The following is a 230,686-nucleotide window of genomic DNA, read 5'->3' as shown; positions in this document are numbered from 1 at the left end:
CATGAACAATACCTGCAAAAATAACCATTTTATGTAATGTACAAAGAAATCTGTCTACTAAACTTTCAGAGTTTTCAAAAATACAACCCAAGATATGCAACAAAGGCTGCCTTTTTGGGGCAGCCTTCATTATTCTATTTCTGTAATATATCAGTTTAATCTTCAATAGTACATATACTTACACGGTTCCAATCCGGTTCAGTAAACATATCGCCTACACCCTGACCTTCAGCAGTGATACGAGATGCACTGATTTTATACTTGTTGACCAGGATCGTTTTTACAGCTTCTGCACGTGCTGCGGCAATTCTGGCATTCACTTCAACACTACCTTCCGGAGAAGCGTATCCCTTAATAACCACTTTAGAATCAGCGTGCTTCTTCATATAAGACGCTACACGTTCTACATTAGGAAGCTGTGATGCGTCAACAGATGACCTGCCTTGTCTGAAAGTAATGATAGACTCAGGTACGCGAGCGGTTTGTACCACAGTCTCAACCGGAACAACCTTTGTGCGGCATGCCTCAAGTTCTTCTTGCAATCCGTTGATACGCTGGGTAGCATTGTTGATTTCACCGTCTTTGCTATTCACTTCCGAACGAAGCGCATTGATTGAAGAGTTCAGACCATCAATTTCCGCTTGATTGTACACTTTCACTTTCGCAAAATGATGTGTTCCGTTACTTGTCTTAAAGTGGTATGTCAATCCGGCTGTCAACTCAAACGCTGCGTTGTTGGCATTGAAACGGCTCTTTGACTCCGGGAAGCCACCTTGCATATCATATACGATGGCTGGTTTAAGCCCCACTGTCCATGCTTTACTTTCACCTAAATTAAAATTCAGGTTCAATCCGAAGCGGGTAGACCAAGAGTTTTCGTCTCCATCACCACTTGCGTAATAGTGTAACCAACCCATTCCGGCTACCGCTTCCACTTCAAAGAGACGAGGAGTACCGTTATAACCAGCAAACAGATTCATCAAGTTCACCTTACCTAATAAACTGACATCCGAAGCATCAAAAGCTGTTTTACTTTGGGTCGTGTTAACATATCCCATACCCTGAAATCCTAATCCGAAAATGGGAGTTAACTGTTTCGATATTCCAACTCCGAACGCGGGACGCATCCCTTTAAAAAAAGCACTATGGGTGAGAGGAGTTACCGCACCCGCTTTTAGTTCTACAGACCAGTTGTCCGTTAATTTTGTACCTTCTACGACAGATTGGGCATTTGCTGTAAATCCACCCAATACAAAAGCTAATAGAATAATAGATTTTCTCATAATCATAAGTTTAAAATATTATGTTTTACCTGCTAAATCATTAGATATGCTTGGTTTAGCCATGTCTAATTTTTTAGTTCATAATTAAGTTCTTTATTTACTTCAAACAACATATTGTATCAAATATTAGTTCACAAGGCAAAAGCCTAATTAACATCTATTATCTTTTTAGAAAGATAAAGACAGACACTCTTCCTATGAAAAAGAACAGTAATAGGGGTAAGTTAATCCGTAATTCATATACAAGTAAATCACAAATTCTGCCGTATCTTTGCAATGTCATAAAGCAATAAGTAAAAAGATTATTTATAAAAACTGTTTGGTATGTATTTAGAAAATATTTATTCGCCTGAAGATGTAAAAAAGCTATCGATTGAAGAGCTTAATAAATTAAGCGGTGAAATCCGTGCCGCACTTCTGCAAAAGCTAAGTGAACATGGCGGACATTTCGGCCCCAACTTCGGAATGGTAGAAGCGACAATTGCCCTACACTATGTATTCAACTCGCCCAAAGACAAAATTGTATTTGACGTATCGCACCAGAGTTATGTACACAAGATGTTGACCGGCCGTAAAGACGCTTTCCTCAATCCGGCCAAATACGACAATGTATCAGGGTATACCGAACCGCAAGAAAGTGAGCACGATTTCTTTATCATCGGTCATACCTCTACTTCCGTCAGCCTGGCCAGCGGACTGGCAAAAGGACGTGACCTTACAGGCGGTAATGAAAATATCATAGCTGTCATAGGAGACGGTTCTTTAAGTGGCGGTGAAGCATTCGAAGGGTTGGACTATGTGGCAGAGCTGGGTACCAACATGATTATCATCGTCAATGACAACCAAATGTCTATTGCCGAGAATCATGGCGGATTATACAAAAATCTAAAAGAATTACGTGACAGCAACGGTCAATGTGAGTGTAACTTCTTCAAAGCTATGGGACTGGATTATATGTATGTAAATGATGGCAACAATGTACAGGCATTAATCGAAGCTTTCTCTAAAATAAAAGATATCCAACATCCGATAGTAGTACACATCAATACTCTCAAAGGTAAAGGCTATGCACGTGCCGAGCAAGATAAAGAGACTTATCATTGGCGTACTCCATTCAATCCGGAGACCGGAGAAGCCAAAGTTAACGACGAAGAAGAAGATTATAGCGAAGTAACCGCCCAATTCCTGCTGCAAAAGATGAAAGAAGACCCGCGTGTAGTAACAATTACTTCGGGCACTCCCGCCGTTCTGGGCTTTACTCCGGACCGTCGGCAAGAAGCAGGCAAACAATTCGTAGATGTAGGTATTGCTGAAGAACACGCGGTAGCACTTGCTTCGGGTATTGCAGCCAACGGTGGAAAACCGGTTTATGGAGTTTACAGTACATTTATCCAACGCTCTTACGACCAACTTTCACAAGACCTCTGCATCAACAATAATCCGGCTGTCCTGCTCGTATTCTGGGGTACATTATCCGGAATGAATGATGTGACACATCTCTGTTTCTTCGATATTCCGGTCATCAGCAATATTCCCAATATGGTTTATCTGGCACCGACTTGCAAAGAAGAATATATTGCCATGTTAGAATGGAGCATCCGTCAAAATGAACACCCGGTTGCCATCCGTGTTCCGGCTACCGAGGTTATTAGTTGCGGAGAGCCGGTGGACTCCGATTACAGCATTCTCAATCGCTATAAAGTCACTCATCGCGGTTCGAAAGTGGCAATTGTAGCTTTAGGCTCATTCTATGGATTAGGACAGTCGGTCGCATCACTCCTGAAAGAAAAAGAAAATATTGACGCGACACTCATCAATCCGCGTTACATCACCGGAATAGACAGCGAGCTCATGAATGAGCTGAAAGCCGACCATGAATTAGTAATCACGTTAGAAGATGGTGTCTTGGATGGTGGATTCGGCGAAAAGATTAGCCGCTATTATGGTACTTCCGACATGAAAGTTCTCAATTACGGAGCCAAAAAAGAATTTGTAGACCGTTATGATCTACAGGAATTTCTTCGTGCCAATCACCTGACGGATGAACAGATTGTAGAAGATATCACTGCACTTATCGGATAAAGCATACTACCAATTCACTATATACTCTTATAGGTTGATGTAATTGTCATAACAGACAGTATACATCAACCTATTCTTATTTTTCAACTATTCAATCAAATAAAAAACCAAACAATTGTTTGGTTTTCGTATTTTTCATTTATCTTTGGAGCACAAAAACAGATTAATTGTGATTGCGACTAACAACTACACATTATTAAATCTTTATATTTTATGATTATGAAAAAAATTCTATTTATCCTGACTGTCATTGCCGGACTTTTCGTGAGCAATGCCGAAGCACGTATGAAAATCAGAATTCCGGTAGACAACAGTATCCCGAAAGTTGCCGCTCTTCCGGATAGTTCTTATTACAAAACAGATGAAGGTGCTCATTTGGATTTAGGGTACATCGAAGAAGACGGAAAACGTACTTTAGTACTCTTCTCAGAATCGAAGCCCGACACTTATTATGAAATTTCAGACGAATACGCAGAAGTCATTAAAAAAGACTTGAATGTGGAAGAACTGAGCAGCCTTATCCCCACTCCTACATTTTGGGACAAATGGGGTGGCAGTATTCTTTTCTATGGATTTGCCGCTTTAGTGGTCATCGGCATAATAAGCTATCTGAAAGATTTCATTTTCGGCCTTTTAGGACTGGGAAAGAAAAATAAAGAAGAGAATGAAGAAGAATAAACCGGAACCATTAACTATATAAAAGAATAAGGGATGTGTCATAATGGGGGGCGTAAAATAAACTGTGTCATGCTCTATTTTCCTTTCAAACTCATCGGTCGGGGAGCGGCCAGCGCCAAGGGGCGGGACCACCCGTCCCGACGAGCGTAAAATTACAATAATTTAAATCTATCTCCAAACTTTATCGCTAATTGCCCAGCGATGGCCGCCCAATTAGCAATGGGCATGGTCCATTTCTTGCGTATGTTGCGGTAAGCGAGGTAGACAAGCTTCTCAAGGGCGGTATCATTAGGGAATACGCCCTTGTTTTTTGTAACTTTCCGTACTTGGCGATGATAGCCCTCGACAGTATTGGTGGTATATATCATGCGGCGTATATCCGGTGTAAACTGGAAGTATTCAGCAAGCCTTTCCCAGTTGTCCTGCCATGACCTGATGACAATCGGATATTTCTCACCCCATTTCTCATCCAGATTAAGAAGCTCTGTTTCCGCGGCTTCCTTGCTTACAGCGCCATAGACACGTCTCAGGTCTTTCATGAACTCTTTTTGATGTTTGCTGCCGACATACTTGACGGAATTGCGTATCTGATGGACGATACAGAGTTGGACGACGGTATTGGGGAACACGCTTTGGATGGCATCGGGGAAGCCTTTCAAACCGTCGACACAAGCTATGAGGATGTCACGCACGCCACGGTTCTGTAAATCGGTCAACACATTCAGCCAGAAGTTTGCGCCCTCATTTTTAGAGATATACATGCCAAGTAAGTCCTTACGTCCTTCCTTGTCTATAGCCAGGACATTGTAGATCGCACGGCTGACGGCACAACCTCTGTCATCCATTACCTTGTAATGAATGGCGTCGAGCCAGACTATCGGATAAACCGGGTCCAGACTCCGGGAACGCCATGCCTTTATCTCCGGAAGTACACGGTCGGTGATGGAACTGATTGTCTCGGCAGATACACGGTTACCCAGATTCTCTTCCATCCAGTCGCTTATCTCACGTGTGCTGTTTCCCAAAGCATAAAGCCCGATGATGCGGTCTGCAACACCCTCGGCAAGAATGGTCTCACGCTTCTTTATAAATTGAGGCTCAAACGTGGCATTGCGGTCACGCGGAGTAGATACGGTCACTTCACCCATGGAAGTCTGTACCTGCTTCCGCATCTTTCCGTTACGACGATTGCCACTCATACGCTCTTCATCGGAGAGATGGGCATCCATCTCGCCTTCAAGGGCCGCATTTAAAATACTCTCCAATAAGGGAGCAAACGCTCCATCCTTTCCCAACAAGGGCTTACCGGCTTTTAGCTGTTCGATGGCCTTGTTCTTGATACTTTCAAAATCAAATTCTTCGCTCATAAATAAACTGTGTTTGCAAAGTTAATATTTTATTCATTCCCTTTGTTGACACAGTTTAATTTACAACCTCGTCATAATGAATTATGGCGCACCCCTTATTCTTTTATATAGCAAATCTATCTATTTCTTTTTACTATCAATCTCTTTCAACAATTCGTCAACTGCTGCCTTCAATTGTGTATCCTCACCTTTTACAACAGTTTCCGGACTATTAGCCACCTTAATATCAGGCTCCAACTGAGAATTTTCCAGATAGCTACCGTCAGCCAAACGATAACCGACAATAGGAATACCGAATACCAATGAAGGATCCTGCAAAGTCTCCCAAGAAACACTGGTCATCGTTCCCGGCACAGGCATACCGACGAGCTTGCCGATGTTCCGGTGTTTATATACCCAAGGAGTACCGTGCGCATTCGAGTAATTCGCTTCACATTGCAACATAATGGAAGGTTTATTCCAACGACGGCTCGGCATATCACAAGCTTCACGCCCACGTACTACCTGCGTGAAATATTTCTGCCCGCTGAACAAAATTTCAATATCTTCATGCAGTCGGCCTCCACCGTTGAAACGAGTATCGATGACAATCCCCTCACAGTTGTTATATTTACCCAGAATATCAGAATAGACAGTACGGAAACTTCCGTCACCCATAGACTGTATATGCACATATCCCAATCTTCCGTTCGACCATTTTTCCACTTCCGCAGCACGTTGTCTTACCCAACGGTTATACAACAGTCCGTTTAAACGCCCGCCGGAAATAGGCATAACCACCTCTTCCCAACGCTCTTTACTCTGCGGATCGTATAGTGAAATCAATGTTTTCTTGCCTGCTTTGTTGTTCAGCAAAACAGTAATATCATTTTCCTGAGAAATTTCCTGTCCATTGATTTTCTCAATAATGCATCCTTCCTTTACTTTGGTACGGGAATGATCAAACGGACCTTTCTCTATCACTTCAGCAATTCTCATGCCTTTTCCCCGATATTCCCAATCGAACAAAAGCCCCAAATTGGAAGTAACATCTCCCTTACCGTTGGCAAAATAACGGCCTCCGGTATGGGATACATTCAACTCGCCCAGCCACTCACTCAGCAATTCGGCAAAATCATAGTTATTGTCGATATGAGGAAGGAACTTACGGTAAGCCGCACTCATCTCATCCCAATTCACTCCGTGCATATTCAAGTTATAGAAGCGTTTCTGCTGTTGCTTATATACATGGTCAAACATAGCTTCCCGTTCGGCAGCCAAATCCATCTTCATCTCCGCTTGATAACTAATCGGTTTCAACGCATCCGACTTTGCATCCATCTTCTGCATATTCCTACTGCCCAACAAGAATATATTTCCATCTTTATCCATAGATAAGGAAACCCAACCGGTATTGAGCTTATGCAGACGCTTTGTCTCCTTTTCACGAAGATTCATTTTCCAAAGGTCATAACCACCTTCAAAAGCAGAAAAATAGTAGAGGTTCTCTCCGTCTTTCGAGACAATGGCGCTACCTAAATCCGAAGAATTGGGTGTCAAGCGGACAATGCGGTCTTCAATACCTTTCAACTCTACGACAATCTCTTTTTTACTTTCCTTATCTTTGTCGGACTTGCCGTTGTCTCCATCTTTATCTCCGTCTTTCTTTTTATCTTTACCGGCGTCCTTTTTCTTTTCATCCTTTTTCTTCTCGTCTTTCTCTTTCGCCTTCTTCTGTTCCTTTTCAAACTCTTTGAGTAATTCGAAATCCTCCTTGCTCAACCGATAACGATCGTATGCATCCTGGTTCAGGAATACCAACATAACATCCTGTTGTGAGCCCCACGAAGCATGGGCACGCATCCCGTAGCGTTCCGTTTGGAAAAGAACAGCGTTCCCGTCAAGTACCCAACGCGGAGAACCGCTCATATAACCGCTATTTGTCAGATTAGTGATTGCTCCTCCTTGCGCACTGACAATACCTATATCAGAATACGGATCATGACGGTTTCCTATAAATTCCAACGTAAACCATTTGCCGTCCGGCGACCATTCATAATCAAACCCGCCCCCTGTATTGTACCATGTAGATCCATCCGTCACCTGACGTACTTTCTTCGTCTCCAGATTGAGTACCATCAGACGGTTGCGGTCTTCGATAAAGGCAATCTCCTTCCCATCGAGAGAATATTGCGGATATCTGCGTTCCACTGTTTTAGAGGGGAGTAACACCTCTTCCTCAATAAGAGTTGCATTGGGAAAATTAGGATCTTCTTTACGTGTAATCTTTGCCATATACAGTTGCCAGTTGCCCGTCCGTTCGCTGGCATACACCAACGTCCTATTGTCCGGAGCAAATGAAAGACCCGACTCTCCGGCAGGTGTATTGGTTATCTGCTTAGTGGTCGGATAATCAGTTGACGTAACGAAAACATCGCCACGAACGATGAACGCTACCTGCTTGCCATCCGGAGAAATACAGGCGGAAGTAGCTCCCTGTGAGAATCTGAATGATGCGATATCCTTGTCATCATCACGGACAAGTTCCACTTTCACCTTTTGCGGACGGGAGTTCGGCTGTTGCGTATAAAGTTCCCCATCGTATGCATAGCACAAGGTTCCCTTATCACTGACAGAAAGAAAACGCACCGGGTGAGTACGGAAAGTCGTTACAGGCTTCACTTGCTGCGGAGCATTCAATGGGAAAGAATATACGTTGAATGAACCTCCGTTACGTTCGCTCAGAAAATACACAGACTTCCCGTCGGGAGCGTAAACCGGATTACGGTCTTCCCCGTCGCGGTTCGTCAGATTGGTATGTTTTCCTGTTTGAGTATCGTACAGCCAGATATCTCTTGTGATGGATGACGTATGGTGCTTTCTCCATTCGTCTTCAAACCCTTTACGGTCCTGATAAAGGAAATTCCTCCCGGCCTTGTCGAAACAAACCCATTCGGCAGGAGTACCCAAGACTTGTTCGGTATTTCCCCCTTCGGCAGGCACTCTATACAGTTCCGTCATGGCACTTGTAGGAAACAATGCACTGGTTGCCGGATCTTGAATGGAAGCGGAAAAAAGCACATACTTCCCATCCGGTGTAAAGGTGGAGGGAATTTCCGAAGCAGAATGATAAGTCAGTCTCCGGGCAGCGCCTCCATCGGCAGACATAATAAAAAGGTCAAAATTCCCATTGCGGTCGCTGGCAAAAGCAATCTGCTTTCCATCGGGCGACCAGACCGGATTGGCTTCATAAGAGGCTTGTGTTGTTAATTGGACGGCAGTTCCTCCTTGTGCGGATACTTTGTAGATATCGCCCTTATAGCAAAAGACTATTTCGCTTCCATCGGGCGAAATACGCGCGTCGCGCATCCATAAAGGAGTTACAGCAGCATAGCCGACGGATACTGCGGCCAGCGCAAACGATAAACAAGTGATAAGTTTCTTCATATTTAATTAGTCTATATTTATGTCTAAAACAGTCCTTCTAAATAACTCTTCCTGTGTGATTATAAAATACCCTGTCACCAAAATCCTTACAGAAAAAAGCGTACTTGTCTACTCCCGTACAATGGCACACTCCTATCTGACGAGGCATATACCGTCGGAGATAATCTGAAATCATATGATATTTTTGCTCTTCCGCATTATGAATATGAAAGCCGCCCAAAAGCAGCTCACAAGGGAGACCGGGAAATGCGTTCCGTATCGTTCGCAATATATTAGTGATTCCTCGATGGGAACAGGCACTCAGTACAGAGAAACTTTCATCGCCGACCAGCGCCACCGCCAGTTCATCCTCAAAAGTATCGGGAATCTTATTGCCGTCATCTTGTTGAACAAAGAACCGTTCAAAATGAGTATCTTCCTTATCTTCGATTTTTATCGAGGGAAACAAGACAACTCCCGGAAGCAATTCCGTCCGTTGGTCAATAAAGCGAAAACGGGATAAGTCGAACGTTTCGGTATGCTTGATTCCATTTTCACGATCATCCTTAAATTTAGGAGAGAAAATACTACGCTTGCACACAACTGTTGCAATGGTATTCAATTCCAGAAAATGGCGCAAACCTCCCGTATGGTCACTATGCCCATGAGAGAGTATCAGATAGTCTACTTCCCGCAAGTCGATGTGAAGCAGACGGGCATTGCGAATGAATAAATCCGACGCACCTGTATCAAAGAGTAATTTATGTTCTGCCGTTTCAATATAAAGAGAAAGCCCATGCTCTGCCTGTAGCTTGCGCCCATAAACGCAATTCTCCACCAGAGTGGTTATTTTATAATTCATAATAATGTACTTTTAGATAGATATTGCACATGACAAAAAGTTCTGCCACAAAATTATAACAATTCCGTAGCAGAACAAACAATCCAGACTATTATCTACTAAAATAATTGGTTTTCGTCAAATACGTTTTCCCATTTCGTAGGCTTCCTTCATATGTGGAGTATCTTTAATCTCCCCTACTTTCCAAGCGCCTACCCCATAGACAACCCCTTTTTCCTGTGGTGCTTCCAGACAGTCGAGGAACCCACGAAAACCGTCAATAGTGCGTTCCATCATCGCTTTACTGTTTTCAGCCGCCGCAATGATAAAATAAAATTCCTTGTTGCTTATTTCCGTATACCGTGCGCAGCAGCGATCGATCATTATCTTCATTTGTCCGCACATAGTATAAAAATAAACCGGTGTTGCCATTACGATGACATCGGCGGCAATCATCTTCTCCACAATCTCAGCCGCATCGTCTTTCTGCGGACAAGGTTTTCCGTACATACTGCAAACACTGCACCCTGTACAAGGATGTACCGTCTTATCTTTCAAAAAAATCTTTTCCACTTCATTACCTGCTTCAAGAGCACCTTTCATAAACTCATCACAAAGTACGTCCGAATTTCCACCTCTGCGTGGACTGGACGAAAGTATCAGAACCTTTTTAGCCATAACTTTACTATTTTATATTTTCCGAATCCTTTTATCAATGATTCACTTTGCAAAAATAGAGAAATAAAAGTATATCGAATGTAGACAAATTACAGAGAAAGATACCCGAATTACAGATATACATCAGCAGAGTAACCGCAAAACAACGAAGTCTCATACTTCCCAACATTTCCATCCCTTATTAGCACAAATGTACACCACATATGTCCGTACATTATAATTAGGAAACTTTTTCTTAGTGTCTTCACCGTATCTTTTCACCTGTTCCACGTGCTCGGGAAGAGGATCGGAAAGTGCAAGCATCTTTTCAGCTTCTTTCATACGATAATATTTAAATTCGACCACGCGATCATCCGTATAATAATCCGTACCGGGAATACCGGTCATTTCAAAGTCTGATCGGCCTGCTGAATTATTCTGTTCGATGGCAAAGGTATAACAACTACTTAAATAACGCGATACCAGTTCGTAGAAAGAACACCGGATAAAGTTTTCATTGATCTTATCAAAAACTTGTGCCGGGAATTGTCCCAAATATTGTTCGAAATAATTCTGAACGAGTGGTTCCAGACTTCGATTGGAATCATAGTGTCGATACACAGGAACATAACGTTGTGCATTGCCTTCTATTTTGTTCAGTTGATTATAGTAGTCCATGTATACACTACGCATCGTCATATTAGGCAATGTGGTCACAAATTTATCCTTCAACGTCGTCATTCCCAAATAAAACAAACTAATGGGATAAAACTCTTTATCAAAAAACTTTTTCTTATTAAACTTACTGGCAAGATCAGCCACATTATAAGGCAATTCATCGTCAATTACCAATGCATCCAACATCGCTTTCGCATTATCCAGCGAAAGAGTCAACCGACGAATCCAATGAATGTCAGTACGTAGATTTTCATCTACCAATTCGTCCGGAATACTACCGGCATTGGCTGCAAATTTCTTGAAGAAGTAAGTAAGGATAGTGGCATTGAATAACCGATCTCCATTCGGACGGAAACGATAACCATCATAGTTGCTCACTATTAGTTGCCATATTTCGTCAAAGCGATCCTGTCCCGTAGAATACTTATCAAGCACATAACGTAGATATGTTTCAGTTTCTTCGTATGTAAACCCAAGCATATTCAGGAAATTAGGCTCAAGAGTCAATATCTCTGCAATATTATATCCACTGGTCAAATCATCCATAGTGACGGGTAACACACCTGTACAAAAACAAGTACGGATACTACCTTCACCAATACCAGCTTTTATCACCTTGAAGAAAGTGCGCAAAAAACTATCATTCGTGGTCACTTTTTCATAAAGCGGGTCATTGTAAGCTGTAAGCAGTTGATTAGTGAAGTTATCATATTCATCAATCAATATATAAACTTTGGGGAATTCATGAGAACGGGCATAACTTAGTACTTCTTCCAACATTTTAGAAGCGTCTCCCCGAGTGGTAAACCGAAAGTCACCGAACAAATCTCTGTTATGCTCCACCATCACATCTACCGGACCACAGTTCAAATCATTAAAATTTTGAGCCAATCCTTCAATAGTATCCGCCATCACCATTTTTGAAAAATCGTAGCGAATAATCATATAACGGTTATGTTCTTTTGTCGGATGATTACCAATCCAAGTTCCTCCAAACAGTTCGTCAAACCGATTCGCTTTGGTACGATCATAATAACAAGCCAAAGTCGAGACTAATAAACTTTTTCCAAAGCGACGGGGGCGCAGAAATATGGGAGCCTTATAATCCTCAAGCCTGAATATGTATTCTGTCTTATCTACATAATAGTATCCACGCTCACGCAAATCTATGAAATCTGCTACTGCATAAGGAATAGTTATTCTTGCCATAATTAAACTGTTTTTTCTATAGACAAACAAAGGTACAAAATTGTTAGCAATAACAAGAAGAAATCTTTGAATTGATTGTCATTACTCTTGTTGCCAAACATAAAACACGGTTCTTCCAGCTCCACGTTTACGAAGAATCCCTTTCTCAATGAAAGTATTCAAATCATCTATTGCTTTCAGCCGGGAAAGTCCGGTCAGGCGACTATATTCCAATCGGGTAATACCACCATTTTTCTTCAGAAATTCCTGTAAAAGCTGTTGGCGTTGCTCCATAGAAAATTTCACTTTTTGAGAAGAATGTTTGGATTTGTCCACACGTTCCAACTCTATCTCACGCTTAATCTTCCTTTTGAACTCTTTGGAAGTACGCAAATGCACGTTATCAAAACAGATTGATTCGGCACGAATCTCCCGTTTAGCCATTACTTTATGCGTACATTTCAAAGAGATGCTGAAATGCCCGAGTTCGCCAAGTTCTACAACATATCCTTCTGATAAAGCTTCGGCAAGTTCATCGATCACAATTCCTACCACTGCATCTATCACATTATAATTAAATGTTTGGGAAGAGTGAGACACACGTTCCAGAAACTCTTTTTTCGAGTAGGTTCCGCTTGGGACAATGCGGGCATGAAGAGGTTGTTGTTCTCCTGTATTCTGAACGTCCGGTGTCTCATATAAATCATACTTTGCACTCATAAGTATCTTCGTTTTATTAGGTTTATGTATTTATACTCCTTTTGACTAACATTTAATCTCTTCAATACGAGGATTTAGTCCTAACTATACATAAAATTAATCGTCTGACTATAGTTACTTTTTCGTCTGACTATAGTTAGACGAAAATTAAACTACAGTCAGACGAAAAGTACACTATAGTCAGACGATTAATTCATCGCATACAAAGGTATAACTTTATGCGATACAACCATTAAGTTTTAAGCAAAAACATGGTTAGTAATAGAGATATTATTTATCTTTGCTTGAACTAACAGTTGAGACTTATAGGAAATAAGCCTTTCATATCTGGTGTTGCGGCATCGGGTGATTTAAAAGCAACAACAATGAGAAAATCTTCTTCCTCTCTAAATAGACTCCGAGAAAAATGCAAAGATTACTTAGTCTCTGTACTCATATTCATTTTATTTCTATGTCTGCTGATACTCTTCAGATGCAAATCTCGTAACGGACGTATAAGGGAACATCGAGAGAAAATAAAAACAGCGAAAGTTATGTCGGAAATACGGGCTATTGAATCGAATAAACACCCTGTATATACCTTTCAGGGAAAAGATAAGACGCTCGAGCTTCCTATGGAAATTACTGATAAAGGAAAACTTGTATCTGTCATAGTGAACGGTAGTAAAACCTGTTTTCAACTATCAGATGAAGATAGTGAATTCACTGTCTCTCCGCAAGGTGTATTAGCATGGCATGAAGCGGGAGTACTGACAACCGAAGAAATAGGCGGAGAAGAAACCATAAGGCAACTAAAGGAGAATACAGTAAACGACAGTCTCACTGTGCATCTGTTTAATATTCGAATCGGCAATTGTGTACTGCCGGAAGTTAATGTCAGAATCACTCAGACACAAGAATTTCCTTATCTCATGGGGATAAAGGCTTGGAATATGTTATTATCGTCTTTGGCGTCAGACAAAGAGTCGTAAATTTTAAAGAACAAACAATTAGGAAATACACAAAAATGTTATCTTTGCCCGTGATTTATTCACAAGAACGTGATAAAGTAAATTCTAACTATTTAATAAAAAGACTATGATCAGATTAAATGTTTTTGTTCGTGTAAACGAATCCAACCGCGAAGAAGCGATAAAAGCGGCAAAAGAACTGACTGCCTGTTCTTTAAAAGAAGAAGGATGCATTGCTTATGATACTTTCGAAAGCAGCACGCGTCCTGACGTTTTCATGATTTGCGAAACTTGGCAGAATGCCGAAGTATTGGCAGCACACGAAAAATCTCCTCATTTCGCTCAATATGTAGGTATCATTCAGAAATTGGCTGAAATGAAATTGGAAAAATTTGAATTCTAAATGAATTACGAGGCTGTTCTCGAACAGCCTCGTTAAATCCGCTATTCCTTATCTTTCCGAGTAGAATTAGTCGAGTTTCTTATGGATGAATGTTCCTTCAATCCAATAAGTTGCGTGATTCGATTCAAATTTCAACAAGACATAGCCGGGATCAGTGGGGCCACCGGGAAAATGATCGATAAACCAGTCCTGCCAAAGTTCCTGCTTCATCTTTTCGTCAGTTACAACTTCCACTGTCCCCGTTAACGCCACGCTGTCTCCTTTATCCTGAAAGCATAATCCTGCTTTCGGATTCGATAAGAAATCAATTGTTTTTAATGAATCTGCTCCGGTAGACATCCAGATAGTGGAAATTCCTTCTGCCAGGATTTTGCTCATCGGTACAGGGCGGGGATAACCTTCTTTATTCACAGAAGCAAGGGTAACTACTTCACATCTCTGCAACAATTCTGTTGCTTTCTCTTTCATTGTTTTTGTGGTCATAAGCTGATTGTTTTTTTATTAATCCTGCAAAGGTAACGGCATATCTTCCCATTCTATTGTAAAAAAGCGACTTTTACCTATCTATCTTTGTGGTTCGATATAAGTAAGTGTATTTTCTTCCGGAACGGCAAGGGAAAGAAAAGACGCAGGAGTATTGCCGGACATCGACTTAATCTCTTTTGAAAAATGCGCTAAATCATAATATCCTGCATCGACTGCCGTAGTTAACAGATTGGCTGATGTTGTGGTTCTCAATAATTCCACAGCATTCTTAAATTTGACAATACGGCTGTATTCTTTAGGAGTAAATCCGGTATAATGCTTGAACTTTCTCTCAAAATGACGCTGACACAAACAGACGTCATCCATCAAGCTGCGAACTGAACGTTTTCCTCCGGAATGATTAATCATGTTCACTGCCATAGCGACGTGCGAATCGGCAGGCTGATAATGGCGAGCCAAATATGCCAGCAAATATTCCTCCACTACTCGTATTCGATCTGCAATATGCTTCTGCTCACACAATCTTTCAATAAAAGTATCATCAAAAACAGCCTTCATCTCATTGGCATTGATTCTACTATTCACAAACTCATGCAGAGGCAGGTTTGTAAAACAAGAGAGCCCGCAAGGTAAAAAACGAACGCCAAACATATGAACCGATTCTGCATAAGTGACGAGTTCCGAATATTTTGTCATAGGTCCTACAAAATAGGAACGATAGGGTTGCATCATCAGACTTCCTTCTTCAACAGCATTAGCCACCTCTCCCAGCGTAAATATAAAATCGGTACAACCATCCGGCAGAATATGGATGCGCATACCATAATCCGGATTACCCTTAAACTCCCAATAGTTATCAATATAGGGAACAAATAAATGAGAAGGCTGATATTCTGTATACATGGATATATTTTGCAAACAAATATAGAGAGAATAAATTCTAATTCATACATTTGTATCTCAAAATAAAAAAAATAAATGAGGAATTTTGCAGCTATCGACTTTGAAACAGCCAACGGCAAACGTACCAGCGTATGCAGTGTTGGTGTTGTCATTGTAAAGGAAGGAAAGATTATAAACAAAATCTATCGTTTGATTCGTCCTGCCCCCAACTACTATACCCAATGGACGACAGCTGTCCACGGACTCACGTACGATGACACGATAGAAGCGGATGATTTTCCAGAAGTATGGGCGGAAATCAAACCGCTGATAGACGGTCTGCCACTTGTAGCTCACAACAGTCCTTTTGATGAGGGTTGCCTCCGTGCGGTTCATGAACTATATGGAATGACTTATCCTCCATATAAATTCTATTGCACCTGCCGCGCCTCAAGAAAAGTGTTTGGAAAAGAACTCCCGAATCATCAATTACACACAGTAGCCGCCCGGTGCGGATATGACCTGACCAACCATCACCATGCATTGGCAGATGCTGAAGCTTGCGCACAAATAGCTTTGCTTATCATTCCCGAACCGAAAAAAGCAAAAAAAGTGAAGAACCCCGATAAAGATACATATGTTGGAGATTTATTCGCTCCACTCATTCCCCAACCGATAAAAAAAACAAAATCGAGTAGGAGGAAAACGAGAGACCTACCCGATGACAGGTAAGTCTCTTTCTTTTTTTTGAATGGGCAAATTTTTGTTATACGCCTACTTGAAGAGTAAATTCAAATCCATTGATAGGAACTCTTCAAAGGATAAGCCTCCGGAACCGACCACAAAGGCCCTATACGGATGGTAAGCTTTTTCAAATTTAGGCAAGCCATTGTTGGTGGTTCGTCTTCCGCTTTTAACCTCGATGGCGATTGTCTTGCCTCTTCTATGAAGCACAAAGTCAACTTCGTCGTGGCTATCACGCCAGTAATAAGCCTTGTAATCACAAATCTGTGCCTGACTTACAATATAGGCACCAACTGCTGATTCTACATAACGCCCCCAAGCTTTAGGATCTTCAGCCATTTCCGTGAAGTCCTTATCAGCATACACGTTGCGCAAAGCGTTGTTATGGACTTGAAATTTAGGAATTGAGTTGTATTTGCGAGCATCGTCTTCGGCATATTTCTGTAAACCACACAGCAAACCACATTCATCCAAAAGATGGAGGTAACCAGCCAGCGTAGTGACATTGCCTACATCTTGAAGCTGAGCGGCCACTTTGGTAAGAGACAGTAGCTCGCCACTATAACTACTACCGAGTTCAAACAGTTGGCGGAGTAGTTGTGGCTTCATGATTTTTGTATCCATCAGTACATCCTTCGAGATGGATGGTTCAACCAAAGAGTCTTTGACGTAGTTTCGCCAACGACGCTCATCGGTGATATAAGATGCTGCGCCCGGATACCCACCAAAATAGACATATTGATAGAGATTCCAACCGAAGCATTCCCTCATTTCAGGGAAAGTCCAATGTGTCAACCGAATTAGCTCATATCTGCCGGCCAATGATTCGGTGAGTCCCTTTTCGATTAACATGCGTGATGACCCCAATAATACGACTATGAGCTCACGTTTTTCACGGGTATCTCTGTCCCATTCAGCCTTTACAGTCTCGCTCCAGTTGTTTATCTTTTGTATTTCGTCTACCACCAATAGGCGTTTCCCTTCCCCACGTATGTCCATACGCATACGAGCTGTCTGCCATACACCTGCCAGCCAGTCTGCAGATGCACCTACGACATCATCAGCCGAATAACTGTCATAAGGCATATTGCAGACTTCAAGGACTTGACCAATCAATGTGGACTTACCCACTTGGCGTGGCCCAACAATAACCTGCATTTTTCCGCGAGGTTCATTAATGCGTGCCATCACTTCTGAATATTGTTCTCTTTTATATCCCATCATCTATAAAATGTTTATTCACTTGAGCAAAAATGTTCAATCCATTAAATAAAAATGTTCAATCCATTACAAAGGTAAGGTTTTTCTCTAATAATGAATATTTTTACACGAACAATCCATCTGCTTTTTTATCTATTTTATGGCTTAGCCGGAAAATCAATCCATCCTGCTCCCAATTACTATACACAATGGACAACGGCTATTCACGGATTAACTTATGATGATACGATAGAAGCGAAAGAAGGCAAATAAAAAACACTACAACTATTATTTCAGTCAATAATAGCCGTAGTGTTTGATAATAAAGTGCTAACTATGTACTTCGATTAGAGGATAGACTTGGCGATACCCATTTCCAAGCCGCGAAGTTCCGCCAATCCGCGAAGGCGGCCTAAGCATGAATATCCAGGATTTGTTTTCTTTTTCAAGTCATCAATCATCTGATGTCCGTGGTCGGGACGCATAGCGATAGAGCATTTACGACGCTGTTGCAAAAGAATAAAAGCCTTCATTACGTTGTACATATCTACATTCCCTTCCAAGTGGTTGGCTTCGTAGAAGTTGCCTTCCTCATCACGCTGCGTACTGCGCAAATGCACAAAGTTCACACGGTCGCCAAAACGTTCCATCATACCTGCAAGGTCATTATCGGCACGCACACCGAAAGAGCCTGTACACAAACAAAGACCGTTGGACTCATTAGGTACGGCTTCAATCAGTTTTCTGAAATCTTCTTCCGTACTCAGAATACGCGGCAATCCTAAAATTGTATAAGGAGGATCATCCGGGTGAATCACCAGCTTCACTCCCACTTCATCGGCAACAGGGGCAATTTCTTTCAAGAAGAAAATCAAGTTGGAACGAAGTTTTTCTGCATCAATATCATCATAACGGTCCAAAGCTTCCTGGAACTGTTCCACTGTGAAACTTTCTTCCGAACCGGGCAGTCCGGCAATCATATTGCGAACCAGCAGTTTCTTATCATCCTCGCTCATTTGCTCGAAACGGGCTTTAGCCTTAGCTATTTCTTCCGGAGTGTAGTCTTTTTCCGCATTCGGACGTTTCAAGATGAAAAGATCGAAAGCTATGAAAGCCGCCTTTTCAAAACGGAGTGCTTTAGAGCCGTCCGGCATTGTATAGGCAAGGTCCGTACGTGTCCAGTCCAATACAGGCATAAAGTTGTAGGTAACTACCATTACTCCACATTTTGCCAGATTACGGATACTTTCCTTATAATTCTCAATATACTTCATGAAATCGCCGGTCTGCGTCTTGATATGTTCGTGTACGGGTACACTCTCTACAACAGACCATGTAAGTCCTACTTCTTCAATCATCTGCTTGCGCTTCATGATTTCTTCTACAGTCCATACTTCGCCATTCGGAATATGATGAAGGGCATTTACTATACCGGTAGCGCCTGCTTGCTTAATATCCCATAAGCTCACCGGATCATTAGGACCGTACCAGCGCCAAGTTTGTTCACATAAATACATATTGCTAAATAAAAAATTGAAAGTTAAAATTAGATTGAGAATGCGTCAAATCCACCATCGATAACAGCTACTGTACCTGTTACGAAGTTAGAGGCATCACTAATCAGATAATGAATGGTTCCGTAAAGGTCTTCCGGTTCACCGAAACGATTGAACGGAGTATGCGCAAGAATAGTCTTAGAACGGTCAGTCAGTGAACCATCCGGATTCGTCAACAATGTTCTGTTCTGTTCTGTCAGGAAGAATCCGGGAGCGATAGCGTTTACACGCAGACCATTACCGAATTTCAAAGCCAGTTCACCAGCCATGTATTTGGTGAAGTTAGCGATCGCTGCTTTCGCTGCACCGTAACCTACCACACGGGTCAACGGACGAAGAGCCGATTCAGAACAGAAGTTTACGATAGAACCCTTTTTCTGTTCAACCATGACTTCAGCAAATACCATTGTAGGCAATACTGTACCGAACAGATTCAAATCCACTACTTTCTTGAATGCGTCAATCTGCAAGTCAAAGAATGTCTTGTCCGGTGCGATTGTAGCACCTGCCATATTACCACCGGCAGCATTCAACAAAACATCAATGCGTCCATACGCTTTCATTATTTCCACTTTGTTGCCTTCCAGAACTTCTTTGTCCATTACATCCGTATAAAGGAACATAGCTTCGTTTCCTTCTGCCTTGATACTTTCTACCAATGCTTTTCCAGCTTCTTCACTTCTGTCGAGTACCACTACTTTTGCACCTTCTTTTGCAAGATATGCAGCAATACCTTTACCTAAGATTCCGGCTCCACCGGTAATTACAACTACTTTGCCTTTTACGTTAAATAATTCATTCATGGTTCTAAAAATTTATATGTTTATAGTTTATTGTTCAGATAATACTTCAGATTCTCTCTCAAGAGAATATCAATCGGCATTAAGTTCACCTTTTCCGATTTTTGCTTGAATAACAAATAATTGCATAGCGACTTGATTCCTTCATACCCCTGTCTTTCAGGACGCTGTGCAATCAGTGCAGTAATAACACCTTCGGAGAGTAATTGGGTATTTCTCTCGATAAGGTCGTAACCTACCAGTTTTACCGCTTGCATCTCTCTCGCCTTCAAGTAATTTCCCAAAATGTAGCAGGTGGAGTTGAATATAATAGCCCCTTTTATACCAGGATTTAACTCGAATATTTCATTGAGCTTGGCAAAATTATATACCGAATCACTGATTTTCAATTCCACTTCATGCAACTTTCCGGAGAATCCTACCTCCTTCAGATAATGACAAAATCCATCTCTACGGTTCTTACCCTGATTGGAATCGTTCTTACCACTATGAACAATCCGTGCCATCAAAATATCTGAGGTGGGCGAAAGCCGATCCGTCAGCAATCGGGCTGCAATGACTCCCGCATCGTATGATTCCGTACCGAAATAAGCCAATTGATGTTGCCCTTCAATATTAGAATCGACATAAACATAAGGAATCTCGTTTCTGTCCAACTCCTGCGAAAGACGAATCACAGAATCGGTAAACAATGTGGCTATTAACACCCCATCCACCTTCTCATCCAATAAATTACGGGTGATATCATCAAAAGTCTTGTTGTTATATTGGTCGAAAAAAAGCTTGGTAATAGTTATATTATATGTTTCCATTTCCGCAGCTACTTTGTCAATACCTTCTGAAATAGCTTCCCAGTATTCTCCTTGAGTAAAAGACGGAATAATGGCAACAAAATGATACTGTTTTTTAGAGGCTAATGACCGCGCCATAAGATTGGGCTGGTAGTGAACCATCTCTAAAATAGCCTGTACTTTCTTTCTGTTTTCCTCAGATACCCGTCCACGATTATGAATAACCCGGTCTACCGTACCGACAGAGACACCAGCCATTTTAGCGATGTCTACAATACGAATATTTGAGAATTCTTTATCCATATAGTAAGAAGTATCTTGTTTTTCGCTGACAAAAGTAAAATGAATTATTGAATTATGCAATAGTGTGTGCGCACACACTATTGCACAACAAAGAAGATATATCACTAATATTCAAGTATTTAACAAGAAACAAAGAAATACATTCATGTTGTTAAACATAAGAAATACAACAGAATAATTAATAAAAAGTATATTCCAAAGGAAAGAGAAGTATCAAAAAGAGGGAGTTTTACCCTCAGAAAAGACTGAGAAGAAAGATGAAATGTGTAAAGTGTGCACGGACACACAACTAATATTCAATTTATACAGACAGCAGTTGACCATCATAAGAAACGAAGGTGTGTCAAAATGCACACCTTCTTTTTTTATGGACAAAGCCCCGACTTTCACAAGCTGGGGCTTTGTTATTACCTAAAGATTTTGTATCTTTAAGCATACAAATTTAACTATGTCAAAGATACATTATCGTCCTTACATTCCCAATCAAACAGTGCTATTTCCTCAAAGAATTGATGAGGATATTGCAGAAAACGATCCGGTGCGCATGGTTGACGCTCTGGTTGAAAGTTTGAATCTTGAAAGTTTCAGGAAGTTATATAAAGAATGCGGTCGCAGCCCTTACCATCCCAAGATGATGCTCAAGGTCATTCTGTATGCCTACATGAACAACATCTACTCCTGCCGGAAAATAGAGAAGCTCCTTCATCGTGACATTCATTATATCTGGCTGGCCGGGTATGAGAAACCGGATTTCATTACCATCAACCGTTTCCGCAACCGGGTGAAGAAGGAAATCAACGAGGTTTTTACCCAAACCGTACTTCTGCTCTCTTGCAAGGGCTTCATCAGTCTGAATGTGGAATACATTGACGGAACAAAGATTGAGTCCAAGTCCAACAAGTACACTTTCGTCTGGAGAAAAACGGTTGAGCGGAACCGTGAACGCCTAATGAAGAAGATACACGTTCTGTTAGGGCAGATAGACGATGTCATCGCCCAGGAGAAATCATCGGAAAGTAATGAGGAAGTTGAATTCACTCCGGCTATGCTGACCGAAATGGCGAGAGAGTTGCGTCATGCACTTGAACAGGTTCCGGAGTCTTCCACCAAAGAGGAAAAGACTGAGCTGAAAAAGAAACGCAAACAACTGAAGGAGTTGGAAGAACACAGAGATAAACTGCAGGAATACGACAACCATCTGGACACTCTGCAGAACCGGAACTCCTATTCCAAAACAGACAAGGACGCTACTTTTATGAGAATGAAGGAAGATGCCATGCGCAATGGTCAGACGAAGCCCGGTTACAATCTTCAGATCGGTACCGAGAACCAGTTCATTACTGATTTTGCACTCTTCCCGAACCCTACGGATACACTGACCATGATACCTTTCCTAAAATCCTTTTCAGACAGATATGACAGGACAGCGCATACGGTGGTTGCCGATTCAGGCTATGGTTCTGAGGAAAACTACCGCTTCATGTCAGAAAACGGCATGGAAGCCTACGTCAAATACAACTACTTCCATATGGAACAGCGGCCGAGATTCAAACCGGATCCGTTCAAGGCGGAAAACTTCTACTACAATGAAGAACATGACTATTGTATCTGCCCCATGGGACAAAGGATGCAGAGGATAGGAACCGGACATCAGAAAACGGCATCCGGATATGTAAGTGAAAATGCCAGGTACAGAGCTATCAGGTGTGAAGGCTGTCCGCTAAGATGCCGATGTTTTAAAGCAAAAGGAAACAGGACGATAGAACTGAATCACAGGCTCAGAAGATACAAGCAAAAAGCCAAAGAGCTGCTCTGTTCAGAGGAAGGGCTGAAACATAGAGAACAAAGATGTATAGAACCGGAAGCTGTGTTCGGACAAATAAAATACAATATGAACTACAAACGTTTCCGTCATTTTGGAAAGGATAAGGTTTTCATGGACTTTTGCTTCTTTGCCATTGCCTTCAATATAAAAAAGATGTGTGCGAAAATGAAAGAAGAAGGTATAAACTGGCTGATTAAACTGTTTCATGAGCTTACAGCTGCTCTATTTGGATGCTGGGAACACATAAACCGAAGTAATAGTCAAAATATCGCTGCTTAAAGAAGACTAACTGATTTTTATAGCTAACGAAAAAAAAGAAGGTGCATCGTGCATTACGACACACCCTCATTCTGATTTTCTTATTTTTCCCATTTATCCTTTACCTTACCAGCTACCTTATCAGCTTCCTCCGCTACTTTATTGGCGATGTCAGCTCCGGTCTCCACAGCTTTAACTCCCAAATTCATTGCTTTTTTTTCAGCACAAGCTGCTGCCGCTTCCGCATCACGACCTATACGATGAATCGCATCATAAATGTCATTCTCCAATTGTTTTGCTTTTGCGGTACGTGAGAGGCGATAAGCTACCGCACCTAGAATCGACCCGATTCCGAGTCCAATCCAGAAATTACCATGTCTACATTCCATAATTAAGTTCGTTTTTTAGATTAATAAATTATATAAAATACTACTACTCATCGAGATTTCGAGAACAACGAAGCAATCCATAACACCAGGACAGCACCTACTGTGGAAGTAATCAGACTTCCAATCAATCCGGAAGCCGCAAGACCGAAAAGTGCAAACACCCAACCGCCTAACACACCTCCAAGAATACCAAGCAATAGATTTATGATAAGACCAAAACCTCCGCCACGCATTATTTTACCAGCAAGAAATCCAGCCACAATACCAATAATGATATACCAAATAAAGCCCATATAATCCTCCTTTTTTAGGTAACAACAGTAAGTGCAAAGAATAGTTCAGCCAATGAAAAATGAATTAACCACAATTTACAATCCTTAGTCTTAAAACTCATATTTCTCTTTACTTTGCAAAAGTTTATGTACCTTTGCGGTCAATTTTTCAGGAACATTTCAATAGATAATAGGTATTATGGTACAAAATCAAGAACAACCCGTAGGGAAAATTACGTTCTCCATTTTAATAGCATTAAGTCTCTCACATTGTCTCAATGACCTTTTACAATCTGTTGTTTCAGCAGCTTATCCGCTATTTAAAGATGATTTAGGACTGAGTTTTGCACAAATCGGTTTTATCACATTGGTCTATCAGCTTTCAGCTTCGGTATTCCAGCCAATTACCGGAATCATTTTCGATAAATATCCCGTTGCATGGTCGCTGCCTATCGGAATGAGTTTCACAATGGTAGGTTTAGTGAACTTAGCATTTTCCAACAATCTCTATTGGATACTATTATCTGTGTTCTTAATCGGAATCGGCTCTTCGGTACTTCATCCGGAAGCTTCCCGTATCACCTTCCTTGCTTCCGGCGGAAAACGCGGACTCGCACAATCACTGTTCCAGGTAGGCGGTAATTTCGGAGGCTCATTAGGGCCGTTATTGGTAGCTTTGCTGGTTGCACCTTATGGACGACAACATCTTTTCATATTTGCATTTGTGGCCGTTGCAGCTATCGTGGTCATGTATCCGATCTGCAAATGGTATAAATCTTATCTGAACCGAATGAAGGCACAAACCGTCAGCGTAAGAAAACCGGTTCTTCTTCCCCTACCTATGGATAAAACTGCTATTTCTATCGGTATCTTATTAATACTGATCTTCTCGAAATACATCTATATGGCAAGTCTGACCAGTTATTATACGTTTTATCTGATTCACAAATTCAATGTTACAGTACAGGAATCACAATTGTATCTATTCATTTTTCTAGTTGCTACTGCCATCGGAACGCTAATCGGAGGTCCCGTCGGTGACCGTATCGGTCGTAAGTATGTAATTTGGGCTTCTATTCTGGGAGCCGCCCCATTCAGTTTACTCATGCCGCACGCCAATCTGATGTGGACTGTTATTCTTAGTTTCTGCGTGGGATTAATGCTTTCTTCCGCTTTTCCGGCTATATTACTTTATGCACAGGAATTGCTTCCGACCAAGCTCGGACTGATATCAGGTCTGTTCTTTGGATTTGCTTTCGGAGTGGCCGGTGTAGCCTCTGCCGTTCTCGGTAATTTAGCAGATAAAACGAGCATTGAATACGTATATAATATTTGTGCTTATATGCCGCTATTGGGATTAGTAACCTTCTTTCTACCCAATTTGAAGAAAAAGAAAATTGATTGGCAACCATAGTGTTTCTTTAAAATTGTAACAAGCCCAATAAAATGCCCCTCAGAAGTTATAATCCGAACTTTTGAGGGGCACTTTATTTTATAAGATGTGAATCTTTATAGCCGATATTTAACGGCTTAAGCTACCAATACAGACTCGGCGGACAGAAGTCAAACCTAGTTCCGAATACTGTGCTTTATATATTTCCGTCACATCTTCCACCAACCAGCATGGCATAGGTCCCAATGAACGGGTATCCGGTTCCGGCCTTTCGGGAGCAGTTAAGTAAAACTCATGTGTCCTATCTTCATAGTTTACTAAAAATGCAGAATATGATTTTTCACCTATCCGCTTAATTACTTTTTCAAAAGGAGCAGTTATTATTTTAGCACCAGCTGTATTTTCCGCAAGCAATGTCATTTCACCGCCATCTTTAGTGTTATACACAAACCTCACATATCCGGTAGCTTTTAAAAAGCCATCGGCAATGACTTGAGCCTCTAATTCTTCTAATGTCTCTTTGTTTGCATCATTAACATTTTCACCTTCAATCTTCACGTATACGGCATTACTCATAAATCTTTGTACAAATTCCACCACTTTAACTCCAATCTTAACGGTCAACCCATCCGCATCTTTCACTATAAGACTAGTCGTTCCCAGTTTTACGGAAGATATTCTTACCCTATCTTCATCGACCTTCACCGTAGCTATTTGTTCATCTTCTATTTCAGCTGTATAAGGAGCTTTTCCTCCTGTGATTCCGACACTACCGCCACCTACTATGTTTATGGCAGTACTACTAATAGCTTGATCGGGAAAAACGACTTCATCTATCTGATAAAGGAAGAAACGTTCATTATCATCATCACAAGATACGATTCCCAAACCGGAGATGATAACCATCAATATTGTAATTACGTGTTTCGTTTTCATGCGTACTGAGTTTATTTAATATGTATATTCTATTTTTAAGAGATATCTGTTCACAAAGGTACAAATATTCCGCACATAGTATCCCGATAAGACATTTTTTTCAGAATTAATGCAAAAGCGACCGGTATACATCATCGCGACGTATACCGGTCTACAAGTTAAGGTTAAAGTCAAAAAATTAAGAGAGCTATTTATAAGTTAGGATTAGCATTTATTTCTTTTTGCGGAATGACATACAGATAATAAGTACTATTTGCTGTAAATGGTGTAGCGTCCGGGAAACGGAGGAACCAATGTCCCAATGGATTCCGTTTGGCGAATCCACCTCCTTCTTGCCAACAGTCTACTTCTGTTTTCTGCATTTCTTCTGATAAAGCAGTACGTTCTACAGCTTTCTGAGTGCGGAGTATGTCCGTAATCCCAAAGCCTTCTCCCCAAAGTTCTCGACGACGTTCCATCAAGATTTCATTAATCACATCTTCCTGTGATTTTCCCGCCACATCATAATCCACTACTCCGCGAGCATTGCGCAACGTATTCAAAGGAATCACAGCCTGAGATAATTCCATACCGTCGCGGACATTCGCTTCGGCTTCTATCAGATACATCTCAGCAGCACGCATCAACACCAAATCAGCTGTATCGTCCGCACGCATATGGAACTTTTTATATCCCAGATATCCTTCGCGCATCCACTGAAACAAAGGCAAACGGATGTCACCTTCAACAAAAGTATCTTTCAAATGAGGGTCGGCCATGAAACTACTGTAAGCTCCGACGTATGTCGCATCCAAATAGTAAAAATTATAACTCGCATCCGATTGAGAAGGGATTTGAGGAAATCCCCATATCCACTCTTGATTGGAGATATTATTGAATCCCTCATATTCGGCAGTAGTCGTCATCAATGAATAGTCCTTACGAGCAGATGCGGCAGCCTTTGCAGCTTCCTCCCACTGCCCGGTCAGCAAATAGGCACGGGCCAAAAGTCCGTTTACCACAGCCAGATCCGGTTTGAACTTCTGGTTATCACCGCTCCGAACGTAATTCTTCAAATAATCCTGCGCCAAAGCCAAATCCTCGAAAATACGTTGGTAGACTTGAGCTACCGTTGATTTCCCTTTCGGAACGGTAGTGTTATTACTCGGCTCAGTATAAATAGGTACGCAAGGCGCATCTTTATCTTTCAAATACGTGAACTGATAATGTTGCACCAAGTGCAGATAGCAAAAGGCACGCAGGGCCAACGCTTGCCCTTGAGCCTTCCGGAGTTCTTCCGAATCCCCTTTAATGGAAAGAGCCGTGTTGCAGTTATCTATCGTTTTATACATCAGATACCAGGCAAATTCCGTTCTGCTGTTTGAAGATATAGCAATGTCATCGAACTGATACGAAGAATTGAAACCGTATTTCGGACGGGAAACGACATCACTTGCCATCATGTCATCCAAACACTGAAGCGCACGATAACCGATATTGGCATAAGTACTCGAATAGTCAAACAGATTATACCAGGCACCGTTCACAAGCGCCTCCGCATTTTCGGGCACAGGCACTTTCTCGGAACTCACCGCATCTGTGGGATCTGTATCCAGGAAACTGCTACTGCAACTCGTTGCCAGAAGAAGTCCGGCAATGGCTGCCAGAATAGATTGTATTTTTATTTTTCTCATAATTTAGTCTGATTTAGAAAGCAATGTTAATACCTCCGGAGATAGTCCGCATAGCCGGATAACGATAATAGGTAATTCCGGTAATTCCCTGTTCGGGATCCAATCCTTGATTCTTGTGAATGGTAAATAAATTATCTCCTTGCACATACACCTGCACACTGCTCAATGCCAGCTTACTGATCCACGGTTTGGGCAGGTTGTAAGAGAGCGTCAGGTTTTTCAGCCGCATATAAGAATTATTCTGCAAGAACCGAGTGGACGCCGAGTTCCAGTTATTGGAAGTCGTACTTAGAGCAGGCACGTCCGTGTAGCGGTTGTCCGGTGTCCAACGTCTTAGGATTTCAGTCGACCAGGCACGTCCTTCCAGGCTACCGTTATGTAGAATCATCGTTATATCACGATTGTAGATATACCCTCCGATACTATAAGCAAAAATAGCAGACAAGTCGAACCCTTTCCAGGAAAGCGACGTATTGAACCCGCCATACACTTTAGGAAGCGAGGATTTATTGACATAATAATAATCGGCTGAAGCATAATCACTCGTTGTCACACGTTTGCCCGTCGGATTATCATCAGCGTCCAGTTCATCTGCATACCACAACGGCTTTCCATTGTCCGGATCTACGCCCGCCCACTCTTTCATATAGAAATCATATACCGAGCGACCTACCTGAAGTTTGTTTACTCCACTCTGCGGCATATCTTTCAATGGAAGTTCCGTTACCTTATTCTTATAGTGAGTCAGGTTCATACCCAGCTTCCAAACCCAGCCGTTCTGATTGATAACCGTTCCGTTAAGCACCAATTCGATACCTGTATTCTTTAAAGCTCCCACATTCTCGTCAATAAAACCATACCCCAAAGAGGGAGCGATCGGACGGGAATAAAGCAAATCTTTTGAACGGCGTGTAAAGAAATCGAACGAACCGGAGAAACGGTTATTGAACAGTGAGAAATCCATTCCCAAATTAAAGTTCAGATTCGTTTCCCATTTCAGATTAGGGGTTGCCATACGGTCGGATACCAACGCATTCTCTCCCAAATTGGAAACGATGGAATAAAGTCCCTTACTTGCGTAATACGTACCCAAGTTATCATTTCCCTGCGCACCGTAGCTCATTTTCAAAGTCAGTGCGGAAAGCCAGTCGGAAGTACTTGCCATAAACTCTTCCCGGTCTACACGCCAAGAAGTACCCAACGACCAGAAATTACCCCAACGGGTTTCCGGTGCAAAGCGTGAAGAACCGTCACGGCGGTAAGAAGCCGAGAAGAAGTATTTGTTCCGATAATCATATAACAATTGCGTGAGATACCCCACCAATGCATAATCAATGCGATATCCCGATCCTCCTGTCAACTGAGAGCCGACTACCAGTTCCGGCATATCAGGTTGCGCCATCTTTGAACGTGACGCAGTCAGTTCATCGTAACGATACGAATACGCCTCAATACCGGCAAGAACATTGAAATGATGTTCCCCAATCGTCTTGTCATACGTAGCAATATTATTCCACGTCCAAGAGAAAGTACGGGTATTCATCCGACTGACACTTCCCCCGTTCTCCTTAGCTGGACCGATCTTGGGATTCGTATAATCCAAAGTATTATAGTTTATCAAATCGAAATTGAAACTTGTCTTAAACTTCAATCCCTCGATAATCGTAGCTTCCAGAAAGGTACGGCCGGAAATTTCATCTTTCATACGCTCCGACTTATCCAAAGGCAGCGTAGCGGGCAAGTTCCAGTTCGCCATCGAACCGGAAGGACGGTAAGAGCCGAAATCATAGATACGGTCTCCGTTCTCATCCAATTTATAACTGCCGTCGGTATTCATCTCATAAATCGGATAAAAACCCGGCATGGTACGTCCGGCAGTTATCACGTTACTGACTTTAGAGTCGGAAGAAACCGGATAATTCTGCATGGAATGGGCAAAACTCAGATTGACACCCCCTTTCAACCAAGAAGTCATTTCACTGGTAACGTTGGAGCGGATATTGAAACGCTGATAGCCGGATTCAAGCGCAATTCCTTTATCATTCAGATAGCCGGCAGAGAAGAAATACTGATTGGCTTTACCACCACCGGAAACACTCAGGTTCAGTTCCGTACGGAGTGCCTGTTGCTCCATAGCATCGCTCCAATCGGAATCCCATAACGGACGTGCGCCCTCCACCAATTTGCCATCCGTGCCCACCGGTTGCGCATATTGCGGACCATAAGGGTTGGGACCGCCTCCCATCAATTTGGTAACCAAATCTTTGGAAGCCTGCGCTGCGGCGGTCGCCGGAGTATAATCCGGACTTCCGGCATACCGGTTACGGAGTGCTTCCCAATACAATTCAAAATATTGATTGGTACTGACACGATCATAATCACGAACGGCTCGATTGGAACCTCCTAACGAAGCCTTCACTTTCACCGTTGCTTTCGAGTTCTGTTCTCCTTGCTTGGTAGTAATGATAATCACTCCATTAGCACCACGTGAACCATACAGAGCAGCCGAAGCCGCATCTTTCAACACAGTCATCGAAGCGATATCGTCCGGGTTGATAGCATTGACGCTACCGTCAAATGGCACACCGTCCACCACATAAAGCGGAGCACTGGAGGCATTGATAGAGCCGATACCACGAATACGGATTTCCGCATCCGTTCCCGGCTGACCGCTTGCCGCACTTGCCTGCACACCAGACACCGTACCTTCCAATACACGGGATACACTGGAAGTCTGCAACTTCTCAATTTCCCCTGCTTTCATGGTCGAAGCAGCTCCGGTAAAGCTATATTTCTTTGCGGTAGCGTAAGCGACTACCATAACCTCATCCAACTCCTTACTTTCCGCCTCCAGCGTAATATTAATCACACTCCGGTTGTTGACCGGTTGTTCCACCGTGCGCATTCCTACAAAACGGAACACCAAAGTTCCGGAACCGGGAGCCTCAATAGAATAGTTTCCATCAATATCGGTAATAGTTCCGGAGGAAGCTCCTTTCAATTGTACAGAGACACCGGGCAGAGGTTCCCCCTCAGAGATGACCGTACCCGTCACGCGTTTTTCCTGTTGCGCTTCCGCATACAATATGTTTCCTGCAAAAAGCAAAAGAAACACTGCTAATAAACGTAAATAGATTCTCATAATTTTCTGTGACTTTAAATATATTTGCGAGTTATACTAACAGTACATAGAAGTTTATTGTTTAGGAAACAAAACATTTTTTAGAAGATTACTAGCATAAATCAATGAAAGGTCGTACATTCGTGAAACAAAAGACATTCCCAACAGTTATAAGGAACCGTATGGTAAGACAGCTTGTTTTATATATCTCTTTGTTAGTGTCGTTCTCCTTGCAGGCACAGTCTGAAAAGGCGGGTATAACCGTAAACGACAGCATACAGGAAGATTCTATCACCACCCCCAAGCCAAGTGCCTTCAAGAGAGCGATTAAGAAATTTATGAATTTCAGTGATTTCGACACGCTCTACATCAGCCCCAACCGCTATAACTACGCGTTGATGGCTACGCATTTCAGCAACTTTGAATATTACTCGGTCACCAGCGAATTTCCTCAACCGCAGAAACTTAGCTTCTCTCCCAATCCCCACAACAAGATAGGATTGTATTTCGGTTGGAGATGGATCTTCTTAGGATGGTCTGTCGACATTGATGATATTTACCGCAAAACAAACCGGAAAAACAAAGGGACAGAGTTTGATTTGAGCCTGTATAGTTCCAAATTAGGCGTGGACATCTTCTACCGCCGCACGGGAAACAATTATAAAATTCACAAGATCAGAGGTTTCTATGATGAAATACCTTCCGACTACTCCGAAGATTTCAGCGGCTTGAAAGTAGACATCAAAGGACTGAACTTATACTATATATTCAACAACCGGAAGTTTTCTTATCCGGCCGCGTTCAGCCAGTCCACCAACCAACGGCGCAATGCAGGAACATTCATAGCCGGGTTCTCCATCTCAAAACACAATCTCGACTTTGACTACCAGCAACTTCCGGCATATATTCAGGAGAGAATGAATCCCGGCATGAAAGTCAACAAGATAAAATACACCAACGCCAACATCAGTTTCGGCTATGCTTATAACTGGGTATTCGCACGCAACTGTCTGGCTTGCCTGTCGCTCACTCCCGCCATTGCTTACAAGGCCTCCGATGTGGACGCGGAAACGCAGGAAGGGAAAGCATGGTATAGTAAGTTCAATCTGGATTTCCTGCTCCGGGCAGGCGTTGTCTATAACAATGGAAAATATTTCGTCGGCACTTCATTCGTCGGAAAGAACTATAACTATCATCGCAACAATTTCTCCTTGGACAATGGGTTCGGCACTCTTCAGGTATATGCCGGCTTCAACTTCCACCTGCGCAAAGAATACAGGAAAAAGAAAACAAAGCGGGAGTATTAGAAATAGGCAACTTGCTTGCTTATCCAAAGAATCTTTGTACATTTGCCCCGTTTTAAAAGAACAAAAATAAAAAATCAATGAAGCAACAACGCCACATACAGACCACACGTGCCCTTCTTTCCCGTTTCCGCTATTGGGGAAGAAAGAACTATGCCGCTTTTGCGAGCTTAGGACGCGAAGTATGTATCGGGCATCTGCATACCAATGTAGTCGATGTTGCCCTTCGTAAGCAGAATGCTGCACAAACTATCCCTTATCATACATTTATGACACCTCAAGAAATTAAAGACCAAGTGCTGGCAGGCATTGATATATCGCCCGAGCAAGCCGCTTGGCTGGCCAACATGACCGACAGCGAGGCGCTTTACGCCGCCGCACATGAGATTACCGTCGCGCGTGCATCACACGAGTTCGACCTGTGTTCCATCATCAACGCCAAATCCGGCAGATGCCCCGAAAATTGTAAATGGTGCGCACAATCCTCCCACTACAAGACGCAAGCCGAAGTCTATGACCTCCTCCCCGCTGAAGAATGTCTCCGACAGGCACAGTATAATGAAGCCCAAGACATCAACCGTTTCTCCCTCGTCACCAGCGGACGGAAACCCTCTCCCAAACAGATTACCCAACTTTGCGACACAGTCCGCCATATGCGGCGACATTCGTCTATCCAACTTTGCGCCTCATTGGGACTACTTAATGAAGAAGAACTGCATTCCCTGCACGAAGCGGGAATTACCCGCTATCATTGCAATCTGGAAACTGCTCCTTCTTATTTTCCCCAACTTTGTTCCACCCACACACAAGAGCAGAAACTTGCCACACTTGCCGCCGCCCGCCGTGCAGGAATGGATATCTGCTGCGGAGGCATCATCGGCATGGGAGAAACGATGGAACAACGGATTGAATTCGCTTTTATTCTGAAGGAACTGAATGTCCAATCCATCCCCATAAATCTGCTAAGCCCGATTCCCGGAACACCATTGGAAAACGAAAAACCTTTGAGCGAAGAAGAAATTCTCCGGACAATCGCCCTGTTCCGTTTCATCAATCCGACGGCTTTTCTCCGTTTTGCCGGCGGACGCTCGCAACTCTCTCCCGAAGCTATGCACAAGGCACTGCATATCGGTATCAACTCGGCTATCGTAGGCGACTTGCTTACCACACTCGGTTCTAAAGTCTCGGAGGACAAGAAAATGATTCAAGAAGAAGGTTATCATTTTGCCAGCTCCCAATTTGACCGTGAACATCTTTGGCATCCATATACTTCCACAACCGATCCGCTCCCTGTTTACAAAGTAAAACGGGCGGACGGCGCAACCATCACTCTCGAAGACGGACGGGTGTTGATTGAAGGAATGTCTTCATGGTGGTGCGCCGTACACGGATACAACCATCCCGTGCTGAACCAAGCGGCAAAGGAACAATTAGACAAGATGTCCCATGTCATGTTCGGTGGTCTGACACACGACCCCGCCATCGAACTGGGAAAATTGCTGTTACCTTTAGTACCTCCGTCCATGCAAAAGATATTCTATGCGGACTCCGGCTCGGTAGCCGTAGAAGTGGCCTTGAAGATGGCCGTACAATATTGGTATGCAGCAGGACAGCCCGAAAAGAATAATTTCGTGACCATCCGTTCCGGTTATCACGGAGATACATGGAATGCCATGTCCGTTTGCGATCCGGTGACGGGGATGCACAGTCTTTTCGGTTCAGCATTGCCTGTACGTTATTTTGTCCCGTCCCCCACTTCCCGTTTTGATGGAGAATGGAATCCAGAAGATATCATCCCTTTACGGGAAACCATTGAAAAACGTTCCAAAGAGTTGGCGGCACTGATTCTTGAACCGATCGTGCAAGGGGCAGGCGGTATGTGGTTCTACCATCCGCAATACTTGCGTGAAGCGGAAAAACTCTGCCGGAAGCATGGCCTTCTTCTGATTTTCGATGAGATAGCGACAGGATTCGGACGTACCGGGAAACTTTTTGCTTGGGAACACGCCGGAGTAGAGCCCGATATTATGTGTATCGGTAAAGCGTTGACCGGCGGATATATGACACTTTCCGCAGTCTTGGCAAGCAATCAGGTAGCAGACACCATTTCCAATCATGCACCGGGAGCTTTCATGCACGGTCCCACTTTCATGGGCAATCCGCTTGCCTGTGCGGTGGCTTGCGCATCCGTTCGCCTGCTGCTCGAATCCGGCTGGCAGAAGAATGTGCAACGAATCGAAAGCCAACTCAAAGAAGAGCTGGCTCCTGCACGGGAGTTCCCGCAAGTAGCCGATGTACGGGTATTGGGCGCTATCGGAGTAATTGAGATGAAGCGTCCGGTGAATATGGCATACCTGCAACAGCGATTTGTAGAGGAAGGTATTTGGGTACGTCCATTCGGTAAATTGGTTTATCTGATGCCACCTTTCATCATTACTCCCGAACAACTAAGTAAACTGACCTCCGGATTACTCAACGTTATTCAAAATTAGTAGTTACCCAAAATCATAAATAATGATATTAGACTCTATCAACCAAGAACTGCTTGTTCTCAAAGAAAAGAAAAACTACCGTTCTCTCCCGCCATTGATTCACGATGGACGGGAGGTTATTCTGAATGGACAACGGATGTTGAATCTGTCCTCCAATGATTATCTCGGACTGGCTAATGATGTATCATTAAGAGAGGAGTTCTTAAAGACGATGACTCCCGGAACTTTTCTGCCTACTTCCTCTTCTTCCCGGTTGCTGACAGGTAACTTTTCCGATTATCAAGCATTGGAACAACAGTTGGCAACTATGTTCGGAACAGAAAGCGCACTCATATTCAACAGTGGTTATCATGCCAATACAGGGATTCTTCCTGCCGTCAGCAATGCGCAAACACTGATTCTTGCCGATAAGCTGGTGCACGCCAGCCTGATAGACGGAATCAGATTGTCGTCCGCCAAATGTATCCGTTATCGCCACAATGACGCCTCCCAACTGCAACGTTTGGTTTCCGAGAATCACAATCTTTATACACAAATCATCATTGTTACCGAAAGTATTTTCAGTATGGATGGAGATGAAGCCGATCTTCGCGCTCTCGTCCGATTGAAAAAGAGCTATTCCAATGTTCTTCTTTATGTAGACGAAGCTCATGCCTTCGGTGTACGGGGAGAAAAAGGACTAGGATGTGCCGAAGAACAAGACTGTATCAACGATATAGATTTCCTGGTAGGCACGTTCGGAAAGGCAATCGCCTCAGCAGGAGCTTACATTGTCTGCCGCCAGGTTATTCGGGAATACCTGATTAACAAGATGCGTACCTTTATATTCACCACTGCCCTTCCACCTGTCAATATTCAATGGACAGCATGGGTATTGCAACATCTCTCCGCTCTTCAATATAAGCGAACCCACCTCCTGCGCATCAGTGAGAAACTAAAGACAGCACTTACCGGCAAAGGATACCATTGCCCCTCAGCAAGCCACATTGTCCCCATGATTATAGGAGCGAGCGAAGATGCCATACTGCAAGCGGAAGAACTCCAACGTAAAGGATTCTACGCATTACCTGTCCGTCCGCCTACCGTGCCCGAAGGAACTTCCCGTATCCGCTTCTCATTGACGGCGGACATCACAGAACATGAAATCGACCAACTTATAGCCTTGATTAACGGATGAAACAACATTTTATCATAAAGAATAATTCCAAGCGCCTCTTGCTTTTCTTCGCAGGCTGGGGAATGGATGAAATTCCTTTCCTGCAAATCCGCCCGACAGATACTGATTGGATGGTTTGTTATGACTATCGTTCTTTGGAGTTCGATACCGACTTATTACAAGAGTATTCCGAAATCCGTCTCATCGCATGGTCGATGGGGATATGGGTAGCTTCTCAACTCATGAAACAATACCCGTCTCTGCCCATCTCGCATAGTATCGCTATCAATGGGACTCCCTATCCCATACACGAAACGAAAGGGATTGAACCCGCTATATTCGAAGGAACACTGCAAGGGTTGAATGAACAAACACTGCAAAAGTTTCAAAGAAGGATGTGCGGTTCGGCAGCCGAATACAAAGTATTTCAAACAGTAGCTCCGCAACGTCCGGCCGATGAGCTCAAGGAAGAACTAGCCGCCATACAACAACAATACTTGTCATTACCGCCTTCTGACTTCGTATGGCAAAAAGCCATCATAGGAAAGAATGACCGTATCTTCCTACCGGACAATCAACGGCTTGCATGGAAAAACAAGGTAGATATTCTTGAATACTCAGAAGCTGCCCACTACCAACAGGAACTCTTTGAGAGCGTAATCCTACAAACCAAATAAATATCGATTATGAACAAACAACTAATCGCAGAACGTTTCACCAAAGCCATCGCCACTTATCCGCAAGAAGCAAACGTACAAAGACAAATAGCGGACAAAATGATTCACCTGCTTACGGAACATCTACCTTCTCCCTGCCCGAAAGTGATTGAGTTCGGTTGCGGCACGGGAATCTATTCCCGTATGTTGTTTCAGACTCTTCGTCCGGAAATGCTCTTATTGAACGACCTCTGCCCGGAGATGAAATATTGTTGCGAGGATTTGTTAAAGAAAGAGCAAGTGTCTTTCCTGCCGGGAGATGCGGAAACAGCGCCCTTTCCTGCCGAAAGTACCCTGATAACTTCCTGTTCCGCCTTGCAATGGTTCGAATCTCCCGAAAACTTTTTCAAGAGATGTAACACGTTGCTCAACAAACAAGGCTATTTCGCTTTCAGCACCTTTGGCAAAAAGAATATGAAAGAGATACGCCAACTAACAGGCAACGGTCTTCCCTACCGCTCACGAGAAGAACTCGAAACCGCCTTGTCGGCCGACTTTGACATCCTCCATTCGGAAGAAGAACTGATTCCTCTTTCGTTCGACAATCCCATAAAAGTTCTTTATCACTTGAAGCAAACGGGAGTAACCGGAATATCCGGACAATCTTCCGGGCAACTGCGGACCCGTCGTGATTTACAGCGATTCAGCGAGCGTTATACCCAAGAATTCACACGGGGCACTTCCGTGTCTCTGACCTATCACCCTATTTATATCATCGCAAAAAAGAAAGAAGCATGAAACAGAATGTATTTTTCGTTTCCGGTATCGACACCGATGCCGGAAAAAGTTATGCCACCGGCTTTCTAGCCCGTGAATGGAACAAGAACGGACAACGTACCATCACCCAGAAATTTATTCAAACGGGAAATGTAGGTCATTCCGAAGACATCGACCTGCATCGTCGCATTATGGGAATCCTCTTCACCAAAGAAGATGAAGAAGGACTGACTATGCCGGAGATTTTCTCTTATCCCGCTTCCCCCCACCTTGCCTCGCAACTGGACAACCGCCCTATCGACTTCAATAAAATCAAACGGGCAACTGAGAAACTGAGCGAACGATACGACTATGTTTTACTTGAAGGAGCAGGCGGCCTCATGGTCCCGCTAACCACCGGACTGCTGACGATAGACTACATTGCCCAAGAGAAATATCCGCTTATCTTTGTCACTTCCGGCAAACTGGGGAGTATCAATCACACCTTGCTTAGCCTTGAAGCCATACAAAAAAGGGGGATTGTGCTGGATACCGTTCTCTATAATATGTATCCTACGGTAGAAGACAAGACGATTCAGAACGACACGATGAACTTCGTCCGGACATGGTTGGAGAAACACTTCCCGGAGACAAAGTTCATATTGGTTCCTGAAATAAAGTTCTAAACTGTCAGACTGCAACTAACTGTATATGTGCGGAAGTTCAATCAACTTCCGTACACGGTATTATGAAATAAAAAGTCGAACCTTTACCCAGTTCGGAAGTCACCCCTATTTCTCCGCCGATCTTCTCTATAATCATCCGGCAAATGGAAAGCCCCAAGCCTGTGCCCTGCACAAAGCTGTTCAGTTTGACAAAGCGTTCAAAAATATGTCCCACCTTTTCTTTTTCTATTCCTATTCCCGTATCTTTCACATATACACGGACATTCTCCCCTTCTCGTTCAAATCCGAAACGTATCTCTCCCGTATGGGTAAACTTGGTAGCGTTGGTGATAAAATTCGTAATAACCTGCATAATACGATTCGGATCGCCCTCCATCTGCAAGTCCTCTTCTCCATTATTAAAGATGAAGTCCACACCTCCTTTTATACGTTCCTTGTGAACAGCATAGATTGTCCTGCAGACTTCCCCCAGATTCATCGGACGTTTCACATATTCCAACGTGCCCGCTTCTATCTTCGACAAATCCAATATATCATTAATAAGCTGCAACAGAATGTCCGAATTCTGGTTGATAATATCCGAATAAAGTTTCTGTTCTTCGGGGGTATCCGCAGTAGGCAACAACTGCGAAAACCCGACAATCGCATTGAGCGGTGTCCTGATTTCATGACTCATATTCGCCAAAAAAGCACTCTTCAACCTGTCAGACTGCTCTGCTTTGATTCTGGCTTTAATCAATTCCTGTTCTATATTCTGGAGATTCGTGGTATCCCAAGAAATACCGATCAGCAACGGTTCACGGTCTTCCATCGGAACAAGCGCTTTAAGCGTCTGCACAATACGCGCTTCACCGTTAGCCGTCAGATACGTTTCCTGTATATCAATCCTTTGGTGGGTACGAAGCAATTCCAGGTCATCCTTACGGAACTTCTCAGCTTCCTCTGACTGGAAAATTTCGTAATCCGTATGCCCTATCGCTTTGGAAGCAGGGATACCGGAATGTTCGGCAAATGCTTTGTTCCAATACAAATACTTGAACTCATCTGCCGGATCTTTCACAAACAGATAGACCGGAATATTATTCAGAATGCCGTCCAACAACTGATTCAGCTCACGAAGTTCATCCCGTTTCTTTATGACATCGGTAATATCCTGCGTAAAGAACCAGATCAGCTCCTGTTCATTCTCATGTGTCAGGAAAGAAGACACCTGGTGCACCCGCTTCTTCGTCTCTCCCATACGTACGTAAGCGGCACGGTAGGCAAAACTGCCATCATTATCCCGTATTTCCTGAAGTCGTTTTTCCCAAGCCTCTTTCGTGGTCATGGAAACAGGCAAATCATATACCTTCTGAGTCCCCAGTTCCTTAGTCACTCCGTATTCTTCTATGAATTGTTTGTTGGCGTACACCAATGTCCCATCCTTCGACACGGCAAGAATACTATCGCTCACTTTATCAAGTACACTCTTAAAAACTTCCAATTGCCGTTGAGTAGCCACTCTCTCCGATATGTCACGGCACATGATCAGTACATACTTTTCGTCCAATGGGAAAATGCGGTTTTCGTAATAGTGACGCTTGCCGTTGAAATCCAATTCGTGATGTGCGGCAGAGACAGTCCCCGTTGCGACTGCGTGCTGCATATTGGAATGTATGTTCTGATAGGCTTCCGGAGGAACCATATTACGCATATGCATCCCTACAAAATCCTCGTTTGTCACTCCGACATGATTCGTTTCTTCATTGGATACCACTTCGATGCCTATCTCGTTATGATCGAAAACAGTCAACATATCCGGCAAAGAATTCAAGATCTTTACAGCATACCTTTCTTTAAAACTAATAGGATTGGCTTTTTCTTTCTCTTGCCTAAGAGCTGAAAGTTCTTGTTTGAGCCGCTCATTTTCTTTAGTAAGCGCCTCTAATTGTTCAGCCGTTGTTTTTACTGTCCGTTCACTGTCCATAACATAGTGGAATAAAATGTACTTATCTGCCAAAAGTAAATATTTTATTGCATATAAAGACGTAAAATCCTATTTATTTTCGAAAAATCTATTTCCCTCACCGACCCAAGTGAGAGCTTCATTTGTTATACAACTAACCAACGGACGTTTCACCTTTTAAAACCTGATATGATTATGACCTTAGTCCTTGCTATTATTCCGGTATTACTATTAATTGTATTAATGGCATTCTTCAAAATGCCGGGCGACAAAAGCAGTATCATTTCTCTGATCGTAACAATGCTGATTGCCCTCTTCGGCTTCTCTTTTTCTGCGGACAATCTGTTCTATTCCTTTATATATGGAGCACTGAAAGCCGTCTCCCCTATTTTAATCATTATTCTGATGGCTATCTTCAGCTACAATGTATTACTGAAAACAGAGAAGATGGAGATTATCAAACAGCAATTCGCCTCTATCTCTACCGATAAAAGTATCCAAGTCTTGCTACTGACATGGGGATTCGGCGGGTTATTGGAAGCAATGGCAGGATTCGGGACAGCAGTCGCCATTCCGGCAGCGATTCTTATCAGTCTGGGATTCAAACCTATATTCTCGGCTACAGTAAGTCTGATAGCCAATAGTGTGGCTACCGCTTTCGGAGCGATCGGAACTCCTGTACTGGTATTAGCCAAAGAAACCAATCTGGATGTGTTGCATCTCAGTACCAATGTCGTATTACAATTGTCGGTCTTGATGTTCCTTATTCCATTGGTATTGCTTTTTCTTACCGACTCCAAAATCAAATCACTACCAAAGAACATCTTCCTTGCCTTGCTGGTAGGAAGCGTTTCGCTAATCAGCCAATATATGGCAGCCAAATATATGGGAGCCGAATCTCCGGCTATCATCGGAAGCATTCTTTCCATTATTGTGATTGTCTTGTATGGAAAGCTGACCGCATCCAAAGAAGAAAAAGCGCGGAAAAGCCATCTGAAGGTGAAAGATATAATGAACGCATGGAGTATCTATCTGCTGATCTTATTTCTGATTATACTTACCAGCCCTCTTTTTCCAGGATTACGCCATACTTTGGAAAATAACTGGGTCACCAGAATCAGTCTGCCCATTAATTCCTCTACAGCCAACTATACGATTTCCTGGCTGACTCATGCCGGAGTGCTGCTCTTTATCGGCACTTTTGTCGGCGGATTAATACAAGGAGCTAAAGTAAAAGAGTTGTTTACCGTTCTTTGGAATACGGTGAAGCAGCTAAAGAAAACATTTATCACAGTGATATGCCTTGTCGGATTATCTACCATTATGGATACCTCCGGAATGATTGCCGTGATTGCTACCGCACTGGCTACGGCTACAGGAAGTCTATATCCGTTATTCGCTCCGGTGATTGGTTGTCTGGGAACGTTCATCACGGGAAGTGATACGTCATCCAATATTCTCTTCGGAAAGTTACAGGCAAGTGTGGCAGGACAAATTCATGTCAGTCCGGATTGGCTGTCGGCAGCCAATACAGTAGGCGCTACCGGAGGAAAAATCATCTCTCCGCAGAGCATTGCCATCGCTACCTCTGCCGGAAACCAACAGGGTAAGGAAGGTGAGATACTAAAAGCGGCCATCCCGTATGCTTTGGTGTATGTGGCGATAACCGGACTCATCGTTTATATTTTCAGTTCCTGAATCTACAAGATTTATTGAGGGGCGGCAGTATTTGCCTGTTGCTTATGTGCCGGCTCTCCTTTCTCTTCATAATATTCCTGTTTCTCCTTATTTCTCCGTTCAATAATACTGGTTATATAGACAGTGAAGATAGGGAACATCATCATCCCCAAAGCCGCCAGTACAACCGAAAGTACCCGCCCGGTAGTGGTCACGGCTATAATATTCGAGCCAACTGTAGTAACATCCATAAATGCCCACCACAAAGCGTCTGTATATTTAGTGACCAAAGGATTGGCCGTATGTTCAGTAATGAAAAAAGCGAGACTGGCAAAATAGACGGTAGCCAGCAACATCGTCAAATAAGATACAAAAAGCCCTGAAGCCCTGTTGTAAGTAAACCACCCCACTACAATAGCCAGCGCATATCCGCCACGTACCAGAGGGATAAAACGTAACATATAAGTAACTTCGGGTGAGAACGTCCACCCCATATAAGCTATGATATTCTGATAGGGAATGGCAACCAGCAGGAATATAAAGTGAGTAGTGAAATAACGTTTCTTATTATCCGCCAGAATAAATTCGAGAACGAAGTCAACCAGAAACAGTACACAGATCCATAACTGTACTTTCATGTACACACTCTGCGTATAGAAAGGAATACCTTTGAAAGTATCAATAGAGATACTTATGATCAGAAAAAGAGAAAGCAGAAGAATAACAATGTGCAAAATGCCATAGATTCCTTTTTTCCGTAATACGAAGTCGTAAAGAGCCATTTTCATAATCAATCATTTTTTTAGAATTGAAACTCTTAACAAGTAACATATCACGAATGTTTGAACGAATCACCGTGTATTGAATCAAAGTCCTTTCGTAACCACCGGCAAGCCAAAGAAGCCTTTTTGCAAAGTCAGTACTTTCTCCTTCCCTTGCCGCGTCTTGTTATAAACAGCAGAGGATACATGCAACGTTTCCACATTCCCATTTTCAAAAGCAACCTGCAAATAGTATTCTTTACGCACTCCATTCGATACATAACGATGTTTGCCGACCCTGCGGGTTTTCTTATGGGTCTCTATATATTTTTTCTGCACCATAACCGTTTCTTCATATATGGAAGCAGTATCGGCCAGCCAATAATTGCCACTAAGAAACAAGGCATAACTAATAGCGCCCACACAACCAATATGACATAGGACATTCATCACTTTACCCTCTGTTGTAGTCAGCCAAGACCATTTTCTATAAAAAGGCAAAGTGGCAAGAGCGATCAAAAGCGCCACGCCAACAGGAATCCACCATACCGCTAATGTATCCTCATATATCACATAGCCTAATGCTAACGAAATAATAAAGAGGAAAAGCATCATAATACGGAGCGTCTTAACAAAGAAAGTATTCATAATATGACCTTTGTGTTATGTGTAAATTTCGTTGTTACTTTTTTAGCATAAAAAAAGGCTATCTATCCCAGACAGCCAATCTTTTGTTAACCTTAAATCTAATACTATGAAAAACACATTGCAAAGATACGGACTTTCTGTTTAATAACCAAACTTTATTTCAATATATTGTGCAAGGGGTTACAAAACGGACATACCTTATAAAATATCTCATTAATAACCAAATGTAATAACCGATTTTAATAACACTTGGTAATAACAAAGATGAGCGAACAGGTATTTTTAGATTTCAGTTTAAATTTCAATTTACGGCAGACAAAGAAAAATATGCCAACTATTATTTATGCTCTGTTTACCTTTAGAGGGAGACAATACAAGGTCAATATTGGAGCAAAAGTTTATCCAACACAATGGAATAAGCGAAAGCAAATAGCCACTGTTAGCAATGGGCAGACAAGGTTGGATAATCGGAATAATGAGATAGTCAATAAAAAAATAAGGTCGCTTCTTGCTATCTTTGAAGAGAAGAAGAATTATCTTTGTGAAAACTTAGAAAGGATAGATTTCCTTTTTGAGGAAATGAGGCAAGCTATTAATCCTAATCTCAAAACTCGTTTTGCAATTATGAAAGATAACAACCAATTATCCGCAACACTTATCTTAAGTCAAATGGCAGAAAGGAATATTCCTTCAGAGAATAGTCGAAAGATATATCTGGGATATGTAACGGCATTTAAAGAGTATTTGGAAGCTAAAGGTATAAGCAACAGGTTATCTGCCATAAATACAGATGTACTGGAAGATTATCAACAATTTCTACTGGAAAGGAATCCTGCGAGAATTAAAACTCTCCTTAACAAAGTCAAGGGGATTGTAACGTTAATCAACCATGCCAATAAAGATAAAGCTATAAAAGCAAACATAAATACTAACGGCATAACGTACTTGGAAGATAAACGAAGTAAAGAGCAGAAGAAAAGTAAACAAGTTCCATTAACAGAAGAACAATTATTAGCCATATATAATTACACTGATTTAAATGCCAAAGAGAGTGAAGCTAAAGATTTGTTTATTTGTCAGTGCTTGTTAGGACAGCGTATTTCAGATTTACCCAAAATATTTAAGGGAGAATATACGATTACAAAACTAGAGGATGGTAATGAAGTGATTTCGTTTATAGTCCAAAAGACCACAGAACAAGCTACATTACATCTCTTTCCTGTAGTAAAAGAAATTTTAGAGAGGTACAAGCAAACAGGTTTCAAGCATATAGATTTGCTTACAGAAGATGAAAAAGTAATCAGTAGAAATGAAGCTAAGCTGAATAAAACAATAAAACAGGTATGCAAAAAAGCGGGACTGGATAGCGATATAAACTATGTTGAACAAATAGGCAGCAATATAGTCAAAAAGAGAAAGAAACTATTTGAGCTGATTCATACTCAAACAGCAAGACATACTTTTATCACTTTGATGTGTCGCTTCGGGATTCCTAAAGAAGATGTTATAATAGCAACCGCACATACAGATACCACAATGATAGACGATGTTTATTTGCACGAAACAGTAAATGACAAAGGGACAAGGCTCATTAATTCTTTAAAGAAAATCGAAGGTAGTACATTATTCAAGATTGGAGAGACAAACAACACGGTAGATATGAATGAAGAAGAAACGGCTAAGAAACCAATTTCAACTGCAAGCGTGACTGATAATATAACCTTCGATACTCTGTTGGACACTCAATTTTTCGCTTCTAAAATCAATAAAGCCTGTGATATGTCTGAACGTATGGGGTATGTGAAAGATGGCAAGCTATATGATTACAATAGCGAAATAAGTGGTATTGTGAAAGAAGTGGAGGCTTTTATGCAATCTCCTGCCTCCGGCTTTGAGGTAGCCCATAAATATGTTGAGCGGCTGTCTGTTGGTAATCTGTCCAATTTGAGGGATGAGCTTAAATTGCTAATTGTCAAATGTATAAAGATAGAGGTAAATATGGAAACCATCATGCAGATTATTGACAAGGCTTTCAGAATAGGTATTCTGGATAATGACAGCCTTAATGACATGAAAGAAATTGTAGCAGCAATATTGAAGGCTAAAGACAAGGAAAACGGAAAGTGATTTTGGAACGGAATACTATCCAAACCGCCATATTCTCTCCGGACAGATACGGCTGTAAGGAGAATTTAGGCATGATAGAATTTCATTAACTGACGTTAACAGAAATCTAATCTTGTAGCTAATCCGGACGAAATCAAGCACTTACAAAAAACAATGACTGTAAAATTTGGATGTTATCAGTAAAATGACTTACCTTTGCAGCAGTTAAATGATTAACTCATATTGTTGATGAGTAAGCATTGGACAACTCGTTCTTTGACATCATGTACAATCTGACACCGGCACTTATGTGCTATAAGCTATCACTTTTTATTTGGAAGTGAGAAGCTGTGGCAATTATTCATAATTGTTATCTACATATTATTTATAGAGTGGGAGCTACCTGCCGGGTACATGTTGAATCGTAAATATACGGTATAAACTTGTACTATTATTATCAATAATAATAAATAATAACAATATGAAAACAATAAATCTCGGAAGCCAAGACGCTCCCAAGTGGTATCATATTGCCACAATTAATATAAATGGCAAAGACCTAGAAATCATTCCTGCCTTCACCGATTATTCTATCAAACGTAAAAACTTTGAGAAGGATAAAGTGTATGAATCTATAGATAAGAGCAAGCTCTTGCCGACCAAATTCTGCTTTTGTAGTGCAGAACCATTTTACGCAGAGAATGTTTCTCTATACGATTATGACGGCAGGAAGATTGAGAGTCTTCCCGATAATGCTCCGGCAGTAATGGTCTATCTGGACAAAGCCGATAATGTTAATCTGTTCGGTCTGATAGATGAGCCATTACAAGTTGAAATAGTGGAATGCGATAGTGTTTCTGACGCTTATCGCAGAGTAGCAACAACTGCATATCTCTCCCAATGCCCTTCAAAGGATGAGTGGATAGGATATGCGGGTATTGTTACGGGAAATGAATTATTACTGAACATCCGCAAGTTCGGTATAATATACTGTATGTCCGGTACTGCCGTACAGGGATATTTTGGAATGACTACTACCGTTGCTTTATTACAAAACAAAGCCCTTGCTATAAATTCTTCTTCTTTTACAGGAGAATACAGAAGTTATCAGCAGGCAGAACTATTGATGAAGGCAACAGTAGAAGCCTTTGGAGTAAAAGCTGCAAAACAGACCAGATATATTAAAGCCATTAATTATTGCATTTTGCAATATGGTTTTGATACAGTTTGTGATGTATTGAACAGCATTGAAGCAACTGAAAAGTTGCAAATTGCAGCAGCTAATTGCGAAGATAAGATTAGCTGCATTCAGCAATTAATCATAGAACGTGTTGTTGCGATGCGCAAAACTCAACAACAATAAAGATAACCGGATTGTACATGATATAATAAGAGGACGTTCCTTTTCAAAGGTTCGTCCTCTTTCTGTTTGACAGTGTTTTTTCCTGTCTCAAAGAATCAGGGCTTCCGGTAAGCCTGAATGTCAGATTCTCCCCGAGTGGCTACGGTCATGGGGAGAATCCGGGCTTTAGAGCAGCCTCAACTCCGAATATCCATAAACCCACCCTACCATTAGGCTACTTCCCCTAAAAGCCGTACCTTTGCGCTGTGATTCAAAGTCCGGTGGTCATTTTCCCCGTCACCTAGATTCACCACTACAGACCGATGTCTGTTCAAATCGAAAAGGTTGACCTATCCCGCCACCCGAGAATCGGCACTACAGCACGCCATAAAGTCCGCAAGACTTCACAGGGGCTTCGGGCTGCTACCGATACACCAAGATGCAAAAATGAGACAGGGCAAGACAGACGCAGGTTAATCCCACTCCATTCCCGACCTTCAAACACTCCATAAACGGTCGGAATCGAGGTCAGGGCTACCGGAACAGACCTCCTTTTCTTCTCATGAAACCCTCTACACGAAGTTTCAAGAAAGTTAGAAAACTGTTATGCCACCTTCAAGAAGTGCAGTATCTTTGCACCATCAACATGAGACAAGAGTGGTACTACTGAAACGAGTGAATTACCGACTTGAAGTATATCTGAAATCTACTACTTGAATTTGTACCACTCACCACATCAAGATTCACATTCTATAATTCAAATTTATGTATAATGGCAATGAATGTGCAATTTACCACTTCGAGCTACTTCATTAAAGACATCCCAGTAGCAATTTTAGACAAAAGAGAGATTATAAAGCTTAAGATGCAGCGATACAGAGACGTGAAGGTCTATTTGCATAGCTTCATACTACCAGATTACATGACAGATGAATATGTGTCAGGACAACTGGATGCATTTGCATCACACATACTGTTCCCGTATCTCATACTTTCCATAGCGAACACGACAATCTACAACCCTAGACTTGTCGCCAAGAATGTGAATGGTATAGTACACATATACCTATGCTTTGAGCATGAATAGAGCCAATTCTAAAAGGTTGGCTCTGCTCTTGCCAATAGCGAAACACTACAGATTACCACAATTAACAAATTAATGAATTTTCCTAATGAAGAAGAATGAATTTAATTTTGAAGAACTACGTGAGCTTGCATTGGCTCACCAAGTAGAAGACAGTAAAACCGTGATTGGGATATGGGCTAAGCTCAATGGCTATTCCAAGAGACGCAAGCAAAGAGATAACAAGGTTTACACCGTATATGTCAAGATGAATGATATTAATTTACAAAACAATAAGAACTATGAGTGATTATAAAATGATTAAAAGCTTTAATATTGAGAAGTATAATGAGAAGGTAACAGAGTTGGAAAGAGCAATAGAGATAATTAACATGAATCTTTATAATTGTATGGTATTTGGGATGGAAGTACCGTCAAGCCCTGACTTCATTCAGGAATGGCTTGATAATCCTATGACCACCATGTATAGTGATGTATTGAGCTTGAAAAATGTGTCCAAAGTTGAGATTCCATGGGTGATGAAGGAGTTCAATGACCCAGAAGCTATATTAAATCTAATGAAAGAGGCTATTGGAATTGTCAATCGTATGACAGAGGATATGAGTCCACTCATTGAAATATTACCTTACGTAAAGGGGGCGTATGGCATACTATTTACTCTTGCAGACGACTGGAAAGAGCAATGGGAGGAATGCAGAAATGTAATCACTAAGACCAAAGATGCAGAGCGGCTTATTATGGAGCAATGTGCAGAATATGAAGAGACGTATGTGACTTGGTACTTTACTCCCAATCCATCCCACAGAGCACACGCTTAACTTTGTTAGAAGATTGGATATGAAAATGGATATGAAAATGTAAGATGATATATGAATGACTTCTAGTGAAGGGAGGACTGTGCAAACGGTTCTCCCTTTTCGTGTTTATAGGTATCAGAGCGACATATATCCCCAACTGGATATGCTACCAAATCCAATTACCTGTTACCATGTGAGCCTGTAATGGGAATCAAAAACATATTGGCATTTGAAGCTGTAGGATTCCAATGTTCAAATAGGGGGTGTGGCTCATTTCTGCCATTTACCAATACAGGTACAAATCAGGTCATGGATTTACATGTCCTGCTCCAAGTCTCCCTGATACACGTTCACTACAATGCAGACACCGCACAAATTTACGATTGAGCCAATCACGCTGTAAATCTACAGACATTATGATGTGCTTATGGCATAATTCTTATGGACGAGTTTTTCTTCAAATCGTCCTTATATAAGAAGGAAAATATAACCCTGTTTAAACTTAACCTAAAGTCAGATATTTCAAATACACAGATTGCAATTTTATAAATCAAACTTAATCTATACGTAATGAAACAAGAAATCATTAATGGCGGCAATGCCAGATACTTGGGAGAATTAGAAAGATTTAAAGACGGTATTCCCTTTGGAATCGTAAATAAGACAAAGACAGATGTAGGTGGTACTTATGTAGCTGCCAATTGCAGCAGTAACTATATTATCGTTTGCCCGTTCAAGGACTTGGTGGATAGTATAGCGGCAGATAGGAATAACAGGTATGAGGTATTCAAATGTTATGGTGGCGTAAGAGAATACCAGTTCAGGAAGTATATCAAAAACAATACCACGTATAAAATAGCCGTGACCTATGACAGTCTGCCCAAGTTGGTTGGATGGTTGGGCAGTACAGAAGGATGGAAAGTATTGGTGGATGAGTACCATCTAATCTTGGAAGATATGGATTTCAGGTACGATGCAATTAACGGCTTGATGGAAGAGATACAGAAGTTCAGGCATTATTCTTTTTTGTCTGCCACTCCAATTGACCTTGACTTTGAGATAGATTTCCTGAAACAGCTTCCACATTACAAAGTCCAATGGGATGGAGTGACGAAAATAACTCCTATCAGATACAAGGTGACGCAATTAACCAAAGGACTGGCTAGATTCATACAGATATTTCTGGATGAGGGTATATCAGTTCCGGATATAAACGGCAATGTCAGCAAAGTGGAAGAACTGTATATTTTCATCAATTCAGTGACCAGTATCAGGCAGATAGCGGACACATTGAAACTGAATCCTGATGATGTGAAAATATGCTGTGCTGACAGAATCAGGAATAGCAAGTTATTGGGTGAATACCAGATAGAATCAGTCAGCAGTCCCAATAAGAAGATTAACTTCTTTACAAAGAAATGCTTTCAGGGATGCAACCTTTTCACCAATAACGGGCTGATAATAGTAGCCAGTGACGCATACAGGACGCAGACTTTGGTGGATATAAGTACTACAATGGAACAGATAGCGGGAAGAATCAGAATCAATGATGAATACCAGAACATCTTTAGGAATGTGATAGTCCATCTGTTCTCCACCAATAAGAATGTTATGAGCGATGAAGAGTTTGCAATGCTGATGCAGGATAAGGAGAATGAAGCTGACAGGCTACTAAGCGGGTGGAACAAGCTGGACAAGGAAGAAAGGCAGACCTATATTAAAAGGATGAACCTAGACACAGAACTAGTCTCCATTATTAATGGCAGAATGGTATATAACAATCTGAAAAAGCAGTCATTCATTTACAAGCAGGAACTAAGAAAAGTCTATAAGGATGGAATCAGTATCAGGGACAGTTTTCAGCAGTCAGAGAGATTCGAACTGACCAACCAGAATGAATGGGAAGATTTCAATATCAAACTGGCAAAGGCTGTGACTGTCAGTTATGAGCAACTGCTCAAAGATTATCTGGATTCCCCTTCCGAATCTTATGAACAGGAATATCCTGAATTTCCCCTAATCAAAAGATACTTGAAGGAATCTGAAATGAATACCCTTAGATGGAACAGGGAGAAGATTCTAAAAGCAGTAGAGGATAAGAGACGGATGGATAAGGCTTTCTTGGCTATATATCAGTCTGGCTTTATCAGCAATAAGGATTTGAAAAATAAATTGAAGGATGAGTTTGGCAGATTGGGAATCAAGTTATCCCCAAAAGCCAACCTGATAGAGCACTGTACCCTTTACCATGTGGAGAAGGCTAGCAGGAAGATAGACGGGAAAACTGTCAGTGGCTATGAACTTGACAGGATGGTACTCACCTTTGAATAAGAATCTACCAATATGACAGAACAAGGCAAGCATAAAGCTCCAGACCGTTAATAAGGTTTGGGGCTTTGTTTGTATATCCCCAACTCAAAAATATAGGTACTTGAAATCATACCCCCGCCCCTTCTATTGAGGAAGTACTTTCTATTTGGACTTCATGTTTTGATAAAGTAAAATATTTGATTTGTCAGAAAGTACGTAGGGATATATCAGATGTATATCATGCGCTTAACTGTTGTGTTTACCCTTACACCCCTCACCAATTGGTAGGAAAAATGAAAAGATGCACATAAAGCACTTTCCCTCTCCCAATGAGTTTTTTGTGTAAATCGCCAATCTGGTAAAGGCAGATTATTTATGATTTACTACATGATTACACATTTGTAAGAGAGTGGAAAGTTCTTTGTGTCAAACTATCATTTTGTCCTTAAATGCACTATTTACTAATCATATTAACTTAATAATTTATCAGATTATGGAAACGTTACAGATTATGCCAGTACAGAGAACTAGTAGTAGAAACTTTGGTGATTATGTGGAAGAAGCGGTAATAGTTGAAGAGCAACCTACCAAACAGAAGCGACCGTTATTCATTGAAGCCAACACGATTGAAGCCAGTTTGGAACATCTAAGGAATGATTGTATTATACCTGTATTCGCAAAGGACAACGAAGCTACATTGTCTCATGTGGCTTTCATTGAAGCGGTACAGGATGCAGCCAATACATTCTTTAGCGGTGAACAAATTGAATCGCCAGACATTTGTGTTTCTCATGTGATTAAAGGTAGAATACCGGAAGCGATACATAAGCCAGCCAATCAGTTATTAGAGAGTGACAAGACTATCTACTACGAGCGGTGCGCTTTCGTTATTGAAATTCCTACTATCTATGAGACGGTACATGGTAACAGGCTAACACTTACTATTGGTGGTGTCAGAGCCTATAACCACACGAACCTCTACAGCAAAAAAGGAGCTGAAAGATTCAAGGTTTTTATTGGTTTCACCTGTAAGGTTTGCACCAATCTATGTGTGTCTACAGACGGCTATCTTAGTTGCTTGGAAGTTACTAATACAAGGGATTTATATCAAGCTGTATTAGAGATGTTCCACAAATATGATGCAGCCAAACACATACATTTGATGCAGACTTTAGGCAATACCAGTATGACAGAACATCAATTCTGCCAACTACTTGGAAGGATGAGACTTTACCAGTCATTACCGCAAGGCTACCAAAAGGACATACCTAAAATGTTGCTAACTGATACACAGGTTAACAATGTGGCTAAAGCGTATATCAATGATGAGAACTTTGGCAGTTTGGGAAATGACTTGTCTATGTGGAAGTTCTACAACTTGCTCACAGGTGCTAATAAGAGCAGCTATATAGATTCATTCTTGGATAGAGCCTATAATGCTACAGAATTGGCAACAGGGATATGTTCCGCTTTACATGGTGACAACAAATACCAGTGGTTTCTTAGTTAGTGGTATTTGAGAATACACAGGATTGTCAAATACAGAAAAAGGACATCTATATAATAAAGTATAGGTGTCCTTTCTTTATTCCATCACTTATTAATAATCAAAGATTATGTTACAAGCATTATTAATCGCTACATTTTGGATTATAGCTTTCTTTATTGCGTGTGCAATTTCACCTATCGCATTCATCTTGATGCTTATTTGGACTATATATCAATATTTCAAATTATTATGTTGAGATAGCACATTGAAATGCAGAGAAACAAAGGGCATCTATACAGGTGCTCTTTTCATTTATAAACCTCTTAAATATTAAAGAATATGGTAATAGAAGGCAGTCGCGAATACAAGGCAGCGCAAGAACTTGAAAGAGCCTTGAACGATTATGGTTGGAATCCAAAAAGATTTGCTGAAAGTACAAGGTATTATCACCGTACACTACAGCAGGAATTAATGAAAACCATTGTAGAGATTATCCGCATGGTTGGTAGCAAGAACTATGGCACAGACCTTAGGAATCAGGCATCGCACGAACTTTGTAAAAGGATAGTTGATAGCGGTGTATTGGATGAAGCCTATTTGCCATTTATATAGGCAAAATGAAGTAAGGACATTATTTGTTTGGTGTCCTTGCTTTATAAAAATGTTCACTTTGACAATTAGTGAATGTTTGCCTAGTAATCAGCAAGTTAGATATTCCAGTTAGAAATTAATTTTCACTTTTATTTGTTTAACCACATAACTGAACATTATGAGCTTGAAATACAGTAATACAACGGCTGATTTCCTACTATGGGATGAAGCCATGAATTTAAAAGGAAGTTGGCAAAAGACGGTAATTATAAAATGTCACTTCTTATTGCTTTGGGTTGTTTCACAGGTCTAAGAATTTCTGATATTCTTTCTTTAAGATGGAATCAGATATTAGATACAGACGAGTTTACCATCATAGAACATAAAACGAAAAAGAAACGGACTATCAGAGTAAATCTACAACTGAAAAAGCATATCAGGGATTGCTATGAGCATATACAGCCTGTTGGTATTAATGCTCCTATCCTGATAAGCCAGAAAGGAACAGTTTTCAGTATTCAGAGGATAAATGAAGTATTGAAAGAGATTAAGAAGAAATACAGGCTACAAATAGGCAATTTTTCATGTCATTCTCTTAGAAAGACTTTTGGCAGACAGGTGTATAACATGAATAACGATAATTCAGAGCTTGCACTTGTTAAATTGATGGAGTTATTCAATCATTCAAGTGTATCAATTACTAAAAGATACTTGGGACTAAGACAGGAAGAGTTACTTAATACTTATGACTGTCTTAGCTTCTAATAGTTGGGTTGGTATGAAAGTTCTAAATTCCTGTTTATATGGAGACTTGGCAAGTTTCATACCAGCCTTGAATTATAGACTACAGGTATCTCTCAATTTTTAATAAGCAATAGTTCTTGCTAATTAAACAACTTTTAGTAACTTTGTTGCAATTTCAGACTTCTATGGAGATAGTTCTGAAAGAACATAGTTAACGAAGAGCGTTTAAAATATTATCCTACGTTGAAATCTGGACAATTTCATAAGTCAAGGATAATAAGCAAGAACGCTCACGTCAATGTTATATACCTATCTTATATGGATAGTCTATATATCGTTTGGCGTGGGCTATTGTTTATTACTTGACTTAGGGCAGTCCAGAGCCTCAACGTAGTAATATTCAGTAGTTCCCACGCTTTTGTATGTAGTAGCCAACTCTAGGGAACAGGTTGGCATTAAATACAAAAATATAAGAAACAGACAGTCTATCTAATTTACCAATCAGTAATCTTATTAAAGAAGTGTGCAACTTTCTATGTTGTGTTCCTCACACTTGTATCTCAATTAGTAACGCTCTCTATTAGGAACGTAGAAGCCCAAACAGATTATAAAATGAAAACACTAAGATTTATTGGTATGGCGGTAGTAGCCATTATTATGAGTTTGAACTTTGCAGCTTGTGGTGATGATGAGGAGGAAATAGATGTAAACCAATTAGAGGGAACTTGGGGGTTAGTTCGCAGTGAAGGCTGGGAACTTTGCAGTGAAGAAACTGAAAAAGATGAATGGAACGAGTCTTCTGACCCTTTTAATCCAGATAGAGATTGTGCGAAGATAGTTATCAAGAAACTAACAGATAATAATTATTCTGTGATGGGATTTTACTATTCAGGTTCACAGTGGAATAAGGATAGAAGTAGCCAAAATGTGACCTTGAATGGTCATACATTAGTTGTAGAAAATAGTGATGGTTACTTTGATTCTTATGCAAATCCTGTAATTGAGATATTGACATCAGACAAATTAGTACTTCGTTATAAATATGACAATGTACAAACAGACCCAGAACGTGAACCAGACCACCGCCATAGTGGAAACTTTACAGAAACATTTACTAGAATGGAATAAGCACTATTATTAATCAATAAAGGTAGCATTTGAAGTAAAATTCATCTGCTACCTTTAATTCTACAGGACTATTTTTTTGTAAAGCACATATTATCAACAATTACAGAAAGTTAGTGTAGATTTATGATTGTCTGACCTTTAGATACAAAAGTAAGGATTTTATACTTGTATTGATATTTAGCCTAAATTGAGGTTAGTTAAGAATAAGTGTAATCTATATAGTAATATAAATAAAATTCTCTATCTTTGTTACGTCAATTAAATATCTGTACGACAATACTATAATGAAAGTGTTTAGTATCTTCCTGTTAGAAGGTTTCAATGCGGTTCCAACAAAAACAGGGATATGGTTTGGAATCTGTACAAGAACTGATGGAAAGGCTAATTACTCCACACTTTCTTTTTGAATATGTTACAGCCGCTATGGGGTGAGGTGGCAATATTATTTATTAATTATGATGAAGAGATTAGCATTCTTTCTCTTGATTGTTGCAACTTTCGCTACTACATTTTACAGTTGCAAGACAAACACTGATGATTTATGGGACAGCATCCACCAACTGGATGGAAGGGTTACTTCATTGGAAGATTTATGTAAACAGATGAATGGCAATATCAGTTCATTACAAAAACTGGTACAGGCATTGCAGGACAACAACAGCATTACCAAAGTCACCCCAATAAAGGAAGGAGAGAAAGTAACAGGCTATACAATCTCATTTCTCAAAGGCGAGCCTATCACCATCTATCATGGTGAAAAAGGTGATAAGGGGGAACAAGGGGATAAAGGCAATGATGGTACTACCCCTGTTATTACCGTAGACCAAGACGGTGAAACATATTATTGGAAGGTGAATGGGGAGTGGTTGACTGATAAGAAAGGAAATAAGATACCCACAACTGGAGAGGACGGGCAAGACGCTGTAAGTCCACAACTTGAAATCAGAAACGGAAGATGGTTTCTGTTTAACGGGGAGACATGGACTGACATGGGACAGGCAACTGGAGATGCGGGAAAAGATGGTGACAGTTTCTTTGAGAGCGTGGAAGAGAAAGAAGGGTATGTGGAGTTTACCCTTCCAAGTGGTACTGTACTGACAATCCCTAAGAATACCCTGTCAATAGTAAACGGCATTAAGTCCGTATCATACATCCCCCGTTATGATGATGGCAAGGCAACTGTTGTTGGCACTTCAAAAGCGGACAGTTACATAGAACTGGACTTTGAAATCTCCCCAAAAGAAAGTACGGATTTATTGGTGGAATATGATGGTGTGGTATCAGTACAAGGAGTATATACCAGTATTAGGACTAGAGCCATTGACTTTATACAGTTCCCTGTATTGGCTGTCAGTGCAGAAAATGGCATATTGAGTTTGAAGGTTTCAGGTGAGAATCTGGATGATATTTTCTTTGCAGGTACACAGGGAGTTCAGGTTGCATTGAAGCTGGAAGATAGTGAATCGACTTATATTTCTGATTATATAGGTGTAGTTCCTTCGCTTCCTGTTTATACTTTTACTGCTACATATAAAACTACCTCATCCAATCAGACCATCAAAATAGCAAATGATATTGACGCATATCCAATAGCGGGTGCAGGCAATCGTTTGATTGGTATTGATTATGGGGATGGTACTAGTGGAGTTTCCAGTACACATACTTATGCTACACAAGGTGAACATACGGTTACGTTTTCTTTTGTAAATGAGGTGACAGAGATTGGAGCACGTGCATTTAAAGAATGTAGCCAGTTGACTGATATTGCGTATCCTGAGAATGTTACAAAAATTAGCGACCAAGCTTTCTATGGAACTGGGCTAATCAATATTATAATACCCAATACTGTAACATACATAGGAAGACGTTCATTTGGAGAATGCACAAAAAGTGAATTTATAAATATTCCTAACAGTGTCCAAACTTTATCTCGTAGAGCTTTTGATTGGAAAACAACAGGAGAATTGTATATTGATTGTGACATTCCTTCTTCAGAATACTATGAGGAAGGCTCTGTTTTTTATTATAGTAATATCTCTAAAATTACAATAGGTAAAAATGTAAAATCAATAGGTTTTTGTGCTTTTGGGACTTGTAATCAAGTTCGAACTGTTGAATATGAAGAAGGTAATCTATTGGAGAGTATTGGATATGGAGCATTTATGTGCCCTTTAGTGGAAGAAATGCCAATACCTCGTTCTGTCAAAACCATAGGGGAATATGCTTTTAGTGTTTGCTCCAATTTGAAGACATTTAAAATGGTCGGTTCTGGTAATGGAAATTATATTGTTAGAGAAAATGGGGTATTATATGATGAAACGAATAATGCACTTGTTCGTTATCCACCTAAAAGCGAAGCTGAAACTTACGAGATTGTAATGTATAGAGATTCCATAGCTCCTCTAGCTTTTAGGGATTGTCATAATCTTAAAACAGTAAGGTTTCCAACACGATACTTAAATAATAAAATGCGTTTAGGAGATAATTATATCTTTCTGAATTGTAAAAATCTAACAACTGTAGAGAACTTCTCTTTAACAGGAATAACTGTTTTAAATGGAGTGTTTTATGAATGTGAGAGTTTGACCTATATCCAATTACCTGAAACATTGGAAACAATAGGAGACGATGCATTTGCAGGATACCCCCTAGCGGGAGAACTTATCATTCCTAGTAGTGTTGTTAATATAGGTGCAAGAGCTTTTGAGGGATGTACAAACTTAACTGGTAATTTATTAATTCCTGATAATGTAGTCAATATAGGTGAAGGTGCATTTAAAGGATGTACAGGCTTTGATGGTAATTTACAATTTGGGAAAAATTTAGAAACAATTGATACTGACGCTTTCAGAGGATGTGCAAATTTCAAAGGTAATATTGTAATACCTGATGCAGTAAAAACAATTGGAAATACAGCATTTAAAGGTTGTGAGAATTTATTAACCAACAATAGGGAGTTAGTACTTGGTAAAAATTTGAAATTTATCGGATATGGTGCTTTTAGTACCTCAAATGAAGAGAATGACAATGCTCAGGTTTTCTTTAATAAAATATATTGTACCCCTATAGTACCGCCTATTATTGATAATAGTTCTCTAGGTTGTAGGGAACTAATTGTTCCTAGAGGATATTTAGATATATATAAGAAAAGTGATTGGGCAATTTATGTATCAGGATATCTTACGGAATCCTATTAAAATTTATCCTCAAAAGATAGGTTGAAGGCAGCATTTGAAGTAACATTCACTTGCTGCCTTTTAGTTTCCATTCCAATTAATCTAACTCTCTTTTCGTTCTTAACTAGTACTCCTATCTTTAATAAGAGATAGGATAGAATTTCTCTCCTGTAGGATTATTGGATATTTCTTTCTTGTGAAACGGAAATATATCCGCAATGTTATGTGATAGTCTTAGCTTTGCAAATTTTATTTTATGTTAAAATTACAATTTTAATGTATTTAATCTTTAAATAAAACAATTAAGTATTTATTTATGTTGACATTTTATTAAATTTACGATAATTTTATGATTGAAATAAAATTAATCATTTAAAGATTGAATAGATATAGCAGCTTGACAAAGGGGTTACTTAAACTTCTAAAGAATTGATATTATTTCATTATACATATTATTATGGAAAACATTTATTGGAAAAAGACAGTCGGAACACTGATAGGTGCTATTTGGCTTTACACGTTGGCAGACCTAGCTGCCAGTATCACCGGAGCGGTGAATGAACTTCTTAATCCTTCTGGAGTAATGGGTATGCTCAAAGACCTTATGGAGAGTGGAAACGGTGCCCCTACATTGAGTATAGGAGACATTATCGAAAGCATGTTCTCGCTATTGGTGATTGTGGGCTATTATTTATTTTTCCGTTCGTTGACACGCTTTGCCCGTCTGCAATCTAACCAACAAGACGGTGAACACGTATCGACCGTCCGTACAGCTTATATTCTGTTGCTGGTTGCTCTCATTGTAGATTTCGTTCCCATGATAGGATGGCTGTCAAGTTTTGTGCTAATGGTAATTGCATACGTCAAGATGCTTTCTGGCTATCGTGGTTTGAAGAAATCAATTACTTTTCCATACGAAGCTCGACAAGGTGCGTCGGCTCTTTATTCTTGTACAATCTGGACGTTGGTGGGGTACGTATTGGGGTGCATTCCTCTATTTGGCGGTATCATTGAAGGAATCATTACGTTAGTTGTATTTTTCATGGTACTTTCCGCATGGGGACGTATCAAGAACGGTGTTCCTAATATGACACCAGAAGAGGAAGAGGTTTATAAATGTAACGAAATTCCTGCTCATAAACAGATATTGGGAGATGCGTTGGTTATTTATTTCTTCATTCTAGTAGCTAGTTCTGTACTAAATATATTATGTCAAGGAATCAACTTTGGAACTTCTCTTTGGGTATATATAGGATATCGACTTTTCTGGACGCTTGCTATTGTTGTAGTATATGTATGGTTACTATGTTCTCCAAAAGCCTGTCTGAATCTTGGAGCGAAAATGGGACTTGGCGTCTTATTGATAGGAAGAATGTTGGATGTTTTAAATATATTTATTGGAAGTCGAATGATTGCTGATATTTCACTTTTGGAGATAACAAGTAGCGCAGGAGTTGTTTGTTTGGTTGTCGGAATGTTATTGTTTATCTGGAGCACTTCCGCAAGCTTGTCGCTTAAAATCGTCATTTCTTGCTATATACTTTTGAATCAAACGCTTTGGAACCTCTTCTACCCAATGCAAATACGTGCAATACCGAATGATGCCCCTGATTTTCGTGAGGTTATAAGTAGACTGAATGCGAACTATACATATATTTCTTTAGGAATTATCTTGCTAACTCTTATTCTAGTTTATTACTTTGTCTCCCAATGGAGAAAACAGCCAACAACTATTGACGTAGTAAGCATTTAAATATAATCAATATGAAGAATTTATTTTTAATCAGCGTTGCAACAATGGTGTTAGTTGCCTGTAACGGTAATAAAGCCAAGTCTACCTATTCCGAAACATCTTCGGATTCAGTATCGGTTGTAGAAAATGCGGTACAGCCAAACAATGCCAAAACTTTTGTCTTGACCGAAGCCGGAGTAAGTAGTTTGAAAATGATGAAGCCTTTCAAAGATATGTCGGAAAGTGATGAAGGGTTGTATAATAAAGTAAAGAAAGAATCCTATGTAGATGAATCAAGCGGAATGACTGTGTACGATTATACCCTCTACTGGGATGAAGAGAAGATTGCAAGTTTCTCTTTAAATGGTGCAAAAGCTCCTATCGTGATGTTACACATATATTCACCTAGAATATCAATGACAAACGGTGCTCGGACAGGAATGTTCATGCGGGATTTTGTGAAATTGGAGGGAGCGAAAGCAGAAGGCGGAGAAGCAATGGACTGGAATTATGGAGTTTCTATTTCAATTGGCAAAATCCACGCATTTGGTTGGTGGATGGGTGAAGGTGGGGATATTCTAACTGAACAAGGCAAAAGCAAAGCTGGTTCGGCAAGTTTGGGTGAATCTGCTAAGCTAATCCCCGAAGATATTCTGCCTGACGTAACCGTGACTGACTTATGTGTTTATCGCAAAGATGAGTAAGAAAATCCTGATGTAATTCTTATCTTCCTATTCATTCTGATAATTAAGTAAGAGATACAACTATTAATTATTAAAGGCAGCATTTGAGTTTCACTTGCTGCCTTTAATTTACTTCCTTCTCTTCTTTACCAATTTGCATTTATTCTTCTTAGATGAATTTGAGAATAGTTGTTCTAACATCTCCCTTGTCACAGGTCTGTATATAATATCTGTATATGTGGTCTCTCTAATCTCTTGTGGTAAATAAGGAATCACGGTACTCTTCTTTGGTGTTACTTGCATATTTGTGTGAAAATAGATAGGTTGTTAATTGATTTATCTACAGCAAAGTTACTGATAAGAATCAGGTAAAGCTAATGCAAAACATACATTCTGAATTATTGAGGTATATGTTCATCTTGAAAGAAAAGGATAAGGTGGCAGATGGCAACAGAATGGAATTATTGCTTCTATAAGAAGAACAATGAATGAGGATGTTGACATACTACCCTCAACTGAAAGGAGGTTGGGAAGTGTCCAAGTGATTTCTTATTTAATTTTACTTAGTGAATAGACTAAAAAGTTTATCTTTGTAGCGGTTGAAATGAGATATTTAGCACAATATTTAATAACCAACTCTCTAATAAGTTGATAATCAGACGGGATAATAAAGATACGGACTTTCTGCATATCTCCAAATTTTCCGGAAAAAGCAACGTGTCTTATAACATGGTTTAATAGAAATAGTAGATTCGTTAACATTTAACATAAATCTATCGGATATTAACGAATGCCCGATAGCGTGACTCAGATATATAGCATAGGGCAGCAAACCTTTCCGGGATTTTTTGTGTTTATTATATAAACGAATTACTTACACAATATGAATCTCAAAGAACAATACTGGAAATATTCCCTCATTGTCATCATTCTGTTTATGGGAGTTATCATCTTCCGGCAAATCACTCCTTTTTTGGGAGGGTTGCTGGGAGCATTTACCATTTACATATTAGTACGCACGCAGATGCATCATCTGACGGAAAAGAAGAAAATGAAACGCAGTATCAGCGCATTACTGATCACGGCAGAAACCATTTTTGTATTCCTTGTGCCTCTCGGACTGACCATCTGGATGATAGTAAACAAACTTCAAGACATCAATCTGGCTCCGCAGACATTCGTAGAGCCCATCCAGCAAGTAGCAGGATTTATCAAAGAAAAGACAGGATACGATGTATTAGGGAAAGATACGTTGTCGTTCATAGTCTCCATCCTTCCACGAATCGGACAACTGATTATGTCAAGTATCAGCAGTCTCGCCGTCAATCTGTTCGTCATGATATTTGTTCTTTACTTCATGCTGATAGGAGGTAAAAAGATGGAAGCATATATCAATGATATTCTCCCGTTCAATGAAACGAACACGCGGGAAGTTATTCATGAAATCAACATGATCGTGCGCTCCAATGCGATCGGTATTCCACTGCTGGCCATTATTCAGGGAGGCATTGCCATGATAGGCTATCTCATTTTCGGAGCCCCCAGCGTCTTACTGCTAGGTTTCCTCACCTGCTTCGCTACCATCATCCCGATGGTAGGCACCGCATTAGTGTGGTTTCCCGTCTCCGCTTATCTGGCTATCAGCGGAGACTGGTTTCATGCAATCGGACTTTTCGCCTACGGAGCCATTGTCGTATCGCAGTCCGACAACCTGATTCGCTTCATTCTTCAAAAGAAGATGGCGGATACACATCCGTTGATTACAATCTTCGGAGTTGTGATCGGTCTGCCGTTATTCGGATTTATGGGAATCATCTTCGGTCCGTTATTACTCTCGTTATTTTTTCTGTTCGTCAATATGTTCAAGAAAGAATACCTGGATTCATAAAATAACCTACCTTCCGGATGACGAAACTACCGAAAATTTGCGTACTTTTGCAGTCGTAAAACGACACTAAAATTCAATGGAAGCATTTACATTCAATACTGCCGAGCTGATATTATTGTCAGCGGCAGGAGTTCTCTTTATCATCCAAGTTATTTATTATCTCGGTTTATACAACCGGATACATTCGCATAACAAAGCTGTACGCAAGGAAGAAACTCATTTCACGCGGGAATTGCCGCCCCTTTCCGTCATTCTTTGCGCACGCAACGAAGCCGACAATCTGCGTAAAGTCCTTCCTGCCATTCTGGAACAGGACTATCCCCAGTTCGAAGTCATTGTAATCAATGACGCTTCCACCGACGAGACAGAGGATGTATTGGGATTCATGGAGGAAAAATACCCTCATCTTTACCATAGTTTTACTCCCGACAGCGCACGTTATATCAGTCATAAGAAATTAGCGCTGACATTAGGTATCAAAGCCAGCAAATATGATTGGCTCGTATTCACGGAAACAAACTGTATACCGGCAAGCAAGGATTGGTTAAAGCTGATGGCACGCAATTTTACATCACAGACACAAGTTGTGTTAGGATATAGCGAGTATGACCGGACAAAAGGATGGTTGCACAAACGTGTCGCTTTCGACACACTCTTCCAGTCATTGCGTTACTTAGGTCTTGCCCTGGCCGGAAAGCCATATATGGGCATCGGACGTAATCTTGCCTACCGGAAAGAATTATTCTTCAAGCAAAAAGGATTTTCAAGCTACCTGAACCTTCAACGCGGAGAAGATGACCTGTTCATCAATCAAATAGCCAACAGCAGTAACACCCGTGTAGAAACGGATTTCAACGCAACCATGCGGATACAGCCTGTCTACCGTTACAAAGACTGGAAAGAAGAAAAGGTCAGTTATATGGCCACCGCACGCTTTTATCATGGGGCACAACGCTACCTATTAGGCTTTGAAACCCTATCACGCCTGTTATTTTACGCCACTTGCATTGCAGGTATCGTATTAGGCATTCTCGATTTCCACTGGTTAGTAGCAGGTATCGCATTATTACTATGGCTGATTCGCTACACGGTGCAAGCCATTGTCATTAACCAAACAGCCAAAGATATGGGCGGCAACCGGAAATATTATTTCTCATTGCCAGTATTCGATATCCTGCAACCGTTGCAGTCGTTGAAGTTCAAGCTCTGTCGTCTATTGCGGGGTAAAGGAGATTTCATGAGAAGATAAACTACTCATATCTCATAGAGTTGGCAGGGTTGATCTTGGTTATCAGATATGAAGGACCTATCAGCATCAGGACAGCAGCCAGCAGTGTGCCGATATTAATCAGCAGGAAAAGGATAATATTGAAAGATACCGGAACCGTATCTACGTAATAAGTCTCCGGATCGAGTTTGAAAATGCCGAACCGGGACTGAAGAATGCAGAATGCCAGACCGATAACATTCCCCCAAAGCATACCTTTGCCTATCAGGAAAACAGCAAACCAAAGGAAAGTTTTGCGGATTGTAAAATTAGTGGCACCCAAAGCTTTTAGGATACCAATCATATTCGTACGTTCGATAATGATAATCAGCAAACCGGAAATCATGGTAAAACCGGCAACACCTATCATCAGAAACAAAATCACCCACACATTCAGATCCAACAAGTCAAGCCATGCAAATATCTGTGGATTCAACTGTTCGATACTGCGCACATAATACGTACCTCCATATTCGTCTTTCCGGTTATCGGTATCGATTGCGATTTCATACGTCGTATCTTCCAGCTTATCATAGTCTTTCAGCTGAAGCTCCACCCCTGTCACCTGCTCCGGCTGCCAACCGTTCAACCGATTCACCAGACTGAGGTCGGTCAATAAAAAAAGATTATCGTATTCGGAGAAATTTGTCTGATAAATTCCGGCAATAGTCAACCTGCGCGCACGGACATCATCCTGAATATAATAGGTATATATCTTATCCCCCAACTTCAACTTCATCTTTGTAGCCAAAGACTTGGAGATAAGTACCCGGTTGCTGGAAACCGAATCACTGAAAACAGGAATCTCTCCTTCCACCAGATATTCTTGCAGAAAACGGGGGTCAAACTCCGGACCTACCCCTTTCAGTACCATTCCTTGAAAGGCATCGTCCGTCTTTATCATACCCGGTTTGGTAGAAAAACGCTGTACATGGCTTATCTCCGGATAACCGGCAAGCGCCGACATCATACTATCTCCCACTACAATCGGATGGGTTTCGTAAGAACTGACCGCATCCAGATTAGTTATCTGGATATGCGATCCGAATCCAATGACTTTATTTCTCACTTCACTTTTAAAGCCGATAACGACCGCCACTGCTATAATCATAACAGCCAGTCCGATAGCAATACCCGCCATTGCGATGAGCACTGCAGGACGTGACACCTGTTTTCCGCCATCGCTTTCGCGGTAGATGCGCTGAGCTATGAAAAGTGATAAGGACATAGACTTTTATTCCGTTCTTCCCGGATACGCTTCCAAAGCCTTCTGGAGAACAAAAAGCGCACGGGTTAAATCTTCTTTCTTTAATACATATGCAATACGCACTTCATTGATACCCGAACCCGGAGTTGTGTAGAAACCGGAAGCGGGAGCCATGAATACCGTCTGACCTTCGTATTCGAAATCGGAAAGGCACCATGCACAGAATTTGTCGGAATCATCCACCGGAAGTTTTGCCACTGTATAGAAAGCCCCCATCGGGATGGGCGAATAAACACCCGGAATACGGTTCAACCCGTCAATCAGGCATTTACGACGTTCCACATACTCGTCATACGTCTCGCGTGAGTATTCTTCGGGAGCATCCAAAGAAGCCTCAGCGGCAATCTGACCAATCAACGGAGGACTCAGACGAGCCTGACAGAACTTCATGACAGCATCACGTATCTCTTTATTTTTGGTAATCAGCGCACCGATACGGATACCGCATTCCGAATAACGCTTTGATACGGAGTCAATCAGTACCACATTATTCTCGATACCTTCCAGATGGCAAGCGGAGATATAAGGAGAACCGGTGTATATGAATTCGCGATATACCTCATCGGAGAAAAGGAATAAGTCATATTTCTTCACCAAATCACGAATCTGATTCATCTCACGACGTGTATAGAGATATCCAGTCGGGTTGTTCGGATTACAAATCAGGATTGCTTTCGTACGTTCATTTATCAACTCTTCGAACTTCTCGACTTTGGGAAGTGAGAAACCTTCTTCGATGGTTGTGGCAATCGTACGAATCTTCGCGCCTGCAGAAATAGCAAACGCCATATAGTTAGCATATGCCGGCTCCGGAACGATAATCTCATCACCCGGATTCAGACAGGAAAGGAAAGAGAAAAGCACCGCTTCCGAACCTCCTGAGGTAATGATTATATCGTCTGCTGTAAGATTGATATTGAACTTGGCATAATATCCCACTAGTTTCTCGCGATAACTACGATAACCTGCACTAGGACTATACTCCAGCACTTTACGGTCAATATTGCGTATCGCATCAATCGCGGCCTGAGGAGTGGGCAGGTCAGGCTGTCCAATATTCAGGTGAAACACATGGACTCCCCGTTGCTTGGCAGCGTCTGCCAAAGGAGCCAGTTTTCTGATAGGAGATGCAGGCATCTCGTTTCCGCGAATGGATATGGTTGGCATAATTTTAACTACAAATTACTAATTACTATTTACTTTTTCTACTTGAAGTTGCAAATGTACGCAATAATTTGAATACAGAGACATAAAAACTTTAAAAACCTTAGCAAGGTTAAAATCGTTATGGGATTTTGAAAAGAAAGCTATACATTTGTCACACAGAAAACTTAAAACAATACCATAATGACCATACACCTTATCTCATTCGCGTCACTGCTTCATAAACAAGTCTCATTGCGTAGTTCACACGAAGCGATTTTGAGTGAACTTGAAAAATACTACACTGTAAAATTCATCGATTATCAAGATATGAATAAACTGAACAGTGATGATTTCAAGATTATTTTTATCGCTACCGGCGGAGTGGAACGGCTGGTCATCCAACACTTCGAAAGCCTTCCCCGCCCCGCTATTTTACTGGCAGACGGTATGCAGAACTCGCTGGCTGCGGCTTTGGAAATCTCCACATGGTTACGGGGACGCGGCATGAAAAGTGAAATCCTGCACGGGGAATTACCGGTCATCATCCAGCGTATCCATACACTTTACAATAATTTCCAGGCACAACGTTCTTTATTCGGCAAGCGTATCGGAGTCATCGGAACTCCTTCTTCATGGCTGGTTGCCAGCAATGTTGACTATCTTTTGGCAAAACGTCGCTGGGGTATTGAATATATGGATATTCCATTGGAACGGATTTATGAACATTTCCAACAAATAACGGATGATGAAGTAGGCGCCTCCTGTGCCGCAGTCGCTTCACAGGCGCTTGCCTGTCGTGAAGGCACTCCCGAAGATTTAATCAAAGCGATGCGATTATACCGGGCCATCAAGAAGGTATGCGAGGAGGAACGGTTGGAAGCATTGACTTTAAGTTGCTTCAAACTGATTGAACAAATCGACACTACCGGCTGCCTGGCATTATCCTTACTTAATGATGATGGAATCATGGCGGGTTGCGAAGGCGACTTGCAGTCTATCTTCACCTTGCTGGCTGTTAAAGCGCTCACCAAAAAGGACGGATTCATGGCAAATCCCTCTATGATCAATTCACGCACCAACGAACTTATTTTAGCTCATTGCACCATCGGTCTCAAACAGGCGGAAAGATATATCATCCGCAACCATTTTGAAACAGAAAAGGGGATCGCCATTCAGGGGTTGCTTCCCACCGGAGACGTGACTATCGTCAAATGCGGTGGCGAATGCCTCGACGAATATTATCTGTCTACGGGAACGTTATCCGAAAATACAAATTATATCAATATGTGCCGCACACAGGTACGCATACGGATGAATACTCCTGCCGAGTATTTCTTAAAAAATCCGTTGGGAAATCATCATATTCTCATTCATGGGAACTTTGAGGATACATTGAATGAGTTCTTTCAGGCAAATGCTTGCAAGAGGACGGAATAAAGGCATTTATAAAAAACGACGGACTACATAGTCCGTCGCATTTAAAGAGACTTAGCAAGGTTATATCTAATCTTAAATATAAAACTTTCATTTCAAATAACTGATATCAGGCAAATATCCTAGTCTACGTTGTAATTGCGCTTCGTAAAGAGACCACGGAGTTACAGCTTTTCCATGATCTTGATCTATTTTAACCTGAGAAGCAACAAACTGTACATCCGCCCCATGAAAACCTACAATCGTAGGCGGAAGAAATTTCCAATCACGTTCTTCATTCCACCACTTCCATTCAACAGCCTCTCCCGGAAGTACATAAGTAGCTTTAAAGTTCCAAAGAGTAAGATCATCCAAATGGTTGGGTAACTGATCGGTAGCCCCTCCCTGATGAAATTGTATGAATCCTCCCGAACAACCGTCAATCAAGGTAGCACGTGGCTGCGTGGCATGAGATTCGAAATTAGTATCCCTTCCCCAAACGCAATTCTTGATAACCGTACCTAAGGAATGCTTACTGACCCCGACTGCGTGCCATTGTCCGGCATCCTTCATTGTAGAAGATTCTCCCTCATCCACCACATCCGCTATTAACACACGGGAAGATCCTGACGTATGCACAGCGCAATGTCCACGATTCCCCCCTATGCGAATATCATAGGCAGATACATTGGCACATTCCGTAAATGTTACAGCTTCACTCACACTATAAAAATCGACTCTACGTACCCATGAATTAGCTATACGATGAAAGTTTATCGGTTTATAGGCAGAATTTATAGCCCACTGGTCATGAATGAATTCTTTAGGAGCATTTCCATAAAAACTCATATCTTCTATACCAATATTTTCATAATAGTTATAACGGCAAAGTTTCCATTTCCACTTTTTCTCCACTCCGTATAAGAGTGGTTCAAAGAAAGTGACCTTATTCCCCCGAACAGACTTTACCTGATGAATATCATACACTTGCACCCCCTTATTTCTAAGTTGTGTCATTTGCGCAGATACCGCATACGGTTTTAACTCCTGTGCTATCAGTTCCGGTGAGTTATCTTCCAATTTCAAACATACCCAATCACCGGCAGAAAGTCCACTGGCAGAAGCCACTTCTATCGAGAAACTTCCTTTAACCGCATCCCCGACGATGTCAGACAATTCCGGAGTAAACCCACTCCAATGTTTAAATTCAATCATTGGTCCCGCATAGTCCAGTCCCTCCAAAGGCTGATAAGGTGCTTTCATCACGATAGAGGTTTTAGCCCTTCCGGCTCCTTTCAGAACCAGATTTCCAGCCCTGATTTGCATTGTTTCCGACTTTCCGTCAACTTTATCATTTTCATCATACAAAACAAACTCACCTTCCGGAAAATAAATAATCGCCCTGGCATTCGGATTATGATTAATTCCAATTTCCTCCAATACTCTCATAAAAGCCGCCCGATCCGATTTGCCATCATCGGGAACAGCCCCATATTTCGTTATATCATATTTTTTATAACCTAGAGTCCAAATATCCGGCGGAGCCATTTCTCCACGTTTGTATCCGGCGTATGAAAAATCCAATAACACATTCCGCTCACTTCGAGATACAAAATCCTGCCAAGCCTGGCAAGTACTTTCTTCCTCTTGCTCTTTCTTCGGTTCTTGTGTCTCTTCACTATATTCGTCGGACGATTGGCAAGATATCATTCCCCCCATCAATAAAAAGAAGAGCAAATATTTTACATTCATAGGGCCATCATTTATTTAGAGTTAACAGGAACCAATATCAAGGAACGCAAACGGAAAAGTTCATCTCCTTTGATATCACCAGCCTTTACACGAATATCCAAATCTCCGGCAGGTAATGTAATTTGTCCGATATGTTCACGAATAAAGTCTCCCTGCGAAACAACATGAGTCATTTTCTGATTTGCAAAATGTATTTCATATTCTCCGGCTCCTCCTAAAGTTTCTTTTTTTAATTCCTTACCGGCATCACCCTCTATCAGTTCACTCTTTTTACGTTCAGGAGCAGCATAACGCACATACACATCATAAACGGTTTCTTTCGCTAAACGAGCTTTCCAAAGCACGGCGTCTTTGAGTTCTCTCCAGTTCTGCACATAAGAGAAACGCTCCGCCTCACTGCCATACCGTAGCCCTCCTTCCAACTGTGCATCGAACGTGCGCAATGTTTCAGTCATATCTCCGTTCAATAAACGACGATCATCCACCATCGGCTCTCCGTCACAGACTACTGCAATGACCGTATCTATACTATCCGGACATTCACGAGGAACTGCCAAACACACATCTTTTCCTTTACTCTCCCACGAAAGTTCTTTTGAAGGATCCGACAGCAACCAAGCCTTTTTCACCGGATTTTTCAATCCGCCGACTAACAACCGGCCCTCATGCGGCCATTGAAAGATATGCAAATAAAGCGTGTCACCTTTACAAGTCGACTCTCCCCAAGATTGTACCGTCAACGGTGTCCGTTGTGTTCCCCGAATTGACTCTTCGCCATTAATTTTCCACCACCGGGCAATTCCTTGCAAAATTCGTCTGTCCGGCACATCGATACCACCATTCCCTTTAGGTCCCACATTCATTAGAATATTTCCGCCACGAGCTGCTGCTTTTACCAATAAACGTACGAAGTGAGCATCGGATTTATAGACTGTATCGTTAGCATTATAGGCAAATGAATTATTCGTGGTAGGGATTCCTTCCCAATAACGAGGCATTACATGAAACTCAGCCGGTCTGTCGGAAGTACTCGCATAATCCGCACAAGCCTCAACAGCCCTTCCATTAATCACCACATTAGGAGCTAACCGACGTACAGCCGCAACAATACGCAAGTTTTCCTCTTCCGGTAATTTATGCGGAGTATCAAACCAGATCAAATCCGGGCGGTATTTCCTAATAAGTTCCTCCAACTGAGGTATTGCTTTACCACACACATATTTTCGGGCATGCTCTTTCAGAAATAGAGAATCTTTTTTCCACCAGTCTCTGCCATTCAATAACAGATCCCCACCGGGATTCCTATAATCCCAATCATTACCCGGTGCATCTTTTTCTCCCCAATCAAAGGCCTGAGAATAATACAAACCAAACTTTAATCCTACTTTCCGGCACTCTTTTTCCAATTCACGTATTGGATCTCTGCCAAACGGAGTCGCCTTGACTATATTATAATCACTTACCTGCGAATCATACATGGCAAAACCATCATGATGTTTGGCTGTGATCACCAAATACCCCATTCCTGCATCCTTTGCCAACTTTACCCATTCTTTCGCACTAAATTGCTGTGGATTAAAAGTACCCACCACTTTTTCCCGATATTCCGCAATCGGTATTTTTGCCATACGCTGAATATGTTCGCCATATCCTTGATAGCGTATGCCATTCCAAGTACCACTCAGAGAAGAATAAACACCCCAATGAATAAACATCCCAAAACGCACTTCATCAAACCATTTCATTCTTTGATCCAACTCTTCCTTTTGGGGAATCAACGACTCCAAAGTGGGAACAGGATAACATTTCTGTGCCACAAGGGTAGATGGAAAAGAGAACAGTAAGCTACCTGCACACAAAAAGGCAGCTATACTGTTCATTATCGATTTCATAGACAACATAGACTAGAATCTTTGATTTTACAATGATGAGCCCGTACAATCAATAGAGAAAGCTGATATTTTATTCTCTACCAATTCCATACTTTCAGTTGTCTTATACCAATAAATTGCTCCATCCTCTGCCGTAATCCTAAAGACCTTCCCTTTACTCATACTTTGCGCCGGCACTACTACACGGAACACATTTCCTTCAACAGGTTGCATGGTAATATATTCCGCTGCCTCAGAAGCCTTTACTATAGCCGTTTGTTCGGTCAAATTCACTGTAGCTGTTCTTTTTGCACAAATATCTACATTTTTAATAACTTCTCCTTCCGGCAAAATCACTTCAGCTTCTACCAATGCTAATTTATGCACAAATGATAAAGTTATCGATTCATCGTCTACACTGGCAATTTCGTTCTTTGCCAATAAAAGATCGCTTTGGTTATAGCCATCTTTCGATTGGTCTTGAGATACGGAAAAATCAAAACTTGTTCCTTCCAAATCAGCATTATATGGGTAATAAGCATAAAAATTCAACTCACTGCCATCAATCGGAAAAGTGATAGAATATTCAGCAACCCATTTTCCATTATCTGCAGTATAATGATAATCAAGATTATCATGTAAGACTTCTGTAGCCCCACGCTTCAATCCATAGATTCCAACATGATCACTATCCTCAAAAGATGTTTTCTTATCTATTGTTACCGTACGGGTTTGAGAAATACCCAAATCAAATATAATTTCTTTTTCCGACTGAGAGAACGCTTCATCCATGTTATTCTCCTGACTACAAGAAGCGAATAAAGCAGTGAACACCATGGCTGCTCCCATTAATATATATTGTTTTTTCATATTGGCATTGTTTTAATTATGGTTAGTTTTTCTTTTTAAGCACAACATCATCCAGATAGAATTCAATGCCCCCACCTGTCGGGAAAAAGGCAATGAAGAAATCAGCTAGAGCCTTCGAAGTTGATTCATAAATATGTTCCTCCGTATAGGAATAAGGGTCTTTTAATAATTTAGAAAAATCAAAATCTAATGAATAAGCCTCATAAGTATCAGAAAGGATAAACTCAACATATCCAGCATAAGGTTTAGCTCCTGGAATTTTCTCGTTTGCCATAAAAACATTAGTAGCACGTCCTCCAGTCGTAGCATCGTCAGTCTTAATATAACATTTCATTTTCTTTCCTTTTGTACCTTTTGCATTAAATTGCAATGAATATACCTGCGGTTTAGCATCTTTCATACGATGAGCTATTACTTGCCCATACCAACTTCCCGCACCATCACCAAAACTTCCGTGAATCACGTTCCGTCCTTTTTCATTATCCAGCTCTACTCCTACAGTAACAGTTCCTTTCGTCTGAAAACACCAAGTTCCTTCTTCTTCTTTTATCGGATTAGCAACCGCTTTCCAATTCCCTACCGGCAATTCTTCAATAGAATTTTGTATCCAATTTTCAGCCGCACTTCCTTCATTCGTACTTCCCGATTCCCAATCTTCTATCGGTTCACTTTCCGTCTTCACTTCTATTTTATCCAAATCAACCCTCACCGTACAAATATACCGCATTCCCTGTTCTAATAAGTCTGTACCTTCCGATAGATTCCAGTTAAACGTACGGTTCATATTAGGCAATTTAATTTCCGCTTCATATCCTTCGGTAGAAGCAGCAGGAAGCACTTGTGCAGACGCTCCATTCTCATCCGTCAAAGTCACAAACTCTATCGTCTTCACTTCTGTTGCCGGTTCAAATGTCCCGGACAACAGATTGAATTCCGCTTTCGTTTTCATCCCTGATACCTTAATGACAGATTCAGTCAAATACTCATCTTTTACCCCATCTCCAGCTTTTAATTGAAACACAATCTGAGATAAAACGGGGCGAAGCTGTAACGTTGTCTTTTTGTTATCCTTACTTAATCCTTTACCATTACCTGCATAAAGAAAACTGAAATTGGAACTTGTCTTCTGGTTAGCAACATTCATCGGATAAAGATTATCCGTTAAATTGTCTTTACGTGGATAATAAGCAATAATATCCACTTTACTGCCATCTTCCGGATAATATATCACATCCTCCATAACAGCCGGAGTGAAATATCCTTCCGGCATTACTGTTGTCTGATATTTCACATTACAATAGGGTTCAATACACTCTACCGTATTCTCTTTCAACATATAAATGCCGACCGTTTTTCCCGATTTCCACTGTTCTCCGGCATCCTCCGGATTGAAAGTATATGCTTTTCCCATTAATACTATCGGTGTTTGTGATACTTGTTCGTCTCCTGAATTATCATCGCTACAGGCACCGAGTACAAATGCCATTGTTGATAGCATTACGGCATTAAACAAATAGTTTTTCATATTGTATCTCATTTATTTTCGTTAATTTATAAATTCACAGTCACTGTCTTCCCACAGAAAGCCCTTTGAGGCATTTGTATCGGAATACGTTTACCATTGTAAGTCACTATTATTTCTTTCAAATCCGGATTCATTGTAGCGTCAGTTACGGAAATCCGTCCCCCTACCCCATCCTTCTCAATCAATACCGTACATGGGGCAGACACCATAAGTTCCACATCATTTACTTTCAAAGTTGCCCCTGCCTGATAAAAAACAGTTCCTAGCGTATTACCGTCTTTAGTTCCGGCAGCCTGAACCAATGTATCATTGCGAAGAACCTCAAATGGTAATTCCGTAGCAGGCACTCCATCACCTGCATAGACTACATAACCATAAGTATCATCAACCGGAGTTTGGGAATGATCTACCCATAAATGAAGAATATTCACTTCTTCCGGCAAATCCTTTTTATTACTGTTCGAGCGATTACGTTTCACCCATTCCGTCTTTTTTGTCTCATACATAAAAGAGGCATTCTTGGTATACTCCGGCAACACCGTATAAGCAAACTTACCTTGCTGCATTACCCATACCGGCTTGCCTCCGACAAAAAACGACCATTTCCCCTTACCTACCGGAATCTGCTTTCCGTTTTGCATAGCCACTACCTGGCTCTCATGCAAAGTCTGATCAATTGTAGTACGAATATTTCCTTCCAATTGAGGATGTTGATTAGTGATACCGGCTCCCAGTGCCAACATATAATCACCAAACATGAAATATGATTTATAAGCTTTCACACCATAAAGAACCTCATTCTTCGCAGAACTTCCCTTATCATTGACTCCTTCTTTTTCTGCAGCATTCATCTTTTCAAAAAGATACCCCGCCACAGCATTCACACCACCACTAGTAGCCGCCCCGGCAAAGTTATGCTTGCTACAATATCCACGCCAGTTAGTTGTCGGCACAAGTTTGTCCATACCTTCACGAGCTGTGACTCCGGGAGTTGCCGTCACATCCCATGCCCCTATAACCGTTGTATATTCATTTCCTTTCCTCTGAAATAGAGTCATACCATCCGTCGGATAAAAATTATATTCATCAGCGAAGTTGATTGCACTCTCCAAACCGTCACAACGGACAGAAGCCATATTCACCAGAATATGATAGCGTTCGTTCTTCTTTATCAACTTGTCATTATTAAAAAACCAACGGGTACCATTATACAATCCATCTGCATATCCATTCATTTTCAATTGATGTTTTTCCGCATCCTTTTGAAAATTTCTCAGTTCCTCACGTTGCTTACTGTCAAAGGAATCAAGCCAATCCTTCAATAACTTACGGACCATCAATAAAGTACGTATATCTTTGCCCGCCGGATTATATTGTGCCGTAGCACGATCCAAATAAGGTAATGTATAGCCTTTATAGTAGAACCAACTGCTTCCACGAAAGAAATTAAATAAGGTCTCCACATTCTGTTTACTCAACTTACGCTCCCACGGAGTATTTTTCAACGCTGTGAGCACGTCAAGCGCATAAATATTTCCATCAATCGGATACCCCCAAACGAGACACTGCATACCATGTCCCCATCCGGCACCATCCGCCGTACAACCTTCAGTCCAAAATGCATCCTTATATGTATTCTGAGATGTGTAGTCGATTCCTCTCTGTGCCACCTCACCCAAAACATCAATCATCGGAATAGATTTATACATTACTGCAACAGGAAGCAAAGAACGATAAGCCAGCGCATTTCCACCTACCCACCACACATGATTACGGAAACGATTGATACTAACCACATTCTTATCCGTCTCATCATCTCGTAACGGCTGTGTCCATGCTTGTAGTCCTAATACTTTCAACATATCACAGGCCGCTATCAACTCTGTGTCCTTACTTTTTCCTTTTTCCACAGCCTCCATTTGCTTAAAGAAACAGAAATAAGTATTTACAGCGGCAGTAGGAATGGCAAAACAAGACGCATGGAAACGATGTACGCGGTTACTTCGGCTCACTTCCAAATTCCCATAATACAATATGGCTTTCTGACATTTTTTGAAAACTTCTTTATCCAAAGAAACTCCCATACGGTCTGCACGGAATTCTTCTGCAATTTTCCATATACGATTGAATGCTTCCGTAAGAAAAAGGCCTATCTTTTCCTGGTTTTTACTCTCCATGATCCCCTTTTCCGTTTCCGCCAAATCTGTAAATATCCCGGTATCCTCCCATTTATTCAGAATTTCAGAAACCAACAGGTTCTTGGGCAATGAATAAGCCCGGTATCCATGTCCGGAATAATATTCACGATATTCCTTTATGGCCTTTTCTTTCTTGCTGTCTTTAATCTGCTGTCCTTCCTCATAATAACGATGATAATTGTCGAATGCCCAAATTCTTTCGGCATTCTGCGCGGAAGCAGACAATGCAATCCAAAAAGACACGATGACATATAAACATCTCTTTTTCATCATTCCACTCTTTCCTTTACTGTTATTTTCATCTCTTTTACAGCACTCTCAGAATTCCACATATTCGTGTTCGAAGCCACAAACGTAACCGTATACTCACCCGGAGACTTATATGTATAACTATAAGAAGGCGATTTCATATCCAAAGCTTTAATCGGTTCGCCTTGGTCGGGAGCAACTGATGCCGCATCCATCTGCTGACTAATAGCCCACACGTCAATCTCTTCATTTTGCGTTTCTTTGGGTTGGAACAATAGCTTTGAGTCATCCGCACCATAATTCTTCTGTGTCTTCCCCTTCAAATAAACATAATTGAAACCAAACTCTTTAGAAGGATTCGTCATTGTAATAATGCTACCTTCCACTTCCTTTACCAAAGTCAGAGGCTGAACATCTATACGGGGCTGGTCTTTATTCAGTTCAGGAGCTTCCGGAGTTTCATAACGGAATGCCAGAAAAAACTTTTTATCTTTATAAGTAGAAAAATCAGCCTCATCCGAAACGGTTTCAGCACGTACATTGCTGCCGGTACATGTAGGCACTTTCAACTGTCCTTCTTCCGTACCAGACAATTCTACCCAAGTAGCTTTATTAATTCCATCGGCTGTATAAGCTCCATTAAAATTCTCAGAAATATAAATATGTATACTAGCCCTGTTTTGATATGGAGGCTCGGTATATTGCTGTTTAATGGTATAAGACAGTTTCATAGATTCCACTTCCACCTTCAAACGATCTTTATTGGCATATTTTTTCCCATCTTCACCCGAATAGAAAACAATATAATCCGGATTTCCACTAAAATCAAAGACTACCTCATCTCCAACATATACTTCCTGTGCATTATTACGAAGATTCACATCAAAATCAATATCATCCACCTTATCGGGATCACAGGAGACGAACAGTCCCCCTGCCATTAATAACAACGAATATAAAAATCTCTTATTCATAGTTTCATTCTGTTACAAAGTTTATATTACCAGTTTTCATTCTGCCCACAAGTGGGATTTGTATTCAATTCAGCCTGCGGTATAGGCAGATACAAATGTTTGTCCGCAATATTGATACCCGGCACTGCCTTCACACTGGACAGACTATAACCGATTGTACTCCCATGCTCATCTATAGACTGATCTTTCAACATCCGGATACGGTCAAGATAATACTGTTTTCCCCATCGGCGTAACTCCATGTGGCGTGGTACTTCAAAACAAAGCTCTCTAGTACGCTCCTCGCGAATGAACTCCCTGAACTCTTCTTGTCCTGAGAAATCACTTAAACTGACTTTATCCACTCCGGCACGACTACGCACCTCATTCACTGCATCAATAGCCTCTTGTGTAGGTCCTCCTTCAAATTCATTGGCACACTCGGCAATCATCAATAAGACATCCGCATAACGCATGATAGGAAAATTGATGGAAGAACAATTACGTGCCCACGGACGGATAGGATCATATTCCGCCCTCCATTTTCCGGGATTACCATCTGTCTTATTCTTCTTTTCTTGTTCAGTGTACATCACTTTCCTTACCTTATTATTTACCGTTTCATATTTATAATCACCAAAATTCCACCATTTACGCGTATCCTTCTCTTCATACATCTTGAAAAGGATTCGTGTACCATCATACCAGGCATAAGCAAAAGGATAGTCCGGATCGGTCAGATTCCCCTGACTGATTCCCAAATACAAACCGACACGTCCGGTTTCGTTCGTTTTATCCAACCCATTGCCATAGAATTCCACTTCAAACATACTTTCCCGGTAAGTCAAATCATATTTATTCGAGCACATATTGATAAACATAGCCCGGTAACCGTTCACACCATCTTCCTCCTTATAAAGTTGATGCAAATTGCTTCTCTTTACCTCACGTGCCCATGTCAAAGCCTCCTCCCAAGTATCAGCTTCTACCGGATAACCGGCCTGCCACATATAAGCACGTGCCAATAAAGCTTGTACGGTAGTCTTCGAGATACGTCCCGGAGCATTCAATTCATCAGCAGGACGGCATACCTTCTCCGCATCCAGCAAATCTTGAATGATTTGCTTATAAATTTCCGTTTGCGGAGACTTTTTCAGTTGCTGATGAGATAAATCACGCACAACTTCAAGCCGCAACGGCACATCCCCCCAAAAAGCGACCAGATTCATATAGAAAAGAGCTCTCAATGCTTTTGCTTCACCAATAAACATAGACTTCATTTGCTCTCCACCACACTCTTCATCCGTACGAATAGAAATAGCGGCAATATAATCGTTGGCACGATTGATTCCTTCATATAAATCCTGCCATGCACGCTCTATTTTAGAATCGGTATTATTAAAATTATAATTGGACACTTGTATGTAATCCTTGCCATACTCACGGTTGTAAACCAATATATCCGTTCCGGCGTCCAGGTCCCCCCAAAGATTGCAGGCATAAGTTCCTTCCGCACCGAGTTTATCGTAAATACCTGTCAGTCCTGCCATGCAACTGACTTCATCATGGTAAAGGTTCTTCTCATCCAAACTACCGTATATATCCGTTTCCAGAAAATCACAGGATGAAAAGGTCAACATTGCCAAACCGGCTATATAAATTATATTTTTCATAATGTTCTTTTTTACTATCTATTATTTTACAAACCAAGCTTTATGCCGAACGTATAAGACGTAGTTTTCGGATAAGCAGAATAATCAAACCCACGCGTCAAAGCAGAGTTACGAGTGGATACTTCCGGATCATATCCGGTGTATTTAGTCCAAGTCCATAGATTCTGCCCACTGACATATAACCGTAATGAGCTAATTCCTATACGTTTGATCAGTTTCACCGGAAAATTATACCCCAATTGTACATTCTTCAGGCGTAGGAAAGACGCATCTTCCACCACCCGGCTAGTATTCAGATTGGTAAGATTACGATTGACCGCACACAAATAATTGGTATAATTACCCTCCGTATATGTTCCATCACCATTATCCACTCTAGGCGTCCAGTGATTCATAGCCGAAGCCAGTTGATTAGTATGCTGTCCGCGCAAATCCTCCAGTTTGGCACGGTTATAGTTAATCACATCATTACCGTACGACCATTGAAAGAATATGCTTAAGTCAAATCCCTTATAAGAGAAGTTATTTGTAAAACCTCCGGTATGGATAGGCAAACCATGTCCGATCACAGTCTGGTCTTCCGCCGTCACCTTACCATCTCCATTGATATCACGCAACTTCATATCTCCCGGCTGTATCGTATTACGTTCCTGTGTATTATTAGGGATACCGTTTTTCAAAACAAAGACTCCCGGAGACACTTCATTGAAATCTTCATACTGATAAACGCCATCATACACATAACCATACATTTCCGAGAGCGGATGTCCCACACGGGCAATATACAAATTATCAATAGTAGGATATTGAATGCCCGATACCAGAAAATCCTGATCTCCTGAAAGCCCCGTAATCTTGCTCTTATTGAAAGATATATTGAAATTGGTAGTCCATTTAAAACGTCCTCTTTCTCCGGCAAAGTTTACAGTATTAAGAGATATTTCCAATCCACGGTTACGGATACTTCCTATGTTTTGCTGTATTTTATCAAAACCGATGGACAAAGGAACATCCGCATTCAGAAGCAAATCCTTAGTCTCTTTATTATAAATGTCAATCTCACCACTGATACGATTATTGAACAAGCCAAAATCAAGCCCTATATTTGTCTGGTAAGTTGTCTCCCATTTCATTTCTTTATTCGGCATTTGAGAAATATATATAGCCGGATTATCTATCGAATTATTAAACGCATAATTCTGGTCTCCCGAATATAATAACTGTGACGGATAATTACGATAAGTATTACAATTACCGGTAGCTCCCCACCCGGCTCTCAGTTTCAAGTTAGACAACCATTTACGAGCCGGCTCCATAAATGCTTCTTCTGAAATACGCCATCCGAACGAACCGGAAGGGAAATAGCCCCACTTATGATAAGGAAAACGAGATGTTCCGTCAGCACGGACAGTGGCAGTCAACAAGTAACGTGATTTCCAGTCATAGTTGAAACGCGCAAAATAAGAGGCCATCTTATCATCAAAGTTAGTAGAGTTCAGCTTATCAGGCGTACCGTTAGAAATTCCCCAAAAGCCAAGCGCATCCCAAGGTACCATAGAAGAACTGGCTCCCAACACGGAAGTCGTACGGCTGTTCAATGAACCTCCCAGCAAGGCAGTAATATTATGTCCCCGGAACTTCTTCCGATAAGTCAAAGTATACTCATTAGACCAACCGTCCCATTCCCGATAACTAAAGTTACCGTTTGAATGTTTGGCTGAATAACGCGGATCTCCCCAATAAGTATCCGCATTATTAAAAGTCTCACTGCGGTCCGTACGCCAATTATAAGCAAACGTTGCCCTGAAAGTCAGGTTCTTAGCAATATCCCAATTCAAATAAGCATTCATACTCAACTGACGGCTACGTGTTTTTGAGTAGGTATTCTCAATAGTCTTGACCGGATTATATGGATAATTCGGATTGTCCTGCAACAATTTATCCTCCGCATCTTCCGAATCCGAATAAAAAATAGGGCGATAGGCCAACACTTGATATAAGAAGTACTGAGTTGAACCTCCCCCTCCTTGCGAAGGAGCAGATCCCTTGGAGGTATTATTAGAGAAATTAAACGTGACCCCAGCCTTTACTTTCTTAGATATCTGCTGGTCAAGTGTCATGCGCGCTTTCAAACTCTCATAAGACGAGCTGACTATAATTCCCTGCTGATTATAGTAGGAAACACTGGAACTATATTTGGTGTTTTTCGTTCCTCCTACCAGTGACAAATGATGGTTGGTCATCGGAGCAGCACGGAACACTTCATCTTGCCAATCAGTTGAAGGAAGATTTGCATAGTCTCCCAATACCCGGTTACGTCCCAATGCCTCATCATATCTGTAATAAGTCTTTGCCATCTCCGAAGAGCTCAGTATTTCCTGCTGTAAAGCGACAAACTCCTGTCCTCCCAGCAAATTCAGGAAATCCGGTTTTGCCTGATATGTAATATAGCCGTCATAAGTAACACGTGGAGCACTTTCCATACCCCGTTTAGTTGTGATAATAATCACTCCGTTTGCTCCACGCGCACCATAAATAGCAGTGGCGGATGCATCCTTCAATACATCTATCGACTCTATATCATTGGGATTCAATGCAGCCGGATTGGCGTCTTCGGTAGCAAATCCGTCAATTACGTACAAAGGAGTACCATCCGACGTGTCAGAGATCGTATTACTACCTCGAATCACAATGTTCGCTTCCGCTCCCGGCTGTCCGTCACTGGTAACCACTTGCACACCGGCTACCCGACCTCCTAAAGCCTGGTCAAAAGACAAAACCTGGCTTTTGTTCAGTTCACCCATATCCACTTTGGCAACAGATCCCGTCAGGTCACTTTTTTTCACTGTAGCATATCCTACAGCCACCACTTCATCCAAAGTAATCCCATCTTCCTTCAGTACAATATTCAGTGTTTTCTTGTTTCCTACGGTTACTTCCTTAGTCGCATAACCGATAAACGAAACTACAAGTACGGAAGATTGTTTCGGAACAGAGATTTTAAACATACCGTTCACATCTGTAATCGTTCCCGTCTTTCCTCCTTTTAACATCACATTTGCTCCAATGACAGGCTCATTAGCCTCATCCATCACCTTGCCGCTAACAGATATCTGTGCATAGCTAAAGGTGAACGAGCAAAGCATTAACAACAATAAGCTGATACGCTTCGATAATTGTCCATTTTTCATAATATAACTTGATTAAATTACTAATTAACTTCCTCAAATATAAAGTATATTGATAATCAATTAGTTACTGTTAGCAAGGTACAAATGATATGCAAATGTAAGTATAAAACCATATAGAAAAAGTACAAATGGACATTACTTTGTATGATAACATCCTTTTCTACAGATTAAGGGTCAATACAATGATATACTACTGATATTCAGTATATTGAAGCTGTTCCTTCCTTGCATTCAACAAAGAGCGTTAAATTATATTAAATCCTACAGGACCATTATGATTCGTGCAAAGATAATATTTTGCAGTCAAAGGAAGAAAGACTTCTTGAACCTCTTATATGGTTCTGTGCTTCTGTTTCTGACGTAAGCTGACCCGTACGGTTTTCGAGCTTCAAACAGACATATATACAGTTTACTTTAGGTTAGCATATATATAAAAGCTAACCAAGGTAAACTAAAGTGTTTTTGTCCTGTAGATACTGCACTTTGTGGACTCTTTTCTCCTTTGACTGCAAAAACCTCTTATAGCCTTTTCTCCACTTGTAACGTTCAGTCATACTGCTGTACCATGCTGTCTGCCATGTACCACCCCATCGGGCTTTGATAGGAATTGTGTTGCAAAGGTACCTGTCATGGCGTTCATCCTGCAAGGTCGGTGCCTGTGGTTTGTCCGTGAAATCTCCACGCTCTGATTGTGGCAGAGGTAGTATTTGACGGCAAAACCTTGCATTGATGAGCCATAACACCTTTTGGGGCAACATAATTCTTTAATCAATCCCGATGGTAGTTGGTTCTACATAAGGGAAGAAAATAAAATATTATCTTATGGCTAACATTTGCGACACTCAGTACAAGGTGACAGGCTCACGCAAAGCCGTGGCAGACCTTTGGAACACACTCCAAGAGTTGGAGGTGAACAGTAAGAATGTGTATCTGTATCTCTTGGCAGAACACTATGGCATTGACTACGAGAAGAAAGGCATCTCGGTGAGAGGACACATCTATTGGGCAGAGTATGAGGAGAACGTGGAAGACGATTATGCCCTCTTGTCCTTTGACACCGAAAGTGCTTGGTCTTCCTGCGACTTGTTCTTTGAGGAGGTGAACAAGGCACTTGGCGACGAACTTTCAATCAGTTGCCGAGAGATTGAGCCAGGTTGCGACATCTTCTATACGCACGATGAGAACGACTTCTTCCCCGAAGAGTGCTATGTCACTGCATACGGAGAACTCTTTGAGGATTGTGAGGGTGCTTACTCCACCTTTGGTGATGCCATCAAGTTGTGGTGTGAAAAGACAGGTATCTCACAGGACGGAAGAAACGAACAGAAGATGATTGACTTCATCAATGAATACGAGTATGAGGCAGAGGACACGAACTTCTGCATCAATCCAATCACATTCGGCTAACAAGGAGGAACGGATATGGCAACGATAGACATGGAGCAGTTGGACGGCGTTGTAGGGTGTTTCTGCACCTTGCTTTATCCCCGAAGAGGTCAGACAGAGGGAACGATTGTCGAGGACTTGGGTTGTGAGGTCATTGTCCAGCTCATCAACGGCAAGGAAGTGACGGAGTACAAGGATGATGTTGTCATCTGTGAATAATCAGGAGAGAGTCTGTTGGCTATGTGCTTGCAGACTCTTTCTTCCTTTGACGGGGGCGTAAAATAAACTGTGTCATGCTCTATTTTCCTTTCAAACTCATCGGTCGGGGAGCGGCCAGCGCCAAGGGGCGGGACCACCCGTCCCGACGAGCGTAAAATTACAATAATTTAAATCTATCTCCAAACTTTATCGCTAATTGCCCAGCGATGGCCGCCCAATTAGCAATGGGCATGGTCCATTTCTTGCGTATGTTGCGGTAAGCGAGGTAGACAAGCTTCTCAAGGGCGGTATCATTAGGGAATACGCCCTTGTTTTTTGTAACTTTCCGTACTTGGCGATGATAGCCCTCGACAGTATTGGTGGTATATATCATGCGGCGTATATCCGGTGTAAACTGGAAGTATTCAGCAAGCCTTTCCCAGTTGTCCTGCCATGACCTGATGACAATCGGATATTTCTCACCCCATTTCTCATCCAGATTAAGAAGCTCTGTTTCCGCGGCTTCCTTGCTTACAGCGCCATAGACACGTCTCAGGTCTTTCATGAACTCTTTTTGATGTTTGCTGCCGACATACTTGACGGAATTGCGTATCTGATGGACGATACAGAGTTGGACGACGGTATTGGGGAACACGCTTTGGATGGCATCGGGGAAGCCTTTCAAACCGTCGACACAAGCTATGAGGATGTCACGCACGCCACGGTTCTGTAAATCGGTCAACACATTCAGCCAGAAGTTTGCGCCCTCATTTTTAGAGATATACATGCCAAGTAAGTCCTTACGTCCTTCCTTGTCTATAGCCAGGACATTGTAGATCGCACGGCTGACGGCACAACCTCTGTCATCCATTACCTTGTAATGAATGGCGTCGAGCCAGACTATCGGATAAACCGGGTCCAGACTCCGGGAACGCCATGCCTTTATCTCCGGAAGTACACGGTCGGTGATGGAACTGATTGTCTCGGCAGATACACGGTTACCCAGATTCTCTTCCATCCAGTCGCTTATCTCACGTGTGCTGTTTCCCAAAGCATAAAGCCCGATGATGCGGTCTGCAACACCCTCGGCAAGAATGGTCTCACGCTTCTTTATAAATTGAGGCTCAAACGTGGCATTGCGGTCACGCGGAGTAGATACGGTCACTTCACCCATGGAAGTCTGTACCTGCTTCCGCATCTTTCCGTTACGACGATTGCCACTCATACGCTCTTCATCGGAGAGATGGGCATCCATCTCGCCTTCAAGGGCCGCATTTAAAATACTCTCCAATAAGGGAGCAAACGCTCCATCCTTTCCCAACAAGGGCTTACCGGCTTTTAGCTGTTCGATGGCCTTGTTCTTGATACTTTCAAAATCAAATTCTTCGCTCATAAATAAACTGTGTTTGCAAAGTTAATATTTTATTCATTCCCTTTGTTGACACAGTTTAATTTACAACCTCTCCTTTGACTGCAAAAACTCTTTTAGGACAATCCTCCAATGAGGTTATGGTTGTTGTAACTGAAATATCTTAGGAGCAAGTTGTGCGGTTTGCTCACTTGCTCCAGTCCTGTTATAGAAGCTATGCTTCGACAGCTGTATAGCTACACGTCGCCAAAGTCCCTTCGCCGTTTTAAGCGTCTCTTTACCTTGTTATAGGAATGGTTATTTCGCCTTTTGGTTTTACTCGTCTGTCTTTTGCAACTCTTCCTTGTCGGACACAGAACTTGGCTTTGGCATGATGAGAGTGTTATCGCCAATCCTCTGATGTCTATCCTCCTTTGGCTTGATGCCTCTGTTGGTAAGCTGCACCTTTGTGGCTTGTCGTTCATTGTGCATCATTGTTCATGCTCCTCCATCTTCTGCTGATACAGCTGTAAGGTCGGATTTCCCGCTTCGTTACTCCAGGCATACCGCCATAGCAGTGCCTCTGTCAGTTGCATACGGATTGCCTCCTTGCTTACAACCTTTGTTCCATTGTTTGGCCCCGTCTTTTTCTGAATTGAGTTATTTGAAAGCCACTTATTTTTACCATGCAAAGGTAGCGTGATGCTGCGAAGGACTTCCTCCTTCTTGTGTGGCCGCTATCGCTGTGACCAATAAAATAGTGCGTAATCTTCCTTTTTCTTCCTCTCTGTCGTTCATCGCCAACAAGAAAAAGAGTATTGCGAACGATTTTCATGGTGCTTCCCACATGGTGTCACATCCCTGCTTTTGAATGCATGTAAAAATTAAGTTTCACTTTTAAATTCAATTCAAAATGAAAAAGATCGAGAACAACTTCACAGTTTCAGGTTTCGTAGGTAAGGATGCAGAAATCCGTCAGTTCGCAAACGCCAGCGTAGCACGCTTCTCATTGGCAGTAGGCCGTCAGGAGAAGAACGGCGAGGAAACCAACCGCGTATCGGCTTTCATGAATATGGAAGCATGGCGCAAGAACGAGCACACCGAATCATTCGACAAGCTCACAAAAGGCACGTTGCTCACCGTCGAGGGTTTCTTCAAGCCAGAGGAATGGACAGACAAGGATGGCGTGAAGCACTCCAGAATCATCATGGTTGCAACCAAGTTCTACGAGTGTCCCGACAAGGAGGAGACTCCTGCGGAAGAGCCGGCCAAGCCAGCAACCAAGAAAGGCAAGAAATAGCCTTTCCTCTCCATAACAAGGCGACCTTCGGGTCGCTTTTGTTTTGCTCAGGGATATCAATATGCTGTTATAGCGTTTATCTCCTCAGATAAAGCCTTCGTTCAGTCATCGATTATATCGGCGATGCCGTCTTCATTTTACCCTAACCACTTCGTCCCTCTCCATTTGCGAAGCGTCACCAAGATGGTTGGCATATAGACATTCCTGGCTGATGGCAACAAGGTCGCTATTAGCCAAGAAAGACTGAACGCCAAGGTCTGAACGCGAGAGGACTGCCATCTATGCCACAAGATGCCGAAGCCGAGGCTTCTGATAATTGTGTCCTTTACTGGCTATCCACTCGCCTTGATGTTCAGACCGTCAATCTTGGCGCCAGCTTCACTACCCACCCACGCCTGCTTTACTGTTCTTCTTCTCTTTGACTGCAAAATATCTTCTGCTATAATCGGCGTGTCCGTCCATATGCGTTGTACCGCTTCGCCCCACACCTTCAGAACGGCATTACTGTACGGACACCGCACGAATGCCCATGTGACAGGTGCCTACAATGGCACTATCAGAAACTGCCACTTCTGATAACTGCCTTTATTGCTGTCTGGCTGTCCCATTATCGGGCTTCGGCAATGACCGTGTAATGCCATTCTGCCCACCCATACCACTTTTACCACTAATCAACTGTTTTACAATATTTCTTCTGCTATACAAGAGCCAGTTCTTGTCCACTCAGGCATATTGAATGTGGCAGACATGTCTGCTACGTCCAATCTGCCTCAGTGTCCTGCGGCAAGGACAAGGCACATTTGTCATGCTGACAAGAGTGCCCGATTTGTCCGTTACGCAACTGTCTCTTCTTACCTGATATACGTTACTATCTACCTCTTAATTATACTGCTACGCCCCACACCTTAGCGAAGCGTTACATGGTCTGTCGTCATACAGACATCCTTGGCTGATGGCAACACGTTGCTATTAGCCAAAGCTGACAGTATGCCGAAGTACCGACGCGAGAGAATAGTCTGTCCGTGCTACAAGCTATCAAGGCAGAAGCTTTGATGACTTGCATCCCGGTCAGCCAACACACTCGCTTTATGCCGGTACAGCAGACCTGCAAACGCTTCACAGCCCACCCTTACTGTTTCAATCTTTCTTCTTACCTCTTTATATATAACACATCATTCCTCTTGCAGCCAATATCAATAATCTTCTTCCAATCAGCGCAGTGGTAGGCATATTTCCTGCAAAGTTAGCCGCGTCTGAGACAATCGTCAAATTCTGCTTGAGGTCTTGTGACTGTGAACAATCTTCCTTTTCCTCGGAAAAGAGTATTCTTCACACATAATTTGTCTTTATGTCTTTTCTTGCGGCTTTTGGGAGCAGAAAATATCCCTCCACAGGCTGAAAGGTCTCGAAAGGAGGGAAGAAAGAAACGGTTAAGCGAACGCAGAGGGAATTTATCCACTATGCTGAGCGTAAGTTTCTTCAACGTAGTTAAACCAAGTCCAGCGACATGGGCGACAAACTTATTTGTATCACTAAAATTGAAAGGCAATGAAGATTATCATCCTGCATGATGCTGACGCACGCATCGAGTATCTTGACGTAGCCGACCATCTTATCGGCTCTGACATCGAGGAGTTCCTCACCAGACAGGGCTTCTCAGTGAACAACATCACATGGCTTGTCACATCGGCAGACCATATCCCAGTGGTTTACCACAAGTACGACATCGACCGCAAGACCGGCGAGGCGACTCACACCCAACGAGAGGCGGAACTTAAAGACCTCACCATCCACGGACAACTCCTGGCATTGCAGCACCGGGAGCAGGACGAGCTGAAAGCGGCTCTTCGCAAGTACGGCACGGAGGTGGACGGAGGCTTTGAGGTGCATTTCGAGGGAGAGCAGCCCATCGTGGCAGGTTATCTCTTTGACGAGCCTCGTGATATAGTCATAGATGCGGCACGTTTGGATTCTGACGGCAACTTGTCGCTTCTCGGAGAGGACAAGGAAGTGAGGGATGGACAATACGACATAGAGCCAAGCGACATATTTGGCGGTCAGTTGGACTATGTCACGTCGAGTATAGGTGCATGGATGAAGGAGGAGCATGTATGACCCAGTGCATCGTATATGACGAGACTACCAAGGAGAGCGAGACCTTTTGCTCATTGACCGCAGCCAAGAAGTGGATGCGAGAGCGCATCAAACAGAAGCATGAGGTAAGCGGACAGAAGTACAGGGTATATTCCGACGGAGAGTTTGTTAATTGCGGCTCTATCAGTCTCACAGGCAGCAACAAGTCTTTTGTCGCCAATACAAGGCAGACGAAGAAAGGATATTAATAACAAGGTAACGGCAAGCCTAACCAACTTGCCACTATAACATTTTTACATTATGATTTACACTCACACTATCGGACGCATCGGAGCAAAGGATTGCCGCGTCATCACAGGTACACACGGAACATTCATGGCTGTTGACATCGCAGTGGACGACTACAGTAAGGGCAAGCAAATCACCACTTGGGTAAGGGTGAAGAGCAGCAAGGAGAACCATATCCGCTTGGCTGAATACCTCACCAAGGGTCGTATGGTGCTTGTGGAAGGCACACTGACTTCTTCCATTTGGACAGACCGCAACGGAGAGAACCACATACAGCATAGCATCATAGCTGACTCCATCGCCTTTGTCAATGCAGGGAAGGCTTTTGACAACGGTCAAAATGCAGATGCCGCCGACACCCCAGCAACAAAGGCACGTAAGGCAGCCAAGGCAGAGGGCGAGGCTCCCGTACCGCCAGCCGATGCACCGCAGGACAAGAGCGAAGACCTTCCATTCTGAGGGTTGTATTGACTAAGAGTAGTACGTACTAATCGTAGTAAATCCTATTTTACTATGGTTAGTATGTACTATCAGTAGCAGAATAGTAAAGTAGTATTCACTAATAGTAGTATCGCGTTATGACACAGATAATTGCAATTCTAAATCACAAAGGAGGCGTAGGGAAAAGTACGACCGCAGTAAACCTTGCGGCAGCTCTGCAACTGAGTATGAAGCACGTCTTGGCTATTGACATGGATGGACAAGCTAACCTCACAGAAGCCTTGGGATTGTCCATCGAGGAAGAACAGACAGTCTATGGCGCAATGTGTGGACAGTACACCTTGCCGTTGGTCAAGTTGCACAATGGCATCACGGTTGTTCCTTCTTGTCTTGACCTTTCAGCGGCTGAGTCAGAGCTTATCAGTGAGCCGGGACGGGAACTTATCTTGAAGGGACTTATCACCAAAGCCATCGCCAAAGAGCATTTCGACTACATCATCATCGACTGCCCACCATCATTGGGCTTGCTGACCTTGAATGCCCTCACCGCAGCAGACTACATCATCATCCCTGTTCAAGCACAATACCTTGCCATGAGAGGTATGGCAAAGTTGATGGATATTATCCGCATCGTTCAGGAGCGGCTTAATCCCAACCTCAAAGTGGGCGGCATTGTCATCACGCAGTTCGACCGCCGCAAGACGTTGAACCGAAGCGTGAGGGAAATCGTCAATGACAGTTTTCACGAGAAAGTCTTCAAGACCGTCATCCGTGACAATGTGGCTTTGGCAGAAGCCCCCATCAACGGCAAGACTATCTTTGAGTATAATCCCAAGTCCAATGGTGCCAGTGATTACATGTCTTTGGCAAAGGAAGTGTTGAAACTAAAATAGTATGGCCATGAGCAAGAGCAGTATGTTGAAAGAGGGAATGAAAGGCGGTCTCAACGGACTCCTTTCTTCCACCAAGAAGCCGAGTAAAGAGCAGATAGTCACAGAAAACACACAAGCCCCACCAGTGTCTGTTTCTGAGACTACAGAAGTGCCGGTGCATTGCAATTTCCTTATCAACAAGAGCATCCACACGAAGATGAAGTACCTCGCCATCAAGAAAGGGATGTCCTTGCGTAATATTGTCAATGAGGCAATGACCGAATACCTAAAGCGGCATGACACATGAGTGCCGCGCGGTATCATCGCCGGACAGACGATGATACCGCTATCTCTTCTATGAACTCAACTAATCGTAGTAAATACTATTGTACTACTTTACTATTCGTAGTCGATAATCCCCTTAGTAAATACTTTATACTATTATACTCGGTATTTCTATTGTGGCATGGCAATGGGATTTGACCTGCTGGCGGCAGAAGCCGCCCTTTCGTTGCAATGCGAGTTGAAGGACTTGCAGGTGATAGCCGTTGTGCCGTTCCGTGGTCAGTCTGATAGGTGGGGCAAGGAAGAGCAAGCCAAATATGATGCCATCCTACGCATCGTGGATGACGTGGTCGTATTGAGCGAGCGATACTATAATGGCTGCCTTCTGAGGCGCAACGACTACATGGTCAACCGCAGTTCACGGCTCATTGCCTACTTCAATGGCAATCCCAAGGGCGGCACATTCTACACCGTCAGAGAAGCCAAGCAGCAGGGCTTGGACATAGTGAATCTTCATAATAGTGTATAACCCATAAAACAGAAAATGCTTATGGACGATATTGTTGCAATCATCGTTTGCTGCTTCGTGTTCGGAGCTTTGGGCAATGTGCTCAGAGCTTTGTTCGGCGGAGAGAGACGAAATGACTTTCGCCGTGACCGCTAAGCGTTTCTAATCCAAGATACGCTGACAGCCACACGTCTGCACCTTACCCCAAAAAGATGCAGCGGATATTCATGTCCGTAGGCAAGGATATTCAGATTCCTCACCTTAACATTTTGATAAAAACTAAAGATACTGCTGCCTATATTTCAAGACAGCAGTATAAACCTTACTCTGCAGGTGCCCATTTGCAACGCACAGGAGAGACGATTGCACCCTCTGCCTTCAACTGTTTCATTGCAGAATCAACCTCTTTGCGGTCGAGACCGCTGAGTTCTGCGATTTTACCTGCGTTGAGAGGCTGACCAGCCTCCTTCATTGTTGCCAATACTTTTTCTTTTGCGTCCATTGTTTTGATGATTTGATTATGAAATTGTTATGCTGTCTCCTTCATGCTCGATACACCAAAAGGGAACTTCCTTCTCTTTGCAGAAAGGTTCCATGCGCCATACACTCTCAAATCCACTCATGACAAAGTGCATCGGGACAAACATTCCAACCTTGAAACGTTCAATAAACTGCCTTCCTCCCAGCGTATAGCCGTTACCGATGCGTCCGTCCACAGGAAACATCACGAGGTCAAAGGAATCAGTTATCTTTCGAATGTCTTTAAGTTCACCAAGGAATCGCTTTTCCTCCGCCACAGGATTGATATATTGACCGAACTCTTCGCTGAAGACCTCTCCTTCAGGTGTGTTGTCGGCGAGGAAGCGTGCGTACCAGTTGCATAGGTCTCCTGCGTGAAAGATAGTTTTTCCTTCAGTTTCTACTATCCAGCTTACACCGCTATCGTTACTGCCTGTTGCTGTCACTTTCAGATACTCATCTTCCCAGACTGTTCCTTTTACCATCCAAACATCTGCATCCTCTTTCTGAGCTCTTCTTCGTTTGAGTATGTCCTTTGACAGAATGTATGTGACATTGGGAATGCGATTCTTCCACTTGAAGATTTCTTTTGTGAAGTGGTCTTCATGGAAGTGACTTGAAAACACGTACACAGGTTTACATGTATTCATGTACACACTCATGACACCAGCAGGATCCATCCAGTAGTCAAATACCAGGATGCATTGAGACGTTTCAAGCAAGAAGCCGCTATGGAAGATGTATCTGAGTATCATCCCTTCAAAGCCTTACCGTCTGAGAATGCGTGACCAACTGTCTTGCCAAGCTCAATGTAGCCGTGATGTATGGGATCGAACACGATGAGTTCCATCTTCTCCATATCTGGCTTGCCATTCTCGGCAAGATACTTTTCATCTACGAGAATGTTTACTATCTCTGCCACGATATAATAACCCTCTGGTGACTCATCGATTTTCTCTTTGATGCGACATTCCAATGTCATGGGGAAGTCTGTAAAGACGGGAGCGTTGATATTCTCTGCCTTCTCGACGTTCCAACCTGTCTTCGCCATCTTATCCGCATCGTTCTTGGCAGATACGATGCCTACGAAATCTGCTGCCACCATGGTCTGCTTTGTAGCAAATGCCACGGTGAAGTCGGGGCAGTTGTTCAGGTTCTCCGTAGTGGCATGTGCGCCCATGGCAATCATAATCTCCTTTGCGTCCCATTGACCGCCCCAAGCAGCGTTCATTGCATTGGGCTTGCCGTTCTTGTCGTATGTGCCGATAATCAGTACCGGCTGTGGAAGCATCCACGATTTTTGTCCAAATGATTTCATTCTTACTTCTTTTTATTGTGTTATCAATTCATTCAACTTATCTTCTCGTATTACTTTCGGTTGTGCCTTGCCTGCCAGAACGAGGATCTTCTTCCCATTCCTGTATATGTGCAGCTGCCTGCTTCGCACCACAGCCGTCAAGGTCTCATCATCCTGCATGGCTTGCCATATAGGATAATACACACCTTCTGGTTCAAACAACTTCTTCTGAAGGTGTGAGCACATGTTGGTTGTATCTATTGTCATATCGTTACGTCATATCATTAACATGATTCTGCCAGCTTCTTTTGTGAACATTTCAGGGAAACGGCAGATTGTTGCATACACCTGCTTGCTTGTCACAGGCTGACCGTCCTTTCTCAGGTGCAGCCCATGACGATTGATGGCATCGGCAATCTGGTCAGTTGTCATGCCGCCATTTCGCTTTACCATCACATATATTATGGCTTCTTCTATCTTCATCCTTTATTCATCTGCTTTTCAATCCATGCCATCAATACGGCAACAGCATATTCCTGTTCTTCCTTGGTCAGTGCCCTGCCTGCTGGGATGTGATGCCACTTGAAGAAGCATCCCCTGCAACAACAGCCAGTGGCATGTTGAGCCAGGAAAACAGGATGCCCGTGCATTGGAGTCTGTTTGCCGTCGTTCGGTATGACAGCCGGAGCAAGTCTTTTTGCCACAAAGTCCTCTGCGTGTTTTCGTATCGTCGGCAATCCCTTTTCCATTACATACTCCCTGTCTTTCTTGGACAGATGGAAACGGCTGCGAAAGTCAGACTTTGCCAGCCTCTCAAAGAGATTGGTCAGGTCGTACTCTGTTTTCTCAGAAGGAATGCTCTCATGCGGATCCTCCTCCTGGAACAACGATGGATATATGTATTTCTGTGACATCATTATCTGTTACTTCTTATTTCCAGTGTTATATCCATATATGACCGCTTGCCGTCAATATAGTCGGCATAGAGCATTTCCTCACTTCTGCCTTTCAGAACATGGCATTTGCCGCATATCTCACAGTTGTGTAGGCATTTCCATTCATTCAGAACGTAATCCAAACGTTCCTCTCGTGTAGATGATTCAATAGAGGGTGTGCTCATAATCAGTGTCTCCCACAGCATGGTCAATCAGTGCCTGAAACTCTTCTTCCGTATAGTCGTCTTCCCAACCATACGTTACGTCCTTTATGCCCAAGGTAAACCCTAATGCCTCAGAATAGGATATGCCAATTTCAGCTGCAAGGTCTCTTGCCGCTTGATAAATCTGCTCTTCTTTGCTTAAGGGTAGTTGTTTCGCCTTCTTATGTTTTTTCTTCGGTTTCCCCATTTGAGTATATTCGTTTATTAATCAGCGTTGATGGGCATCTTGAAATTCCTGTATTTCTTTCGGAGTTCCTCATTATGCGCCTTCATTTCCTCATACATATCATTCAGTGCGTCAGGAAATCCCCATCCACAAGGGCTTGCCCAACGAAGGCATTGCTTGATTCGGGAATCATACTTGTCCCAAAGGTCATATAGCACGATGTGGCGCAATGTCTTGTCGAAATTACTCTCAACAGAATCATAGAATTGCTCCCACATGTCTCCATAGTCGTAAGTGAACTGACAGGCGTTCTCCATATAGAACACCATCAATTCTGCTATAGAATCTTCCGAAGGCTTCAGTTTCTTGAAGTCGGACAATGCCTTGCGGCACACTGAGAAGCGTGTCTTTGGCTCTCTGTTTCTGCTCGGATAGAACTCTTCTCGTATGATGTGCTTGTACTCTTCCAACTTCTGACCCTCATTCGGCTCTGCATAGAAGTCAAGATATTCCTTTGCCTCTTTCCGTGCAGAATAAAGTTCCAATACCATTTTTATTATCTCACTCTTGTCCATGGACATGAGGACAGACTTTAATTTAGATTTTGACATTTCTGCTCTTTTATCTTAAAAACGGGTCAATCGTTGCCAGCAACTCTGATTTCTGCATCACACCGCTCGTCCTCCACAACACTTCGCCGTGTCTGAACAGCATCAATGTGGGCACAGACTGTATGCCATACTGGCTTGCAGCCACCCCATACTTGTCCACATCCACCTTGATGATGCGTATTCTGTCACCCAACACTTCCTTCACCTGCTTCAGGATGGGGTGCATCATCTTGCATGGCTGGCACCATGTGGCGAAGAAATCGACCAAGACCAGTTGGTCGCCTGATATAACGTCTTTGAATGTTTCCATATTTTAAACTATTGACAAATTACCTTTGGAATAGGTCATGCTTTCTGCCTCATAAATAAGCACATCATCGAAGATCTTGATGTCTCGTTTCTTATTCAACCATCTTTTCTCATTAGACCTATACCAAAGGTTTATGATACAGATGCTTTCTTTAGGTGTTGCCTTTTTCTTTTGTGTGTTTTCTGTAAGGACATCCTTGTATGTCGAAATGAAAACTGTTTCAACGTCCTCAACGTTTTGTGGAGTCTGTTGAGTCGAATCGCTAAAACTACCAATCCATAAAGAAAAAGGTTCTCGAAAGTTTCTTAAATGTTCGTGCCAAGGAGCCACTCTCGTATGTATTGGTGTTCCAGAGCGATGGAGGCCAAAATACCGATAGTCATCCTTGCTAATGGGATGCCCTTTACCTTTTTTGCTACCCGGACAATAATAAAAGCTGAACAAATGACAGTCACAAGTATTTGGGTCATTCAAATACTCGGACAAAGACGTAAAAGTATCGAATGGACCAACCCATTGAATCGTGAAAACCTTTCTAATATCTTCCATTTCTTATTCCTCTCTTTTATTCCTTTTCTTCAATGGTCCGCTGTGCGGCCCACGGTTCAGCGTCACACCATGCTTGTTGAGTATACGGAACACGGAACTTCGGCTTGTGAAGCCACTGATAGCGAAGATGTCATCAATGCTGTGCCCCTCGTTGTACATGTTCACGATATTCTTCTCACGCTCCAGCTTCGACAGTGCCCTTTCCGACTTCTTGGGCGGCCGGATATTCTGTTGCAGATGGATGATGTGTGCCGATGCCTTGCGCAGCACGGCACACTCCTCAGAGAGTGACCCGAACATACGGATGACCTGTGAGGGCTTGGTGTCGGGAAAAAGTTCGTCAAAAGTATCGATGCGGTCTTGGATGGAGATGATGCGAACCACCTTCACACGGCAGTATTCTATGAATGTAGCCAGTTCACGGGTGCCACGCAGTGCGTTGCTGAATCTCGACACCACCAGCTCGTCGCCGCGCTCCAGACTCGATATTAGCTGCTTCCACATCGGGCGCAGCCTCTCGTGTTCGGACAGTTCTTCTATCACCTGTACACAGCCGTATTGCTGCATCCAAGCCTTGTCTTCTGCATACTCTTCGCCATTGGTGGCGATGAAGATGTAACCTACTTTTGCCATACTGTTGTACGCTATTAAATGAAATCAAGTGCAAAGGTACACTATTTTTCCGAGAAACAATCATACTTGGACGAAAAATCATACTTAAACACGATAATTTGCCATTTTCTTTTCACTTGATTTCATTGAAAATCATACTCGCAAGTATGATGCACAAATAAGATTAAACTTACTTTCATTCTTGCAAATATATCGCTAAAACGCATTAACTTTGCACCGTCAATTTCAAAATCAGACTCAAAATAATGACAACAATGAAATATGAAACCCAACTTTTCGGAGGACAAACCAACCTCCATTGCATGAAGCAAATATTGCATAATGCAAAATCAAACTCGCATGGCTGTATCAGACTTGCCATTTGTATTGCCACTGCGTTTGCCGTAGTCATGCTGACAGCATGTTCAGACGGAAACGGCACGAAGTCGTTCCATTCGAGCGATGAAGCCATCAGAGAGTATCATGGCTTTCTGACCACTCTTCGACAGAACGACAAGGTCTCAATTCAGACATTAGTTAAGATTGTCAACGAATGGCGCGTGTTGGACGATTCCGTGACATCGTGCATCTCACGTGACACTGTCAGGAAAGCCCACTCATACCCGTTCACGGTATATCATGAGTTGAACGACTCCATCCACATCGAGCTGTGCCGTATGGCGATGTCTAAGCAACGCACCTTTCACGACCTGCTCTATCTCAGAGAACAGACCTCTTCCCATGTTGGTGATGAGGAACTACAGCAAGCCGTGAAGGAAGCACAGCCGTTCTTTGCTTCCTTGGACAGCCTGCCTATATATAATAAAGGTGGTAAACAGGCGGTACTGAAGCGTTACCTGCTGTTCCTGCAAAAATCCGCCAAGCAAGGCATTCACGGCAAGGAAGACCTGCTCGCTTTCATCAAGGAAGAGCATTTGTATTTCAAATCCTTCCTGCAATACCTGCCGGATTTTGCTGACGATGACATCGGTGACATCAGACGGAATACCGAACAATGCTGTCGGGAGATACTCCGTGCCGCCGACCGCAAGGATTTGTCACACAAGGATGCCATGATTTATCTCTCCATGCGCACCAACCTCCGTCTGCTGCGCAATGCACAAGCAGCTATCGAGGATCTGAAAAGTGGCAGGGTAAAGGACGAGCACACCATGCACGCCTACCTCCTGATGATGATGCAGCCGTTCATGACGATGGATGACCTTTCCGTGAGCGTGCTCTCCGACAAGGACAAGGCAGACCTCTACAAGATAGCCGATGCGCTTCCTAAGGAGATGGACAACCTGGCCAAGAAGCTGCACCTCGACAAGCAACGCCTGTCAGATATGCCCATTCTCATGATGAAGATTTATGTTACAAGATTATAAACACCCCAAACAGAGAATACGATTATGTTAGAACAGTTTTGCGATGATTTCCTTGCCGTCGTGCCTTTGCAGTTGCCAGAACTGCTGGACAAGCGCAAGATGGAGAAGCCTGTCAAGTATGACGATTACGTGCTTCTTACTTTCCAGTTGAACACCCCTTTCACGATAGAGGAAGTGATGGATATGCTCGAAGACGAGATGGAAATGATAATCCTCTATCACCACATTCCAAGCCGTCATACGGAGTTCGGGCACAGCTGCTGTGCCTATTCCAACCCCTCTTTCGGACGGATGTTCAAGGTCAACGGCTCCACCGATGAGCGTGGCATGGTCAGCCAGATAAAAGTGACCATCTATGACTCGCTGGAGCACATGTCGGCAGATGTATGCCTCGACCTCAGCCTGCACTGCAAGAACGGATTCTTCAAATACATGAAGCCCAAGGAGGAAGTCCTGCTCGACTTCATCTGAAAGTTACATTTGCCAGATGACAGTCCTGTTCTACCGCAACAACGCACCATTCTGTTGTCCACAACCAAAGCTAAAGTCATGCCGCAAACTCCCGACCATCTGATGAAGGAAACGCTTTACATGAAGATTATCCATCTTCTCGACCGTCACCGCACATGGCTGGAGATTGAGAGCATCGCCACTGTCCGCAACCACACGATAGTCAGGAACGGCAGAATGACCGACATCCTCAGCCGTGTGCTTGTGGTCAAGGCCATCCACCATCATTTCCCCTACACGAGAGGGCAAGTGTGGCAGATAGCCGAGTACGACATGGAACAGGCTATCAAGAGCCTTCGGACAACCGACGGGGCTTTCCGTCAGAGAATAATCAAGGGAGAACTGACACTGGAGGATGTGGAGCGTATCATATCCACTGCCACACACGGTGTCGTCCAGCCCGACCTGAGTCCACTTCCATTATTCACATGCTATACATATTATGACAAGTAAGATACTGTTTCTCATCCTGATGTCGGCGTTCTTCTTTGTGCCGATGATTCTGCACAGAAGCCGCAGACAGTTTATGACACGGTTCTATCTGCGCATGACCGCGCTTGTGACAGCAAGGAAGCTCTACCGGCTGATGCTGCTCATCCTGCTGTACGTGTTCCACTTCCTCTACCTCTGTGTACACTATAACGACATAGGCGTAGTGGCTTCCACCATAGCGTTTGCCATATTCTTTGTCTTTATGGATGTAGAGAGGTGGCTGCAGCGTCTGCACGAGGAGCGGACACCATTCCGCATCGCCGCGTTGGCGGCAGTGGTGTTTGTCTTCACTCCTCATCTGTTCACGCTTGCTGTCACCATCTCCTTTGTCCTTCTGGCATCACTGTTCTATCCCTCGCGCATAGTCATATCGCTGTGGAAGAACAAGGCTGACCGCAAGATGCTCCTCGAAGACACAGAAATGCTCATCATATACTACTATTAAGTATCACCTGTATCATGCCGTTCCTTTTGTATAATGGAGCTGGCGACAAACAACAGTATTCACCAAACAGATTATTGAAATGAAGAAACAGAAACATAGAACGAGTTCCGGCAAGATGTCTGAACGGATGTCCCTGTTGGAGTTCTTGAAAGAGAGGTCCGGGATAAGGCTGTCGAAGCTCGAAGCCTACCTTGACCTTGTGGACAAGGCTTCTGTACAGTACATCCCCAAGGATCTGTGCAAGCAGGAGTTCAGCCTGTCCAACGGGCAGTTTGTAATCACCATTACCGAACTGGCAGGATGCTGGCATTGGCACCGCGCCACTGTCCGCACCTTCATCGAGCAGTTGGAGAAGATGAACCAGATTTCCGTCACCCGTCTCACGAAGAGCCAAATCATCACCATCCCGATGTTGGCTGAGACACCTGCCGTTTCTCCGATTGACGCAGCCTTGGATGTGTTCCGCCAGAAGATGCGTACCGCATTGGACGAATGGCGAAGCGGCAAGATGTCCGCATCGGCTTGCGCCTCGGAATGTGAACAACTCTACGAAGATGCTACAGAGGAAGTAGCCATTATCTTGCAGAAAGCCGACAATGGCAATTCAATTGGCAAGGTGCCATGCGGAAGCAACATTCCCGAATCTGTAGGACACGCCTTTTGTATGACTGCACTCACAGCTGTCTGCGAAGCCACCTTCCATCAGGTGCTTTCGCAGGAAACAGATAACGCCCTCGCTACCTCCCTTCTTCCCTTCTTTTACAAAGACCTGGGAGGAGACTGGCTCTCATTCATCGAGGCGGCAAAGGCAATATCAGAATTGGCATTGGATGGCAGCTCACCAGCCTTGCAGCAGGAAAGCGCAGCCATCAAGTCGCAGTTCCAGTCGCTCTGCCGACCTTTCCTTGCCATTATAGCCAACCAAGAGGTTTCCTGTCCTACTATAGGCTCTAATGACCTCTAATAATCATCGTATAACGCTTCTTCTTTTCTACTGGCACCGTGCTTCACACGTCTGCCATTGCTGTAAAATAATCGGGCTTGCCCGTTGGTCGGAAATGAGGGAATTTGGGTAGCCTAATACCCCTCTTGGTCTCCGACCATCGGGAGGCTGTCCTTACAAGCAGCAAGCTGGGGACAGGAGAGTTGTACACACATAAAAGGAAATTGGTTATGGCAACACCAAAACAGGTTATGGATTTCCGACCATCTAAGGGAATCACCACAGCACAGAGCAACGAGCACCAACGCCGTTGGACGGAAAAGGGTTGGGGATCCGCTGAAGCGACAGGCAACTACGACCGCAGCCGTGAGCGGCTCAACTTCGAGATTCGGGGCGGCAAGGTCTATCCCATTGACAAGAGCCGAAGCATCCCGGAGCGCATGGCTGACATCCTGCGGAGCCGTGGAATCAAAGACCCCAACGAGGGACTGGCAGAGCCGCGCTTCCGCACTGTGGTCAATTTCATCTTCGGAGGCTCTCGTGAGCGTATGACGGAACTGGCATTCGGTGACCAGAAGGTGGATCTGACTCATGGAGCGGACAATTCGCATCTTACCCGATGCAAGGACATTGAGGAATGGGCAAAGGATGTTTACCGCTTTGTTGCGGACAAATACGGTGAGGAGAACATCGTCGCTTTCATCGTACACTTGGACGAAACCAATCCGCACGTCCACTGCACCCTCTTGCCAATCAAGGACGGCAAGTTTGCGTACAAGCAGATATTTGCCGGAAAGGACAAGTACGAGTTTTCTGCCAGGATGAAAGCCCTGCACAGCGAGTTCGCCGAGGTCAACAAGCGTTGGGGCATGGAGCGCGGGACTTCTGTTTCAGAGACGGGAGCACGCCACCGCACCACCGAAGAGTACCGCCGCCAGCTGTCAGAACAGTGCACCACCATTGAGCAGTCCGTCGCCGCCCATCAGCGGACACTCGCCTCGCTCCAGTCGGACATCCGTCTGGCAGAGCGGAGAGTAAAAGGACTCACCTCAATGGTCAACAACCTCTTGCAGGAGAAGGCTGAGAAGGAGGCGGCACTTGCTGAATTGCATCGGCAGATTCTTGCGGGTCACGACAATCCTGATGCTCTCCGTCAGCAAGTCCAAGAGCTGGAGCAGGAACTGTCCGCTATCCAGTCGAAACTGGACGACAAGAAGGAAAAGCTCTCAGAGGCTGACCGCAAGCTCGATGCCCTGCGTGAGGAGATGACCGCCATGAAAGAGCGCACGGAGGAGTTGCGGCAGGAGGCACACAGATATTCCGATACTATCCGACAAGGTGCGGACACCGTTCTCAGAAATGCCCTTCTCGAAAACATGGTCAGCGAGTTCTCCGAACGTGTGGCACGGCTTTCCAATGAGGGCAAGGACGTGTTTGACGATTCCCTGCTTCAGGCCTTTGCAGAGAATGGAACGGAGGTGATGTACTGTGCCACGCTTCTATTCCTCGGCTACGTCGATGATGCCACCACCTTTGCCGAAGGTCATGGCGGTGGGGGCAGTTCGTCCGACCTCAAATGGGGACGTGACGATGACGAGGATGAACGCGCTTGGGCACGCCGATGCATGATGAAGGCTGCACGCATGATGCGCCCCTCTTCCGGCAAAAAGAAGAAACGATAAGCGGCACTGTCACGTATCACCTGTTATAGTATTCACCAGATTAAATTGAACAACATGAGAAAAATACTTATTCTATCCCTTGGCTTAGCCCTGTCATTGGGCGTACAAGCCAAAGACTATCACCGCACGGCGGACACCACCACCGTTGTACGCAGACTTTCGGCAGACGGTATGCTTCGTCCGCTTAAACCTTCCTACATGAAAGGGGCATTGGTCGCTTCGCCGTGGACGGACAACTGGTTTGTCCAAGCGGCAGGAGGAACTACGGTCTTCCTCGGCAAACCGCTCGGATGCAACGACCTATTCGGTCGCATGAAACCGGCATTCTCCGTGTCGATCGGCAAATGGTTCACACCTTCCGTCGGCGGTCGTCTGAACTATGGCGGTATGCAGTTCAACGACTGCAACAACTCCTCGCAGGACTACCAGTACCTTCGTGCTGATTTCATGTGGAATGTCCTCGGCAACCTCTACAAGGACGATGTACACACCCTTGCCCGATGGTGTGTCATTCCATACGTGGGCGTGGGTATGCTGCACAACAAGGTGAATGCCCACAAGCCCTTTACCATTTCCTACGGCATACAGGGGCTGTATCATCTCTCCCCACGCATTGCTGTTACGGCAGAGATAGGCAACATGACCACCATGCAGGATTTTGACGGCTATGGCAAGGCACACCGCCTTGGCGACCATCTGCTGTCCGCATCCCTCGGCCTCTCTGTCCGCATTGGCAAGACTGGCTGGAAGCGAGTGATAGACGCTCGTCCGTACATCGCACAGAACGAATGGCTTTCCGCCTACGCCGCATCCCTTTCTGACAGCAACAGCCGCTATCACGCCCAGCACGATCGAGACTGTCAGACTCTGGAACAGCTGCGTAAGATTCTTGCAATCGAGGGACTTCTGGACAAATACGGCCACCTCTTTTCTGACGATGCCACTTCCTCCGTCACAAACGGTTATCCTCGAAACGACTACAGCGGTCTCAACTCGCTGCGTGCAAGAATGAGAGACAAGTATGGTAATGGTCAAAAGACAAAGGTCATGGAGTCCGCCTCTTGTACAGAAGAATATGGCAATGCTGAAGGTGAGCCGGAAGACGATTACCTATCGCTCATCCACTCAGGAAAGGCTTGCATAGGTGCGCCCATCTATTTCTTCTTTGAACTTGGCACTGACAGGTTGCTCAACAGGTCGCAGCTCGTCAATCTCGACGAAGTAGCACGCATCGCCAAGAAATATGGCTTGAAAGTTAAGGTCATCGGCGCTGCCGACAGTGCCACAGGCAGTGAAGCCATCAATGATAACCTCAGCCGTTCCCGTGCCAGATTCATTGCAGAGGAACTGATGAAACGTGGTATGGAAAGTGGCACCATCTCTCAGATTTTCGATGGCGGCATTGACGATTACTCGCCCAATGAGGCGAACCGCCATACCAGAATTATGTTGTATCTATAGCCAGACATACAGCTCCGAACAAGAGCACTAAAACTTTTTTTCATTGATAAATTTTAAGCGAGGGGGCTTGTCCGTGACGGATAAGCTCTCTCCCTTTTATATACATTTTTTTCTATTCGCTTTATCAGGTCCACTTGCCGATGCCCATTTTTCTTTGCAAAGTTACTGCCCGGGCGAATGGTCAAGTACCGCCATGCTAACAGGCAGAGGACTGAACGACAGCTTTCCGCAAATCAAAGATTTGGGTATTTCATTAACTCCTCTGTCTGTTTCCTTGCCTTATCGCCCTCATTCCGCAGTCTTTTGATGCACGAAAAATCTGTTCCCGGCAAGCGGAGCCGAAAGGCTTCAAAAGGAGGGAAGAAAGAAACGGTTATGCGAACGTAGAGGGAATATATTCACTATGCTGAGTGTGAGTTTCTTCAACGAAGTTAAAAACAAGTTGAACATTCAAACATTAAACGATATGAGGACAAGAAGATTGAGCAAAGAACAAGGAAAGCAGTGCAATATCAGCCGTTTCCCCAACTTTCACAAGAGCGGAAGCATCAAAGGCATGAAGCGCATCTACTATGGCATGGATGCCTTGTTGGTGCGTTGCGGAGATTATATCTACAAGTAAGCGTCTCCGCGATTCTATCTTGTCGGCCTTTTTTCATTCTTATATTTTTGCTATGTATAAAAATGAAGCATTATGGATTTAGCAGAAAATCGATTTGGAAAAACTTGGAAACATTTCCTTGAAGTATTGAAAGTAGACTACAATTGTTCTTTAGCCGATGTTTGCCGCGATCAGCATACCACTTTTGGTGGTATGAGTTCCTGGATGTCCAGACGGGGCTATAGCGTTAAACAAGCCAAGGCAGATGTGGTCCGTGATTATTATGGCGGCGTTGAACCGTCCCCACTGAGCACTACCTCTCCTGCGTTCACTCAAATAGCACCCGCCATGTTGTCGGAAGAAGAGTTTAGTCTTGCCGGGATCACAATCACCTTTAACAGTGGAACCACCATTTCGGTCAAACGGGCCACACCCGGTGGTGTGATTAAAATGTTGCGCGATTACGAAAGAAAGGAGGGAGATCCATGTATTCTCTAACATCAGCCAATCGATACTATCTGTACCAGGGCTTTGTTCGTATGAACCTTGGCATTGACGGTTTATTCAAAATTATACGATCGGAAATGAAGGACTTGTCTCCCGTTTCCGGAGATATCTTTTTATTCTTTGGTAAAAACCGACAAAGTGTAAAAATACTGCGTTGGGATGGCGATGGCTTTCTTCTGTACTACAAGCGCCTCGAAGGTGGAAGTTTTGAGTTACCGACATTTAACCCCAATACAGGCAATTACGAGATTTCTTATCAGGTTTTGTCTTTTATCTTAAATGGAGTGTCATTAAAGTCTGTACGGTTGAGAAAGCGTTTTAGGATCTAATTCAACATTTTGATTATTAGTTATTTGCGCTAAAGATATCATCCGGTTTATTTGGCCAATTCGTTGATTTTTTATATCTTTATGCCATGAAAAAGGATGAGATCATAGAGTTATTGAAGGAACAAATCAAGGGATTACGAGATGACAACAACAGACTCTTGGACCAAATAGATGCTTTGATAAAGGAGGTTTCTTCCCTTAAAGAGGCACTCCTTCAAAAAGGCGAATCTCTTAGCAAGCAACAGCGCCTTACTAAGGGACTCGCCAAACTTGTATCCAACACATCCGAACAGCAACAGGCTCCCCAATCTGCCATATCCGAAGAAGAGCGGCAGAAGATAGAAGCGGAAAAAGCAGATAAGCGTAAAGCAAGAAAGAACAATGGGGCCAAACGTGACATGCATTATGAGATGGAGGAAGAAGAACATGTCGTTTATCCCGATGATCCCGATTTTGACATCAATAAGGCCCGGTTGTTTACCACTGTTCCCAGAATATGCGTCCGCTATGAATGTGTACCCATGCGCTTCATCAAGCATGTCTACAAGATACACACCTATACGCAAGAAGGTCGCCTGTTTGAGGGAAAAACACCGGCTTCGGCCTTCTTGAATTCCAGCTATGACGGTTCATTTATTGCCGGATTGATGGAATTACGTTATATACAATCGCTACCTGTTGAAAGAATCATCAACTACTTCGAGAGTCATGGCTTTACGCTGAAGAAACCTACGGCTCATAAGTTGATAGAAAAAGCCTCAAGCCTCTTCGAAAATCTTTATAAGTGCATCCGGCAGACAGCTTTGAGTGATCCTTATAAGGCAGCCGATGAAACCTATTACAAAATACTCGTCCCGGAAAAGAACAGCAAGGGAAAAGGAGTCAGGAAGGGATATCTTTGGGTGGTTGTCGGCATAAACACCAGGATGATATACTTGCTCTATGATGACGGCTCCCGGTCTGAAAGAGTTATTCTTAACGAATTAGGCAGTTGCAAAGGTATCATACAAAGCGATGGTTACTCACCTTACCGGAAGCTCGAAAGCGATGCTTATCCCAATATCACACGCATCCCGTGCTTGCAACATATAAAACGTAAATTTATAGATTGCGGTGAGAAGGACCCGGATGCAAAAAGGATCGTGGAGCTGATAAACGCACTTTATCAAAACGAGCATAAGCATAAAGTTGGGGTTGAGGGATGGACGGTAGAACAGAATCTTATGCATCGAAAAAAGTATGCGCCGGACATACTCGGAGAAATAAAAGATGTGCTTGATGAAATAGAAGAACGGGGGGATTTGTTACCTAAGAGCGAACTGCAGGAAGCCATTACCTATCTTCGCAATGAGTGGAATGCAGTGGTGGACATCTTTAATTATGGTGACACTTATCTGGACAACAATATGGTTGAACGGATGAACCGGTACATATCCTTATCAAGAAAAAACTCATTGTTCTTCGGCAGCCATAAGGGGGCCGAACGAGGCGCCATACTCTATACGATAGCACTCACTTGTAGGATGCATAAAGTGAATCTATTTGAGTATCTCACGGATGTGATAAACAGAACAGCCGAATGGCAACCGAACACACCAATTGAAAAATACAGGGAACTGCTTCCTGACAGATGGGAAAAGGCTAATGACTAAAAAGGGATCATTAGCCTTTTTATTTTAATACACTATATAGAATCGCGGAGACGCTTACATCTACAACGTCAGCAGTGAGCCAAACATCTATTATCAGGCAAGTATTTAACTCTTAATTCAAAGGATATGAACAACAGATTATCAGAAAACGAGAAGGCATTTATCGAGTGCTTCTCACGGTTCGTAAACGGTCAGATGGGTTCAGCCGCCAAGGTAGGCAATGCCCTTGCAGATGACCATCGCTATCTCATCAACGAAAAGGGCAAGGTGGTGTTTGCCTTCTTGGAACGCCTTGCCAACGACTATCAAAAAGGTCGTTATGACCAGCGTAACGAGTGGGTGTGCCGATTGGCAGCAGAGACCATCGAACACCTTGTTGAAAACAGAATGTATTACAGAACACTTAACAACGATTGACTATGGCAAGCAGATTGATTACACCCACGTTGGAGGAGAGACTGAAATCCTATCCTCTTTACTCACAGGACGGCAAAGGCAAGGATGCCGTTTGTGTGGCAATATTCTTCATCGGACACGTCCGTTGGTTCGTACTTGAAGGGCAACAGGAAGGTAACGACACCACGTTATTCACCATCGTATGCGGTCTGCATGAAACGGAGTATGGCTATACCTCCGTCAAAGAAATGGAGAGCGTAAAGGTGGATGGCTCCAAATATGGAGTGGACGAGATATTTCAAGTGGAGCAATTGGACGGTTTCAAGCCGGTGAAACTGAAGAGCATTCCAGACGAGGATTTACAGACTTTCCTGAATAGAATGGAAAAGAAGTGAACATCATATGATAACCCCCAAAGACAAAAGATAATGGACAGAAATCAACTTATCAGGCATATCTGCCGCTGCATTAAACGAGACCGCTTTTGTTGGAGGAACTATCTTCAACCATCCTCTTACTATGGTCGAGAACTCGCAGTCACTCCGTTATTTTGCTCCTATGGGCAAATCGGGTATAGCATCTATTTCCCATATTCCAATTTGCCAAACATCGACTACGATTGGGAGACCAAAGAATTAACTGTTGATGACATAGATTGGAAAGAGTGGATAAGAGACTGTCAAAAGTAACTCCATAACCAAAGCAACCGCAGGGACAATACTCCTTGCGGCTGACTATTGTTAGTACCTACTATGAGTAGTAAAGCCTACGATTAGTATATACTACGATACTACTCTCATCTTCGGAAAGCGGACTTGGCAACGTGCTCCTCTTGTACCTCTTCCTTCTGGTACTCCTCCATGTCGAGCAGTTGCTCATACGCAGAGCTGATGTTTGCATCCATAGAATGGTCATGACTGAAAGGGAAGGAGTGTTTCACTGAGAGTCCTGCATTGGTCACAGTCCCCACATCCAGACTATCCTTATCCTTGTTATATTGCAGGTTCAGCAGACCGCCATTTGGCATCTGGAATATCGGCATCTTTCGTTGCGCCAATTCCGAAAACTCTTCGGCGGTCATCTCCCTCGCCACAGCCTTCACGTCCTCACTGGCACGTCCTATGCCATAGCGAGTGATATGGTCCCGTATCTCCTGTTCCGTATGCTTTAGGAACACCTCGTATGTGCCACCGACACTGCCATTATATACCACTGCAAAGTCCTTGTCCTCAATCAACAGGTCATCGCCTCTGTTCTGGCACGGCTTCCTGTAGGTCTGCTTCTCGTCCATGCCGTTACCGTCATAGTAATCCTTGGCAAGTTTCAGCAGTCCATCATAGTCTCCTCGATCTTTCAGCTTATCCAGTTCCGATGTGTCATCCGTTGATTGGAGATAGGCAACGGAAGCGTAATATACCTGCCCGGCATCCTTACTTCCCTCCATTTTCTCCTCATTGCCGACATTTTCCGTCTGCTCAGCCTTTTTCTCCTGGTCTATCTCCATCGCAATCTTGTCGATATGCTGCGTGAGCATCGAGGTGGCTTTCTTCACATCGAGCAACGTGGTCTTGATGAACTGCGGCGACTCTTTCAGCGAATCCAGCCAAGACTTTAGATAGGCAGCCGAATCTCCCTTCAAGTGCTTCGTCATGCCATATCGCTGAGCGGTCAGCGCAGCCGTCAGTTCTGCCACCAGTTCCTCGCGTGCATACTCTGCCGAGCCGAAGGTAGCGGGCTTGATGCGGTCCAACTGTCCCTCCGCACCCGTTGAGTGTCCCATCTCGTGGAAAAGGTTCGAGTAGAAAGACTCCCCATCCTTGAACTGCCTTTTCTCCGGCATCACAATCTCGTTTTTGCTGATGGAGAAATAGGCGGAATCACCGAACATGGGTTTGATGGGACATATCCAACGGTTGTCCGCTATCATCCTATCCACGGGTTCAAAGGCAAACTGCTCGTCCTTCTCCACCTTAGGCATCGAGTATTCCTGTTCCAGTTTCTCCCAAAACTCTGGTCTGACCTCCTTCAGGTTGGTCTGCGACACATTGAATACATGGTAAGTCTGAAGCTTTGGATATACATTGTACTTTTCGCGCTCCTCCTGAGAGAGCAGTTTGTAGTCCTCCCACTTGATGTGCTCTTTTGTTTCCTTATTGACCACCGTAAACGTGGTGAGCATCACGGGGAAAGAATGCTCACCCTTCAATACCGACACACGAGGCTTCTGTTCCTCGTCTTTCTTGCCAGTTTTGTTAAACTGCTGTATGCGGTCGAAGGTACAGAAGCGAGGAATCTTGTAGCCCTCCTTCTCGCAATGCAGGAGTAGTAGGCTCGATATTCGACGCCTTGACACCTTTCGGTGGTAGGTTTCCAAATATCTGCCCCCAAACCGTACGTACATGTCTCCATGTATACGGCTTTCCATTAATAACATCAATCTATTTTTCACTTGCTCTTTGGATTTTCGCATTGCATGTTTCGCATACTACTAACGTTTTCCTGCGCTTTTTGAGCATAAGTTTTTCCCATTCGTTCTCACCCTTTAAAAGTGTGAGTTTACGCACGTGATGCATCACTACATTGCCAGTTTGACCGCATAGTTCGCAACATGAAGTTTTAAGTCTGTCAACAAGAGTTGGCTCAGGAAGCCAACAAGTATTTGGCAGATTGTCCACTTCGGGAAAATCGTTGATAGTTTGGCGCTTAAAGCCTTGATTGTATAACACTACACATTTCTCTTTGCCATTCTTATCCTTGTAGGGAATCACAAAGTCCTTATCTTTTCGGTATTTATTTCTTACCTTACTGATAGTACTGTTGTGCTTGTTGGCAAGGGTTTTGTATAGGCTAAACCTCATCGCATAGCCAAATCCGCTTCCTACCGCAGCTATATTGTTGGCAATAGAGAAATAATTGTAGAAACCTCTGATTTCAAGATTGTATTGCATCAAGATTTCTTCTTCCTTCTTACCGACTAAATATCCACGAGATTCGGGCCACCATAATCTTCTTCCTTGAATGTCCTTGATTCTTATGGCCTTTAGAGCCAAAAGTTTCTTTTCGACATTATCGGGAGAGAGCGATATGACAACCTTCCCTTGGAAAGACCTACGGGTGAAGCCAAGGCTATTTCTTCGTAGCGTATTTGACTTTTGGACTGAGATTTCGAATCCGAGAAATTTAGCATGTTCATGCGAGTGAGTGATTAAGGTCTTTTCATCGGAAAGTTCCAACTTCAGTTTATCACGCATATAAATCGTGATGTCCTCTTTCATCTTCTTGCAATCTTCTTTACTGCCAATTACTCCGATTAGGAAATCGTCTGCATAACGAACATATTTCATTCGTTTGTAGTTTTCATCCATTGCCATGTTGTACGGAATTGTAACCATTTTGGCTTTCAATGCTTGGATTTCGTCCATTAGTTGTTGTCTAACAGATTCGTCCATTTCGCTTTTAAGCTTGCGTTTCAGTGCATTACGTTTGTTGCAGAAACGGTTATACTCGGGGTTGACCCTTCTGCCTTTTCCAGTGTTGAAGTTTTCGGCATATTCCTTGATATACTTATCGAACTGGTCAAGATAAATGTTTGCCAAAATTGGGCTAACGATTCCACCTTGGGGTGTTCCCGAGTACGTCTTGTGATATGTCCATTTCTCCATATAGCCAGCATTGAGAAACTTGCGGATTAGTCGTAGAAAACGTTCGTCACTAATTCTCAGTTTGAGAATATCGATGAGTACATTATGGTCAATATTATCAAAGAAACCTTTTATGTCTCCTTCGATAAACCATTTCGCACCAGTGAAGTGTTTTTGGATGTCATCCATTGCAGTATGGCAACTCTTGAAAGGTCTAAAGCCGTGAGAAGTGCATTCAAAATGCCCTTCATATATGGCTTCAAGAAGCATTCTTGTTACCTCTTGCACAAGTTTATCCTCAAAGGACGGAATACCAAGAGGACGGAGTTTTCCGTTTTTCTTTGGTATATACGTTCTTCTTGCCGGAACTGGTTGGTAAGTCTCGTTTTTGAGGCTTTCGATGAGTCTTTCTATTCTTTGAGTTGACATTTGGTCTATAGTTTTGCCATCTGCTCCAGGTGTCATATTGCCTGGCTTTGCATATATGCGCTGATAAGCAATATAGAACATCTGTTCATTGAATAGATTCCGATACAGCCTTTCGAACTTGTAATCCGAAACTTTGCTGTGAACGATTAGATTGTTTAATACTTGCTCTGGATTTCTCATAATGTCTCTCACATTATCCTTTGTTTGTATTAAGTTATTAACTGCTCTCCTTCGCCATGTGCAAGGCTTTCCCTTGCTCGGACTACTACGAGAGCTCCGTTACCATGTCGGGTATTCAGAACCTATAATTCATAGCCTTTCGGCATCCCGATTTAGGTAATCCCAGTTTAGTTACGTAATAACTATTAGCACGATAGATTTTCGGATGCGACTTTCGTCTTTTTCTACTTATTGCAGTGTGTCGTAACCGATTCTTTTGCCACTCAGACTGATGTTTTGAATGAGGGTGTTACGATACGTCGTTTGTAATTGCCTTCCGACGCAGCCACAGCGTATGCCACTTGACTATCGTTTAACCAATCAAGGTTTCATCCTTGTATCTATCTTTCTACCTCACCCCTCAGTAGCAACATGGCAATTAGTTGACTTAGGGTTTTACTGACATGCTACACTCCCCATCGGGTTTCCCCTACGGATAAGTCAGTTGGTAGTAGGTGATTCGAATCCTCACCTAATCTCTTGCCAAAGAGATATTTATTACGCAGCCAATACTGGCGCACGCATCATAGCGTTCATGCCATTATATTCTCGTCCGTTCAGATTTTTCGGCCATTGCAGCGTACCCTCAGTAAACCAGGGCTTTTTCCATCCGTCTTTGCCCGACAGCGACTGAATACGCTCAATCATCATATCGGCAAACAGGTCGAGTGCCTTGTCTTCGGCACTCGGACCTTCTTTAGTATAAGGTTTTCCCATAGTCATTAACCATTATAGGGCTGAGGAACATATTCGCTCATCTCCGACACTCGGCAGGAGAAGTCCAACTTGTCATTGAAGACACTGACAGACAACGCCCCTTTGATGTTCGCTTTCACACCCGGTTGCAGCCATGCCTCACGTTTGCCATCGAAGAGGAAGAAACTTACCCAGATGTATTCAAATCCGTCCTGTACTTTCTCTGCACTGAAAGCGGAGAACTGGCAGTACGGCACACCATTCTTGTCCGTCTTGTCCTCAATGCTCTTGCCCACCTTGCCGCGGAACTCCATCACGCCCTTGATGCAGTCCTCTGCCTCGGCAGGCTGGTGGCTGATGCTGCTTGCCGACAGGTTGAAATAAAGGGCATCGCCCCGTTTCCTCGGTACCAATACACCGACTACCTCAATGTGCTCGCCAATGTTGCAGCTGCCTACATCCGTAAGTGTCCCGTCCTTGATGACCGACACCTCGATAGTCTTGTTAATCCCGCTCTTCGCCGGAATGACTATGTTCATGGCAAAGCTCACAAAGGCCTTGCCCTCCTTGTTCGTGCGGCAGGTCGCAACCTTGCTGACCGTTCCGCACACTGTTACATTACATTTGATCATTGCTCGATACTTTTTGAATTATACATCTCCATTGTCCAAGTGAAATGTCTTCGCAATGTCAATAATCTCTTTTCAATCATCATATACTGGCGCACGTATCAGTTCATAGACCATCCACGCTGCTATGATAAGTTGGAAGCCGAGATGGATGATGGCCACGGTCTGACCGAAAAGCCATTGGGTAAGCATGAAGTGTCCTGTCACTGCCAGCATACCCATCAACACTGTACACAGATGACTTGCTATCCTTTTCATTTCCTTTGCAGATTTTGTTGTTGACTCTCAGCCTCCATCCCTTGCTCGAAATTCTGCGAAGCCTGTTGTGTCGCCACGATGCCTGTCACCATTCCAGCAATCTTCGTCCGTTTGCTTTCTTCCGACAGATTGGCATTGCCCAAAATGAGCGATAGGCGGTTCATCTCCGAGGAAGTTAGTTCACGGTCAATTTTCACCGTACCGCTCTCTGCATGAAGCACAGCCTTGCCGTTCTCACCCACAGCGATGGTGCATTGCCTCATGCCTGGTACAAGCGAGGTCAAATCTACAAGCTGGTTGGCTGCCATGGCAGAGATGAGTCCCTTTTGTCGTTCCTCATCCTTGCTGTCAATCTGCGCTGCCAACATCATCAGCGACATGAAGGTGGTCATCGCCATGTCAAGTATAGGGTCATTCGTTCCCGAAATGCCCACACCGCTGTCCTCTGAGGAAAGCAGTTTCTTCATCCAGTCCTCTGGTGACACATTCTGCTCCTGCGGCACGTCACTTTTGTATTTCGCCAACAGGTCATCGCCGTTATGCAGTGCCTGTAGCTTGATGTTGCCCTTCTGTCCGATTTCTGCCAGATAAGCAGATGGATCCATATCCCTTTTTGAGCCGTCAGCCGATACGCTCTTCACTCCGAAATGCAGATGCTCGCCAATGGTTCGTGTGCCGGTATTTCCCGACACCCCCAACTTCTGTCCGGCATTGACCGTGTCGCCTACCTTTACTGCTATGTCGGAAAGATGCAGGTAGGAGCATTGCACCTTGCTGCCATCCTCACGGCTGTATTCCACGGTGACGGATTTCCCTCCTGACGTGTTCGCATTATGGTTCACCGCCACCACCTTTCCGCCGTTCTCCGTAGCCAGCACCGCCTCATGGTTCGTCTTGATGTCAATGCCCTTGTGCATCTGCTGCTTGGTGGCATCCATAGGGTCTTGGCGATTGCCGAAAGGCGAGGTGATGAAGAGAAATTCCTCTCGCTCCACAGGATAGGAATACCCGGCAGACTGCGGTACATGGGCAGCAGGTTCTTCTCTGCGAGGATTATTCTCCACCCCGAACGACCTACCTTCTGCCCGCATCTCAGCCATCACCTCACGGTCATACTTGTCCAGTCCGTTGGCTTCAATGATGCGTTGCAGACTCGCTGCATAACCGCCGCCAGTGGCATAGCCAGCCTTCTCAATGCCCTTCGTCCATCCCTTGTAGTCGTCAGGTGAAAGCGTGAAGCACTGCGCATATCGCTTGTTCTGCTTCAGGAACTGCGAGTGATGCTCATAGCTGTCACCCACACTTTTGTACTTACAGAATTTCTCGTTGGGCCTATCATCCGTATAGACTCCATACTCACCGCCATTCTTCAGCCACGAATCCGTAGCCTTGATGCCGAAGTGATTGTTGCATTCGCGAGACAGTTGGCTCTGTCCGTTGCTGCTCTCCAAAATGGCTTGCGCCAAGATGACAGAGGCAGGAATCCCATACCTCCGCATCTGTTCTTTGGCTTCCTCCGCATATTGTGCGGCATACGCTGCATTCTTTCCCATACGCCTATCTCCTTAGACTGGTGTGTTGTTCTGTTTCCTGGTTCTCCTGTGCCATCGGCCTTCCAGCCTCTTTTCCAGGTGACACCATCTCCGTTATTCCACGCTTCGACGATGTTGTCTGCTTCGGCACCTCCAGCTGGTCACAGATGGCTACCCGTTCTCCCGCACGAATGAGCTTCGGCAAATAGGTGTCGAGAGCATGATATGGGAATCCTGCCATTGCCAACGGCTTTCCTTCATCATCCTTGCGCCCGTTGCTCTTCGTCAGCGTGATGCCCAATATCTTGGATGCCTTCACCGCATCATCCTTGTAGGTCTCGTAGAAGTCGCCGCAACGGAACAATAGAATGGCATTAGGATGTTTCTTCTTCAAGTCAAGATATTGCTGGACAAGTGGAGAAATAGCCCCCTTGGCTGCCTTGGCTTCTTCCTTCTCCTCTTTCTTTTCTTCTCTTTGCTCTGATGCCTGTTCTTTCTGGTCTGAAGGCTTATCTTCCTGCTGTGCCATTTCCTTCTGTTCATCATGCTTCTCTACAGTAGCCGTCTCTGCTTGCTTCACCTCTGTCGCTTCTTCCTGCTTCTCCTGTGTACTTTGCTCGACGTTGTTGTCTTTCTGCAATACATCGGCAAACAGCGAGGCGGCAAGGCTCTGCTTGTATGAATCCCTGTCAGGAGCCACCCACAATCGTTGCCATTGGGACGGACTGACACTTCTCGGCTGCAATTTCTTGCCGTCGATAGTGGCTGCACACAGACATTCGCCCGACTTGGCACGAAACACCGCTACACGCTGGATTCGGTTCAGATCAACCTCCTGCTCATTGCCACCAAAGATGTCAACCTTCAGGTCGGGTTTCGCCTCTGCCATGGCATAATACTTCTGTGCCAATTCTTCACGCACACGCTCGATGTTGTCCATCGACTGCTTCAAGGTGGTGAAGAAATGATTGAGGTCTCCTTTGTCGGGATAGACGGCGAAGCCTTCCTTGCCTTCGGGCTTGATGTACAATGCCCACCGCTCCTTGTCGTCCTTCACCAACTGCACATTGTCGAAACCGATGTCACGGCTATGGATCACGGCTTCAGAAGCATCCAACGAGGATAGGTCTTCGATAGACCAGTTGCGCAACCTCGATACCGTGATTTTCTTGTCGGCAAAATAACTGTCATCGGGACGGAAACCCAAGGCACCATCGGGATTATAGAAACGCACGTTGTCATAACCCTCTTTCTGCAAGGCATTGGTGAAGCGTTGCTTGTTCATGCCCTTAATTTCGTTGTTCACCTCCAACGACGCACCCTGTGGCAGCACCACATCTGCGGTCTTACTGGCATCATCACGCACGATAACCACGGTACGCTGCTCCTCATTGGGATGCTGCTTGATTTCGTCAGCCACAAAGTAGTGGCTGGGCAACTGCCCCTGTATCTGCGCTGTCTCTCGCTGATGCTGGTCGGTTGCATACTCCACCTTTTCACCCAGTTCCGCTTTTTTCAATACCTTCAGCGCACCGTTTACCTCACTCTCGATGGCATCAATCAGGCAAGGGTCTTCCTTCAGTTCCCTCGTCCAGTAGTTCACCATGCCCAGGCTGTCCTTAGACAGACGAGCAGGCAGTCCCAATTCGAGCATCTTCACACCCGAAGCAAGTTCCGTGATGAGCTTCTCCTTCTTCACGGCATCCTCCGACGGGGCTTTGCCGTTCTTCATGACCATGCCTTCACGTGCCAACCGCTGCTGATGACCGGTGGCAGACACCAACTGACGCATCATTTCCTGTACATAGTCGTTGTAATGCTCAAAGTCACGCTGCCGTGGCAGGTAGATAACATCCTTCTCTGTGTCATAATGCGCCACACCTGTGCCGTCCTGACGGACATTCACGAGGTTGTCCTTCATCTTCTGAAGGAATCCGTTGACGCGCCCATGCAGCTGCTTGTCCTCCTTATCGCCGTACCCTCTGTCTTCCATCGTGCCGTCTTTCTTCAAGGCCGTAGTGTAAGCAGTTTCGTTAGCCATTGGCAGGAGGGTCTGGTCGATATTGAAGAGCACACGTATCTCACGGTTCTTCACTCCCTTGTATTGTTGCTTGTCCTGGTCCGACAGTTCTGCGTATGCCTCCTTGGTAATGACATCATCGGGATTGTTGCGGTTGACATACTTGTTCCAATTGTAATACAGGAAGGGCACGCCTTTCTCATGTTCCCTCACGCTCTCACCCCGTGCCTTGGCTTCGGAGAACTGCGTAAACAGGTTGCTCTTGCAGCCCTTGGCATCGGAGTCGAGGGCAAGGACAAGGGCATTGAACGGACTGACCGAAAAGCCCTTGGGATAGAGCTTCGGATAGAGTTTACCGCTTGCGTTCAACCAATGTCCCTTGGCATCTACCGCACTCGTCAGTGCCTCAGTCAGCAGCGACACCTGTTTCTCTGCCGCCCGCTTCTCAAAATCTGATTTCTCTTTCATGCTTTTATCTTTTTGTTTATCTCAATCACATTCTATAATTGGCTTACCAAGCCACAGTTCCCGACAATTTTGTTGTCGGGCTTCACTGAATCCCCCTCGGTCGCACTACGCTCTCCCGTGCCTGCTCTTCGTACTGCACTGCTGCCATATTTCGCATTTGGTCGTTCTTGGCGAGTATGGCGTTAGCCAATGTATTCAGTGGCAATGCCCCCGACTGATACGCCCCAATCACGCTGTCTGGCAGTTGGATGGTACATGGCACATTATCGATGTTGGCAACAAGACATCGCCCTTGCAGCATCGGGTTGCTGATGCGAGGATTGAGTGGCTCATCAGGATATTGTCGGTACTGCACACGTGGCGCACCAGAACCCACCACAGTTGGTGCAATGCCTTCCTGCTGTTTTCTGCCCAGCACCTCATGTCCCGACTTGTTGAGCAGATTGGCACCTCCCATACCCATCAACAACATCTTCAGTATGGGATTTTTTACGAACATTCCAGCCACAATGGAGGCCAAAGGAAGAAGGCTATTGTCCATATTCAGCGATTTCGTCTTGCCCGTGAACAGTCCCACCAGTACATCGGGCAGCATTGCCAACACATAGCCAAGGTTTTTGCCAATGTCAGAAAAGCCGTTCAGCCCGAAGCTCTGTAAAAGTCCGTCCCATCCGCTTTCATTGGTCTGCAAGGCGGCTTGCTCTGGCGGTTCTACAGATGCTGTTGCCTCTTCAGTCGATGAATCAGGAGTTTCCTGCGGTTCTGCTTTCTTCTCCTTCTCAGCCTCTGCATCAAGTCTCGCCTTAACCTCCAGATACTCGTCTTCCTGTCCGGGTGCGACTATCAAGGGCACATCCTTGTACTTGTCTGTACGTTTGGCTGCTTCGTTTCTCTGAGGGTCAAGGAACGTACCTTTATTCCATGGGAATGAGGTATGTTCAGTTTGTTTCGTCCAATCCATAAATGTGATATTGCTCGTGGGAATCTTGTTCTTGAAATGGCTGTTGGTAGCCTTGATATAGCTGTTCTCGTGATTCTTGATGACCTTTGCCTGCTTGCGGAATGAGGCGAAGACGTTGGTGTCCGTACCGAAAACTCCTTTGCTGATACACTCCTCGACACTGACCTCATGGCTGCTGCCTTTTTTGCCAAGGCGTTCCATGCCGACATTCATCACCATATCGATACCGACAAACTTGGCGAAGGTCGCCCATGAGTCGATACCTCCCATGGCCACGGCATCGGCACTCGCTCCGGCAGCCCATCCCGCCGCCTTCTCTGTCCGAGAGGGCTTATAGGCTGCCTCTCCTCTGGCTTCTATCTCTGCGGCAAGCGGTGACTTGTTCAATTCGTAGGGCAGACCGAACAGACTGCTCTGTGCCGCCTTGCGGATGATATAGTCGGCAGAGGATTTGGGCATACGGTCTTTCACCAGTTTTTCTATCATCAGCTGCTCCATGCAGTGTTCGATATAGGCGTATGCCAAATCACAACCGAGTTGTTTAGAGAGTGCATCGTACCGTTCTCGTCCTATCTCCGTCACCACTGCCTTGCGCCATTCCTCAGCCATCACGGCAAGGTCACGCTGCATGTCCTTGTTGCCGACAATAGCCTCCTTGCACATCGCCAGATAGTCTTCTGTGGTCTTGCTGTTCCACTCGCCTGTAATCCTCAGAGTGGCGTATGGGTCATCACCGGGCATATTGGCAGTGGCCAATGAGCGTAGGATGCCAGCCGTACTGTTGGAGTAGGCCCGCATCTCGTCTGCCTGTCTGTTGGACAAGTCCCGCTGCACCCTGCCCATCACGGGGGCAAGGTGACACCCGAAGTAGTCGCCCATCAGACGCTCTATCTCTGCGAATCGCTGACTGTTCTTTACTGCCATATACCTTTTTATATATTATACTGCTGTAATATCTGTTCCTTTGTCTGCTCGATGGCATTGTGATATATCTCCATCTGCTTAGGATAGTGTTCCTCCAACCATGCGTCCTTGTCCACTTGGCGGTGGATGAACTGCACAGCCATACGTTCCTCTATCTCCACGGAAGGTTCTCCCTCTTCCTTGCCATTGAACCATGCCTTTGTCCACCATCTCACGCCAGCCCGGTCGGGATAGACGCTCACCATCCTCGGTATGTCGAAGCTCTGGATATCCACGTCCAAATCGGCAAGAGAATCAATGATGCCGTCATGCGTCAGGGCTTGCTCTTGGAGTTTTTTTTTAATACCTCGTCCATCGTGGAGAGATACACCTGATGTCGCATGGCAAGATAGTTGAGAAAGTCGGCAATGAGCAGGTTCTGCACCTTAGCCGCCAAAGGCATACAGCGGTTGCCGATGCCCAAGGGATTAGCCATGCTCGGTATGGTCTCGTAGAAGTAATGCTTGCTCGCTCCCAACGAGAAGATGTTTCTTAATGACTGCTCCGTATGTTCAGGCAGACTATATGCTCCCTGCTGCAGGTCCTCGAAATAGGAGGGGAGGAAGCGGAGCATCAATGTTTCTATCTCCTGATGGTCGGTGTCGTAGGGTGAAGGTATGTTCATGTCCAGTTCATTGATGCCCATTTTGGAATTGTTCTCCAATGCCTTGATGTTGCCGTAGAGCATGGTGAGGAATTCCAACGGATTGATTTCCTCTCCGTCAAACCTCACCTCCATGTGCAGCATGTCGCCACTGATGGCAATGGTCTGACCGGCCTTGACGTTTTGGGAGAAGTTGGCGAAGACATTGGAGAGGTGTCTGTAAGTCACTTCGTATTTGCCGTAGCGGATGGTCTGGTAGATGCCATGCTCCGCGTCCGACCCGATGGCTGACACGGTTCCTGTGGCCACCGCCGATAGCAGGTAGTGGTTCACCGAGAAGTCTATGCCGTGATGGAAGAATGTTTCTCCCGTCACGGGGTGCTTCTGCTCTCCGTAACCCAAGGACATCTGCACGTCCTGCTTTGTTGGCTCCTCAAACGGCATACAGTAGCCGCTCGATGAGCGTAGTATCATTTCTTCTGTATATCTCATATCGCTGTATATTGGTTATCGTTTCATCCCTCTGTTCTGAGTCTCTGCCTCTTCCATGTTCTGCCCATGCGAAGACGTGCCGCCTCCGTTAGGCAGAGCTTGTGCCACCTTAGAGTTGTTCCCGATAATCATCGCTCCAAGCAGGGCACCCGCAATCTTGCTCATCCAACCAAAGCGTCCGAATACCATGAATGCGGCAGCCACTAGTCCGACGATGCTCATACCTGACACGTTACCCTTGCCGATATTGCCAAAGAGATTGCCTATCATGTCGCATCCTCCGCCACCAAACATATTCCGGAAGAAGTCACTGATACCGCTAAACTGGATGTCCATCTTTCCGGCTACAGTGTTCACCGCATCAACGGCTTCACCAGCCTTGCCCGTCAGACGTTGCACATCGTTGGCAGTTTGCGCCACCGCTTCCGTGGCATTCTCGCCGATGACAGCATCACCTACTATGCGTGCCACGCTCTTGTCTGTGGTCAGCTTCTCCCATGTCACATAGCCTGCGGCACTACCCACTGCGGCTGTCTGCATAGCCTTGCCAGCTCCCATAAGGGTGCGTTGCGGGTGGAGTGCTGCGCTGCCTAAGGTCTTTCCAGTTACTCCGATGACATGGCCGGTACCTCGTGCAGCCTTGCCACCATATTTCAATAATGAACTCCAAAATCCCATATCTTATCGTTTTTTAATCACGGTTTTACGTTCTTGCCCACCTGCTTCCACCGCCTCTTGGCAGCCGCCGCTATCTCGGCTTTGTTCGCTTTGGCGGGTCTTGCCCCTTCATCTATCTCCATCCAGACATCGCCCATGGTGGTGTATTTCACCGCCCTCGTCAGTCGTTTCAACTGCTTGTTCATCTTCTTCAACTTGGGACGGATGCCGAAGACTATCTCCACACGCTCCTTTTCGGTCATCTTGTTGCCCGACAGGCATACTGTGCGGATGTCATTCACAATCTCGATGCTGTTCATAATCAGCTCGCGGTATATCTTGTTGCGCTTGGCAGACAGGGCTACGGCAAGTCCATTAGCTGGATGGGCATCTAATTGAGCCACCAATCCTCCCATGTTGTCCACCAACTGACCTATCTCATGATAGAAACCATATATCTGTGCGGCATAGCTGACGATGGAACGAAAGGAATCCAAATAGTTGTTGAACTCCCGCTGCAGGTCGGTAGTGGCTTCCACTTCCTCCTTGGTCCAGATATGGCCGGTGGATTGCAACAGCATCACCTTCTCCTGGTTCTTCAGTTCTTTCTCTGCCTTATTGGTATACATTAGAATCATCCCCGCAAGAGTCGGGTCGTTCTGCGCCCGCACTCCTGCAAAGGATGACAACATTAATATGGAATAAACAACTATAACTCTCATATCTTATTTTCTTTATGATTAGCCACCGTTCCCGACAATTCCGTTGTCGGTCTGTCACTCTCCACTCACTCTCGCCGCCCGTCTCCACCGTCCCAAAGCCTGAGCTGCTATCTCCCCATTGCTGCGGTCTATCATCCCTGCCGTCACGCTGTTCCAAACGTCAGTCAACGTATAATAGCGGATGGAGAGGTAGAGCCGATGCAGTTTCTTGCTGAAGGCACTCAGCTTGTCGTTCAGTGCCCACAGCGTCTTGCTCCTTTCCGCACCAGTCAGCATGTTCTCTTTGCCTCCCTTGGCGACTGCATCTTTCAGCAGTGTGAAGACGGACACCAATTCCGTGGCGGTCTCCATATACAAGTTGTTCATCGAGAGGGTGGCGACGATGCCTTGCGGATTGTTGCTGATGGCCTTGTGCATCTTACACAAGGTGATGAATATCTTCACACCATCGTCGTACAGATAGGTACAGGCTTTGAGGGAAGAGGCATAACCGCTGGCGGTTTTCAGATAACTGTTGTACTTCTTCTCCCATTCGTGTATCTTTGTGAACTCTGCGGCGATGGTGTTCTGCAACAGGGCTGTCTTGGTCTGACCCTTGATTTCCTTCTCTATCTCACCGTTGATGGCTTCGTTGCCCTCTGCCAGTGCCATCCATTCCAAAGGGTTGGCTGTCACAATCTGTGCATGGGCTGACGGCACGCTCAGTACCAATGCCACGACAATGAGCCAAATCTTATCTATTCGTAATCTCATACACGCCCTTTCTTCGTTTGTTCGTTTCTACTCTTGTTCGTATCACACTCACCACGTCATAGCTGTTCTTGATGCCGGTCATTTCCAACTTTGGAGTCGTCCTGTCCATCGACAACACGGTCACGCTTTTCAGTCCGCACAACTGCTGCATCAAGGTCTGATGCTCCGCAAAGTCCACCACTCGGTACAGCTCCATATAATTCACGCTCCGCTGAAACACTCCGTGCTCACAGATGAGTTGCTCGCTCCCTATATGGTAGCGGATGCTCCTCAGATAGATGAATCGGTAGAGTAAACAGAGGGAGAACAAGAGAGTGATGACAAGCAACAGGGTGCTATACGCACAACCGGGCAATCCTCCGAATAGGAGCATTGCCACGCACAACAGCAACAGAGGCAGCTCGTTGATGAAAAACTGCCCGATGCTGGGGCGCAAGGTGATGATGCTATTATCTTCTTGTCTCATACGCTTCTATGATATGTGTTCTTTTCTTCTTTTTCCCTTTGTTTTTCTGCCTTGCCTGCTGCGATGAACTCGGCATAGTCAAAGGTGTCTGGCTCGCCTTTTGCAATCAGTTCCGCAGACTTCTTGTTGAGTAGCGCATCGTTCCAATCCTTGTAGCAACCCAACGGATGATAAGCTTGCACGTGCTCATGACGGAAGCCCATCTCTGTTGCAACCTTCCTGAAGTTTGCCACAAACTGCCGTCCGGCATCATCCTTGTCAAAACCCAAATAGTGCCTTGCGTTGGGAGTGACGGACAGTAGTCCTCGCATCTGCCCTTCAGTAGGAGTACCGCCCGTAGATACATACACCATCTTCACAGGATTTATCTGATACTCTGACATGGCATCGTATGCACTCTCAAACCATACAATCTCGTTGGCTTTCTCCAACGGCTTCCCCGTCAGGTTGGCAATCCACAGTCCTTCACTGCTGTTGCTTCCTTCTGCCTTGCCCTTATAGCCGCCACTGCCGTCCATCTTCGGTCGTCCTCGCTCCTCAAAGCCCACGGTCTTGTCGGGTGCCATGGGCAGTACAAGCGGAAAGGCAAGGTTGGCAAAGGTAAGTCCATCCGTCCGATGCTTGGTAGCCAGACAGAAATGCCGATGAAAGGCGTACTGGGTATAGAGGTCAATGCCACGGAACTTGAAATAGGGATAAAACTTCTTCTGTGTTTCCCTGTCCTGCGGATTGAACTTGTGGATGTCGTAGTCATTCAGGTTGAATGGCTTGCTGTCCTTTCTCGGTTCTACGATTTTCGATGGTCTGTCCTCGATGGGTTGGTTGAGCAGTCGGTTGCAGACAAGGTTGACAAGGCGGTCAGGAGACATTCCAGCCTTGTTCTCTGAAAACATTTCAGGATGCTCCTTGATGAAAGAAATGACGTTATACACCTTCTGCTGCGGCGGTTGGAAGCAGCACTTTCCGTTCTGCGTGACGATGAACTTGTCGCCACGTACCCGTCTGCCCTCGCTGTCAGTACGCACATACGACGGATAACGCAAGCCATCCCTCTTGTTCAGATGATAACCTGCGTCCACCAGCACTTCCTGTATGCTCAACCTGTCCAGAAAGTCATCGTATGTCAGCTCGTTCGCTTTCCCTTTTTCAGCCATATCGTCTTGCTGTTTTGTTGTCCTTTGTTGTCAATGTTGTCGTATATAGAGCCACCGTTCCCGAAAGTTTTGCTTTCGGGCTAATATCCTCGTCTAATCTCCGTAGCAACATGATTGGCTTCTGCCTCAAAGTACCTTGCCGCAATCTCCTGTGGTGAATCCACACCAGGTTTGAAGTAAGGACGTGGACCACCATGATGCTCGGCATACAACTCCGGGGCAGGATGGTGGTGATGGTGGTTCATGTCATGAGCAACCTCAGCCGTAACGACCGCTCCTGCCGTCAGTGCTGCCAGTATCTTCGTACCCAGTCCGGCATTGGCTTCGGGACGTGTCTTCATATCCACCTCATTGAATACCTTGGAGAACAGTTTCATGCGATGGTAGTCATCCACTGCCAAGAACTTATCGTAGTCCTTCTGCTTGATTTCGTGCGTGATAGCTTCACCATTGATGATGGCGGTCATGCGATACTTGGCTTCGCCTTTCTTTTCTCCCTCTGCTGGAGGTACTTTCTCCACCATAATATCGCCGACTTCCACCTCACGTCCGTGCGCTCCCTCACGATACCAACCCTTGTTCTCATTAATCAAGGCAAGGTCTTCACCTCTCACCATGGCATCACCTTGCAACACGTCCCGTCTGACAGTATCTTCCTCTTCCAAAGGAAGCAAACGTTCCTCGTCTTGTTGCTGTCTCTGCTGCAACTCCTGTTCAAGTTCGGGATGCAGATGCAGGTCGATGCGCTCCCTGCTGTTCAGTGTGTCCATCAGGATTCTGTCAGCAAAGTCGTCCTTGATGATGCCATTCAACAACTCCAAGCGTTGAACGACGGGCACTTCCTTGATGGAGTTGGAGGTGAGCTTCTTCACTTCCTCATCCGTCAGGTCATACACCATGTCGGCATTGACGCTGTTCGATTGGATGGTCAACGTCTTCGCACTTTCATCAATGATGATGCCATGCGATGCCAAACACTCCTGCCACTTCTCATTGGTGAAATAGACAGGCGAGGTAATCAGTTCTTTATAGGGCTTGGCAGGTTCTGTGCTTCTTGGTCTGTTGACGGAAGGCGTTATGATTCCTTCCAAATCTTTCAGCACATCCTGTTGCTGAGGGCTATAACTCTGTTGCAGCCCCTTATAGTAGAACCCGTAACCGCCGCTCTGCAACTCCCCAGGCTTCATTCTGCCGTCCCAACGTTCAGGCACAATCGGGGATTCGGGGAAGAACAATCGTCCTCCAACTCTGCGAAGATGGAATCCATCCTGACTGCGTGGTGTCCAACCTAAAAAGGGTGGTGGCATTCCGATGCGCCCCATTCGTCCATACTCGCCGATACCAACACGATAACCGTGCAGTCCCATGGCCACACGACCGTTGGCATTGCGTGCATGGACGAAGTTCTTGGGCATATAGAAGTCGTTGCCCACAATGCCCGTAAAGGTATTGTAGGCTAACTTGTTGGCATGATTCGTTCCCCAGTCGGTCAGAGCCAACATCTGCTTCTCTGTGATGTTATAGGTGAGCAGCGGACTGTCGTGGCCTTGCACCACAAGCTGATAGCCGCTGCCATTGCTCACCACATGCGCCTGCATACCATTGCGCATGAGCAGGTCACGCATCTCTGGCTGCAGGTCCATCTGTTGACTTTGTCTTCCTCTGTCACGACTCGGGATAGCCCAAGAAAATCTTGGTCTCTCCTCTCGCTGCTCCATCGGTTGGGGATTCGTATTCTTTCTTATCGCCATACTTATTCTTCACTCTTCATTTATCAAGCTTCTCCGTTCTCTATTGCCTTCTCCAACTCCTCATCCTTGTGATGGACAAACTGCTCCGCACTCTCTTCACAAATGCAGAGTCCGTTTTTCAGACAATAGCTTTCGTATTCTTCCTGCCATTCAGCAGAATGATGGTTGATAAACTCCAACCATCCGTACTCGCCGCTTTGCATCTTCTCGACGAGCACATCCTCTGGATAATATTTATTTGATGCCATATACTTATTATATTATGTGTAGATTACTTGTGCATGGAAAAAGAGGCGCGGTTGCGCTCTCCATTCTTCTTCTGCTCATTCCAAAGCTCCTCGGTGTATTCCTCTTCAGGCACATAGTCGAGATTGCCGTCATCGTCCATAACCCAACAGCCATAGCACCCGAAGGTGTATTTGTCCCACTCTCTCTTGGTGTTCTCCTTCCACTTCTGACTGTCACCTTGGTTAATCCTTATGCCGGTCTTGTCATTCAGGTCAATGCCCACCGTCACCTGTTCGTCCTCCATGATGAGCGTGAGTGGCTCACCCTTCTGCATCACGGTCAGCTCTGCCGAACTCAGTTTCAGTTCATCCTTCAGCACTTCCAAGTTGCGCCCGATGACAGGCGTTGGCACGGACATCACCTGATTGGTTTCCGTGTCAATCTGCACAAAAGCCTTGCTGCTTCTGCCTTCCGCATCCTTCACGTCAGCAAGGATAGCCTTTCCAGCCAGCAAGTCCTCCTGCTGTTCCTGAGTGAATGACTCTAACGGCGACTTCTCCAACTGCGGATAGAACACGACATCCACCTTGCCGTCCTCCATACGGACCAACGCAAATCGGGTGCGGCTCTTCAATGTCTCGCCCTCCTCATTAGTCACCTGAATGGGTAGCAGTGGCGAACGTCGTCCCTGACCAATATCTTCCAATGCCCACAAGGGCAGGTCTTCAATCTTTTCCTGTGTGAGACCAAAACGAGCCAGTGTCTGATAAGGCACCTCGCTCTCTTCAAATCGTACTTGCTTCATACTTTAACTTTGAATTTGAAATTAAACTCGTGCAAAGTTATACACCTATTCAGAGACAAGCAGAATTACATAAGATAATGCGTGCTATTTTTGACGATTATTATTATTTGAGTTTGATTTCTGCTCAAAAATCAAACTCGATTGCTATATTATGTTACAATCTTCTTGTCTTCCCTTTGTTCATTATGCCAGTCCAATAATTGCTTGTTAACTTTGCACCATGAAACGATTTCTACTCATCACAATAGCAGCAATATTCTGTTCATCAGCAACAGTATTCGCTCAGTTCAATACCGTCACGCAGACTAAGGCACACCGCAAGGCAGTGCCAAAAACGACGCAGTCCACAACACCTGAACAACAGCCCCCGTTCTCGCCGTGTCAGCGGCGAGACTCTCTTGCTTTTGCCCAAATACAAACCCAAACGGAGCAGACCGACCGCCTCCCGGCGCTTGTCAGTCCACTCCGTCACATATCTGTCACCAGCCCTTTCGGCTATCGCAGAGACCCATTCACAAAAAGAAAAGCACTACATAACGGGCTTGATTTGAAGGCAAATTATGAACCCGCATACGCCATGATGCAGGGCGAGGTCATCAAGGTAGGCAGGGACAAACGTTCAGGTCTGTATGTCACCCTCCGTCACGGCGACTTCACCATCAGCTATTGCCACCTCTCCCAAAGTCTCGTCACCAAAGGCACCCACGTCTATCCCGGCACCGTCATCGCCATGACAGGAAACAGTGGACGTAGCACTGGACCACATCTTCATTTGACACTAAAAAAGGATGGCAAGAACATCAATCCTGCCATCCTGCTCAATCTTATAAAGCAAACATCTATGAGCAATATGTTTGCCGAGAACACTGCCAATCCTGAAAACTAACTAATCCTTTCACCTTTTCCATTCAGTATCACACCATCTTCGTCATTGTCCTTGCAAAGGTACATGTCATAACCTATTGCCTGGATGCTACAGTATGACGGAGGTGTGATGACCTTGCCATCTGCTGTCATTAGTCCATACCATCCGCTTTCTGCCTCATAACGCCGGCATTTTGCCATCTTCTCCACTGGCAACGGTTCAATGTTTTCCGTCTCACTGGTGAGTGTACCTTCCTCATTGTAATTCTTAGAGGTAGAGTAGCGCAACTCATCAGACTCATAGGTCATATAACTTACGTCATTGATGTAGAAATCATTGATAATCTCACCACTATGGTCGTAACGTTGAATGATGTGGTTGCTGAGAGTAACACTGATATATTCGCTGCTTACCCAAATTTGACCTTTCGTGAACGGAATAACCGTGTTCAGCGTACTGTCCAATACGCTTTTGCCCTCTCCGTTATCGACAACCCAGAAGTTCCCGGAAGATTCGATGGAGAAATATTCTGGCTGCAACACCCACTTGCCCTGCTTGTCCAACAGCCCGAAACGATCACGACGTTCATTGTGGACAATGCAGCGGTTTTTGTGGAATACATAGCCTTCTGCTCCGGGGATATAAGGAATCTGTGGGTCTATCACCACCTTGCCCGATGCGTCGATGAACTTGATCCAGCCTCCATCATCCACCGATGCCAGTCCATCGGAGAAAATCCACGCATGGCTGTACTTCGGCTCAATGACAGGCTTGCCTGTGAACATATTGAAATAGCCGCGTTTCTTGCCGTCACTGTAGCATATCAGTGAGTCCATACCCAGTGGCTTGGCTATCCACCTGATTCCAGTAATGGTCTTCTTGCCGTCAGCAGTCTTTAGGAAACCGTCTTCATCGTAGTAGGTGTAATAGGTGACATTGCGGGAGATGTACTGCGTATCGTAATACGAGCCATCAAAATGCTTGTTTACCTCCAACCGATAGCAAGCAGTACGACAAAAATCCCAACCTGCGGCTATGGCCAGCAACAGCATCAGGAACGCAAAGCAGCTGCCCACTGTTCGACGGAGAATCTTGCCATACTTGGAGTCATCCCTCATGCCCAATATCACCGTAAACCAGTTGGCAATGCCAACGAGGAGGGCGGTCAACCCATGCCAGAACAGAATGAAAGCCCTTTTCATTGATGTTATCTTCGTTCTCATTTTCCTTCCTCCTCATCAAAAGCTTCGTCTGCCATACTGGTATATAGGTTGTGCCGCTCCTCTGCCGACATAGGTGCTGCGCATCCGTCTGCCTCCTGCATCTTCATGCACGAGAGGCGAGAGAAGAAGTTCATGCGCGTGCTGGTGTCCTTGCCCATCGAGGCACGTGTGCCCTCATGGCTATAGGCAAAGTTTCGCGAGTTGCGGATAGACAGTTTCATTGCCACCTCTACGGAATCCTGGTGGCACCACAATCGAAATCATAAGTCGCTGAAAATCAGCGACTTTTCTTTTTTATAATAACTCTTACTCCCCCTTTTTCTCCCCCACCTATACTTTATACTAGTTTAACCTCCACAACGTTAATATACTCAAAGGACAATACTATTATTTCTACAAATTGTTGCATAGTTGAGCAACATTGATTATTTTTGCAACATGGAAACTGAAAGAAAAATAAGAACATACGGAGGATACTTTGAGAAATTCATGGAGACTCTGAATGAAAAGGAGCAAGAAAAAGTACAATATGGATTGCTTCTACTCAAAACACAAGAAAGATTATCCACTAAATTTGTAAAAAGTATCAGAGACGGTATCTTTGAGCTACGCACTGAATATGGAGGGAACATTTATAGGGTATTTTTATTTTTGATGAAGGAAATATAGTAATACTATTTAATGGATTCCAAAAGAAAACTCAAAAGACTCCAAATAGTGAAATAGAAAAAGCCATAAAAATAAAGGAGGCATATTATGCAGACAAACAATCATCAACTAGTAGATTATGACGCAGTACTTGATGCCAAGTTCGGGGCTAAAGGTACGGCAAGCAGACTTGAAGCTGAGGAAAAAGCCTATGCATTCTATACCGGACAGATTATAGAGGATGCAAGAAAGAAAGCAAAAATAAGTCAAGCTGAACTGGCAAGAAGAATAGGATCCAATCGTTCTTACATCTCAAGGGTAGAAAGTGGACAAACAGAACCTAAAGTTTCCACCTTCTACAGAATAATGAATGCATTGGGATGTAAAATAGAATTGTCAATGTCCTTGTAAAATTTACAATCACTACTATAAACATTTATCCTGTCATAAAACAATGGCAGGATTTTTTTATTCCTCTCCCATTCCCCTCAAACCCTTATATATGAAATAAACAATAACAATAGAAAAATCAAACTATAAATCAAAAACAAAAATACGATACCTGGTCCTATTTATGTTTCAGAGGATGGCATGAATATGGATTGGAAGGATAGATGACAGGAAGTAAGTATAAAGCTACAGTCTTTATATCGAAACCTGATTTGTCTATCGAAGAGCCAAGTTAAAGCGAAGAGTTTCAGACAAGGTTCTTCATTATATATGTGAGGATAATATCTATATGCAAAAAGATTTGTATTAGAAGCCATTTCTAAAACTAACCGAATGATGATTAGTTTTAGAAGTTGTTTCATATTATCCTTATGACAATAGCAGAGTACTGAGAAATCAGTATTCTGCTATTTTTTTATTGCTTACAAGGCAGACATCCATTTCCACGCAGGAATAACATCAATCTTTTTATTTTCTATGTAAATAACATCCTCATAGTCGATGGTTATGATTTTCATATTATCACACCCGGTAGCGGACGATGCTTCAATAATACCTCGTATCTCCCTTTCTTTTGTTTCAGCATCGCTCATATCCCATGTCACCTGAATAAGCTCCACCACAGACTCCTCCCGTTGTATTACGAAATCGCATTCACTGTTGCCTTGATAATACGAAATCTTATCTGATGGCATACGATTTCTATACAGATGCATAAATACGCTGTTCTCTAGATTCTTTCCATTGTCATTGCTCTGTGGCATAATGACAGCACTGCGTAAACCATTGTCTATACAATAATACTTGTCGAGTGATTTCTGTTCTTTGCTGAGCGAACGTTCATATTTGGGAATTCTGATGAACAGAAAAATGTCACACGCATAATCGGCCCAAAGATAAAGGTCGTCTTTTGTAACTTTAAGACCTTGCGACTTTATATCCTTATATATGGCATTTATAGATGTAGGTTTGGTCAGGTTGGACATTATCCTCTTAACGAAATATCTTACCATACCGATATTCGAAATCTTGTAGTGCTCTACCATATCCTTAAGAATCATTGTATCGAAATATCCGTGCAACAACTTTATCTGTTCGGAACGAGTATGTGTAAGAACTATTTCTGGGAAGGAACTTACGCCGTTATATTCCAAGAAAGCATTCCGTAGTCTGGCTATGTCCTGCTCAAGATAACTATCAGTTCTAACACCGATAAACCGACAATATTCATTGAATGATAAAGGAAAAGTTTCGTATTCCAAAGGGTATCCTCTCAATGCGGAACTTAATTCTTTGGATAGCATCGTAGCATTACTTCCGCATACATAAATATTCTTGCAGTAAGATTTGTAAAGGCGCAGCACAAAGTATTCCCAGTCTTTTATTAACTGAATCTCATCCAAAAAGATATGTACATCTTTGAATGCCACGTCAGGATACATCTCCATATAGGCTACAACCACCTCATCAAGTTGTGATGCGTCCATGCTCTTTAATCGTTCATCGTCGAAACCTAACCATAAAATGTTCTTAGAAGGTACTCCGCCTGCAACAAGTTCGTTGATAGCTATCTCCATCATGGTAGATTTTCCACATCGTCGCACACCTGGTACTGTTATAATCTTTTTACGTGCTAAAGGCAGCTTAGTGTCTCTATCTATAACATCGAACGGTATTTCACTCTGTTTTATAGCAATCAGAGATTTTATAATATCCTTTCTCATAGTCTTTCCTTTTTTAAAGGACAAATATAGCAAATTCTTTCCTTTTTTCAAGGAAAGGAATAAAAATATCTATTATCCAAGTATTTCAGGTCTGATATGGTGCTGAGTATCATAAACTTGAATCTTACAAAAGCTTGCCTCTGAAATTTTAGGGGTATCTCAACATTCATTACTAATGTTAAAATCCAAACTTCCTGATTTGTAACTATTGTCATATATCATATGAAGTTGTAACGCTCGACCGATAAAACATTGTAGATTATCAGCATATCATTGACTGATAGAACTCACTTGCGCGAGCTGTTCAATAAGACTAATTTGGTTCTTAATCAAATTCCGTGCTAGTAAAGCTCATTGAAAGGCCGATGGATAAAGGGATATCGGCATATTAGAAATAACAAATAAATTATCCAAACTATATGCATCTTAAAGTACTCCAGAATAGCCATGAATAAGGTAATTGAACATAAATAAGTAGCACGGAATTTGATTAAGAACCACTAATTTTCATTATTGTCCACTAAAAATCGCAAATAGTTCTTTGAAATAATTGAATTACAGTTTATTAGAAGAGATTTTCTTGCGCAACGATTTGAAATCATAACTTTGCAGCCTTTTATGTTAGGCTGTATATGAATAAAGACAAATACGTTTTCGCCCAAATGGTTGAGTTTTTAGACAACTACAAGTTTCTCCGTATCGTAAAGAAGTATGATGGCAACAAGTATGTTAAGCATTTTACTTGCTGGAATCAACTTCTTACTTTGATGTTCGGACAATTGTGCAATCGTGAAAGTCTTCGTGATCTGATTGTTGCACTGAATGCACATCAAGAGAAATGCTACCATCTTGGAGTTGGGAAACATGTCACCCGAAGCAACCTTGCAAAAGCAAATGAGAACCGGGACTACCGTATCTTTGAGGACTTCGCATTCCACATGATAAGCGAAGCCAGAAAGAAAAGAGTAAATGACATATTCAAACTAAACGGAAATGTATATGCCTTCGATTCTACCACAATTGACTTGTGTCTGAAATTGTTCCCTTGGGCTAACTTTAGTACATATAAGGGAGGTATCAAAATCCACACTTTATATGATGTCGAAACTCAAGTTCCTGCCTTTATCCATATAACCGAAGCAAAGATAAACGATGTCAGGGCTATGGACGTAATAACTTATGAATCTGGCTCATTCTATGTTTTCGACCGTGCATATAACGATTATCATCGTCTCTACAAGATACATATGATGGATTCGTTCTTTGTTGTACGGGCTAAGACAAACATAAAGGCAAGAGTACTCAAATGGAAACGACGTTTACCCAAGAATATATTGTCAGACTGTGAGATTGAACTTACCGGTTTCTATACCCAAAAATCATATCCTGAAACGATTCGTTTGGTGAGGTTTTGGGATGAAGAAGACGAACGGGAGTTCGTTTATCTGACAAATGCAAAACATATTCCAGCCTTACAGGTTGCGGAACTTTACAAGAATCGTTGGCAAGTGGAACTGTTCTTTAAATGGCTCAAGCAGCACCTGAAAATAAAGAAATTTTGGGGTACTTCCGAGAACGCTGTAAAGATACAAGTCTACTCAGCAATCATTGCCTACTGTCTTGTGGCTATCATGCAACATGATATGAAACTTAACAGATCGACATACGAGGTTCTACAAATTCTTGGTATTTCTCTTACGGACAAGACTCCATTAAGAAATCTATTCAGCAAAACTAAATTCAATGATGTCAAAGAACAAAGCGGTCTTGATGGACCAAATTTATTTAGTAATTATAATTTTTAATTCGTCCTCTAATTTTTAGTGGACACTAGTGACTAATTTTAATAAATTACCCCGTTTTATAATCCTTAAAACCCTTATATATAGATATAAACAACTAATAATTAACGATTTAAATATAAGGAGAAATGAAAAATTAGAAACAACTAAAAAATTAAAGTAATGAACAAGGACGTAATTGTCATTGCTCTGGAGATTATTACTATAGTCACCAGGGAAATTAGAGATTGGATGTGTAAAGGGAGAAGATAGAATACCGATACACAAGTTTTTAACATTTTAAGGATAAGTAAAATGGAAACAAGACTAACAAAGTATCAGGATGTGGAAGATGCTGTTATTATCGACCAGCCTGAAGAAAAAAAAGCATTTATCCTTGGGAATACCAGGGGAATAGAATTGCAGAACTTACAGGATGATTATTTGGTACCTGTATTTAGTAGAGATAATGTCGAGACAATCAGTCATAACGACTTTATTAATACAGTATTTGATGCCGCCCAGACTTTTTATCAAGGGCAGCAGTTTTTGGAGCCTAACATAAGGGTCAGTCACGAAATGAAGCTAAGAACACGTAAAGGTTCAGGAAAGCTTGTTGAAAATCTAACAGACGAAGATTCAGGCTCATATTATCAGAGAATGATGTTTATTATAGAAATTCCAAGTATAACTTATAACATTGAAGGAAATGATCTTACATTACAGATTGTAGGTGTGAGGTCTTACAGTGAAACGAACTTGCTTGGAAATGCCAGCCAGAAACAGCTTTTTAGAGTTGGTGTAGGATTCCTAAATCAGGTATGCACTAACATGCTATTAAGTACAGACGGAGTTAAACTTGACATAAAAGTGACAAATACAGCAGATTTGTATAAATATTGTATGGAACTTTTCAGCAGATACAATTACATAAAGCATGTCGAGGAAATGAGAACTCTTAAGAACACATTTATTGACGTAACAACTTTTGCACAATTTTTAGGTAAAGCGAGGATGTACCAAGCCTTGCCTCAAAGTGTAAAGACAGATCTTCAGTTGCCGGAGCTGATATTGAATGAAGCTCAGATAAACGCAGCTGTGAGAGATTACTATTCTGATGAAAATTTCGCTTCATTCGGAAAGAACATGTCCGGATGGAATTTTTATCAATTACTCACTAATTATAAGAATAACTACATCGATACAATGATGGAAAGAACTATAAACGCTTATGATATATCTTTAGGTATTACGAAAGCAATATCGGGAGAAGATGATAAATGGGGATGGTTCATTGAATAATTATTTTTAGTAAGATACCGGAGGAGGTATAGAATATCAAAGTTTATTAGAAAACAGAATTATAAACCGAGATAATCTATGCCTCCTCTTTTTGTTTCACCATTAAATAATAACAGAAATGATAAACGTAAATATTGAACTTTTTAAGAGAACTACACCTGTGAAAAAGATTGAAATTATAGAAAATCTGACACAGACCGAATTAGGAAGAGTAACAGAAGAAACCATACTCAAAATCGTCAAGGAAACAGGACGAAGAAGAAAAGGTACAAGGGATTATGAATTTTACATTAATCCCGACAGAAGAAAAGGAAATAATTGGAATTCTGTGGTAGAAGGACTATGGCTCTACAAGGGAAAACTAAGTGTTATGGTATATGTCCAATTCGATAATACAGATACCAGTTTAATAGTACCATTTCAGTATTTCTTTAAGAAAGGTGATTTTAGAGGAACGGTAAAAAGGGATGACCACTATGGGAATCCACAAACCCACTACTATGTGTATGATGAGAAAGATAGGCAGAAGAGCCTTCTTGTCGCAGTCCTTACCATGAAGAACACATTCAAACAAGTGTTTCAGGTAATCCTGAGGATCTATATCGTTCAACTTACAGCTTTCTATCAGGGAGAAGATGAATGCCGAGTTTTCTGCGGCTGCCTCACTTCCTATATTCATACAGTTCTTGAGCAGCAGCTTTACAGGTTTCATTCTTTGCTCACAGAGATTGTTGGATATTTCCGCTGAACCGTCCTTGAGGATATTTCTCAAGGATTTCCACTGGTTTATCGTGTAGTTCGCAGCCTTTCTCATCAGTTCGTTAGCCATAATCTTCGCATCATGCATCATCATGACCACCTTATGATGGATACGTTCAAGAATAGGTCCTGTAAGTTTAAGTCTTTTTTCCTTTATCTGCTCGCCGCTGAGTTTCATTGTGCGGAACAGGTCTTCATTCCTGAATAAATCACCGATAGAATCTATTATGTCCATCGCCGTCCTGTCTGATGGCAAGGCATCAACCCACAACCTCCTGCAGTGTGTCCAGCATCCTATATGAAGCACCTTTGATTCTTCTCCGTCGAACATCCTGTAAACCGTATATCCGTCTGTAGATATAGATCCCATAAAATGCTCAAGGAAGGTCTTTGCTACATCAGAGGCTCTGCTGCCGTTATTGTAATGATAGTAAACCAACTTGACATGCTTTGCAAAGAAAGCCCATAAGTACTTTCTCCTGTAAGCCTTACCTTCCGGTGTTTCAACTCCGACAAGTTCGGTAGTCTCATCAACCATAAGGTATTTTGCCTGTTGTACAAACTCCTTGAAGACATCTTCCATAAACTCCCTAAGCCTGGAGATTCCGTTATGGATATAGCCGTTCAGCGTGGTATTGCTTATGTGGATGCCTTCTCTTGCAAGCAGTCTTATCTGTCTGTTCTCAGGCATACTGAAGTCATATTTCAGACAAAGCAGACGGGCAAGCAAATCAGGGGAAAAGATTCCTCCAAGGTTTTTCAAGGGATGCTCCATCGTGTTAGTGAAAGTGCCATCTGCAAGCTTTACCCTTGCCACCTTGTACACATGCTCCACGTTATGAGCACGTACATGTTCTATAAACCTGTATTCCCACACATCAGCCATTCCGTTACGCTTCATAAGCCTTGCACCATCCGGGAGTTGGTAATAGTCTTCTATTTCATGAACAATTACCTTATCCACCTTCAGCCTGGTCTTTGCTGCACGGGGAGCAGTTTCCTTTTTCCTTGAAGGCCTGCAGTTCTGTGCAGGTACGTTACCGGAAGAGGTATTGCTGCCGGTACCGTTACCATCGGTCTTATTATCATCATCACCTTTCTTGCCAGAACCGTCGTACTCGGACTTCTCCATTGCAGACTTATCAATGTTACGGTTGTTCAGCAGCCTTCTTTGTTCTGAGGTACGGCCGAAACGGTGTTTCCTGCCGTCCTCAAGCTGAAGCCTGAGATTGGATATCTCATTTGCCAGCATCATGTTCACCTCGTCTTTTGCCTCAAGCTGCTTTCTCATAAGTTCCATTTCCTTTCGATTATTCTCGACTGTTGTAGACAACTCATTGATTGTATCAACCATAGCCTTGGAGTTCTCTTTGTTTGATTCTTCAATAGCCTTAAGCCTCGCAATCAGTTCGTTTACTTGTTTGCGAAGCCCCGCCTTTTCCTCATTCGCCAGACCCAGCTGGCAGCAAAGTAACTCGTATGCTCTTTCATCAATCATGATATAAAGGTACGAAAAATCAGGCAGTTACGCAAATTTTTTATCGTTTATTTTTGTGTCATTTTATTGATAATCAATGTATTAATATTAATCTTTCGGACTGACGTACATCTTGTCAACTACTATGCTTTCCGTAAGATAGGCCATGTCCGACCATTGTATCCGGTAGCATCTGGAAACTTCATCAAACACAGGTTTCTTGAACTTTCCCATGACAGGACGTTTCTCGTAAAGCACATAAAAACCGCGTTCGTAATGAAGTATCTTAACGACCTTCCGGTTACGGGACATGAACATATATACATTGGATGCATCGCTCGGGTCAAGTGACATCTCTTCCCTTATACTCTCACACAGGCGGAAGATTCCTTTCCGCAAATCCACATTACCGTTGAACAGGTAATAGTTTAGGTTAGCACTCAGTCCAAGCATATCATCCTATCATTTTATTAAGCAACAGACTCAAATCAAGAACTGTGGTGTTTCTCAGAAACAGTGTTGCGCCAGATGCCAGTTGTAACTTAACCCATTTTATTGGTGGTTCGCCTTCCGGCTGTTTCACTTCCATCTTCACGGTTGGACTATTGCAGGGTTTACCGATTATCTGGACTTTTGCAACCTTGGGTTGCTCAACCTGGACCGTCTTGCCTAACTTCTCGCTCCATAGCTGATGACGTTGCCAGTTCATGAACTTGTCGTAGTTTACTCCATAATCCGCACAGAACTCGCGAAGATCCTTGGTCTCGCTGCATAACCGGTAGAGGTCATATACCTCCTGATAGTTTACTTTTTCTTTCGCCATAATCATTGATGTTATTTGGTTATGACGCAAAGGTAGGTTTAGGAAACATACGTGTCAAGGCGGAAAATAGAATGCTTACATTTCTTTAGTTCAAATTTACTTTAGAATCATCTGGATTTCAAAGGTTTATCCAAAAGTAATATTTATTGAAAATCTGACTTATCTGGAAATGACACAGTTTGAATTACGGTCTCGCTAATTTAATTTACATCCTCGACAGTCTTATTTTACACAAGCTATTGCCTACTTTTTTATGTTAATTTTTAATCTTTGAATCAGGGCGCCAGCTCCTAATTCGCATAAATTATTTAAATTCTATTTTTTCTTCAGTCTCCACTACTTCAAGCATTTTATTTGCCTTTCCTTTATATACGTTGTTATTAAACTTTAAATTTTTTGAACACACAACACTTATAACCGGATTATCTGGAAATTGTTGTGGATATGTTCCACTGTTAGTTATAATATTATCTGTAAAAGTTAACCCATCAACGTTAGTGATTTGCAATATCAGATTGTCAAAATGATTGAATGTATTTGATTTAATATTAATATTACTAAAAGCCATATTTTTATTTTTCTCATCTGTTCTAAAGCATATAACCCCTCTATCCATACCGCCAATAGTACAATCTTGGAAAGTATTATCCTCAATAGTAACATTTGCAGCATTACCAGATTCAAACCAAGAAGAACTTTCAACAGGGAGAAGTATAGCTTCCATTTCTGTAGAGAAATAATTATTTTTTACAACAGTTTTTTTAGGAGTAGAAATAAGCAAACCTCTGGCTCTATTTCTACTAATATCACAATTTTCAACTAAAACTTCAGGGTAAGCTGAAAGATTTTCAAGCAAATCGCCCACTTTTATGTTATCAGGTATAGATTCATTCAGATATACAATCTGATAGCGTCCATTTATCTGATCCGTCCCCTTTACAGTCAATTTATGATAGGCATGAAATGAATCAGACAAACGAACCAATCCTACTGTATCTCCAGTGCATGCAAGCCTGAAACCTAATTGCTGAAAATGCCCAACTCTCATTCTTAGAGTTTTATCATCAATTATCTCATAAACTTCCTGATATGCACCATGAACATTCATTGCATCGTCAAGCTGATTATGAAAAACACAATTGCGAAGGGAAACTTTTCCTCTACAACCTACAAAATGAGTAGCATCTGCAGTAGTCGACACCATCCTGTTACCAGATGGTTCAACGACACATTTATATAAATCCACATTACTACAGTTCTCAAAAAGAAATCCCATTCCTCCTGCATGATGAACTATTACATTTTCTGCTGAAAAGTCCTCTGTATCATTAGCCTTGAATGCTGGTGCAAATCTATTTTCACCCTGCTCTCCTTTTGAAGCTAATACCATTCCTATTGGAGGCATTTTTTTCCTATGGTTATACACTCTCACAAGACCGGGTTTCAATTGTTTTACCTCCAACTGATTACGTCTCCCTCTATATCTTATATAATCATCTTTTGAATCCGTTTTATATTTATATTCAAAATCTTTATAATTCTTTTCTTTGACTTTTGTCAATGTTGTTAAAGGTGTATATATCTCTGTTTGATAAGCAATAGCCTTTCTTGTCGGGTCATATAATATACTCTGCCCCAAAGAATGTTCGTAATATGGTTTAACAAAAACCAATTGTCCGTTACGTATTTCATAAGGATATTCCTTTGATATACTCATATCAAAAGAGCCATCACTGTTATGCGATGTTATAATTGACTCGCTATGGAACGGTTCCGCAAAATCAATTGAAAGATTTTTCACTCTGATATTTTTACATTTTTCCATTAAAAAAGGAATCATCCTACCATGAAAAATAAACTTAGAACCATTCCCGTCAATGGTCAGATTTCTTTTATCTTTAAGCATGAATGCTATTCTTGCCATCACATCATTGTGATTGGAAATATAACAATATTTCTCGTAAGCAAATTCAGGATAGAAATGATAAGTACCTTTTTCGAAAGAAATAGTAGCAGCGGCATCATAACTAAGTTTATTAATTATGTTATAAACACATGACGTAGCATCATCGCCTTCTTCTAATGATATTGTAAAATTCAGGTCACCATGAATATTTGAGGAACAAGATGCTGTAAGCAGCATATTAAAAATAAAAACCGATAACAACAAAAAAGTAAATTTCATTCGCATAATATTAAATATAAAAAACAAGAATATTAATATCAATAACATCTAACCTCATAAAGTCTGATATGTGGACATCCGTAAGTTTCTTTCAAATTAATTCTTACCTTAGTCACTGACATTGCCGGGAAACTGACTGGAACAAATCTTTTTATATTATCAGTAATTTCACCCACAGTATGCCATCGTCCCTTAGAATAAACATCTACCGAGAATGTTTTAACAAGTTCAGGAGGCATACCAGGAACTTGATCAAAATTCTTTGCCGGATTCTTATGCATCATTATCTTTCTATGAAGATTTGTGTCAAACTTTATTTCTACACTCGACATTTCAACAGGCTTTTTCCACTCCAAGAACAACTTTTCATTCAAACCATCAGACTGCCAATGATGAATTTTATTTTCTTCATCTCTTGCTACACCATCAAACAAATTATGGACATCACCTGATGATGTAGAAGTAGCCCAAACTTTATCTACAGTTCGAGTTAGATCATTAGAGTCATTAGCCGGTCTGTTAGGAATATAGTAATCGTTTCGTAACATTCTTTCTTGAAGTTCATCAATATAAGAAAGATATATTTCGCGCGGATTTATATTTTTTTCTATACACATAGCAGTCGCCACACCAACAGCCTGTCCCATCATACAGCAAGTACCAATTATGCGAGTAGAGGATAGAGCCATATGCGACACACTAACATTACGTCCTGCAAACATTAAATTAGGAACATTCTTTGAATAAAGACAACGATAAGGTATTTCATACACTTTTTTAAAACGTTCGTGGAAATAACTCGGACGCTGATCCAATGACAAAATCCCACCCGGACAATGTTCATCTAAAGACCACCCTCCCCAAGCCACAGCATCATCGAAATGTTTATAGCTAAGCAGGTCTTTTTCAGTCAGAATATAATCACCCATAAAACGTCTTGACTCGCGCTTACCAGGAAGGGATCCCACCCATTCCAAGGCCAAATTTGCAGCCTCTGGATACTCACCTGAATTTTTGACATAATCCCACACTCCATAAAAATAGGCCATCAAATCATGTCTATTCTTTTCACGGTCTGCTATAATATCTTTAGGACTACCAAGCTCTACCCACCAAAACCCCTCCTTAAGGTTTTTGATTTTACGATCAACAGCCTTTGAAGCGTCAAACTTCTTTGTATAAGACGGCGGATAGAAAGGTACTGGACGCCCCATATCTTTGGTTATCATCATTATACTCTCCCCCATCATCCATCCGTCCGGTTCATCCGGAGCGTATTTCTCTCCAAATTCAGCTTTTCCTTCGCGTCCAGTACGATATTCGGCTCCTGAAGTTGCAGCAAAAAGCCCATCTCCAGAACAGTCAACAAAGATTTTAGCATTTATAACAACTTCTGTTTCGGTAGTAGATTGCCAGCAAAAAGCAGACTTTATACGTTCACCATCCATTATAGCCTTTATAGCCTGCGTGTTCAGCATTAGTCTCAGATTAGGTTGCCTTACTACATAATCATACAAAACATGATCCCAAATGGGATATGACTCTTGCGGATTGTATTTTTTATTTTCAAGAAGTATCTCTTCAATGATTCCGGTTTCACGTTCAACGGGATTCTTAGCTTTTAAAGTCTGAACCCCATTTACAGTAACTCTAATTTCACTTGAAGCATTACCCCCTAACACAGGACGGTCGTTTATAAGAACAACATCTGCGCCTTGCCGGGCAGCAGCTACCGCAGCGCTTATACCAGACATCCCAGCCCCTATTACCGCAACATCACAATTAACTGTTTTACTTCTCTCAGGTATTTCACTACTACCAGTTCCCAAGCAATACCATTTATGTACCCTTGTTGAATCAGAGACAGCCCTTGCCTGATTAATAAATATAAATGACAAGAATATGCCTAAAAGATAGATTAAACTTTTATTCATAAGATTATTAGGTTTTAAATTTCATATGCAAATATAATCTTATGAATAAAGGTTTGTGTAGCAATAAATAATTAATATGTATTTCAGAGTATTTAAGTCATTATCAGATTCTATTTACCACGCTTTCCTTATATTTACTCGGAGCAACTCCATATTTTTCTTTAAAGAGTCTGCTGAAATGAGTTCTGCTCTTAAATCCTGTCATCATACAAACTTCATTAACATTATATTCTTCTTTAACTAAAAGTTCCGCCGCTCTTTGGAGCCGGTAATTCTTCAATAATTCAAATGGAGAATCATTTGTAAGAGCTTTAACTTTTTGAAAAAATAATGAACGATTTACTCCTATTTCTTTTGCTAAAAGTTCCATATCAACACATTCATCATCAACATATTCATTAAATTTAGCATATAATGCACATATAAATTCATTGTCCTTTGCTGAAACTTCATTCTCGTTAGCAGCGATATTCAATGGTACACCAGATTGAAATCTTTCCCATAATTTAGCTCTATTATCTAATAATGTGCATATTCTGGTCAACACATGCTTAGGATAGAATGGTTTAGGAATATAAGCGTCAGCACCGGACTGTAATCCCTTAATCTTGTCATCTACTGTATTACATGCGGTCAATAGTATTACAGGGATATGGCTTGTCTTTAAATCTGATTTTATCACATTGCACAGTTCATTACCATCCATCTCCGGCATCATAACATCGCTTACTATTATGTCAGGCCACTCTTTATTCATACCATCCAGACATTCTTTACCATTAGCAAATGATTTGACTGTAAAAAACTGACCAATAATCTCAGTCAGGAAAGAACGCATCTCTGTATTATCTTCAACTAAATAGACCAAAAAACGTAAATATTTAGAATCTATCTCAATTGATTTTATATCCCAATCTCCAACATATAAATCAGTTTCACCTTCTTGCTCATTAGTTTCATCAATAACATCAGCCTCTGTTACATTTTGTATGATAGGTAGATTTACAGTAAAAGTAGAACCTTCTCCTAATTTGCTTTCAACACCAATATTACCTGAATGCAGCTCTATAAGACGTTTTGTGAATGCCAGACCTATACCTGTTCCTCCTATGTTTTTCAAGCCCTGATTAGAGGCCTGATAAAATCTATCAAATATATAAGGTAGGTCTTTTTCTGATATGCCATCACCTGTATCATACACTTTAATAGTTAAAAGTTGATCATGATAAGAAATATCTATACCTACTTTGTCTCTCTGAACGGTATGTTTAAAAGAATTGGTAAGAAGATTATTCAACATCTGCTCTATCATACTGTAATCAGCATAAACGTTTACATTTTTATTAGGATAGTTTACAACAAAATCTTTATTATCGTATTTTGCCATAAACATAAAATCTTCAGTAATATCTTTTAAGAATTTATTGAATGAAAACATACATGGTTTCACCTTTAACATATTCCGTTCATTTAATTGAAGTTCATGAGACAATTCAATTAAATTAAGCATCTTCTTAGCCTGTCGCTTTATTATAGCAAGCTTTTCTTTTACATCAATATCAAGTAAAAATCTTTCTGATAACACTGTAATAGGGGCAAGAATTAAAGTAAGAGGTGTTTTAAGTTCATGTGAAATATTAGAAAAAAATCTCTGTTTCTCTATATTCAACAATTCTAAACTCCTTTTCTGTATAGCTTCTTCTCGTAACTCATACTTTAATCTTTGAACACGCATAAGATTATACACAATAATTGAAATAAACAAAAGAGCCAGCAGAACATAAATCACATATGCAATTGCAGACCTGCTAAATGGAGGAGCTATGTTTATACCTATAGAAATGGGCTTAGTCCATTCATCAAATGAATTAGAAGCAGACAAAGAGAGTCTATAGTTATCGGGTTTAAGACCATTAAAAGAAAGTTTTTGATCTTTTGCCGGTATTTGAATCCATTCATCATTTAGCGGCTCAAGCTTATATCTTATAAAATGATCGGTAGCCACCTTAGAGTATAAAGCATCAATATCAAAAGAGATACTATTTTCATTATATTTAAGATTTAAAACATCATTATCAGACAGTCTTGAATCAATAATAATTCTATCATTATATATTTCATTCGGTAATATTTTATCACTCAATACATTAAAAGATCTAATATGTAATTGTGGAAGTTCCTCTTTATTGGGAAGCAAATCCGGATTAAAATAGCAAAATCCTTCAAATTTAGAAAAAACCAATGTTCCGTCATTCATCATAAAACTTGCGTACCAGAAATCATCAAAAGGAAGACCATCAGATGTTCTATAAACATGAAAAGAACCACTATCATTTCTATAAATGTTCAATCCTATATTAGTTGCAATCCATAAATTTCCTGATTTATCACCCAGTAAGCTTTTTACTACATTATTTGACAAACCATCTTCTTCTGAATAGGAAATAAACTTCATCCTTTGTCCATCCTCTTCTATAGCCCTACATAAACCTCCTTGTTCAGTTCCAAACCATAATATTCCACTTTTATCACGTATAATGCTTGACACAAAATTACTGGAAAGAGAATGTTTATCTCCTTTGTCAAACATATAATGTTCTATCTTGATATCCTTTATAGGTTTCTGTCTGTCAATATATAATTGATACATTCCTTGCACATCTGTTCCTACAAACATAGATGAAGTTCTACTATCCCAATACATTGCTCGTATCTTAGATATGCCACAAGAATCAAACATTACATTTTGATGTATCGATTCCACTTCGTCTATCTCATGGTCAGAAGTAAAAGAGATACGATAAAGATTATCTATATACCCTAACCAAATATTGCCCATAGGATCTGAATAAAAAATCTGAGGGGAGTCGTCTTTCAATAATAACAGCTTAACGTCCTTGTATTCTTTAAGTTTGGTATTCTTATCATAAGAGAACAATCGGTTCTCTTTAGTTAGAATCCACAGTCTGTCTAATGAATCTACATAAAAAGACTTAACATTGTTTTGTAATTCCTTACTAATGACAGAAGCAAATTCTGAGATTTTATTCTGTCTGAAATCATAAAGATAAAGAGATTTGTTATTTTTTACCAATAAGCCATCACCGTACGCGGCTACTTGATAAAATTTGAATCCTTTGAAATCAACTTTCTTGAAGATTTCATTTTTAAAGCTGTAAAAATGAATACCTCCATCGAATGTAGATATACAATAGCTATTGTCTAAAAACGATATCTCACTAATCCTTTTGTAGTCAAGTAATTTCATTTGATATTCAGAGTTACCGTCTGATGGATAAACCATTACACCATCATTTACAGTACCTATCCATATCCTTTCATTATCCTCCAATTCAAACGTTTTTATAGCACTTCCTATATTAAACGTATTATGTATTTTTATTTCAGAAAGAATACCATTGTCAACTACATGGCTGCAATCATATAGGATAGAGCCACTGCTTATATATATATTATTATTTCTCGACACTCGCAAACAAGAAGAGTCTTTTATCTTATCATTATTAATCTTGTATAATTCTTTATTAGTTGTATTATAACAAAATATTCCAATATTAGAAGACAAAAGATAATTATTGGCATCTATCGCACATAAATCATTAGCTTCAAGTCTTTTAGGATATGATATATTAGTAACTAACGATAAATTCATATCATACTCCAATATACCGTTACTTTCAGAAAGACAAATCATAATTTTTCTATGTTTGTCAAACATAATTCGTCGTATTATAAAATTAAAATTCGACTTGAATTCATTCTTATTGTCTACAGATAAACGATAGAACTTATATTTATCATAGTCAAAGACTGTAATTCCTTCATCGGTTCCAAGCCATAATCTGCCATATTCATCTTCTGCAATACACCTGATTCTATTGCTATTGAATAGATTCTCAGATAATGTGTTTTTGTATATCTTTACGGTAAATCCATTATATTGATTTAAACCATCGTATGTACAAATCCACAAATATCCTCTCGAATCTCGCATTGTTGCCGTTACTCCATTATGAGACAAACCATTAGAGATATTTACATTATTTATATTACATAATGATAATATATTTTCATTACTTGAAAACATACTAATAGCGGTCATCATAAATATTATATAGCACACAAAATGTTTCATAAAAGGAGTATAATAAGAATATTAAGTTATTTGATAACAAAACTAAATATTTTTATGGTAATAAACAAAAAAAGAGAATGTTCCCATTCTCTTTTTTTAATAGACATGATATTTCTATTCTAAACTCACTTCAAGCAATTGTACATCATTAGGTTTCAATACTATCTTTGTTGCAGATTTAAGGCCTGTGAGTACTTCGCTTACAGACTTGATATTTCCTTTAGCAGCAGACATACTGACTGTAGCATCCGACTTTCCTATATTAACAATGTTTACAATATACTTATTTTTATCTTTTGCTATAACTCTCCATTCGCATCCAGGCATGTTTCTGTCATTTGTTTCAGCAATAGAAATCATAGGCATTCCTTTATTTGATTTTACAGCAGCCAATGCCTCGTTTTTCATCTCATTTAGTGTTGACACTACAATAAGCTTACCTTTACCTTGTTTTAAGGTCAAATCAATCTTTCTGCCATACTCGTCAGTCTTGAAACTTTCGTTGTCAATAATGACAGTTCCACACTCGTCAAGATACTTCTGTACAGTTTCTATATCAGATTTGAAAGCATAAGGAGTCTTATATACTACTATTGCATCCCATTCATGAGGATTGTTTTTCAGAATTCCTTCTGTGGCAAATCCTATTGGAAGACCACTGAAATTGAGTTTCTCATAAATTCTTAATACATCGTTCATGTGCTCCGCTTTGTTTATAGACGATGCTTTAGTGTAGAAAATTCTCAAAGGCTTGCGCTGACGCTGGAACGACATAATGTAGTCCGACACGGAGTTCAGGTCTATCATTGTGGCATGCACTTCATTGACAATCCTCGGCTGGTGATTATTCGAAGCTGCGTAACCATTAGAGTCGGAATGACCTCTTGAAGACCCATCTTCTCTTCTGCACCAGTACCATGTCTGGGTTGCAGTAAGTCCATGAATGGTTGCCAACCAATAATTACCTCTGGCATATTCTTTTGTTTGATATAAATCTCTGTACTTGCCTGTAGAAAGCATATGTCCTTCGGTATTGAACATCACTTTGTCAGGACTCACTGACTTCATAAAGTCGTATGCCATACATATTTCCACCCAGTCAAATGCATAGTTTTTCTCCCAAGATTTAGGTTTTCCCCACATCCATGCACCGCATGAACTGGCATCGTTTCCTATTATCTCACTGTTTCTCGTAAGAGCTTCAAGGTCTATACCACTGTCACGCTTATTGTCTGACCAAAGATTTGGCATAATCTTGATATGAGTCTTAGCCTGTGGGTCGTATTTCCTGATTTCATTCTTCAGGAAAGAAAACCATTCTGTTACTCTGTCCATATTGAAAGCCATAAAATCAAAATACATTGGAGAACCCTGCATTGACGCTTGCATTATTCTCGGCCCGTCCACAGATGAGAAGTCTTTATAAGACGTGCTCCACAACTCGTTCAACCGGTCAATGTTACCATGTTTGTTCTTAAGCCATTTTCTGAATTCTTCATAAGCATATTCTGATATAGGTGCCGAAGCCCAAGTCTTCTCTATGCAGTTCCAGTGAGGTTCATTACAAAGCATATACCCCAAGCCTGTGTATTGCTTTCCTGCCATATACGGTACTGTACCTTTAATCAAATCAGAATTCACCTGCCTTGCAAGCGGATGGTTGATATCATACATTGTATATTTAATACCCGGACCATCTTTCACAGTAGGATCCTTCTTTTCTGCCCATTTCGGGAAGTTTGAATGATTCAAGAATACAAAACCTATACTTCCGTCTTCTTTTTCCTGCAGTTCATTAATGACTTTTGGGCTGATATCCCCTTTATTATTGATGACATTTGCATTTGTCATGAAGAATCCGTCAAGATTACCATGATATTCGATATACTCCTTTATACGAGGTTTCCATGTCCAGTCAGCAAGAAAGACAGGCTTGCCTTCGTAAACCAACATATCCTTATCAACTTTCACCTTAGTCCAATCCACAACAGGTGTAGGCAAGCGCTTGAGTTCCCCTCTCATCACCGCTTCAAGTTCTGAGATTGAAGAATTCATCATCTCTATAATTTCCTGTCGTTCAAAATCCGGAAGAAGTTTTGCATATTTTTCAGATTCATTCTTATACTTTTTCACCAATGAAAAGTTTTTCACATTAGCATCAATGTTATTTTCATCCCATTTAGCATATCCCATAAAAATTTCAGCCGTACGCAAAGCCGTCTCTTCTTTTAAAGTGTTTATGCCTGATTTTTTTGCTTTGGCTATAAGTTTGCGCAGTTCATTTATTTTACCCGAAGCTTCTTCTTCCTTATTTGAATTAGACAGAAATGATTCTGAGTATACATTATTATATAAATAATTGATACCTGCCGATGCATCCGAAGCAATAGTTAGAAAACCCGCAAATACAAAAGATTTAACTGTAGTAATTTTAAAATTCATGTAATTCTAAATTTTATGGTTAAACTATATTTTCACTAATGCAAAAGTATAGTAACACATAAAGCAAACGGTAGCTATAAGTATTTTAAATGTAGCTAAGGGTAATATATCAAAATCAACCATAGTAGATAATCGTTTAATTAAATAATAAGTAATGTACAGACTCCTTTATAACATTAAGTTCTTTCCTTATTTAGTTTGATACATGTCAAACGATAAAGACTCTTCATTATCTTCTGTTCAAGAGTCCATCATATATCTTCTTTTTTTTAAAAGATACTTATTATGTACTTAAAGATACATTATTATTACGTGAATTTTATTATTTTGCGGTAATAAAAAACCCTTATTTAATTATTTATAAACCATGAAACTAAAATCCATTCTATCAACAACGCTGGTCGCATCCTTACTCCTCTCATGCGGTCGGACTGGAAAAAATGACCAAACCGACTTTAACGGGAATTGGGCTTTCCACATAGTAGAGGACACTTTAAATTATCATATAGATTATTCAGCTACAGACTTCGAGACGGACAGCTGGGAGAACGTAAGATTACCACATACGGCAAACATAGAACCTCTCGTGGTGAACGACCAGTGGCAGGGAATATGCTGGTACCACAAAACCTTCGACATTTCAAACTTCAGCAAAGAGAAGAAATATTTCATCGAGTTTGAAGGTGCTATGAACGTGATTGATATTTGGATAAACGACAAGCATCTGAAAAAAGACATGGGAGGATATCTGCCTGTGGCTGCAGATATTACGGACTATGTGAAAGAAAAGGATAACACTATACGCGTAAGGCTGGACAACAGAGACAATCCTACTACAGGACCGAAACCGCTTAAGATTTTGGACTTCAACATGTATGGAGGGCTCTATAGAGAGGTGAACTTCATAGAGAAAAACAATATCTACATTTCTAATCCCTCGATTGCAGATATAGAAGCAGGAGGAGGTGTGTTCATTACATTCCCTACAGTGAACGAGAAAATGTCTGAAGTGAAAATACAGACTCACGTGATAAACGAGGGGGAGAATGACAAAGGAGCAAGAATAAAGCATGTGATAAAAAAAGGAAACGATATAGTAGAAGAGGTTACGGCAGACATAATCCTGAGAAAAGGGAAGCAGGGGAATACGTGGTGCTACACGGTGGAAATGGACAGCCCTGCGTTGTGGTCACCTGACAGCCCTACGCTCTACACATTGGAGACTACCATCTATGACGAGGACGGAATGGTAATGGACAGAAATACGGAGAGATTCGGGATAAGGAAGTTCGAGTTCAAGGACAATCAGCTTTACATAAACGGAAAAAAGACTTACCTGCGTGGGGTGAACCGCCATCAGGAGTACCCATACATAGGCTATGCACTGTCCGACAATGCACAATATAGAGATGCATATAAGATAAAGAAAGCTGGGTTTGATTATGTTCGCCTGTCTCACTATCCTCATTCGCCGGCCTTTATGGATGCATGCGACGAGTTAGGTCTTGTGGTGGCAGATGCTATATTGGGATGGCAGTATTTTGCCGACAATGATGCATTTCGCAACCAGTGTTACCGCTCGGCTCGACAGTTGGTACGACGGGACAGAAACCATCCGTGCGTGATGGCATGGGAAGTATCGCTCAACGAAACAAAGATGCCTATAGATTTCATGGAGGTTTTAGACAGTATAGTACATAAGGAATATCCCGGCGAAAACGTGTATTCATGCGGATGGATGCCTGAGGTATATGACATTTATTTCCAGGCAAGACAACACCGCATACTCCACAAGGACAGGATGACATTCGACAAACCGTATATAGTATCTGAATACGGCGACTGGGAGTATTATTCCAATAATGCTGGGCTGAACCAACACAAGATGCCGAAGAACATGAGACTGGAATTTTCGAGCAGGCAGTTCAGAAAGAACGGAGAAGAAAGACTGCTGCGCCAGGCTCGCAATGTGCAGGAAGCGCATAACGATAATATGAACATTCCTGCTACAGGTGATGGATACTGGGTGATGTTTGACTACAACCGCGGCTATCACGATGACATAGAGGCTTCGGGGGTTATGGATATCTTCCGTTTACCGAAATTCGCATACTACTTCTACAGCAGTCAAAGGGATATGAAGTGCGAAGAGGACTGCGTGCTGAAAATAGCGTCTTATTGGAACAGCAAATCTCCTACAGACGTGAAGGTATTCAGCAATGCGGATGAGGTAGAACTCTATCTCAACGGAAAGCTCATAGGTAGACAGAAACCAGATAGTGATGCAATCTCAACAAACCTGAAGCATCCACCATTTACTTTCAAGACCAGAGGGTTCGAGAAAGGAGAGCTCAGAGCTGTGGCTTTCTGCAACGGGAAAAAGGTGCTAGAAGACTCAGTAGTTACTCCTCAAGCTCCAGTAAAGCTGCATTGCGACATAGACATCAGCGGAAAACCCATTGAGGCAGGATGCAACGACGTAGCATTCGTGTATATCTCTGCCAGAGATGAAAACGGTACAGTAAACCCAGACTATGAGGAGTTTATCGATATCACACTGCCTGAAGGCATAGAACTGATGAATAGGGACGGAGTGAAAGCTGAAGCTGGTATAGCCACTGCTCTGATACGGATTGGTGAAAGAAAGGGAAAGGCAAGAATTATCGTAAGCGACGGACAACTTAAGGGTGATATGGAAGTGGAAATAAGATAATCTATTAGACTATGAACAGAAAAATTAAAGTAACAACGGCAGCCGCCTTCATAGGCATGACGACTGCCGCTCAAATTCAGCAAAAGCCCAATATCCTTTGGATTATGGCGGAGGATATGGGACAGGACCTGGAGTGTTACGGAATGAAGGCGGTGCGTACGCCTAACCTGAACAGGATGGTTGAGGAGGGGGTGATATACCGCGCAGCGTGCTGTACGGCTCCCATAAGCTCGCCAAGCCGCTCGGCTATGATGACGGGGGTGCATCAAACAGTAATCAATGCTCATAATCACAGGAGCAACAGGGATGTGCCGCTCGGCGATGGGGTGAAGCCCATCACTTATTATCTCAGGGAAGCGGGGTATACGTGCATATTGGGCAACTCGAATGTCATGAACAAGGGTAGAAAGACAGACTGCAACTTCAAACATACACCGCTCGGAGAATGGAACGGAAAAAACAAGTTCGGACTGTTCGACAAGTATGATGAGTTTACGCCGGAGGACCAGCCGTTCTTTGCTCAGGTGCAGCTTGTGGTGACGCACAGGGGGGACTGGTGGAAGAGGGTAACAGCGGGGTCGGAGCATCCGGTGAACCCGGACAGTGTGGAGCTGCCTCCTTATCTGCCGGACGATGCGAGGGTGCGCAGGCAGTGGGCTTCGTATCTGGATCAGGTGGAATATATGGATAATGAGGTGGGGATGCTCATGGACGAACTGAAGAGGAAGGGGATGATGGATAATACTATCGTGTTCTTCATTGGCGACAACGGAAGATGTGAGGTGAAAGGCAAGGGTTATCTGTACGAACCGGGGGTGAAGATTCCGATGATTGCGTGGGGAAAGGGCATCAGGCCGTCTGAGGTGAAGGAACTGGTGAGCACTCTCGACATATCGGCCACTGTTCTGGACCTGGCCGGTGCGGAGATGCCTGACTATCTTGACGGCAAGCCTCTGTTCGACCGCGCTACGGGCAAGGCTGCAAGGGGACGCGACACGTTCTATGCCGCACGCGACAACTGGGACGAGATAATAGACTGTATGCGCTCCATTAATACCGAGAGGTATAAGTACATAAGGAACTATATGCCGGAGAAGGGATGGGACGAGCATCAGCAGTATTTGGAGTTTCACCGTCCGGCTATTCATGTGCTGAGAGAGCTGAAAAAGGATGGCAGGCTGAGCAGTGTGCAGATGCAGTTCATGGAGGAGAAGAAACCGGCCGAGGAGCTGTATGACCTGAGGAACGACCCACACGAGACAAGAAACCTTGCCGGATTGCCGCAGTATGAAAACGTGCTGAAGGATATGAGGTTCAGAATGGACAGTTGGCAGAAGAGGCATAAGGACTGCGGACTGAAAGACATGGACAGAAGGGTGCCGGAGGATATGGGCGACGTGAGGGGTTATGTGATGAGGAACTATCCGGAGGAATGGAAGAAGCTGACGGACGGGGAGATTTGTGACAAGTACAAGAAATTCGCGTCGGAAGCAAGAAAGGACAGTAAGAAAAATAAAAAGGAGAAGAAATGAAGACGCTGTGCTTGTGTATTGCGCTGCTGATGTGTGCGCCGGGTGTAGCATCGGCAGCGGAGAGGGATACGCTGACGGTGCTGCTAATAGGCGACAGCACTACGAAGGGGGCGACTCCGCGACGGGTAAAGCCGGACGGGATTCATCTGGAGGAAATGATAGAGCAGCTTGCGGCATTGGAGCCTTCGATGCCGGCTGTAAAGGTGATAAACAGCAGCCGTGGTGGAGAAACGGCTCTCTCGGTGGTGGAAAGTGGACGGTATGAGGAGGAGATAGCGCCTCTGAAGGATAGAAAACCGGATTATATCTTCGTGAGGTATGGCATAAACGACTGGTTCAAGTGTAAAAACCTGAAGAAGGAGTTCCCCGAAAACCTGAAATCGCTGCTGAGGAGGATTGAGGGGGATTTCGACGGGTCGAGGCTTGTGGTGATGACGATTGTGCCTTTCATGCCGTTCGAGGAATGTGAGGTGGTGAACGGACTGATAAAGGAGGTGGCGGAGGATATGGGGCTGCCTCTGTTTGATATCTATACGCCCTATAAGGAGGCTGTGATGAAGTCCGGACCGAACACTTATCATGTGAGGAGGATTGACCTTGAGAAGGTGGACAAGAAGTATCACGAGTGGCTGAAGCCTTTCACGTATGACTATACGCAGAAGGGCAGGACGCGGAAGGTGGTGCTGGCGGACGACAACTCTCTGGACCCTATCTTAGGAAGATACAAGGAGTGGTACTACGACCATCATCCGAACCTGGCGGGATATCATCTCATAGGATTTGAAACTGTTGAGTTTCTGAAGTCTAACAACTAACAAATAAAATCTAACAACTAACAACTAAAAAACCATGCTTAAAAACAAACTGACTCTACTCCCCTTGCTTGCGACTTCGGCAGCGGTGATGGGGGAAAACGAACAGCCTAACATACTGTTCTGTATTGCCGACGACGCTTCGAGAGAAAGCTTCGGAGCTTATGGAGGAAGAAACTGTAATACTCCGGCTATCGATGCTCTGGCATCGGAAGGAGTGGTGTTTACAAACGCTTATACGCAGAACCCTAAGAGTGCTCCGTCGAGAGCGTGCATCCTGACGGGGAAATACTCGTGGCAGCTGAAGGAAGCTACCAACCATTTTCCGCATTTCCCGGCGGAGTTCACACTCTATCCGCAGGTGTTGATGGAGAACGGTTATTACGTGGGGTATACGGGCAAAGGTTGGGGTCCCGGAACGTACGACACAAAGGACAACCCTGCAGGACCGGAGTATAACAAGCTGACGGTGAAGGACAGACCGGCAAAGGGTATCTTCAACACTGACTACTCGGGCAACTTCAGGGCATTCCTCGACGATAACAAAGAGGGAAAGCCTTTCTGCTTCTGGCTGGGTTGTAAGGAACCGCACAGATTCTACGAGAAGGACTCATGGAAGAAGAACGGGAAGAGCATCGACAGCGTGTATGTGCAGCCTTTCTATCCGGACAACGAGATAGTGAGGGGGGACATAATGGACTATGCCGTGGAGGTGGAATGGTTCGACAAGCATGTGGGCGAGGCGGTACAGATTCTCAAGGAGAAAGGTATGCTGGAGAATACCATGATTGTAGTGACATCAGATCATGGCATGCCGTTTCCTCGTATCAAGGGACAGATATATGAGGAAGGCTTTCATGTGCCGTTCATAGTATACTGGAAGGGTAAGGTAATGGGCGGACGCTCGGTAGACGACTTTATCGGTTTCCACGACATCGCTCCTACCCTGCTGGAGGCTGCACAGATAGACGGAAACTTCGGCATGACGGGAAAGAGCTTCATAAACCTGCTCACATCGAAGAAAAGCGGACGCATAGACAAGAAGCGCGACCATATGATTCTGATTAAGGAAAGACACGATGTGGGACGCGCCAATGAGGATGGAGTGAACTTGGGTTATCCGGTGAGAGCCATAAGAACGGACGAATATCTGTATGTGGTGAACTATAAGCCGGAAAGATGGCCGGTGGGAAATCCAGAGTATGACTACAGAAACTGCGACAACTCGCCTACGAAGTCGTACCTGACGGGACTGAAACCAGGCGACAAGGATTACCGCTACAACGAAATGGCGTTCGCAAAACGCCCGGGCGAGGAGTTCTACCTCATTAAGGAGGATCCACACTGCATGAAGAATCAGGCGTTGAACCCTGAATACAGAAAGGTGATGGACAAGCTGAGAAAACGTATGGAGAATGAGCTGAAGAGAACCGGCGACCCGAGAATGTACGGCAAAGGGGATATCTTCGACAAGTATCCGTATATGGGTAAAGCTCTGGACTATAGCAAGAAAATTAAATAATAAGGCTTCAGTTACGAGTTGATAAGTAGACGAGTTGAACTATGTTACCGCCTGGATGGCAGCCTTGTCAACTCGTCTAATTGTCGGATTGCTACCTATTAAGATACTCAAAATCTATAAATCTCATCGAACCGGCAGGGACTTCTATCGTTATGATGTCTTTGCCGGTTTCTATTTCTTCGCCCGTAAGAATGTCTGTGGCCTTGATAGGTCTGGCATTCTGAAGCATTATTCTTGCCTTAATCTTCGAGGGCGAGACGTATCCGGGGTCTATGAGCAAAAGGCGCGAGTGGGTGTCGTCTATCCTGAACAGACTCCATGAGGCTCCTTCGACGAGCATCGGGAGTTCACGGGAGGTTTCAGCTACTGTTACCGAATTTCCGCACCAGTGCACTCTGGCTTTACTTAGCACTGCATCGTTGTTCATAGGTGTGTAGAGGGTAAGGTTGTAATCTAAGCTGTTCACTTTTTCAAGGCAATTCATTTCTTCCCCGCCTGTTTGGTGCGCACACGTCGCGTATGGCTCCAGTCTGTGGAACTATGTTTTCGAGTGCGGCATGTAATAGCCCGGTCGGACTTAGGGTTGCACATACAAACCTACAATCAGCCGGACTAATTAAAGTTTTGAATCGTTTATCTGGTTATGTATCAAACATTTACATAAAAGGTTTCTGCAGCTCTATATCTATGAATCTGAACATGCCACACGGAACGGTGACATCGAACGAGCTGTCCTTGACGCTGTAGGAAGTTCCGTCGAGTATGTCGCTGACTTTCTTCACTGCGAGATTGTTGAGCGTTACTTTCACCTTTCTGTCCATCGGGGCGAGATATCCTCCGTCGACAAGAGTGAGTCTTAAGTGGGTAGGCGATACCTGAGCCACCACCCATCCTGTCTTTTCACCTTTTACGAGCACCGGCAGTTTCTTCGCTCCTTCTTCTATGTCCTTCTTTATCTGCTTGTAGAACTCATCGGCTTTAAAACGCTGCTTTCCGTCGGCAGAGAGATAATCCACTCCGTCGGTGATGTATTCCTTCATTATGGATTTGTAGAAAGGATGCAGATTGTCCGCAAGATTGCCTCTGACAGAGTTTTTCTCTCTCAGAGCCTTGTTCTGTACGGGTGTGATGAGCACCATGCCGTTAGGATAAGTCGGGATGGAGTTCTGTCTTCTGTCTGTCACGCCCGATGCATAGGTGGAGAAATCCCATGGAGTGAGCGAAGCGCCAAGCCATGAGGCGTTCATATGGCTGAACACTTTCGGCTGTGTCTCCTCTCTGTCCTTGTCGAAATATATCCACCATTTGTGGTCTTCGGCCTCAGTAAGATAGCTTTCCTGCGGATTATACATGCTCAGATGAACGGGCGAGATGCTCAGTATCTCATTTCGCTTAGGAACGTATAGGGCTTCCTTGGCAAGCAGTTCGTATGCGAGGCTTGCATGGTATTCCAGTGTCTCATTGTCTGACTCTGCTGTGTTATGAATGTATTTTGCTCCGCAAGCAAGGCTGTAGACGGTCTTTCTCAAAACATGATTGGAGAGTTTCTGTGATGAGAACTGACGCGAACGGTCGAAACTTGGATCATCGCGCGAACAGCGTACCCCCCATCCGTCAACACTTCCGGCTGTCCATAGCCCCATACGTCCGGCTATACTCAAATCCTGCGTCTTGTCAGTTGTTTCTTCCAGGATAGGAATGACTTCGGCTGCATATTTACCTGAAACGACCGGCTCCCAATCTTTAGTGTAAACCTGTCCTTGCCAGAATACATTCTTTGCACGGAAAGCCACGTTAGACTTTATGGTACCCATAAATTCCACCAGCGGATAAACCTGATTTTTCATTACGAACCCAAAATCCTTATCTGTATGGTTCATTTCCGGATATATGTATATGGTCTTTTTCCCATCATGCTCATATCCATACGATGCAATTTCCTTAAGCACGTCAAGAGAATAATACAACGGATCATTCCCATGGCCTGCCCACGTTGAAATACCTTTCACTCCATCATACGACGGAGTGAAATAATCAACTATTTCCTTTGCTGAACGGTCATACTTGTTTCTTCTGTCCCTTGAATTAAGATATATGTTTCCTTCATAAAGTGGTAATCTCCACGAAGATTCCTGATTATGTCCTCTGTTCCATGGCGAGCCTAAAAGGACGAGGGATTTAGAGTCATCAAGTTCTTGGAATATAGGCTCTTTTGAACCCTCAAATCCGGTGACACAGACCGGCTCGCGCTGCCATTCGGGCTTTCTGAAGTTCTTCAGCTGTTTTCTCACCTCAGTGGTGTAGTCCATTATGCGCTGTATGTTTCCCTCCGGCATCAGATCTTCATAGTCGTACTTCCACGAGGACTTTCCGGTGTCGATAATATGGATGCAGCTGCCTCCGTCCTGACAACTTGCAAGTATGATATTACCCTTGTCGTCCTGACACATATCATTATAGGCAAATGTCGTGAGGAGTTTGTCCTTAATCTGTTTTGAATATCCTTCCGAGGAAAAGAAAACCATTGCATTTGACGAAAGCACTCCATAGTCATAGCCCGATTTGCCGTATAAGATGAAAGGCTGGTTCACTCTGTAGGATACTTTTCCTATATTCTTCTGCTGTATGGGATACGAAAATAATTTGGCATGAGTATAAGTATCGGAGAACTCTATTCTTCCGAACTCGTTGCCGTTGAGCACCGACGAGCCGAACAATACCTCATATGTGCCGTCACCATCAGGGTCGGCCACACGCACATCGCCCACCGTACCTTTCTGCTTCAAGGGTTTTGCCACATACGAAAGCACCTTGTCAGTCAAAGGTTCCATTACATAAAACTCACCCGAGGACTGCATGTGATTGTTCGAGCCATGGAGTAAGAGCAGGTCGTTCTCCCCGTCTAAAGGAATAGGACGGAGGAAATTCGCTATATGCAGAGAATTGAATTTCTTGTCAATCTTGAAGACCTTAGCCTTGGAATAGTCCCTGCTCGAGAGTTTCTGTACGAGTTTTCCAGTCACGGCATCGAGATAATAACAGTCTGTAGAGAAGTCACCGCAGACTACATATGGCTTGTTCTCCTTCTTCACTACGCACACGGAATACATCGGAGTGCGATGTACGCCATCATAAGGAGTGAATGTCCATTTTATATTACCTTTCAAATCAAGACATACCACTCTACCGCTAGCATTGGCTGCAAAGATTTCCTGCTTGCCGTCGGAGTCTATATCAGCACACCACAGGTCATGGTTCATGCTTCCGTGGCCAACATCTGTTCTCCACATGATGTTGCCCTTATAGTCGGTGGCAAGGACTACTCCGTTATAATCCGAGCCGATAATTATATTATCATTCCCCCGTTTGGCTATACGCACTTTCATCACGATATTCCCTTTTGTGTCTATTGAGCTTATATTACCTGCCGACACCAATGCAGGCATGACACTGACAAGCAGTGCCGTAATAAAAGATTTCTTTCTCATTGTTTGTACAATATTAACATGTTGAATTCACCTCAATAAATGGAGCTTAATTTTTAATATCAAATTTTAATTTAGTACTTTGAATTTATACTATTTTAAATAGTTTTTTAACATCATTGTATCATAATATTAAATGATATGGAAAATTTATATGTTCAAGAAAAGTCCCTCTGCTAAACACTTTGATATGTTCAATAAATCTTCTGGTATGATGTGTTCTCTTTTAAGCCGATACTGAGATAACATTTCTAAATGGAATAAAAAGCCCAATGAAGAAATAACCTTAACGATTCCCGAAGCAATCTTCAAACAGTTTGTTTACTGAAGGTAATGAAGAATACAATAACGGTCATCCCAATGCTTACAATCATATTATTGTAGCCACATGTGTGAGAAAGGAAGGATACGGGTACAGTGATAAGTTTGCATGTTCTTTATCGCCGTTACTCAGTCTTATTTGAAAAGACAAATAGTGCTCCTGTATTGGAGTCCATCACGTACTTCGCTAATGAATCTGAGAGTATGAGAAGAAAGCCAGTATAAATTTGTTTGAAGAATGCTTCAAAAGCATAACTAATAAATAGTTATGATCTAATAAATATTCTGGATGTCCTTTAAGGAGGGGCATATTTTGTGTTTTTAGAGTTTTTTTATAATAAAAACATTTAGTATTTTATAGTACCGCTTGAACCGTATAACAAAAATTTACTTACTTATTAAAGCGAACTCATTTACTAACATTTTTATATTAAATTTTACAAACTACTTGCCATATGGCAAGTAGTAATGTTATCCAAATCCTTTTACCTTAAAAGCCACTAAAACCTTAATATAACATTATTTCTTTCTCTCCGAAGCATAAAGCGGATAATTATGATTCACAGTATGTTCCCTTTTCATAATCTCCATCGCCTTGGCTGCGATTTCCGGATTGAGAGCAGCCACATCATTCACCTCAGCCACATCGCTACTGATATTGTAAAGCTTCAGAGGTGCATCCTTGTCCTTAAGCAGCCCTGTACGTATAGCCTTCCAATCGCCCATTCTTATAGCCACGTTCCCCTGATGCTCCCAATAGAGGAATTCGTGAGCTTTCTGCTCTCCACTCCCAGTAATGACAGGCAATAAAGATATACCGTCAGTTTTGTCTACATCCACTCCAAGCAGATCCGCAAATGTAGGCATGAAGTCATAAAAGGCACCAATATGCTGCTCTACGGAGCCGGCTTTAATCCTGTCACCCCATTTTATAATCATAGGCACTCTGATGCCACCATCCGTCATACTCCTTTTATATCCGCTGAAATCACCATTGCTATTCCAAAAATCCGGGTCGGCTCCGCCCTCAAGGTGAGGTCCGTTGTCGCTGCTGAATATCACTATCGTATTATCGTCTATTCCGAGTTCTTTGAGCAAACCTGTCACATCGCCAACATACTTGTCCACCCTTGACACCATAGCAGCAAAAGTGGCATGAGGTTCCGGCTGCGAGCAGTAAGCTTTCACATCGAAGTCCGGATCTCCATATTCCGCACCTTCTTTGTCTGCCACAAAAGGAGTTTCCGGATACTTTCCTCTATACTTTTCAATAATACTATCCTCAGGAACCAGAAGTTCTGCATGTGGCTGTATCACGGGAATAAATGCAAAAAAAGGCTTATCTTTATTAGTTCTGATAAAATCCAGGGCTTTTTCATGTATCAGATCAGGAGCATAAACTGTCTTGTTTTTGGTATCATTCCCCTCTAAAATGACTTTTTCCTGATTATGCCAAAGATGAGAAGGATAATATCTGTGAGCCTGTCTTTGACAGTTATATCCAAAGAACTCGTCGAATCCCTGATTATTAGGATCTCCTTCAGATCCAGGGAAGCCAAGACCCCATTTTCCGAAAGCCCCGGTGGCATATCCATTATCCTTAAACATGCGCGCAATGGTATATGTCCCCTCCGCCATCGGCAACTGGCCTTCACCTTTCAGTTCTCTGTTACCTCTAACTTGAGCATGGCCTGTATGAAATCCTGTCATCAGCGAACACCTTGACGGTGCAGACACCGTACATCCGGCATAAAACTGAGTAAACTTCATACCCTCGGAGGCAAGAGCATCTATATTAGGAGTAGTGAATTTCTCCTGTCCATAACAACTCACATCGCCATATCCCAAATCATCAGCCAGGATAAATACCACATTAGGGCGACTCTCTAATTTGTTCTTTTCGGACACTGAACAAGACGCCAGCATACAAAGAGCAAATAATGATGTAAAACTTTCTGTTTTCATAATTTTTAAAGGTTATTGTTTTTCTTCGAACACAAAAATACCAATACCATCATATTAATATGTATTTATAGGTATATTTATCGTATCTGCAGGTACAGGAATGTATCTTTAAGCAATTGAGAAACATAATAATACCTACAGATACATCTATTATACAACAAGATACCCACAGTATGGATTTACAATTTATATTTGCAGATATAAAAAAAGGGAACAAATTCTTTAAAATATTTTATCATGAAAAATTATTTATTATTCAGTTCTGTTTTGGCTCCTTTAGCCATAAGTTCGACTGCATGTTCTTCAACAGAGAAAACAGAGAAAACAAGCAAACCGAATGTAATAGTAATCCTTGCGGACGATTTAGGGTACGGCGACGTCAGCGCATATGGAAGTAAAACCATCTCTACACCAAATATTGACAAATTAGCGAATGGAGGTGTTTGTTTTACTGATGGGCATGCCACTTCTGCTACATCAACACCTAGTCGCTATGCGATGTTTACAGGTTCATACCCATGGAAAAACAAGAATGCCAAGATTCTTCCGGGCGACGCTCCTCTTCTGATTGACACAGCACAGTTTACAATGCCGAAAATGTTCAGAAATGCAGGATATACTACGGCGGCAATTGGCAAATGGCATCTTGGAATGGGTTCGGGAAATCCGGACTGGAACAAGAGAGTAACTCCCGGGGCAAATGAAATAGGTTTCGATTATTCATGTCTTATAGCAGCGACAAACGACCGTGTACCTACAGTCTATGTTGAAAATGGTACAGTAGTCGGACTTGACCCTGAAGACCCTATTCAGGTGAGTTATGAAAAGAATTTTGAAGGAGAACCTACAGCCATAGACCATCCGGAAATGCTGAAAATGCACTGGGCGCACGGACATAACAATTCAATAGTAAACGGTATTCCCCGTATAGGCTATATGAAAGGTGGAGAGAAAGCTAAATGGGTGGATGAAGATATGGCTGATTATTTCGTAGGTAAAGTAATGAATTTCATTGACGAAAACAAAGAAAAACCATTCTTCCTTTATTATGGACTTCACCAGCCACATGTACCACGCGCCCCTCACCAGCGTTTTGCCGGCAAAACGACAATGGGACCTCGCGGAGATGCTATTATAGAGGCAGACTGGTGTGTTGGCCAACTGATAGAGAAGCTTGAGAAAGAAGGCCTGTTGGAAAATACTTTGATAGTATTCTCGAGCGACAACGGCCCGGTACTTAACGACGGTTACAAAGACCAGTCACCGGAACTTGTTGGCGACCACAAACCGGCAGGCGGATTAAGAGGAGGTAAATACAGTCTGTTCGAAGCAGGAACAAGGGTTCCATTCTTTGTCTACTGGAAAGGTCATATCAAGCCGGTCAAATCGGATGCCCTTATTTCGCATATGGATATGCTTGCATCATTTGCCGAGCTGATAGATGAAGAAATTCCTGTAGGACTTGACAGCCAGAACTTCTTACCGGTGTTCATGGGAGAATCTACTGATGGTAGAGAATCATTTATAACTGAAGCAATGGGCCGCCTTGCATACAGAAAAGGCGACTATGCACTTATACCTCCATACAAAGGTGAAAAGGTAAACAAAACAGGAAATGAACTCGGAACTGTCGAAGATTTTGCTTTATATAACCTGAAAAATGATTTTGCCCAGAATGAAGATTTGGCTGCTAAAGAAGGCAAAATGCTTGAAGAAATGAAGGCCGAATTCCTAAATTCTGTAGGAAAATACTACAATCCGAATAAAAAAGGAGAAACTCTAAAATAAATCTATTACTGCCGGATAGTGGAGATAATCTTTACACTCCACTGTCCGGATATTTATTCTTAAAATAATTCAAAAATTTATGACTATACCCAAAATCTGGAAAAGAATTACATTTCTGTCTGTATTAACACTGATAACAAATTCATATACAGCTGCAAAAGAAATCATCAACATTCCGCTACAGAATGGCGAGGTAACTATGAATATAAGAATGGCTATAGAAAGTGCGAAGACAGATGATATAAAAATAGTACTTGAAAAAGGAACATATTTCTGCAAGCCGGACTATGCAACAGAAAAATACTGTGCAATAACAAATCACGGCAATGGTTCAAAGAAAATCATATTCCCTATCAAAGGCTTCAAGAAAGTGGAAATAGAAGGCAACGGAGCTACCATCTTATGTCATGGTCAGTTATTCCCTTTCCTGATAGAGGAATGTAATGAAGTGAATATATCAGGCATTACCATAAACTGGGACATACCTTTTACATTCCTTGCTGAAGTCATAGACATCAATCGCAAAGAAGGATGGAGGGAAGTAAGACCATTAAGGGATGGTTTCTCATGGAAAATAGAGAAGAATAAAATAATGTTCCCTAACATTGACGGATTTAACTATTCCATATTAGGCAGCACATTGCCTTTCGACAAGGAAAAGAAGAAAGTAGTAACCGGTGCACAAGATATGCACAGTGACCCGTCAAAGGTGGTGGAGCTTCCTAACGGAAACCTGCGTATATACGAAAAACAAAAATACTATCCACCAATCGGCTCACTGCTAAGCTCTAAGGGCGACAGAGAAAAGGACAGATATGCTCCTGCATTCGATTTTAAGGAGTGTCAGAACATCACTCTCAACAACGTAACGGTACATCATGCCCTAGGTATGGCATATCTTTTCGAACGTTCTGAAAACATAAAAATAAGAGGTTGTAAAGTTGTTCTTCCCCCTAATTCAGACAGAGTAATCTCATCTACTGCAGACGCCACACATTTTGCCAACTGTAAGGGAGATATTCTGATTGAAGGGTGCACATTTGAGAATATGCTTGATGACGGAACTAACGTACATGGCACATATGTGGAAGTAAACAAGATTATCGACTCCAAAACGATACGAGTAGCTCTGAAACACTTCGAACAGTTGGGATTCAAATTTGCTGCCCCCGGCGACGAGGTTTGGTTCATAAAGTATCCGTCACCGGCCAGAGCTGAAACAAATACAGTCACAAAAATCAACATCATTAACGAAACATACATGGATCTGACTTTCGCCAATGCTATTCCGTCTGATTTGAAAACAGGAGATGTAGTGGAAAACAAAACATGGAATCCGACATTTACAGTGAGAGGATGTACTATAAGAAACCATAGGGCAAGAAATCTCATTCTGAAAACCCCTTTGAAAACTGTTATTGAAAACAATAATCTGTCATCAATGATGTCGGCAATACTCTTCAGAGGCGAAACATTCTTCTGGTTTGAATCCGGTGCTGTAAACGACGTGACAATCAGAAATAACAAGTTCAAGAACTATGCCGACTGCGGAAAACCTCATGCCGCAATATACATCACTCCACGACTTGGCAAGAACTTCGACCAGACTGAGTGCTACGACAAGAACATCAATATCATAAACAATGAGATTGACGGATTTAATCCGAGAGTGGTATGGGCGGACAGAGCAGAAAACCTTATTATCAAAGGCAACAGAATAAACCTTAACAATGAGGAAAAAGCCCCGTTCCCTGACGCACCGGTTTTCCAGTTGGAGAATTGCAAAAATGTCACAATCGAGGATAATATACACACAGGACTGAAACCGGCTAAAGTACTGGAAGCCGACAAGAAATCAAGAGAAACTTTGAAAATTAAAGGAAATAAAAATCTGAAATTCGAATAATTATGAAGAATCTAATAACTGTCTCTGCCCTATTGCTAGGAAGTCAGGTAACGGCATTCTCACAGGAGCAGCCCAACATAGTAATGCTGTTTGTAGATGATCTTGGATGGGCTGATTTGGGATATAACAACCCTGTATTCGATACTCCAAACATCAACAAACTAAAGTCTGACGGACTGTATTTTTCAAGAGCCTATGTAGCCAGTGCTACTTCAAGCCCGAGCAGAGCATCGCTTCTGACAGGCAAAGAATCGTTAAGATGCGGATTCGTAAGACATATATACGGCAAAGATACAAGCCTTGAATTTGAAACATTCGACAAAGACCCCGGCAAAATGAAGTCGAGAGCGTATCTCCCCTTGGAAGAAATCACTTATGCTGAACGACTTAAAGAATTCGGTTACTATAACATGTTTGTAGGTAAATGGCATCTTGGCACAGAACCATATTTCCCTACAAAACAAGGATTCGACGCTATGTACGGTACATGCGAACACGGACATCCGAACAACTACTACCAACCGTTCTTCAAGACTAACAATCCTTTCCCAAAAGCCAGAAAGAATACTTATCTGACAAATCTCATTGGAGACGGAGCGGTAGATTTCATTAATAAATACGACAAAAAGACACCTTTCCTGCTCAACGTGTGGTATTATGGAGTACATGGCCCTCAAATAGGAAGAAAAGACTTAGTGGCAAAATATGAAAAGAAAGGGCTTACCGGAAAATACGCACAGTATGCAGCGATGATTGAGGCGCTTGACGAGACTGTAGGAGAAATCAGAAGTTCGCTAGAGAAAAAAGGAATTGCTGACAATACAGTTATAATCTTCTCTTCCGACCAGGGAGGGGCTTTCAAGAACGGACATTTAAGAGGTGGCAAGATAGGAGGAGATGCACTGGCTGAAGGCGGTTCACGCGTACCATTCATCATATACGACCCTACTCATAAGAAAATGATGGGCAAGACTATAACTCAGCCGGTAGAAACAATCGATGTCTACCCTACTCTTGTAGAACTTGCCTCAGGCAAACCATGTAAGGACAAACAGGTAGTAGGAAAGAGCCTCGTCCCAGTTCTAAAGGGTAAGAAACTAAAAGACAGAGACTTGTTTATGTTCCGAAGCTACGAAGACCAGAATGCTGCTATAATAAACGGCGAATGGAAACTGATTAAATACAGAAGCGGAAAGGTGCAGCTCTATAATATCAGCAATGATGAAAGCGAAACCACAAATCTTATCAACGTATATCCGGAAAGGACAAAAGATATGCTTGAAAGACTGAACAAGTGGATAGAAGAAGCTACTCCAAAAGAACTTTTATAACATAAAAAGATACTGGAACCTTTTACTACTTCTATAGCATTAAATATAGGAAACATCTGTTACTATCATAGGTAAAAACTAAGCAGACAGATGTTCCCTATGCTATAAATATTGTAAAACTCAATAAACAATCTAATCCTATACCCTATATGAGAAATACATTTATCTTAACACTTTTACTGTTATTAAACATAGCGAATATCTCAGCAAATATAAAAAACTTGAACAATAACTGGAAATTCTTTTACGGTGACATACCAGAAGCAAAATATGTAGATTTTGATGACTCAGAATGGAAAGACATCCGCATACCTCACGACTGGGCTTTTGAGAACGGATATTCAGCAAATGCCTCACAGAAAGACAAGGGTGGCTACCTTGGAGGCGGTATAGGATGGTATCGCAAAGAGATATATCTGACTGAAAAAGACCTGTCAGATGATTTTATTTTCATAGACTTCGAGGCTTCATACATGAACAATCAGGTATGGATAAACGGTAACTTTGCAGGAGAAAGACCATACGGATACATTCCGTTCTCATTCGATATAAAGAAATACCTTGTGGAAGGCAGAAATATCATCTCAGTAAGAGTAGACAATAGTATGGAACCCAGCGCCCGCTGGTATCATGGCTGCGGAATATATGGAAATGTATCATTAAGAAGCCACAAAAATGCTTTCTTTGAAAAAGATGGAATTTTTATCACTACCCCCTCGAAAGACAAAGTCTGTGTAAACGCAAAAGTTATTTCAGCCGAAAAATCTGCCAACTATTTAGCCAAACTGGAAATTTTTGACAAAGCAGGTAAATGCAAAGCACAATCGGAAACATTAGAGTTTTCCACTAACAACAACAATGCAGAAATCAACTTCAACCTAAAAATCAAAAAGACCGAGTTGTGGTCTCCTGAAAATCCTAACCTATATACATCAAGAATAACACTTACCGACAGAAATAACAATATAATCGAAACGAAAAGTATCGATTTCGGATTCAGATATATAGAATGGAGTCCCAATAAAGGATTTATACTGAACGGAAAACAGTATAAACTTAGAGGCGTATGCGAACATATGGAAGGAGGTCCTACTGGAGCCATTACAACAGAACAACTCATCAGATGGAAAGTTAAACTTCTTAAAGATATGGGATGTAATGCCATCAGAACGGCTCACAACCCTCATCTGCCTATTTTCTATAAAGTTTGCGATGAGCTTGGAATGTTCGTCATGGACGAAATATTCGACGGATGGCACAAAAAAGCAGACTTTGACTATGGATTCCAGGCTTTCGACAATTGGTATGAGAGAGACTTAAGAGATTTCATTAGAAGGGACAGGAATCATCCCTCAGTGTTCCTATATAGTATAGGGAATGAAACCAAAGGCGATGTTGCCAAAAAGATGGTAAAAATATGCCATGAGGAAGATCATACGAGATTAGTCACTTCAGGAGACTCAAACTCTGAAGATATGGATGTATATGGCGTGAACGGATGGAGCGAAAAGAAAACTTTTCTTGAAACATATAAGCCGGGAAATAGAGCATTCATAGGAACAGAAAACCCTCATACATGGCAAGTTAGAGGATATTATAGAACACAGACGTGGTATAGAGACAAGTACCCCAATAAGAAACAAGATCCGATGTTCATACCCAACCTTACGGATAAAGAGATTTTCTCATATGACTGGACATCACCAGACAGAAGAAAGAGTGCAAAACAGATATTCAACTCTTCGTATGATAATGCCACCGTGCGAGTTACAGCCAGACATATCATAGAATCGTTAAGAGACAAAGACTGGTTCTCCGGAAGTTTTAGATGGACTGGTTTTGATTACCTTGGCGAAGCAGGATATGTACATGGAGGATGGCCGTTCAGAGCTTTCCAATCTGGTGCACTTGATTTGGCAGGTTTTCCAAAAGACTTGTACTTTCTCTACCAAAGTGAATGGACAACAAAGGATATGGTTCATATTCTGCCACATTGGACACATCCTAAAATGAAAGAAGGAACAGAAATACCTGTATGGGTGTATACAACAGGCGATGAAGTTGAACTTTTACTCAATGGGAATTCTCTTGGGAAAATAAAAAAAGGGGAAAAATGGAATGAAATGCAATGTGAATTCAGAGTCCCATGGACACCAGGAAAGATTGAAGCAATAGCATACAGAAAGGGAAAAGAAATAGCCAGGACATCGCAAGCCACAGCGGGCACACCTGCTAAAATTGATATTGACATCGAAAACAAGAATCTGAAAGCAGACTGTCAAGATATCAGCATTATATCCATAAGTCAAAAAGACAACAACGGAATATTATACCCGTATGGAGAAAACAGAATACATGCCAATATAAAAGGTGATGCAAGAATCCTATCATTTGAAAGCGGTAACCCTGTTGATACAGAAACAAACTTCATTGCAAAATCAAAAAGATGTTTCTTTGGACTTAACAGGATTTTCATCCAGTCTACAGGTTATAATGAAAATTCGCCCGTTACATTATATCTTGGATGTATATCAGGCGATAAGAAATTATGGGCTTCAGACAAAGTTTCAATTTTATATGAAAGCATCTCATTAAGAGGAAAGAGTCCCCAAGATAATGTTGAGATATATTATACTACAGATGGTAGGAAACCTGACAAGAATTGTAAAAAATACAATGCCCCATTTTCGCTAAAAGAGGCGGCTACAGTTAAAGCTGTTATATATATAAATGGTAAAGATGAAATTTACATGCAGGAAAGTTTTGGTCCAAACGAAGGCTTATATTGGGGAAAGCCAGGAGAACCGGCATGCGAGTTCAATGGAGAACAGGCTGAAACAGCCAGTCTCACTAACTGTGTCAAAACTAAAAAAGATGGCGAAGGGTATTTCGGCGACGGATTTGTTATACCGAAAGCAGGTAAAGGTTCTATCACATGGTATCAGGAAAATGATGGTGGAAAATTCAATGCCAAAATTTCTATAAGATACTCACAGAAAAGTAGCAGCACATATTCATATATGGAGCTGTATAATAACGACAAGCTGTTGGAAAGAATTAAATTTACCGATACAGGAAGTGTTGGTTTCCACTGGCGTGAAATGTCAGTTCCTATAACCATATATTCCGGAGCAAACAATATAACCTTAAAAAGTGTAAGCAATGATGCTACACCAAGTATTGATCAAATAACAATTTTACAATAACAAGCGATGAATAAATTTACATTAATGGTGTTAACAGGCTGCGCACCAATTACAGGAATATCAGCTGCCGAAAAACCAAACCTGGTCATAATCCATACAGACGAGCACAGTTTCAGAACCTTAAGCTGTTATCAGAACCTTATGCCTGAACAAGAAGCTTTTGTTTGGGGAAAAGGATGCAATTCAACAACCCCCAACATAGACAGAATAGCTAATGAAGGAGCTATATGTATGAAATATTACTGTAGTTCGCCGGTGTCGACACCTTCAAGAGCTTCAATGATCACAGGCCTCTACCCCCAAGCCACAGGAGCACCCAAGAACGGAATGTTCCTAAGTGATAAAATACCTACATTTGCATCCATATTAAGCGAAAATGGCTATGTCACATCGTATGTAGGCAAATGGCATCTTGCAGGAGATGAGAATAAATACACGTTCGGCATAAAATATAATGGAGGATTCCAAGACAATACATACATGATGACAGGAGGACACGCTCCTTACTTTCATATAAAAAACGGTAAAGTAGTGGCAGGTATCGGGGATAAAGCTGCCGCAAAACTTCCTGCGAATGAAACAATCCATCTTACAGACTTCTTTACCGACAAGGCACTCGATATACTGGAAAGAGACAAAAACAAACCATTCTGCCTCATGCTGTCCATTCCGGATCCGCATACACCGGACTATGCACGCCCACCATATCACGATATGTACAAAAATCTGAAGCCGGAAATGCCGTTTACGATGAAACCTGAATATGCATCACAAAGACCAAGCTGGGGAAAAGGCAGCGAAAAAGACAAGAACGAGGCAAAGACATTCGATACAAAGGCCCTGAAACAGTATTTTGGTATGGTAAAACACATAGACGACAGTGTAGGCAGGATTCTTAAATTCCTTGAAGACAACGGCTTACTGGACAATACAATAGTGGTATTTACATCCGACCACGGAGATATGTTCTTTGAACATAAAAGAAGGAACAAAGGAGTTCCATACGAAGCCTCGTCTCGCATACCGTTTGTAATAAGATACCCTGGAAAAATCAAGGCGGGAAAAGTCATAAACAAAGCATATGTGAATACAGACTTTGCTCCTACCATACTTTCACTTATGGGTATAAAAACTGACGTAAAATTCCATGGTAAGGATACTTCTGCCGACTTCACAAACAAAGATAAAATTGTAAATGGCAACAGAATAGTACATTTTGCACAATGCGAAGGCTGGTGGGCTGCTGCAACAGACGGCAGATACAAACTGGTAATAGACAAAAAAGAATCGCCATGGCTAATCGACATGAAAGAAGATCCGTTTGAACTTAAGAACTGCTATAATGATGCAGACAAGAAAGCAATAGCACAAAAGATGCAAAGAGAGCTGATGAAACAACTTCAAGAGTTTAAAGGCACGGGACTTAACAAAAAACAAGGATATATACTAAAATAATATGTCATGAACAATAATATAATTAACTTAGGTTATGCACTGACATTCATACCCACACTTTACGGATGCAGTGACAGCACCGGAAAAATTAAAGAAAACACCTCCTCAAAACGCCCTAATATCATACTGTTTGTGACAGACGACCATGGTATGGATGCATTGGGATGCTACGGAAACAACATTATCAAAACTCCTAATATGGACTCGCTTGCCGCTAATGGAGTAAGGTTCACTCAGGCATATTGCACTAGTGCAAGTTCAGCAGCAAGCCGTTCCGTCCTGCTAACAGGTAAATACGGACATGCCATCGGAGCATACGGCCATACACACGACTACCATCATTTCAGTACTTTTAAGGATGTGCGTTCCCTTCCTGTAATCCTTTCAGAGAATGGGTATTTTACAGGTAGAATAGGCAAATATCATGTAGCCCCTGAATCCGTATATCATTTCGATAAAGTATATACAGGCAATCCAAGAAATACTGTAGAAATGGCTGAAAACTGTAAAGAGATCTTCAATTCTGAAAAACCGTTTTTCCTCTATTTCTGTACTGACGACCCACACCGTAGCGGATTTACAGAAAAAGTAGACGACTGGAGTTCGCCCAATCCATTCGGTAACAGAAAAGACGGATACAAAGGATGTTCCAATATAGTATATTCGCCGGACAGTGTCATTGTTCCTTCATTCCTCCCTGACAACAAAGAAACGAGAGAAGAAATTGCACAATATTATCAATCAGTTTCCAGAGTTGACCAGGGAATGGGTAAACTTCTCTCATATCTGAAAGAATCAGGAAAAGCTGACAATACTATAATTATATATATTTCAGATAATGGCATGGCTTTCCCTGGAGCAAAAACTACTGTGTATGAGCCAGGGCTAAAGTTACCTTGTATCATTAGCTCACCATTCATTAAGTCAAAAGGAATTACAAATGGTGCAATGATTTCATGGGTCGACATGACCCCTACCATACTCGACATGGCAGGTATAAACACCAAAGATGAAGGATTCATGGGACGCTCCTTCCTACCGGTTATAGAGAGTGAATCTCACGAAGGATGGAACAGGATTTTCGCTTCACATACATTCCATGAAATCACAATGTATTATCCAATGAGGGTAATGAGAAAAGGTGACTATAAAATAATATGGAACATAGCTCATTCGTTGGAATATCCGTTTGCATCTGATTTATGGATTTCGTCAACATGGCAAAGCATTTACAGAAACAATTTGACACACTTCGGTAAACGCACTACTGACTCCTATCTTCACAGACCAGAATTCGAGCTTTATAATCTTAAAGAAGACCCTGATGAAATAAACAATCTGGCTTTGAAAAAAGACTATACAGACATACTCGAACAAATGAAAAAAGAGCTGAAAGAGTGGCAGTTGAAGACTAAAGATCCTTGGTACATAATGTGGAATCACGATGCTTCACTTCAGGGAGCCGGAGAAAAATTATAATAATAAATTTACAAAATGAATATGAAACTACTACTTTCCTTGACATTAATTCTCATGGGGGCACTGTTAAAAGCAGCCCCCTCTACAGAAACTAAAATAAGAGTTACAGAAGATTTCAACATGGGATGGAAATTCTTATTAGGAGACAGCCCTGAAAGAAGAGAAATCAACTATGATGACTCACAATGGAGAACTCTTAATCTGCCACACGACTGGAGCATTGAGGGAGACTATACACCGGATTTCCCTGCCGGAAAAAACAACGGTTTCTTCCCCGAGGGATTAGGATGGTACAGAAAAACCTTCACTGTCGCCAAAGAAGATTTAAACAAACAGTTTGTAATTCAGTTCGACGGTGTATTTATGAATTCCGAAGTGTGGATTAATGGCTGCTACCTTGGAAGACGACCATACGGATACTCAACATTCAGATATGACCTTACTGATAAACTCAAGTTTGGAGGAGAAAACGTAATAGCTGTAAGGGTTGATAACAGTAATCCCGGAGCAGACAGATGGTATCACGGGTCAGGAATATACAGAAACGTTCATCTGATAAAAACAAACTATGTTCATTTCCGCCATAATGGAGGTATCTATATTACCACTCCTATAGCAGAAAAACATACAGCCACAATAAAAGCGAATTATGAAATCATGGGCACATTCTTCGATAAGAATGAAATAAAACTATTTAAGAAAAACAGATGGCTGCGTGAAGAGAACAAATGGAAGAATGCTCCAAGAAAACATGACTGTATTATCCGTACTATAATTTACGACCATAAAGGAAAAGAAGTGGCAAGAACAGAAAACAATCATGTCATCGAAAACTACGAAACGAACTATAAAGCGACACAAACCGTTACTTTCAATAATCCAAATCTGTGGAGCGACAAAACACCATATCTCTATACTGTAAAAAGTGAGATAGAATACAATGGCAAACTTTTGGACGATGCAGTTACGGAGATAGGTATCCGAAAAATCGATTTCGTACCCGGAGCAGGACTCTTTGTCAATGGTGTTGAAACAAAGTTGAAAGGTGTTTGTCTCCATCATGAGGCTGGCAGTCTTGGTGCTGCAGTACCCAGAAAAGTCTGGATATATCGTCTGAGTAAATTAAAAGAAATGGGATGTAATGCTTTAAGGACATCACATAACCCTTTCGAACCAGCCTTCTATGAAGTATGCGACAGTATGGGATTTTATGTAATGGACGAAGCTTTCGACGAATGGACTACCGGATGGAACGTAAACTGGACAGAAAATCCTACCGGTAAAGCCATGAACGGTTACAACCATCTCTACAACGAATGGTGGCGTACCGATTTGGCAGATATGATAAAAAGAGACAGAAATCATCCATCAGTAATAATCTGGGGAGTAGGAAATGAGATTCCAGATTACAGGCACTATAAACACGCAGGAGAAACGATAGCACCAATGTTGGCTTTATGCAAGGAATTAGACCCAACCAGACCATCATGTGTAGGCGACAACAATTGTAAACTTACAGATAAGAATGGAGTAACAGAACAATTGCCTATTATGGGATTCAATTACATAGAACGCGATTTTGGCAGCAAGGACATGTACAGACCCATGCACGAAAAATACCCTGAGAAACTGTGCTTTGGAAGTGAAGTCAACAAAGAACTCTGCTACCATATAGCAATGAGAGACAACCCTTACGTAATAGGAGGATTCATCTGGACAGGTATAGATTACCTAGGAGAAACCAAAGAACTTGGAAGAAGAGGATGGAACTCATCACTACTGGATCTTACATTAAACAAGAAATACGAAGGAGCTCTGTACGAAGCTTGTTGGACTGAAGAACCAAGGATTTTCATCACTTCTTGCGATGTCTCAGCATCAGGACCTATGGAATACACTACATACGGACAGGCTGGCGAACGTGTCGTATTAAGCAAAGAAAGGTTGTTTAGCTGGAATAAAAGAGAAGGCGAGAAAACTTTTGCCACAGTATACAACAACTGTGATGAAATAGAACTCAAGCTAAACGGTAAGCATCCGATAAAGTACCCGTTTTCTTTGTTATATTTTCATTGCACCTTTGCCTTTGCAATATTGCATGAACTTCTAACATATTTTCATTATGACACAAGAACAATTTAGCTCTTTACAGGAACTGCATCGTTTAAGCGGTCTGAGTCTTGTGAAATTTCTGCAACGTGAACATGTCAGTTACTCCACGTACAATTATTGGAAACGTAAATCTTCCAGTGTTCCCGATCACGAAACATCTGCTCCCCAATCAGTCTTAGCTCCCATCAGCCTCAAGTCCCCCTGTATTGCTTCCTCCTCTTCCGTTTCCGGAATGACCCTGTTGTTTCCTAATGGCGTCCGCGCCCATTTGGGTGCCGGTATGGAAGAGGCCGCTTCCCGTTTGATTAACCAATACACCTGTTGCCATGTTCTGTCTGAATGATACGATGCGGTATTTTCTCTGCCCCGGCAGGACTGATATGCGCAAGGGTATCAGTTCCCTCTGCGGTGTGGTACACGAGCGTATGGGCTGCAGTGTCAGGAACGGTGATGTATTCATCTTCATAGGCAGCAGCCGTAAGTTGATGAAGCTTCTCCATGCCGAGGATGGCGGTCTGGTGATGTATGTCAAACGCCTTGAAGCCGGTCATTTCAAGGTTCCCGAATATGATGAGAAGTCGCGCAGCTATCCGATGGAATGGCGCGATCTTGTCATTATGGTGGAAGGAATCCGGGAATCTCCCGGGCAGCGTTTGAGACGTCTGAGGGCGGAACGAAATGTATATACCGTATAAAAATAGATGTCGTATTCCTTGTCTGTCCGGGATATATTTTGTACATTTATAGTGTAATTAAAAGAAACGGATTATGACTCAGGAAGAGATGCTTTCACAGATGAACTCAATGCTGCAGTCCCTGCAGCAGGTGAACGCATCCCAGGCTGAGACCATCATCAGGCTTACCCGGCAGAATGAATCCTTACAGAATCGTCTCAATGAGCTGACGGCTCAAGTCGCATGGCTGAACCGCCAGCTTTTCGGTCACAAGTCAGAGAAACTCCCGTCTCTTGATTCCAGCCAGCCTGACCTGTTCGGTGACTTTCTTCCTGATAATGCGGCTGAACTGGAAAAAGCGCGTGAAGCAGCGGTGCAGACCATCACAAAAGAAACGGTGGAGAGCAAGAAACGGGAACGGAATAACCGCAGGATAATGGAAGGTCTTCCCGTACTTGAAAGGGTAATCATCGAGCCGGAAGACATTGACCTGGAACTGTACAGGAAGATTGGTGAGGAAGTGACCCGTGTGGTGGAACATAAGCCCGGACAACTGTATATAAAGGAGATTGTACGCCCCAAGTATGCCCTTAAAGACAACACTTCACTTCCACCCCTCGGCAGAAAAGGAGTGGAGATAGCAGCCATGCCGCTGTTGCCTATATACAAAGGGATAGCGGGGCCTACACTTTTGGCGGAGATACTCCTGCAGAAATATGAGTATCATCTTCCCTTCTACCGCCAGGTGAAACAGTTGCATCACCTGGGCTTCAAGGCCAGTGAAAGTACCATAGACGGATGGTTCAAGCCTGCGGTTGAACTTCTCAAGCCACTTTACGAGGTACTCAGGCAGGAAATCATGAAATCCGACTACATACAGGGGGATGAAACGACCGTACCTGTACTGGACAAGGCAGGACATCAGACCAACAAGGAATACTTGTGGATGGTCAGGGCAGTAGTCGAACGACTGGTGCTTTTCCATTATGACAAAGGATCACGGTCAGGTACGGTGATAGGGCAACTGGCTAAAGACTTCAAGGGTTATTTCCAATGTGACGGCTTTGAGGGTTACGAATCTGCTTTCAAGGCCAACCCGAACGTGCGCCTTGTTAACTGCATGGCTCATATACGCAGGTATTTTGAGCAGGCACTTGCTGAAAACAGACAGATGGCGGAACATGCCTTAAAAGAAATACAGCTTCTATATCGCATAGAACATGACTGTGACCAGATGCAGCTTACAGAAAATGAACGAATGGGAAAACGTCAGGAACTTGCCGGCCCCATTATGGATGCCTTGAAGCTATGGATGGAAACAGAAGGGATAAAATACAGCCCAAACAGCCTGACCGGGAAGGCGATAACCTACGCCTATACCCGCTGGGAGAACATGATGAGGTATCTGCAGGACGGACGTATCCATATTGATAACAATCTGGCTGAAAATGCCATCCGACCAATCACACTGGGTAGAAAGAACTACCTGTTCTGTGGAGACCATCAGGCGGCCGTCAGCATGAGTGTCGTCTGTTCGTTGCTGGCAACGTGCAAAGCGCATAAAGTAAATCCGCGCACGTATCTGAATGACGTTATAGCAAGAATGCCATATATGCAGAAGGCAAATTATGAGGAACTGCTACAAATGTTGCCACACAAATGGAAAGAAAGGAATAAAGAATGATGGAGATACAACCATAGATGGCTGCTTAACTTGAAAGGAGATACAGCCTTTTTTTATAGTGTACTTTATCGGATGCTTACGCTAAACGGCAAGTCTTTAGGAAGAAAGGAAACAGGAAAGGACACTTATTATGCAGAGTTTGAGGTCTCATACAAACCCGGCAAACTTGAAGCTATAGGCTACCGCAACGGAAAGAAAGTCGGTACATGCAAACTTGAAACAACAGGATCTGTTTCTAAGATTCAGGCCAATCCGGTATGGAAAGAAATGTCAAGAGACGGAAAAGATATTAATATAATAGAGATAAGGCTAACAGACGATAAAGGCAGGACTGTCCCAGAGGCTGAAAATGAGATCATCGTTTCCGTAACGGGTGGAGCAAAACTTATTGGTATAGACTCGCCTAATTTGTATTATACAGGAAATTTCAAGACAGACCGTCGAAAGGCACAAAACGGTACATTGCTTGTCACTGTGCAGTCAAACGGCAAAAACGAAAAAACCGTCATTAATCTATCATCAAAGGGAATAAAAGATACCACAATCAGTTTCTAAGCTGACCATAATAAGAGTGTCATGAATCATTAAATCATGACACTTTTTTTAATGGCTATCTGTCAGTTCTGAAAGATGACATTGGCATCCCATTTCCCCCTTTCTGAAATACTAGACACATAGATTTTATCACTCCATGAAGTTTTAATCTAAAAAGGAGGTTCACCTTTAATAGTTTGAATAAATGATTTCACTTTTATTATTTCTTCCTTTGTCCCTACAACAATAAATGATATACCTCCTTCTCTTCCAGACAATCCACCAAGGCCGTATAAAAAGACCTTTACATTTGCATACTGTTGAATAGCCTCTATCTCTGTAAAAATCATTCCGGTTTTAAATAAATAAAGTTTAGGTATAGAACCTAATCTTTCATTATTAGCATTTAAAACATTTTCAGAATCTTCCAAGTTTAGAGAGGTTTCTTTCTCAAGACCGATAGGAATTACCAATTTGGCTTTATTCTCACCTACATATGGCAGAAACTTATGAGTTGTACCGCCATCATATGCACCTATACAGACAGCAGCCTGTTTTCTAGAATAATTTAAAAGATTACCACCCTTTAACACCAAATCTCCGGGTTTCAATAACCTTAGAGCTTCAGAATAACTTATATCAATAAGTTTTCCATTCTCAAATACTATTTCTTTAATATGGTTCTTCTTAATATTTAGTGCTTCTTTTCCTGCAGGAATAAAATGTCCAAGAAGGAAACTGCCATGTTCTATTGTTTTCTTCATCAACTCCTCTGCAATATATGAATTAGTAGAACCTTTTGTTATTATAATCATACCTTTTTGTAATTTATCTTTTACTAAAGGCATATTGATTATTCCTTTTGCTATAAGACGTTTACTCTCACTGACAGTAAGGTTAACATCCAGAAACACATCATTATCAGAAACTAAAAAAGATTTATTCTTTACACTCATAATACTTCCATTTAAAATCCAAACAAAGTTGGATAATTCATTAATAATTAACTTTAGTTTTATATCTTTGTATCAGGATGTTAATAGGAAGTAGGCTCTGCTGAGGAGCAACCTACCAGCAATAAACATCCTGACGGTACGCAGTAATGCTACTTGGGGAGGCGGTAACACGCCTCTCTTTTTGTATTACTGATATCGTCTGATATGGCTAAGAAAACCTAACCATAATCCTATGGTAAAACAAACTTTCCACAGCAGACACCACATAAGGGCTTTAAATGTCATTCCTAAAGATACTTATTTTTTAGGATATATCAAAGCCTCGGCTTGGGAAAGTCGAGGCTTTGTGATAACAAAAAGAGGATGTATCATTTTGACACACCCTCATACATTACACATAAAATAATATATAGATTAACCCGTTGGCGGAATTAAATCAGCGCATATTTAACTTTGCCAATGGGTTTGTTGTTTTTATAGTTGATGTATTGTAGGATTGTAAGTGCGCTAATCTTCCCTATAATTCGGGCAAACAATCCATCTGTATCTTTGGCGTAATTTCTTATAATCATAAACTGGTCACATAGCTGTGAGAATAGGGTTTCAATTCTTTTTCTTGCTTTGGCAAACCCGGGGAATACAGGTTTCCAATCTTTCTGGTTAGCTCTGTATGGAACTTCCAGCCTGATATTTGCTGTTTCAAACAAATCCAATTGTACACTGGCACTTAAATACCCTTTGTCACCTATAAAAGTACTGTTGCAATATTCCACCTTGACATCATTCAAATAATGAATGTCAGGTACACTTGCCTTGGTAAGATCAAAAGAATGGATTACTCCACTTAAACCACAGACTGCATGCAGCTTATATCCGTAATAATATATTCCTTGTGAGGCACAGTATCCGATTGACGGCGCTTTCTCAAAATTATTCTTTCCCATACTACAGCGTTTTGCACGTGCAAAACGACAGACCTCTATAGGTTTTGAATCAATACAGAAATAGTCTTCACCACCGTCTATATCCTTAACAAGCCTTTCCCTGATTGCATTACAAAGAGATGAGGTTATCTTACGCCTGTCATTGTATTGTCTGCGCGAGATGAGATTGGGAATTTCCTTTCTATAATCCTGCAATTTAGAAAACAGCAAGGATTCACTGTCAATTCCCATTGCTTCTGAAGTCATATTTAATGCAATTACTTCAAGATCGGAGAATCGTGGAACAACACCTCTTCTGGGAATATTACCTGATTCATTTACTAAATTACCTGCAACTTGCTTGCATATGTTCAGGAATTTTGCGAATATTGCATATAGGTTGTGCATAGCTTTATTGTAAATTAATAGTTTGGTCACTTCTAATTTACTAATAACCAGCGATATGTACAACCTTTTATACATATTTATTTTATCAATTTAATTCCGCCAACGGGTATAGATTATTATTTATTGAATGAATCTATTTTCAGAGTCCAAGTTTTACTATCACCATTTGCCGCTGTAACTTTATAACTCATTTCATTCTGTGTACTAAAATCCTGTATCTCTCCTAGTTTAGGAGAATCACCAACTGGCGCTATAACTGCAGCAGTAGATATATCACAGTAACCTACCAAATTTGATAAAGAGACACCGTCCCTAATTTCTTTAGGAAAATCATCATCAGCCTTTGGAACTGTAATATCACAAGTTACAATAAGATTCTCTTTATCTATTATGGTCTTAACAGTCATTTGTTCTACACACATTCTGTTCTTGGCATCATCAAACCAACGATATTCAAACTTGAAATTAGTAATATCAGCATCCTCATATGCAGGAAGCTCTTCTAAACCCGCCTTCAGACATGAAGAAATCATTGTCATCAGAAATAAGGAAAGCAATACATTATATATTTTTTTCATAATCTACAATTTTAATTAGTTCCAACCAGGATTTTGATCATTTGCAAGATTCTTGTTTAGTTCCATTTCTTTCTTAGGAATAGGGAACAAATATCTCTTAGCTGAAAAAGCACGAGAATTCAGTCCATGTACATCTGGTACATCAATCATCTCATACGAATGCCCATCAGCAGCAATTTCCAATGTTTGGAATGCATGATTCAATTCAGGAATAACTTCCAAACCATCAGCTTTACCCCAGCGAATCAAAGACCAATATCTGTCACCTTCAAAAAAGAGTTCAACTCTTCTTTCAGATTTATATGCCTTCCAGGCATCATCAAGAGTCATAGCAGCAGCTGTATGAGCTGGAAGACCTCCGTGTAAAGTACGGGTCTTATTAATATACTCAATAGCCTTATCTTTTTCATTCAACCTTAGGCACGCTTCTGCATAATTCAAATAAGACCTTCCTAATCTCAAAATTACATGATGATAGTCAGTATAGTTTTGAGCGAATATAGGCTCCTTCTCATATAAGGTCTTTCTTACAAAATACCCGGTTCTGGTAGAAAGCTTTGAAGCCTTATTTAAGGATTTTCTATGCATATTACCTGTAATTCTTGTTACAACCAAATTTTCATAAATATAAGTAGAATCATAAGCTATTGATGCATAAAAACGTTGGTCACGATGTTTATATAAATGATCTGAAACCCAATATGTGCCCGGATTATTAATATAATCCTCATAATACGAAGTCTCATTCCACTTCTTGGCCTTACCGTCACGGTCTATTACCTCATATTCATCAACCAAATCCTGTGAAGGCCACCTGTTTCCCCAACCCAAAAAATTCTGTTTAAGCTTAGGCCATGCAAAGTCATGCAACACATTAGTCTCTGCATTTGGTGTAAATTGTTGCATTGGAGTATCCTTATATTGTGTAACTGATTTATTTCTCCACAAAGCAAAGATAATTTCCTTAGAATTTGAAGCATAATCATAATCATTGAACATCTTTTTATAGTCACTATCCAATGAATAACCTAATTTGAACAACTCCTCGCTGCTGGTTTTAACTTCCTTGTAATAGTCTTCTTTTCCTGTTTCAATATAAGAAGCTCCATGAAGAGCGACCTCAGCTTTTAGTGCCAGCGCTGCACCTTTGGTAAAGTATCCATTCTCTGCATTCTCAGGCAAGCCGGAAGCAGCATCCTTCAAGTCTTTAAGTATAAAATCATAAGTTTCCTTTATGGTCTTACTTCTCCCTAATTGCAGTTCGTCTTCTGGTGTAAGAACCTTATCAATTAAAACAAACTTTCCAAATAACCGAGCTTTATTGAAATATATCATAGCCCTAAGCATTTTTCCTTCTGCTATCATTTCTTTCTTTATATTATCAGGAAAGTCAGATTTACCGACATTCTCTATAATCAGATTAGCCTGCCTGATAAGAGGAAAGGCAGTAGACCAACGATAATCCTTATCCGGAGTCATCTGATCCTTTATTATAGTCACCACATTATTAGTTGAGATTATAATATTATCAGAATAATCATCATTAGCAGCACCATAATAAGCATCCAACTCCAAAGGAGTGTAAATATATTCTTTAACTATATCTTTATATGCATTGTTTATAACACCCTCAACAAGTTTATAATCACTCCAAATCAAATCATCTGAATAACTATCAAGGGGTTTTGTATTCAATAAATCATCACAAGAAGACATTGCCATAACAATAGCAAAACCCGATATTAATATCTTAAACTTATTCATATCTTTAATTTTTAAAATTCAACATTTAGTCCTAAAGAGTATGTCCTGAAGACAGGATATGAAGCACCAGATATAGAACGAAGATTTTTCTCAATCTTATCTGGCTCTATCATCTTCGCTTCAGGATCAGTGAAATCCAGAACGTCTGATACTGTAAATAAATTAGTTCCGCTCAATGTAATCCTACAACCTTGAATAAAATTACAGTTCTTAAGCAAATCACGTTTTAAATTATAGCTTATCTGTAAATTCTTCAATCGGAAATATTTGGCATTCATATTAAAGAAATCAGTAACAAGAGCATTGTTTTCACCATTCGGGTAACCAGCTTTTGTTACTCGGGGGAATCTTGCATCCGTATTTTCAGGCGTCCAATAATCAGCCTGGAACTTTGTAATAACACTTGCATAATCACCACGTTGCATCTGTTGTCCCATTGCTATATATCTGTCACCTGTTCCCTGGAATAAAGCTGAAAGCGACCATCCTTTATATTCTACTCTAAAATCAAAACCATAATTCAAATGAGGCATAGAAGGTTGTCCTACCCTACGCATATCATTTGAGTCTATTTTACCGTCCCCATTTGCATCAATATATTTTATGTCACCCATTGAAGTTTCTGTAGAAGGCAATGGTCTAGGAGAATTCAATATCTGCTCCTTATTCTGGAACAATCCGTCACTTAAATACATCGAATAAAAGTAATCCTTTTCATGAGTCTGCCTTGTATAAGGATTCTTCAATGTAGCCAGGTCTTCAGAATCCAGCTGTTCCCATAACTGGTTGTAATAGGAGATGTTTCCACCGATTTCATAGTACCAGTTTCCACGTTTTTCCTTATATCTTAAGTTCAGTTCAAAACCGGCACGACGATGCTTTGAGCCAGAAGTAATTTCAGGAAGTGGTTTTCCTAACGTAGTAGCATAAATATTATTAGGACTCATCAGATATCCTGACGTTTTATAATAGAAATAGTCTAAAGAACCTTCAAGTCTGTTGTTCAAGGAAGCAAAATCAAAGCCAACATTAAATGACTTTCTGGTATACCATGTCAAAGCCAACGGATTAACAAGATTTCCTTCAGAGAAAGTGACATTCAATATATTACCTGCATTATAATATTCCTTCATTGCACCCTGATTATACAATGCCATATACCCAAATCGGGTAACGCCGTCCGAGATACCTGTCTCTCCATAAGATGCTCTAAGTTTTAGACTGTTTAGAATATTCTTATCATTAAGCTTCTGCATAAAGTTTTCATCCGAAATCATCCAAACTGCTGATACAGCAGGGAAAAATCCCCATCTTTTGTCAGGATGAAAATTGTCATTACCATCATAACGTCCACTGAATTCAATAATATATTTTGAAAGATAGTCATATTTAAGACGACCTACATAACCCATACTGGCAGATTCAGCAGCCGACCCATCATTTGTCAGTCCATCTACAGATCCGGCAAACAGCTGATCCATTGATGTAGATATATAATTTTTTCTACCTGCACTAACAAATTCAGAAAAACCTTTTCGCTGGGTATATACAAAAGTTGCATCTAACGTATGTTTTCCGAAAGTCTTAAGATAGGCAGCTTTAAACTCCATATCAAAGATCCTGCTATAACCGGATTTTACATCCATAGAGGGTTTTACACTTGACTGATATAAAGAACCGTCAAGCTCGTATTGCTTAGCCGTAGCATTCCATGATTTTTCAAAATAATCTATATCATTATAGTTTACCATTCCTGAGAAAGACAAGCCATCTACCCATTTAGGTTTCCAGGTTGCAGATATCTGGCCATTCAGATATTTTTTTCTTTTCTTTATATAACCGGAATCCTTGTCAAACCTAACCAAAGGATTTTCATTGCCGGCAGCAAGTGTTCCATCCGGATTATAACCAGGTACATATGGTCTAGTATTATATAACAATTGGAACCAACTGCCATCATAAGGCTCTCTAGTATTCTGAATACTTCCATTAAGGGCTGTATTTATTTCCAGACCGATATTTTCAAACTTTGTAGTTACATTACTTCTTAAAGTAGTTCTATCAAGATTAGAAGCGTCAGACTTTAATATACCTTCCTGTCCCATGTATCCTAAAGACACATAATAATTGGTATGCTCACTTCCTCCGCCTACAGATAACGTATGTTTTTGTTCCGGCGACAAATTCTTCAGTACCAAATCCTGCCAATTGTTGTTGGGATAATCAGGATCTTTACCAATCAAAGCCATCTGTTCCGGTGTCCAGAATGGTTCGCTTCCCTCATTGAGATATACCTGATTAGCCATTTCTGCAAATTCATAAGTATCAAGAGGAGCTGGCAAAACAGTAGGCTGACTCAATTGCAGATTCATTGAATACCTCACTTTTGGAGTTCCGGTTTTACCTTTCTTGGTCTGTACAAGCACAATACCGTTACCTGCCTTAGAACCATAAACGGCAGTAGCAGAAGCATCCTTCAAGAACGACATAGATTCGATATCTTCAGGATTTAAGGTTGAAAATACGAAAGCATCAGAAATAACACCATCGATTACAAACAATGGCGTCTCTCCACCACGAATGGATATTGATGGCATTTCCCCCAAAGCTCCTCCAGAACTATTTACAATAAGACCAGGAACCTGACCTTGAAGAGCTTGTGTAACATTCGGGAAAGGTGTTGATTCGAGTTTTTCTGCATTTAGGCTTGAAACAGAGCCAGTCAATTTTCTTTTAGTTGTAGTACCATATCCTATTACAACCACTTCATCAAGAACCTCTGTATCTTCTTTAAGTACAATTGACAACTCTTTACCTCCAACTGCAGCAAACTGTTGAGACTTGTAGCCCACATAAGAGACCTGCAATACAGAGTTTTCTGATGCAGTAAAAGTAAAATTTCCATCAAAATCTGTTATTGTTCCGTTAGAAGTTCCTTTTTCTATTACAGAAGCTCCTATAACAGGCATGTTTTGAGAATCAAGGATTTTTCCTTTTACAGTAACTTTCTTTGCAGACGAAGACTGATTTTTTCTGGATATGACAATCATCTTATCACGAATCTCCCAGGTGAGATTAGGATCCAGAACTTTTGACAAGGCATCTGTAACAGAAGCATTGGTCAAGGTAATTGTCACCTTCTTACTTTCATTTACTTCGTCCGTTTTGTAAATGACAGACATTCCTGTTTGAGTTTCAATTTCCTTTAAAACAGTCTTAAAAGACTGATTTGTAAAGGTCTTACTTACTGTTTGCGCATCAATACTAAGAGTTGCACAACCTATGGATGCTCCTAACAGTAATCTTAAAAGACATGTTCGGTTAAACATAGTGATTAAATTTTAGAATTTAGAAAAATATATTACATATCTCTAGCTATTTAATTATTATTCTATCTTTATCAATAGTATACTCAAACGGTATAATTAATTGCAAACCATCCAGAACTTGCACTAGTGTTTCATTATTTTTCAAAGAAATTCTGAACGTATGACATTTTATTTCATTGTTTTCAATACACACCTCTACACCATACTTTCTTGAAAGCTTCGCAGCAAAGTCCGCTAAAGTAATTTTTTCATATTCTATCCTGCCATCAATCCAGGCATTTGAATCATCAACATCCGACCTAAAACTTTCAACAGTTCCTTTATTCTTATTTATACATACACCTTCTCCAGGTGATACTTCATACAACTCATCTTTATAATCTATTTCAATCTTACCTTCAATAAGACTTGTCAAGGAAGTTGCATCAATATCGTACGCACATACATTAAATTTAGTTCCCTTTACTATTATATCGTATGCCGACGTTGAAACTGTAAATGGTACACCATTTCTGGATGTAACCTCAAAATACCCCTCGCCATCCAACACAACATTACGCTTTTTATCAGAGAAATTATTCGGGTATTTCAAAGTTGACCCACCATTCAACCACACCATAGTTCCGTCCGGTAGAACCAACTTCGACTTTTGACCTGAAGGTACTTCACTTACAAAATATAAGTCATTGCTTTTTCCGGTAAATCTATCATACAAGTAAACAGACAATGATATTATAATCATGATAGAAGCTGCTACCGACAACCATCCCGAATTCAACTTTCTATTCCTGTCATGAGATAAAGATATTCTAGAAGTATTCATCCGCGTTTGTAGTCTCGCCCATTTATCTGCCATCTCATATTCATTAATATATCCACTTATCCATTCACTTTCCCATTGACGGAACAGTTTCATATTCTCATTACTATCATTTATAAAATCAAACAAGACCTTTTCATCTTCAAGAGAAATTTTACCTTGAAAATACAAAAAAGCTGTTGATTTTATCTCTTCCATATTTTTCATATCATTAGTCTTTCTACTGATAAAACAATTCTATCCATTCTTACCCTACCTATTTTTATAAGTTTTTTTTCTTTTAGGATAAGAAAAACAGAGATACTATTATAAAATACTTAGTATCAAGAGATTGGTTCTCTAAGTAAGATGAAATTATTTTCAAAGATTTTGTAATATGTTTCTCTACTGCTTTAGTAGTAATATTAAGTCTATCAGCGATTTCATTATTTTTAAGTCCTCTAAACCTGCTTAAAACAAACACCTGCCTAGTTCTATCTGACAATAATGATATAGCTTTTGATATTTGTATCTTAAGCTCTTTTTGGAAAAGTATCTCATCCGGCGAAAGTTGCATATCCAATGAATACAGTTTCTCCTCTCCTCCTATATCAAATACATAATCAACAGAAATATTCTCAATCAAAGAGTTATGTTTTATATAGTTCAAACAAGCATTTCTAACCATACAAAACAATAAAGAAGATAACGAAATATATCTGATACTACTCTTTCTTTCCCAAAAAGAGATAAAGCAATCCTGAAGGATATCTTCAGCTATATCCTCATCATTTACATACCTCACTGCATATCTGAGAAGTCTTGGATAGAACTTAAAGAAAAGTTGCCTGAAAGCCTCTTCATTACCTTCTTTTACCATTTTAAGAAGTTCATTATCTGAATAAGGAATTGTGTCAATCATAATATAATAAGGTTTATATATTTATTATCGTTGAAACGGGGAAGTAAGGTATATGGACAATATCAGACCAATCAACTCTATACACCACATTGACTATATTATAATATATTTCTCTATCAGTATTTGCAGCCTATGAAAGTCTAAGTCTTTCTTCTGGGATATTTACGTTATTCACAGTTACAAAACCGACTTACTATGATATGTATATATGTTAATATAATAATTTTATTAATTGATATTATCCCTACTATTAGACATATACTATTAGTAGGGATAAAATATAGATAATCAGAGTTTTACACTAATTACCATCCTGGGTTTTGGAAATCAATATTTAATCTTTCATATTTGAGTTCTTCTTCCAATGGAATAGGCCAAATACGATATTTGTCATCTACTACATCTCTCTTTTGAACAACAAATCTATTATAAGTTAGGTTTCCATCATCATTCTTTTCAATCTTCATACCTGTAACCACACCTTCATATTTATCGTTCAACTTCCAACGTCTGAGGTCGAAATAACGGTGTTCCTCAAAAGCAAATTCTACACGACGTTCATTACGTAATCTTAAACGCAGCTCATCTGTATCCATTGTACCTTTAACAAGGTTAGGCATTTTTGCACGAGTTCTGACAACGTTGATAGCATCATAGACTTCATCACATGCTCCCTTATATTCCAACATTGCTTCAGCATAATTTAAATACATTTCTGCAAGTCTATAATATGACCAATATCCGTTAAGATCCTGATTTTTATTGGTTTTCCAATGCATGAACTTTCTTAGATAATATCCTGTCCTTGTATATTGCTCGCTTACAGAGGAAATTCCACAATTACCATCAACAAAAGTTTCTACCACTTGAGTATTATTTTCCTGATTATGGAATATACCATTATAATATATGGTTGATTTTAATCTCAAATCTCTATTTTCGTAAGGATTATTCGGATCATATTTACCACCATTTTCCTTTAAAGCTTCAGGATTATAGTTAGGAATTAAATGATCTTCATCCAAATATGGCTTTTCAAGATTTAATATTGGAACGCCATCAATTGTTTCATATGCATCTACCAATTCCTGAGAAGGTGAAATACCACTATTTACAACACCTGCATCCTTAAAAATAGGCAATCCATATTGTGCCCAAAGAGTTTTTATATTATTCTTTGACACATAAATTCCCTCAGTATTAATAGGTTTAGTTCCTACACCAACCCCTTGAAGGAAATAATCTTGATAAGAGCCATACGCTTTTTTATTGACCAATTTAGCAGGTGCTGGATTATAAATACCGTATCTACTCTCTTCCAACAACTTATCAAGCGATTCCTTGGTTATTTCTGCAGCCTCTTTCCAATGATTTTCACCGTTACACCACAAAGGACTTGCAGCATACAATATTGCTTGAGATTTTATAGCATAGGCTATACCTCGTGTCATTGAACCATTTTCAGTTCCATTTTCTACTCTCCACAATAATTCAGGCTCGCTCAACGCCATATCACAATCGGCAATTATATCCTTTACACATTGATAAAAAGATGGTCTTTCAACTTTTGAATAATCATAGTCTTCTGTATTTGAGGTCCTTATTATAGGCAACGGGCCATAATGTTTAATTAATTCCCATGCATAATAAGCACGTAATAAGTATGCCTCTCCTTTCCATCTACTACGATATGCTGGTATAGTAAAAACAGGAACTTTATCAACATTTTCTATAAATACATTACAATGATATATACCTTCATAAAGGTCTTTATATAGGTTAGTATTCATCATATTGTTTGATGAACTCATAGAACCCAAATAATAAGAATAAGCTTTAGAACCCTTCACATCATTAGCATCCTGCGCCTCATCAGTAAAACTTGCAATAAAAGTACCACCGGCGCTATATCTGCCATAACCCGGCATTTTCTTGTAACATGTATTAAGATATTGTGCAGTCATATTATAATCAGAAAAAATTTCGTCATAATTTTTTCTGTCATCAGCATCGTACTCGAAAACACTTTCACACGAAGAACTCAATAATATTGTCACTCCTAATGTTATTATATTAATTATTTTCATAAGTAATTAATTTAAAAGTTTAAGTTTAAACCTACAGTCCAATACTGAGAAGTTGGGAAATTGGATACCTTTCCACCTTCAACATCTATATCATTGGTTTTCATATGATCCCAAGTTAAAAGATTCATACCACTGATATAAAATCTTAATTGGTTAATATGCATCTTCTTCATAAAAGCTTTATCCTTCATTGTATAACCAATTTCTACGTTCTTAAGTCTGGCGAAGCCTTTATTCTGATAATAATAGTTATTGTTCTTTTGGCTGGAACTTCCTTGTTTTGTCAGAGCAGGAGCCAGTATCACCTCGCCATTAGCATACCTTTCAGATGTCCAGGCTTTTAAGTGATGTTCAAAGAAAGTACCGTTATTATATGTTTCATAATATCCTATTCCATTGTTGAAACCACCGAACTTGCCCAATCCTTGGAATAAAACAGAAACGTCCCATGATCTCCACTTAAGGAACAATTCTGCCCCCCAAGCAATCTGAGGTATTGTTGACTCGCCAATAGGAACTATATCTTTCTCATCAATTATATTATCACTATTTTGGTCTATATATATAAAATCACCAGGTCTTGGAGATTTACCGACATAAGTAAGTCCTGATTTGTCAATTTCTTCCTGACTGTTAAAATATCCGTTACCATTAGAATAATCAATTTCATATCCCCAAGTCTGACCTATTCTATATCCTGTCTGCCTATATTTATATGCATAATCGTCTGCTTTAGGCAATTCTCCAATTTCAATAATTTCATTCTTGTTAAATGCGAAATTAGAACTTAAGCCAAGAGAAAAATCTTTATTAATCTGCTTGAAATAACCCAGAGACAAATCAACTCCGGAATTATGAATCTCACTAAGATTTATCTTGCTTAAATAATCAGAAGAAAGTCCGTTCAACAATGGAGTGATATTATCATCAACCAATATGCTTGTTCTTCTGTCATTATAATATTCAACACCAACAGACAACTGATTAAATAAGCTGAAATCTACACCTACATTGAATATCTTTGATTTTTCCCAAGTCAAATTCGGATTACCCAATCTTATTATATCTATAGGTTTGGATAAATAATTTATTCCTCCATTACTTGCTGCACTAGCCAGATAATCTCTATAAAGGAACCTGTCATCACCAAAATTATCATTACCAACAAGTCCATAAGAAGTATGGAACTTTAAGTAAGACAATACTCTATTGTTCTTCAAGGCATCCAGATTAGTTGCGACAAAAGCTAAAGAACCGGAAGGGAAGAAACCATACCTGTTTCCTTTCGAGAATTGTTCAGAACCTTGATATCCTGCTGTAAAATCAGCAAAAATCAGATTATCATAACCATATGACAAACGACCTCCATATGTCATTCTCAATACAGGCTGTACTCCCTGAATTTTATTTGCATTATAGTACTGTTGAGACAAAAACAAATTTACTCCCAATTTATGTCTGTTGAAAGATCTGTTATAGTCAATATTCCAATCATATTGTGACCTGATAGAACTTTGTGTTGATTTTGAGAAAAGAAGAGGTTCCTTTTCTGTAGTGCCATATTGATAAAACAATAATTCATTTGTATTTGTCAAATCCCTTGTCCAGCGCTCATAGTCAGTATTTCCCTTATTTTGAGATGTAGTATTATTGAAATAAATAATATTACCTGATGTTTTAAGACCTGGAGTTATGAATTTTAAGTCAAATTCCAAACCAATGTTAGTCGACAAATTATAGTCTGTTCCTTTAACATATCCTGATCTGTTCAGCCTACCAAATGTAGGATTTGTATTCTCAGGAGTTACTACAACCTTTCCATCCGGTGTCAACGGACCATATATGACGGGAGACATATCAAATATAGAACTCATAACACCTCCGGTTCCATCTGTAGCATTCGGTGACAATTCTTTATTTATTCGCGCTGCAATATTCACATATCCCTTGATATAGTCATTTATCAGGAAATCCACATTCGATCTGAAGTCAAATCTGTTAAGACCGTAAGTTTTCAATGCATCAGCGGTCTTGAATGGAGAATCCTGATGCATATATCCTAAACTTGCATAATATTTGACATATTTAGTTCCACCATGAGCACTGGTATAAATATTCTGAGTCTGTACAACATCCTTCATAAACATATCATACCAATTATTATTTGGATACAGATTCCTATCAGTTCCATTATAATAATTATCTATTTCATCTTGTGAATATATATAGTAATCACCAAAACCGTCATTTTTCCAAGCCTGATTAATCATTGTTGCATAATCACCTGAAGATATCATCTTTGGTCTTACTATTGCATTCTGTAACGTATAGTTCACGTCTACGTTAATAGAGGGAGCAGAAACTCCTCCACGCTTTGTCTTTACGTATATTATACCGGCAGCAGCCTGCATACCATACAAGACAGATGACGATGCATCCTTCATAATAGTGACACTTTCGACATCATTGACGTTAACATTATCAAGACTTCCTATCATTCCGTCAATAAGGATCAAAGTAGCTCTACCATTAACTGTAGAAGCTCCCCTTATATTCAATGAATATGTTTCTTTACTAGGCTCATTACCGGTTGTCTTTACATATAATCCGGGAACTCTACCTGCTAATGCTGCCGCCAAATGATGATTATGAGTTTTTCTCAACTCATCACCGGTTATGACAATAGCAGAACCTCCTACAGAATATGAAGGACGGACATCTTTAATTAAATTTACTTCCTGGTACTTATTGCTGACGTCTCTATCGAGCTTTACATACAAATTCAGTTTGTCATTAATTTTAATCTTTTTAGTAGAATATCCTACGTACTCTACCAACAAATATTTTGTACCGTTAGACAATTCTGCACTAAACTCACCATTCGCATCAGTAATTATATTATCGTCTTCACCTACTAATCTAACTATAGCTCCAGGAAGTCTGTCTCCAGAATCATTACATACATATCCCTTTATGGAACGAGACTGAGCATTTATCAAGTTTAAGTTCATCATCAATATTACAGACAATGCGAAAAACTTACTTATATAGTATTTTCTCATGATATCCAATATTTTTTGTTTTATAAATGAAATTTAATCCCAACCTGGGTTTTGCCAGTTTACTCCTGTAACTGCTTCAAGTCTGTTTGCTTCGTCTAATTCTAAACCGTGAAGCAAATACTTACTTTTATAAGTTTCTCTTGTCCATGGTGTTCCTACAAAAGAGTCTGTCTTCTTATCGTAAGATTGACCTATCGGACATCTATGGTACTCATAAGTATTACCTACCTTCTCTATCCACATCGCAGTTAGATGCTTTCCACCATACTTCATCTCCTCACCAGGTTTAGTCCATCTGCGGATATCATTATATCTGCATTCTTCCATAGCCATTTCAATTCTCCTTTCATTCTGAACCATCAATCTGGCTTCCTCCTGATTTGAAGGATTAATGTTTTTCATCTTTACGCGATCCCTTATAGGCTTTATAGCATCAACTGCATCTTTCCAATTACCATTCTCAATAGCAGCTTCTGCATAATTTAAATATAATTCCGGCAAACGCATCATTCTCCAATGAATTTTTAACCATGATCCAGGATAAGAATCCGGGCGCATATACTTGCGCATATAATATCCTGTACATGTTCTTTTAATATCCCCCATCTTTATACCATCTTTAGCCCCGTTATATGTCCATATATCGAACATTTTCTGATTTTTATTCATTGTTTGCGAACCATTATAAAATATTATTGCATAAAAACGTGGGTCTCTGTTCTCGTAAGGTTTTTGAGGATTATATGTAGTTCCGCTTGCATAGTTTGGCTCAAGATGAAGTTCGTCTTTGTAGGGTTCTTTTAAATCTAATACATATGTACCGTCTTTCATTGGGAATGCATCTACAAGTTCCTGGGTAGGACAAATACCGGATTTACTAGCACCATTTGATGGTAATCCGTTAAATTTAATCGAAGCATTTCCTCCCATCTGAAACTTAGCTATCCATATTGTTTCTTTATCTATTGGAGAAGGTCCATAATCAGCCTGTGAAGTAGAATATTCATAAAATGCATTATCTCCATACAGATTCGTATTCCTCACCTCTGTATACAGTTCATAACCATTTGCTAGACAAGCATCAAGACTTTCCTTTGTTATACGTTCTGCATCAGCCCAATAATTCTGTCCATCACAGAATAAAGGGCTTGCCATATACAATGCAGTTCTTGATTTTACCATTGCAGCAATAGCCTTGGTCATTCGTATTTCCTCTCCGGCTTTTTCATATCTCCAAGGGAATTCAGGAACCTTCATTGCTTCTTCACATTCTGAAATTATAAAATCAGCACAAGTTTTGAAAGATTCTCTTCTTAAATCTGCACCATCATAATCAACAGGAAGCACATCCTTTATAATAGGTACACCTCCAAATCTGGATATTAGTTCCCAATAATAATATGCACGAAGTACCCTTGCTTCAGCCTTCCAGTGAGCCCTATCCTGTTCTGTTGGAACTACTGCATTGTCAATTCTGCTTATAAATAAATTGCATCTCCTTATGTTTCTGAAAAACAAATCCCAAGATGTCCTGTTACCCTTTCCCCAATTATTGTTGTCTGCAATCAGTTTATTACTCCACTTATCAGATTTCATTCCCTTATATGCAACTCCTACATAATTGGTATTTGTAGTATATTCCCATGCATCGTCTGTTAGAATAATAGGTAAGTTTGTTCCCCACGAATATTGTACCGCAAACCCGGGAATATCTTCATAACAAGAATTTAAATATGCTCCGGTAGTTACTTCATTAGCAAAAATCTCGTCATATGAGTGCTGACCTTCCGGGATTACATCTAGTGAATTCAAACAAGAAGAAAATAAATACAAACTTGAAAAAACTAGAAAAAATGTATATAATTTATTTTTCTTCATAATAATCTAAAAATTAATATTAGCACCAAAATTTATTACTTTTAATACAGGTAAAACTGATGTTGTAGTTTTCTGTTCCGGATCAATATTCTCAAACGGCAAATTATCAAAAGTAAGAAGATTCTGACCGTTTGCATAAAGTCTTAATTTATTGATTCCTATCTTTTTAGTCAATTTCTTAGGAAAAGTATAACCAATTTCCAGATTCTTCAATCGCAAGAAAACTCTGTTTCTAATAAAATAATCGTTAGGTTCAAGCGAAGAACTTCCAGAAGTGGTCAAAGCTGGATATGAAATCTTCTCTCCATTACCATATTTTTCCTGTGTCCATGCTCCCAAATGATGATTCTGGAATACAGATTTCGTTTCATCAACACCCATAGATCCCTTATAATTTATATGTGAATTACCTATACCATATAGTAATGCAGAAAAATCAAATCCTTTATAAGAAAAACCTAATGTCAAGCTATAATTAAATTCAGGAAGTGAAGGTTTACCTATTGGAGCATAGTCTTTCTCATCAATTACGTTATCACCGTTCATGTCCTTATATACAAAATCACCTACCCTAGGCTTAATTCCTGAATACTCAGGATAAGCAGCAATTTCTTCTTCAGACAAGAAGTAACCATGCCCCGGCGAATCCCAGTCAATTAAATATCCGAAATTCTGTCCCATTGAATAGCCCTGACCTCTATATGGGCAATAATAATCATCTCCTAAATTTAATTCATCTTTAAAAATTATTTCGTTCCTAGCAAAATTAAGCATACCTCTTATTGAGTAAGACCAATCTTTGTTGACTCTTTTATTATAAAATATATCCAACTCAAAACCATGATTAAAAACTTCACCAAGATTAGCTTTAGGCAACACTGATTGAAAATTACCTAATATGGAAGGCACTGTATTACGGGTGATAAGGATGTTTTTTCTGTTTTCCCTGAAATAGTCAAATGTAACTGTCAAATCATTATTAAACAGACCTAAATCTATACCATAATTTTGTTTATATGCTATTTCCCAGGTAAGATTAGGATTACCGATTAGTACCTCTTGAACCTTCTGACCATTACCTAAGACTGTATCATAAAATATTGTCGGTGGACAATCAACTATAGTATTATTATCCAAATACAGGAATCTCTGGCTTCCAATTTTATCGTTACCTACTTTACCAAAAGATGCACGAAGTTTCAAATTTGATATAGCTTTTACATCCTTCATGAATTCTTCATTAGAAACAAGCCATCCTAAAGAGAAAGCAGGGAATACGCCAAAACGTTTTCCTTTAGCAAATTGCTCCGAACCGTTATATCCTATGTTAAACTCGCCCATATATCTGTCGGCATATCTATAAGTCAAACGTCCGGCAAATCCCAAACGGTTATATGGCAATAAATATATACTTGTTCCTGATGCTGCCTCACTATTGTCTCTCTGGAAAACAAACATCGCACCTACATTATTCTTTCCAAAATCTCTCATATAGTTAACAATCCACTGAAAGTTCAACGAATAAGAGAAACTATATGATTTATTTAATGACAGCTGATACTTCTGATACTCATTCCGTGATGTTAATGAGTAAACGTCATTTATATTACCATTCTCATCTTTCTGCTCTAATATTGACAACTGATATACATTATAACCACTCTTCGATCCTTTTATAATGGAATTCGCATTTACATCATATGCAAGAAGAACTTTTGTACTTAAGCCTTTTACAAATTTATTAAGGTCAAAATCAAAACCTAATGAAGTATTCAGCTTACTCTTATCCTGTGTCTGATAACCCAAATAATTTAACTCACCATAAGGTGATGAATCATCTGTTGAAACCAATGCATCCATAGGAATACCAAAACTTTCGTCTGGAAAAACCGGAACTACAGGAGACATTGTATAAATCTTTCTAATAAACTGATATTGATCATCCTTAAAATTAGGTTTACCAACTTTATCTATATATCCTGCAATTTTAAGGTCAGCTTTAATCCAATCTGTAACCTTAATATCAAGGTTTGATCTAAAATTATATCTATCCAATTTGAATTGAGGGTCATATCCAAGCTTACTTCTAGGTTCAGTATTCATCATACCTCCCTGATTAAGCATACCGACATTCACAAAATACTTGACCCTTTTGGTACTTCCTGAAAGGTTTGCATTATATCTACTCATAATAGAACGATCCTTAAACACTACATCAAACCAGTCAGTATTGGCATAATAAGGGTTTGTACCATCTTTATATAATTGAATTTGTCTATCTGAATATTTTACCGGAAGACCGTCATTCATTAAAGCCTGATTATATAAAGTGGCATACTGCCAAGAGTCCATCATTTCATAATTCTTTGTAAACTCTTGGATACCATACTCTGCAGACACACTTAATGAAGGTTTTTCCTGCTCTCCAACCTTAGTTGTAACCAAAATCACACCATTTGCACCTCTAACACCAAAAACTGCAGTTGCTGAAGCATCTTTAAGGATTGATATGGTTGCTATTTCATTTGGATCGAGCAATGACAAATCTTCTCGCGGAACACCGTCTACTAATATTAAAGGATTCTGTCCATTCATAGTACTTGCTCCTCGCAATCTCAACTGAAAATCTTCCTCACCAGGTTGTCCGCTATTCTGCATAATTGACAAACCCGGTAATTTACCTGTCAAAGAACCGACAAGATTCGCAGAAGGGCTCTGTTTAATCTGATCATTGGATATAGCTGCAACCGCACCAGTAACACTAACTTTTTTCTGTGTTGAATAACCCACAACTACAACTTCTTCCAGCAACTCAGAATCATCTCTCAAAACAACATTGATAGAAGATTGGCCTTTCACTTCTATCTCCTGAGTTACCATTCCAATGTACGAAAACACCAAAACGGATTTTTTTGAAATATCATTTAAGACATAGTTGCCGTCAAAATCCGTAACAGTTCCACTTGTAGTACCCTTGACCTGTACTGTAACACCAATTAAAGGATCTCCATTTTTATCCTTAACATTTCCCGTAATGGAAATATTTTGCCCATAGACAATTAATGAGCAAAAGAAACATAAACAAAAAAATATTAGTCTGTGTCTCATAAATTAAATATTAAAAATTACATTTAGGTTAAAATCTTCACAAAAGTAATTAGAGCCCATTACTATGATGTAACTCTAAGTATAAAATATGTATCTCTCAATAAGAATCAATCAGTTACAAATGTATATCCGTCTATATCTTAAAAAAACAACTTAGTTTTATTCTCCTCATACTACCCTTTCCATTTAGCCTTAGGTACTATATATAATTTTACATACCTGGACAAAAGATGTACAGCTTTCTTCTTAACATCACTGTCATTACCAGATGACAATTCAATCCATTTTGCAATAGATTCAACTTTATTATTAGGAGTATTAAAAGATTTTGCTATTTTGTCTATTTTCAATTGTCCACCACCATATTCTCTCTGTATAAAGTCAGAATTAATTACTCGGAATACCTATTAACTTCTACATTTGGTAGACTATCTACAATTTTCCACTTAATTTTTTCTCTTTCCCTTACATCTTCCGATGTAACTATGGCTTTAACATTTTCTTTGAAACCTTCAAATGTTGCATTTGTCACTTTAATCTGCCATGTATCTTCTACAGTTATAAATACAGGTACAAGAGAAGGATCATCAAATGACTTGACATTTCCATAACAGTTGTTACGGTAGAGTTTATACATCTCAGCATCAGGTTCAAGTACATAAACTTCCTTATCGTCAACCTGAGCGTCTACACCAAAAATAGCATGTACATTATTTATTTCCGAATCATTAGCATATGAACCAATAGTTGCATCAGGATCATCCTTATGCTTTCTATCGATAAACCCTTTATGAATTAACAAACATGCTGATGAACTTTTAGACCACACACTATCTATTTTCACTGTTCCATTATGAGTTGTATGAGGATTCATCATAACAGCAGTTCGTCCGTTCTCATTTCTGACATTCTTAGCCTGTATATCAAAAACACCTGCATATATACCACCTACTCCTGACTCCAAACGTAAAGTTACACCACTTTTTGCATATATATTTCTAAAATAAATGCTCTGAGCACCATGAAGTTGACACAAGCCATAACCTGAATTTGCATTCAATATACTACAATTCCTGATTTCACCATTCGTAGGGAGAGATACTTCCCATTTATCACCTCCCTTAGTTGTGGTTGGAACTAAAGTCAATCCGCAAAATTTAGTATAATTATCTTTGATAACAGCATCTGCTATAAGAAAGTTCTTCACTAATCTACAGATTATAAAACGCGATGCGCCATTACTTCCAGGCTGAAAAAAGAATAATCCACAATATAACAACCATCTGAACCTCTAATAGAACAATTTTCAATATATTGCCCATTGTCCTTTTCTGTAGAAAAAATAAGCAAAATAGTTCAGGAATTCCTTTTGATTTTTAGAGCCTACATATTTGATGGAATTACGTATCTGATGTACTATACAAAGTTGTACAGCTGTATTAGGATAAACACTTTGAATGGCTTCAGGAAAACCTTTCAAGCCGTCTATACAGGCTATAAGAATGTCTTCGACTCCACGGTTCTGGAGGTCTGTCAGAACACTGAGCCAAAAGTTTGCTCCCTCATTTCTTGATATATACATTCCGAGCAGCTCCTTATGTCCTTCCCGGTTAATACCCAACACATTATAGATTGCACGGGATACTGCACAACCGCGTTCATCTGTCACTTTATAGTGAATGGCATCCATCCAGACTATTGGATAAACCGAATCAAGCATACGTGATTTCCATGCCTTTATTTCCGGAAGTACACGGTCGGTGATGGCACTGATTGTATCAGCTGAGACACGATTACCAAGGTTTTCTTCCATCCAGTCACTGATTTCCCTTGTGCTGTTTCCCAAAGCATATAGGCCTATTATACGGTCAGCAACTCCTTCAGCAAGAATTGTCTCGCGCTTCTTAATAAATTGTGGATCAAAACTTGAATTACGGTCGCGGGGAGTGGATACAGTTACCTCACCTAATGGAGTCTGTACCTGTTTCTGCATCTTACCATTACGGCGATTACCCAATTGACGTTCTGTTTCTGTAAGATGTGCATCCATCTCACCTTCCAAGGCTGCATTAAGGATACTTTCCAATAAAGGAGCAAAGGCACCATCTTTACCCAATAAAGGCTTACCTGCTTTTAGTTGTTCAATTGCCTTGTTCTTGATACTCTCAAAATCAAATTCTTCTTTCATACAAAAAAACTGTGTTAGCAAAGTTTATATTTTATTCTTTGCTGACACAGTTTAATTTACATCCTCCAAAAGCTTAAGTCCTTTTCTTTCACTTTTCCGTATTACTTTTCTTATTTTCCAGGCTTACTGTTTCTTCTACAGTTTCATCTATTCCGTTCATACCATCCTTAAAACTCTTAACCCCCTTACCAAGACCCTTCATCAGTTCGGGAATCTTTTTCCCGCCAAACAACAACAAAATGACTAGAGCTATAAAGATCAGCTCCTGACCTCCTATTCCTAAAAGCAATAAATTACACATATCAATTACATTATATAAAATAGTTAATAGCATCTCACTTCGAAAAGCCTTACATCAGAAGCTCCATAAGTTTCTTTTAAGTTTACACGTATTCTTGACGTCCTGACAGGCGAAAAGTTCAACTTTATGAGTCTGTGCAGGTTATTGTCTACTTCTGCCAATTCTTTCCATATGCCATTTGCCTCAGCCTCAACAGAAACTTTCTTTACAAGTTCAACAGGCATTCCTGGTCTCTGCTTTCTTCTCTTTTCTATATTAGGATGAATCTGTATTTCAGTATGAAGATTTGAATCACATTTTATTTCTACAGAAGACAACGAAACCGGTTTATCCCAAGAAAGAATCAAGTCTGGGTTCAGTCCGTCCGACTGCCAATGGTGTATCCTGTTCACCTCATCCCTACTATAGCCGTCAGTCAGTAAAGCCACATTACCTGATGTGGTAGACGAAGCCTCAATCTTCGCCTTGCGTGCCAAGTCAGCCCCGTCGTTTGCCGGACGGTTCGGAATATAGCAGTCATCGCGTAAAAGTCTTTCCTGAAGCTCCGGAATGTGTTTCTTGTAAACTCCTCTTGGAGAAGTCTTATACTCCATACACATGGCAGCAGCAGTACCCGCAGCTTGTCCCACAAGACCACAAATTGCAATAAGTCTGGTTGCTGAAAGAGCTATATGAGTTACACTTACATTTCTTCCTGCAAACATAAGATTATCAATATTCTTAGAATAAATACATCTGTATGGTATTTCAAACATTTTTTCAAATCTTTGATGGAAATAACTTGCAGGTTCCTTATCATTCAAAATTCCGCCGGGACAGTGTTCGTCGAGCGACCAGCCGCCTCCGTATGCTATTGCATCATCAAAATGAGTGAACTTCGTCAAATCGTTTTCATTCAGGATATAATCTCCCATAAAACGCCTTGACTCACGCCGTCCCGGAACGGAACCAACCCAATCCAGTACCAAATTGGCGGCTTCAGGGAATTTTCCAGAGTTCTTAACATAATCCCAAGCACCATATAGATATCCCAACAATTTGTGGCGGTTCTCTTCTGTAACATCAACAATATCCAAGTCGCTACCTAATTCTACCCACCAGAATCCACAACTTAATTGTGTAATTGTACGTTTATTTGCTTTACTAGGATCATATTTGATAGTAAAAGAAGGAGGATTGAAAGGTACAGGATACCCCATATCCTTGGAGCTGAACTGGATACTGTCTCCCATCACCCATCCGTCCGGCTCGTCTGGAGCATATTTCTCATTAAATTCAGCCTTACCTTCTCTTCCGCTCCTATATTCAGCACCGGCACTTGCAGCCAACGCACCATCGCCGGAGCAGTCTATGAATATATCAGCATTTATTATGATTTTAGACTCGGTAGACATTTGGAAACAGATAGCTTTCTTTATCGAATTTCCATCCATAACAGCCTCCATGGCCTGAGTATTCAGCATCAATGTAAGATTTTCCTGGCGAGTTACATAATCATACATTACATGATCCCATACCTCCCAAGAATTCTGGACATTATAGTACCTGTTTTCCAACTGGATTTCCTCCACTATACCAGTTTCCCTGTCGACTCCAAACTTATTCTTGAAATGATAAGAACCGTTTATCGGTACATGAATTTCGCTTGAAGCATTACCGCCAAGAACCGATCTGTTCTGAACTAAAACAGTTTTGGCCCCATGTCGGGCTGCAGATACAGCCGCACACAATCCGGCTACTCCACCACCTATTACCGCTACATCAAAAACATATTCCTTTTCGCGTTTTACAGAAGAAGTATCCTTCTTGCCCATATACTTCCAGTTATCATCGCGTTTAGGCCAATCGGTCTTTGTCTTGAATTTACTATCTACATTAGCCAATGAATATCCTCCCATTGACAAAAAAGCTGTTGTAAGAATAGAGCTTCTTAAGAATTCACGTCTTTTCATGTGTTTATAGATTTATTGTTCGTGTAAGATTTATCAAATTTTTCACCATCGTAAAGGGAAGAAAACCGTCATTTCGCATTCCCCTCTATTAGCCCAGGCATAATAAGGTATAAGCTTCAATGTAAAATCATCATATCCGCGCTTCAAAGGAGAATAAAGGTTGTTTTCATCAAAAGATGACTTTCTGACCAAAGCCTCTGTAGTCAAAGTCCTGACACCTCCCAGCAATGCCTTGTCAAACTTTTCAATAAACTCTGCATCAGAAGGAATAATGACGTCCTTCATTTCTACTCCATTCGGCAAATCGACAGCCTCAGCACAGTATACCAGAGGTCCGCATGAAACGGCAACCTGGTTTCTCAATTCTTCAACCATAGGATTTGCCTCAACTATTTGCGGTTTCATATTCAGGCTTATTTCCACCACATCACCTTTCCTCCACTTTCTGGCAACTGAAGCAAAAGTCCCTGCCTGAGTCTCAACACTTTCATTATTAACCATCACCTGTGGTTGGTCTGCCCATTCAGGAATACGCAATTTCAGTATAAAATCCGCATTTTTGTCACCTTTATATGTCATTCTAATATTTCCGTTCCAAGGATAATCAGTAGACTGACTGAATGCAACATTCTGACCTTTAATAGAGGTCTCGATATTATTAGAACCATATAGAGTCACATACAGTGCATCATCATTTTTTGCATACGCATACTCTTTTGTTTCGGCAAGGAATCTGGCAAGACTGGTAGGACAGCAAACACACGCACACTCTGTAGTCCATCGGTTGTGATAATCCATTGAAAGCATATAGTGATTGTCGGCATGCCACCTTAAAACATTAGTATAAAAATAACTCTTGCCGTCCAGTCCCATTGAGGACAGGTTATTATAGAAAGCCTTTTCCATAGTGTCGAGATATTTCACCTCGCCGGTAAGCATAAACATTCTCCAGCTGAAATATGCCCCATAGAAAGTGGCACATGTTTCATTGTATGCAGATGCGCTATGTATGTGATAAGGATATCCAAAAGCCTCATGTACAACCTCATTACGGTTTTTTTCCGAAGGACCTCCATGAACATTGCCCAAACCTCCTGTAAATGAGGCCTTTCTCAAATACATATCCTCCCAAATATTCTTCAGCGCGCCAAGTAAGACTGTATCTCCCGATTCAGCCACATAATCAGCTGCACCGATATATAGAACAGGAGCCAGCACGGCATGCCCTACAGCACGTTTCTCGGACCTTAGTTTAGTATCGTTCTGATTCTCAGTACGGCCGTTTTTCTGTCCGCGGGCAGAAATAAATCTGTTGGCACAATCCATATAACGTTTATCACCGGTACATCTGTAAAGCTCCATCAACCCCATGATCTGTGTAGGATTATAGTCAATATCAGTAAGTTCAGGAGTCATAACCTTAAAGTAAGAATCAAGGAAATTGCCGACTTTTATTGCTGCATCTATCAATGTCCTTCTGCCTGTCACCCTATAATGAGTAGTTGCAAGAGTAAGGAAATGGCCCATGTTATATGTTTCATGCTGGTTTGGAGCAATAAAACGCTTCGTATTCTTGTATTTTTTCTTTTCGCTTAAAAGGCCAAAACCTATTTGTGTATGAGTGGTTATATATCCGTCATCAGCTACAGACCTGGCCAAAAGGGCAGCCTTTTCTTCTATCAAATCCAGCAGGACCGGATCTTTAGTTACGGAATATACAGCAACCTGCGCCTCAAGCCACTTGTAATAGTCGCCATCCTGCCAGTGTGTTCCTCTAAAACCGTTTTTCGGGTCAGCCTTATCTCCTACTATTCTAAAATTATACTCAGAAAAACCCATAAAATAGTCATATTGGGCCGGGATTACATTTGGAATAACCATATCAAAACGGTCTTTCCAGAATCCGTCTGACCATGCCACTTCACCCATATTTAGACAATGTACTTTAGCGCATGAATTTTGCGTCGCATCAATATAGGGTCTGGTATGGGAATAAGAAGGGATTACACACCCTGAAATAAACAAGCTACAGATAATTTGTGTTTTCATTTCTTTTTATTTTATTTTTGATTAGCAGAGGCAAATGTACAATAGCTTCAGTCTAAATATGTATCCTGCAATAACAAACTTGTCTCTGTAAATAAAAAAACATAGTTATTGCAGGTACATCTTTAGAATACAAACTCTGTATAACTAAATAGTTATATTGGCTCTTTCCAGCTCATCCATCACACTCTTTGTTCCTGCAAGATGAGATTTCATGGCCTCGGATGCTGCAACAGGATCTTTACTGATTATAGTATTGAGAATGGTTTCATGAAAATGATTGCAATTTTCGGGATTGAATTCAGGATTCAGAGTATAGATGATATGATTGTACAGCATAGGACGCATAGTTTCCATCATTAGCGAAAATATGCTGTTTCCAGAAGCATCGGCAACAGATTTATGGAAATTGTAGTCATACTCTGCAAAGGTCTCAAGCTTGTATTCCTCATTCCTCATCTTCTCAAGATTGTCTGAAATAACTTTAATCTGTTCTTCAGTAGCCCTAGAAGCTGCAAGCTCTGTCATCTTGATTTCAATAGAGTTACGGAATTCAAGAATATCCTTCATGGTAGTTTTCTTCAGTTTCAATGCAATCGGAAGGAGTTTGGCAGTAGCCTGTGCACTCTCATCTATGACAACCACACCCTTCCCATGGAATTTTCTTACCATTCCTCTTGATTCAAGAGTCTTTATGGCTTCCCTTACAGAACTTCGTCCTATACCGAATTCACGGCACAAGTCTTCTTCTGTCGGAAGATAATCACCTTGCTTTATTTTTCCTGTTACTATCAAATCTGTTAAAATATCTGTAACCTGTTTGGCAACAGAATCATTTGCCAAACTTGGCAATGCTTTCAATAATTCTGCACTCATATGTTTATCACGTTCTTTTTGTCGTCTGACATCGTATAATAATGCAAATATGTAAACTTTTTTATATAATGACAAGATAAAATCAGTATTTTCTGTAATAATCGGAATACATTTCCAGAACATACCTGTCCAAGGTCTCTTTTTCAATCTTATTAATCTGTTTTCTGTTCATTCCATGATACGGAGAGACATATGTAACAGAATCAGAAGTGTTATAGAGAAATGGTCTACCCAGTTTCAAGGCTGGGTCATCATAGCTCTCCATTGATTTCAGAAGATGTTTCTGAAGTCTGTCTCTTATTTCAGAATATTGCAAATCTTCATAATAATTAACAGTCTCCAACGGGTCTTTCTCTATATCAAGCAACCAAGGTTTTTCCTTACATGACAATACCAACTTATACCTGCCATCAGTAACAGCAGTCCATTCACTGAACGGTGAATCTGTAATATACACCATACGGTCGGCTGGAACAATGTCACTGGAATTTGTCAGAGTACTACAATCATTTATTCCATGAACATTCTCTATTCCGCGCATACCCATCAGACCTAGAACAGTAGGAGCAAAATCAGTTATACTATAAGCTCTTTTCACCAGTTTTCCTTTATTTATAACAGATGGATATCTTATTATAAAAGGAACTCTTACCGCATCGTCATATGGACATCCCTTGTCAACCCTCATATGGTTATAGAGCATATCTCCATGATCGGCAGTAAATACAACAATGGTATTTTCATCGAGATTGTTGTTATCAAGATATGCAAGAATCTTCCCTACATTCTCGTCTATACATTTTACCATGGCAAAATAGTTCTTAACCTTCCCAGGTTCGAATCTTTCAGCCTGAGCCTTTCCCCCAACGCCCCAACCCGGACGCATATCCAACAGTTCCTTTGAATTAGTCTCTGGTGTTTTCAGTTCAATACCGGCATATTGTGACACATACGGATCCTGACACAGATCAGGTGAATGAGGATCAGGTATAGACAGCATAAGGCAAAACGGACGTTCATCTCTTTGCGACAACAGCTCGATGGCTTTGTCAGTAAGGAAATCAGTACTGTAATGGTAACCATCTGTATCCTCCGCTCTGGAATTTGTAATATGGATGCGATTTGGTTCCTCAACCACCTTATACCATTTCTCATGGTCTGATTCAAACATAAATCTACGGTCTTGCCATCCGAATGAATATCCAGGTTCATAAAACATCCTTCCCCTCAGTTTAGGGACACCTGCCAGATGCCATTTCCCGACGTATGTAGTAGAATAACCGTTTTCTGCAAGTACATCGGCAAAAGTCTCTAAATTGGCATCCATAGCCATTCCATTTATTGGAGCGCCTGTTGATGCCGGGTAAAGTCCGGTCTGGAAAGAAGCTCTGGCTGGAGTAGAAACAGGTGCAGAGCTGTAGAAATTAAGACATAGAGCTCCTTCCGCCGCAAGCCGGTCGATATTAGGGGTTTCAATCCTGAGTGATTCACCCCACAAGTTTTTCTGTGAATCTGCGAGATAATTTCTATAACAGCCCAAAGTACGGATAGAATGCTCATCTGTCATTATAATAAGGAGATTCGGTTTATCCTTAACAGTATCTTTTACGCAAGAAGAAAATAAAGCCGTAAAGGCTATAGCAGAAGCCAAATGAAAACTTTTATTCATAAACTTAGATTTTATATAAGGAATGCTTTTGCATAATACATATATACTAGTATTTAGCAGAAGCATCCATATTAACCATTACTTTAAAAAGACATTAATGCCATCCGGTATACTCAAAATTGTCGCCTTCTTCCCAGCCTTTATTCTGAGTCAACACTCCATTTGACAAATCAATCTGGCTTTGAGGTATTGCCCAGAATCCCCCGTTTGTAGCACGATATCTTGAGCTATAGCCGCCACCCAAAGCAGGCATCTTGGTTTCAAAACCTCTATTGTAGACAGTCACACCAATCTGCTTGTCCAACAGTTCTTCAGCAATATGCCATCTGCGGATGTCGTTCCATCTTACACCTTCAAAAGAAAGTTCCCAACGTCTTTCTTTCTGCAAAGCTTCCAAAGAGTATGCTCCTATTGGAGGAAGTCCGGCACGATTACGAACTCTATTTATACCGGTTGTAGTCTGCGACAATTCGGAATGCATCAACAGTATGTCTGCAAAACGCAGCAAAGGGAAATCTGTGATATACGCCCGCCCCATGATATTAGGCACTCCCCATTCAAGAACTGTAAACGAGCATTTCAAATTACCTTTATCATCATATGCAGAAACAGGCATGAATTTTTTTGCTCTATACATTGTTTCTTCCCATGAGTCAAAACCTTCGGCTCTGTATGCAGGAGCCTCGGCATCCAAATCAATGATACTGCCCTGACGACGAATGTCTGTCGGCTCAGCAGCCTTCCACTCATCCCAAATCTGCGGACAAACAGAGCCTAAAGCCCATCCACCGGCATATGGGAAAGTTTTCATTATATTGATTCTAGTAGGCAAGCCTTGCCATAACATAAAGAAATTCTTATACATCTGGGTAGTACCATTTGAACCGATTTTAGCATATTTATACGCATACATAACTTCCTTATTGCTATCGCCTTCCCATTTAAGATTATTATCGATGGCCCACTGCCAGTCCTTTGCTGTATGGCTGTTGCTGTAAGCCCATAGGTTACGGAAGTCACCTACAAGATCATGACCACTATTTTTAATACAGTCGTCAAGATAAGCTATCATATCAGCCTTGGTAAGGGTCTTACCATCATTCAAAGGCATAGACTCTTTCTGATAAAATCCTGTATAGAACAGGAAGATTCTAGACAGATAACCTTCGGCAGCCCATCTGGTAGCTCTTCCGGGTTCTGTCATGTCATACTTAACTGATGGCATCAACTCGATAGCCTTTATCATGTCACTACCCATCTGAGCATACATTTCTTCAACAGTGGCTCTAGGCAAATTTTGCGGTTCGGTCTTTATTGTCAATGGTACAGTTTCAAACAACTGAACAAGGTCCCAATAATACAATGCACGCAAGAAATAAGCCTCACCCATTATCTTATTCTTCTCATCCTCAGTCTTGAAATCTTTACATCTGTCTATTGTCTCGAGCAACATATTCACTCTGTATATGCCCTGATAACGATTGAGCCAGATTGGCTCAAAATTATTAGGATTAGGCGTCATCAATTTGTCAAGGCTCTGAACATCTGTACTGTTCTCACCGCAACCTCCAAGACGTTCATCTGAAGCAGCTTCAGATACAAAATACGGATGATTTTTCACTACATCATTAGATGTATTCTGTATTGCATAGGCACCCGTCAACATAGCATTGACATCTTCTACACTTTGGGGAAAGTTTCCGGTATTCTTTTGTGTAAAATTTTCTGTATCCAAAAAATCTTCGCATCCGCACAGGCATACACCCAAGCATAACGACCAAAATATATTTTTCATCTCATATAAATTTTAATGTTAATACTCTAATTAGAACTTAAGATTGGCACCAATGATAAATGATTTGGCAGATGGATAGAATCCGAGGTCAACTCCAGAAGCCCAATCAGTTCCACCTCCATAACCTACAGCAGGGTCAAAGCCGTCATATCCGGTAAATGTAAACCAGTTCTGCAGAGACAGATACAGGCGCATCTGTTTTAATGGAGATTTCTTCCACAAACGCTTGAAATCATATCCCAAAGTGATGTTCTGTATCCTTACATAATCTGCATCTTGTATATATATATCTGATACCTTATTGAAATTTGCGGCATTGCCAAGACGAGGGAATGTATTGGATGTTCCTTCACCATGCCAACGCTCGTCCATCATTTGCTTTGTATAATTATAATACAGTTTGTTTGTCTGAGGTCTATAGCTTTGAGCTATCTGATGACCAAATGCACCGTTTGCAGTAATACTGAAGTCAAACCCTTTATACTCCATATTCAAGCCGAATCCCAGATTCACATCAGGGTGAGGATTACCTAACATAGTTCTGTCGTCAGAGTCGATGTCACCATCTTTGTCTGTATCTACAAAAATCAGGTCTCCAGGAGCTGCATCAACAACCTTAGCTTCAGTATTTGCAACCTGTTCGGCATTCTGGAATATTCCATTAGTCTTGTATCCATAGAAATATCCGATAGGATAGCCTTCCTGAGCCAGGAACAGATAACCGGTATTCTGGTCAAGAACATCATTAGGTCCATAAATTATGCCCTCACCGTTGGCAATTTTAGTTACCACGTTCTTGTTGTATGCCATATTTACATTTACTCCATATCTGAAATCTGCGATATTGTCATTCCATGACAAGCCTACTTCTACACCTTTGTTCTGTACTTCACCACCATTGATATATGGAGCACCGGTTCCATAAGACCCTAGAATAGGAGCCTGTACAAGCCAGTCGCGTGTAATCTTATTATACCAGTCGAAAGCAAGTTTAAGTCTTGAATTGAAGAAATAAGCGTCAATACCCAAGTCAAGCTGTTCGGAAGTTTCCCATGTAATATCAGGATTAGGCAATACATTTGCATATGCACCCTGAGTCTGTGCCACTTTATCGTTAGAGAAGAAATACAAAGCATTATTAGGATATACCACTGTTCCTAGATATTGGAAAAGAGGAATGTTACAGTTACCGTTCTGACCCCAGCTCGCTCTAAGTTTCAGGAAATCCAACCATTTAGACGTAGATTTCATCCATGGCTCATTTGAAATAACCCAACCGGCAGAAACTGAAGGGAAATATCCCCAACGATGACCGCGAGCAAATGCCGAACTTCCGTCGGCACGCATCATTACAGAAGCCATATATGTTTCGTCAAGATTATAGTTGACCCTACCAAAGAAAGAAGCAAGCATATTGCGCACATAAGGGCTACCTGATACAGATGTATTGGCAGAACTTACTCCTTTTGTGTTTGTGAGCCATGCATAATCAAATTCCTGAGGGAAAGCCATATTGCTGTTTGAAGCTGACATTTGTTCTCCTACTCCACTCTTTTCGACAGACTGACCCAGTACGATGTCAAAGCCATGGCGATTGTTTATATCAAATTTATAAGAAGCAGTATTTTCCCAGGTCCATGCATAATACAACTGGCTTGCCTGAGTTACTTTCTCATTGCCATTAGCATCATTTTCCGCATAGTTATATTGAGGAGTAAATTCTCTGGAACTCTGTGCATGCAGCTTATATCCGAAAGCACTCTTTATCTTCAAATCCTTGATTGGCTGTATCTCTACAGAAGCATTTGCCATCAGACGATGAGTTTTCTTTAGGTTACGGTTTCTGTCAACCATAAGACCTATAGGATTTGCAGCGAACTTATCGAAATTCCAACCTTCTTCCAATTTATCCTCTGCATTATAGTATCCGCCATCCTTATTATACAAAGGCATGATAGGAGGAGCTGTCATAAGATTTTGGATATCATTGCTGAATCTATTACCGGTAGAGATACCCGAATTTTCAACATAAGAATAAATCATACTTGTGTTGAAAGTAATAATATCATGCTTTTCATTCTTAAGCAGTACATTCTCGGAAGTCATACGGGCATTGTGCTTGGTATAATTAGGGGTAACAGGCTTTCCGAAAATACCTTCCTGAGTGGTATAAGAATATCCAGCAGAAAATCTGGAAATGTCAGTACCGCCCACAAGACTTATGGCATGATTCTGCATAGGAGCATTCTTGTTTTCTGCCTCTCCAAGCCAGTCTGTACCATCCCATTCACCTGACATTATAGAATCATATAGGTATCCAGGCAACATAGTCTGCCAGTCATAACCTTTCTGCTGACCGTTTGATGCATTACACAAGCGCTCGTCCTGCATCATCATGAAATCCTTCGCACCCAACATTTCAACACTCTTAGCCACATTCTGAATAGCATAATATCCATCATAGCTTATTTGCATCTTTCCCTCCTTTGCTCTTTTGGTGGTAATAAGAATTACGCCATTAGCAGCACGCGAACCATAAATTGCCGCTGAAGCAGCATCTTTAAGGATGTCGATTGACTCAATGTCTGAAGGATTCAGCATAGCTATATTGGCACCTGCAATTCCATCAATGACATAAAGAGGTTCTGAATTACCGACAGTACCAAGACCACGCAAGACCACTTTCTGACCACTTCCAGGCATTCCTGAAGTGGATGTGATATTTGCGCCCGGAACTTTGCTCTGCATGGCACCAAGTATACCATTTGAACTCAATCCCATGATATCGTCTGAAGAAACCTGTGATGTAGCACCTGTAACCAGCTTCTTTTTCTGGACACCATAACCTACTACCACTACCTCATCGAGAGTCTGTCTGTCTTCTTTCAGGACAATTTCAAAGACTGTATTCCCGTTTACTTTTTTCTCAATGGTTGTATACCCGATATAAGAAAACAAAAGGGAAGCATTTTCTTTGGAAAGTACTAACTGGAATTTTCCGTCAAGGTCAGTAATTGTTCCGTTGGACTGGCTACCTGCCTCAAGTACGTTGGCTCCTATTATAGGAAGACCGCTTTCATCTACTACTACTCCGTTTACTGTCTTACCGACTTGCCCGAACGAAGAAGTACAAACTGCCAAACCAAAAAGGGCTGTAAGGCAGCATTTGACTTTTCTTTTTACATCTTTCATAAGTAAATAAATTTTAAAACAAACATTTTTATATTTAGTATAAAATTCAATGCTGTCAATCTAAGAAGCAACAAAGGATTTATATGTCATCTGACATCTTCTCAGTGCAAAAGAAATAAATAACAATATAATTTCAAACAGTATGAGAGTATTTTAACAATACATTAACAATAATAAATATTGGCTTTAAATAAATTGAAGTCACTAGTGTCCACTAAAAATTAGAGGACAAGTTAAAAATTATAATTACTAAATAAATTTGGTCCATCATGACCGCTTTGTTCTTTTCGTATTAAGCAAAGAAAGGTTGTTTAGCTGGAATAAAAGAGAAGGCGAGAAAACTTTTGCCACAGTATACAACAACTGTGATGAAATAGAACTCAAGCTAAACGGCAAGTCTTTAGGAAGAAAGGAAACAGGAAAGGACACTTATTATGCAGAGTTTGAGGTCTCATACAAACCCGGCAAACTTGAAGCTATAGGCTACCGCAACGGAAAGAAAGTCGGTACATGCAAACTTGAAACAACAGGATCTGTTTCTAAGATTCAGGCCAATCCGGTATGGAAAGAAATGTCAAGAGACGGAAAAGATATTAATATAATAGAGATAAGGCTAACAGACGATAAAGGCAGGACTGTCCCAGAGGCTGAAAATGAGATCATCGTTACCGTAACGGGTGGAGCAAAACTTATCGGTATAGACTCACCTAACTTGTATTATACAGGAAATTTCAAGACCGACCGCCGTAAGGCACAAAACGGTACATTGCTTGTCACTGTGCAGTCAAACGGCAAAAACGAAAAAACAGTCATTAATCTATCATCAAAGGGATTAGAAGATACTACAATCAGTTTCTAAAGCTGAGCATTAAAAAAGTGTCGTGATTTAATGAATCATGACACTTTTTTTTTCAAAAGCTTAAGTCCTTTTCTTTCACTTTTCCGTATTACTTTTCTTATTTTCCAGGCTTACTGTTTCTTCTACAGTTTCATCTATTCCGTTCATACCATCCTTAAAACTCTTAACCCCCTTACCAAGACCCTTCATCAGTTCGGGAATCTTTTTCCCGCCAAACAACAACAAAATGATTAGAGCTATAAAGATCAGCTCCTGACCTCCTATTCCTAAAAGCAATAAATTACACATATCAATTACATTAAGTAGATGTTCATAATTGGTTTATATCATAAGGTTTTGATACCTTTGCCTCATAAAATTCAAATATGCACTTATGGGCAAAATCAAATCAATCATATTAAAGGATTCCGAACGCTTGGCGTTGGAAACGGGTTTCCGACAGGGAGACAGCCATTGCTTTCGGATGCGCTGTCGTGCCGTACTGCTCAAATCGACTGGACTTTCCAGCAAGGCCATAGGTTTGCAGACGGAGATGTCACATGTATCTGTCAACTCTTGGGTAAAACGTTTCTTGTCGGAAGGCATCGACGGCTTGCAGACCCGTCCCGGCCGTGGGCGAAAACCTATCATGGACTGTACGGACGAGGAAGTTGTTCGCAAGGCCATAGAACAGGACAGGCAGAGCGTCAGCAAAGCTCGGGAAGCCTGGCAGAAGGCCACTGGCAAGGAAGCGAGCGACCTGACATTCAAGCGTTTTTTATCAGCCTTGGCGCAAGATATAAGCGAATAAGAAAACGCCCAAGGGGAGTCCCCTCGCCGCAACTCTATGCGTATAAGACCGAGAAGTTGCAAGAACTTGAACATCTGAACATAAACGGCAAGATAGACCTCTATTACGCCGATGAAAGCCATGTGTGCACCGAAGGCTATGTGCCTTACGGCTGGCAATTCCGTAACGAAGACGTGTATATCCCATCCCAAAAGGCACAAAGGGTCAACATCTTCGGCATGATAGACAGGAACAACCGCTATCATGGGTTCACCACGACTGAAAGTATTGACGCGGACAAGGTCGTTGAATACCTTGACACCTTTTCCTTGAACATAAAGAAAGATACGTTCATCGTGCTTGACAATGCGAGCGTACATCGAAACAAGAAAATAAAGGAATTGAGAGAACTGTGGGAGAAACGCGGACTTTTTCTCTTTTACCTTCCACCGTATTCCCCTCACCTGAATCTTGCAGAAACCTTGTGGAGAATAATGAAAACTAAATGGATCAGACCGCAGGATTATGCAAGTAGCGACAACCTCTTTTACACCGTCAATAGGGCATTGGCGGCTGTCGGGGATACCTTGGGTATTAAACTTAAACATAATGCTGCTTAATTTTAATTAGTTACTTATATAAAATAGTTAATAGCATCTCACTTCGAAAAGCCTTACATCAGAAGCTCCGTAAGTTTCTTTTAAGTTCAGACGTATTTTGGAAGTACGGACAGGTGAGAATTCTAATTTTATCAGCCTGTGCAAGTTGTTGTCAATCTCGGTCAATTCTTTCCACACACCATTTACCTCAGCCTCAACAGAAACTTTCTTTACAAGTTCAACAGGCATTCCCGGTCTCTGCTTTCTTCTCTTTTCTATATTAGGATGAATCTGTATTTCAGTATGAAGATTAGAATCACATTTTATTTCTACAGAAGACAACGAAACCGGTTTATCCCAAGAAAGAATCAAGTCTGGGTTCAGTCCGTCCGACTGCCAATGGTGTATCCTGTCCACCTCATCCCTACTATATCCGTCAGTCAGCAAAGCCACATTACCTGATGTGGTAGACGAAGCCTCAATCTTCGCCTTGCGTGCCAAGTCAGCCCCGTCGTTTGCCGGACGGTTCGGAATATAGCAGTCATCGCGTAAAAGTCTTTCCTGAAGCTCCGGAATGTGTTTCTTGTAAACTCCTCTTGGAGAAGTCTTATACTCCATACACATGGCAGCAGCAGTACCCGCAGCTTGTCCCACAAGACCACAAATTGCAATAAGTCTGGTTGCTGAAAGAGCTATATGAGTTACACTTACATTTCTTCCTGCAAACATAAGATTATCAATATTCTTAGAATAAATACATCTGTATGGTATTTCAAACATTTTTTCAAATCTTTGATGGAAATAACTTGCAGGTTCCTTATCATTCAAAATTCCGCCGGGACAGTGTTCGTCGAGCGACCAGCCGCCTCCGTATGCTATTGCATCATCAAAATGAGTGAACTTCGTCAAATCGTTTTCATTCAGGATATAATCTCCCATAAAACGCCTTGACTCACGCCGTCCCGGAACGGAACCAACCCAATCCAGTACCAAATTGGCGGCTTCAGGGAATTTTCCAGAGTTCTTAACATAATCCCAAGCACCATATAGATATCCCAACAATTTGTGGCGGTTCTCTTCTGTAACATCAACAATATCCAAGTCGCTACCTAATTCTACCCACCAGAATCCACAACTCAACTGTGTGATATTTCGTTTATTAGCTTTACTTGGGTCATATTTTATTGCAAACGATGGCGGATTAAATGGTACGGGATACCCCATATCTTTTGAACTGAACTGAATACTGTCGCCCATCACCCATCCGTCGGGTTCGTCAGGCGCATATTTTTCATTAAACTCGGCCTTGCCTTCCCGGCCTGTCCTATATTCGGCACCGGCACTCGCTGCGAGAGCTCCATCACCGGAACAGTCAATAAAGACATCGGCACTTATTATTATCTTTGATTCCGTAGAGAACTGAAAACATATGGCCTTTTTTATTGAATTTCCGTCCATGACAGCCTCCATGGCCTGAGTATTCAGCATCAATGTAAGATTTTCCTGGCGAGTTACATAATCATACATTACATGATCCCATACCTCCCAAGAATTCTGGACATTATAGTACCTGTTTTCCAACTGGATTTCCTCTACTATACCTGTTTCCCTGTCAACTCCAAATTTATTCTTGAAATGATAAGAGCCGTTTATAGGAACATGAATCTCGCTGGATGCATTTCCACCAAGTACCGGTCTGTTTTGCACAAGCACCGTTTTGGCACCATGTCGCGCTGCTGAAACCGCTGCACACAATCCTGCCACTCCACCACCTATCACTGCAACATCAAAAGTGTATTCCTTTTCGCGCTTTACTGTAGAAGTATCCTTTTTGCCCATATACTTCCAGTTGTCGTCACGCTTAGGCCAATACTCTCTCGGCTTAAATTCATTGCCCTGACTTGCGATGGAAAATCCCCCACAAGATAAAAAAGTGGTTGTAAGGAATGATTTTTTTAAAAATTCACGTCTTTTCATGGATATCAATTTAAATATAATAGTTACAACGTTACATTAGCACTTTCCAGTTCATCTATTATACTCTTTGTTCCCACCAAATGTGCAGCCATGGCGGCTGATGCTGCATTGGGGTCTTTAGCTTTTATGGCCTCAAGTATGGTTTCATGGAAATGGTTCGACAGCTCCGGATTGAAATTCGGGTTGAGCGTATAAATGATATGAGAATAAAGCATGGGGCGGATGGTCTCCATCATCAGCGAAAAGACTTTGTTGCCCGAAGCATCGGCTATCGATTTATGAAACATGAAGTCGTAATCGGCAAATGTCTCAAGTCTGTATTCGTCCGTCTTCATCTTCTCTAAAACTTCTTCGATGGTTTTCACTTGTTCAGACGTGGCACGACAGGCAGCCATTTCGGTCATCTTGATTTCCATAGACTTTCTGAATTCCATAAAATCACGTACCGTCGTTTTCTTCATCCGGAGCGATATATGAAGCATTTCGGTTGTGGCCTTGGCACTCTCGTCTATCACTTCCACCCCCTTGCCATGGAGTTTTCTCACCATACCCCTGGACTCAAGCGTCTTGATGGCCTCTCTCACCGAACTACGCCCTATACCGAACTCATGGCACAAATCTTCTTCTGTTGGCAAAAAATCCCCTTCTACAATTTTGCCTGTAACTATTAAGTCCGACAGTATGTCTGTCACCTGCTTAGTCACAGAGTCATTGGCTAAATGAGGCAAACTATTTAATATCTTGGAAGTCATAAGTTAAATTAAGTTTGTTAAAATGTTTTTTGACGCTATATCTTAAAAATGAATAATACTCATCAGACACGCCCAGATTGAATAATACAACAATTGTTGTTCGAAAGCTACACGCACGAGCTATGTTGTCTGACATCTGCACAAAAATACATTCTTATTATCATACAAACAAGCTTTTCTGTAAATTTTTCAATAAATATTATATGTTAAAAACAAAAGCCCTGCCATCGCCGACAGACATATCGGCAATGGCAGGGCTTGAATTATCGTGATGGGCAGCCACCTATATAGTGACGTTTACGCCTTCAAGTTCTTCTATTATCCTTTCCGTTCCGGTCAGATGCAAACGCATGGCCTCTACCGCCTCTTCAGGATTCCTGTCCCTGATGGTTTGAAGGATTTTTTCGTGATAATGGTTCGAATGTTCAGGATTGAATGTAGGATTCAGCGTATATATGATATGATTATAAAGCATCGGACGCATGGTTTCCATCATCAGCGAGAACACACTGTTGCCGGAAGCGTCGGCTATTGATTTATGGAAATTATAGTCGAATTCAGCAAATGTGTCAAGCTTGTACTCCTCGTTCTTCATCTTTTCCAAATGACCGGAAATAATTTGTATCTGTTCGTCGGTGGCACGTTTGGCAGCCAACTCCGTCATCTTGATTTCTATCGAGTTTCGGAACTCCATGATATCCTTCATCGTAGTTTTTTTCATTTTCAGCGATATCTGCAGCAGTTTGGCAGTAGCCGCCGCGCTTTCGTCTATCACTACCATCCCCTTGCCGTGAAACTTCTTTACCATTCCCCTCGACTCAAGGGTCTTGATGGCTTCCCTTACAGAACTTCTGCCTATTCCGAACTCGCGGCACAAGTCTTCCTCAGTGGGGAGATACTCGCCAAGTTTAATCTTTCCCGACACGATTAAATCTGTCAAAATATCCGTCACCTGTTTAGCCACAGATTCATTGGCCAAACTTGGTAATCCTTTCAATAAATCCGAACTCATATGTTATTATTTTTTGTTATTATTTTTTTATTCAAGTTATCTGATGTCATATTATGATGCAAATATGATAACTTTTTCTTAAATAACGGAAACTTTCTGTGATTAAAATCACAATATAAGTACAAAAACTACTTCATTCTTAATATTTTCGATAATAATCTCTATGCATTTCGATAATATATTTCTCCAAAGTTCCCTTTTCAACCTCACTAATCTGTTTTCTGTTCATTCCATAATAAGGAGATTTATATGTTATATCATCGTCACTGCTATATAGGAAAGGACGATCTAATTTTAAAGCAGGTTCATCATATTTCTTCATTTTTAAAATTAATTCATCTTGAAATCTTTTCCTAATATCCGAATATTCAGGAGCATCATAATAATTCTGAATTTCCAAAGGGTCTTTCTCTATATCGAGTAACCAAGGCTTATCCTTGCATGACAAAACAAGCTTGTATTTCCCATCTGTGATAGCAGTCCACTCACTAAAAGGAGAGTCAGTGATGTATACCATTCTGCCATTCTCCACGACACTGACTGTATCTTTCAAAATACAGCTCTCATCTTCACCATGAACTTCACCCAATTCATTAAAGCCCATCAGTCCCAATATAGTAGGAGGAAAATCAGTTGTATTCAAAGCTCTTTTTATCACTTTCCCCGACATTATACGTGAAGGATATCTCACAATAAAAGGAACTCTTATTGCATCATCATAAGGGCAACCTTTATCAACTCTCATGTGATTATAAAGCATGTCTCCATGATCGGATGTAAAAACAACTATCGTATTATCAGTCAGACTATTATCATCCAGATATTTCAAGATTTTTCCAACATTGTCATCTATACATTTAACCATAGCAAAATAATTCCGGATATTTTTAGGAACAAATTTTTCTGCTTGAGCTTTTCCCCCTATCCCCCATCCCGGACGAGCATTAAGCAACTCTTCAGTATTTGTAGATGGGTTGGTAATTTCAATTTTAGCATACTGTGATATGTAAGGTTCCTTGCACAGATCAGGTGAATGAGGGTCGGGAATCGACAGCATCATACAAAACGGACGATTATCACGTTCTTCCAACAATTCAATGACTTTATTTGTCAAAAAGTCAGTACTGTATTCATAAGCATCATCCCCTTCTTTATTCTTATTGGTGATGTATATTCTATTGGGTTTTTCTTTCACCTTATACCACTTCTCGTGATCTGTCTCAAACATATAGTTTCTATTCTGCCACCCAAAAGAAAAGCCAGGCTCGTAGTACATTCTGCCAGGAATTTTAGGAACTCCTGCCAGATGCCATTTGCCAACGTAAGTAGTCGAATATCCATTTTCAGAAAGTACATCAGCAAAAGTCATGAGATTTGAATCCATTGGCATACCATTGATAGGCGCCCCTGCAGCAGCAGGATAAAGTCCAGTCTGGAATGACGCCCTGGCCGGTGTTGATACAGGTGCGGAAGTGAAAAAGTTCAAACATAAAGCTCCTTCAGAAGCAAGCCTGTCGATGTTTGGGGTCTCTATTTTAAGCGAACTTCCCCACAAGTTTCTCTGACATTCTGCCATATGTTCTCTATAACACCCCAAAGTCCTTATAGAATGTTCATCAGTCATAATTACAAGTAAATTGGGCTTATCTACATCAATCTTATCTTTAACACAAGACGAATTACTTACAGAAAGAAACAAAGCTGATGATAAATACAAAAATCTGTTCATAGTATAATATATTTTTATTTTATAAAAACAATACTTTCCAATTATGCTAAAAGCAAAAGGGAAAGCTGATTCACAGCAATTTCGAATCACAAAAAAACGCCTCGGCATTTTGGATAAAACGATGAAACGTTTTCTCTTAAATTCTTCGTCATTTTAATCAAAACGTCGAGACGCTTGAATTTAACTGGATAGAAAAAGAATGCTCCAATATTTTTAGTGTATAAATCCGGCAGTTAGATTGAGGATTTTGTTAACTGCACTATAATAGATATCTTTAGTTAGCCGATGTTGCCGGAGAGCCTGGTATAGTCAGACATAACACTTCTCCTGCATTCAAAGCATTAAAAGCTTGAAGCATCTTTACACCTACACTATTAGAAGATAATTTTGAATTCTTCTTAGTTCCGTCTGTATAGTTTACAGTGAAAGTCATATCATCCGCCTTAACACTATTCATAGCCGGCGGATAGATAATAAACATACATTTACCAGCTTCTTCACCTTCGTTAAATGTATATATCATCCACTTTTCCGAATCTAAACTCGACTCATAAGTTTGAGTCAGTGTTTGGGTTTCATTGAATCCTAAAGTCAATTTGTCTAAAACAACTGTTTTAGCTGAACCTCCATCATTATTGGATGGATAAAAAGTAATGTTATCAATAGTTTTACCTTCAGGAATATTCTCTACTTCTACATATACGATTGATGTCAACTGTTTATACGTTACAGACAAATCACCGGATTTAGTTGGCGTTATTTTATCTGAAATCATTACATTGTATTTTTTAAAACCTGCCTTAGTTTGTTCTGCCGGTATAGTCAGAACTTTAGCTTTTTTATCAGCGGTATTAATACCATAGGGATAATGAAAATATGCTTCTTTAAATCCTGAATTAAAACTTGCATTAAAATACACGGATTTCATATCGTCACTATAACGATCAATATTAAAAGACGGCCGCCCCATTAATTGTTGCCCGTTACTGTCGGTATAAAGAGTAATAGCATAAGCTTTTTTATCAGTATTTGTCCATTTTAATGATATATAATTGTTTGTAATCTGATCAACAACTGTTCTTGATTCAAGCATAGTTTCTTGTTTCGGAGTTGGCATAGATGCCGAAACATTCATGGTTATCGTATCACCGCTATTTTTATCATTCCCAAAGTTATCTTTAGTACAAGATGTTGCAAGTGTTACAAGACTCAATATACAAAAAAATTTTCTAATCATAATTTCAAATTTTTAAATGGTTATTTCCAAATGCTTGAATCGAAACGATTTGATTGACTTATTACGAAATTCTCCATCCCATTACCTTCGGGGTTACTTGAACACAAGACACCTTCCGACTCAACATTAATCACTACACACTTGGGGGATTCATAAGAAACGTCCTTCAAAGAACCGTTTTCGATAATTGTTTGATTTGTTTTCATATTAATATATTTTATTTAATTAGTATTCGTAAACAAATAAAAATCCTAACGAGATATACAGCCTAACATCGCAGTGTTTTTAAAGGAAAGAACTTTCTGTTGTCTGACATCTACACGAAAATACATATTAAAGAGCATAACAGCAAGCTTTTTAATATTTATTTAACAATATATGTTATACAGCATTTTTCAAGAAAGATTTCCGAGCAGTACATCCATACAAATGAAAGCTTAAAAATCATTAGGATTGTACTCCCTCTTGGAAGACTTGAATTGTGAATAGTCCTTTCTCCTCCATGTGCGAATATAGTCCACCTTCATAGTCGAAGGAAATCCGGCTGCATCGGCCTGCTCTTTCGTGGTAGGAACAGGATAACGCTTGCCGTTATTCCATTTCTCGAACGGAGTACGAGGCTCCATAGACAATGTGATATACATTCCCAGATGCCAATAATAATTAGGAACAGATGCCACTCTTTTATTATCAATATACCATATTATTGAGTCTGGGCGGTTCTCACATGCATACAGATGATAATCGTCTCGTGAATCCCAATCTACCACAGTTTCATTATGTCCCCACATGCTCTGTGGATGGAGAAACTTGTTGGTAAACTTCTCGCTGCCGTCAGGGTTAGTACCGTCCGGTTTCAGCACCATAATATGATAATTACAACTCATGATATGAAAATCCTTTGGAACCTGCTGCAGTTCGATTATGTCTATTTCGTTATACACCACCGTATTCTCTTTCTGAGGCTTGATTTTCTTTCCATCACCAGGAAGAGAATAAAGCCAAAAGGCAGGGCATGTACCTCTGAACACATGCGCTCCCTTAATCCTTGCTTCAAAATATCCGTATGTCACCTTACCTTTTGAATTCAGCATACCCGACTGGAAATAATAATGTGGGAATGCCTTACTGAAATCATGTTCATGGTGTTTAATTGTGATATTGAGATTTCCATCTTCCTGCTTCACGTTATCAGGGCTGAAGCTTACAGTAGCAAACGGTCTGCACGGAGTATTCCATTTTGATTTATCTATCTCTGTCCCGTTGAAATCGTCAGTGTACTGTTCCACTACCTCGAAAAGTTGCGGGTCGGTATGCGGAGTTACCACCTGTTTCCCTTTCTCGGTAATAGCTGAATCGTGCTTAATAAGCGGTTTCTTCTGCGGAGTATCATTGATAATAGCATTGACAGTGAAAAGGCATGTTGCAAATGCTGTGGTTAAGAATAATAAGCGTTTCATACTATTGTGTTATTTTTATAGCTGAGAAGGGAACATTTTATGGATGCTCCCTTCTATTGTGGTTTAATTATTAACAGGTATAAGCTGGATGTCGTCAATATAGATTTTAGTTCCATCAGGGATGGCATACCTGGCAAAATTGAATTTATAAGTTGTCAAATCTTTATCAAAAGTGAATTCTCCAGACTGAAAAACAGTCCATTCACCATTATTCGACAATGTTACATCTGTGGCTTTCATAAAATTCGAAGCCGAAGTATCTTTATATTGGAAGACACAAGCTGCTGTACCAGTAATGTTAGCTTTATATCTGAATTTCAACTTATATGTTCCAGCTTTAGGAAACGAAACCACCTGTCCTCCATCAGTTTTTGGCATAAAATAAATCTGACCTTTTGAACTTATGTTACCGGTATTATCAATAACCAAGACCATATTCTTGTTTTTACCCTCAGTCAGATTCTCATATTTTACCGGAGTATTAGTTTCTTTACCAACATCGCTTGCAACAGACCAACCCAGAGTTACAAAATTGGAGAACTGAAATTCATCTGGATTTTGCAAGTAACGTTCAAAACCATGCATGAATGGGTCAAAAGCACTGGTATTATCAGCACCCTTATGAGTTAAACCATCAAAATCGAATGGTGCTACAGCAAAACTATTTTCAGTCTCCAGTCCTTTTCCCTTAAATTTCAATTTAATAATATCATTTGCTCTTATAGCAACAGGCAGTATAACATTGATATTATTGTTAGCAATATTTACAGAGCGGATATTTACACGACTTCCATTTGCATACACCTCAAAGCTATTAATCAGATTAGTAGGAGTTTTAAAATTATCTTCCTTTAAACCTGGTTTTATAGATATTGCTGTTACAGATTGATTATTATAGAAAGAAATCATATCATTTGAAATTTCTATTACAGGCATCTCTACCTTGTTTTCTATATTCACGCTACCAAAGGCTTCCAACTTAACTCCATTATTCAAAGCAATATTTCCGTTTCCATCATAAGAAATTGTAACATTATTGCCATATTTTACATTCTCAGCGAGTTGTAATTTTAAGCATTTCTTATCGTCGGACATAGTGATACTATTGATTGTTGCTGCTTTGCTATCAATATTTACAGATAATCCTACAGAAGTTATACCATCTGCAAAAGCTGAAGCGGACTGCTCTTCCTTAAAGGTTATAACAACCAAATCAGGGTCATTATTTTCAATTACAAAGTTCAGTTTGTCGGAAGTAAAAGGCAGTACGTTATTTTCCACATCATTATCCGGATGTTTTGCAGTATCAAATGCTGCCAGTTTCTTACCATTGATAAACATAATATCACCAGTGCCATCGTATGCAACCGAAACACTAACTCCTGCTGTTACTGCCTGCTCTAATTTCAATTCGAGCACCGAACCGTCTTCTTGAGAACGGCGAACCTCCTTCAAGACAAGAAGCGAAGAATTGCCATCAATTGAAAATACTGACGACGGTGTGCTTGTTACCGTGAATCCCTTGGTAGAATAAGGCATGAGCTTGAAATCCAAATCTCCACCTAAATCGATTTTGACAACATCAGGCATATCATCAGATATAAGCATTGATGTCGTGTTATTTTCACCCAAAATATCATAAGACTCGTCAGTTACAGAAGGGTTCTCACCTTCGCCGGAACCAGAATACTCAAAAGACTTTACATTAAACGTAACCGGAACCGAGAGATTCATCTTTTGACCGGCAGAAATACCGGTCAAAGACAAACTAATATTATTATACACATCGTCAGCATTAGGGAATTGCATACGCAGCGTATCTTCTTCAGCCTCTATAGAGTTCTGTTCAGAAGAAATGACCCATTTTGCTGCAGATACATTTACCGAACTGTTACAGAAACTGACATTGTCATACTGTGTCACCTCTACCTCCTTGGATTCGGGTGAAGAATTCTGCATATCAGCAGAAACAATCTTTACTCCGTTCACAAACACCGAATACGAAGGATTTATGGCATTGCTTGCAGCAGCATCATCCTTAGAACAGGAAGCAAAAGCTGTAGAAATCAGTACCGAAGCTGCTATTATCTTATTTAGTTTCATATTTTTCCTTAATTTAAAGTTATACTATTCTCCTATTCTGCGAAGTTCCAACTGGTCAAGATAGAAAGTTCCCACTCCTACAAGAGTATTAAACATGAACCTGCATTGCATCCCTGACAGTTGGGATTCAATAGCGATGTTTGCACTCTGCTTTATCCACTTACCCCTTGGCATTTCATTAGAGAACGTGAATGTGGTAGGATTTTTCGAATCCGGCTTCTTGAAAAAATCAAAATTGAAGTTTCCTGTCGGTATATAGCCTTCGGAAGGGAAATACACATAAAAAATCAATTCATAATTTCCAGAAGGTATGTCAATGGTATGTTGTGCCAAATTCATTAAATAAAAATTACCGGAAGTGCCCGAGGCTGTTATCTTCAGCGAGTATCCTTTATCGCCAAACTTGATTTGCGAATCCTTTACAATTGCACCATTGGGAGCAATACTCCATCCAAGATTTCCTATTGTGGCATCGGAATTAAATGTGAATTTATCTCCTAAGAATATATTTTCTCTTGAGTCGGGGTCCACCTCTCCATCATCATCTTCATCTTCAGGCTCTTCAACAAACTTTACAGGCAACTTCTCAAAAGGTTCGAGCAGCTTGCCAATAGACGATTTGATATTTCCTTTTCCATCATAACTCAATGTTACGACATCTTCGGCTGTCAACATCCTGTCTACCCTTACCTTAAGGATAGAAGAATTGTCCAAACTAACGGTCACTCCATAAATATCTACCGTATCATTATTTATTATAGCAGTAAATCCTGAATTCTCGACAAGACCAAACGGAGCATTGGCACGAACACAGATATTTCTGGTGTTTGATTGATCAACGAAAAATGTATCGACAGCTATACAGAATACATCCGAAGGAATTTCAGAAGCAGGAACATCGGCAGCAGACGTAGGACGCTGCAATTCATAAAGAGCCAAGGATGAGAATTTCTCCTCCTTATCCAATACATCATTTATGTAAGTCTCTACTACAAGTTTAGCCATACCTGACTGGCGCGAACCATCACATACATATTTCTTAAGTATTGTCTGTTCATCGCCCGACTTAGTATCTGCCTTGGACTTTATGACTACAGAATATGAAAAACTGTATATTTTATTTGTCGAATTATCAACAAAATCGCTTGTGGCAAAGGATGTCAAGAGATTTCCTTTCTCTTCAATCATCAATGGAAGATTTCTATACACATCAATGGCTAACCCATCACGAAGATTTTCAAGGCGATATATATCGGTCATGACTGTAGGCTCTTCAGTCCATTTTTCGGGGGTACATGATATGAGTACCCCTAAAAATGTCATTAATATATAATTAAAGTATTTTTTCATAAGTCTATTAATTTACGTATTCCAACTTAATATCATCAAAATATATTTTAGAATTTACAGGCAACTTTCCTGCAGGGAAAAATAACTGAAGGTTTGTAACCTTGTCAGTACCGGTATCAAATTCAGATGTAATTTTAGTCCATGTACCTGTTGAAGTAACATTCAAATCAGAAATTTTCTCTAGAGGATTAGCACCATTCTTCTGGACTCTTATCTGCGCGTCGTTTATCGCCTGGTCTGTATATACCATTAACGACACTTTGAATTTTCCACCATCAATATCCAATAGATTAGCCAACTGGAAGGATACATATTTGTCATTGGCCGTACCAGAAACAATCTTCAATGCCTTGTTAGTGGTATTAACCGGATCGGCCGTTACAACGGCAGATGCGCCTGTATTTTTGTTATCTACCATCCAGCCGTTCTCCCTTGGTGTAGTACCACCAACTTCAAAGCCTGAAACAGATTTAGGAATAAGATTAGAAGTTACCGTATTCGGTACGGATATTTCAAAACCTTCAAGGCTACGACCATCCATCGATTCTATGCCACCCGTGCCATCATAATATACTTTAACAAGTGCTCCTTCCGACAACGGAGCGCTTAGAGAAATCTTAAGTTTTGTTCCGTTAGCATCTGCTGTCACACTGGAAACCGGGATTATTTCGCTACCACACTTCACCGTGAAACTTGACCTTAACTTTTCATCTGTAGCGATTGACGCCAAAGCTCCGCTTGATATCTTGATATTTATTGTCTTTATATCTACAGTGGACATTCCTGATTTTGTATCAACTTCAAATGGTTTGGATGATTTCACAACTTTGATGACAAGCGGTATGGACTTCTTTACGTTGGCAACCGGTTTTTCTACACGGCGTGCAGCCAAAGAATGTTCGCTATATCCCTCTTCGCTTGGTACATTGAAAGTGAAAGCAGCTTCGTTGGCAGCAGAAGTTTTCTGTACACTACCTTCAACACTCCATGTTATACCCTCAACAGTTTCGAATTCCTGGTTTGGCGTATTATTGACAAAAGTCAGACTTTCGCCGGCTTCCACTTCTACATTCTTCCATGTAGACTTATCAGAAGAAACTACGTCGTCCGGCAAAACATTAAGCAATACAGTCCCGTCAGACTTCTTTACAGTGAAAGCAGGCCTTGGCTTTGCATAAACATTTACAGTAAACACTTTTCGGAGTACCCAGATCCCGTCTTCGAGAACTGTCTGAGTAGGATTCTTCTCATGAGAAGTCGCCCATTCGTTGAATGTGTCAACCAATGTAACTGTAGTCTTACCCGGAGTGCCGAAAAATATGCTTTCGGCGGCATTCTTTGAAACAAGGCCCTTATTGGGATCTACCTGATTTTTGATAGGAGGCTTCTTATAGTCGAAGTCATCAATCATAAAATTACTACCTTCTTCGATTACCCACTTGTGTGAAGTAAATCCCTGGGAAGCATCTATAAATGAGATAAATGTATCTACATTTACTACATACTCAGAATTTCCCTGATTGATTGTCTCACTTGTATACCACGCCAAATCGCTGACCTTATCAAGCGGTTCATACTCTTTTCTACAGCTTGTTGCCAGTACTGCGGCAATAGAACATGGTAAAAGCAGTTTTGAAAATATATTTCTAATCATATTTTTAGCGTATTAGTTATTGTTTTTGATAGCTGAATTATTCATCAATTCTTTCTGAGGGATAGGGAAATACAGGTTTCTCTCTTTACTATAGTTCTGTGCAGCAATTTCAAATTCATAATTCAAGCTCAGATTACCACTTCCTTCTTGTACGGTAGAATTGTTTTTTGTCTGAGTCTGATTGCTGTTAAGTTTCTTGGCCGTATATTCTACAGACCAGAAATCGTCATTATCATGATGGAGTTTGAAAATATTTTTACCATCGTCTTCCAATAATCCCCAACGGCGCAAATCCTGCCATCTAATCTGATGACCTTCAGTAGCAAGTTCAAGAGGACGTTCAACAAACATAAGATGTTCCATCAATTCATCTTTGGTATAAGACTCTCCGTCGTATGTACGAATTCCGGCAAACTCTGCTTCGATACCCAAAAGTTCAACACCCCAGCGTGCTCTCACCTTGTTGATGTACAACAATGCACCTGCTATATCAGGCGTCTCTCTCTGCAAAAGACATTCCGCATACATCAAATATACATCTGACAGTCTGTTTACAACGACATTCTTTCCGGACATTGAAGGCTTCTCTTTTGTTACGATATCATGATTGGTATATTTCTTGAACTTTCCGAATCCCCAATCGGCCAATGGACCACCCATAGGGCATTTTTCGGAAGCATTACCATTGATATAATATGGAGTAACTTCATCCTTAACCAAAGCTACCATAGCAGACGCTCTGAGAGAGACCTGACGTCCTGTGTTTCTTGAATCCTTATTGTCAGGTTTATCATTAAGAAACTCGTTGACCAACCAAGCTGCAGGCAAGAATCCACCCAAACTAGTGGAAAGAGTGGCAAGACGATTATACATACAATTCATATCCCAAGTTGTGATATCCTGTCTGTAATCCAACGAATATGAAATTTCAAGAATAGACTCAGAATTAAACTCACCTGCGTTAGTAAACATTTTAGTCCAGTCCTGTTCCAGTTCATAGCCGTAGTTATCAATTACATCCTTGAATTTCATTTCTGCCTCGGAATATTCTTTTTCATAAAGGTATGAAATACCTTGGATAGTTGCTGCAGTACCTTTTGTTGCCAAACCCTCATAATCAGAAGTTACATCCTGAGGCACAGGTAGCAAATCGTAAGCAACTTCCAAGTCTTCTCTAAAGAATTTCAAGACATCTTCTGCAGGAGACAAAGGCAAGTTGAAAGACTGTGCAGTGCTTGTGCGGAGCACAACACTTCCGTTATTGAAAGAAGAATGCAAATAAAAATACATCAGACCACGGATGAATCGGGCATGTCCCATCTGAATATTCCATGTTTCAATTTCATCACCCGAAACGGTATCCTTAATTCTTTCTAAAGCCTCGATTACCTGATTGGCACGCCAGATACTGATATAAAGAGCATCCCATTTGCTGGATATTGCGACAGTACTGTTAGTATAATTCTGACAATACCAGTTCCAACCTTCAGCATTGTTCTGTGGTTGAGGTCTACCATATCCCGGCCAACACAAGTCACTTCTCCATGCTTCTTCACGAATATTGAGTACATAGTCATTTCTGAGAGCTGCATATGTAGCATAGAGACCTGACTTCGTATCCTTCAAATCAGTCCAGAATGTTTCAACCGTTGTTTTGTTAGGATTTGACAAGCTTAAATAGTCTTCACAAGAAGACAAAGAAGATACCACCAGAGCCCCTAAGGCTATATTTCTAAATATATTGTATTTTTTCATGACATTCTAATTTAAAACGACAAGTTAAGACCCACAGAATATGTTGCAAATGTAGGATAGTTACCCATATCCATACCTCGCTTGTTGATGCCTCCACCTATTTCAGGGTCGTAGCCTGAATACTTGGTCAGAGTAAACAGATTCTGTCCTGAAATGTAAAAACGCAAATTAGACAGACGCATGCGAGTAACCAAAGCCTTTGATAATGAATATCCTAAGGTTATCGACTTCAAGCGTAAATAGGAGCCATCTTCAAGCCATAAGTCGGTATCTGCCCTATAGTTTTCATGGCCCTTCACATCACCTCTATAAGTAGGAATAGGCGAATCAGTGTTAAACTCAGTATATTGTGCCACCAAATCTTTGTGACGTCCATAGCCAAATGCAGTAGCACGGGAACCATTCATGATTTTATGTCCAAGTGCAGAATAAAGATTTGCATAGAGATCGAAACCCTTGTATCTGAATTGCATGTTGAAACCGATTTCATATTTAGGGAGTCCACTACCGGAATATACTCTGTCGTCATCAGAGATTTTTCCATCCTTATTGGTATCAACAAAAATCAAATCACCCATCTGTGCAGTAGGATTGATTTTCTGATATTCGGCAAGTTTTTCTGGTGTATTTATGATTCCATCTGTAGGATAAAGGAAGAAAGCTCCCGCTTCATAACCTTCTGCTATAAAAGTTACCTGTGAACGGGCTGCTGCACCTGAAACAAGTCCTTGAGGATATGCACTGATGCGTGTACCATCTCCATTTATTCTTGTCACCTTATTCTTGTTGGTACTGAATGTTCCGCTAAAATCATATGAAAATCCCTTGATTGCAGAACGATATCTTGCAGTAAGCTCATAACCTGAGTTGGTCATGTTACCTACGTTCATTACCAGAGTTTTAGTAGCTCCTGTTGAGCCTGGCAATGTAACAGGGAAAAGCATATCCTTCTTGTCGGTAGAATAGTATTCGGCAGCCAAAGTGAACTTATTATTGAACAAAGCCAAATCTACACCAATATTATACTGTCGTGTAGTTTCCCATTTTACATTCTGATTTGAATATTCGCTCTGGATAGAACCGATAGCCAAAGACTGATTAGATGCATCTCCTATAACATAATCATATCCGTTGGTAATGACTCCGCTAAACGTATAAGGAGTAAAATTCTGATTACCTGTAGTACCATAGCTTCCACGCAATTTAAAGTTATTCACAACATCAGCAAGTGGCTTGAAGAAAGGTTCGTCACTAATATTCCAAGCAGCAGATGCTGAAGGGAAGAATCCCCATCTATTGTTCGAAGCAAAGCGCGAAGAACCATCACAACGGATACTTGCACTTATAAGGTATCTTCCTCTCCAATCATACTGAAGACGTCCTATAGAACCTATAAGCCTGTTTACATAATTGTCACTTGAAGTGGCAGAAGGATTAAGAGAACCACCGTTCAATACCTTAATGTCATTATCGACTACACCCTGTTTCTTTGCAGTAAAACCTTCGTAAACATATTCTTCGCCGGTAACACCTGCAAAAGCAGTTACTTTATGCCCTTTGACAGTCTTACGATATTGTGCTCCGAAATCCCATACTATAGAATTCCTGTTAGTTGAAATCATGGAAATATAACTGTCTTCAGGTTTAGTAATAAGTTCGCCATCCTGGTCTTTTATTTCCTTATATGGACGGAAGTTACGACGGTAGCCACCTGATTCCTTCAATGCAACTCTACCGCTGACATTGAAACCCTTGAAAAGCTCATAATTGATATTGAAATTAGCAAAAGAATTAGTCATTCTCTGATAATCCTCAGAGAAGAAACTGTCGAGAACATAAGTCAATCTGTTCTGTTCATTGCCACCTACTGTTTCGAAAGTATCACCGGGCTTGATTTCCGGCTGGGTAGGGCTGTATTTTATAGCCTGAAGAATAAGTCCAGCAGGAGAATAATCGGTATCTTCGACAGAAAGTCCTACACTGGCATTCATGGTAAGACGTTTTCTCTTATAGCCAAGATTAATTCGTGTATTGTATCTATTGAAACCTGAATTGATAACACTACCATCCTGTTTATAAAAACCATTCATTATGCTATATGTGAGACCATTATTACCTCCACTCAATGTCAATGAGTAGTTTTGTGTGGCAGCATTGTCTACAAAAACCTGATCCAAAAGATTAGTATCGTTATGATAGTACTGCAGGCTACGATACAAGTCCAACAATGTGGTATCATCGTACGTATTGGAAGTACCAGTATTTCTTTTGAACAAAAGATTAAAATATGTTTGTTCCTGTGTATTCATCAGATAATCCGTTGACGTGATTTTCTTGATACCATAACTTGCATCAAAACTTGCTGACATTTTACCTTCCTTACCTTTTTTGGTTGTGATAAGAATAACACCTGCTGCACCACGAGTACCGTAAATTGCACAAGAAGCGGCATCTTTGAGGATATCTATAGTCTCGATTTCGTTTGGACTGATACGCGGGTCACCTTCCTGCGGAACACCATCCACGACATAAAGAGGAGTATTCTGACCGTTTACTGAAGCAACACCACGAATAAGAATTTCCGAACCAGCACCAGGCGCACCACTCTCAGCCGTTACACTTACACCGGAAACCATCCCCTGAAGGGCATTTCCAAGGTCGGACGTATTGATTTTGGTTATATCTTCCGATTTCACCTGTGCTACAGCACCCGTCAATTCTTTTTTCTTTACCGCACCATAACCTATAACCACCACATCATCCAATAATTGAGTATCATCCTTAAGAACAATATTCATATTCGGCGACACTTTGACTACGGTGTTCTTATATCCTATAAATGATATTTCAAGTTTGGCATTTTTATTAGCCTTGATTGTAAAGTTTCCATCAAAATCGGTAATTGTTCCGTTTGTAGTCCCTACAACCACAACATTAGCACCTATTACAGGCTCACCGGCACTATCCTTTACAACGCCTTTAACAGTAATAGCCTGTGCAAAAACCTGAACTGAAAAGACTAATCCCATTATCATCAATAACAGGCTCTTTAATCTATATTCCAAGTATTCATTCATTGAGTAAAAATTTTGATTAATAAATTAACATTTTCTATTTGAATCTTTGTTTATCTTCATCAGTAAAAGCACGCTTAGAAGATTCAAAATTCTCATAATCACGTTTCCATGAACGTATATAATCCACATACATCACCGAAGTGAATCGCTGTGGAGATTCAGGATTGATAAATTCACCTTCATTATCTAAAACAGATTTATCCAACCCATCTGGATTGACCGCTAAACGCTGACCATCAGCTTCGTATTTTTCAAATGGAGTTCGTAGCCCTAAGGATAGAGTAAGATACATATCCATGTGCCAAAAATAATTCGGTTTGGATGCAACCCTTACATTATCCACATAGAATACAACAGAGTCAGGACGGTTTTCCACTGCATAAACATGATAGTCGTCTTCAGGATTCCAACTGACAGTTGTTTCATTCTTACCTAATTTAGGGTATTGTCCGGCTTTAATCTGTTCATTTTTCAAATCCTCATCTAATATCCATATATGCATATTCTGACTAAGAATAAACTTGCTTTTAGGGACTTGCTGAAGTTCTATTACGTCAATCTCATTGTAGACAACATCATTCTTCTTTCCATTAGAGTTATCGATTTCACTGGGAAAAGTATAAAGCCAAAAAGCAGAACATGTACCAGGCCAAACATCTGCTCCTTTTATTCTCGCCTCATAATACCCATAACCGACTTTTGACTTTGAACGCAACATTCCGGAAGTAAAATACAAGTCTTTAGTGCCTCTTTTATGCTTGTAATACTTGATTTTCAATTCCAGCTTTCCATCTCGTGTTTCTACATTTTCCGGAAAGAAAGTCCAGGTTGCAAACTTGTCGTCTTTAGGATTCTCCCAATATTCAGTATCAAAGCCACGGTCAAACTCGCACGAATACAAAATCTGCTTTTCAAACTTGTCAGAGTTGTATGGTGTACACATGAAAGGAGAAACCTTATCGGTTTCCTTATCTCCATCATCCGAACCTTCATCACCTCCTGGAATTCCAGAATCCGGATCTGGAATA

General features: G+C 41.4%; 180 protein-coding genes and 6 pseudogenes (1 of these 186 only partly in view). 76 read left to right on the top strand and 110 right to left on the bottom strand.

Features of this window, described 5'->3' with window-relative positions; all coding sequences use genetic code 11:
* Window positions 1–155: 155 nt before the first annotated feature.
* A complete protein-coding gene (locus ACNOGP_RS12185) occupies window positions 156–1,289 on the bottom strand; it encodes an OmpA family protein (protein ID WP_418212907.1) in 1,134 nt (377 codons plus the stop codon).
* Window positions 1,290–1,607: 318 nt separating this feature from the next.
* Between ACNOGP_RS12185 and ACNOGP_RS12180 the strand changes: the two genes are divergently transcribed.
* Window positions 1,608–3,365, top strand: a complete 1,758-nt coding sequence (locus ACNOGP_RS12180; protein WP_418212906.1) for a 1-deoxy-D-xylulose-5-phosphate synthase — start codon at window positions 1,608–1,610, stop codon at window positions 3,363–3,365.
* A gap of 213 nt (window positions 3,366–3,578) precedes the next feature.
* Entirely contained in the window at window positions 3,579–4,043 is a 465-nt protein-coding gene (locus ACNOGP_RS12175; protein WP_186968366.1) for a hypothetical protein, read from the top strand.
* Window positions 4,044–4,195: 152 nt separating this feature from the next.
* Here the strand turns inward: ACNOGP_RS12175 and ACNOGP_RS12170 are convergent, their stop codons facing one another.
* The 6 genes from ACNOGP_RS12170 to ACNOGP_RS12145 form a co-directional block, all read right to left on the bottom strand.
* On the bottom strand, window positions 4,196–5,410 hold the full coding sequence (locus ACNOGP_RS12170) for an IS256 family transposase (protein WP_121765586.1): 1,215 nt from the start codon (window positions 5,408–5,410) through the stop codon (window positions 4,196–4,198).
* Window positions 5,411–5,530: 120 nt separating this feature from the next.
* Complete coding sequence (locus ACNOGP_RS12165; RefSeq protein ID WP_418212905.1) at window positions 5,531–8,836, bottom strand: S41 family peptidase; 3,306 nt, start codon at window positions 8,834–8,836, stop codon at window positions 5,531–5,533.
* A 37-nt stretch (window positions 8,837–8,873) separates the two neighbouring features.
* Window positions 8,874–9,677, bottom strand: a complete 804-nt coding sequence (locus ACNOGP_RS12160) for an MBL fold metallo-hydrolase (protein WP_418212904.1) — start codon at window positions 9,675–9,677, stop codon at window positions 8,874–8,876.
* A gap of 117 nt (window positions 9,678–9,794) precedes the next feature.
* A complete protein-coding gene (locus ACNOGP_RS12155) occupies window positions 9,795–10,334 on the bottom strand; it encodes a flavodoxin family protein (protein ID WP_143866373.1) in 540 nt (179 codons plus the stop codon).
* A 153-nt stretch (window positions 10,335–10,487) separates the two neighbouring features.
* Window positions 10,488–12,200, bottom strand: coding sequence for an ATP-binding protein (locus ACNOGP_RS12150; protein ID WP_418212903.1), 1,713 nt, complete (start codon window positions 12,198–12,200; stop codon window positions 10,488–10,490).
* Between the two features lie 81 nt (window positions 12,201–12,281).
* Window positions 12,282–12,899, bottom strand: a complete 618-nt coding sequence (locus ACNOGP_RS12145; RefSeq protein ID WP_186968372.1) for a DNA-binding protein — start codon at window positions 12,897–12,899, stop codon at window positions 12,282–12,284.
* Between the two features lie 533 nt (window positions 12,900–13,432).
* On the opposite strand from ACNOGP_RS12145, the gene ACNOGP_RS12140 reads away from it, so the two are divergent.
* Together ACNOGP_RS12140 and ACNOGP_RS12135 are read left to right on the top strand one after the other, a co-directional pair.
* On the top strand, window positions 13,433–13,870 hold the full coding sequence (locus tag ACNOGP_RS12140; RefSeq protein WP_418212902.1) for a hypothetical protein: 438 nt from the start codon (window positions 13,433–13,435) through the stop codon (window positions 13,868–13,870).
* Between the two features lie 106 nt (window positions 13,871–13,976).
* Window positions 13,977–14,252 (top strand): putative quinol monooxygenase, encoded by a 276-nt coding sequence (locus ACNOGP_RS12135; protein WP_004297114.1) that lies wholly within the window; start codon window positions 13,977–13,979, stop codon window positions 14,250–14,252.
* 66 nt (window positions 14,253–14,318) lie between these two features.
* Here ACNOGP_RS12135 and ACNOGP_RS12130 read toward each other — a convergent pair whose 3' ends face one another.
* Both ACNOGP_RS12130 and ACNOGP_RS12125 read right to left on the bottom strand, forming a co-directional pair.
* Window positions 14,319–14,735 carry a pyridoxamine 5'-phosphate oxidase family protein gene (locus tag ACNOGP_RS12130; RefSeq protein WP_143866387.1) on the bottom strand — a complete coding sequence of 139 codons (417 nt, stop codon included), beginning with the start codon at window positions 14,733–14,735 and terminating at the stop codon, window positions 14,319–14,321.
* A gap of 81 nt (window positions 14,736–14,816) precedes the next feature.
* Window positions 14,817–15,641: an AraC family transcriptional regulator gene (locus tag ACNOGP_RS12125; protein ID WP_418212901.1), complete on the bottom strand. Its 825-nt coding sequence runs from the start codon at window positions 15,639–15,641 to the stop codon at window positions 14,817–14,819.
* A 75-nt stretch (window positions 15,642–15,716) separates the two neighbouring features.
* Here ACNOGP_RS12125 and ACNOGP_RS12120 point away from each other — a divergent pair, with 75 nt between their 5' ends.
* Window positions 15,717–16,352 (top strand): 3'-5' exonuclease, encoded by a 636-nt coding sequence (locus tag ACNOGP_RS12120; RefSeq protein ID WP_418212900.1) that lies wholly within the window; start codon window positions 15,717–15,719, stop codon window positions 16,350–16,352.
* Between the two features lie 42 nt (window positions 16,353–16,394).
* Here ACNOGP_RS12120 and ACNOGP_RS12115 read toward each other — a convergent pair whose 3' ends face one another.
* Window positions 16,395–17,588 (bottom strand): ATP-binding protein, encoded by a 1,194-nt coding sequence (locus ACNOGP_RS12115; protein WP_007766120.1) that lies wholly within the window; start codon window positions 17,586–17,588, stop codon window positions 16,395–16,397.
* 156 nt (window positions 17,589–17,744) lie between these two features.
* Between ACNOGP_RS12115 and ACNOGP_RS12110 the strand changes: the two are divergent.
* A pseudogene (locus ACNOGP_RS12110) lies at window positions 17,745–17,828 on the top strand (DNA polymerase III subunit epsilon); the annotation flags it as partial.
* A gap of 83 nt (window positions 17,829–17,911) precedes the next feature.
* On the opposite strand, the gene uxuA reads toward ACNOGP_RS12110, so the two are convergent.
* Genes uxuA through ACNOGP_RS12095 form a run of 3 tightly spaced genes read right to left on the bottom strand, consistent with a single transcriptional unit; the run spans window position 17,912 to window position 21,014 of the window.
* Complete coding sequence (gene uxuA, locus ACNOGP_RS12105; protein WP_418212899.1) at window positions 17,912–19,081, bottom strand: mannonate dehydratase; 1,170 nt, start codon at window positions 19,079–19,081, stop codon at window positions 17,912–17,914.
* Between the two features lie 29 nt (window positions 19,082–19,110).
* On the bottom strand, window positions 19,111–19,923 hold the full coding sequence (locus ACNOGP_RS12100) for an SDR family oxidoreductase (protein ID WP_007766118.1): 813 nt from the start codon (window positions 19,921–19,923) through the stop codon (window positions 19,111–19,113).
* A gap of 20 nt (window positions 19,924–19,943) precedes the next feature.
* A complete protein-coding gene (locus tag ACNOGP_RS12095; RefSeq protein WP_017142435.1) occupies window positions 19,944–21,014 on the bottom strand; it encodes a substrate-binding domain-containing protein in 1,071 nt (356 codons plus the stop codon).
* Between the two features lie 448 nt (window positions 21,015–21,462).
* Here ACNOGP_RS12095 and ACNOGP_RS12090 point away from each other — a divergent pair, with 448 nt between their 5' ends.
* Window positions 21,463–23,118: an IS1182 family transposase gene (locus ACNOGP_RS12090; RefSeq protein ID WP_418212848.1), complete on the top strand. Its 1,656-nt coding sequence runs from the start codon at window positions 21,463–21,465 to the stop codon at window positions 23,116–23,118.
* Window positions 23,119–23,198: 80 nt separating this feature from the next.
* Here ACNOGP_RS12090 and ACNOGP_RS12085 read toward each other — a convergent pair whose 3' ends face one another.
* Both ACNOGP_RS12085 and ACNOGP_RS12080 read right to left on the bottom strand, forming a co-directional pair.
* Complete coding sequence (locus tag ACNOGP_RS12085; protein WP_143866396.1) at window positions 23,199–23,486, bottom strand: YtxH domain-containing protein; 288 nt, start codon at window positions 23,484–23,486, stop codon at window positions 23,199–23,201.
* A 47-nt stretch (window positions 23,487–23,533) separates the two neighbouring features.
* Window positions 23,534–23,779: a GlsB/YeaQ/YmgE family stress response membrane protein gene (locus tag ACNOGP_RS12080; protein WP_007757769.1), complete on the bottom strand. Its 246-nt coding sequence runs from the start codon at window positions 23,777–23,779 to the stop codon at window positions 23,534–23,536.
* Window positions 23,780–23,957: 178 nt separating this feature from the next.
* Here ACNOGP_RS12080 and ACNOGP_RS12075 point away from each other — a divergent pair, with 178 nt between their 5' ends.
* The gene (locus ACNOGP_RS12075; RefSeq protein WP_022276561.1) at window positions 23,958–25,172 is read left to right on the top strand and encodes an MFS transporter; all 1,215 of its coding nucleotides are present in this window, start codon (window positions 23,958–23,960) and stop codon (window positions 25,170–25,172) included.
* 108 nt (window positions 25,173–25,280) lie between these two features.
* On the opposite strand, the gene ACNOGP_RS12070 is transcribed toward ACNOGP_RS12075, so the two are convergent.
* From ACNOGP_RS12070 to ACNOGP_RS12060, 3 genes are all read right to left on the bottom strand, one after another.
* Window positions 25,281–26,087: a hypothetical protein gene (locus ACNOGP_RS12070; protein ID WP_143866398.1), complete on the bottom strand. Its 807-nt coding sequence runs from the start codon at window positions 26,085–26,087 to the stop codon at window positions 25,281–25,283.
* 191 nt (window positions 26,088–26,278) lie between these two features.
* Window positions 26,279–27,760: a RagB/SusD family nutrient uptake outer membrane protein gene (locus ACNOGP_RS12065; protein WP_418212898.1), complete on the bottom strand. Its 1,482-nt coding sequence runs from the start codon at window positions 27,758–27,760 to the stop codon at window positions 26,279–26,281.
* 13 nt (window positions 27,761–27,773) lie between these two features.
* Window positions 27,774–30,902: a SusC/RagA family TonB-linked outer membrane protein gene (locus tag ACNOGP_RS12060; protein WP_143866402.1), complete on the bottom strand. Its 3,129-nt coding sequence runs from the start codon at window positions 30,900–30,902 to the stop codon at window positions 27,774–27,776.
* A gap of 161 nt (window positions 30,903–31,063) precedes the next feature.
* On the opposite strand from ACNOGP_RS12060, the gene ACNOGP_RS12055 reads away from it, so the two are divergent.
* The 6 genes from ACNOGP_RS12055 to bioD all read left to right on the top strand — a co-directional run bounded on the left by ACNOGP_RS12055 (window position 31,064) and on the right by bioD (window position 37,931).
* Window positions 31,064–32,188 (top strand): DUF4421 domain-containing protein, encoded by a 1,125-nt coding sequence (locus ACNOGP_RS12055; RefSeq protein WP_418212897.1) that lies wholly within the window; start codon window positions 31,064–31,066, stop codon window positions 32,186–32,188.
* Window positions 32,189–32,265: 77 nt separating this feature from the next.
* Window positions 32,266–34,677: an adenosylmethionine--8-amino-7-oxononanoate transaminase gene (gene bioA, locus ACNOGP_RS12050; RefSeq protein ID WP_418212896.1), complete on the top strand. Its 2,412-nt coding sequence runs from the start codon at window positions 32,266–32,268 to the stop codon at window positions 34,675–34,677.
* Window positions 34,678–34,699: 22 nt separating this feature from the next.
* Complete coding sequence (locus tag ACNOGP_RS12045) at window positions 34,700–35,854, top strand: 8-amino-7-oxononanoate synthase (protein ID WP_418212895.1); 1,155 nt, start codon at window positions 34,700–34,702, stop codon at window positions 35,852–35,854.
* On the top strand, window positions 35,851–36,510 hold the full coding sequence (locus ACNOGP_RS12040; protein WP_418212894.1) for a DUF452 family protein: 660 nt from the start codon (window positions 35,851–35,853) through the stop codon (window positions 36,508–36,510). Before ACNOGP_RS12045 ends, ACNOGP_RS12040 begins: the two co-directional genes overlap by 4 nt.
* 9 nt (window positions 36,511–36,519) lie before the next feature.
* The gene (bioC, locus tag ACNOGP_RS12035; protein ID WP_418212893.1) at window positions 36,520–37,287 is read left to right on the top strand and encodes a malonyl-ACP O-methyltransferase BioC; all 768 of its coding nucleotides are present in this window, start codon (window positions 36,520–36,522) and stop codon (window positions 37,285–37,287) included.
* Complete coding sequence (gene bioD / locus ACNOGP_RS12030) at window positions 37,284–37,931, top strand: dethiobiotin synthase (RefSeq protein ID WP_272720472.1); 648 nt, start codon at window positions 37,284–37,286, stop codon at window positions 37,929–37,931. Before bioC ends, bioD begins: the two co-directional genes overlap by 4 nt.
* 46 nt (window positions 37,932–37,977) lie before the next feature.
* On the opposite strand, the pseudogene ACNOGP_RS12025 reads toward bioD, so the two are convergent.
* Window positions 37,978–39,897: pseudogene (locus ACNOGP_RS12025) on the bottom strand (PAS domain-containing protein); the annotation flags it as partial.
* A gap of 174 nt (window positions 39,898–40,071) precedes the next feature.
* On the opposite strand from ACNOGP_RS12025, the gene ACNOGP_RS12020 reads away from it, so the two are divergent.
* Complete coding sequence (locus ACNOGP_RS12020) at window positions 40,072–41,574, top strand: L-lactate permease (RefSeq protein ID WP_186968393.1); 1,503 nt, start codon at window positions 40,072–40,074, stop codon at window positions 41,572–41,574.
* An 11-nt stretch (window positions 41,575–41,585) separates the two neighbouring features.
* Here the strand turns inward: ACNOGP_RS12020 and ACNOGP_RS12015 are convergent, their stop codons facing one another.
* Both ACNOGP_RS12015 and ACNOGP_RS12010 read right to left on the bottom strand, forming a co-directional pair.
* Window positions 41,586–42,341, bottom strand: coding sequence for a potassium channel family protein (locus tag ACNOGP_RS12015; protein ID WP_007757800.1), 756 nt, complete (start codon window positions 42,339–42,341; stop codon window positions 41,586–41,588).
* 78 nt (window positions 42,342–42,419) lie between these two features.
* Window positions 42,420–42,962, bottom strand: coding sequence for a hypothetical protein (locus tag ACNOGP_RS12010; protein ID WP_143866416.1), 543 nt, complete (start codon window positions 42,960–42,962; stop codon window positions 42,420–42,422).
* A gap of 264 nt (window positions 42,963–43,226) precedes the next feature.
* Here ACNOGP_RS12010 and ACNOGP_RS12005 point away from each other — a divergent pair, with 264 nt between their 5' ends.
* The 14 genes and pseudogenes from ACNOGP_RS12005 to ACNOGP_RS11940 all read left to right on the top strand — a co-directional run bounded on the left by ACNOGP_RS12005 (window position 43,227) and on the right by ACNOGP_RS11940 (window position 63,281).
* Window positions 43,227–45,089 carry a tyrosine-type recombinase/integrase gene (locus ACNOGP_RS12005; protein ID WP_418212892.1) on the top strand — a complete coding sequence of 621 codons (1,863 nt, stop codon included), beginning with the start codon at window positions 43,227–43,229 and terminating at the stop codon, window positions 45,087–45,089.
* Window positions 45,090–45,549: 460 nt separating this feature from the next.
* A complete protein-coding gene (locus ACNOGP_RS12000) occupies window positions 45,550–46,431 on the top strand; it encodes a hypothetical protein (RefSeq protein WP_418212891.1) in 882 nt (293 codons plus the stop codon).
* Window positions 46,432–47,582: 1,151 nt separating this feature from the next.
* Window positions 47,583–47,783 carry a hypothetical protein gene (locus ACNOGP_RS11995; RefSeq protein WP_195630017.1) on the top strand — a complete coding sequence of 67 codons (201 nt, stop codon included), beginning with the start codon at window positions 47,583–47,585 and terminating at the stop codon, window positions 47,781–47,783.
* Complete coding sequence (locus tag ACNOGP_RS11990) at window positions 47,776–48,312, top strand: hypothetical protein (protein ID WP_418212890.1); 537 nt, start codon at window positions 47,776–47,778, stop codon at window positions 48,310–48,312. The genes ACNOGP_RS11995 and ACNOGP_RS11990 overlap by 8 nt, the downstream gene beginning before the upstream one ends.
* Window positions 48,313–48,861: 549 nt before the next feature.
* Window positions 48,862–50,622 carry a DEAD/DEAH box helicase family protein gene (locus ACNOGP_RS11985; protein ID WP_418212889.1) on the top strand — a complete coding sequence of 587 codons (1,761 nt, stop codon included), beginning with the start codon at window positions 48,862–48,864 and terminating at the stop codon, window positions 50,620–50,622.
* A 472-nt stretch (window positions 50,623–51,094) separates the two neighbouring features.
* Window positions 51,095–52,111 (top strand): DUF3871 family protein, encoded by a 1,017-nt coding sequence (locus tag ACNOGP_RS11980; RefSeq protein ID WP_418212888.1) that lies wholly within the window; start codon window positions 51,095–51,097, stop codon window positions 52,109–52,111.
* 318 nt (window positions 52,112–52,429) lie between these two features.
* The gene (locus ACNOGP_RS11975; protein WP_195630013.1) at window positions 52,430–52,702 is read left to right on the top strand and encodes a hypothetical protein; all 273 of its coding nucleotides are present in this window, start codon (window positions 52,430–52,432) and stop codon (window positions 52,700–52,702) included.
* A 157-nt stretch (window positions 52,703–52,859) separates the two neighbouring features.
* A pseudogene (locus tag ACNOGP_RS11970) lies at window positions 52,860–53,446 on the top strand (tyrosine-type recombinase/integrase).
* A gap of 591 nt (window positions 53,447–54,037) precedes the next feature.
* The gene (locus tag ACNOGP_RS11965) at window positions 54,038–54,553 is read left to right on the top strand and encodes a hypothetical protein (protein WP_418212887.1); all 516 of its coding nucleotides are present in this window, start codon (window positions 54,038–54,040) and stop codon (window positions 54,551–54,553) included.
* Window positions 54,554–55,008: 455 nt separating this feature from the next.
* Window positions 55,009–57,750: a leucine-rich repeat protein gene (locus ACNOGP_RS11960; RefSeq protein ID WP_418212886.1), complete on the top strand. Its 2,742-nt coding sequence runs from the start codon at window positions 55,009–55,011 to the stop codon at window positions 57,748–57,750.
* A 436-nt stretch (window positions 57,751–58,186) separates the two neighbouring features.
* Window positions 58,187–59,482 (top strand): hypothetical protein, encoded by a 1,296-nt coding sequence (locus ACNOGP_RS11955; RefSeq protein WP_418212885.1) that lies wholly within the window; start codon window positions 58,187–58,189, stop codon window positions 59,480–59,482.
* Between the two features lie 11 nt (window positions 59,483–59,493).
* Window positions 59,494–60,165: a hypothetical protein gene (locus ACNOGP_RS11950; protein WP_418212884.1), complete on the top strand. Its 672-nt coding sequence runs from the start codon at window positions 59,494–59,496 to the stop codon at window positions 60,163–60,165.
* A gap of 862 nt (window positions 60,166–61,027) precedes the next feature.
* Complete coding sequence (locus tag ACNOGP_RS11945; RefSeq protein WP_272720473.1) at window positions 61,028–62,032, top strand: AI-2E family transporter; 1,005 nt, start codon at window positions 61,028–61,030, stop codon at window positions 62,030–62,032.
* 76 nt (window positions 62,033–62,108) lie between these two features.
* Complete coding sequence (locus ACNOGP_RS11940; protein ID WP_418212883.1) at window positions 62,109–63,281, top strand: glycosyltransferase; 1,173 nt, start codon at window positions 62,109–62,111, stop codon at window positions 63,279–63,281.
* 1 nt (window position 63,282) lies between these two features.
* Here ACNOGP_RS11940 and ACNOGP_RS11935 read toward each other — a convergent pair whose 3' ends face one another.
* On the bottom strand, window positions 63,283–64,527 hold the full coding sequence (locus tag ACNOGP_RS11935; protein WP_418212882.1) for an ABC transporter permease: 1,245 nt from the start codon (window positions 64,525–64,527) through the stop codon (window positions 63,283–63,285).
* A gap of 6 nt (window positions 64,528–64,533) precedes the next feature.
* On the bottom strand, window positions 64,534–65,733 hold the full coding sequence (locus tag ACNOGP_RS11930; RefSeq protein ID WP_007757808.1) for a pyridoxal phosphate-dependent aminotransferase: 1,200 nt from the start codon (window positions 65,731–65,733) through the stop codon (window positions 64,534–64,536).
* A gap of 180 nt (window positions 65,734–65,913) precedes the next feature.
* On the opposite strand from ACNOGP_RS11930, the gene ACNOGP_RS11925 reads away from it, so the two are divergent.
* A complete protein-coding gene (locus ACNOGP_RS11925; protein ID WP_418212881.1) occupies window positions 65,914–67,149 on the top strand; it encodes a fucose isomerase in 1,236 nt (411 codons plus the stop codon).
* An 87-nt stretch (window positions 67,150–67,236) separates the two neighbouring features.
* Here the strand turns inward: ACNOGP_RS11925 and ACNOGP_RS11920 are convergent, their stop codons facing one another.
* The 9 genes from ACNOGP_RS11920 to ACNOGP_RS11880 form a co-directional block, all read right to left on the bottom strand.
* Entirely contained in the window at window positions 67,237–68,877 is a 1,641-nt protein-coding gene (locus tag ACNOGP_RS11920) for a DUF4955 domain-containing protein (protein ID WP_287668934.1), read from the bottom strand.
* A gap of 11 nt (window positions 68,878–68,888) precedes the next feature.
* The gene (locus tag ACNOGP_RS11915; protein ID WP_418212880.1) at window positions 68,889–70,769 is read right to left on the bottom strand and encodes an alpha-L-fucosidase; all 1,881 of its coding nucleotides are present in this window, start codon (window positions 70,767–70,769) and stop codon (window positions 68,889–68,891) included.
* A 27-nt stretch (window positions 70,770–70,796) separates the two neighbouring features.
* On the bottom strand, window positions 70,797–71,618 hold the full coding sequence (locus ACNOGP_RS11910; RefSeq protein WP_287668928.1) for a fimbrillin family protein: 822 nt from the start codon (window positions 71,616–71,618) through the stop codon (window positions 70,797–70,799).
* Window positions 71,619–71,640: 22 nt separating this feature from the next.
* On the bottom strand, window positions 71,641–73,143 hold the full coding sequence (locus ACNOGP_RS11905) for a fimbrillin family protein (RefSeq protein ID WP_418212879.1): 1,503 nt from the start codon (window positions 73,141–73,143) through the stop codon (window positions 71,641–71,643).
* 26 nt (window positions 73,144–73,169) lie between these two features.
* Window positions 73,170–75,614 carry a polysaccharide lyase family 8 super-sandwich domain-containing protein gene (locus tag ACNOGP_RS11900; RefSeq protein ID WP_418212878.1) on the bottom strand — a complete coding sequence of 815 codons (2,445 nt, stop codon included), beginning with the start codon at window positions 75,612–75,614 and terminating at the stop codon, window positions 73,170–73,172.
* Entirely contained in the window at window positions 75,611–76,564 is a 954-nt protein-coding gene (locus ACNOGP_RS11895; protein ID WP_272720482.1) for a DUF5017 domain-containing protein, read from the bottom strand. The genes ACNOGP_RS11900 and ACNOGP_RS11895 overlap by 4 nt, the downstream gene beginning before the upstream one ends.
* A 26-nt stretch (window positions 76,565–76,590) precedes the next feature.
* Window positions 76,591–78,216: a RagB/SusD family nutrient uptake outer membrane protein gene (locus ACNOGP_RS11890; protein ID WP_418212877.1), complete on the bottom strand. Its 1,626-nt coding sequence runs from the start codon at window positions 78,214–78,216 to the stop codon at window positions 76,591–76,593.
* Window positions 78,217–78,242: 26 nt separating this feature from the next.
* Window positions 78,243–81,407 carry a SusC/RagA family TonB-linked outer membrane protein gene (locus tag ACNOGP_RS11885; protein ID WP_418212876.1) on the bottom strand — a complete coding sequence of 1,055 codons (3,165 nt, stop codon included), beginning with the start codon at window positions 81,405–81,407 and terminating at the stop codon, window positions 78,243–78,245.
* A 437-nt stretch (window positions 81,408–81,844) separates the two neighbouring features.
* The gene (locus ACNOGP_RS11880; RefSeq protein ID WP_004319902.1) at window positions 81,845–82,165 is read right to left on the bottom strand and encodes a hypothetical protein; all 321 of its coding nucleotides are present in this window, start codon (window positions 82,163–82,165) and stop codon (window positions 81,845–81,847) included.
* Window positions 82,166–82,229: 64 nt separating this feature from the next.
* Between ACNOGP_RS11880 and ACNOGP_RS11875 the strand changes: the two genes are divergently transcribed.
* Together ACNOGP_RS11875 and ACNOGP_RS11870 are read left to right on the top strand one after the other, a co-directional pair.
* Window positions 82,230–82,814 carry a hypothetical protein gene (locus tag ACNOGP_RS11875; protein ID WP_060451177.1) on the top strand — a complete coding sequence of 195 codons (585 nt, stop codon included), beginning with the start codon at window positions 82,230–82,232 and terminating at the stop codon, window positions 82,812–82,814.
* A 15-nt stretch (window positions 82,815–82,829) separates the two neighbouring features.
* Window positions 82,830–83,012: a hypothetical protein gene (locus ACNOGP_RS11870; RefSeq protein ID WP_004319908.1), complete on the top strand. Its 183-nt coding sequence runs from the start codon at window positions 82,830–82,832 to the stop codon at window positions 83,010–83,012.
* Between the two features lie 157 nt (window positions 83,013–83,169).
* Here ACNOGP_RS11870 and ACNOGP_RS11865 read toward each other — a convergent pair whose 3' ends face one another.
* The gene (locus ACNOGP_RS11865) at window positions 83,170–84,384 is read right to left on the bottom strand and encodes an IS256 family transposase (RefSeq protein ID WP_121765586.1); all 1,215 of its coding nucleotides are present in this window, start codon (window positions 84,382–84,384) and stop codon (window positions 83,170–83,172) included.
* A gap of 868 nt (window positions 84,385–85,252) precedes the next feature.
* On the opposite strand from ACNOGP_RS11865, the gene ACNOGP_RS11860 reads away from it, so the two are divergent.
* Window positions 85,253–85,639: a single-stranded DNA-binding protein gene (locus ACNOGP_RS11860; RefSeq protein WP_004319910.1), complete on the top strand. Its 387-nt coding sequence runs from the start codon at window positions 85,253–85,255 to the stop codon at window positions 85,637–85,639.
* Window positions 85,640–85,971: 332 nt separating this feature from the next.
* Here ACNOGP_RS11860 and ACNOGP_RS11855 read toward each other — a convergent pair whose 3' ends face one another.
* Entirely contained in the window at window positions 85,972–86,160 is a 189-nt protein-coding gene (locus tag ACNOGP_RS11855) for a hypothetical protein (protein ID WP_225449525.1), read from the bottom strand.
* Window positions 86,161–87,187: 1,027 nt separating this feature from the next.
* On the opposite strand from ACNOGP_RS11855, the gene ACNOGP_RS11850 reads away from it, so the two are divergent.
* The 6 genes and pseudogenes from ACNOGP_RS11850 to ACNOGP_RS11825 form a co-directional block, all read left to right on the top strand.
* On the top strand, window positions 87,188–87,754 hold the full coding sequence (locus tag ACNOGP_RS11850) for a hypothetical protein (protein ID WP_004319912.1): 567 nt from the start codon (window positions 87,188–87,190) through the stop codon (window positions 87,752–87,754).
* Window positions 87,751–87,981, top strand: coding sequence for a hypothetical protein (locus tag ACNOGP_RS11845; protein ID WP_004319914.1), 231 nt, complete (start codon window positions 87,751–87,753; stop codon window positions 87,979–87,981). Before ACNOGP_RS11850 ends, ACNOGP_RS11845 begins: the two co-directional genes overlap by 4 nt.
* 52 nt (window positions 87,982–88,033) lie before the next feature.
* Entirely contained in the window at window positions 88,034–88,480 is a 447-nt protein-coding gene (locus tag ACNOGP_RS11840; protein WP_004319915.1) for a single-stranded DNA-binding protein, read from the top strand.
* Window positions 88,481–88,599: 119 nt separating this feature from the next.
* A complete protein-coding gene (locus ACNOGP_RS11835; RefSeq protein WP_004319917.1) occupies window positions 88,600–89,355 on the top strand; it encodes a ParA family protein in 756 nt (251 codons plus the stop codon).
* A gap of 7 nt (window positions 89,356–89,362) precedes the next feature.
* Window positions 89,363–89,641: a hypothetical protein gene (locus ACNOGP_RS11830; RefSeq protein ID WP_004319919.1), complete on the top strand. Its 279-nt coding sequence runs from the start codon at window positions 89,363–89,365 to the stop codon at window positions 89,639–89,641.
* Between the two features lie 141 nt (window positions 89,642–89,782).
* Window positions 89,783–90,148, top strand: a pseudogene (locus ACNOGP_RS11825) (SLOG family protein); the annotation flags it as partial.
* Window positions 90,149–90,449: 301 nt separating this feature from the next.
* Here ACNOGP_RS11825 and ACNOGP_RS11820 read toward each other — a convergent pair.
* The 11 genes from ACNOGP_RS11820 to ACNOGP_RS11770 form a co-directional block, all read right to left on the bottom strand.
* The gene (locus ACNOGP_RS11820; RefSeq protein ID WP_004319923.1) at window positions 90,450–90,629 is read right to left on the bottom strand and encodes a transcriptional regulator; all 180 of its coding nucleotides are present in this window, start codon (window positions 90,627–90,629) and stop codon (window positions 90,450–90,452) included.
* A 16-nt stretch (window positions 90,630–90,645) separates the two neighbouring features.
* Window positions 90,646–91,401, bottom strand: a complete 756-nt coding sequence (locus ACNOGP_RS11815; RefSeq protein ID WP_004319924.1) for an MBL fold metallo-hydrolase — start codon at window positions 91,399–91,401, stop codon at window positions 90,646–90,648.
* Window positions 91,398–91,964, bottom strand: coding sequence for a flavin reductase family protein (locus ACNOGP_RS11810; RefSeq protein ID WP_004319925.1), 567 nt, complete (start codon window positions 91,962–91,964; stop codon window positions 91,398–91,400). The genes ACNOGP_RS11815 and ACNOGP_RS11810 overlap by 4 nt, the downstream gene beginning before the upstream one ends.
* 12 nt (window positions 91,965–91,976) lie before the next feature.
* Window positions 91,977–92,210, bottom strand: a complete 234-nt coding sequence (locus ACNOGP_RS11805) for a hypothetical protein (RefSeq protein ID WP_060451178.1) — start codon at window positions 92,208–92,210, stop codon at window positions 91,977–91,979.
* Window positions 92,211–92,219: 9 nt separating this feature from the next.
* Window positions 92,220–92,426, bottom strand: a complete 207-nt coding sequence (locus tag ACNOGP_RS11800) for a hypothetical protein (RefSeq protein WP_004319927.1) — start codon at window positions 92,424–92,426, stop codon at window positions 92,220–92,222.
* Window positions 92,423–92,860 carry a DUF4186 domain-containing protein gene (locus ACNOGP_RS11795; protein ID WP_004319930.1) on the bottom strand — a complete coding sequence of 146 codons (438 nt, stop codon included), beginning with the start codon at window positions 92,858–92,860 and terminating at the stop codon, window positions 92,423–92,425. The genes ACNOGP_RS11800 and ACNOGP_RS11795 overlap by 4 nt, the downstream gene beginning before the upstream one ends.
* Window positions 92,861–93,043: 183 nt before the next feature.
* A complete protein-coding gene (locus tag ACNOGP_RS11790) occupies window positions 93,044–93,289 on the bottom strand; it encodes a hypothetical protein (RefSeq protein ID WP_004319932.1) in 246 nt (81 codons plus the stop codon).
* A gap of 17 nt (window positions 93,290–93,306) precedes the next feature.
* On the bottom strand, window positions 93,307–93,879 hold the full coding sequence (locus ACNOGP_RS11785) for a DUF6155 family protein (RefSeq protein ID WP_044917833.1): 573 nt from the start codon (window positions 93,877–93,879) through the stop codon (window positions 93,307–93,309).
* Between the two features lie 10 nt (window positions 93,880–93,889).
* Window positions 93,890–94,189: a thioredoxin gene (gene trxA / locus ACNOGP_RS11780; protein WP_004319936.1), complete on the bottom strand. Its 300-nt coding sequence runs from the start codon at window positions 94,187–94,189 to the stop codon at window positions 93,890–93,892.
* 3 nt (window positions 94,190–94,192) lie between these two features.
* Window positions 94,193–94,738, bottom strand: coding sequence for a hypothetical protein (locus ACNOGP_RS11775; protein WP_060451179.1), 546 nt, complete (start codon window positions 94,736–94,738; stop codon window positions 94,193–94,195).
* 3 nt (window positions 94,739–94,741) lie between these two features.
* On the bottom strand, window positions 94,742–95,371 hold the full coding sequence (locus tag ACNOGP_RS11770) for a recombinase family protein (protein ID WP_004319940.1): 630 nt from the start codon (window positions 95,369–95,371) through the stop codon (window positions 94,742–94,744).
* Between the two features lie 254 nt (window positions 95,372–95,625).
* Here ACNOGP_RS11770 and ACNOGP_RS11765 point away from each other — a divergent pair, with 254 nt between their 5' ends.
* The 14 genes from ACNOGP_RS11765 (at window position 95,626) to ACNOGP_RS11700 (ending at window position 106,151) form a co-directional block, all read left to right on the top strand.
* Window positions 95,626–96,738, top strand: a complete 1,113-nt coding sequence (locus ACNOGP_RS11765) for a hypothetical protein (RefSeq protein ID WP_004319943.1) — start codon at window positions 95,626–95,628, stop codon at window positions 96,736–96,738.
* Between the two features lie 24 nt (window positions 96,739–96,762).
* A complete protein-coding gene (locus ACNOGP_RS11760) occupies window positions 96,763–97,209 on the top strand; it encodes a hypothetical protein (protein ID WP_004319947.1) in 447 nt (148 codons plus the stop codon).
* 9 nt (window positions 97,210–97,218) lie between these two features.
* Window positions 97,219–97,701 (top strand): hypothetical protein, encoded by a 483-nt coding sequence (locus ACNOGP_RS11755; RefSeq protein ID WP_225449529.1) that lies wholly within the window; start codon window positions 97,219–97,221, stop codon window positions 97,699–97,701.
* Window positions 97,691–98,185, top strand: coding sequence for a hypothetical protein (locus ACNOGP_RS11750; protein WP_044917835.1), 495 nt, complete (start codon window positions 97,691–97,693; stop codon window positions 98,183–98,185). Before ACNOGP_RS11755 ends, ACNOGP_RS11750 begins: the two co-directional genes overlap by 11 nt.
* A 79-nt stretch (window positions 98,186–98,264) precedes the next feature.
* On the top strand, window positions 98,265–99,149 hold the full coding sequence (locus ACNOGP_RS11745; RefSeq protein WP_060451180.1) for a hypothetical protein: 885 nt from the start codon (window positions 98,265–98,267) through the stop codon (window positions 99,147–99,149).
* 209 nt (window positions 99,150–99,358) lie between these two features.
* On the top strand, window positions 99,359–100,810 hold the full coding sequence (gene mobV, locus ACNOGP_RS11740; protein WP_060451181.1) for a MobV family relaxase: 1,452 nt from the start codon (window positions 99,359–99,361) through the stop codon (window positions 100,808–100,810).
* A 54-nt stretch (window positions 100,811–100,864) separates the two neighbouring features.
* Window positions 100,865–102,271, top strand: coding sequence for an OmpA family protein (locus ACNOGP_RS11735; RefSeq protein WP_004319956.1), 1,407 nt, complete (start codon window positions 100,865–100,867; stop codon window positions 102,269–102,271).
* Between the two features lie 43 nt (window positions 102,272–102,314).
* Window positions 102,315–102,578, top strand: a complete 264-nt coding sequence (locus ACNOGP_RS11730) for a hypothetical protein (RefSeq protein WP_195590808.1) — start codon at window positions 102,315–102,317, stop codon at window positions 102,576–102,578.
* Between the two features lie 159 nt (window positions 102,579–102,737).
* On the top strand, window positions 102,738–102,893 hold the full coding sequence (locus ACNOGP_RS11725; protein ID WP_165601821.1) for a hypothetical protein: 156 nt from the start codon (window positions 102,738–102,740) through the stop codon (window positions 102,891–102,893).
* A 72-nt stretch (window positions 102,894–102,965) separates the two neighbouring features.
* Window positions 102,966–103,370, top strand: coding sequence for a hypothetical protein (locus ACNOGP_RS11720; protein ID WP_121765587.1), 405 nt, complete (start codon window positions 102,966–102,968; stop codon window positions 103,368–103,370).
* Entirely contained in the window at window positions 103,358–103,708 is a 351-nt protein-coding gene (gene tnpB / locus ACNOGP_RS11715; protein ID WP_004296723.1) for an IS66 family insertion sequence element accessory protein TnpB, read from the top strand. Before ACNOGP_RS11720 ends, tnpB (ACNOGP_RS11715) begins: the two co-directional genes overlap by 13 nt.
* 86 nt (window positions 103,709–103,794) lie before the next feature.
* On the top strand, window positions 103,795–105,360 hold the full coding sequence (tnpC, locus tag ACNOGP_RS11710) for an IS66 family transposase (RefSeq protein ID WP_121765588.1): 1,566 nt from the start codon (window positions 103,795–103,797) through the stop codon (window positions 105,358–105,360).
* A 126-nt stretch (window positions 105,361–105,486) separates the two neighbouring features.
* Window positions 105,487–105,777 (top strand): hypothetical protein, encoded by a 291-nt coding sequence (locus tag ACNOGP_RS11705; RefSeq protein WP_004319960.1) that lies wholly within the window; start codon window positions 105,487–105,489, stop codon window positions 105,775–105,777.
* A 2-nt stretch (window positions 105,778–105,779) separates the two neighbouring features.
* Entirely contained in the window at window positions 105,780–106,151 is a 372-nt protein-coding gene (locus tag ACNOGP_RS11700) for a DUF2958 domain-containing protein (protein ID WP_060451226.1), read from the top strand.
* 401 nt (window positions 106,152–106,552) lie between these two features.
* On the opposite strand, the gene ACNOGP_RS11695 is transcribed toward ACNOGP_RS11700, so the two are convergent.
* From ACNOGP_RS11695 to ACNOGP_RS11610, 18 genes and pseudogenes are all read right to left on the bottom strand, one after another.
* Window positions 106,553–108,157 carry a zincin-like metallopeptidase domain-containing protein gene (locus ACNOGP_RS11695; protein WP_183128855.1) on the bottom strand — a complete coding sequence of 535 codons (1,605 nt, stop codon included), beginning with the start codon at window positions 108,155–108,157 and terminating at the stop codon, window positions 106,553–106,555.
* Window positions 108,158–108,194: 37 nt separating this feature from the next.
* Complete coding sequence (locus ACNOGP_RS11690; protein ID WP_121765590.1) at window positions 108,195–110,006, bottom strand: reverse transcriptase domain-containing protein; 1,812 nt, start codon at window positions 110,004–110,006, stop codon at window positions 108,195–108,197.
* A 561-nt stretch (window positions 110,007–110,567) separates the two neighbouring features.
* Window positions 110,568–110,762: pseudogene (locus tag ACNOGP_RS11685) on the bottom strand (ArdC family protein); the annotation flags it as partial.
* A gap of 5 nt (window positions 110,763–110,767) precedes the next feature.
* A complete protein-coding gene (locus tag ACNOGP_RS11680) occupies window positions 110,768–111,373 on the bottom strand; it encodes a hypothetical protein (RefSeq protein ID WP_004319966.1) in 606 nt (201 codons plus the stop codon).
* Window positions 111,374–111,445: 72 nt separating this feature from the next.
* Entirely contained in the window at window positions 111,446–111,628 is a 183-nt protein-coding gene (locus ACNOGP_RS11675) for a hypothetical protein (RefSeq protein WP_004319968.1), read from the bottom strand.
* Window positions 111,625–113,181, bottom strand: a complete 1,557-nt coding sequence (locus ACNOGP_RS11670) for a glucosaminidase domain-containing protein (RefSeq protein WP_004319971.1) — start codon at window positions 113,179–113,181, stop codon at window positions 111,625–111,627. Before ACNOGP_RS11670 ends, ACNOGP_RS11675 begins: the two co-directional genes overlap by 4 nt.
* Window positions 113,182–113,185: 4 nt before the next feature.
* Complete coding sequence (locus ACNOGP_RS11665; RefSeq protein ID WP_060451225.1) at window positions 113,186–115,648, bottom strand: zincin-like metallopeptidase domain-containing protein; 2,463 nt, start codon at window positions 115,646–115,648, stop codon at window positions 113,186–113,188.
* 82 nt (window positions 115,649–115,730) lie between these two features.
* Window positions 115,731–117,533 carry a hypothetical protein gene (locus ACNOGP_RS11660; RefSeq protein ID WP_060451224.1) on the bottom strand — a complete coding sequence of 601 codons (1,803 nt, stop codon included), beginning with the start codon at window positions 117,531–117,533 and terminating at the stop codon, window positions 115,731–115,733.
* Window positions 117,534–117,541: 8 nt separating this feature from the next.
* Window positions 117,542–117,778: a hypothetical protein gene (locus tag ACNOGP_RS11655; protein ID WP_174522444.1), complete on the bottom strand. Its 237-nt coding sequence runs from the start codon at window positions 117,776–117,778 to the stop codon at window positions 117,542–117,544.
* Window positions 117,779–117,846: 68 nt separating this feature from the next.
* Window positions 117,847–118,668, bottom strand: a complete 822-nt coding sequence (locus ACNOGP_RS11650; protein ID WP_060451222.1) for a M23 family metallopeptidase — start codon at window positions 118,666–118,668, stop codon at window positions 117,847–117,849.
* A 15-nt stretch (window positions 118,669–118,683) separates the two neighbouring features.
* Window positions 118,684–119,346 (bottom strand): hypothetical protein, encoded by a 663-nt coding sequence (locus ACNOGP_RS11645; protein ID WP_004319979.1) that lies wholly within the window; start codon window positions 119,344–119,346, stop codon window positions 118,684–118,686.
* A 17-nt stretch (window positions 119,347–119,363) separates the two neighbouring features.
* Complete coding sequence (locus tag ACNOGP_RS11640; protein WP_060451221.1) at window positions 119,364–120,047, bottom strand: hypothetical protein; 684 nt, start codon at window positions 120,045–120,047, stop codon at window positions 119,364–119,366.
* 54 nt (window positions 120,048–120,101) lie between these two features.
* On the bottom strand, window positions 120,102–120,800 hold the full coding sequence (locus ACNOGP_RS11635; protein ID WP_004319983.1) for a hypothetical protein: 699 nt from the start codon (window positions 120,798–120,800) through the stop codon (window positions 120,102–120,104).
* Complete coding sequence (locus tag ACNOGP_RS11630) at window positions 120,781–121,266, bottom strand: PH domain-containing protein (RefSeq protein WP_004319985.1); 486 nt, start codon at window positions 121,264–121,266, stop codon at window positions 120,781–120,783. Before ACNOGP_RS11630 ends, ACNOGP_RS11635 begins: the two co-directional genes overlap by 20 nt.
* Window positions 121,263–122,420, bottom strand: a complete 1,158-nt coding sequence (locus ACNOGP_RS11625; RefSeq protein WP_060451220.1) for a toprim domain-containing protein — start codon at window positions 122,418–122,420, stop codon at window positions 121,263–121,265. Before ACNOGP_RS11625 ends, ACNOGP_RS11630 begins: the two co-directional genes overlap by 4 nt.
* Before the next feature lie 80 nt (window positions 122,421–122,500).
* Window positions 122,501–124,171 (bottom strand): hypothetical protein, encoded by a 1,671-nt coding sequence (locus ACNOGP_RS11620; protein ID WP_374690139.1) that lies wholly within the window; start codon window positions 124,169–124,171, stop codon window positions 122,501–122,503.
* 23 nt (window positions 124,172–124,194) lie between these two features.
* The gene (locus ACNOGP_RS11615; protein WP_004319991.1) at window positions 124,195–124,419 is read right to left on the bottom strand and encodes a hypothetical protein; all 225 of its coding nucleotides are present in this window, start codon (window positions 124,417–124,419) and stop codon (window positions 124,195–124,197) included.
* Window positions 124,420–124,442: 23 nt separating this feature from the next.
* The gene (locus tag ACNOGP_RS11610) at window positions 124,443–125,204 is read right to left on the bottom strand and encodes a DUF4099 domain-containing protein (RefSeq protein ID WP_004319993.1); all 762 of its coding nucleotides are present in this window, start codon (window positions 125,202–125,204) and stop codon (window positions 124,443–124,445) included.
* 220 nt (window positions 125,205–125,424) lie between these two features.
* Between ACNOGP_RS11610 and ACNOGP_RS11605 the strand changes: the two genes are divergently transcribed.
* On the top strand, window positions 125,425–126,090 hold the full coding sequence (locus ACNOGP_RS11605) for a M23 family metallopeptidase (protein ID WP_004319995.1): 666 nt from the start codon (window positions 125,425–125,427) through the stop codon (window positions 126,088–126,090).
* Here ACNOGP_RS11605 and ACNOGP_RS11600 read toward each other — a convergent pair.
* Window positions 126,087–127,271 (bottom strand): WG repeat-containing protein, encoded by a 1,185-nt coding sequence (locus ACNOGP_RS11600; RefSeq protein WP_004319997.1) that lies wholly within the window; start codon window positions 127,269–127,271, stop codon window positions 126,087–126,089. The genes ACNOGP_RS11605 and ACNOGP_RS11600 overlap by 4 nt on opposite strands.
* A gap of 17 nt (window positions 127,272–127,288) precedes the next feature.
* Window positions 127,289–127,519 carry a hypothetical protein gene (locus ACNOGP_RS11595; protein WP_149923934.1) on the bottom strand — a complete coding sequence of 77 codons (231 nt, stop codon included), beginning with the start codon at window positions 127,517–127,519 and terminating at the stop codon, window positions 127,289–127,291.
* 211 nt (window positions 127,520–127,730) lie between these two features.
* Here ACNOGP_RS11595 and ACNOGP_RS11590 point away from each other — a divergent pair.
* Both ACNOGP_RS11590 and ACNOGP_RS11585 read left to right on the top strand, forming a co-directional pair.
* Window positions 127,731–128,083: pseudogene (locus ACNOGP_RS11590) on the top strand (type II toxin-antitoxin system RelE/ParE family toxin).
* Window positions 128,049–128,351, top strand: a complete 303-nt coding sequence (locus ACNOGP_RS11585) for a helix-turn-helix domain-containing protein (protein ID WP_004320000.1) — start codon at window positions 128,049–128,051, stop codon at window positions 128,349–128,351. Before ACNOGP_RS11590 ends, ACNOGP_RS11585 begins: the two are co-directional and overlap by 35 nt.
* A 461-nt stretch (window positions 128,352–128,812) precedes the next feature.
* On the opposite strand, the gene ACNOGP_RS11580 is transcribed toward ACNOGP_RS11585, so the two are convergent.
* The gene (locus ACNOGP_RS11580) at window positions 128,813–130,114 is read right to left on the bottom strand and encodes an ATP-binding protein (RefSeq protein WP_004320002.1); all 1,302 of its coding nucleotides are present in this window, start codon (window positions 130,112–130,114) and stop codon (window positions 128,813–128,815) included.
* 632 nt (window positions 130,115–130,746) lie between these two features.
* Between ACNOGP_RS11580 and ACNOGP_RS11575 the strand changes: the two genes are divergently transcribed.
* A complete protein-coding gene (locus tag ACNOGP_RS11575) occupies window positions 130,747–131,919 on the top strand; it encodes an IS4 family transposase (RefSeq protein ID WP_060451217.1) in 1,173 nt (390 codons plus the stop codon).
* Between the two features lie 291 nt (window positions 131,920–132,210).
* Window positions 132,211–133,197: a DUF3871 family protein gene (locus ACNOGP_RS11570; RefSeq protein ID WP_060451216.1), complete on the top strand. Its 987-nt coding sequence runs from the start codon at window positions 132,211–132,213 to the stop codon at window positions 133,195–133,197.
* Window positions 133,198–133,603: 406 nt separating this feature from the next.
* Here the strand turns inward: ACNOGP_RS11570 and tnpC (ACNOGP_RS11565) are convergent, their stop codons facing one another.
* The 7 genes from tnpC (ACNOGP_RS11565) to ACNOGP_RS11535 form a co-directional block, all read right to left on the bottom strand.
* Window positions 133,604–135,454: an IS66 family transposase gene (tnpC, locus tag ACNOGP_RS11565; protein ID WP_225472751.1), complete on the bottom strand. Its 1,851-nt coding sequence runs from the start codon at window positions 135,452–135,454 to the stop codon at window positions 133,604–133,606.
* An 87-nt stretch (window positions 135,455–135,541) separates the two neighbouring features.
* Window positions 135,542–135,886 carry an IS66 family insertion sequence element accessory protein TnpB gene (gene tnpB, locus ACNOGP_RS11560; RefSeq protein ID WP_060451215.1) on the bottom strand — a complete coding sequence of 115 codons (345 nt, stop codon included), beginning with the start codon at window positions 135,884–135,886 and terminating at the stop codon, window positions 135,542–135,544.
* Window position 135,887: 1 nt separating this feature from the next.
* Window positions 135,888–136,256 carry a hypothetical protein gene (locus ACNOGP_RS11555; RefSeq protein ID WP_174522443.1) on the bottom strand — a complete coding sequence of 123 codons (369 nt, stop codon included), beginning with the start codon at window positions 136,254–136,256 and terminating at the stop codon, window positions 135,888–135,890.
* Window positions 136,257–136,560: 304 nt separating this feature from the next.
* The gene (locus ACNOGP_RS11550) at window positions 136,561–138,441 is read right to left on the bottom strand and encodes a right-handed parallel beta-helix repeat-containing protein (RefSeq protein WP_157452182.1); all 1,881 of its coding nucleotides are present in this window, start codon (window positions 138,439–138,441) and stop codon (window positions 136,561–136,563) included.
* Window positions 138,442–138,479: 38 nt separating this feature from the next.
* Entirely contained in the window at window positions 138,480–140,375 is a 1,896-nt protein-coding gene (locus ACNOGP_RS11545; protein WP_060451213.1) for an FAD-dependent oxidoreductase, read from the bottom strand.
* A 103-nt stretch (window positions 140,376–140,478) separates the two neighbouring features.
* The gene (locus ACNOGP_RS11540) at window positions 140,479–144,501 is read right to left on the bottom strand and encodes a two-component regulator propeller domain-containing protein (protein WP_060451212.1); all 4,023 of its coding nucleotides are present in this window, start codon (window positions 144,499–144,501) and stop codon (window positions 140,479–140,481) included.
* A gap of 144 nt (window positions 144,502–144,645) precedes the next feature.
* Window positions 144,646–146,973: a beta-galactosidase gene (locus ACNOGP_RS11535; RefSeq protein ID WP_004320039.1), complete on the bottom strand. Its 2,328-nt coding sequence runs from the start codon at window positions 146,971–146,973 to the stop codon at window positions 144,646–144,648.
* Between the two features lie 367 nt (window positions 146,974–147,340).
* Here ACNOGP_RS11535 and ACNOGP_RS11530 point away from each other — a divergent pair, with 367 nt between their 5' ends.
* From ACNOGP_RS11530 to ACNOGP_RS11515, 4 genes are read left to right on the top strand one after another with little or no spacing between them, the layout of a single operon-like run.
* Entirely contained in the window at window positions 147,341–149,686 is a 2,346-nt protein-coding gene (locus ACNOGP_RS11530; protein ID WP_060451211.1) for a glycoside hydrolase family 2 protein, read from the top strand.
* An 11-nt stretch (window positions 149,687–149,697) separates the two neighbouring features.
* The gene (locus ACNOGP_RS11525) at window positions 149,698–151,218 is read left to right on the top strand and encodes a sulfatase (RefSeq protein WP_004320042.1); all 1,521 of its coding nucleotides are present in this window, start codon (window positions 149,698–149,700) and stop codon (window positions 151,216–151,218) included.
* Window positions 151,215–152,033: an SGNH/GDSL hydrolase family protein gene (locus ACNOGP_RS11520; protein ID WP_004320043.1), complete on the top strand. Its 819-nt coding sequence runs from the start codon at window positions 151,215–151,217 to the stop codon at window positions 152,031–152,033. Before ACNOGP_RS11525 ends, ACNOGP_RS11520 begins: the two co-directional genes overlap by 4 nt.
* Before the next feature lie 34 nt (window positions 152,034–152,067).
* On the top strand, window positions 152,068–153,552 hold the full coding sequence (locus ACNOGP_RS11515) for a sulfatase (protein ID WP_004320045.1): 1,485 nt from the start codon (window positions 152,068–152,070) through the stop codon (window positions 153,550–153,552).
* A gap of 91 nt (window positions 153,553–153,643) precedes the next feature.
* On the opposite strand, the gene ACNOGP_RS11510 is transcribed toward ACNOGP_RS11515, so the two are convergent.
* The 3 genes from ACNOGP_RS11510 to ACNOGP_RS11500 all read right to left on the bottom strand — a co-directional run bounded on the left by ACNOGP_RS11510 (window position 153,644) and on the right by ACNOGP_RS11500 (window position 159,323).
* A complete protein-coding gene (locus ACNOGP_RS11510; RefSeq protein WP_004320047.1) occupies window positions 153,644–154,036 on the bottom strand; it encodes a hypothetical protein in 393 nt (130 codons plus the stop codon).
* Window positions 154,037–154,208: 172 nt separating this feature from the next.
* Complete coding sequence (locus ACNOGP_RS11505; RefSeq protein WP_004320048.1) at window positions 154,209–157,040, bottom strand: hypothetical protein; 2,832 nt, start codon at window positions 157,038–157,040, stop codon at window positions 154,209–154,211.
* 837 nt (window positions 157,041–157,877) lie between these two features.
* Window positions 157,878–159,323, bottom strand: a complete 1,446-nt coding sequence (locus ACNOGP_RS11500) for an arylsulfatase (protein WP_004320053.1) — start codon at window positions 159,321–159,323, stop codon at window positions 157,878–157,880.
* Window positions 159,324–159,560: 237 nt separating this feature from the next.
* Here ACNOGP_RS11500 and ACNOGP_RS11495 point away from each other — a divergent pair, with 237 nt between their 5' ends.
* The 11 genes from ACNOGP_RS11495 (at window position 159,561) to ACNOGP_RS11445 (ending at window position 175,513) form a co-directional block, all read left to right on the top strand.
* A complete protein-coding gene (locus ACNOGP_RS11495) occupies window positions 159,561–161,111 on the top strand; it encodes a sulfatase family protein (protein WP_004320055.1) in 1,551 nt (516 codons plus the stop codon).
* 79 nt (window positions 161,112–161,190) lie between these two features.
* Window positions 161,191–163,017, top strand: a complete 1,827-nt coding sequence (locus ACNOGP_RS11490; RefSeq protein ID WP_004320057.1) for a right-handed parallel beta-helix repeat-containing protein — start codon at window positions 161,191–161,193, stop codon at window positions 163,015–163,017.
* Window positions 163,018–163,019: 2 nt separating this feature from the next.
* Window positions 163,020–164,348, top strand: a complete 1,329-nt coding sequence (locus ACNOGP_RS11485; protein WP_004320059.1) for a sulfatase — start codon at window positions 163,020–163,022, stop codon at window positions 164,346–164,348.
* A 149-nt stretch (window positions 164,349–164,497) separates the two neighbouring features.
* Window positions 164,498–167,554, top strand: coding sequence for a glycoside hydrolase family 2 TIM barrel-domain containing protein (locus ACNOGP_RS11480; RefSeq protein WP_060451210.1), 3,057 nt, complete (start codon window positions 164,498–164,500; stop codon window positions 167,552–167,554).
* Between the two features lie 6 nt (window positions 167,555–167,560).
* Window positions 167,561–169,009 carry a sulfatase gene (locus tag ACNOGP_RS11475; protein ID WP_081084211.1) on the top strand — a complete coding sequence of 483 codons (1,449 nt, stop codon included), beginning with the start codon at window positions 167,561–167,563 and terminating at the stop codon, window positions 169,007–169,009.
* Window positions 169,010–169,015: 6 nt separating this feature from the next.
* Complete coding sequence (locus ACNOGP_RS11470; RefSeq protein ID WP_060451208.1) at window positions 169,016–170,488, top strand: sulfatase; 1,473 nt, start codon at window positions 169,016–169,018, stop codon at window positions 170,486–170,488.
* Window positions 170,489–170,503: 15 nt separating this feature from the next.
* On the top strand, window positions 170,504–172,630 hold the full coding sequence (locus ACNOGP_RS11465; protein ID WP_121765593.1) for a glycoside hydrolase family 2 protein: 2,127 nt from the start codon (window positions 170,504–170,506) through the stop codon (window positions 172,628–172,630).
* Window positions 172,611–172,943 carry an IS66 family insertion sequence element accessory protein TnpA gene (gene tnpA / locus ACNOGP_RS11460; RefSeq protein WP_060451331.1) on the top strand — a complete coding sequence of 111 codons (333 nt, stop codon included), beginning with the start codon at window positions 172,611–172,613 and terminating at the stop codon, window positions 172,941–172,943. Before ACNOGP_RS11465 ends, tnpA begins: the two co-directional genes overlap by 20 nt.
* On the top strand, window positions 172,927–173,295 hold the full coding sequence (gene tnpB / locus ACNOGP_RS11455; RefSeq protein WP_060451332.1) for an IS66 family insertion sequence element accessory protein TnpB: 369 nt from the start codon (window positions 172,927–172,929) through the stop codon (window positions 173,293–173,295). The genes tnpA and tnpB (ACNOGP_RS11455) overlap by 17 nt, the downstream gene beginning before the upstream one ends.
* A gap of 73 nt (window positions 173,296–173,368) precedes the next feature.
* Complete coding sequence (gene tnpC / locus ACNOGP_RS11450; protein WP_060451333.1) at window positions 173,369–174,958, top strand: IS66 family transposase; 1,590 nt, start codon at window positions 173,369–173,371, stop codon at window positions 174,956–174,958.
* Window positions 174,959–175,030: 72 nt separating this feature from the next.
* Entirely contained in the window at window positions 175,031–175,513 is a 483-nt protein-coding gene (locus ACNOGP_RS11445) for a DUF4982 domain-containing protein (RefSeq protein ID WP_192920643.1), read from the top strand.
* A 149-nt stretch (window positions 175,514–175,662) separates the two neighbouring features.
* Here ACNOGP_RS11445 and ACNOGP_RS11440 read toward each other — a convergent pair whose 3' ends face one another.
* The 20 genes from ACNOGP_RS11440 to ACNOGP_RS11345 all read right to left on the bottom strand — a co-directional run bounded on the left by ACNOGP_RS11440 (window position 175,663) and on the right by ACNOGP_RS11345 (window position 209,325).
* Window positions 175,663–176,448 carry a hypothetical protein gene (locus tag ACNOGP_RS11440; protein WP_060451314.1) on the bottom strand — a complete coding sequence of 262 codons (786 nt, stop codon included), beginning with the start codon at window positions 176,446–176,448 and terminating at the stop codon, window positions 175,663–175,665.
* Window positions 176,449–176,879: 431 nt separating this feature from the next.
* On the bottom strand, window positions 176,880–177,854 hold the full coding sequence (locus ACNOGP_RS11435; RefSeq protein WP_060451315.1) for an IS982 family transposase: 975 nt from the start codon (window positions 177,852–177,854) through the stop codon (window positions 176,880–176,882).
* Between the two features lie 41 nt (window positions 177,855–177,895).
* Window positions 177,896–178,357, bottom strand: coding sequence for a DUF5018-related domain-containing protein (locus ACNOGP_RS11430; RefSeq protein ID WP_060451316.1), 462 nt, complete (start codon window positions 178,355–178,357; stop codon window positions 177,896–177,898).
* 15 nt (window positions 178,358–178,372) lie between these two features.
* A complete protein-coding gene (locus tag ACNOGP_RS11425; protein ID WP_060451317.1) occupies window positions 178,373–180,121 on the bottom strand; it encodes a RagB/SusD family nutrient uptake outer membrane protein in 1,749 nt (582 codons plus the stop codon).
* Window positions 180,122–180,132: 11 nt separating this feature from the next.
* On the bottom strand, window positions 180,133–183,450 hold the full coding sequence (locus ACNOGP_RS11420) for a TonB-dependent receptor (RefSeq protein ID WP_081084229.1): 3,318 nt from the start codon (window positions 183,448–183,450) through the stop codon (window positions 180,133–180,135).
* A gap of 46 nt (window positions 183,451–183,496) precedes the next feature.
* The gene (locus ACNOGP_RS11415; protein WP_072066923.1) at window positions 183,497–184,477 is read right to left on the bottom strand and encodes a FecR family protein; all 981 of its coding nucleotides are present in this window, start codon (window positions 184,475–184,477) and stop codon (window positions 183,497–183,499) included.
* Window positions 184,478–184,550: 73 nt separating this feature from the next.
* Window positions 184,551–185,171, bottom strand: coding sequence for an RNA polymerase sigma-70 factor (locus ACNOGP_RS11410; protein WP_044917864.1), 621 nt, complete (start codon window positions 185,169–185,171; stop codon window positions 184,551–184,553).
* Between the two features lie 305 nt (window positions 185,172–185,476).
* Complete coding sequence (locus ACNOGP_RS11405) at window positions 185,477–187,258, bottom strand: RagB/SusD family nutrient uptake outer membrane protein (RefSeq protein WP_080973944.1); 1,782 nt, start codon at window positions 187,256–187,258, stop codon at window positions 185,477–185,479.
* A gap of 11 nt (window positions 187,259–187,269) precedes the next feature.
* A complete protein-coding gene (locus ACNOGP_RS11400) occupies window positions 187,270–190,320 on the bottom strand; it encodes a SusC/RagA family TonB-linked outer membrane protein (protein WP_060451295.1) in 3,051 nt (1,016 codons plus the stop codon).
* Window positions 190,321–190,353: 33 nt separating this feature from the next.
* Entirely contained in the window at window positions 190,354–192,198 is a 1,845-nt protein-coding gene (locus ACNOGP_RS11395; RefSeq protein ID WP_081084223.1) for a RagB/SusD family nutrient uptake outer membrane protein, read from the bottom strand.
* Between the two features lie 6 nt (window positions 192,199–192,204).
* A complete protein-coding gene (locus ACNOGP_RS11390) occupies window positions 192,205–195,306 on the bottom strand; it encodes a SusC/RagA family TonB-linked outer membrane protein (protein ID WP_060451293.1) in 3,102 nt (1,033 codons plus the stop codon).
* Window positions 195,307–195,697: 391 nt separating this feature from the next.
* Entirely contained in the window at window positions 195,698–196,513 is an 816-nt protein-coding gene (locus ACNOGP_RS11385; RefSeq protein ID WP_004320105.1) for a hypothetical protein, read from the bottom strand.
* 99 nt (window positions 196,514–196,612) lie between these two features.
* Window positions 196,613–197,494: an IS256 family transposase gene (locus ACNOGP_RS11380; protein ID WP_004320107.1), complete on the bottom strand. Its 882-nt coding sequence runs from the start codon at window positions 197,492–197,494 to the stop codon at window positions 196,613–196,615.
* Between the two features lie 88 nt (window positions 197,495–197,582).
* Entirely contained in the window at window positions 197,583–197,795 is a 213-nt protein-coding gene (locus ACNOGP_RS11375) for a Sec-independent protein translocase subunit TatA/TatB (protein WP_004320109.1), read from the bottom strand.
* Window positions 197,796–197,818: 23 nt separating this feature from the next.
* On the bottom strand, window positions 197,819–199,747 hold the full coding sequence (locus tag ACNOGP_RS11370) for an FAD-dependent oxidoreductase (protein ID WP_149952603.1): 1,929 nt from the start codon (window positions 199,745–199,747) through the stop codon (window positions 197,819–197,821).
* Window positions 199,748–199,789: 42 nt separating this feature from the next.
* On the bottom strand, window positions 199,790–201,796 hold the full coding sequence (locus ACNOGP_RS11365) for a glycoside hydrolase family 127 protein (protein WP_081084226.1): 2,007 nt from the start codon (window positions 201,794–201,796) through the stop codon (window positions 199,790–199,792).
* Window positions 201,797–201,940: 144 nt separating this feature from the next.
* Window positions 201,941–202,669, bottom strand: coding sequence for a FadR/GntR family transcriptional regulator (locus ACNOGP_RS11360; protein WP_081084227.1), 729 nt, complete (start codon window positions 202,667–202,669; stop codon window positions 201,941–201,943).
* 82 nt (window positions 202,670–202,751) lie between these two features.
* Window positions 202,752–204,338, bottom strand: a complete 1,587-nt coding sequence (locus ACNOGP_RS11355; protein WP_121767377.1) for a sulfatase-like hydrolase/transferase — start codon at window positions 204,336–204,338, stop codon at window positions 202,752–202,754.
* Window positions 204,339–204,432: 94 nt separating this feature from the next.
* Complete coding sequence (locus ACNOGP_RS11350) at window positions 204,433–206,133, bottom strand: RagB/SusD family nutrient uptake outer membrane protein (RefSeq protein ID WP_081084225.1); 1,701 nt, start codon at window positions 206,131–206,133, stop codon at window positions 204,433–204,435.
* Window positions 206,134–206,163: 30 nt separating this feature from the next.
* Window positions 206,164–209,325, bottom strand: a complete 3,162-nt coding sequence (locus tag ACNOGP_RS11345; RefSeq protein ID WP_060451307.1) for a SusC/RagA family TonB-linked outer membrane protein — start codon at window positions 209,323–209,325, stop codon at window positions 206,164–206,166.
* Window positions 209,326–209,584: 259 nt separating this feature from the next.
* Between ACNOGP_RS11345 and ACNOGP_RS11340 the strand changes: the two genes are divergently transcribed.
* A complete protein-coding gene (locus tag ACNOGP_RS11340; protein ID WP_217728657.1) occupies window positions 209,585–210,184 on the top strand; it encodes a DUF4982 domain-containing protein in 600 nt (199 codons plus the stop codon).
* 75 nt (window positions 210,185–210,259) lie between these two features.
* Here the strand turns inward: ACNOGP_RS11340 and ACNOGP_RS11335 are convergent, their stop codons facing one another.
* Complete coding sequence (locus ACNOGP_RS11335) at window positions 210,260–210,472, bottom strand: Sec-independent protein translocase subunit TatA/TatB (protein WP_060451338.1); 213 nt, start codon at window positions 210,470–210,472, stop codon at window positions 210,260–210,262.
* A gap of 85 nt (window positions 210,473–210,557) precedes the next feature.
* Here ACNOGP_RS11335 and ACNOGP_RS11330 point away from each other — a divergent pair, with 85 nt between their 5' ends.
* Together ACNOGP_RS11330 and ACNOGP_RS11325 are read left to right on the top strand one after the other, a co-directional pair.
* Window positions 210,558–210,974, top strand: a complete 417-nt coding sequence (locus ACNOGP_RS11330; RefSeq protein ID WP_024988925.1) for a helix-turn-helix domain-containing protein — start codon at window positions 210,558–210,560, stop codon at window positions 210,972–210,974.
* A complete protein-coding gene (locus tag ACNOGP_RS11325) occupies window positions 210,890–211,573 on the top strand; it encodes an IS630 family transposase (RefSeq protein WP_158533146.1) in 684 nt (227 codons plus the stop codon). The genes ACNOGP_RS11330 and ACNOGP_RS11325 overlap by 85 nt, the downstream gene beginning before the upstream one ends.
* A 27-nt stretch (window positions 211,574–211,600) precedes the next feature.
* Here the strand turns inward: ACNOGP_RS11325 and ACNOGP_RS11320 are convergent, their stop codons facing one another.
* The 13 genes from ACNOGP_RS11320 to ACNOGP_RS11260 form a co-directional block, all read right to left on the bottom strand.
* A complete protein-coding gene (locus tag ACNOGP_RS11320) occupies window positions 211,601–213,529 on the bottom strand; it encodes an FAD-dependent oxidoreductase (protein ID WP_258998482.1) in 1,929 nt (642 codons plus the stop codon).
* A gap of 23 nt (window positions 213,530–213,552) precedes the next feature.
* Window positions 213,553–214,281: a FadR/GntR family transcriptional regulator gene (locus ACNOGP_RS11315; RefSeq protein ID WP_004320114.1), complete on the bottom strand. Its 729-nt coding sequence runs from the start codon at window positions 214,279–214,281 to the stop codon at window positions 213,553–213,555.
* 283 nt (window positions 214,282–214,564) lie between these two features.
* Entirely contained in the window at window positions 214,565–215,293 is a 729-nt protein-coding gene (locus ACNOGP_RS11310) for a FadR/GntR family transcriptional regulator (RefSeq protein ID WP_004320118.1), read from the bottom strand.
* 139 nt (window positions 215,294–215,432) lie between these two features.
* Window positions 215,433–217,022 (bottom strand): sulfatase-like hydrolase/transferase, encoded by a 1,590-nt coding sequence (locus ACNOGP_RS11305; protein ID WP_004320119.1) that lies wholly within the window; start codon window positions 217,020–217,022, stop codon window positions 215,433–215,435.
* A 274-nt stretch (window positions 217,023–217,296) separates the two neighbouring features.
* Entirely contained in the window at window positions 217,297–218,259 is a 963-nt protein-coding gene (locus ACNOGP_RS11300; protein ID WP_060451227.1) for a hypothetical protein, read from the bottom strand.
* Between the two features lie 20 nt (window positions 218,260–218,279).
* Window positions 218,280–218,465 (bottom strand): hypothetical protein, encoded by a 186-nt coding sequence (locus ACNOGP_RS11295; protein WP_004320127.1) that lies wholly within the window; start codon window positions 218,463–218,465, stop codon window positions 218,280–218,282.
* 231 nt (window positions 218,466–218,696) lie between these two features.
* Window positions 218,697–219,719, bottom strand: coding sequence for a family 16 glycosylhydrolase (locus ACNOGP_RS11290; RefSeq protein WP_004320131.1), 1,023 nt, complete (start codon window positions 219,717–219,719; stop codon window positions 218,697–218,699).
* A gap of 63 nt (window positions 219,720–219,782) precedes the next feature.
* Window positions 219,783–221,822 (bottom strand): SwmB domain-containing protein, encoded by a 2,040-nt coding sequence (locus ACNOGP_RS11285; protein ID WP_004320133.1) that lies wholly within the window; start codon window positions 221,820–221,822, stop codon window positions 219,783–219,785.
* A 24-nt stretch (window positions 221,823–221,846) separates the two neighbouring features.
* A complete protein-coding gene (locus ACNOGP_RS11280) occupies window positions 221,847–223,172 on the bottom strand; it encodes a hypothetical protein (protein ID WP_004320135.1) in 1,326 nt (441 codons plus the stop codon).
* Window positions 223,173–223,179: 7 nt separating this feature from the next.
* Window positions 223,180–224,826 (bottom strand): hypothetical protein, encoded by a 1,647-nt coding sequence (locus ACNOGP_RS11275; RefSeq protein WP_004320137.1) that lies wholly within the window; start codon window positions 224,824–224,826, stop codon window positions 223,180–223,182.
* A 12-nt stretch (window positions 224,827–224,838) separates the two neighbouring features.
* Complete coding sequence (locus ACNOGP_RS11270; protein WP_060451228.1) at window positions 224,839–226,581, bottom strand: RagB/SusD family nutrient uptake outer membrane protein; 1,743 nt, start codon at window positions 226,579–226,581, stop codon at window positions 224,839–224,841.
* An 11-nt stretch (window positions 226,582–226,592) separates the two neighbouring features.
* Window positions 226,593–229,658: a SusC/RagA family TonB-linked outer membrane protein gene (locus ACNOGP_RS11265; RefSeq protein WP_004320143.1), complete on the bottom strand. Its 3,066-nt coding sequence runs from the start codon at window positions 229,656–229,658 to the stop codon at window positions 226,593–226,595.
* A gap of 34 nt (window positions 229,659–229,692) precedes the next feature.
* On the bottom strand, window positions 229,693–230,686 hold the 3' portion of the coding sequence (locus ACNOGP_RS11260) for a family 16 glycosylhydrolase (protein WP_157452184.1). It continues 47 nt past the right edge of the window; only the last 994 of its 1,041 coding nucleotides appear in the window; its start codon lies beyond the right edge, outside the window — the gene reads right to left on this strand; it ends in the stop codon at window positions 229,693–229,695.

Origin of the sequence: Bacteroides difficilis (assembly GCF_048319815.1) — a bacterium.
Lineage (GTDB): Bacteria > Bacteroidota > Bacteroidia > Bacteroidales > Bacteroidaceae > Bacteroides > Bacteroides zhangwenhongii.
The sequence above is the reverse complement of the archived record's forward strand: the minus strand, read 5'-3'. Positions and strand labels throughout refer to the sequence as shown.

What these genes read in the sequence shown, in the direction of transcription:
- ACNOGP_RS12185 (WP_418212907.1), bottom strand. Translation starts at nt 1,289, where the DNA reads ATGATTATGAGAAAATCTATTATTCTATTAGCTTTTGTATTGGGTGGA.
- ACNOGP_RS12180 (WP_418212906.1), top strand. Translation starts at nt 1,608, where the DNA reads ATGTATTTAGAAAATATTTATTCGCCTGAAGATGTAAAAAAGCTATCG.
- ACNOGP_RS12175 (WP_186968366.1), top strand. Translation starts at nt 3,579, where the DNA reads ATGATTATGAAAAAAATTCTATTTATCCTGACTGTCATTGCCGGACTT.
- ACNOGP_RS12170 (WP_121765586.1), bottom strand. Translation starts at nt 5,410, where the DNA reads ATGAGCGAAGAATTTGATTTTGAAAGTATCAAGAACAAGGCCATCGAA.
- ACNOGP_RS12165 (WP_418212905.1), bottom strand. Translation starts at nt 8,836, where the DNA reads ATGAAGAAACTTATCACTTGTTTATCGTTTGCGCTGGCCGCAGTATCC.
- ACNOGP_RS12160 (WP_418212904.1), bottom strand. Translation starts at nt 9,677, where the DNA reads ATGAATTATAAAATAACCACTCTGGTGGAGAATTGCGTTTATGGGCGC.
- ACNOGP_RS12155 (WP_143866373.1), bottom strand. Translation starts at nt 10,334, where the DNA reads ATGGCTAAAAAGGTTCTGATACTTTCGTCCAGTCCACGCAGAGGTGGA.
- ACNOGP_RS12150 (WP_418212903.1), bottom strand. Translation starts at nt 12,200, where the DNA reads ATGGCAAGAATAACTATTCCTTATGCAGTAGCAGATTTCATAGATTTG.
- ACNOGP_RS12145 (WP_186968372.1), bottom strand. Translation starts at nt 12,899, where the DNA reads ATGAGTGCAAAGTATGATTTATATGAGACACCGGACGTTCAGAATACA.
- ACNOGP_RS12140 (WP_418212902.1), top strand. Translation starts at nt 13,433, where the DNA reads ATGTCGGAAATACGGGCTATTGAATCGAATAAACACCCTGTATATACC.
- ACNOGP_RS12135 (WP_004297114.1), top strand. Translation starts at nt 13,977, where the DNA reads ATGATCAGATTAAATGTTTTTGTTCGTGTAAACGAATCCAACCGCGAA.
- ACNOGP_RS12130 (WP_143866387.1), bottom strand. Translation starts at nt 14,735, where the DNA reads ATGACCACAAAAACAATGAAAGAGAAAGCAACAGAATTGTTGCAGAGA.
- ACNOGP_RS12125 (WP_418212901.1), bottom strand. Translation starts at nt 15,641, where the DNA reads ATGTATACAGAATATCAGCCTTCTCATTTATTTGTTCCCTATATTGAT.
- ACNOGP_RS12120 (WP_418212900.1), top strand. Translation starts at nt 15,717, where the DNA reads ATGAGGAATTTTGCAGCTATCGACTTTGAAACAGCCAACGGCAAACGT.
- ACNOGP_RS12115 (WP_007766120.1), bottom strand. Translation starts at nt 17,588, where the DNA reads ATGATGGGATATAAAAGAGAACAATATTCAGAAGTGATGGCACGCATT.
- uxuA (WP_418212899.1), bottom strand. Translation starts at nt 19,081, where the DNA reads ATGTATTTATGTGAACAAACTTGGCGCTGGTACGGTCCTAATGATCCG.
- ACNOGP_RS12100 (WP_007766118.1), bottom strand. Translation starts at nt 19,923, where the DNA reads ATGAATGAATTATTTAACGTAAAAGGCAAAGTAGTTGTAATTACCGGT.
- ACNOGP_RS12095 (WP_017142435.1), bottom strand. Translation starts at nt 21,014, where the DNA reads ATGGATAAAGAATTCTCAAATATTCGTATTGTAGACATCGCTAAAATG.
- ACNOGP_RS12090 (WP_418212848.1), top strand. Translation starts at nt 21,463, where the DNA reads ATGTCAAAGATACATTATCGTCCTTACATTCCCAATCAAACAGTGCTA.
- ACNOGP_RS12085 (WP_143866396.1), bottom strand. Translation starts at nt 23,486, where the DNA reads ATGGAATGTAGACATGGTAATTTCTGGATTGGACTCGGAATCGGGTCG.
- ACNOGP_RS12080 (WP_007757769.1), bottom strand. Translation starts at nt 23,779, where the DNA reads ATGGGCTTTATTTGGTATATCATTATTGGTATTGTGGCTGGATTTCTT.
- ACNOGP_RS12075 (WP_022276561.1), top strand. Translation starts at nt 23,958, where the DNA reads ATGGTACAAAATCAAGAACAACCCGTAGGGAAAATTACGTTCTCCATT.
- ACNOGP_RS12070 (WP_143866398.1), bottom strand. Translation starts at nt 26,087, where the DNA reads ATGAAAACGAAACACGTAATTACAATATTGATGGTTATCATCTCCGGT.
- ACNOGP_RS12065 (WP_418212898.1), bottom strand. Translation starts at nt 27,760, where the DNA reads ATGAGAAAAATAAAAATACAATCTATTCTGGCAGCCATTGCCGGACTT.
- ACNOGP_RS12060 (WP_143866402.1), bottom strand. Translation starts at nt 30,902, where the DNA reads ATGAGAATCTATTTACGTTTATTAGCAGTGTTTCTTTTGCTTTTTGCA.
- ACNOGP_RS12055 (WP_418212897.1), top strand. Translation starts at nt 31,064, where the DNA reads ATGGTAAGACAGCTTGTTTTATATATCTCTTTGTTAGTGTCGTTCTCC.
- bioA (WP_418212896.1), top strand. Translation starts at nt 32,266, where the DNA reads ATGAAGCAACAACGCCACATACAGACCACACGTGCCCTTCTTTCCCGT.
- ACNOGP_RS12045 (WP_418212895.1), top strand. Translation starts at nt 34,700, where the DNA reads ATGATATTAGACTCTATCAACCAAGAACTGCTTGTTCTCAAAGAAAAG.
- ACNOGP_RS12040 (WP_418212894.1), top strand. Translation starts at nt 35,851, where the DNA reads ATGAAACAACATTTTATCATAAAGAATAATTCCAAGCGCCTCTTGCTT.
- bioC (WP_418212893.1), top strand. Translation starts at nt 36,520, where the DNA reads ATGAACAAACAACTAATCGCAGAACGTTTCACCAAAGCCATCGCCACT.
- bioD (WP_272720472.1), top strand. Translation starts at nt 37,284, where the DNA reads ATGAAACAGAATGTATTTTTCGTTTCCGGTATCGACACCGATGCCGGA.
- ACNOGP_RS12020 (WP_186968393.1), top strand. Translation starts at nt 40,072, where the DNA reads ATGACCTTAGTCCTTGCTATTATTCCGGTATTACTATTAATTGTATTA.
- ACNOGP_RS12015 (WP_007757800.1), bottom strand. Translation starts at nt 42,341, where the DNA reads ATGAAAATGGCTCTTTACGACTTCGTATTACGGAAAAAAGGAATCTAT.
- ACNOGP_RS12010 (WP_143866416.1), bottom strand. Translation starts at nt 42,962, where the DNA reads ATGAATACTTTCTTTGTTAAGACGCTCCGTATTATGATGCTTTTCCTC.
- ACNOGP_RS12005 (WP_418212892.1), top strand. Translation starts at nt 43,227, where the DNA reads ATGAGCGAACAGGTATTTTTAGATTTCAGTTTAAATTTCAATTTACGG.
- ACNOGP_RS12000 (WP_418212891.1), top strand. Translation starts at nt 45,550, where the DNA reads ATGAAAACAATAAATCTCGGAAGCCAAGACGCTCCCAAGTGGTATCAT.
- ACNOGP_RS11995 (WP_195630017.1), top strand. Translation starts at nt 47,583, where the DNA reads ATGAAGAAGAATGAATTTAATTTTGAAGAACTACGTGAGCTTGCATTG.
- ACNOGP_RS11990 (WP_418212890.1), top strand. Translation starts at nt 47,776, where the DNA reads ATGAGTGATTATAAAATGATTAAAAGCTTTAATATTGAGAAGTATAAT.
- ACNOGP_RS11985 (WP_418212889.1), top strand. Translation starts at nt 48,862, where the DNA reads ATGAAACAAGAAATCATTAATGGCGGCAATGCCAGATACTTGGGAGAA.
- ACNOGP_RS11980 (WP_418212888.1), top strand. Translation starts at nt 51,095, where the DNA reads ATGGAAACGTTACAGATTATGCCAGTACAGAGAACTAGTAGTAGAAAC.
- ACNOGP_RS11975 (WP_195630013.1), top strand. Translation starts at nt 52,430, where the DNA reads ATGGTAATAGAAGGCAGTCGCGAATACAAGGCAGCGCAAGAACTTGAA.
- ACNOGP_RS11965 (WP_418212887.1), top strand. Translation starts at nt 54,038, where the DNA reads ATGAAAACACTAAGATTTATTGGTATGGCGGTAGTAGCCATTATTATG.
- ACNOGP_RS11960 (WP_418212886.1), top strand. Translation starts at nt 55,009, where the DNA reads ATGATGAAGAGATTAGCATTCTTTCTCTTGATTGTTGCAACTTTCGCT.
- ACNOGP_RS11955 (WP_418212885.1), top strand. Translation starts at nt 58,187, where the DNA reads ATGGAAAACATTTATTGGAAAAAGACAGTCGGAACACTGATAGGTGCT.
- ACNOGP_RS11950 (WP_418212884.1), top strand. Translation starts at nt 59,494, where the DNA reads ATGAAGAATTTATTTTTAATCAGCGTTGCAACAATGGTGTTAGTTGCC.
- ACNOGP_RS11945 (WP_272720473.1), top strand. Translation starts at nt 61,028, where the DNA reads ATGAATCTCAAAGAACAATACTGGAAATATTCCCTCATTGTCATCATT.
- ACNOGP_RS11940 (WP_418212883.1), top strand. Translation starts at nt 62,109, where the DNA reads ATGGAAGCATTTACATTCAATACTGCCGAGCTGATATTATTGTCAGCG.
- ACNOGP_RS11935 (WP_418212882.1), bottom strand. Translation starts at nt 64,527, where the DNA reads ATGTCCTTATCACTTTTCATAGCTCAGCGCATCTACCGCGAAAGCGAT.
- ACNOGP_RS11930 (WP_007757808.1), bottom strand. Translation starts at nt 65,733, where the DNA reads ATGCCAACCATATCCATTCGCGGAAACGAGATGCCTGCATCTCCTATC.
- ACNOGP_RS11925 (WP_418212881.1), top strand. Translation starts at nt 65,914, where the DNA reads ATGACCATACACCTTATCTCATTCGCGTCACTGCTTCATAAACAAGTC.
- ACNOGP_RS11920 (WP_287668934.1), bottom strand. Translation starts at nt 68,877, where the DNA reads ATGAATGTAAAATATTTGCTCTTCTTTTTATTGATGGGGGGAATGATA.
- ACNOGP_RS11915 (WP_418212880.1), bottom strand. Translation starts at nt 70,769, where the DNA reads ATGAAATCGATAATGAACAGTATAGCTGCCTTTTTGTGTGCAGGTAGC.
- ACNOGP_RS11910 (WP_287668928.1), bottom strand. Translation starts at nt 71,618, where the DNA reads ATGAAAAAACAATATATATTAATGGGAGCAGCCATGGTGTTCACTGCT.
- ACNOGP_RS11905 (WP_418212879.1), bottom strand. Translation starts at nt 73,143, where the DNA reads ATGAAAAACTATTTGTTTAATGCCGTAATGCTATCAACAATGGCATTT.
- ACNOGP_RS11900 (WP_418212878.1), bottom strand. Translation starts at nt 75,614, where the DNA reads ATGATGAAAAAGAGATGTTTATATGTCATCGTGTCTTTTTGGATTGCA.
- ACNOGP_RS11895 (WP_272720482.1), bottom strand. Translation starts at nt 76,564, where the DNA reads ATGAATAAGAGATTTTTATATTCGTTGTTATTAATGGCAGGGGGACTG.
- ACNOGP_RS11890 (WP_418212877.1), bottom strand. Translation starts at nt 78,216, where the DNA reads ATGAAAAATATAATTTATATAGCCGGTTTGGCAATGTTGACCTTTTCA.
- ACNOGP_RS11885 (WP_418212876.1), bottom strand. Translation starts at nt 81,407, where the DNA reads ATGAAAAATGGACAATTATCGAAGCGTATCAGCTTATTGTTGTTAATG.
- ACNOGP_RS11880 (WP_004319902.1), bottom strand. Translation starts at nt 82,165, where the DNA reads ATGTTGCCCCAAAAGGTGTTATGGCTCATCAATGCAAGGTTTTGCCGT.
- ACNOGP_RS11875 (WP_060451177.1), top strand. Translation starts at nt 82,230, where the DNA reads ATGGCTAACATTTGCGACACTCAGTACAAGGTGACAGGCTCACGCAAA.
- ACNOGP_RS11870 (WP_004319908.1), top strand. Translation starts at nt 82,830, where the DNA reads ATGGCAACGATAGACATGGAGCAGTTGGACGGCGTTGTAGGGTGTTTC.
- ACNOGP_RS11865 (WP_121765586.1), bottom strand. Translation starts at nt 84,384, where the DNA reads ATGAGCGAAGAATTTGATTTTGAAAGTATCAAGAACAAGGCCATCGAA.
- ACNOGP_RS11860 (WP_004319910.1), top strand. Translation starts at nt 85,253, where the DNA reads ATGAAAAAGATCGAGAACAACTTCACAGTTTCAGGTTTCGTAGGTAAG.
- ACNOGP_RS11850 (WP_004319912.1), top strand. Translation starts at nt 87,188, where the DNA reads ATGAAGATTATCATCCTGCATGATGCTGACGCACGCATCGAGTATCTT.
- ACNOGP_RS11845 (WP_004319914.1), top strand. Translation starts at nt 87,751, where the DNA reads ATGACCCAGTGCATCGTATATGACGAGACTACCAAGGAGAGCGAGACC.
- ACNOGP_RS11840 (WP_004319915.1), top strand. Translation starts at nt 88,034, where the DNA reads ATGATTTACACTCACACTATCGGACGCATCGGAGCAAAGGATTGCCGC.
- ACNOGP_RS11835 (WP_004319917.1), top strand. Translation starts at nt 88,600, where the DNA reads ATGACACAGATAATTGCAATTCTAAATCACAAAGGAGGCGTAGGGAAA.
- ACNOGP_RS11830 (WP_004319919.1), top strand. Translation starts at nt 89,363, where the DNA reads ATGAGCAAGAGCAGTATGTTGAAAGAGGGAATGAAAGGCGGTCTCAAC.
- ACNOGP_RS11820 (WP_004319923.1), bottom strand. Translation starts at nt 90,629, where the DNA reads ATGGACGCAAAAGAAAAAGTATTGGCAACAATGAAGGAGGCTGGTCAG.
- ACNOGP_RS11815 (WP_004319924.1), bottom strand. Translation starts at nt 91,401, where the DNA reads ATGATACTCAGATACATCTTCCATAGCGGCTTCTTGCTTGAAACGTCT.
- ACNOGP_RS11810 (WP_004319925.1), bottom strand. Translation starts at nt 91,964, where the DNA reads ATGAAATCATTTGGACAAAAATCGTGGATGCTTCCACAGCCGGTACTG.
- ACNOGP_RS11805 (WP_060451178.1), bottom strand. Translation starts at nt 92,210, where the DNA reads ATGACAATAGATACAACCAACATGTGCTCACACCTTCAGAAGAAGTTG.
- ACNOGP_RS11800 (WP_004319927.1), bottom strand. Translation starts at nt 92,426, where the DNA reads ATGAAGATAGAAGAAGCCATAATATATGTGATGGTAAAGCGAAATGGC.
- ACNOGP_RS11795 (WP_004319930.1), bottom strand. Translation starts at nt 92,860, where the DNA reads ATGATGTCACAGAAATACATATATCCATCGTTGTTCCAGGAGGAGGAT.
- ACNOGP_RS11790 (WP_004319932.1), bottom strand. Translation starts at nt 93,289, where the DNA reads ATGGGGAAACCGAAGAAAAAACATAAGAAGGCGAAACAACTACCCTTA.
- ACNOGP_RS11785 (WP_044917833.1), bottom strand. Translation starts at nt 93,879, where the DNA reads ATGTCAAAATCTAAATTAAAGTCTGTCCTCATGTCCATGGACAAGAGT.
- trxA (WP_004319936.1), bottom strand. Translation starts at nt 94,189, where the DNA reads ATGGAAACATTCAAAGACGTTATATCAGGCGACCAACTGGTCTTGGTC.
- ACNOGP_RS11775 (WP_060451179.1), bottom strand. Translation starts at nt 94,738, where the DNA reads ATGGAAGATATTAGAAAGGTTTTCACGATTCAATGGGTTGGTCCATTC.
- ACNOGP_RS11770 (WP_004319940.1), bottom strand. Translation starts at nt 95,371, where the DNA reads ATGGCAAAAGTAGGTTACATCTTCATCGCCACCAATGGCGAAGAGTAT.
- ACNOGP_RS11765 (WP_004319943.1), top strand. Translation starts at nt 95,626, where the DNA reads ATGAAATATGAAACCCAACTTTTCGGAGGACAAACCAACCTCCATTGC.
- ACNOGP_RS11760 (WP_004319947.1), top strand. Translation starts at nt 96,763, where the DNA reads ATGTTAGAACAGTTTTGCGATGATTTCCTTGCCGTCGTGCCTTTGCAG.
- ACNOGP_RS11750 (WP_044917835.1), top strand. Translation starts at nt 97,691, where the DNA reads ATGACAAGTAAGATACTGTTTCTCATCCTGATGTCGGCGTTCTTCTTT.
- ACNOGP_RS11745 (WP_060451180.1), top strand. Translation starts at nt 98,265, where the DNA reads ATGAAGAAACAGAAACATAGAACGAGTTCCGGCAAGATGTCTGAACGG.
- mobV (WP_060451181.1), top strand. Translation starts at nt 99,359, where the DNA reads ATGGCAACACCAAAACAGGTTATGGATTTCCGACCATCTAAGGGAATC.
- ACNOGP_RS11735 (WP_004319956.1), top strand. Translation starts at nt 100,865, where the DNA reads ATGAGAAAAATACTTATTCTATCCCTTGGCTTAGCCCTGTCATTGGGC.
- ACNOGP_RS11725 (WP_165601821.1), top strand. Translation starts at nt 102,738, where the DNA reads ATGAGGACAAGAAGATTGAGCAAAGAACAAGGAAAGCAGTGCAATATC.
- ACNOGP_RS11720 (WP_121765587.1), top strand. Translation starts at nt 102,966, where the DNA reads ATGGATTTAGCAGAAAATCGATTTGGAAAAACTTGGAAACATTTCCTT.
- tnpB (WP_004296723.1), top strand. Translation starts at nt 103,358, where the DNA reads ATGTATTCTCTAACATCAGCCAATCGATACTATCTGTACCAGGGCTTT.
- tnpC (WP_121765588.1), top strand. Translation starts at nt 103,795, where the DNA reads ATGAAAAAGGATGAGATCATAGAGTTATTGAAGGAACAAATCAAGGGA.
- ACNOGP_RS11705 (WP_004319960.1), top strand. Translation starts at nt 105,487, where the DNA reads ATGAACAACAGATTATCAGAAAACGAGAAGGCATTTATCGAGTGCTTC.
- ACNOGP_RS11700 (WP_060451226.1), top strand. Translation starts at nt 105,780, where the DNA reads ATGGCAAGCAGATTGATTACACCCACGTTGGAGGAGAGACTGAAATCC.
- ACNOGP_RS11695 (WP_183128855.1), bottom strand. Translation starts at nt 108,157, where the DNA reads ATGTACGTACGGTTTGGGGGCAGATATTTGGAAACCTACCACCGAAAG.
- ACNOGP_RS11690 (WP_121765590.1), bottom strand. Translation starts at nt 110,006, where the DNA reads ATGAGAAATCCAGAGCAAGTATTAAACAATCTAATCGTTCACAGCAAA.
- ACNOGP_RS11680 (WP_004319966.1), bottom strand. Translation starts at nt 111,373, where the DNA reads ATGATCAAATGTAATGTAACAGTGTGCGGAACGGTCAGCAAGGTTGCG.
- ACNOGP_RS11675 (WP_004319968.1), bottom strand. Translation starts at nt 111,628, where the DNA reads ATGAAAAGGATAGCAAGTCATCTGTGTACAGTGTTGATGGGTATGCTG.
- ACNOGP_RS11670 (WP_004319971.1), bottom strand. Translation starts at nt 113,181, where the DNA reads ATGGGAAAGAATGCAGCGTATGCCGCACAATATGCGGAGGAAGCCAAA.
- ACNOGP_RS11665 (WP_060451225.1), bottom strand. Translation starts at nt 115,648, where the DNA reads ATGAAAGAGAAATCAGATTTTGAGAAGCGGGCGGCAGAGAAACAGGTG.
- ACNOGP_RS11660 (WP_060451224.1), bottom strand. Translation starts at nt 117,533, where the DNA reads ATGGCAGTAAAGAACAGTCAGCGATTCGCAGAGATAGAGCGTCTGATG.
- ACNOGP_RS11655 (WP_174522444.1), bottom strand. Translation starts at nt 117,778, where the DNA reads ATGGTGAGCGTCTATCCCGACCGGGCTGGCGTGAGATGGTGGACAAAG.
- ACNOGP_RS11650 (WP_060451222.1), bottom strand. Translation starts at nt 118,668, where the DNA reads ATGAGATATACAGAAGAAATGATACTACGCTCATCGAGCGGCTACTGT.
- ACNOGP_RS11645 (WP_004319979.1), bottom strand. Translation starts at nt 119,346, where the DNA reads ATGGGATTTTGGAGTTCATTATTGAAATATGGTGGCAAGGCTGCACGA.
- ACNOGP_RS11640 (WP_060451221.1), bottom strand. Translation starts at nt 120,047, where the DNA reads ATGAGAGTTATAGTTGTTTATTCCATATTAATGTTGTCATCCTTTGCA.
- ACNOGP_RS11635 (WP_004319983.1), bottom strand. Translation starts at nt 120,800, where the DNA reads ATGAGATTACGAATAGATAAGATTTGGCTCATTGTCGTGGCATTGGTA.
- ACNOGP_RS11630 (WP_004319985.1), bottom strand. Translation starts at nt 121,266, where the DNA reads ATGAGACAAGAAGATAATAGCATCATCACCTTGCGCCCCAGCATCGGG.
- ACNOGP_RS11625 (WP_060451220.1), bottom strand. Translation starts at nt 122,420, where the DNA reads ATGGCTGAAAAAGGGAAAGCGAACGAGCTGACATACGATGACTTTCTG.
- ACNOGP_RS11620 (WP_374690139.1), bottom strand. Translation starts at nt 124,171, where the DNA reads ATGGCGATAAGAAAGAATACGAATCCCCAACCGATGGAGCAGCGAGAG.
- ACNOGP_RS11615 (WP_004319991.1), bottom strand. Translation starts at nt 124,419, where the DNA reads ATGGCATCAAATAAATATTATCCAGAGGATGTGCTCGTCGAGAAGATG.
- ACNOGP_RS11610 (WP_004319993.1), bottom strand. Translation starts at nt 125,204, where the DNA reads ATGAAGCAAGTACGATTTGAAGAGAGCGAGGTGCCTTATCAGACACTG.
- ACNOGP_RS11605 (WP_004319995.1), top strand. Translation starts at nt 125,425, where the DNA reads ATGAAACGATTTCTACTCATCACAATAGCAGCAATATTCTGTTCATCA.
- ACNOGP_RS11600 (WP_004319997.1), bottom strand. Translation starts at nt 127,271, where the DNA reads ATGAAAAGGGCTTTCATTCTGTTCTGGCATGGGTTGACCGCCCTCCTC.
- ACNOGP_RS11585 (WP_004320000.1), top strand. Translation starts at nt 128,049, where the DNA reads ATGCAGACAAACAATCATCAACTAGTAGATTATGACGCAGTACTTGAT.
- ACNOGP_RS11580 (WP_004320002.1), bottom strand. Translation starts at nt 130,114, where the DNA reads ATGAGAAAGGATATTATAAAATCTCTGATTGCTATAAAACAGAGTGAA.
- ACNOGP_RS11575 (WP_060451217.1), top strand. Translation starts at nt 130,747, where the DNA reads ATGAATAAAGACAAATACGTTTTCGCCCAAATGGTTGAGTTTTTAGAC.
- ACNOGP_RS11570 (WP_060451216.1), top strand. Translation starts at nt 132,211, where the DNA reads ATGGAAACAAGACTAACAAAGTATCAGGATGTGGAAGATGCTGTTATT.
- tnpC (WP_225472751.1), bottom strand. Translation starts at nt 135,454, where the DNA reads ATGATTGATGAAAGAGCATACGAGTTACTTTGCTGCCAGCTGGGTCTG.
- tnpB (WP_060451215.1), bottom strand. Translation starts at nt 135,886, where the DNA reads ATGCTTGGACTGAGTGCTAACCTAAACTATTACCTGTTCAACGGTAAT.
- ACNOGP_RS11555 (WP_174522443.1), bottom strand. Translation starts at nt 136,256, where the DNA reads ATGGCGAAAGAAAAAGTAAACTATCAGGAGGTATATGACCTCTACCGG.
- ACNOGP_RS11550 (WP_157452182.1), bottom strand. Translation starts at nt 138,441, where the DNA reads ATGAAATTTACTTTTTTGTTGTTATCGGTTTTTATTTTTAATATGCTG.
- ACNOGP_RS11545 (WP_060451213.1), bottom strand. Translation starts at nt 140,375, where the DNA reads ATGAATAAAAGTTTAATCTATCTTTTAGGCATATTCTTGTCATTTATA.
- ACNOGP_RS11540 (WP_060451212.1), bottom strand. Translation starts at nt 144,501, where the DNA reads ATGATGACCGCTATTAGTATGTTTTCAAGTAATGAAAATATATTATCA.
- ACNOGP_RS11535 (WP_004320039.1), bottom strand. Translation starts at nt 146,973, where the DNA reads ATGAATTTTAAAATTACTACAGTTAAATCTTTTGTATTTGCGGGTTTT.
- ACNOGP_RS11530 (WP_060451211.1), top strand. Translation starts at nt 147,341, where the DNA reads ATGAAACTAAAATCCATTCTATCAACAACGCTGGTCGCATCCTTACTC.
- ACNOGP_RS11525 (WP_004320042.1), top strand. Translation starts at nt 149,698, where the DNA reads ATGAACAGAAAAATTAAAGTAACAACGGCAGCCGCCTTCATAGGCATG.
- ACNOGP_RS11520 (WP_004320043.1), top strand. Translation starts at nt 151,215, where the DNA reads ATGAAGACGCTGTGCTTGTGTATTGCGCTGCTGATGTGTGCGCCGGGT.
- ACNOGP_RS11515 (WP_004320045.1), top strand. Translation starts at nt 152,068, where the DNA reads ATGCTTAAAAACAAACTGACTCTACTCCCCTTGCTTGCGACTTCGGCA.
- ACNOGP_RS11510 (WP_004320047.1), bottom strand. Translation starts at nt 154,036, where the DNA reads ATGAATTGCCTTGAAAAAGTGAACAGCTTAGATTACAACCTTACCCTC.
- ACNOGP_RS11505 (WP_004320048.1), bottom strand. Translation starts at nt 157,040, where the DNA reads ATGAGAAAGAAATCTTTTATTACGGCACTGCTTGTCAGTGTCATGCCT.
- ACNOGP_RS11500 (WP_004320053.1), bottom strand. Translation starts at nt 159,323, where the DNA reads ATGAAAACAGAAAGTTTTACATCATTATTTGCTCTTTGTATGCTGGCG.
- ACNOGP_RS11495 (WP_004320055.1), top strand. Translation starts at nt 159,561, where the DNA reads ATGAAAAATTATTTATTATTCAGTTCTGTTTTGGCTCCTTTAGCCATA.
- ACNOGP_RS11490 (WP_004320057.1), top strand. Translation starts at nt 161,191, where the DNA reads ATGACTATACCCAAAATCTGGAAAAGAATTACATTTCTGTCTGTATTA.
- ACNOGP_RS11485 (WP_004320059.1), top strand. Translation starts at nt 163,020, where the DNA reads ATGAAGAATCTAATAACTGTCTCTGCCCTATTGCTAGGAAGTCAGGTA.
- ACNOGP_RS11480 (WP_060451210.1), top strand. Translation starts at nt 164,498, where the DNA reads ATGAGAAATACATTTATCTTAACACTTTTACTGTTATTAAACATAGCG.
- ACNOGP_RS11475 (WP_081084211.1), top strand. Translation starts at nt 167,561, where the DNA reads ATGAATAAATTTACATTAATGGTGTTAACAGGCTGCGCACCAATTACA.
- ACNOGP_RS11470 (WP_060451208.1), top strand. Translation starts at nt 169,016, where the DNA reads ATGAACAATAATATAATTAACTTAGGTTATGCACTGACATTCATACCC.
- ACNOGP_RS11465 (WP_121765593.1), top strand. Translation starts at nt 170,504, where the DNA reads ATGAATATGAAACTACTACTTTCCTTGACATTAATTCTCATGGGGGCA.
- tnpA (WP_060451331.1), top strand. Translation starts at nt 172,611, where the DNA reads ATGACACAAGAACAATTTAGCTCTTTACAGGAACTGCATCGTTTAAGC.
- tnpB (WP_060451332.1), top strand. Translation starts at nt 172,927, where the DNA reads ATGTTCTGTCTGAATGATACGATGCGGTATTTTCTCTGCCCCGGCAGG.
- tnpC (WP_060451333.1), top strand. Translation starts at nt 173,369, where the DNA reads ATGACTCAGGAAGAGATGCTTTCACAGATGAACTCAATGCTGCAGTCC.
- ACNOGP_RS11445 (WP_192920643.1), top strand. Translation starts at nt 175,031, where the DNA reads ATGCTTACGCTAAACGGCAAGTCTTTAGGAAGAAAGGAAACAGGAAAG.
- ACNOGP_RS11440 (WP_060451314.1), bottom strand. Translation starts at nt 176,448, where the DNA reads ATGAGTGTAAAGAATAAATCTTTTTTAGTTTCTGATAATGATGTGTTT.
- ACNOGP_RS11435 (WP_060451315.1), bottom strand. Translation starts at nt 177,854, where the DNA reads ATGTATAAAAGGTTGTACATATCGCTGGTTATTAGTAAATTAGAAGTG.
- ACNOGP_RS11430 (WP_060451316.1), bottom strand. Translation starts at nt 178,357, where the DNA reads ATGAAAAAAATATATAATGTATTGCTTTCCTTATTTCTGATGACAATG.
- ACNOGP_RS11425 (WP_060451317.1), bottom strand. Translation starts at nt 180,121, where the DNA reads ATGAATAAGTTTAAGATATTAATATCGGGTTTTGCTATTGTTATGGCA.
- ACNOGP_RS11420 (WP_081084229.1), bottom strand. Translation starts at nt 183,450, where the DNA reads ATGTTTAACCGAACATGTCTTTTAAGATTACTGTTAGGAGCATCCATA.
- ACNOGP_RS11415 (WP_072066923.1), bottom strand. Translation starts at nt 184,477, where the DNA reads ATGAAAAATATGGAAGAGATAAAATCAACAGCTTTTTTGTATTTTCAA.
- ACNOGP_RS11410 (WP_044917864.1), bottom strand. Translation starts at nt 185,171, where the DNA reads ATGATTGACACAATTCCTTATTCAGATAATGAACTTCTTAAAATGGTA.
- ACNOGP_RS11405 (WP_080973944.1), bottom strand. Translation starts at nt 187,258, where the DNA reads ATGAAAATAATTAATATAATAACATTAGGAGTGACAATATTATTGAGT.
- ACNOGP_RS11400 (WP_060451295.1), bottom strand. Translation starts at nt 190,320, where the DNA reads ATGAGAAAATACTATATAAGTAAGTTTTTCGCATTGTCTGTAATATTG.
- ACNOGP_RS11395 (WP_081084223.1), bottom strand. Translation starts at nt 192,198, where the DNA reads ATGAAGAAAAATAAATTATATACATTTTTTCTAGTTTTTTCAAGTTTG.
- ACNOGP_RS11390 (WP_060451293.1), bottom strand. Translation starts at nt 195,306, where the DNA reads ATGAGACACAGACTAATATTTTTTTGTTTATGTTTCTTTTGCTCATTA.
- ACNOGP_RS11380 (WP_004320107.1), bottom strand. Translation starts at nt 197,494, where the DNA reads ATGAAAGAAGAATTTGATTTTGAGAGTATCAAGAACAAGGCAATTGAA.
- ACNOGP_RS11375 (WP_004320109.1), bottom strand. Translation starts at nt 197,795, where the DNA reads ATGTGTAATTTATTGCTTTTAGGAATAGGAGGTCAGGAGCTGATCTTT.
- ACNOGP_RS11370 (WP_149952603.1), bottom strand. Translation starts at nt 199,747, where the DNA reads ATGAAAAGACGTGAATTCTTAAGAAGCTCTATTCTTACAACAGCTTTT.
- ACNOGP_RS11365 (WP_081084226.1), bottom strand. Translation starts at nt 201,796, where the DNA reads ATGAAAACACAAATTATCTGTAGCTTGTTTATTTCAGGGTGTGTAATC.
- ACNOGP_RS11360 (WP_081084227.1), bottom strand. Translation starts at nt 202,669, where the DNA reads ATGAGTGCAGAATTATTGAAAGCATTGCCAAGTTTGGCAAATGATTCT.
- ACNOGP_RS11355 (WP_121767377.1), bottom strand. Translation starts at nt 204,338, where the DNA reads ATGAATAAAAGTTTTCATTTGGCTTCTGCTATAGCCTTTACGGCTTTA.
- ACNOGP_RS11350 (WP_081084225.1), bottom strand. Translation starts at nt 206,133, where the DNA reads ATGAAAAATATATTTTGGTCGTTATGCTTGGGTGTATGCCTGTGCGGA.
- ACNOGP_RS11345 (WP_060451307.1), bottom strand. Translation starts at nt 209,325, where the DNA reads ATGAAAGATGTAAAAAGAAAAGTCAAATGCTGCCTTACAGCCCTTTTT.
- ACNOGP_RS11335 (WP_060451338.1), bottom strand. Translation starts at nt 210,472, where the DNA reads ATGTGTAATTTATTGCTTTTAGGAATAGGAGGTCAGGAGCTGATCTTT.
- ACNOGP_RS11330 (WP_024988925.1), top strand. Translation starts at nt 210,558, where the DNA reads ATGGGCAAAATCAAATCAATCATATTAAAGGATTCCGAACGCTTGGCG.
- ACNOGP_RS11320 (WP_258998482.1), bottom strand. Translation starts at nt 213,529, where the DNA reads ATGAAAAGACGTGAATTTTTAAAAAAATCATTCCTTACAACCACTTTT.
- ACNOGP_RS11315 (WP_004320114.1), bottom strand. Translation starts at nt 214,281, where the DNA reads ATGACTTCCAAGATATTAAATAGTTTGCCTCATTTAGCCAATGACTCT.
- ACNOGP_RS11310 (WP_004320118.1), bottom strand. Translation starts at nt 215,293, where the DNA reads ATGAGTTCGGATTTATTGAAAGGATTACCAAGTTTGGCCAATGAATCT.
- ACNOGP_RS11305 (WP_004320119.1), bottom strand. Translation starts at nt 217,022, where the DNA reads ATGAACAGATTTTTGTATTTATCATCAGCTTTGTTTCTTTCTGTAAGT.
- ACNOGP_RS11300 (WP_060451227.1), bottom strand. Translation starts at nt 218,259, where the DNA reads ATGATTAGAAAATTTTTTTGTATATTGAGTCTTGTAACACTTGCAACA.
- ACNOGP_RS11295 (WP_004320127.1), bottom strand. Translation starts at nt 218,465, where the DNA reads ATGAAAACAAATCAAACAATTATCGAAAACGGTTCTTTGAAGGACGTT.
- ACNOGP_RS11290 (WP_004320131.1), bottom strand. Translation starts at nt 219,719, where the DNA reads ATGAAACGCTTATTATTCTTAACCACAGCATTTGCAACATGCCTTTTC.
- ACNOGP_RS11285 (WP_004320133.1), bottom strand. Translation starts at nt 221,822, where the DNA reads ATGAAACTAAATAAGATAATAGCAGCTTCGGTACTGATTTCTACAGCT.
- ACNOGP_RS11280 (WP_004320135.1), bottom strand. Translation starts at nt 223,172, where the DNA reads ATGAAAAAATACTTTAATTATATATTAATGACATTTTTAGGGGTACTC.
- ACNOGP_RS11275 (WP_004320137.1), bottom strand. Translation starts at nt 224,826, where the DNA reads ATGATTAGAAATATATTTTCAAAACTGCTTTTACCATGTTCTATTGCC.
- ACNOGP_RS11270 (WP_060451228.1), bottom strand. Translation starts at nt 226,581, where the DNA reads ATGAAAAAATACAATATATTTAGAAATATAGCCTTAGGGGCTCTGGTG.
- ACNOGP_RS11265 (WP_004320143.1), bottom strand. Translation starts at nt 229,658, where the DNA reads ATGAATGAATACTTGGAATATAGATTAAAGAGCCTGTTATTGATGATA.